The sequence below is a fragment of the Bacillus safensis genome (assembly GCF_039619585.1).
In the GTDB taxonomy this organism is placed as follows: Bacteria; Bacillota; Bacilli; order Bacillales; family Bacillaceae; genus Bacillus; species Bacillus safensis.
Genome location: NZ_CP154909.1, coordinates 171,432 through 402,117 on the forward strand (window position 1 = coordinate 171,432; position 230,686 = coordinate 402,117).

General features: G+C 43.0%; 186 protein-coding genes, 5 tRNA genes, 2 riboswitches and 1 other annotated feature (2 of these 194 only partly in view). Of the genes, 134 read left to right on the top strand and 57 right to left on the bottom strand.

Annotation, left to right across the window (positions count from 1 at the left end; all coding sequences use genetic code 11):
* On the bottom strand, positions 1-21 hold the beginning of the coding sequence (locus tag AAYR28_RS00985) for a MurR/RpiR family transcriptional regulator (protein ID WP_041106088.1). Its footprint begins 849 nt before the window's first position; 21 of the gene's 870 nt are visible here — the first part of the coding sequence; the start codon lies at positions 19-21; its stop codon lies beyond the left edge, outside the window.
* A gap of 14 nt (positions 22-35) precedes the next feature.
* Positions 36-947, bottom strand: a complete 912-nt coding sequence (gene murQ / locus AAYR28_RS00990) for an N-acetylmuramic acid 6-phosphate etherase (protein ID WP_120208539.1) — start codon at positions 945-947, stop codon at positions 36-38.
* Positions 948-1,167: 220 nt separating this feature from the next.
* Here murQ and AAYR28_RS00995 point away from each other — a divergent pair.
* The 12 genes from AAYR28_RS00995 to glmS all read left to right on the top strand — a co-directional run bounded on the left by AAYR28_RS00995 (position 1,168) and on the right by glmS (position 10,222).
* Positions 1,168-1,242 (top strand) — tRNA-Glu (locus AAYR28_RS00995).
* Positions 1,243-1,248: 6 nt separating this feature from the next.
* Positions 1,249-1,324, top strand: a tRNA-Val gene (locus AAYR28_RS01000).
* Between the two features lie 3 nt (positions 1,325-1,327).
* Positions 1,328-1,400 (top strand) — tRNA-Thr (locus tag AAYR28_RS01005).
* A 28-nt stretch (positions 1,401-1,428) separates the two neighbouring features.
* Positions 1,429-1,513: transfer RNA gene (locus AAYR28_RS01010), tRNA-Tyr, on the top strand.
* A gap of 4 nt (positions 1,514-1,517) precedes the next feature.
* Positions 1,518-1,589 (top strand) — tRNA-Gln (locus tag AAYR28_RS01015).
* 136 nt (positions 1,590-1,725) lie between these two features.
* Entirely contained in the window at positions 1,726-2,637 is a 912-nt protein-coding gene (gene rocF / locus AAYR28_RS01020) for an arginase (protein WP_024424450.1), read from the top strand.
* 187 nt (positions 2,638-2,824) lie between these two features.
* The gene (gene sigW, locus AAYR28_RS01025; RefSeq protein ID WP_024424449.1) at positions 2,825-3,388 is read left to right on the top strand and encodes an RNA polymerase sigma factor SigW; all 564 of its coding nucleotides are present in this window, start codon (positions 2,825-2,827) and stop codon (positions 3,386-3,388) included.
* A 14-nt stretch (positions 3,389-3,402) separates the two neighbouring features.
* Positions 3,403-4,029: an anti-sigma-W factor RsiW gene (gene rsiW, locus AAYR28_RS01030; protein WP_081123889.1), complete on the top strand. Its 627-nt coding sequence runs from the start codon at positions 3,403-3,405 to the stop codon at positions 4,027-4,029.
* Positions 4,030-4,246: 217 nt separating this feature from the next.
* A complete protein-coding gene (cdaA, locus tag AAYR28_RS01035) occupies positions 4,247-5,068 on the top strand; it encodes a diadenylate cyclase CdaA (RefSeq protein WP_008344027.1) in 822 nt (273 codons plus the stop codon).
* Positions 5,061-6,470: a CdaR family protein gene (locus AAYR28_RS01040; RefSeq protein ID WP_120208538.1), complete on the top strand. Its 1,410-nt coding sequence runs from the start codon at positions 5,061-5,063 to the stop codon at positions 6,468-6,470. Before cdaA ends, AAYR28_RS01040 begins: the two co-directional genes overlap by 8 nt.
* A gap of 25 nt (positions 6,471-6,495) precedes the next feature.
* The gene (gene glmM / locus AAYR28_RS01045) at positions 6,496-7,842 is read left to right on the top strand and encodes a phosphoglucosamine mutase (protein ID WP_120208536.1); all 1,347 of its coding nucleotides are present in this window, start codon (positions 6,496-6,498) and stop codon (positions 7,840-7,842) included.
* Between the two features lie 577 nt (positions 7,843-8,419).
* A complete protein-coding gene (gene glmS / locus AAYR28_RS01050; protein ID WP_007498541.1) occupies positions 8,420-10,222 on the top strand; it encodes a glutamine--fructose-6-phosphate transaminase (isomerizing) in 1,803 nt (600 codons plus the stop codon).
* 58 nt (positions 10,223-10,280) lie between these two features.
* Here the strand turns inward: glmS and AAYR28_RS01055 are convergent, their stop codons facing one another.
* Entirely contained in the window at positions 10,281-13,712 is a 3,432-nt protein-coding gene (locus AAYR28_RS01055) for a restriction endonuclease (protein WP_183002035.1), read from the bottom strand.
* 179 nt (positions 13,713-13,891) lie between these two features.
* Between AAYR28_RS01055 and AAYR28_RS01060 the strand changes: the two genes are divergently transcribed.
* From AAYR28_RS01060 to AAYR28_RS01120, 13 genes are all read left to right on the top strand, one after another.
* Positions 13,892-14,248, top strand: a complete 357-nt coding sequence (locus AAYR28_RS01060; protein WP_120208531.1) for a DUF2200 domain-containing protein — start codon at positions 13,892-13,894, stop codon at positions 14,246-14,248.
* A 162-nt stretch (positions 14,249-14,410) separates the two neighbouring features.
* Positions 14,411-14,602, top strand: a complete 192-nt coding sequence (locus AAYR28_RS01065) for a PLD nuclease N-terminal domain-containing protein (RefSeq protein WP_039176060.1) — start codon at positions 14,411-14,413, stop codon at positions 14,600-14,602.
* A 14-nt stretch (positions 14,603-14,616) separates the two neighbouring features.
* Positions 14,617-15,534: an ABC transporter ATP-binding protein gene (locus AAYR28_RS01070; protein ID WP_120208529.1), complete on the top strand. Its 918-nt coding sequence runs from the start codon at positions 14,617-14,619 to the stop codon at positions 15,532-15,534.
* A complete protein-coding gene (locus AAYR28_RS01075) occupies positions 15,531-16,295 on the top strand; it encodes an ABC transporter permease (protein WP_120208526.1) in 765 nt (254 codons plus the stop codon). Before AAYR28_RS01070 ends, AAYR28_RS01075 begins: the two co-directional genes overlap by 4 nt.
* Positions 16,296-16,410: 115 nt before the next feature.
* Positions 16,411-16,809 (top strand): RidA family protein, encoded by a 399-nt coding sequence (locus AAYR28_RS01080; RefSeq protein ID WP_120208524.1) that lies wholly within the window; start codon positions 16,411-16,413, stop codon positions 16,807-16,809.
* A 225-nt stretch (positions 16,810-17,034) separates the two neighbouring features.
* The gene (locus AAYR28_RS01085; protein WP_120208521.1) at positions 17,035-17,757 is read left to right on the top strand and encodes an ABC transporter ATP-binding protein; all 723 of its coding nucleotides are present in this window, start codon (positions 17,035-17,037) and stop codon (positions 17,755-17,757) included.
* The gene (gene skfF / locus AAYR28_RS01090; protein WP_120208518.1) at positions 17,750-19,171 is read left to right on the top strand and encodes a sporulation killing factor system integral membrane protein; all 1,422 of its coding nucleotides are present in this window, start codon (positions 17,750-17,752) and stop codon (positions 19,169-19,171) included. The genes AAYR28_RS01085 and skfF overlap by 8 nt, the downstream gene beginning before the upstream one ends.
* Positions 19,172-19,190: 19 nt before the next feature.
* Positions 19,191-19,706: a HEAT repeat domain-containing protein gene (locus AAYR28_RS01095; protein WP_326134885.1), complete on the top strand. Its 516-nt coding sequence runs from the start codon at positions 19,191-19,193 to the stop codon at positions 19,704-19,706.
* Between the two features lie 477 nt (positions 19,707-20,183).
* A complete protein-coding gene (locus tag AAYR28_RS01100) occupies positions 20,184-21,311 on the top strand; it encodes a DUF418 domain-containing protein (RefSeq protein ID WP_120208514.1) in 1,128 nt (375 codons plus the stop codon).
* Between the two features lie 154 nt (positions 21,312-21,465).
* Entirely contained in the window at positions 21,466-21,837 is a 372-nt protein-coding gene (locus AAYR28_RS01105; RefSeq protein ID WP_003217079.1) for a GntR family transcriptional regulator, read from the top strand.
* Between the two features lie 5 nt (positions 21,838-21,842).
* Positions 21,843-22,718, top strand: a complete 876-nt coding sequence (locus AAYR28_RS01110) for an ABC transporter ATP-binding protein (RefSeq protein ID WP_120208512.1) — start codon at positions 21,843-21,845, stop codon at positions 22,716-22,718.
* On the top strand, positions 22,702-23,307 hold the full coding sequence (locus AAYR28_RS01115; protein ID WP_326134886.1) for an ABC-2 transporter permease: 606 nt from the start codon (positions 22,702-22,704) through the stop codon (positions 23,305-23,307). Before AAYR28_RS01110 ends, AAYR28_RS01115 begins: the two co-directional genes overlap by 17 nt.
* Before the next feature lie 287 nt (positions 23,308-23,594).
* Positions 23,595-24,983, top strand: coding sequence for an amino acid permease (locus tag AAYR28_RS01120; RefSeq protein ID WP_025092487.1), 1,389 nt, complete (start codon positions 23,595-23,597; stop codon positions 24,981-24,983).
* Positions 24,984-25,022: 39 nt separating this feature from the next.
* Here the strand turns inward: AAYR28_RS01120 and AAYR28_RS01125 are convergent, their stop codons facing one another.
* The 4 genes from AAYR28_RS01125 to AAYR28_RS01140 all read right to left on the bottom strand — a co-directional run bounded on the left by AAYR28_RS01125 (position 25,023) and on the right by AAYR28_RS01140 (position 30,542).
* Positions 25,023-25,904, bottom strand: a complete 882-nt coding sequence (locus AAYR28_RS01125) for a glycerophosphodiester phosphodiesterase (RefSeq protein WP_024424431.1) — start codon at positions 25,902-25,904, stop codon at positions 25,023-25,025.
* Between the two features lie 92 nt (positions 25,905-25,996).
* The gene (glpT, locus tag AAYR28_RS01130; RefSeq protein WP_120208508.1) at positions 25,997-27,331 is read right to left on the bottom strand and encodes a glycerol-3-phosphate transporter; all 1,335 of its coding nucleotides are present in this window, start codon (positions 27,329-27,331) and stop codon (positions 25,997-25,999) included.
* Positions 27,332-27,555: 224 nt separating this feature from the next.
* Positions 27,556-28,326 (bottom strand): SurA N-terminal domain-containing protein, encoded by a 771-nt coding sequence (locus AAYR28_RS01135; protein ID WP_024424429.1) that lies wholly within the window; start codon positions 28,324-28,326, stop codon positions 27,556-27,558.
* Positions 28,327-28,478: 152 nt separating this feature from the next.
* A complete protein-coding gene (locus tag AAYR28_RS01140; RefSeq protein WP_120208506.1) occupies positions 28,479-30,542 on the bottom strand; it encodes a thioredoxin domain-containing protein in 2,064 nt (687 codons plus the stop codon).
* 278 nt (positions 30,543-30,820) lie between these two features.
* Between AAYR28_RS01140 and AAYR28_RS01145 the strand changes: the two genes are divergently transcribed.
* A complete protein-coding gene (locus AAYR28_RS01145) occupies positions 30,821-31,198 on the top strand; it encodes a DMT family transporter (protein ID WP_034284218.1) in 378 nt (125 codons plus the stop codon).
* A gap of 322 nt (positions 31,199-31,520) precedes the next feature.
* Here AAYR28_RS01145 and fabF read toward each other — a convergent pair whose 3' ends face one another.
* On the bottom strand, positions 31,521-32,753 hold the full coding sequence (gene fabF, locus AAYR28_RS01150; RefSeq protein ID WP_120208501.1) for a beta-ketoacyl-ACP synthase II: 1,233 nt from the start codon (positions 32,751-32,753) through the stop codon (positions 31,521-31,523).
* 103 nt (positions 32,754-32,856) lie between these two features.
* Between fabF and AAYR28_RS01155 the strand changes: the two genes are divergently transcribed.
* On the top strand, positions 32,857-33,693 hold the full coding sequence (locus AAYR28_RS01155; protein ID WP_061110452.1) for a helix-turn-helix transcriptional regulator: 837 nt from the start codon (positions 32,857-32,859) through the stop codon (positions 33,691-33,693).
* A gap of 141 nt (positions 33,694-33,834) precedes the next feature.
* Here the strand turns inward: AAYR28_RS01155 and AAYR28_RS01160 are convergent, their stop codons facing one another.
* Both AAYR28_RS01160 and AAYR28_RS01165 read right to left on the bottom strand, forming a co-directional pair.
* Positions 33,835-34,443, bottom strand: coding sequence for a transglutaminase-like domain-containing protein (locus AAYR28_RS01160; RefSeq protein WP_034283064.1), 609 nt, complete (start codon positions 34,441-34,443; stop codon positions 33,835-33,837).
* Positions 34,444-34,483: 40 nt separating this feature from the next.
* Entirely contained in the window at positions 34,484-34,990 is a 507-nt protein-coding gene (locus AAYR28_RS01165) for a hypothetical protein (protein WP_034283066.1), read from the bottom strand.
* 183 nt (positions 34,991-35,173) lie between these two features.
* Here AAYR28_RS01165 and AAYR28_RS01170 point away from each other — a divergent pair, with 183 nt between their 5' ends.
* From AAYR28_RS01170 to AAYR28_RS01200, 7 genes are all read left to right on the top strand, one after another.
* A complete protein-coding gene (locus AAYR28_RS01170) occupies positions 35,174-35,434 on the top strand; it encodes a metal-sensitive transcriptional regulator (protein ID WP_003217059.1) in 261 nt (86 codons plus the stop codon).
* Positions 35,435-35,557: 123 nt separating this feature from the next.
* A complete protein-coding gene (locus AAYR28_RS01175) occupies positions 35,558-36,040 on the top strand; it encodes a DsrE/DsrF/DrsH-like family protein (protein ID WP_034283069.1) in 483 nt (160 codons plus the stop codon).
* Between the two features lie 12 nt (positions 36,041-36,052).
* Positions 36,053-36,406, top strand: a complete 354-nt coding sequence (locus AAYR28_RS01180; protein ID WP_046313643.1) for a rhodanese-like domain-containing protein — start codon at positions 36,053-36,055, stop codon at positions 36,404-36,406.
* A 47-nt stretch (positions 36,407-36,453) separates the two neighbouring features.
* Positions 36,454-37,014, top strand: coding sequence for a sulfurtransferase TusA family protein (locus AAYR28_RS01185; protein WP_061110451.1), 561 nt, complete (start codon positions 36,454-36,456; stop codon positions 37,012-37,014).
* A 14-nt stretch (positions 37,015-37,028) separates the two neighbouring features.
* Complete coding sequence (locus AAYR28_RS01190) at positions 37,029-38,156, top strand: MBL fold metallo-hydrolase (RefSeq protein ID WP_101676991.1); 1,128 nt, start codon at positions 37,029-37,031, stop codon at positions 38,154-38,156.
* A 33-nt stretch (positions 38,157-38,189) separates the two neighbouring features.
* Positions 38,190-38,420 carry a sulfurtransferase TusA family protein gene (locus tag AAYR28_RS01195; RefSeq protein WP_061110449.1) on the top strand — a complete coding sequence of 77 codons (231 nt, stop codon included), beginning with the start codon at positions 38,190-38,192 and terminating at the stop codon, positions 38,418-38,420.
* Positions 38,421-38,478: 58 nt separating this feature from the next.
* The gene (locus AAYR28_RS01200) at positions 38,479-39,255 is read left to right on the top strand and encodes a sulfite exporter TauE/SafE family protein (protein ID WP_061110448.1); all 777 of its coding nucleotides are present in this window, start codon (positions 38,479-38,481) and stop codon (positions 39,253-39,255) included.
* A gap of 35 nt (positions 39,256-39,290) precedes the next feature.
* Here the strand turns inward: AAYR28_RS01200 and AAYR28_RS01205 are convergent, their stop codons facing one another.
* Positions 39,291-39,467: a hypothetical protein gene (locus AAYR28_RS01205; RefSeq protein ID WP_164512187.1), complete on the bottom strand. Its 177-nt coding sequence runs from the start codon at positions 39,465-39,467 to the stop codon at positions 39,291-39,293.
* A 143-nt stretch (positions 39,468-39,610) separates the two neighbouring features.
* Positions 39,611-41,044 (bottom strand): proline--tRNA ligase, encoded by a 1,434-nt coding sequence (gene proS, locus AAYR28_RS01210; protein WP_120208499.1) that lies wholly within the window; start codon positions 41,042-41,044, stop codon positions 39,611-39,613.
* Between the two features lie 42 nt (positions 41,045-41,086).
* Positions 41,087-41,282, bottom strand: a binding site (T-box leader).
* A gap of 149 nt (positions 41,283-41,431) precedes the next feature.
* Positions 41,432-41,531: riboswitch (purine riboswitch) on the top strand.
* A gap of 77 nt (positions 41,532-41,608) precedes the next feature.
* On the opposite strand from proS, the gene AAYR28_RS01215 reads away from it, so the two are divergent.
* Positions 41,609-42,781 carry an MFS transporter gene (locus AAYR28_RS01215; RefSeq protein ID WP_041115248.1) on the top strand — a complete coding sequence of 391 codons (1,173 nt, stop codon included), beginning with the start codon at positions 41,609-41,611 and terminating at the stop codon, positions 42,779-42,781.
* A gap of 53 nt (positions 42,782-42,834) precedes the next feature.
* On the opposite strand, the gene AAYR28_RS01220 is transcribed toward AAYR28_RS01215, so the two are convergent.
* On the bottom strand, positions 42,835-43,602 hold the full coding sequence (locus AAYR28_RS01220; protein WP_061110447.1) for a GNAT family N-acetyltransferase: 768 nt from the start codon (positions 43,600-43,602) through the stop codon (positions 42,835-42,837).
* Positions 43,603-43,803: 201 nt separating this feature from the next.
* Here AAYR28_RS01220 and AAYR28_RS01225 point away from each other — a divergent pair, with 201 nt between their 5' ends.
* The 5 genes from AAYR28_RS01225 (at position 43,804) to AAYR28_RS01245 (ending at position 46,411) form a co-directional block, all read left to right on the top strand.
* Positions 43,804-44,262 carry a MarR family transcriptional regulator gene (locus AAYR28_RS01225; protein ID WP_034283105.1) on the top strand — a complete coding sequence of 153 codons (459 nt, stop codon included), beginning with the start codon at positions 43,804-43,806 and terminating at the stop codon, positions 44,260-44,262.
* A gap of 105 nt (positions 44,263-44,367) precedes the next feature.
* The gene (locus tag AAYR28_RS01230; RefSeq protein WP_101676994.1) at positions 44,368-44,598 is read left to right on the top strand and encodes a hypothetical protein; all 231 of its coding nucleotides are present in this window, start codon (positions 44,368-44,370) and stop codon (positions 44,596-44,598) included.
* Positions 44,595-45,056, top strand: a complete 462-nt coding sequence (locus tag AAYR28_RS01235; RefSeq protein ID WP_081123919.1) for a DUF523 domain-containing protein — start codon at positions 44,595-44,597, stop codon at positions 45,054-45,056. Before AAYR28_RS01230 ends, AAYR28_RS01235 begins: the two co-directional genes overlap by 4 nt.
* Before the next feature lie 29 nt (positions 45,057-45,085).
* Positions 45,086-45,502: a DUF5301 domain-containing protein gene (locus AAYR28_RS01240; RefSeq protein WP_120208494.1), complete on the top strand. Its 417-nt coding sequence runs from the start codon at positions 45,086-45,088 to the stop codon at positions 45,500-45,502.
* An 81-nt stretch (positions 45,503-45,583) separates the two neighbouring features.
* Complete coding sequence (locus AAYR28_RS01245) at positions 45,584-46,411, top strand: aldo/keto reductase (RefSeq protein ID WP_034283114.1); 828 nt, start codon at positions 45,584-45,586, stop codon at positions 46,409-46,411.
* Positions 46,412-46,462: 51 nt separating this feature from the next.
* Here the strand turns inward: AAYR28_RS01245 and AAYR28_RS01250 are convergent, their stop codons facing one another.
* Entirely contained in the window at positions 46,463-47,545 is a 1,083-nt protein-coding gene (locus tag AAYR28_RS01250; RefSeq protein ID WP_034283117.1) for an iron-containing alcohol dehydrogenase family protein, read from the bottom strand.
* A gap of 197 nt (positions 47,546-47,742) precedes the next feature.
* Here AAYR28_RS01250 and AAYR28_RS01255 point away from each other — a divergent pair, with 197 nt between their 5' ends.
* Both AAYR28_RS01255 and AAYR28_RS01260 read left to right on the top strand, forming a co-directional pair.
* Entirely contained in the window at positions 47,743-48,711 is a 969-nt protein-coding gene (locus tag AAYR28_RS01255) for a rhodanese-related sulfurtransferase (RefSeq protein WP_345808910.1), read from the top strand.
* Between the two features lie 343 nt (positions 48,712-49,054).
* Positions 49,055-50,674: an APC family permease gene (locus tag AAYR28_RS01260; RefSeq protein ID WP_034283122.1), complete on the top strand. Its 1,620-nt coding sequence runs from the start codon at positions 49,055-49,057 to the stop codon at positions 50,672-50,674.
* Positions 50,675-50,709: 35 nt separating this feature from the next.
* Here AAYR28_RS01260 and AAYR28_RS01265 read toward each other — a convergent pair whose 3' ends face one another.
* Complete coding sequence (locus AAYR28_RS01265; protein WP_120208490.1) at positions 50,710-50,910, bottom strand: hypothetical protein; 201 nt, start codon at positions 50,908-50,910, stop codon at positions 50,710-50,712.
* Between the two features lie 185 nt (positions 50,911-51,095).
* On the opposite strand from AAYR28_RS01265, the gene licT reads away from it, so the two are divergent.
* From licT to arr, 5 genes are all read left to right on the top strand, one after another.
* Entirely contained in the window at positions 51,096-51,932 is an 837-nt protein-coding gene (gene licT, locus AAYR28_RS01270) for a BglG family transcription antiterminator LicT (RefSeq protein WP_024424409.1), read from the top strand.
* A gap of 235 nt (positions 51,933-52,167) precedes the next feature.
* Positions 52,168-54,024, top strand: a complete 1,857-nt coding sequence (locus AAYR28_RS01275; protein ID WP_120208487.1) for a beta-glucoside-specific PTS transporter subunit IIABC — start codon at positions 52,168-52,170, stop codon at positions 54,022-54,024.
* Positions 54,025-54,043: 19 nt separating this feature from the next.
* Positions 54,044-55,465, top strand: a complete 1,422-nt coding sequence (locus AAYR28_RS01280) for a glycoside hydrolase family 1 protein (RefSeq protein ID WP_044333462.1) — start codon at positions 54,044-54,046, stop codon at positions 55,463-55,465.
* Between the two features lie 155 nt (positions 55,466-55,620).
* Complete coding sequence (locus AAYR28_RS01285) at positions 55,621-55,833, top strand: hypothetical protein (RefSeq protein ID WP_326133447.1); 213 nt, start codon at positions 55,621-55,623, stop codon at positions 55,831-55,833.
* A gap of 111 nt (positions 55,834-55,944) precedes the next feature.
* The gene (gene arr, locus AAYR28_RS01290; protein ID WP_034283133.1) at positions 55,945-56,361 is read left to right on the top strand and encodes an NAD(+)--rifampin ADP-ribosyltransferase; all 417 of its coding nucleotides are present in this window, start codon (positions 55,945-55,947) and stop codon (positions 56,359-56,361) included.
* Positions 56,362-56,421: 60 nt separating this feature from the next.
* On the opposite strand, the gene AAYR28_RS01295 is transcribed toward arr, so the two are convergent.
* Genes AAYR28_RS01295 through AAYR28_RS01320 form a run of 6 tightly spaced genes read right to left on the bottom strand, consistent with a single transcriptional unit; the run spans position 56,422 to position 63,909 of the window.
* Positions 56,422-58,341 carry a BglG family transcription antiterminator gene (locus AAYR28_RS01295; protein WP_326134891.1) on the bottom strand — a complete coding sequence of 640 codons (1,920 nt, stop codon included), beginning with the start codon at positions 58,339-58,341 and terminating at the stop codon, positions 56,422-56,424.
* Positions 58,338-59,222, bottom strand: a complete 885-nt coding sequence (locus tag AAYR28_RS01300; protein WP_098677757.1) for an ROK family protein — start codon at positions 59,220-59,222, stop codon at positions 58,338-58,340. Before AAYR28_RS01300 ends, AAYR28_RS01295 begins: the two co-directional genes overlap by 4 nt.
* A 56-nt stretch (positions 59,223-59,278) precedes the next feature.
* Positions 59,279-61,942: a mannosylglycerate hydrolase gene (mngB, locus tag AAYR28_RS01305; protein WP_326134892.1), complete on the bottom strand. Its 2,664-nt coding sequence runs from the start codon at positions 61,940-61,942 to the stop codon at positions 59,279-59,281.
* Between the two features lie 28 nt (positions 61,943-61,970).
* Complete coding sequence (locus AAYR28_RS01310) at positions 61,971-63,089, bottom strand: PTS fructose transporter subunit IIC (RefSeq protein ID WP_046313686.1); 1,119 nt, start codon at positions 63,087-63,089, stop codon at positions 61,971-61,973.
* A 35-nt stretch (positions 63,090-63,124) separates the two neighbouring features.
* Entirely contained in the window at positions 63,125-63,454 is a 330-nt protein-coding gene (locus AAYR28_RS01315) for a PTS fructose transporter subunit IIB (RefSeq protein WP_024424400.1), read from the bottom strand.
* Positions 63,451-63,909 (bottom strand): PTS sugar transporter subunit IIA, encoded by a 459-nt coding sequence (locus AAYR28_RS01320; protein WP_046313691.1) that lies wholly within the window; start codon positions 63,907-63,909, stop codon positions 63,451-63,453. Before AAYR28_RS01320 ends, AAYR28_RS01315 begins: the two co-directional genes overlap by 4 nt.
* A 242-nt stretch (positions 63,910-64,151) precedes the next feature.
* Between AAYR28_RS01320 and AAYR28_RS01325 the strand changes: the two genes are divergently transcribed.
* A complete protein-coding gene (locus AAYR28_RS01325; protein WP_342495926.1) occupies positions 64,152-66,818 on the top strand; it encodes a S8 family peptidase in 2,667 nt (888 codons plus the stop codon).
* 108 nt (positions 66,819-66,926) lie between these two features.
* Entirely contained in the window at positions 66,927-67,409 is a 483-nt protein-coding gene (locus AAYR28_RS01330) for an Ig-like domain-containing protein (protein WP_061110437.1), read from the top strand.
* 308 nt (positions 67,410-67,717) lie between these two features.
* Here AAYR28_RS01330 and AAYR28_RS01335 read toward each other — a convergent pair whose 3' ends face one another.
* The 3 genes from AAYR28_RS01335 to mmuM form a co-directional block, all read right to left on the bottom strand.
* Positions 67,718-68,338 carry a hypothetical protein gene (locus AAYR28_RS01335; protein ID WP_070326635.1) on the bottom strand — a complete coding sequence of 207 codons (621 nt, stop codon included), beginning with the start codon at positions 68,336-68,338 and terminating at the stop codon, positions 67,718-67,720.
* 112 nt (positions 68,339-68,450) lie between these two features.
* Entirely contained in the window at positions 68,451-69,854 is a 1,404-nt protein-coding gene (mmuP, locus tag AAYR28_RS01340; RefSeq protein ID WP_070326636.1) for an S-methylmethionine permease, read from the bottom strand.
* 46 nt (positions 69,855-69,900) lie between these two features.
* Positions 69,901-70,839 (bottom strand): homocysteine S-methyltransferase, encoded by a 939-nt coding sequence (mmuM, locus tag AAYR28_RS01345; protein ID WP_070326735.1) that lies wholly within the window; start codon positions 70,837-70,839, stop codon positions 69,901-69,903.
* 336 nt (positions 70,840-71,175) lie between these two features.
* Between mmuM and AAYR28_RS01350 the strand changes: the two genes are divergently transcribed.
* The 5 genes from AAYR28_RS01350 (at position 71,176) to AAYR28_RS01370 (ending at position 74,288) form a co-directional block, all read left to right on the top strand.
* Entirely contained in the window at positions 71,176-72,006 is an 831-nt protein-coding gene (locus AAYR28_RS01350) for a YitT family protein (RefSeq protein ID WP_034283328.1), read from the top strand.
* 99 nt (positions 72,007-72,105) lie between these two features.
* Positions 72,106-72,423: a PadR family transcriptional regulator gene (locus tag AAYR28_RS01355; RefSeq protein WP_024424392.1), complete on the top strand. Its 318-nt coding sequence runs from the start codon at positions 72,106-72,108 to the stop codon at positions 72,421-72,423.
* Positions 72,416-73,003, top strand: a complete 588-nt coding sequence (locus AAYR28_RS01360) for a DUF1700 domain-containing protein (protein ID WP_070326637.1) — start codon at positions 72,416-72,418, stop codon at positions 73,001-73,003. Before AAYR28_RS01355 ends, AAYR28_RS01360 begins: the two co-directional genes overlap by 8 nt.
* The gene (locus AAYR28_RS01365) at positions 73,000-73,170 is read left to right on the top strand and encodes a hypothetical protein (protein ID WP_167364606.1); all 171 of its coding nucleotides are present in this window, start codon (positions 73,000-73,002) and stop codon (positions 73,168-73,170) included. Before AAYR28_RS01360 ends, AAYR28_RS01365 begins: the two co-directional genes overlap by 4 nt.
* Positions 73,171-73,508: 338 nt before the next feature.
* The gene (locus AAYR28_RS01370) at positions 73,509-74,288 is read left to right on the top strand and encodes a hypothetical protein (protein WP_098677762.1); all 780 of its coding nucleotides are present in this window, start codon (positions 73,509-73,511) and stop codon (positions 74,286-74,288) included.
* Positions 74,289-74,564: 276 nt separating this feature from the next.
* Here the strand turns inward: AAYR28_RS01370 and AAYR28_RS01375 are convergent, their stop codons facing one another.
* The 3 genes from AAYR28_RS01375 to AAYR28_RS01385 form a co-directional block, all read right to left on the bottom strand.
* On the bottom strand, positions 74,565-74,768 hold the full coding sequence (locus AAYR28_RS01375) for a hypothetical protein (RefSeq protein ID WP_034283153.1): 204 nt from the start codon (positions 74,766-74,768) through the stop codon (positions 74,565-74,567).
* A gap of 16 nt (positions 74,769-74,784) precedes the next feature.
* Positions 74,785-75,477 carry a hypothetical protein gene (locus AAYR28_RS01380; RefSeq protein ID WP_197172481.1) on the bottom strand — a complete coding sequence of 231 codons (693 nt, stop codon included), beginning with the start codon at positions 75,475-75,477 and terminating at the stop codon, positions 74,785-74,787.
* Positions 75,478-76,105: 628 nt separating this feature from the next.
* A complete protein-coding gene (locus tag AAYR28_RS01385) occupies positions 76,106-77,323 on the bottom strand; it encodes a multidrug effflux MFS transporter (protein WP_340899453.1) in 1,218 nt (405 codons plus the stop codon).
* A 213-nt stretch (positions 77,324-77,536) separates the two neighbouring features.
* Between AAYR28_RS01385 and AAYR28_RS01390 the strand changes: the two genes are divergently transcribed.
* On the top strand, positions 77,537-78,073 hold the full coding sequence (locus AAYR28_RS01390) for a GNAT family N-acetyltransferase (protein WP_345808911.1): 537 nt from the start codon (positions 77,537-77,539) through the stop codon (positions 78,071-78,073).
* Between the two features lie 58 nt (positions 78,074-78,131).
* On the opposite strand, the gene AAYR28_RS01395 is transcribed toward AAYR28_RS01390, so the two are convergent.
* Positions 78,132-78,335 carry a hypothetical protein gene (locus AAYR28_RS01395; protein WP_034621634.1) on the bottom strand — a complete coding sequence of 68 codons (204 nt, stop codon included), beginning with the start codon at positions 78,333-78,335 and terminating at the stop codon, positions 78,132-78,134.
* A 110-nt stretch (positions 78,336-78,445) separates the two neighbouring features.
* Here AAYR28_RS01395 and AAYR28_RS01400 point away from each other — a divergent pair, with 110 nt between their 5' ends.
* On the top strand, positions 78,446-78,985 hold the full coding sequence (locus AAYR28_RS01400; protein WP_162860207.1) for a DUF402 domain-containing protein: 540 nt from the start codon (positions 78,446-78,448) through the stop codon (positions 78,983-78,985).
* Positions 78,986-79,023: 38 nt separating this feature from the next.
* On the opposite strand, the gene AAYR28_RS01405 is transcribed toward AAYR28_RS01400, so the two are convergent.
* Positions 79,024-80,637 (bottom strand): S8 family peptidase, encoded by a 1,614-nt coding sequence (locus AAYR28_RS01405; RefSeq protein ID WP_259455952.1) that lies wholly within the window; start codon positions 80,635-80,637, stop codon positions 79,024-79,026.
* A 187-nt stretch (positions 80,638-80,824) separates the two neighbouring features.
* Here AAYR28_RS01405 and AAYR28_RS01410 point away from each other — a divergent pair, with 187 nt between their 5' ends.
* The 4 genes from AAYR28_RS01410 to AAYR28_RS01425 all read left to right on the top strand — a co-directional run bounded on the left by AAYR28_RS01410 (position 80,825) and on the right by AAYR28_RS01425 (position 85,311).
* Positions 80,825-82,306 carry an amidase gene (locus AAYR28_RS01410; RefSeq protein WP_034283336.1) on the top strand — a complete coding sequence of 494 codons (1,482 nt, stop codon included), beginning with the start codon at positions 80,825-80,827 and terminating at the stop codon, positions 82,304-82,306.
* A gap of 37 nt (positions 82,307-82,343) precedes the next feature.
* On the top strand, positions 82,344-82,916 hold the full coding sequence (locus AAYR28_RS01415) for a TetR/AcrR family transcriptional regulator (protein ID WP_258521793.1): 573 nt from the start codon (positions 82,344-82,346) through the stop codon (positions 82,914-82,916).
* An 80-nt stretch (positions 82,917-82,996) separates the two neighbouring features.
* Entirely contained in the window at positions 82,997-84,019 is a 1,023-nt protein-coding gene (locus tag AAYR28_RS01420) for a quercetin 2,3-dioxygenase (protein ID WP_034283168.1), read from the top strand.
* A 158-nt stretch (positions 84,020-84,177) separates the two neighbouring features.
* On the top strand, positions 84,178-85,311 hold the full coding sequence (locus AAYR28_RS01425; RefSeq protein WP_098677766.1) for a zinc-dependent alcohol dehydrogenase: 1,134 nt from the start codon (positions 84,178-84,180) through the stop codon (positions 85,309-85,311).
* A gap of 23 nt (positions 85,312-85,334) precedes the next feature.
* Here the strand turns inward: AAYR28_RS01425 and AAYR28_RS01430 are convergent, their stop codons facing one another.
* On the bottom strand, positions 85,335-85,772 hold the full coding sequence (locus tag AAYR28_RS01430) for a MarR family winged helix-turn-helix transcriptional regulator (RefSeq protein WP_012008812.1): 438 nt from the start codon (positions 85,770-85,772) through the stop codon (positions 85,335-85,337).
* A 261-nt stretch (positions 85,773-86,033) separates the two neighbouring features.
* On the opposite strand from AAYR28_RS01430, the gene AAYR28_RS01435 reads away from it, so the two are divergent.
* The 4 genes from AAYR28_RS01435 to AAYR28_RS01450 all read left to right on the top strand — a co-directional run bounded on the left by AAYR28_RS01435 (position 86,034) and on the right by AAYR28_RS01450 (position 90,557).
* Positions 86,034-87,542, top strand: coding sequence for a class I adenylate-forming enzyme family protein (locus AAYR28_RS01435; protein ID WP_120208466.1), 1,509 nt, complete (start codon positions 86,034-86,036; stop codon positions 87,540-87,542).
* A 66-nt stretch (positions 87,543-87,608) separates the two neighbouring features.
* Positions 87,609-88,991: an amino acid permease gene (locus tag AAYR28_RS01440; RefSeq protein ID WP_034283178.1), complete on the top strand. Its 1,383-nt coding sequence runs from the start codon at positions 87,609-87,611 to the stop codon at positions 88,989-88,991.
* Between the two features lie 100 nt (positions 88,992-89,091).
* The gene (locus AAYR28_RS01445) at positions 89,092-89,457 is read left to right on the top strand and encodes a VOC family protein (protein ID WP_025092526.1); all 366 of its coding nucleotides are present in this window, start codon (positions 89,092-89,094) and stop codon (positions 89,455-89,457) included.
* A 239-nt stretch (positions 89,458-89,696) separates the two neighbouring features.
* The gene (locus tag AAYR28_RS01450; protein WP_034283180.1) at positions 89,697-90,557 is read left to right on the top strand and encodes an alpha/beta fold hydrolase; all 861 of its coding nucleotides are present in this window, start codon (positions 89,697-89,699) and stop codon (positions 90,555-90,557) included.
* Positions 90,558-90,596: 39 nt separating this feature from the next.
* On the opposite strand, the gene AAYR28_RS01455 is transcribed toward AAYR28_RS01450, so the two are convergent.
* Positions 90,597-92,024, bottom strand: coding sequence for an alanine/glycine:cation symporter family protein (locus tag AAYR28_RS01455; protein ID WP_024427211.1), 1,428 nt, complete (start codon positions 92,022-92,024; stop codon positions 90,597-90,599).
* Positions 92,025-92,057: 33 nt separating this feature from the next.
* The gene (locus AAYR28_RS01460; protein ID WP_024427212.1) at positions 92,058-93,038 is read right to left on the bottom strand and encodes a glutaminase; all 981 of its coding nucleotides are present in this window, start codon (positions 93,036-93,038) and stop codon (positions 92,058-92,060) included.
* A gap of 517 nt (positions 93,039-93,555) precedes the next feature.
* Here AAYR28_RS01460 and AAYR28_RS01465 point away from each other — a divergent pair.
* The 3 genes from AAYR28_RS01465 (at position 93,556) to AAYR28_RS01475 (ending at position 97,062) form a co-directional block, all read left to right on the top strand.
* The gene (locus AAYR28_RS01465; RefSeq protein ID WP_120208464.1) at positions 93,556-94,842 is read left to right on the top strand and encodes an ATP-binding protein; all 1,287 of its coding nucleotides are present in this window, start codon (positions 93,556-93,558) and stop codon (positions 94,840-94,842) included.
* 4 nt (positions 94,843-94,846) lie between these two features.
* Positions 94,847-95,785 (top strand): response regulator, encoded by a 939-nt coding sequence (locus tag AAYR28_RS01470; RefSeq protein WP_025092765.1) that lies wholly within the window; start codon positions 94,847-94,849, stop codon positions 95,783-95,785.
* A 191-nt stretch (positions 95,786-95,976) separates the two neighbouring features.
* Positions 95,977-97,062 carry an SEC-C metal-binding domain-containing protein gene (locus AAYR28_RS01475; RefSeq protein WP_025092766.1) on the top strand — a complete coding sequence of 362 codons (1,086 nt, stop codon included), beginning with the start codon at positions 95,977-95,979 and terminating at the stop codon, positions 97,060-97,062.
* A gap of 46 nt (positions 97,063-97,108) precedes the next feature.
* Here AAYR28_RS01475 and AAYR28_RS01480 read toward each other — a convergent pair whose 3' ends face one another.
* From AAYR28_RS01480 to AAYR28_RS01495, 4 genes are all read right to left on the bottom strand, one after another.
* Positions 97,109-98,149: a DUF4352 domain-containing protein gene (locus AAYR28_RS01480; protein WP_034283192.1), complete on the bottom strand. Its 1,041-nt coding sequence runs from the start codon at positions 98,147-98,149 to the stop codon at positions 97,109-97,111.
* 313 nt (positions 98,150-98,462) lie between these two features.
* Complete coding sequence (locus AAYR28_RS01485) at positions 98,463-99,119, bottom strand: response regulator (protein ID WP_120208461.1); 657 nt, start codon at positions 99,117-99,119, stop codon at positions 98,463-98,465.
* Positions 99,116-100,330, bottom strand: coding sequence for a sensor histidine kinase (locus tag AAYR28_RS01490; protein ID WP_120208459.1), 1,215 nt, complete (start codon positions 100,328-100,330; stop codon positions 99,116-99,118). Before AAYR28_RS01490 ends, AAYR28_RS01485 begins: the two co-directional genes overlap by 4 nt.
* An 18-nt stretch (positions 100,331-100,348) precedes the next feature.
* The gene (locus tag AAYR28_RS01495) at positions 100,349-100,813 is read right to left on the bottom strand and encodes a DUF1453 domain-containing protein (protein ID WP_224427073.1); all 465 of its coding nucleotides are present in this window, start codon (positions 100,811-100,813) and stop codon (positions 100,349-100,351) included.
* A gap of 159 nt (positions 100,814-100,972) precedes the next feature.
* Here AAYR28_RS01495 and AAYR28_RS01500 point away from each other — a divergent pair, with 159 nt between their 5' ends.
* Positions 100,973-101,902 (top strand): aldo/keto reductase, encoded by a 930-nt coding sequence (locus AAYR28_RS01500; RefSeq protein ID WP_024424368.1) that lies wholly within the window; start codon positions 100,973-100,975, stop codon positions 101,900-101,902.
* Between the two features lie 32 nt (positions 101,903-101,934).
* Here the strand turns inward: AAYR28_RS01500 and AAYR28_RS01505 are convergent, their stop codons facing one another.
* Together AAYR28_RS01505 and AAYR28_RS01510 are read right to left on the bottom strand one after the other, a co-directional pair.
* Positions 101,935-102,900: a sensor histidine kinase gene (locus AAYR28_RS01505; protein WP_120208457.1), complete on the bottom strand. Its 966-nt coding sequence runs from the start codon at positions 102,898-102,900 to the stop codon at positions 101,935-101,937.
* Positions 102,901-102,911: 11 nt separating this feature from the next.
* On the bottom strand, positions 102,912-103,613 hold the full coding sequence (locus tag AAYR28_RS01510; RefSeq protein ID WP_024424366.1) for a LytR/AlgR family response regulator transcription factor: 702 nt from the start codon (positions 103,611-103,613) through the stop codon (positions 102,912-102,914).
* A 161-nt stretch (positions 103,614-103,774) separates the two neighbouring features.
* Between AAYR28_RS01510 and AAYR28_RS01515 the strand changes: the two genes are divergently transcribed.
* The 3 genes from AAYR28_RS01515 to AAYR28_RS01525 all read left to right on the top strand — a co-directional run bounded on the left by AAYR28_RS01515 (position 103,775) and on the right by AAYR28_RS01525 (position 106,158).
* Positions 103,775-104,515 (top strand): ATP-binding cassette domain-containing protein, encoded by a 741-nt coding sequence (locus AAYR28_RS01515; protein WP_025092774.1) that lies wholly within the window; start codon positions 103,775-103,777, stop codon positions 104,513-104,515.
* Positions 104,515-105,690: an ABC transporter permease gene (locus AAYR28_RS01520; RefSeq protein ID WP_024424364.1), complete on the top strand. Its 1,176-nt coding sequence runs from the start codon at positions 104,515-104,517 to the stop codon at positions 105,688-105,690. Before AAYR28_RS01515 ends, AAYR28_RS01520 begins: the two co-directional genes overlap by 1 nt.
* Before the next feature lie 129 nt (positions 105,691-105,819).
* Positions 105,820-106,158: a hypothetical protein gene (locus AAYR28_RS01525; RefSeq protein ID WP_103132614.1), complete on the top strand. Its 339-nt coding sequence runs from the start codon at positions 105,820-105,822 to the stop codon at positions 106,156-106,158.
* 187 nt (positions 106,159-106,345) lie between these two features.
* Here AAYR28_RS01525 and AAYR28_RS01530 read toward each other — a convergent pair whose 3' ends face one another.
* Complete coding sequence (locus AAYR28_RS01530; protein ID WP_024424362.1) at positions 106,346-107,407, bottom strand: DUF4352 domain-containing protein; 1,062 nt, start codon at positions 107,405-107,407, stop codon at positions 106,346-106,348.
* A gap of 527 nt (positions 107,408-107,934) precedes the next feature.
* Here AAYR28_RS01530 and AAYR28_RS01535 point away from each other — a divergent pair.
* On the top strand, positions 107,935-108,363 hold the full coding sequence (locus AAYR28_RS01535; protein WP_024424361.1) for a cell wall hydrolase: 429 nt from the start codon (positions 107,935-107,937) through the stop codon (positions 108,361-108,363).
* Positions 108,364-108,482: 119 nt separating this feature from the next.
* Positions 108,483-109,262: a glucose 1-dehydrogenase gene (locus AAYR28_RS01540; RefSeq protein WP_025092777.1), complete on the top strand. Its 780-nt coding sequence runs from the start codon at positions 108,483-108,485 to the stop codon at positions 109,260-109,262.
* A 20-nt stretch (positions 109,263-109,282) separates the two neighbouring features.
* On the opposite strand, the gene AAYR28_RS01545 is transcribed toward AAYR28_RS01540, so the two are convergent.
* Both AAYR28_RS01545 and AAYR28_RS01550 read right to left on the bottom strand, forming a co-directional pair.
* Positions 109,283-110,323, bottom strand: a complete 1,041-nt coding sequence (locus AAYR28_RS01545; RefSeq protein WP_345808912.1) for an acyltransferase family protein — start codon at positions 110,321-110,323, stop codon at positions 109,283-109,285.
* A gap of 210 nt (positions 110,324-110,533) precedes the next feature.
* On the bottom strand, positions 110,534-111,526 hold the full coding sequence (locus AAYR28_RS01550; RefSeq protein ID WP_120208456.1) for an LLM class flavin-dependent oxidoreductase: 993 nt from the start codon (positions 111,524-111,526) through the stop codon (positions 110,534-110,536).
* A 406-nt stretch (positions 111,527-111,932) separates the two neighbouring features.
* Between AAYR28_RS01550 and AAYR28_RS01555 the strand changes: the two genes are divergently transcribed.
* The 15 genes from AAYR28_RS01555 (at position 111,933) to AAYR28_RS01625 (ending at position 127,092) form a co-directional block, all read left to right on the top strand.
* Positions 111,933-112,535: a TerD family protein gene (locus AAYR28_RS01555; protein WP_024427228.1), complete on the top strand. Its 603-nt coding sequence runs from the start codon at positions 111,933-111,935 to the stop codon at positions 112,533-112,535.
* 20 nt (positions 112,536-112,555) lie between these two features.
* Positions 112,556-113,137, top strand: a complete 582-nt coding sequence (locus AAYR28_RS01560; protein WP_024424356.1) for a TerD family protein — start codon at positions 112,556-112,558, stop codon at positions 113,135-113,137.
* Positions 113,138-113,178: 41 nt separating this feature from the next.
* Positions 113,179-113,757 carry a TerD family protein gene (locus AAYR28_RS01565; RefSeq protein WP_120208454.1) on the top strand — a complete coding sequence of 193 codons (579 nt, stop codon included), beginning with the start codon at positions 113,179-113,181 and terminating at the stop codon, positions 113,755-113,757.
* A gap of 140 nt (positions 113,758-113,897) precedes the next feature.
* Positions 113,898-114,677: a TerC family protein gene (locus AAYR28_RS01570; protein WP_024424355.1), complete on the top strand. Its 780-nt coding sequence runs from the start codon at positions 113,898-113,900 to the stop codon at positions 114,675-114,677.
* A 99-nt stretch (positions 114,678-114,776) separates the two neighbouring features.
* Positions 114,777-115,964, top strand: coding sequence for an HpcH/HpaI aldolase/citrate lyase family protein (locus AAYR28_RS01575; protein WP_326134916.1), 1,188 nt, complete (start codon positions 114,777-114,779; stop codon positions 115,962-115,964).
* Complete coding sequence (locus tag AAYR28_RS01580) at positions 115,954-117,285, top strand: phosphoribosyltransferase family protein (RefSeq protein WP_034283219.1); 1,332 nt, start codon at positions 115,954-115,956, stop codon at positions 117,283-117,285. The genes AAYR28_RS01575 and AAYR28_RS01580 overlap by 11 nt, the downstream gene beginning before the upstream one ends.
* A complete protein-coding gene (locus AAYR28_RS01585; RefSeq protein WP_046313744.1) occupies positions 117,278-118,387 on the top strand; it encodes a cysteine protease StiP family protein in 1,110 nt (369 codons plus the stop codon). The genes AAYR28_RS01580 and AAYR28_RS01585 overlap by 8 nt, the downstream gene beginning before the upstream one ends.
* Positions 118,384-119,199: an HAD family hydrolase gene (locus AAYR28_RS01590; RefSeq protein WP_120208450.1), complete on the top strand. Its 816-nt coding sequence runs from the start codon at positions 118,384-118,386 to the stop codon at positions 119,197-119,199. Before AAYR28_RS01585 ends, AAYR28_RS01590 begins: the two co-directional genes overlap by 4 nt.
* A gap of 70 nt (positions 119,200-119,269) precedes the next feature.
* Positions 119,270-120,886 carry a YceG family protein gene (locus AAYR28_RS01595; protein ID WP_041116552.1) on the top strand — a complete coding sequence of 539 codons (1,617 nt, stop codon included), beginning with the start codon at positions 119,270-119,272 and terminating at the stop codon, positions 120,884-120,886.
* Positions 120,887-120,900: 14 nt separating this feature from the next.
* Positions 120,901-121,995 carry a toxic anion resistance protein gene (locus AAYR28_RS01600; protein ID WP_034283225.1) on the top strand — a complete coding sequence of 365 codons (1,095 nt, stop codon included), beginning with the start codon at positions 120,901-120,903 and terminating at the stop codon, positions 121,993-121,995.
* Between the two features lie 398 nt (positions 121,996-122,393).
* Positions 122,394-123,662, top strand: coding sequence for a glycine/proline betaine ABC transporter ATP-binding protein OpuAA (gene opuAA, locus AAYR28_RS01605; protein ID WP_034283228.1), 1,269 nt, complete (start codon positions 122,394-122,396; stop codon positions 123,660-123,662).
* Positions 123,663-123,672: 10 nt separating this feature from the next.
* Positions 123,673-124,518 carry a glycine/proline betaine ABC transporter permease subunit OpuAB gene (gene opuAB, locus AAYR28_RS01610; protein ID WP_034283343.1) on the top strand — a complete coding sequence of 282 codons (846 nt, stop codon included), beginning with the start codon at positions 123,673-123,675 and terminating at the stop codon, positions 124,516-124,518.
* Positions 124,518-125,399: a glycine betaine ABC transporter substrate-binding protein gene (locus tag AAYR28_RS01615; protein ID WP_034283229.1), complete on the top strand. Its 882-nt coding sequence runs from the start codon at positions 124,518-124,520 to the stop codon at positions 125,397-125,399. The genes opuAB and AAYR28_RS01615 overlap by 1 nt, the downstream gene beginning before the upstream one ends.
* A gap of 107 nt (positions 125,400-125,506) precedes the next feature.
* Positions 125,507-126,259 carry an alpha/beta fold hydrolase gene (locus AAYR28_RS01620; protein WP_120208447.1) on the top strand — a complete coding sequence of 251 codons (753 nt, stop codon included), beginning with the start codon at positions 125,507-125,509 and terminating at the stop codon, positions 126,257-126,259.
* Positions 126,260-126,369: 110 nt separating this feature from the next.
* Positions 126,370-127,092 (top strand): SDR family oxidoreductase, encoded by a 723-nt coding sequence (locus AAYR28_RS01625; protein ID WP_120208445.1) that lies wholly within the window; start codon positions 126,370-126,372, stop codon positions 127,090-127,092.
* 48 nt (positions 127,093-127,140) lie between these two features.
* Here the strand turns inward: AAYR28_RS01625 and AAYR28_RS01630 are convergent, their stop codons facing one another.
* The gene (locus tag AAYR28_RS01630; protein ID WP_120208442.1) at positions 127,141-128,268 is read right to left on the bottom strand and encodes a M20 peptidase aminoacylase family protein; all 1,128 of its coding nucleotides are present in this window, start codon (positions 128,266-128,268) and stop codon (positions 127,141-127,143) included.
* 153 nt (positions 128,269-128,421) lie between these two features.
* Here AAYR28_RS01630 and AAYR28_RS01635 point away from each other — a divergent pair, with 153 nt between their 5' ends.
* The 3 genes from AAYR28_RS01635 (at position 128,422) to AAYR28_RS01645 (ending at position 132,683) form a co-directional block, all read left to right on the top strand.
* A complete protein-coding gene (locus tag AAYR28_RS01635) occupies positions 128,422-129,852 on the top strand; it encodes a YfcC family protein (protein ID WP_034283233.1) in 1,431 nt (476 codons plus the stop codon).
* A gap of 217 nt (positions 129,853-130,069) precedes the next feature.
* Complete coding sequence (locus AAYR28_RS01640; protein ID WP_034283234.1) at positions 130,070-131,017, top strand: L-lactate dehydrogenase; 948 nt, start codon at positions 130,070-130,072, stop codon at positions 131,015-131,017.
* A 43-nt stretch (positions 131,018-131,060) separates the two neighbouring features.
* A complete protein-coding gene (locus AAYR28_RS01645) occupies positions 131,061-132,683 on the top strand; it encodes an L-lactate permease (protein ID WP_041116558.1) in 1,623 nt (540 codons plus the stop codon).
* Positions 132,684-132,727: 44 nt separating this feature from the next.
* On the opposite strand, the gene AAYR28_RS01650 is transcribed toward AAYR28_RS01645, so the two are convergent.
* Positions 132,728-133,717, bottom strand: coding sequence for a LacI family DNA-binding transcriptional regulator (locus AAYR28_RS01650; protein WP_034283236.1), 990 nt, complete (start codon positions 133,715-133,717; stop codon positions 132,728-132,730).
* Positions 133,718-133,826: 109 nt separating this feature from the next.
* Here AAYR28_RS01650 and AAYR28_RS01655 point away from each other — a divergent pair, with 109 nt between their 5' ends.
* From AAYR28_RS01655 to AAYR28_RS01685, 7 genes are all read left to right on the top strand, one after another.
* Positions 133,827-135,152 carry a DegT/DnrJ/EryC1/StrS family aminotransferase gene (locus tag AAYR28_RS01655; protein WP_061110411.1) on the top strand — a complete coding sequence of 442 codons (1,326 nt, stop codon included), beginning with the start codon at positions 133,827-133,829 and terminating at the stop codon, positions 135,150-135,152.
* On the top strand, positions 135,127-135,993 hold the full coding sequence (locus tag AAYR28_RS01660) for an HAD-IIB family hydrolase (RefSeq protein WP_061110410.1): 867 nt from the start codon (positions 135,127-135,129) through the stop codon (positions 135,991-135,993). Before AAYR28_RS01655 ends, AAYR28_RS01660 begins: the two co-directional genes overlap by 26 nt.
* Positions 135,990-137,036 carry a Gfo/Idh/MocA family protein gene (locus tag AAYR28_RS01665; protein WP_024424339.1) on the top strand — a complete coding sequence of 349 codons (1,047 nt, stop codon included), beginning with the start codon at positions 135,990-135,992 and terminating at the stop codon, positions 137,034-137,036. The genes AAYR28_RS01660 and AAYR28_RS01665 overlap by 4 nt, the downstream gene beginning before the upstream one ends.
* Before the next feature lie 54 nt (positions 137,037-137,090).
* On the top strand, positions 137,091-138,281 hold the full coding sequence (locus AAYR28_RS01670) for an MFS transporter (RefSeq protein ID WP_041116565.1): 1,191 nt from the start codon (positions 137,091-137,093) through the stop codon (positions 138,279-138,281).
* Positions 138,282-138,373: 92 nt separating this feature from the next.
* Complete coding sequence (locus AAYR28_RS01675) at positions 138,374-139,003, top strand: LysE family translocator (protein ID WP_024424337.1); 630 nt, start codon at positions 138,374-138,376, stop codon at positions 139,001-139,003.
* 305 nt (positions 139,004-139,308) lie between these two features.
* Positions 139,309-139,692, top strand: a complete 384-nt coding sequence (locus AAYR28_RS01680; RefSeq protein ID WP_034283242.1) for a UPF0715 family protein — start codon at positions 139,309-139,311, stop codon at positions 139,690-139,692.
* 191 nt (positions 139,693-139,883) lie between these two features.
* On the top strand, positions 139,884-140,642 hold the full coding sequence (locus AAYR28_RS01685; RefSeq protein WP_070326657.1) for a YqcI/YcgG family protein: 759 nt from the start codon (positions 139,884-139,886) through the stop codon (positions 140,640-140,642).
* Here AAYR28_RS01685 and AAYR28_RS01690 read toward each other — a convergent pair.
* On the bottom strand, positions 140,637-141,953 hold the full coding sequence (locus AAYR28_RS01690) for an amino acid permease (RefSeq protein WP_034283246.1): 1,317 nt from the start codon (positions 141,951-141,953) through the stop codon (positions 140,637-140,639). The genes AAYR28_RS01685 and AAYR28_RS01690 overlap by 6 nt on opposite strands.
* Before the next feature lie 112 nt (positions 141,954-142,065).
* Between AAYR28_RS01690 and AAYR28_RS01695 the strand changes: the two genes are divergently transcribed.
* The 9 genes from AAYR28_RS01695 to AAYR28_RS01735 all read left to right on the top strand — a co-directional run bounded on the left by AAYR28_RS01695 (position 142,066) and on the right by AAYR28_RS01735 (position 151,962).
* A complete protein-coding gene (locus tag AAYR28_RS01695; protein ID WP_034283248.1) occupies positions 142,066-142,662 on the top strand; it encodes a DUF1989 domain-containing protein in 597 nt (198 codons plus the stop codon).
* 198 nt (positions 142,663-142,860) lie between these two features.
* Positions 142,861-143,682: an ammonia-dependent NAD(+) synthetase gene (gene nadE / locus AAYR28_RS01700; RefSeq protein WP_024424335.1), complete on the top strand. Its 822-nt coding sequence runs from the start codon at positions 142,861-142,863 to the stop codon at positions 143,680-143,682.
* Between the two features lie 319 nt (positions 143,683-144,001).
* Positions 144,002-144,859, top strand: a complete 858-nt coding sequence (locus AAYR28_RS01705) for a citryl-CoA lyase (protein ID WP_024427250.1) — start codon at positions 144,002-144,004, stop codon at positions 144,857-144,859.
* Entirely contained in the window at positions 144,856-146,289 is a 1,434-nt protein-coding gene (locus AAYR28_RS01710) for an aldehyde dehydrogenase family protein (protein WP_120208440.1), read from the top strand. The genes AAYR28_RS01705 and AAYR28_RS01710 overlap by 4 nt, the downstream gene beginning before the upstream one ends.
* Positions 146,290-146,298: 9 nt before the next feature.
* The gene (gene aroD / locus AAYR28_RS01715; protein ID WP_034283254.1) at positions 146,299-147,072 is read left to right on the top strand and encodes a type I 3-dehydroquinate dehydratase; all 774 of its coding nucleotides are present in this window, start codon (positions 146,299-146,301) and stop codon (positions 147,070-147,072) included.
* A gap of 38 nt (positions 147,073-147,110) precedes the next feature.
* Positions 147,111-148,871, top strand: coding sequence for a thiamine pyrophosphate-binding protein (locus AAYR28_RS01720; RefSeq protein ID WP_081123954.1), 1,761 nt, complete (start codon positions 147,111-147,113; stop codon positions 148,869-148,871).
* Between the two features lie 23 nt (positions 148,872-148,894).
* Positions 148,895-149,275: a cupin domain-containing protein gene (locus tag AAYR28_RS01725; protein WP_041116575.1), complete on the top strand. Its 381-nt coding sequence runs from the start codon at positions 148,895-148,897 to the stop codon at positions 149,273-149,275.
* Positions 149,276-149,400: 125 nt separating this feature from the next.
* Positions 149,401-150,603, top strand: coding sequence for a CaiB/BaiF CoA transferase family protein (locus AAYR28_RS01730; RefSeq protein ID WP_024427254.1), 1,203 nt, complete (start codon positions 149,401-149,403; stop codon positions 150,601-150,603).
* 45 nt (positions 150,604-150,648) lie between these two features.
* Positions 150,649-151,962, top strand: coding sequence for an MFS transporter (locus tag AAYR28_RS01735; RefSeq protein ID WP_025092799.1), 1,314 nt, complete (start codon positions 150,649-150,651; stop codon positions 151,960-151,962).
* 39 nt (positions 151,963-152,001) lie between these two features.
* On the opposite strand, the gene AAYR28_RS01740 is transcribed toward AAYR28_RS01735, so the two are convergent.
* Together AAYR28_RS01740 and AAYR28_RS01745 are read right to left on the bottom strand one after the other, a co-directional pair.
* Positions 152,002-152,820: a hypothetical protein gene (locus tag AAYR28_RS01740; RefSeq protein ID WP_259455951.1), complete on the bottom strand. Its 819-nt coding sequence runs from the start codon at positions 152,818-152,820 to the stop codon at positions 152,002-152,004.
* 223 nt (positions 152,821-153,043) lie between these two features.
* Positions 153,044-153,358: a hypothetical protein gene (locus AAYR28_RS01745; protein ID WP_345808913.1), complete on the bottom strand. Its 315-nt coding sequence runs from the start codon at positions 153,356-153,358 to the stop codon at positions 153,044-153,046.
* A 148-nt stretch (positions 153,359-153,506) separates the two neighbouring features.
* Between AAYR28_RS01745 and AAYR28_RS01750 the strand changes: the two genes are divergently transcribed.
* The 5 genes from AAYR28_RS01750 (at position 153,507) to AAYR28_RS01770 (ending at position 158,796) form a co-directional block, all read left to right on the top strand.
* A complete protein-coding gene (locus tag AAYR28_RS01750; protein ID WP_034283265.1) occupies positions 153,507-154,280 on the top strand; it encodes an IclR family transcriptional regulator in 774 nt (257 codons plus the stop codon).
* An 85-nt stretch (positions 154,281-154,365) separates the two neighbouring features.
* Entirely contained in the window at positions 154,366-154,923 is a 558-nt protein-coding gene (locus AAYR28_RS01755) for a shikimate kinase (RefSeq protein WP_003214270.1), read from the top strand.
* 343 nt (positions 154,924-155,266) lie between these two features.
* Positions 155,267-156,214, top strand: a complete 948-nt coding sequence (locus tag AAYR28_RS01760; RefSeq protein ID WP_056765053.1) for a dihydrodipicolinate synthase family protein — start codon at positions 155,267-155,269, stop codon at positions 156,212-156,214.
* A 77-nt stretch (positions 156,215-156,291) separates the two neighbouring features.
* Positions 156,292-157,299 (top strand): LacI family DNA-binding transcriptional regulator, encoded by a 1,008-nt coding sequence (locus tag AAYR28_RS01765; RefSeq protein ID WP_326134933.1) that lies wholly within the window; start codon positions 156,292-156,294, stop codon positions 157,297-157,299.
* Positions 157,300-157,419: 120 nt separating this feature from the next.
* Complete coding sequence (locus tag AAYR28_RS01770; RefSeq protein WP_342495936.1) at positions 157,420-158,796, top strand: MFS transporter; 1,377 nt, start codon at positions 157,420-157,422, stop codon at positions 158,794-158,796.
* Between the two features lie 222 nt (positions 158,797-159,018).
* On the opposite strand, the gene AAYR28_RS01775 is transcribed toward AAYR28_RS01770, so the two are convergent.
* Positions 159,019-159,792 (bottom strand): class I SAM-dependent methyltransferase, encoded by a 774-nt coding sequence (locus AAYR28_RS01775; RefSeq protein ID WP_120208438.1) that lies wholly within the window; start codon positions 159,790-159,792, stop codon positions 159,019-159,021.
* Between the two features lie 116 nt (positions 159,793-159,908).
* Here AAYR28_RS01775 and AAYR28_RS01780 point away from each other — a divergent pair, with 116 nt between their 5' ends.
* Positions 159,909-160,826: a LysR substrate-binding domain-containing protein gene (locus AAYR28_RS01780; RefSeq protein ID WP_176967345.1), complete on the top strand. Its 918-nt coding sequence runs from the start codon at positions 159,909-159,911 to the stop codon at positions 160,824-160,826.
* 243 nt (positions 160,827-161,069) lie between these two features.
* Here AAYR28_RS01780 and AAYR28_RS01785 read toward each other — a convergent pair whose 3' ends face one another.
* A complete protein-coding gene (locus AAYR28_RS01785; protein WP_327827471.1) occupies positions 161,070-161,855 on the bottom strand; it encodes a carbon-nitrogen family hydrolase in 786 nt (261 codons plus the stop codon).
* A 211-nt stretch (positions 161,856-162,066) separates the two neighbouring features.
* Here AAYR28_RS01785 and AAYR28_RS01790 point away from each other — a divergent pair, with 211 nt between their 5' ends.
* On the top strand, positions 162,067-163,023 hold the full coding sequence (locus AAYR28_RS01790; protein ID WP_342474642.1) for an acetylxylan esterase: 957 nt from the start codon (positions 162,067-162,069) through the stop codon (positions 163,021-163,023).
* Positions 163,024-163,058: 35 nt separating this feature from the next.
* On the opposite strand, the gene AAYR28_RS01795 is transcribed toward AAYR28_RS01790, so the two are convergent.
* Positions 163,059-163,373, bottom strand: a complete 315-nt coding sequence (locus AAYR28_RS01795; RefSeq protein ID WP_024424319.1) for a hypothetical protein — start codon at positions 163,371-163,373, stop codon at positions 163,059-163,061.
* 92 nt (positions 163,374-163,465) lie between these two features.
* Between AAYR28_RS01795 and AAYR28_RS01800 the strand changes: the two genes are divergently transcribed.
* From AAYR28_RS01800 to AAYR28_RS01820, 5 genes are all read left to right on the top strand, one after another.
* Positions 163,466-164,236, top strand: a complete 771-nt coding sequence (locus AAYR28_RS01800; protein ID WP_345808914.1) for a nucleotidyltransferase domain-containing protein — start codon at positions 163,466-163,468, stop codon at positions 164,234-164,236.
* Positions 164,237-164,397: 161 nt separating this feature from the next.
* The gene (locus AAYR28_RS01805; RefSeq protein ID WP_345808915.1) at positions 164,398-165,315 is read left to right on the top strand and encodes a proline dehydrogenase; all 918 of its coding nucleotides are present in this window, start codon (positions 164,398-164,400) and stop codon (positions 165,313-165,315) included.
* A 23-nt stretch (positions 165,316-165,338) separates the two neighbouring features.
* A complete protein-coding gene (gene pruA / locus AAYR28_RS01810; RefSeq protein WP_081123963.1) occupies positions 165,339-166,886 on the top strand; it encodes an L-glutamate gamma-semialdehyde dehydrogenase in 1,548 nt (515 codons plus the stop codon).
* Between the two features lie 126 nt (positions 166,887-167,012).
* Complete coding sequence (locus AAYR28_RS01815) at positions 167,013-168,245, top strand: PucR family transcriptional regulator (RefSeq protein ID WP_034283288.1); 1,233 nt, start codon at positions 167,013-167,015, stop codon at positions 168,243-168,245.
* Between the two features lie 132 nt (positions 168,246-168,377).
* Positions 168,378-169,676, top strand: a complete 1,299-nt coding sequence (locus AAYR28_RS01820) for an arsenic transporter (protein WP_098677317.1) — start codon at positions 168,378-168,380, stop codon at positions 169,674-169,676.
* Between the two features lie 41 nt (positions 169,677-169,717).
* Here the strand turns inward: AAYR28_RS01820 and AAYR28_RS01825 are convergent, their stop codons facing one another.
* Both AAYR28_RS01825 and AAYR28_RS01830 read right to left on the bottom strand, forming a co-directional pair.
* Positions 169,718-170,395, bottom strand: a complete 678-nt coding sequence (locus AAYR28_RS01825) for an amino acid ABC transporter permease (protein WP_034283291.1) — start codon at positions 170,393-170,395, stop codon at positions 169,718-169,720.
* A gap of 12 nt (positions 170,396-170,407) precedes the next feature.
* Positions 170,408-171,280, bottom strand: a complete 873-nt coding sequence (locus tag AAYR28_RS01830) for a transporter substrate-binding domain-containing protein (RefSeq protein WP_120208433.1) — start codon at positions 171,278-171,280, stop codon at positions 170,408-170,410.
* 181 nt (positions 171,281-171,461) lie between these two features.
* Between AAYR28_RS01830 and AAYR28_RS01835 the strand changes: the two genes are divergently transcribed.
* Positions 171,462-171,791: a YckD family protein gene (locus AAYR28_RS01835; RefSeq protein ID WP_024424311.1), complete on the top strand. Its 330-nt coding sequence runs from the start codon at positions 171,462-171,464 to the stop codon at positions 171,789-171,791.
* Between the two features lie 43 nt (positions 171,792-171,834).
* Here AAYR28_RS01835 and AAYR28_RS01840 read toward each other — a convergent pair whose 3' ends face one another.
* Positions 171,835-172,599, bottom strand: coding sequence for an MBL fold metallo-hydrolase (locus tag AAYR28_RS01840; RefSeq protein ID WP_120208431.1), 765 nt, complete (start codon positions 172,597-172,599; stop codon positions 171,835-171,837).
* Between the two features lie 115 nt (positions 172,600-172,714).
* Between AAYR28_RS01840 and AAYR28_RS01845 the strand changes: the two genes are divergently transcribed.
* Together AAYR28_RS01845 and AAYR28_RS01850 are read left to right on the top strand one after the other, a co-directional pair.
* Complete coding sequence (locus AAYR28_RS01845; protein ID WP_176967337.1) at positions 172,715-173,131, top strand: Lrp/AsnC family transcriptional regulator; 417 nt, start codon at positions 172,715-172,717, stop codon at positions 173,129-173,131.
* 28 nt (positions 173,132-173,159) lie between these two features.
* A complete protein-coding gene (locus AAYR28_RS01850) occupies positions 173,160-173,966 on the top strand; it encodes an AAC(3) family N-acetyltransferase (RefSeq protein ID WP_327827465.1) in 807 nt (268 codons plus the stop codon).
* Position 173,967: 1 nt separating this feature from the next.
* Here AAYR28_RS01850 and AAYR28_RS01855 read toward each other — a convergent pair whose 3' ends face one another.
* The 3 genes from AAYR28_RS01855 to AAYR28_RS01865 all read right to left on the bottom strand — a co-directional run bounded on the left by AAYR28_RS01855 (position 173,968) and on the right by AAYR28_RS01865 (position 176,728).
* The gene (locus AAYR28_RS01855; protein ID WP_120208425.1) at positions 173,968-174,354 is read right to left on the bottom strand and encodes a competence protein ComJ; all 387 of its coding nucleotides are present in this window, start codon (positions 174,352-174,354) and stop codon (positions 173,968-173,970) included.
* 120 nt (positions 174,355-174,474) lie between these two features.
* The gene (locus tag AAYR28_RS01860) at positions 174,475-176,172 is read right to left on the bottom strand and encodes a methyl-accepting chemotaxis protein (protein WP_046313811.1); all 1,698 of its coding nucleotides are present in this window, start codon (positions 176,170-176,172) and stop codon (positions 174,475-174,477) included.
* A gap of 127 nt (positions 176,173-176,299) precedes the next feature.
* A complete protein-coding gene (locus AAYR28_RS01865) occupies positions 176,300-176,728 on the bottom strand; it encodes a NucA/NucB deoxyribonuclease domain-containing protein (protein ID WP_024424305.1) in 429 nt (142 codons plus the stop codon).
* Between the two features lie 367 nt (positions 176,729-177,095).
* Here AAYR28_RS01865 and AAYR28_RS01870 point away from each other — a divergent pair, with 367 nt between their 5' ends.
* The 12 genes from AAYR28_RS01870 (at position 177,096) to AAYR28_RS01925 (ending at position 230,061) form a co-directional block, all read left to right on the top strand.
* Positions 177,096-179,165, top strand: a complete 2,070-nt coding sequence (locus AAYR28_RS01870) for a hydantoinase/oxoprolinase family protein (protein WP_034283307.1) — start codon at positions 177,096-177,098, stop codon at positions 179,163-179,165.
* Positions 179,155-181,143, top strand: coding sequence for a hydantoinase B/oxoprolinase family protein (locus AAYR28_RS01875; RefSeq protein WP_120208421.1), 1,989 nt, complete (start codon positions 179,155-179,157; stop codon positions 181,141-181,143). The genes AAYR28_RS01870 and AAYR28_RS01875 overlap by 11 nt, the downstream gene beginning before the upstream one ends.
* The gene (locus AAYR28_RS01880) at positions 181,140-182,225 is read left to right on the top strand and encodes an ABC transporter substrate-binding protein (RefSeq protein WP_120208419.1); all 1,086 of its coding nucleotides are present in this window, start codon (positions 181,140-181,142) and stop codon (positions 182,223-182,225) included. The genes AAYR28_RS01875 and AAYR28_RS01880 overlap by 4 nt, the downstream gene beginning before the upstream one ends.
* 8 nt (positions 182,226-182,233) lie before the next feature.
* Positions 182,234-183,325, top strand: a complete 1,092-nt coding sequence (locus AAYR28_RS01885; RefSeq protein ID WP_098677311.1) for an ABC transporter ATP-binding protein — start codon at positions 182,234-182,236, stop codon at positions 183,323-183,325.
* Positions 183,325-184,194, top strand: coding sequence for an ABC transporter permease (locus tag AAYR28_RS01890; protein WP_034283317.1), 870 nt, complete (start codon positions 183,325-183,327; stop codon positions 184,192-184,194). Before AAYR28_RS01885 ends, AAYR28_RS01890 begins: the two co-directional genes overlap by 1 nt.
* The gene (locus tag AAYR28_RS01895; RefSeq protein ID WP_024424298.1) at positions 184,187-184,990 is read left to right on the top strand and encodes an ABC transporter permease; all 804 of its coding nucleotides are present in this window, start codon (positions 184,187-184,189) and stop codon (positions 184,988-184,990) included. The genes AAYR28_RS01890 and AAYR28_RS01895 overlap by 8 nt, the downstream gene beginning before the upstream one ends.
* A 368-nt stretch (positions 184,991-185,358) precedes the next feature.
* Positions 185,359-185,452, top strand: a riboswitch (cyclic di-GMP riboswitch).
* 145 nt (positions 185,453-185,597) lie between these two features.
* On the top strand, positions 185,598-196,310 hold the full coding sequence (locus AAYR28_RS01900; protein ID WP_345808916.1) for an amino acid adenylation domain-containing protein: 10,713 nt from the start codon (positions 185,598-185,600) through the stop codon (positions 196,308-196,310).
* Between the two features lie 22 nt (positions 196,311-196,332).
* Positions 196,333-207,027, top strand: a complete 10,695-nt coding sequence (locus AAYR28_RS01905) for a non-ribosomal peptide synthetase (protein WP_267527880.1) — start codon at positions 196,333-196,335, stop codon at positions 207,025-207,027.
* Between the two features lie 43 nt (positions 207,028-207,070).
* Positions 207,071-210,907 (top strand): non-ribosomal peptide synthetase, encoded by a 3,837-nt coding sequence (locus tag AAYR28_RS01910; protein WP_120208413.1) that lies wholly within the window; start codon positions 207,071-207,073, stop codon positions 210,905-210,907.
* 63 nt (positions 210,908-210,970) lie between these two features.
* A complete protein-coding gene (locus tag AAYR28_RS01915) occupies positions 210,971-221,104 on the top strand; it encodes a non-ribosomal peptide synthetase (RefSeq protein WP_120208411.1) in 10,134 nt (3,377 codons plus the stop codon).
* Between the two features lie 14 nt (positions 221,105-221,118).
* Complete coding sequence (locus AAYR28_RS01920; protein WP_326134945.1) at positions 221,119-229,314, top strand: non-ribosomal peptide synthetase; 8,196 nt, start codon at positions 221,119-221,121, stop codon at positions 229,312-229,314.
* A gap of 6 nt (positions 229,315-229,320) precedes the next feature.
* On the top strand, positions 229,321-230,061 hold the full coding sequence (locus tag AAYR28_RS01925) for a thioesterase II family protein (protein WP_065215329.1): 741 nt from the start codon (positions 229,321-229,323) through the stop codon (positions 230,059-230,061).
* A gap of 30 nt (positions 230,062-230,091) precedes the next feature.
* Here the strand turns inward: AAYR28_RS01925 and AAYR28_RS01930 are convergent, their stop codons facing one another.
* Both AAYR28_RS01930 and AAYR28_RS01935 read right to left on the bottom strand, forming a co-directional pair.
* The gene (locus AAYR28_RS01930) at positions 230,092-230,631 is read right to left on the bottom strand and encodes a hypothetical protein (RefSeq protein WP_041116633.1); all 540 of its coding nucleotides are present in this window, start codon (positions 230,629-230,631) and stop codon (positions 230,092-230,094) included.
* A gap of 20 nt (positions 230,632-230,651) precedes the next feature.
* Positions 230,652-230,686 carry the final stretch of a stage II sporulation protein M gene (locus tag AAYR28_RS01935; RefSeq protein WP_061110382.1) on the bottom strand. 499 nt of this gene lie beyond the right edge of the window, so the window shows 35 of its 534 coding nt (coding positions 500-534); its start codon lies beyond the right edge, outside the window; the stop codon is at positions 230,652-230,654.

A 230,686-nucleotide genomic window follows, 5' to 3' on the forward strand; every position in this document is an offset into this window, starting at 1 on the left:
GGTAAGTCCACCTGCTGACATGAGCTCTGCCTCCTTTAGGATTGATAACGTGAGATCGCTTTGTCGATGTGGCCATTCGTTTTGTTGAGTAAATCTTTGGCTGTTTTCTTGTCTGTGTTTGTTTGGAGCATGACGATGGCCGTTTTGACTTCTAAGTCTGCTGCTTCAAGAGTCTTCACGGCTTGTTCGTAGGAAGCGTTTGTCACATGTTGAATGATGGTGATGGCGCGTTCTTTTAATTTATGATTGCTGACTTTTACATCAACCATCAGATTTTCATATACTTTGCCTTGTCTAATCATGACAGACGTGGAAAGCATATTTAAAATCATTTTATGAGCGGCTGCTGCTTTCATTCTTGTTGACCCAGTGATGGCTTCTGGTCCTACAATGACCTCAATGGCGCAATCTGCAAGCTCGCTAATTTCTGCTTGTTCATTGCAGCTGAGTGCTACTGTTTTAGCTCCAATTGACTTTGCATAGTTTAAAGCGCCGATGATATAAGGTGTCCTGCCGCTTGCGGCAATACCGACGACTGTATCTTTTGATGTCAGGTGGATGTGTACTAAATCCTGTTTGCCGGCTTCTTCACTGTCTTCCACATCTTCGGCAGCTTGAGAAAAGGCTGAGTCTCCGCCTGCCATGATGCCTACAATGACATCAGGTGAGACGCTATAGGTTGGGGGACATTCGACAGCATCCATTACGCCAATTCTGCCGCTTGTTCCGGCGCCTATATAAATGAGTCTGCCTCCATTTGAGATGGATTCATAAGCAAAGTCACTTGCTGTTTTGACATGTGGAAGTACAAGGTTGACTGCTTGAGCGACCTTCATATCTTCTTCATTGATCATCTGGAGTATTTCAAGCGGATCTGCTTGAGAAATTCCCATTGTGTTTGGGTTTCTTGATTCTGTTGTCAAAGAACGCAGTTGAGATGGCTGCATGTGACATACCTCCTTATTTCTTCATTTTCAGTATATTGAGTATGATATGAAATTTCAATATTATATTTGAATATTGAAATTATATTTCAGTTAAATTGTTGAACGAATAGGGAGTAAATAGTTAGAAAATAAAAAAAATAAAAATCCCCTTTACAAAAGGGGGACAACCTGTATATAATAACTTTTGTCAGCTTCACGGAAACAACAAACTTGACAAACTGGCCCGTTGGTCAAGCGGTTAAGACACCGCCCTTTCACGGCGGTAACACGGGTTCGAATCCCGTACGGGTCACCATGATGTGGAGGATTAGCTCAGCTGGGAGAGCATCTGCCTTACAAGCAGAGGGTCGGCGGTTCGAGCCCGTCATCCTCCACCATATGCCGGTGTAGCTCAACTGGTAGAGCAACTGACTTGTAATCAGTAGGTTGGGGGTTCAAGTCCTCTTGCCGGCACTGTTTTTTCTTTATCAATTCCATATGTGGAGGGGTAGCGAAGTGGCTAAACGCGGCGGACTGTAAATCCGCTCCCTCCGGGTTCGGCGGTTCGAATCCGTCCCCCTCCACCATTTTTGGGCTATAGCCAAGCGGTAAGGCAACGGACTTTGACTCCGTCATGCGTTGGTTCGAATCCAGCTAGCCCAGTTAAGACACCTTTTTGAAAAAGGTGTCTTTTTTTATGTTGGCAGAGGGACTGTATAACTATTCAAAATGTTGTCGAGTTGAGTCAGAAGGCATCAAGAAAGTAAAATATAAGCATGAACGGAAAGGGGATGTACATATGGGAGAGCAAAAGAAGGTCACGATTATTGGAGTTCCAATGGACTTGGGTCAAACGAGAAGGGGCGTCGATATGGGCCCGAGTGCGATTCGTTGTGCAGGCGTAAAAGAAAAATTGGAAACGCTCTCATTTGATGTAGAGGATCTTGGAGATATTCCAGTTGAACAAAGAGATGATGAGAAAGGTTTATATACAAGTGAAAAGCTGAAGAATTTGACGGAGAATGCTGGTGCAAATCAGCTGCTTGCTGAGAAGGTTGACAGTATTGTGCAATCTGGTTCGTTTCCGCTCATTTTAGGCGGTGATCACAGCATTGCGATAGGCACACTTGCTGGGGTAGCCAAGCATTATGAAAACTTAGGTGTCATTTGGTATGATGCACACGGGGATTTGAATACGGAGGAAACCTCTCCTTCTGGAAATATTCATGGCATGCCGCTTGCTGTCAGTCTCGGTTTTGGGCATGCAGATTTAACGAACATTGGTGGTTATTCGCCTAAATTGAAGCCTGAAAATGTCGTTATAATTGGTGCTCGATCTTTAGATGAAGGAGAGCGGGCATTGATTCGAGAGAAAGGCATTAAAGTGTATACGATGCATGAAATTGATCGTTTAGGGATGACAAGGGTGATGGAGGAAGCGATTGCGTATCTAAAGGAGAGAACCGATGGTGTCCATCTATCACTTGATTTAGACGGGCTAGATCCAGCGGAATGCCCTGGTGTAGGTACTCCGGTAGCAGGCGGCATTAGTTACCGGGAGAGTCATCTCGCAATGGAGCTTTTAGAGGAGGCAGGTATTTTAACGTCTGCTGAATTTGTGGAAGTAAATCCGGTTTTAGATGAGAAAAACAAAACCGCTGAAGCGGCAGTTGCGTTAATTGGTTCATTAATGGGTGAAAAGCTATTGTAGGTAGAGCGGGACTTGTTCCCGTTCTTTTTTGTTTTGGGAAAATTTAAGGATATGTTAAGGTTTTTACCGGTTGATAAGCGTAACACACTGTCAAAAATTTGTTACACTATTTTTTAGAGGAGAATGAAACCTTTTGGAAAGAGGTTCGTATACATAAAGACCGGTGAAGGCAGAGGTTGAATATACTATGGACACAATGATTAAAAAGAGAATTAAGCAAGTGAAAAAAGGCGACCAGAACGCATTTGCAGACATCGTAGACCTGTATAAAGACAAAATTTATCAGCTGTGCTACCGTATGCTTGGGAATGCACATGAAGCGGAGGATATTGCGCAGGAGGCGTTTATTCGAGCCTATGTGAATATCGAAAGCTTTGATGTGAATCGTAAGTTTTCCACGTGGCTGTACCGCATTGCAACCAACCTGACCATCGACCGTATTCGCAAAAAAAAGCCGGATTATTATTTAGATGCAGAGGTGGCAGGAACAGAAGGATTAAATATGTATTCTCAAATTGCTGCTGATGGCATTTTGCCAGAGGATGAGGTGGTATCTCTTGAATTATCGAGTACCATTCAGCAAAAAATTCTAAGGTTACCCGACAAATATCGTTCAGTCATCGTATTAAAGTATATTGATGAACTCTCGTTAAAAGAAATTAGTGAGATTCTAAATATACCAGTTGGTACGGTGAAAACGAGAATACACAGGGGTAGAGAGGCTCTCCGGAAACAGTTGAGAGACCTTTGAGTGAGGTGATTTTGATGAGCTGTCAGGATAGAATCGTCCAGCTTATGCATCAGTATTTAGACGGGGACATTGAGCCCCAAGACGAAAAAGAATTAAAAAGCCATCTGCAATCGTGTGAGGAGTGCCGTACTCATTTTCAACAAATTGAGAAATCCATCGCGCTAGTGCAGAGTACATCTCATATAGAAGCACCATCTGATTTCACTGCAAAGGTGATGGCAGGTCTTCCAAAAGAGAAAAAGCGTGTGTCGGTTCAAAGATGGATCAAAGCTCACCCGCTGATGGTAGCCGCTGCCCTCTTTCTCATTTTAATGGGAGGCAGTCTGTTTACGAGCTGGAATACCGATCATAATTTCAGTGTGTCAAAGCAGCCGAATCTCGTCGTTGAAAATGATACAGTGACCGTACCTAAAGGGGAAACCGTAAAGGGTGACATCACTGTCAAAAATGGCAAGCTGATTGTAGAAGGCAAGGTTGATGGAAATGTCACCGTCGTCAATGGGGAACAGCTGACTGCTTCTGCCGGACAAGTCACTGGTCAAATTAATGAAATTAATGAAGTGTTTGATTGGATCTGGTACAAAATGAAATCAACAGCACAAAACGTGATGCGGGTCATTGGTCCAGAGGAGCAAAAGTAACTCAAGCGGTTTAAGAGCAGTCTCTAAGGGGGGCTGCTCTTTTTCTATACATTGCTGAGATTCAAGCATACTAGCAAGTCAGCCAGATATGGCAACTATTTTCCTTGCTGAAACAAAATGTGGTATAATAGCCACGCTATGTATTGATACATAGGCTCTTTTTTTATTAAAAAATGCATCAAACGAAGAATAACTGAAAATTCTGGAGGACGAGGAAATGGCTTTAGGGGATATTCCTTTTTTGCAGTACCTCGGTAATGCTGTTGATATTCTCGTTGTTTGGTATGTGATATATAAATTAATGATGGTCATCCGCGGAACAAAAGCGGTTCAGCTTTTAAAGGGAATTGTGGTCATTGTTCTCGTCAGGATGGGAAGTGCGTATCTCGGTCTTAACACACTTCAATGGCTGATGGATCAAGCGATTACGTGGGGATTCCTTGCGATCATTATTATTTTTCAGCCAGAGCTAAGGAGAGCGCTTGAGCAGCTTGGGCGCGGCCGTTTCTTCTCAAGAAGCGGGACACCTGTAGAGGAACAGCAGCAGAAAACGATCGAGGCAATTACAAAAGCAATTAACTATATGGCGAAACGCAGAATCGGCGCGCTGCTGACAATTGAGCGCGATACCGGAATGAATGATTACATAGAGACAGGAATTCCTTTGAATGCAAAGGTGAGTTCAGAGCTGCTCATTAATATTTTCATTCCGAATACACCGCTTCATGACGGTGCTGTCATTATGAAGCGGGATGAGATTGCAGCTGCAGCTTGCTATTTACCGCTGTCAGAAAGCCCTTTTATCTCTAAGGAGCTTGGGACGCGTCATAGGGCGGCAGTCGGAATTAGTGAAGTGACAGACAGCTTAACTGTCATCGTTTCTGAGGAAACTGGCGGTATTTCTGTCGCAAGGAATGGTGATCTCCACCGAGAATTGACAGAAGAAGCGCTTGAAGAAATGCTGATTGCTGAATTTAGTAAGAACAGCAAAGATGCTTCCTCGACCAAATGGTATTGGAGGGGCAAGAAAAATGGATAAGATTTTGAATAATCGCTGGGCCGTTAAGCTTCTTGCATTGGTCTTCGCTTTATTGCTGTATGGTGCAGTCAATTCAGCGCAAGCGCCCACGCCGAAAAAAATCGGTGAATCCTTTTTCCCAACATCGACGACAGATGAAGCAACTTTAACCGACATTCCTGTTAAAGCGTATTATGATGACGAGAAGTACGTCGTCACTGGTGTGCCGCAGACAGTCAATGTCACGATTAAAGGATCAACTAGTGCTGTGAAAACAGCAAGACAAACAAAGAATTTTGAAATTTACGCAGACATGCAGAACTTATCGACAGGTACACATAAAGTGGAGCTGAAGGCAAGAGATGTATCGAAGGGACTCACACTATCGATTAATCCATCTGTGACGACTGTGACGATACAAGAAAAAACGACAGCTGAATTTCCTGTTGAAACCGAGTTTTATAATCAAAATAAAATCAAAGACGGCTATTCACCTGAACAGCCCATTGTGAATCCGAAAAAGGTCACAGTTACTGGATCAAAGGACGTCATCGACAAAATTTCTGTCATTAAAGCTTTTGTGAACTTAGAAGATGTCGATCAGCAAATTGAAAAAGAAGCGAAGCTCACTGTGTATGATAGCAGCGGGAATGAGCTGCCAGTTGAAGTAAGTCCGTCCGTGGTGGATATTACGGTCCCAATCTCAAGCCCGAGCAAAAAGGTTCCTTTTAAAATTGAGCGGACGGGCAGCTTGCCAGAAGGGATCAGCATCTCAAGCATTGAGACAAGCCCGAGTGAGGTCACAGTGTACGGCTCTCAAAAGGTGCTGGATGCACTTGATTTTATTGATGGCGTCAAGCTGGACTTAAGCAAGATCAAAGATGATACGGAGATTGATGCCGATATTCCCCTGCCAGATGGTGTGAAAAAGGTATCACCCGAAACTGTTAAGATCAAAGTGAAGGTTGCAACAGCTGAAGAAAAAAAGATCGATAATGTACCGATTTCTGTCGTGGGTTTGAGCAAGGATCTCACATCTGATTTTGTGAGCCCCTCTTCTGGACGGCTCACGTTAACAGCAAAGGGATCAAAGAGTGCGATTGATAAACTAAAGGCTTCAGATGTTGAAGCCTATATCAATGCAGGGGACTTGAACGAAGGAACCCATGAGGTCAAAGTTCAAGTGAATGGTCCTCAAAATGTGACTTGGACATTATCGAGATCAAAGGTCAAAGTGAAACTCACTTCTACTGATACAGAGGATCAGCCGGCGTCTACGAATGATCAGAAGGATCAATCATCTGATGAAGATGATCAGGATGAGAAGAGTAAAGAAGAATCCACGCAAGATAAGGCAAAGAAAGAATCGAGTCAAAGACAGCGGGTCAAAGAAGATAAAAAAGAGGACGAAGCGTCCTCTTGAATGGTAAAAAAGGAGCGATTGAAACATGGGCAAGTACTTTGGAACTGATGGTGTAAGGGGTGTAGCGAATAGCGAATTAACGCCAGAGCTCGCATTTAAAGTTGGGAGATTTGGCGGCTATGTGCTCACGAAGGATAAAGAACGTCCAAAGGTACTCGTTGGTCGAGACACACGTGTATCTGGTCATATGTTAGAAGGAGCGCTTGTTGCAGGCTTACTTTCAATTGGAGCCGAAGTGATGCGTCTAGGTGTGATCTCAACACCTGGTGTGTCTTATTTAACGAAGGCAATGGATGCTGAAGCGGGTGTCATGATTTCTGCTTCACACAATCCAGTTCAAGACAACGGCATTAAATTCTTCGGCGGTGACGGCTTTAAGCTGTCAGATGAACAGGAAAACGAAATTGAGCAGCTGATGGATCAGCCAGTCGATCAATTACCACGCCCAGTTGGAGCCGATCTTGGAACGGTGAACGACTACTTTGAAGGCGGTCAGAAATACCTGCAATTCTTAAAGCAGACAGCGGACGAGGATTTTATAGGTATTCACGTGGCGCTTGACTGTGCACACGGTGCAACCTCTTCTCTAGCGACACATTTATTTGCAGATTTAGATGCTGATGTGTCCACAATGGGAACATCTCCAAACGGATTGAATATCAATGATGGTGTAGGTTCCACTCATCCAGAGGCACTTTCTGCTTTTGTGAAGGAGAAGGGTGCAGATATTGGTCTTGCGTTTGATGGTGACGGTGACCGTTTAATTGCAGTCGATGAAAAAGGTGATATCGTAGACGGCGATCAAATTATGTACATATGTGCACGTTATTTGAAGGATGAAGGCCGGTTAAAGGATGACACCGTCGTGTCAACGGTCATGAGTAACCTTGGTTTCTATAAAGCGCTTGAGAAACAAGGCATTAAGAGCATTCAAACAGCTGTTGGTGACCGCTATGTGGTCGAAGCGATGAAAAAGGACGGCTATAATGTCGGCGGTGAGCAGTCAGGCCATTTGATTTTCCTTGATTACAATACGACAGGTGATGGCATGCTTTCTGCGATCATGCTTGTGAATACGCTCAAAGCGACAGGGAAAACATTATCAGAGCTTGCAGCGGAAATGGAAAAGTTCCCGCAGCTATTAGTGAATGTGAAAGTGTCTGATAAATATAAAGTAGAAGAAAATGAAAAAGTAAAAGCGGTGATCCAAGAGGTCGAAAAAGAGATGAATGGTGACGGCCGCATTCTTGTTCGTCCATCTGGAACAGAGCCGCTTGTACGTGTCATGGCAGAGGCGAAAACAAAAGAGCTGTGTAATGAATATGTGGCTCGAATTACAGCTGTTGTGAAAGAAGAAATGGGTATTGAGTAATAGATGAAAGCAAATCGCAAAACTGCGGTTTGCTTTTTTTTTGAATAAACGACATAAATGGATGGATTTGTACGAATCTTATAAGCGAGGGCAATTTGCCGCTGTCTTCATACATAGGAGAGCACATCAAAGGTAGAACGAGACAAGCCTCATCGCATATAGTGTATGGAGGTCTCACTTTCTCAAATGAAGGGGATCACCCGCTAAATTGTGATTGACGGAGGTCAGACCTTATAGTACAATCATCCTTGTGTTACTGGATTTTTATTCTATGAGGAAAGGCAGGGTAGATGTTCAGAAACTCTCTTATAATTATAGCGCCCGAACTAAGCGATCGGACGAAAGATGCTTAGTTGACGAGGATGGAGGTTATCGAATTTTCGGCGGATGCCTCCCGGCTGATCAAAAAAAGAGATCACAGCCGTAAGTGTTTCTTTAAACCAAAGAGGTGACTCTTTGAACAAAGGGAATACACATGATCTCCCAAAATAAACATGTAGAGAGGGACGAAGAAATGTCCCTTCTATTTTAGTAGGCTTTCTTTGTCCCTTTCACATGATCGGGAGGAAGAATATTTATGTGTGGAATTGTAGGTTATATTGGTCAGAATGATGCGAAGGAAATCTTATTAAAAGGTTTAGAGAAGCTTGAGTACCGCGGGTATGATTCAGCAGGTATCGCTGTGGCAAACGAAGATGGCGTGCATGTGTTCAAAGAAAAAGGACGTATCGCTGAGCTTCGTGAAGTCGTGGATGCAAACGTGGCATCTTCAGCAGGAATCGGACATACACGCTGGGCAACTCACGGTGTACCAAGCCATCTAAATGCGCATCCGCATCAAAGTGCTTCTGGCCGTTTTACGCTTGTTCATAACGGTGTCATCGAGAACTATGTACAATTGACACGCGAATATTTACAAGACGTCACACTAAAAAGCGACACAGATACAGAGGTTGTTGTTCAAGTCATCGAACAATTTGTAAACAGAGGTCTTGATACAGAAGAAGCTTTCCGTCAAACGCTTCTTCAACTAAAAGGCTCTTACGCAATTGCCCTTTTCGATAACGAAAACAAAGAAACAATCTATGTGGCGAAAAACAAAAGCCCATTATTGGTTGGTTTCGGCGAAGATTTCAACGTTGTGGCTTCTGACGCAATGGCGATGCTTCAAGTAACAAACGAATATGCGGAATTAATGGATAAAGAAATGGTCATTGTCACAAAAGACGAGGTTATTATTAAAAACCTTGACGGTGATATCATGACACGTCCTTCTTATATCGCTGAGCTTGATGCAAGCGACATTGAGAAAGGCACATATCCTCACTACATGTTAAAAGAAACGGATGAACAGCCGCTTGTTATGCGCAAAATCATCCAAGAATATCAAGACGAAAACGGCAAGCTGTCAGTTGCTGGCGATATCGCAAGCGCAGTAGCAGAAGCAGACCGCATTTACATTGTGGCTTGCGGAACGAGCTACCATGCTGGACTTGTCGGTAAACAATACATTGAAGACTGGGCAAAAGTACCTGTAGAAGTCCATGTAGCAAGTGAATTCTCTTACAACATGCCGCTTCTATCGAAAAAGCCGTTGTTCATCTTCCTTTCTCAATCTGGAGAGACTGCGGACAGCCGTGCTGTACTTGTTCAAGTCAAAGAACTTGGTCATAAAGCATTAACGATCACAAACGTACCAGGATCTACGCTTTCTCGTGAAGCGGACTTCACATTGCTTCTTCATGCAGGACCAGAAATCGCAGTGGCTTCAACAAAAGCCTACACAGCTCAAATCGCTGTACTTGCAATCCTTGCATCCGTTGCAGCTGAATTAAATGGTCAATCTCTTGACTTTGATCTTGTGAAAGAGCTTGGGATTGTAGCAAACGCAATGGAAGCCCTTGTGGATCAAAAGGATGAAATGGAACAAATCGCTCGTGATTTCTTCACAGTGACACGTAATGCATTCTTTATCGGAAGAGGACTTGACTACTATGTGTGCCTTGAAGGTTCACTGAAGCTAAAAGAGATCTCTTACATCCAAGCAGAAGGCTTTGCTGGAGGAGAACTCAAACACGGCACAATTGCTTTAATTGAAGAAGGCACACCGGTCATTGCCCTTGCAACGCAAGAGCACGTGAACCTCAGCATTCGTGGTAACGTCAAAGAAGTCGTTGCACGCGGAGCAAACCCATGTGTCATCTCACTAAAAGGCCTAGAAGACGAAGGCGACCGTTTCGTCCTTCCAGCTGTACACCCAGCACTTGCACCACTTGCATCTGTTGTCCCATTACAGCTGATCGCTTACTACGCAGCCCTTCATCGCGGGTGTGATGTGGATAAACCACGTAACCTTGCGAAGAGTGTGACGGTGGAGTAGGGTTAATTTTACTAAAGAAACACCCCTTAGAGAATTTGTTAAAGGGGTGTTTTTTGGTTCAGGTTATCTTTATTTGCGAATAATCACCATTTTCAAAGCGTTTAAGGAGATTTTCAATCTTTTTTATGGATGTTAATGATTGACTATAAACTCCCAGCTCTTTTAATAAAGAGATGTTCTCTATTTTGTAAACAGGTACTTCCCAATTATGTAATTTACGTTTTATTAAGTTACCTTTAATTAAAGAAGTCAATGTATTTTGGTGAATCGGAGGTAAATCCCAAAAATCAAAATCAGCTATTTCTAATTTCTCAATAAGATTTTGTTCGTCATTAATACTATATTGTTGGCCAATATGATTAATCTCATCATGCTGTTCATATTCCAATAACAACTTCATAGTAGACATGAGTTGTAATACCTTTGATGGTTCATCGCCATGCCCCAAGTGCTTCATAAATCGCTTAATGGCAGGTTCAACATAGAATTGATTAAAATGATATGGTTTTAACTCTTCGAAAAGCCGATATAATATGCTTTCCCACTCACTGTTATAGATATAGTATTCTCCAAATTCAGGATAAAATAGTTCGGATAATTCTTTTCCATTCTCCAGTTTTATTTGTTTAATTTTTTTTGAGTTTTCACCCCATATTTCAGGGTAGATTTCAAGTAATTCATCATCATCAACGCTAAAACATAAACTCATCGAAAAGCAAGCGACGAATAATGGAATATGAATAAATTGTAACCACTGTTCATCCTCTAATATTAAATGGTCATAAACAATATTTTTGAGTGAAGGATTATCTGCTAAATGATCTCTATAAATGTTACTTTTTAAAAATTCTCCTTTTCGGAATAAAGGTTTTTCCCGATACATGAATGAATAAAATGAATCAATACAAAAGTTAGCTAAATTTATTAATAATGTGGAATCACCTTGAGTTAAATGGGTTAACATCTTCATATATAAGTCGCTTTCTCTCTCAGGCATCATTGAACCGTCTTTTTCTAACGTTGAAATTAACAAATTCAAAGATTCTTTCGTATTTAGTAATTGGTAGATGTAAACTGGTGAATAATTGTCTAATGTGAGAATTAGTTTATCTTTGACCACATTCGAAAGTTTGCTTTTAGATATAAGTTCGATAACTTCATCGTTTTCTATTAATGCCTCTTCTTTTCCATACATCCAATCATATGCGTTATATTTTACTGTATTTAGGTCATGTTCACTTGAATTATCCTCAGTTGGCAAATGACTGTTCGTTATTGAATAGTCATTATTTATTCGTGTAGGAGAACGACCATATAAAAGCTCAATTTCTTTATCCATTTCTATTGAGTATTGAACGCTAAAAAAATCACATAATTCAGGTATGCTATCAATTAACATATCTAATTCTACATCCATGGAGTTTTCATCTAAAAAATCTAACTCTGAAAAAATTAATTGTTTTATATTTTTTCTGATTTTTGAGTTAAAAGATTCATAAAATATTTCGTACTCCTTAGGAAATATTTCTCGAAAACGCTCCATTGCTTTATAATGAAACACACTAAAGGCGTTTTTGAAGTATTTATTTATTAATTTATAACCGTTAAAAGCCATTCCAATATTTGTGCAACTTACGATATAATCAGGTAAATTATGCAAATCATTATATCGATATTCTTTAGGATCATTACTCCCCATATCAATACAGTACTGATTGATTTTATACTCTAAAAATTTATAAAGTCTCGGTTGTTTTTGATTTTGTGTTAGATAAATTCTAAGTAAATCAAAGAATCTATCTAAGCTCCCCTTTTCTAGTTCTAAAATATCAATATTGTATATATTATCGTTTTCTGAAAAACTATTTGTATAATCATCATAATGTTCTATGCAACTTTGTATGATCTGTTCACTAATATTTGAACTACAAGAAGGTGATATATTTTTAAGTAGAAAAAATAATTGATTATAGAAGGAGCAGCAAGGCAGTAGTTTAGGAATCCATTGTTCACAATTCTCTTTCAAGAAGTCAAGCAGAAAATCTTGTGCTGATGGGTTTATAAAATATATAAAGATATCATCATACTCATCATCATAAACGGTCTTGATCATGGTTTCTTCAAGTTCTCTAAGACTCTCACTTAAATTCTTCGTATGCGTTTCATTGAAATAATAATGTAAAGAATTTTTGTAGCCGACTTCTACATCCTCTTGTAATGAAGGTGTTGAAGTAATTAGTAGTAAAAAAGCTAAAAACTTTGCTTCGTTAGATAAATTATCAAAAATATCTCTCCAAAAATCACTTGGACAATCTAAATAATTTAACAATCGATTTAAGTAATCTTCTGGTGTTTCATAATTTTGAGGTTTTTGATCTAAAAATAGTGATAGTACCCTTGGATTATAATTGTCGTGATATACAATTTTATCTGTGTGAAGATGCAAATAGTTAACATGCTCATAGTTTAGTTTTGAGTAGTAGAGACGACTAAATAAAATACTTGCTTTTTCACTCTCTGAGTATGCTTCCAAGTTGCAAATTAAGGTATAGTTATCAAATACTTTTTTTAGTAAAGGGCTTTTATGAATGAGTTGTTGAAGAATATATTCTCTTGTTGTAATAATTAATCTTGTATCATTAGGAAAATTTTCGATATCCTTTATTAACTTAGCTAAGCGTTCTTCTTCTTTTTTATTCTTTTCTTTTTCGAGGATACTTCCCCAGTAATCATCTAAAATAAAAACTTGTATTTGGTCTTCATCTAACATACTGTATATATCATCGATTGAGTATACCCATCTAAATCCGTTTAATTGATCTTGATACAAATGGGCTAAAGCTAGAATTTGAGCGATAGTTGTTTTTCCAACACCTGGTTCTCCGGAAAGTATGATAGTTCGGTTAATGTCCCAATTTGTAACTGCTGATCTATAGACTTTTGAGGGTATAAAAGTTTTTGCTGTTTTACAAGCATCTTTTAATCTATAGGCAGACTCTCTATAAATACGACTATGTAGATATTCTTTTAACAAGTGTTCAAGCACATTTGAGTTTGGAATTAAAAGCTTTGGTTGATTAATTATCACTTTTCTGTAAGTTGGCTGTGAAAGAAGTCTGTTCAGTTCAACTCTATCTAATATATCGTGCTCAGTCACATTGAATTCTTTAAATAATTCAACAATATCTTTCGTTTGTTGACGTGTTAACGCCATTGATATCCCTAAGATATAGCGATCTGGTTTTAATTTGCGAACTTTTTGTAGATCTTGCTTTAAAGAATGTATTAAAGGCTTAAAAGCTTGCTGAGCATAACGCTTTACTTGTATGACGGTTTCAGTTTTACCGTCTGTATAAAAACCATCAATGCCTTGATCTCGCCCCTCTTTAAAGGTTCTAAAGGGAACGTTATCTCTTTGAGAGACTACATCACATACCAACACTTCAAACTCTAATGGTTGAAGTAATGCATGAAAATCGTAATTAGACAATTTTCTTCTTCCTTTCACATGTTGATAACGAGTAATTATATCATAATTTATGTAAATATGGTTATTATTTCAATGTTTATTTGTAGCTAGCTTCTTCATACTAGATCGGACATAAAAGGTTAGGCTAACTATCTCCTAATGCATGGATAAAAGTACTTTAAGAAAAAGGGGAATAACAAATGACCAAACATAAAATTTACACAATGAGCTTTGCAAAAGTCTATCCTCTCTATATCGCAAAGGCAGAGAGAAAAGGACGAACAAAGGCTGAAGTCGATACGATTATTTGTTGGTTGACGGGGTACAGTCCGGAAGAGCTACAGGAACAGGTGGACAAACAGACAGACGTTGAAACTTTTTTTGCTGAGGCTCCTGAGCTTCATCCTTCCCGCAGTTTAATCAAAGGAGTCATCTGTGGTGTACGGGTAGAGGACATTGAGGAAGAAACCATGAAGAACATTCGTTATCTAGATAAGCTGATTGATGAGTTAGCGAAAGGAAAGAAGATGGAAAAGATTTTGCGAGGTACATCATGAGAATAACAAGCAAGCCCAGTGAAATAACCTTCACTGGGCTTTTTTATATCTAATAGATCATTCGATCGATAAAAATAAAATCTGTTTGAACGAATCCTCTCTTCATGTCGTCAAAAGAAGTGTTACCAAAACAAATTGGCGTTTGAAAAGGGAGTGGCGTGGATGGATATGAAGATGATATTACCTCTTATTTTGCTGCAAGCGATTTTGATGGTGATTGGTTTGTTTGATTTGCTGAAAAGAGATCCATCGAGGATCAGAGGAGAGGTGAAGTGGGTTTGGGCTTTGGTGATTGTGTTTGTGGCGAGTGCCGGTCCTATTGTGTATTTCATTTTTGGTCGTAAACAATCTTAGTAGGGGGGATTCGCTTGAATATGTTGGAGTGTCACGGGCTGACGAAATCGTATGGACGGCATGAAGTGTTAAAAGAGGTTTCTTTTTCTGTTGGGGAGGTTGGATGTGTTGGTTTTTTAGGAGCCAATGGAGCGGGGAAGACAACGACGATCCGGATTTTGACGGGGCTTGCTCGTCCTACTTCTGGGGTCGTGAAGGTGGCTGGTTTGGATGTCGCAAAGGAGATGGACCAAATCAGTCATGTGATTGGGTATTGTCCGCAGCATCCTGCATTTTATCAGGATATGACGGGGCAGGAGTGGATGCATTGGGTTGGCGGGTTATTTCACTTAGAGAAAAAAATCATTCGCTCCAAAACAGAGGAGCTGTTGAAGCTTTGCCGGGTGTATGAGGCGAAGGATCGTGCCATTGGCAGCTATAGCGGAGGCATGAGGCAGAGGCTTGCCATTGCGCAAGCGCTTATCAACAGCCCGAAGGTTCTCATCTTGGATGAACCTGTGTCTGCACTTGATCCCATGGGGAGAAAAGACGTACTGACATTAATTGAGCATCTGAAACAAGAGATGTTGATCTTTATGTCGACCCATATTTTAGATGACATTGAACGTGTGGCAGATCATATTATTATGATCAACAGTGGCAAAATTGAGATGTCCTCTTCCATGAAACAGATCAAAGAAGACTATATCCAGCCAGTGATTGAATTTCAATTAGAACAACAGGATACGAAATTATTGGCTTTGTTAAAGGAGCGGGATTGGGTGGAGGAATGCTTTGAGACAGGAGATGCTTATCAGGTGCGAGTGAACAATCAACAAATAGCATTGAAGGAGCTGCCTCGTCTCATCACTGAATCTGGCGGTGTTCTCCTCCATTATCGACTATCTAAGCTGACGCTTGAAGATATTTTCATGAAGGTTGTGAATGCATGATGATGTTGAAAAAGGAATTTAGGGAGTTATTTACTAGCTATAAAATCTTATTTGTTCCTATTATTTTTACGATTTTAATGATCACACAGCCTATTACGCTCAAAATGCTTCCGGATCTTCTATCGAAATCAGCTAATTTACCTGAAGGATCTACATTTTATATACCAGAGCCTAGTGCAGGAGAGGCTTTGGCGAGTGCATTGAGTAAATTTGATTCGTTAGGTGTGTTTATCCTGATTATGATCGTGATGGGGACGATCGCTGGAGAGCGTGCCTCTGGAGTAACCGCGATGATTATGGTGAAACCGATCAGTCGAACGAGTTACTATGTCTCGAAAATATGCGCCTATGCCTGTTTGACTTTGTTTAGTTTGGTGGTGGCGGTGCTTGTCTCTGTTTATTATGTGGACATTCAATTTGGGCATGTGGGTTGGGTCAATGTGTTAAAAGGAACACTTCTTTATTATCCAAATTTATTGCTGATTGTGGTATCGACCATTTGTGCTTCGGCGTTCTTTCAACGTTCTGTCACAGCTGGCGGTGTGTCGCTTTTGATCAACCTTATTCTGTTTACCGTCCCTTCATTTTATGAAGAGACATTAGGGAAGTTTGCGCCTAAAGGCGTGACAAGTGCAGCCGAAGAGATGATTCATAAGGGGGCTTATTCGGATCAGGCACTTACAAGTTTTTTAGGTGTATCGGTATTGATTGTTTTCTTTTTTCTCATCGGATGGTTTCTTTTTAGAAAACAAGAATTATAGCAGGCTGTTGCGATTGCTTCTTCAGGTTTACTATGAGCATAAAAATCTGAATAAGGTAGAAAGTTTGATATGATGATAAAAATTGACTGTTTTTTCAGAAAAGGGGTTTTTATTCATGAGAATATCACGTAATCCTGAGACCATTCACCCGCCAGTTGCACCATATACCCATCAAATAGAGACAACTGGACCACAGCGGTGGTTAACTCTATCAGGTCAGGTGGGAATGGAAGCGGATGGGACAATCCCCGAAAGTCCGTTGGAGCAGCTCGAATTAGCGTTAGAGAATGTGAAACGAAATATAGAAGCAGCAGATATGGCCGTCGAAGATATAACGAAACTAGTTTTTTATCTCGTGGGAGAGTTCGATGCTGAGAGCAGGAAACGAATCATGGGGCAGTTTTTAGGCGATCATCTGCCTTGTATGACAATGATTTATGTGGTGGCATTGGCTTCTCCTGCTTTAAAGGTAGAGGTGGATGCTTGGGCGTGTCAGGAGATCGTTTTGGGTTAATAGATAAAAGATTGGGATACTGCAACCCAATCTTTTTTTATTTTGTACATAATCTATTTTCTTTTTCCGTTGTATATAGAATAGATTACCTCATTCCTATTACCTTGTTATTCTCTATATGGTAATATTAGGGTTAGAGATTAGTAGGTCTAATGACATTCGTTTTTTGATTTTATAACACACCATAGATAAGCATACATCACTCTAATCAAAGGGAGAGATTTGATGCCATTCATGGAGGTTCAGAATGTAAGCAAACGATATAGCAATGGTGATGGGGTAGAGGATTTGTCGTTTTCCATCGAAGCAGGTGAGGTTGTGGCACTGCTTGGGCCTAATGGTGCCGGGAAGACGACAACGATTCGATGTTTAACGGGTCTATATAAACCAGATGGAGGGGAGATTCTCATTGAGGGTTTCCCGCCTGGTCATGCCCATGTTCAAAAACAAGTCGCGCTTATTCCTGATCACCCCTATTTGTATCCAGACCTAACGGCTGCTGAACATGTTCAATTCCGTGCACGTGGATATCATAAAGGCTTAAAACAGATCAAGGAAAAGGTATATGAAGCGTTGAAAGAAGTACATATGGAAAAGAAGATGAATGAACTGTGTGTAAGGCTGTCAAGAGGCCAAAAGCAGCGTGTCGTCTTAGCAGGAGCCATTGTTCAAGATGCCTCCCTTTTTATATTAGATGAACCGACTGTCGGGTTAGATATTCCATCAAAACAGTGGCTGTCGGATTGGCTGAGACAAAAAAGCAGTCAAGGTGGGGCGGTCTTTGTGTCGACTCATAGTCTGGAGTTTGTCCTTGATACGGCTAGCAGGGTTGTATTGATTCGAGACGGTGCCATCATGAAGAGTATGGATGTTCCTCAATTAAAGGAAGAACAGGTTGAGTGGAGGGCAGAAGTTATTCAACTTTTGGGGGAGTGGTCAAGTGAATAACACACTCTCCCTTTTATGGATGAAATCTCAAAGGCGCTTGATCAGTAAAAATCAAGAAAAGAAAATGCCTTTTCTGATCTTACTTCTTTTCATAGCGGCAATTGGTTTTCAGCTAAGCGCAGTTTCAAGTATGGGTAATTGGGATACAAGTGCAGCAGGATGGATCATTGTCTGTTTGTTTGTTCTTTATACGGGTTTTGGTTTGTTTACGAATCGGCTGCCTAGTCAGATGAACGATATCATTTGGTTATATGGAAATGGCGCTTCTCTATGGACAGTTGTCATCAGTGTATGGTTGTATCACATTTTTTGGCGAGGGGCTCTTCTCATTATCTCTGCTTTGGCTGCGGACCTTCTTCTGTTTTTTATGACGCATCAGTACCCGTTTCTGCTTGGAAAATCACTCATCCTGACAGGGCTGTTATGTTTGGTTGAAACTTGGATGATTGCGATGTCTTGTGCTAGAACCATTCGAGTATACAAGCGTTTGCTCTTAATCAGTTTTTTATTGATGTTTTGCTGCTTTGCAGTGCTCGCTTTGAATCAGTTGATGATGAAACAGCCCTCATTAATGAACATTGCTGATTCTTTGATGTTTCAAGCTGGGCGTATGATCGAAGAGTTCTCCATTCTTTCTGTCTTCATTTTTATTGGAGTGATGTTTCTATCTTTCATGATGATGTACAAGGCTAGTCATCGTTTAGAGATGAAGGAGTCTTTAGTCAAGGAAGCAGTATTTTGGGAGGAATTTGAGGGGAAACATATTCAATCAAGTCCAATCGTTCAAAAAAAGAGCAGGACATGGTGGGGACTTCCGGCATTAACGGGCATTTGGGCTTTTCTTTGGATTGAATTATTGCTGATAAAAAAATATATCACCTTCCATGTGCTATTTACCATGCTGTTAATTGGTACTTACTATGTCGTCTTTACTTATTTTTCAGATTGGCTGAATCTATTCTTGATCGTCATCGCGGCATCCGTTCTTTTTAGTTCATATTATGCAGGGATTGTAAGACACGCACAAACAGGAGTGCTCTACCTTTTTCCAGGTGCTTTATATCAAAAAATCATTCTGTTAGAAGTGTTTCAAACCTTTTGGCTGTATGCGTTCTACTTGATTTCTCTTTATTTGGCTGAAATTCAGGATGTATTGTATTGGACCTTATTTGGTGGAGGAGTTTATATATGGTTTTTGGCCATACGGCTCTTTGCCTTTATGCAGCCTCTGAGACGAGAAAGGAGTTTTGCCTTGGCTGCCTATTATCGATCATTGCTATTTGCGTCTGTGATCAGTGCGATGGTCATGATTAGTATTCATCTCATCACTGATGGCTTGTTGACTACAATTGTATCCCTAGCTGCTGGGGCTGGATTTTATGTGCTTTGTTATCGATACCGTGCGGTTCATTAAAAAGAGGAGTTGATTGTAAATGAAACCAGAAAATAAGCTGTCTCAATCCATTCAACAATTGGCCAATACAAATGAAGTAACGATCGTTCAAGCAATAGGAGATTTAAGAAAATATGGAAAAGATGCAGTGCCCGTCCTTGTTGAGGCTTTAAAAGAAAAAGGCTCTCTGCGGAACATTGCAGCAGCTGTACTTGGTGAATTTGGAGCAGATGCGGGGGACGCAGCAGAACCGCTAGCTCGGCTATTAGAAAGTGACGAAGAAGATACAAGAATGGCTGCTGCCATCTCACTCATGAGGATTGGTCAGCCCAGTTTGCCCTTCCTTCTGCAACTGGCTAAACGTTATGAGGGACCTACTTGTTTCTGGGCATCATGGTGTATCTCTTGGATTGATCCATCAAAAATTGAAAAAAACATGTACGAGTGCTTAAAACAAGAACAAGAAAATCCAACAGGCAGCGTTACTCCTTTTGCTGCAGAGGAAGCATTAGGGAAGATTATTGCTTTTCAGCTAAAGGAAAAGGGGGATGAATAGTGGGAACGCAGAAACTCAACTGGCCTGAGCATCTTCCTTGGATTTGCCCTTAAGATCAAAGGAGTTTTTAGGGTCAAAGAATAGCTTGGAAAATGGGAGATACCGGCTGGTTAGAAAAACATTCATTTGGTTAGTAAGTATCAAGGAGGAGAGAGTGTTGTTTCAATCAAACAAAGAATTAAAAAGAAACGTCATTTTTTTCGCAGGTGTTGGAGCGGTTTTGCTGATTTTAATGATGCTGAAATGGCGTTGATTTTATTCGGTTTGGGAATTTTGTTTTATTTGAAGCGTGTGCTGCGGGAAGAAGAAAGTCATAAGTTATAAGTATTCAGTATGATACCTAGAATATAGATTCTAGGTTTTTTTATTAAATTTACCTTAAAACGCACTTTTTCACATGGGGATGGAAACCATTTTTTTAAAAGTGTGGTAGGATAAATATGCTTTATCTTTATATTGTCCGAAGGAGCTGTCGTCTTGAAGGGATCTAGGGTTGAGTTAATTGATAGTTTACGTGGTTTTAGTTTATTAGGTATTTTGATTGTGAATATGCTTAATTTCCAATATGATTATGATTTTGAGAAAATGTTTGATTCGAGTTTTTGGGGACAGGAATTCGGTGTATATGTGACGGAAATTTTGTTCCAAGGGTCTTTTTATCCGATCTTTTCCTTTTTGTTTGGGTATTCTTTTATCAAGCTGATTGAATCGACGAAGGCCAAGGGATTAAATACGAATGCCATTGTCGTTCGCCGTGGTTTTGGTTTGATTGTGCTTGGGATGCTGCATTACATCTTTATTTGGAACGGTGACATTCTTCTTTATTATGGAGCTTGTACGTTTTTCTTGATGATGTTTTTGAGCAGCCGGATTAAAACAATGCTTATTTGGTCGGGTGTGTTAGGTGCGTTGTCATTAGTCGTTTTGCCATACATGATGAAATTTGTTTATGGAACTGATGATTTATTAACCGATGTGTATGCAAAAGGTGATTATGGGGATATTTTGCTCAGCCGGATTACGGTTGAAGACGATATGATGATTGTGACCATGATTCTGGCGATCGTGACCATTACGCTTATGCCGATATTAGGGTTTCTTTTCGGTACGATCATGGTTGGCCCGTTTGCACTGCTTGGCATGGCGATCGGGAAAAAGGGTCATTTGACAGAAGAAGATCGAGGAATGGCTTATCGTAAAGGCTGGGTTTGGATGATTATCATCGGGTTCGTTTTAAAATGTGCGACGTTCATTGATGCTCCTTGGAGTGAATTGGTGATTACGCTGGGTGCCTATGTGCTGACGATTGGGTATATTCAAGCCTTTATTGTTTTCTACTATTCGAAGGCAGCCCAAGGTTTCAAACGCCTGCTTGCAGGGCTTGGCCGTTTGTCTCTCTCAAACTATTTGGCGCAGTCGATTATTTGTACAACGATTTTCTATTCTTATGGACTTGGTCTATTTGGACAATTGGGGTCAATGTTTGGGCTGCTGCTTGCTGTCGGACTGTACACAGCACAGCTGTTCATCAGCTATCTCTATTTGAAAAAATGGAGAAGAGGTCCTGTGGAGTGGCTTATGGGAAAATGGGTATATTGGAAATAAAGCATTTTGTTAAAGAACCGCATGGCTTCAGGCTGTGCGGTTTTTTCGTGTATTTTATTTTAAAATGGTTGAATATTCTTCTAGTGTGTATATAATGTATATATAGTATATATACATTATTTTGTTCCAACTATCTGAAAAAAGAGGTTTTTATATGCAAATTACGATTTCAAACCATTCTAAGGAGCCTATCTATGAGCAAATTACGAATCAAATCAAATCGATGATTTTAACGGGTGAGCTTGCGGAAGGTGCAGCGCTGCCGTCTATTCGAAAACTGGCGAAGGATCTACAAATTAGCGTGATTACAACAAAGCGAGCGTATGAAGAGTTAGAGAAGGCGGGATTTATTTATTCGATTGTCGGCAAGGGTTCATTTGTTGCGGAACAAAACCTAGAAGTGATGAGAGAGAAGAAATTGAAGGTGATCGAGGAACAGCTTGGAGCGGTTGTTACAAACGGGAAAGAATTAGGCTTATCTTTTGATGAATTGCAGCAGTTATTAAAGTTCTTATATGAGGAGTGAGATGAGTGGAGCATGTGATTGAATTCAAAGGAGTATCGAAACGATTCAAGGATTTTTCCGTTCAGGAGCTTGATTTACAGGTTAAGAAAGGCTTTGTCACAGGGTTTATTGGAGAGAATGGAGCGGGTAAGTCGACCACCATTAAAATGATCATGAATTTGTTAAAGCCCGATTCAGGTGACATCAAGGTTTTTGGATTGGATTATCATACTCATGAAAAAGAAATTAAGGAACGAATCGGATTTGTTTACGATGCCAATGTTTTTTTTCCAGGGTTGAATTTAAAGGACATCAAACGGATTGTGGCTCCTGCCTATAAACGCTGGGATGACCAGCTTTTTAATCAATATATTGAACAGTTTGGTCTGCCGCTGAATAAAGCGATAAAAACATTTTCAAAAGGGATGCAGATGAAGGCTTCACTAGCGATTGCGCTGTCTCATCATGCAGAGCTGATTATCATGGATGAACCAACTGCTGGTTTAGATCCGGTTTTTAGAAGAGAGCTGCTCAGCACGTTACAAGAATTGATGATTGATGGAAATCGGACGATCTTTTTCTCGACGCATGTGACGACTGATTTAGACCGGATCGCGGATTATATTGCGTTTATACAAAATGGAAGATTGGTCTTTCAACAGTCGATTCATGAAGTGGCAGAAAGTTATGCGCTTGTGAAAGGAAGCCTGGAGTTATTGGATCGAGACACAGAAAAGGCGTTTATCCATATTCAGCGTACATCAGCAGGTTTTGAAGCATTATCAGATCGAATTGATGAAGTGAAACTTATTTTTGGGGATGCTGTTGTGATTGAACCGGCGTCGCTTGAGGATATCATGTTTTATTTGAAAGGCGGGGCTGCGCATGTTTCATTTAATTAAGCGTGATGTGATTTTGCAAAAGAAGCAGTTACTTATTTTTATTCCGTTTATCTTATTTTTTATTTTCATGGATGTCCATCCAGTATTGACGTTTCTAGTCGCTAGTGTCTTCATTCCATTTAACACATATGCGTATGATGAAAAGGCAGAAACGAATATCCTATTAAATTCTTTGCCTTATACCCGGAATGAAATTATTGCCTCTCGTTATCTTGGTGCCGTTTTTTATATGGTCATTGCGATCGGGCTGACAAGTGCTGCATTACTTGTGTTTGGGAAGCTATTTTCGCTGTCAGATATTGCGATTGGCAGCGGGTTGTTTTTATTGTTCGCGGCGTGTACGTTTCCATTATTTTATATCTTAAAGCCTGGTTATATCACAACGGCAGTGATCATTGGCTTTATCGTATTATCAGCTATGGGACCGCCTGTTGTTCTCTATTTAGCAGAGCAATTTAGTGGGTTCACTAATTTTATTATGAATTTATCGATCCCTGTTTTATATACGGGGTCAGCTGTGCTGATTATGCTCCTCTACTTGTTGTCTTGGGGACTTTCTACTGTGATTTACCAGAGGAAAGTGTTTTAGGAAAGCAATTGCCGAAGTTCCTATAAATTTACAGTTTGAGCTTAGAAGACCGTGTGAGCGGTCTTTTTTTGAAGATTTTTCTGGTTATTGATTATATCAATATAAAATAATTTGAACTTACTTTTGTGTCAGAATATTTTGTTAATAGTGTTTTCCTCAAAAAAACAATTGTTTTTTAAGGGTAGATTTATTATGATAATATACATCGAAAGATTGATGTTTCTCAATCAGAATGAAAATTCTGATTTTTTATTTTTTATGTTGTTTGTTGATGAGGGGGAAGAAAAGTGGCTCAAAAGGAATTAAAGAGAGGGTTAAGTGCCCGCCATATTCAAATGATCGCTCTTGGCGGCACAATCGGTGTTGGCTTATTTATGGGGTCAGCGAAGGCCATTCAGTGGACAGGTCCATCCGTTCTTCTGGCTTACGCGGTGTGTGGTATTTTTATCTTTTTTATTATGCGTGCGATGGGAGAAATGTTATATCTTGAGCCGAGTACAGGGTCGTTTGCTACATTCGGGCATCAATATATTCATCCGCTTGCAGGGTATATGACGGCTTGGAGTAACTGGTTCCAGTGGGTCATTGTCGGAATGTCTGAAATTATTGCGGTTGGGGCTTATATGAAATATTGGTTCCCAGAGCTGCCTGCGTGGATTCCAGGATTAATTGCGATGATCATTTTAGGAGCGGCCAATTTGATTTCGGTTAAGTCGTTCGGTGAATTTGAATTTTGGTTTGCGATGATCAAAATTGTGACGATTATCTTGATGATTGTTGCAGGTTTAGGCATTATTTTCTTCGGTTTTGGAAATGGCGGAACGCCTATTGGGCTGTCTAACCTTTGGGCGCATGGCGGGTTCTTTACAGGTGGGTTTAGCGGATTCCTGTTTGCATTGTCTCTAGTTATTGCTGCTTATCAAGGTGTCGAGCTCATTGGGATTACAGCGGGTGAGGCGCAAAATCCGCAAAAGACGCTGACAAATGCCATCAAAAGTATCATCTGGCGTATTTTGATTTTCTATATCGGTGCGATCTTTGTCATTGTGACGGTGTATCCTTGGGATCAGCTGAATACCCTTGGCAGTCCATTTGTGGCGACGTTTGCGAAGATCGGGATTACAGCAGCAGCTGGTATTATTAACTTTGTTGTCATTACAGCAGCGATGTCCGGCTGTAATAGTGGTATTTTCAGTGCGGGCCGTATGCTTTATACATTAGGTGTGAATGGTCAGGCGCCTGCTTTCTTTACGAAAATTTCGAAGAACGGTGTACCGTATTTTGGGACATTCGCTGTGCTGATTGGTTTAGCGATAGGAGTGGTCCTGAATTATGTTTCTCCGCCAAACATTTTCGTCTATGTGTATAGTGCGAGTGTCCTTCCTGGGATGGTGCCTTGGTTTGTCATTTTGATTAGTCATATTGGCTTCAGAAAGGCGAAGGGGGCAGCACTTGATCAGCACCCGTTCAAGATGCCGCTAGCACCGTTTTCTAACTATCTTACAATCGGATTTTTATTAATGGTTCTTGTGTTTATGCTCATTAATCAGGATACGCGTATTTCTCTCATTGTGGGAATTGTGTTCTTGATTGTAGTGGCACTTAGCTTTTTTGTATTTGGGATTGGAAAACGGAAGCCGATTGAAACAGCTTCTTCTGATCAAACGGTAAAATAATCAAAGGCCTTGCGGGATGGACCGCAAGGCTTTTTTTATTTAGAGTGAAGCTTTTACACGGTTAAAGACATCTGGAAAGTTGGTGAAAAGACCGGTGACGCCGTATTGCAGTAGACGGGTCATATCTGCTTCGCTGTTTACCGTATATGGATGAAGGAGGAGTCCATGGCTTCTGACCTGCTGGACGTTTTCAGGTGTTAATGCTCTAAAATTCGGTCCAACCCCTACAGCGTACGTTTTGATAAAGTCGAGCTGATCGTCTGTGATGGATGTCATTTGGTTTCTGTCTAATAGCTGTACTTTTGGCAGGCGTGGGGCTAATTTCTGCAGCTTTAGCAGGCTGTCTTCACTAAAGGATTGTATGATAACCTGCCCTTTTCTTGTGTGTTTCCCAAGAAGATGATGTTTCTTTAAGGCGGCCAATAGTTTTTCTTCCATTTGCGGATAAAGGTCTGGTTTTTTTGTTTCAATATAATAATTCTCTCGTTTGCCGAAATAGCGCAGCACCTCATCTAATGTAAGGACTCTCTGTCCGATATAGTTGGCATTTTGTCTGTCGGGATTGGCTTCGTTAAACCATGTACCAGCATCAAGCTGTTTGATTTCAGCAAGTGTGAGGTCTTTGACCCAGCCTGTTCCGTTTGTGGTTCGGTCAACGGTTTCATCATGCATCACGATGAGATGTCCATCCTTTGTCATTTGAAGGTCGAGTTCGAGGTAATCTGCATTCATCTTTGTGGCGAGCTTGTAGGAAGCCAGGGTATGCTCTGGTGCATACCCTGATGCTCCGCGGTGTGCAACGGTTAAGATGCGATCTGGAGATAAAAGGTTTTCATGTGCCGATACGGTGGCCGGCACCCACACAAAAGACAGTAAAGCAAAAGAGAGCAACACGAAAGCAAGTAATCTACTTTTCTTCATATTTTATCCTCCTTTTACGGTAACTGCCTCCATCATAAGAAATAGATGTAAAGAGCATGTTGGGCGGATATGAATCTTTTATGTGATTTTCATTAAGCTTGCTCTACGCGTTTTCCTGTATTCCATGTCATAGCGAGGAAAACAATCGCAAGCACACAAGAACCAACCAGTAAAATGAAGCCTCCTGTCCAGTCATAGTGATCGACGACGACGCCCATCATGGCATTGGCAAAGGCAGAGCCGCCAATGTAGCCGAAGAAGCCTGTCAGTCCGGCAGCAGTGCCAGCTGCTTTTTTCGGAGCGAGATCAATGGCTTGAAGTCCAATGAGCATGACCGGGCCGTAAATCAAAAAGCCGATGCTGATGAGGGCAATGTTATCGACCATTGGATTGCCTGCAGGGTTTAGCCAGTAAACAAGAACGGCAATTAACACCCCGGCCATAAAGATGACGCCAGCTGGTGCGCGGCGGCTTCTAAAGAAGCGGTCACTGATCCAGCCGCACAATAATGTACCGGGAATGCCTGCATATTCATAAAGAAAATAAGACCAGCGTGAATGCTCTGGTGAAAAGCCCTTTGCTTCTGTTAAGTAGGTCGGTGCCCAGTCAACGACACCGTAACGGACAAAGTACACAAACACGTTGGCGATGGCGATATACCATAGGAATTTATTGTTGAGTACATATTTAAATAAAATCTCTTTCACTGTTAATTCTTTTTCTTGATCCTTATACTTTTGTGCCGGATAGTCATTTCGATATTCCTCGATTGGCGGAAGACCAGTGGATTGCGGGGTATCCCGTACAAGAAGAATGATCACGAAGGAGACGATAATGGCAATGATGGCAGGGAAGAAAAAGATACTTTTCCACGTCGCAAACAGCACAATCCCTAATGTGATAAGCGGTGCAAGAATTCCGCCGCCGATATTGTGAGCGACGTTCCAAATGGACATTTTCGTACCACGTTCACTAACCGAAAACCAGTGCGCCATCGTACGCCCGCATGGCGGCCACCCCATGCCTTGAAACCAGCCGTTTAAGAACATGAATAAAAACATGATCCATACACTGGATGTGACCCATGGAAATGAGACAAATAGGATATTGATAAGAGCTGATAAAAAGAGTCCGGCAGCTAAAAAGTATCTAGGGTTACAGCGGTCTGAGATCATCCCCATGATGAATTTACTAAAGCCATAAGCGATAGATACGGCTGCGAGTACAAAGCCTAATTCACTTTTCGTGAACCCCTCTTCCTGTAGATATGGAATGGCAAAAGCGAAATTTTTGCGCAGCAAATAGTAGCCCGCATACCCGATAAAGATGCCTAAAAAGACTTGCAGACGCAGCCGCTTATACGTCTCGTCTGTTTTGGCATCATCAAGCCTGTCGATATGCGGAGCAGGTTTAAACCATTTGAACATAAAGATCCTCCTTTTGTAGATGTTCGATTGACTGAAGCAAAAGTACGAGAATGGCTTTTGATCCTGTACCTTTTCAGCGACAAAAGAATTGTTAGCGCTTTCTTTTGTACTCCCATCATATCGGATGGAAGAGACGTTTATGATGAGGCTTTTGTCATAAATTTGGAAAAATGGTTCGTGAAGTAACAAAAAAATCCGCACAATGGCGGATTTTTTCTTAGCGGTTATAGAGACACATTAATTTTCGCAGATTTCTTTAGTTTTTCAATTTCTTTTTGTACTTCTTTTTGCTTTTCTTGAGATTCTAGCTGTTTTTTTATTTGTGATTTAACCTCTTTGTATTCTGGTGCTTTTTGCTTTTGTTTTTTCATTTGATCTGCGTATTGATCATAGTACGCTTTGACGTCTTTCTCAGAGACGGAGGCTGATTTGATTTCTTTGTCGACATATTGGCTGTATTTGATGCTGTCGGCAATGTCACTTTTCAGCTGATCCAATGTGAGTCCGCTCTTTTTCAGTGCTTCTTCGAATTGAGCGTTGTCTTTAAACTGTTTCTTTTCTTCCTTTAGCTGCTTATCTACCTCTTTGTCAGAGGCTTTGAAGCCCTTCTTCTCAGCATCTTGCAGGATGAGCTCTTGGCCTACGAGCGCATCAATGGTTTGTTTCTTGACTGCTTTCTCGCCTTCTTTAGAAGTGGGGTCTTGCCCGGACTGCTGAAGCTGGCCTTGAATGGTAGATAAAGCGCTATTGTATTCACTGCCTGTGATTTTGTCTTTGTTGACGGTCGCAACGACCTTTTGATCATCGATTTTTTGTGCGTCTAATTTCTTTTGCATTTCTTCCATTTGCTTTTGCTGCTCTTTTTGATCAGCCTGTGTTGTTTCCTTGTTTTTGGCTGAATCGTTTTGCTTATCTTGTTTGGCATCGTTTGACGAGCAGGCTGCAAGTCCAACAGATAACAAACAAGCGATGAGTGTGTATGATACCTTTTTCATCATTTTCTCTCCCTTCGGTATGAGAACATCTAGTGCGCATTCTAACCGTTTTTTAGGAAAAATAAAACCGTACAGACAATTTGTTAGCGGATTGACATGTTTTTTATCTGTTTGTCCTCATTTTGTCTTCTCATAGTCATCTCATGACAAACTCAATTGTGGAATAATTGTTCCATCACTTCGTCGATATCGGTGATTGGCTGGCGGCAGCTGTAGTTTTCACAAATATACACGGTGGTTTTGCCATCGATTGTTTTGTAATCTTTTGTAAAGGGCGCGAGCTTCGCTAATTCTTCCCCTGTTTCGGCAGTCAATATGATATCAAATGGCACGAAGCGTTTTTGAAGCGCCTGTAAAAGCTGTTCTTTTTGAGGGTCGCCGTTTTTTCCGAGAATGATGATTTCTCTTTTCGTTGCATATTGACTTAGGAGCCCTTGCAGAAACGCTGTGTGTCCGCTTGGGTAGGAAGAGACATCGACATAAAAGGCTTGGAACATCTGTTCTAATGTTTTCAGCCAGTCTTGACGTCCTGTCATTGTGCTGAGTTTCAAAAGCTGATGGAGTGCGGTGCTGTTACCAGAAGGCATGGCGCCGTCGTACACTTCTTTTTCTCGAACGAGGAGCGCTTCCGCATCTGATCCCGAGAAGAAAAAGCCCCCTTTTTCCTTGTCCCAAAACAGCTCAAACATGTTCTCCGCAATGGCTGTGGCTTTTTCCAGCCAATCTAATTCAAAGGTCGCTTCGTATAAAGACATATAGGCTTTTAGCATATGCGCATAATCCTCGATAAAGCCGAGATGCTTCACGTCACCTTCTCTGTAGCGGACCATGAGCCGCTCATGTTGAACAAGATGTGTTTCTAGAAAAGACATCGCCTGCTTCGCCATACTGATCGCTTCATCTGCATCAAAGACTCTTCCTGCTTTGGCGAGAGCTGCGATCATCAGCCCATTCCAAGATGTAAGCACCTTGTCATCGACAAGCGGCGCGGGTCGCTGCTGTCTGACTGATTGTAAAATATGCCGCGCTTCTTGCAGCTTGGATTGAAGGGGTTTATCGTCGATCGAAAAAGAGGCTTTGATGTCCTCAAAAGAGGTAGAAATGGTATGAGGGATGTTCTCCCCTTCAAAGTTCCCCTCTTCTGTGATGTGATAGACGTCGCAAAATAAAGCGCCAAGCTCCTCCCCTAAATGGGTGATGATCTCATCTTTTGCCCAGACGTAATATTGTCCTTCTTTCCCCTCAGAATCTGCATCTATCGCTGAATAAAAGGAGCTGCTAGAATTCATCATATCTTGTTTAATGAATTGAATCAGGCGTTGGACAAGTTTTTCATACTCAGGTTTTGAGGTGAGCTGATACGCTTCTGTGTAAGCTTCCATCAGCAGCGCGTTATCATACAGCATTTTTTCAAAATGCGGCACAAGCCATTTTTCATCCGTCGAATAACGAGAAAAGCCCGACCCAATATGGTCATATATACCGCCATTTGCCATCCCATCTAACGTTTTCGTGACTGCATACAGCGCATTTTCCTGCCCTGTCCATTCGTAATAGCGCATCAGAAATGAGAGCATATGAGGTGCAGGGAATTTTGGCGCGGAGCCGAATCCGCCATACAGCGTATCAAAGCTGCTCATGAGCTGATAATAGGCTTTGTGAATTGCTTCTTGAGACAGCGTGTTTTTTGTCTGTCCTGCTGCTTTAATCCGCAGGTTATTTGTCGCTTTCTCAGCCAATGATTCAATATGATCCCGGTCGTTATGGTACGCATCCAGCAATTGTGTCAGTGCCTCGATGAAGCCAGGCCGCCCGTAAGCACTTCTTTTCGGGAAATATGTCCCAGCATAAAAAGGCTTTTGATCTGGCGTCACAAACACGTTCAACGGCCAGCCGCCTTGCCCCGTCATCATCTGACAAACCGACATATACATCGAGTCGATATCTGGACGCTCCTCACGATCGACTTTGATTGAAATGAAATGCTCATTTAAGATGTCAGCGACTTGTTGATCTTCAAAGCTTTCGTGTGCCATGACGTGGCACCAGTGGCAAGTGGCGTAACCGATGCTGACAAGCACAGGTTTATTTTCACGCTTGGCTTTATCGAATGCTTCTTGCCCCCACGGGTACCAGTGAACTGGGTTGTGAGCGTGTTGAAGTAAATAAGGAGACTTCTCAGCGATTAATCTATTGGGCTTATTGTTAGTGGGCATTGGATCACCTTCTTTCACTTTTCATTATTTGTTTTTATGTTTACTGTACCATAGTGCAGTTTAGTTTATATCTTATTAGATTATCTAGATTAGATTTTATCTACTGGACTAAGGATCACCAGTCATTTTGCGCACAATTTTTTTGAAAAATAAAGACTTAAAAACATTTTTGGTTTCTTGTAAAGTTCTACTTAATAAAGATTTAGTGAAGTAAACCTATAAAGGTTTAATACAGTTTTTTAAGTCGTTGATTATTTATACAGGAGGAGAGAGTAACAATGGCATATTTATATTTATTGCTCGCAATTATTGGTGAACTTATTGGTTCTTCTATGCTCAAGGCTGCAGAAGGCTTCTCAAAACTTTACCCTACTATTGGTACAATTATTTCTTTTATAGGCTCCCTGCTCTTCTTATCACTTGCAATGAAGACCATACCTTTGAATACCGCCTATGCACTTTGGTCTGGTATAGGTATTATTCTTACTACAATAATCTCGATTTTGATTTGGAAAGAAAAAATTAACGTTGCCAGTGTTACTGGGATTGTTTTGATACTTGTAGGAGTTGTAATATTAAATCTTTTCGGGCCAGGTCATGGTGAAGCACATAGTGTTGAAAACGCAAGCGCTACAACAAACAATGAAGCTGAGTGATTAGAAAAGCATGAACATATATATCAAAGCGGAGGATAACTTTTGTTATCCTCTTTTCTTTTTTTTGCATTTCAACATCTATCATGTCAAGACATGAAAGTATTGCTATTGCAGCAAAGAAATGCAATCAAATTGCTTGCGCGTAGCCAAAATGTACCTAATTGTAAATGGCTTTTTGATCTAATATATTACAATTAATGTAAATATAGTATAATATTATAAATCTGTTGGGTTAATATATCAGATTGAGGCCCTTCATAATTTGTCTGTGAGGTATTCCCAAAATAAAAAAATCAAGGGCTATAAACCCTTGATAGCTACATCAATCGTAATGCTTTAACAAGATGGCTGAATTATGTCCTCCAAAACCAAAAGAATTGGATAGCCCGTATTTCAAAGGAAGCTGTCTCGCTTCTAATACAACATCTAAGTTGCAGTCTGGATCTTGATTCTCTACATTAATAGTTGGCGGAATCATTCCTCGTCTCAAACTTTCCACTAAAGCAATGGCTTCTACTCCGCCGGCAGCACCAAACATATGCCCTGTCATTGATTTGTTTGCCGTTGTTGGAATTTCACCTGAACGTTCACCAAATAATTTCTTAATAGCTAGAACTTCTGAACGATCACCTACTTGTGTACTTGTTGCATGTGCACTAATAACATCAATATCATCTGTTGATATGTTTGCACTTCTCAACGCCTTTTTCATGGCTAAGTAGGCACCTTTACCTTCTGGGTGGGATGCTACCATATGATGAGCGTCTGAACTAGCTCCGTACCCCACTACTTCACATAATATCGGCGCATCTCTAAGAATCGCGTTTTCTAATGATTCTAATACTAAGATACCTGCGCCTTCACTCATCACAAAGCCATCTCTATCTGTATCGAATGGACGGCTGGCCCGACTTGGGTCTTGGTTTCTAGTAGATAGTGCATGTGCGTTTCCAAAACTAGCCAAAGATATCTGTGAGACGGCAGCTTCTGCTCCTCCGGCAAATATAATATCTGCATCATTATTTCGGATCGCATTGAAAGCTTCGCCAATAGAGGTGTTCCCAATAGAACAAGCTGTGACTGGTGACAATGATGGCCCTTGTGCCCCTAATTTAATGCTGATTTGGGCCGCAGCTGCATTTGAAATCATCATGGGGACAAGGCTGGGGCTTACTCTTGAGGGACCACGTTTATCTAATACATTGACATGATCAACAAGCGATTGGATTCCCCCGATTCCTGAACCAACATATACGCCTAAACGTTCAAGATCAACTTGATCTAACTGTAATTGCGAATTTTTTAATGCTTGTTCGGCTGCTGCTAAGGCAAACTGGCTAAAACGATCTAAACGTTTTGCTTCTTTTCTTCCCAATATTTCATCTGCATCGAAATCACGAACGATTCCAGCTATTTTTGTTTTATAATCAGTTGTATCAAAAGAATCAATGAGAGATATTCCCGATTGTCCTTTGATTAGTTGATTCCAAAAGCTATTTACATCATTTCCAAGTGGAGAAATAATTCCCATTCCAGTAATGACAACTCTTTTCATGATCATTCCCTCCTTGTTTTTATTAACTTTATCCATTGTGTTATCCTATTACAAGTTGTTGTTTATCCTAGTATAATTAATACTCTTTTAAAGGGAGATCTAAATGAAACCTGAAACTAGACTTCAAGCGTTATCAGAATTTCTAAAAAACCAACGTTCGAAAATTACGCCCCAAATGGTTGGTTTACCTGTAGGAACCCGCAGAAGAACACCAGGACTGAGAAGAGAAGAAGTGGCTCAACTAGCCGGTGTGAGTCTTACTTGGTATACATGGTTAGAGCAAGGCAGAGATATAAAAGTATCCACTTCGGTATTAGATGCTATTTCTCGAGCATTACAATTAAATAACGATGAAAGGAGATATTTGTACGCTTTAGCGTTAGAGGAAGGAGTGAAACAATCCTTTATCATTGAGAATGAGAAGGAAATCAGTCCGGCTTTAGTGAAAATTTTGCAGGAGCTTCGTTATTGTCCAACAATTATATCTGATAGAAGAAGTCAGATTGTTGGGTGGAATCAAGCAGCAGCTAATGTATTTTTGGACTTTGAACAAATCGTCCCAGCAGAAAGGAATATCATCCGCTTACTATTCGCAAGAAAGGAATTTAAAAGTTTAGCGGTGAATTGGGAGCATTTTGTTAGAGGATATATCGCCATATTTAGAACGTATTATGGACAGTATGTGGCGGATGACTGGTATGAGCAATTTATAGAAGAAATGGAGCAGGCATATCCTGAATTTCGTAAAATTTGGAATGAAAATGAGATCAGCTATGCGCCTGAAGTATTAATTGAATTTCGTCATGCTAAGGCAGGTAAAATGTTGTTTAACCTCACTTCATTACAAGTGTATGGGGATACTGATTTAAGATGCAGTGTCTATACTCCGGTTGAGGATACTGATACGGAGCTTAAGTTAAAACGTTTAATTGAAGGGTAGATATCGTTTGGATGAAGTTATTGAGTGTATTTAATATAAAATAGATCCTATGCAAATCAGTGACAAGGGGCATAACCGATGCTGACAAGCACCGGTTTATTTTCACGTTTGGCATTGTCGAAAGTCTTTTTGCCCCCAAGCCTATATCGTTTCTGGTAAATGATGTTTATACATCTCAATAGCATCTGTATGTTCTTTTAAAACGCTCATTGTCTTTGGATGTGGTTTAACATATATCAAAGGATAGTCGACTTCATCTAATTCTTGTTGGGTATGAAAAGCTAATCTTTCATGATCAAGTGAGAATTGAGCATCAATTCCTGTTTTGTTGCCGCGAGAGTCTAATCGAATCCATTTATTAAGTGATTGCAGAAATACTGCATTTAATGCATGAATACAATATCCTTTATCTGGCGTATCGAACAACATTAATCGCTGGTAACAGAAACCTGTGGGTATTCCTTGTGAGCGCAATAGAGCAGCTAATAGGTTGGACTTTGCGTAGCAAATTCCCTCTTTAAATGTTAATACCTCTGATGCATGACAAGTCACTCGTTTGGATTGAATATCCCATGTATGGGGAATTTCATCTCGAACAAACTCATAGGCTACTTTTGCTTTTTCTATTTCTGTCTGCAAAGGGTTGAAAAGTTCATTTGATTTTGCTCGAATAAGAGGATGAGAATAATCAACTTCAGCTAGTTCACATAAATAATCATCAAAATTTTTAGATTCACATGTCAAGTTCATTATAATGTCCCCTTTTCTCTATACTTTTACCGCAGGAGGTCTATTTCTTCACCAACACATATTGTAAGTTTTCTAATTCAAACATATCAATCAGTTCATCGATCTCTTTAAAATCGATATGTTTTCCAAACCGTTTTTTGCTTAGGTCAATTTCTACATCCAATTGATCGTCCTTTTCTTTCGTTTCCAGTTCATCTAGACAAGAATAGATTTCGATGCTTTCTCCTTTTGACAGCTCTTTTTCAATGAATTTAAAAAGTGCACGAAGAGAATGAATGATGCCTAATTCATAAACAAAAGGATGCGTGAATTTGTTTCTTACCGCTTCATAGACGGGATCTAGATAATCAATGTGAATGCCTTCGAAATCCTCTTCTGTTTCAAATACTTCTATCAAAAGTTCTTCTTTTTGATAGGTTTTTGGCTTTTTTTGTTTTTTATCAAACATGTTGATATTGAGTTCAGAGAATGGTTTATAGGTAGGATTTTGACCAATGGTACCAAGCGGCAGTTCTTTGTTTGATCCGATATAATGATGTAAAGTCATGGGCTGTCCTCTTTTCTTCAATGATTTCTCGTTCGTTGATTATTTTCTTTTTATCAATAAATGGTGGAATGTGCAATTCTTTTCACATACGTTTTCTACAAAAGAGAAAGGCAAGTCGTTTGACTAAATACCTCTTAGGGTATACTATCTGTTCATAGAAAAAATAGAAAGGGGTATTTGTGAATGGAATATAATCAACAGATGAAGAACCGTCTTCGCCGGATTGAGGGGCAGATTAAAGGGGTTCTTGCGATGATGGAGCAGGGAAAGGATTGCCGCGAGGTGGTGACGCAGCTGTCTGCATCACGCAATGCCATTGATCGTGCAATGGGTGTGATTGTGAGTACAAATCTTGAGCAATGTGTCCGTGAAAGTCTTGAACAAGGCAAGGATACGGAAGGTCTTGTGAAAGAAGCGGTTGAGCTATTGGTGAAAAGCCGGTAAGAAATTCTTCAGCCTTTGAAGGTTGACGGATTTTTTTACTTGTTATAATATACCCTTACCGGTATGTGTATATATTTTTTGTTTTCTATATACCCCCATGGGTAATTGTGAAGGAGGAGCAAGATGGCAGAACAGAAAAAACGCACGACGATTGTGCTATTTAGTGGAGATTATGATAAAGCAATGGCGGCTTACATTATTGCCAATGGTGCAGCGGCCTATGATCATGAGGTGACGATTTTTCATACCTTTTGGGGGCTGAATGCCTTGCGCAAGGATGAAATGGTGCCAATGAAAAAAGGTTTTTTAGAAAAAATGTTTGGCAAGATGATGCCGCGCGGGGCTGATCGAATGGGCATTTCAAAGATGAATTTTGCTGGAATGGGTCCGAAGATGATTAAGCACGTCATCAAAAAGCACAATGCCATGACCTTGCCGCAGCTCATTGATATGGCGAAGGAACAGGAGATTAATCTCGTAGCATGTACAATGACGATGGACCTTTTAGGGCTGCAGGAGAAAGAATTATTAGATGACATTCAATATGCTGGTGTGGCGGCGTATTTAGCAGAGGCTGAAATTGGGAATGTGAATTTATTTATTTAGTGAGGTGATGAAATGATTCAAACGATTTTGTTCATCCTGGTGATTGGCTTACTTATGAGCCGTTTCCTGCCGGCACGAGGTGTGAACCAAATAGATGCAGCCGATATGAAAAAAAAGCTGAAAAGCAAAGGTCAACAGCTCATTGACGTACGATCTCCAGTAGAATTTCAAACAAACCATATAAAAGGATTTCGAAACATTCCTTTACCTCAGTTAAAAGAACGAGCTTCTCAGCTTGAGAAAAATGAAGAGATCTATGTCATATGTCAAAGTGGAATGAGAAGTATGCAGGCAGCGAAAATATTGAAGAAGCAAGGATTTACTCATATTACAAACATCAAGGGTGGTATGAATGCTTGGCATTAAGCACGCATAAAAATATACCCCCACCCCTATATAAAGGAGGACATCACATGCAGCAACCAACAGTCATTTTAGATGCAAAAGGATTGGCATGCCCGATGCCGATTGTGAAAACAAAAAAACAAATGAATGAGCTTTTGCCAGGAGATGTGCTTGAAGTGCAAGCTACCGATAAAGGATCAGCAGCGGATTTAGCGGCTTGGTCAAAAAGTGCCGGTCATGAGTTTTTAGGAACAAGAGTAGAAGGACAGGTGCTTCATCATTTGATTCGTAAGGGCGGAGCGCAAGAAGAAGAGGGGGAGCCCATGATTTCGGAAATATCTTTGAATGCCTTTCAACAGAAGGTAAAAGAAGATCAATCTCTGTTTATTTTGGATGTAAGGGAGCTGGATGAATACGAAGCGGGGCATATCCCAGGAGCCGTTCATATCCCGCTTGGTGAGGTGGAAGATCGTGCAGAGGAGTTAACAAGAGAATCGGATATCTATCTCATCTGTCATTCAGGCAGAAGAAGTGAATTAGCTGCGCAAAAGCTAAAAGAGAGAGGATTTCAACAATTAATCAATGTGGTGCCAGGCATGAATAGCTGGACAGGAGCCATTGAAAAATAGGAGCTGAATAAAACATGACGGTAAAAGCCATGACTGCAGAGCAGTTAACAAAAAAGATCGTGGGCAAAGAGCCGCTCTTTTTGCTAGATGTGCGAAACCAAGCAGATGTGCAGGACTGGAAGATTGAAGGGGAAGCAATCGTTGATATGAATGTGCCTTATTTTGATCTGCTTGACGGAGTAGAGGGCCTTTTACAGTACATTCCTAGTGACCGTGAAGTGCTGGTGGTTTGTGCCAAGGAAGGTTCCTCTATCCTGGTGGCGGAGATGCTGTCAGAGGCTGGCGTGCCTGTTCATTATTTGCAGGGCGGCATGAAGGCATGGAGTGAGCATATAGAGCCAGTGAAAATAGGTGATTTAAGCGGCGGCGGAGAGCTGTATCAATTTGTACGGATGGGCAAAGGGTGTCTGTCCTATATGATCATGTCCAATGGAGAAGCCGCGGTTGTGGATGCAGCTCGAATGACGGAGGTCTATATTGATTTTGCGAAAAAGCATGATGTCTCTGTGACGCATGTGATGGATACTCACCTTCATGCAGATCATATTTCTGGTGGGAAAAAGCTGGCTGAACTAACTGGTGCTGCCTACTGGCTGCCGTCAAAAGATGCAGAAGAGGTAACCTTTGAATATGAACGTCTTGAAGAAGGACAGCGGATAATAATTGGAACAGCTTCTATTGATATTCAACCCATTTATTCCCCGGGACATACGATCGGCTCAACATCTTTTATCGTAGACAATCAATATCTTCTTTCAGGTGATATTTTGTTTATTGATTCAATTGGAAGACCTGATCTTGCTGGAATGGCGGAGGACTGGGTAGATGATTTGAGAGAGACGCTTTATGAACGGTATATGGCGTTTTCAAAGGAATACATCGTTCTGCCTGCGCACTTCATGACCAAAGAAGAAATGAATGAAGACGGCAGTGTTTGGAAGGAGCTCGGCTCACTTTTAAAAGAAAATCATGGGCTTCATATTGAAGATCAACATGTGTTTAGAAAGATGGTGACGGAAGGTCTGCCTGCACAGCCGCATGCTTTTCAAGAGATTCGTCAAGCCAATATGGGGAAGCTGAACCCAGGTGTGGAAAAGCAGCGGGAAATGGAAATGGGTCCAAACCGTTGTGCGATTCGGTAATGTCCAATAAAATAAGAGAAGAGGAACAATCAAATGACATCAGATCAAATTTTAGACGTAACAGGGCTCGCATGCCCAATGCCGATTATTCGAACGAAGAAAAAAATGAACGACTTGGCGGAAGGTCAAGTTTTAGAAATACATGCAACAGATAAAGGGGCTAAAGCTGACTTGGCCGCATGGGCGAAGTCAAGCGGACATGAATTGATCGCGCAGACAGAAGAAGGTCACGTGCTGAAGTTCTGGGTGAGAAAAGGGTCCTAAAGGATGTAGGGGTATCTGCTGAAGATCCCCTTTTCCTTTTGCAAAGGAGGAGACCAGCGTGGATTTTGCGTTATTGATTACACTTTTTATCATCGGATGTATTGGTTCCTTCTTATCAGGAATGGTGGGGATTGGGGGATCGGTGATCAACTATCCCATGCTGCTTTATATCCCGCCTCTTTTTGGTGTGATGGCACTATCAGCACACGAGGTATCAGGGATTGGCGCCATTCAAGTGCTTTTTTCGACGCTGGGTGGTGTACTCGCTTATCGGAAAAGCGGATTTTTACATCGCTCGCTGATTTTATATATGGGAAGCAGTATATTGGCGGGCAGCTTATTAGGCAGTTATGTATCACATTTTATGCCGGAAAAAGGAATGAACCTTATCTATGGATTACTCGCCATTGTGGCGGTTATTCTCATGTTGATTCCGAAAAAAGGACAGCGTGCAGACGCAGAGGGAGAAGTTACTTTTCATAAAGGGCTGGCATCAGCTATTGCCTTTGTGATTGGCAGTGTTTCCGGGGTATTAGGTGCAGGCGGCGCATTTATTTTAGTGCCTGTGATGCTGTCTATTTTAAAAATTCCTGTACGGATGACGATTGCATCGTCACTTGCGATTACGTTTCTTTCTGCGATAGGCGCATCGACTGGAAAGGTATTGACGGGTCAGGTCATGCTTCTTCCTGCGATTGTGCTGATGGCGGCAAGTTTGGTGGCAGCTCCGATTGGTGCGAAGGTCGGTCAGAAAATCAACGCCGTCTACTTGCAATGGGCACTTGCTGTAATGATTACAGCGATAGCGGTCAAAATTTGGCTGGATATTTTATAAAGAAAAGACCAACAGAGTAAACATGTTGGTCTTTTTTATTTGACGTCATCGTGCTCGATATACGTTTCTAGTGCGGGGTGATACTCTTTTTGATAATGAAGGTTGGGACATGTTTTCACGACTTTGCCTTGCAGGGCATTGGACTTTGAGACTTCTAATGCTGTTCTACATTTAGGGCAGCGTTCGGCAAAGAATGAGGGCCAGCGTTTCATATATCACCACTCCAGTTAAAGTCTTAAAAACCGATTATATTAATAAGAATTATAGGGGATCGTGCAGGTGAGGTCAATGGGTGTTTGGGTCTTTTTAACAAAAAAAGAAGCATCATGAGAGATGCTTCTTATTGTTTATATTCTTAATAGGCTTTCGCCCAGAACACCATATCAGATGCAGGTTTTCCGCAGCAGACACATGTGTCAGAAATGGTTTCCTGTTCGAATGGGATACAGCGTGAGGTGGCACCTGTTCTTTCTTTAATGTCGTTTTCACAGGCTTCATCACCGCACCACATGGCTTTAATCAATCGGTTTTCTGTCGCAAGAATTTGCTCGATGTCTTCGATTGTGAGGGCTTGTGATGTTTTTTCATGTAATCGTTCCTTCGCCTTTTCGAACATGGTCCGCTGGATGTCTTCAAGCGTTGCTGTGATGGTTTGTTCAAGTGCATCTAATGTGACAGCTTGCTTTTCACCAGTGTCTCGTCGTGCGAGCATCACTTGTCCTTTTTCGATGTCCTTTGGTCCTACTTCTACACGTAGCGGAATACCCTGCATTTCACATTCGTTGAATTTCCAGCCTGGCTGTTTATCGCTTGCATCGATGTCAGCACGTGCGATGCGGGCGAGGCGATCCTTCAATTCGTAGGCATGATCCAGCACCCCTTCTTTATGAGAAGCGATTGGCACGATACGCACTTGGGTTGGTGCAATATTTGGCGGGAGGACGAGCCCTCTGTCATCGCCATGCACCATGATCATAGCGCCGATAATTCTTGTTGTGAAACCCCAAGAGGTTTGCTGGACATGCTCTAGTTTTCCTTCACGGTTTAAGAATTCGATGCCAAATGCTTTGGCAAATCCGTTCCCGAAGAAATGAGAAGTGGCCGTTTGAAGCGCTTTTCCGTCATGCATCAAGCTTTCAACCGTATAGGTGAAGCGAGCGCCAGCGAATTTTTCCTTCTCTGTTTTTCTCCCTTTAATGACAGGAATGGCGAGGAGATCTTCGCAAAGAGAAGCGTAAGTGTGAAGCATTCTTTCTGTTTCTTCAATCGCTTCTTGCTCAGTCTCATGGCACGTGTGTCCCTCCTGCCATAGGAATTCAAGGGTTCTAAGGAAGGGACGTGTTGTCTTTTCCCAGCGGACGACATTGGCCCATTGGTTATATAGCTTTGGTAAATCGCGGTAGGAATGAATAATGTTTTTGTAATGCTCAGCGAACAGCACTTCAGAGGTTGGTCTGACGCAGAGCCTTTCTTGTAATTTGGATTCACCGCCATGTGTGACCCACGCCACTTCAGGAGCAAAGCCTTCGATATGATCTTTTTCCTGCTGCAGCAGGCTCTCTGGGATAAAGAGGGGCATATAGACATTCTCATGACCCGTTTCTTTAATCTGGCGGTCAAGTTCGTCGCGAATATTCTCCCAAATTTTAAAGCCGTACGGCTGAATGATCATACTGCCTCTCACGCTTGAATAATCGACGAGCCGCGCTTTTGTGACAACATCTGTATACCACTGGGCAAAGTCGTCTTCCATGCTTGTAATTTTTTCAACAAATTGTTTTTTTGACATTGCAGGTTCCTCCTTTTTTAAAACAAAAAAGCTGTACTTTAAGTTAGGGACCATTCCTGGTGGTACCACCCTAATTTAAAGCACAGCTTTACACTCAATCATGATAACGGTATGAACCGCTGTATGAAACAGAACTAAATCGGCAGGTTCACTTGAAGATGTCAGTAGGAACTTCTCAGCACCGTTCCCTCTCTGTTAAAGATCGATTCAAGCTACTATTCCAGATCTACGTTGATCCTTGTTCGTTGATTTTTCATCAGTTTACCTGTAAATGGGGGAGAAAGCAAGCTGTTCTGATTCCTTTTACAGCGCCTTTTGTTTAGGTAACGGAATGGCAGTATTTTTCTATTTTTACAGCTTGCGAGTTATGTAAGGCTGTGCTAATATATGTGAAGAAAAAAATAGACTTGTATAACCTCAATAATATGGTTTGAGGGTTTCTACCAGGATCCGATAAATCCTGATTACAAAAGCGCGCTTTCCTTTTTTGTAATCAGGGTTTTTTTGTTTGTCTGCACCCTGTATCAAAAGTGAAAGCGATGATATACAGAAGGGATGTTAGACATGAACTGGAGAGTATATTTATTAGCCGTTTCTACTTTTGCGGTTGGATTAGTTGAGCTTGTGGTTGGTGGCATTCTGCCAAGTCTTGCAGAGGATTTGAATGTGTCTCTTGCAACAGCCGGACAGCTCATTACGGTATTTGCGATTGTGTATGCCATTTCAGCACCCGTGCTGCTGACTGCGACAGCCAAAATCGAACGAAAGCGCCTTTACTTAATCGCGTTATTGGTGTTTACAATAGGAAATGTGTTCACTTATTTTAGTTCGACCTTTGCCCTTGTCATGATATCTAGGGTGTTGATTGCGATGAGTACAGCGCTTGTGGTGGTGTTGTCTTTGACGATCACTGCCAAATTGGTGGAACCAGCGCATCGTGCGAAAGCATTAGGGCTGATTTTTATTGGTATTAGCTCCTCACTTGTTCTCGGTGTGCCGATCGGTATTTTTATTACAGAGAGCTTTGGCTGGAGAGTGATGTTTTTAGGAATCAGTATTCTTTCTGCCATATCGATGGTGCTGATCTATTTTCTATTGGAAAAAATGCCTGTTGAAAAAGTGACGCCTCTTAGAGAACAGATTCGTTCTTTAGGGCATCCGAAAATTTTTAGTGCACACTTGATCAGTTTGTTTATGCTTGCAGGCCATTATATGCTTTATTCTTATTTCACTCCATTTCTGATGGAAGTTCTGCATATGACCCCGTTTTGGATTAGTATTTGTTATTTGATCTTCGGACTTGCGTCTATAGGCGGGAATGGGTTTGGCGGCTGGCTCAGTGACAAACTGGGTTCAGGAAAAGCCATTTTGCTTGTGACTATGGCGTTTGCGATCGTCATGTTTATCCTTCCTTATACAGCGGGGGTGTTCGCGCTCTTTATGGTCATGGTTGTCCTTTGGGGAGCGCTCAGCTGGGCACTGACGCCTGCTTTGCAGAGTTATTTGATTCAAACAGATCCTGTCACGTCTGATATTCAGCAGAGCTTAAATACATCTGCCTTGCAAATCGGCATTTCGATTGGATCAGCGGTTGGCGGAGTCATGTTTACGATGACCGGTTCCTCTGTTGATCTGGCTAAATTCGGTGCTGTGTTTGTACTGATTGCCTTTAGCTGTGCGGTGATTTCGCTGAAGAGACCGCCGCTTTATATGGATCGTCAGCATCATGCTGAATAGCTGCCTAAAGATAGGCAGCTTTTTTATGTTCATTTCAAAGGGAAAGTACCTTTCTATTCAAAGACGGCCATTTCACCGATTGGTTGGAAGCCGGCACGTTGATAAATATTTTTGCCGTCTGCTGATGCTTGTAAGATGACACATTTTTGTTTATTCTCTGTCTTGGTCAAAAGGTAATGAAACATGTCACTGCCAAGTCCTTTGCCGCGGTGTTCTGCCCTTGTTATGACATCATAAATACCGTAGCTGTCGTTTGTCTCGAATAATAAGCCTGTTGTGACCGGCTTATGGTGTTCATATCCCACGAACATGCGAGCTTTTGAGTGCAATGCTTCAATCGAAAAACGCTGGAAATAATCTTCTAAGGCGGCGGCCTCAGTCGATCCTTTGAATAGTTCAATAAAGATATGTGTGTAATCAAATAGTGTCTGCTCATCAAGTACTTCCTTGATTGTAAGTGATGAGGATGTGACTGGATCAATGTCACCTGTATGCTCAAGCATCATGATGGTATTGCGTTCGACCTCTTGAAGGTGATATTCCTTTAATAAATCAGCCCAATCAGGATGGAGTAAACGGTGATCGACCCATGTGCTGAAGATGAGTTTCTGTGACCGCATGTGTTCAATGGCAGCTTTCACTTTTTTTGGATCTTGGATTTGAGCTGATGTCGGTAAGAGCAAATTGAACGTGTCAGTCGATATTTGAGTATTGGATAGAACGAAATCGTCCGATGCAAGGAAGGTCCCGTTCACAGCAGAGGAAAACAGATGTATCTTTTCTTCTAATTGGCGAATGGCCATTAGTTGTTCAGGTTTCATTTAGCTCACCTTTTCATTATGATAAATTGAATGACATCCCCATGATTATAGCATGTGACAGGATGAGGGGAATCTAGTATAAAAGTACATATACAATTTTAAGGTCTGATGACCTATTATTTTACTAACAACCACATTTCTTTTGACTCCTTTCTTCATTATTAGTACCATTTTATTAACCAGTTAAGAGTGGAGGTTCAGATGGAAACAAAAGAGCAGATTGTATTAAAAGCGATTCAAGATCTGATTATGCATAGGGAAAAGAGACGGAATGATCCAACAGATCCACTGATTACCACGACTGATACACTCAAACAAGAATGGACACTCACACAGCTTCACATTTTATCGATGATTCAAGCCAATCCAAACGAATCAAACAATACATTTCTATCTCAACAACTAAAACTATCAAAGCCAGCTATTACAAAGGCTGTGAAAAAACTAATTGAAAAAGGCATGGTGGACTATTGCCACCGGCAGGGTGATAAGAAATCTGTCTATTATTCTTTGACAGAGGAAGGCAAGCAATTGGCAGCGCTTCATGATGAGCTGCATGAAAAAGCAGTCACGTCCTATTTAGAATTTCTTCAGCAGTTTCATGAGGATGAATTACAAGTAATTGAACGCTTCTTAAAAGCTTGGAAAGAAAAGATATAGATAAAAAACCGAAACCATCGTAAAAAGGAGATGGTTTCGGTTTTTTATGGTAAAATTAACATATATTGATGTTATTTGAAGCCATGAAGAAAGGGAGGGAGCTCATTGGAGAAAGAAATGATAGAAAATTATAAAAAATACGTATTCATCATGCCATTTGTGGGATTGTTTGTCAGCTTGATATTATTTGTTTATTTTTTTGGTATTGCAGGACCTGGAGAACCAATTTGGGCTGCTGCTTTGTATTGTGCTCTGCCCTTTTTGGTGAATACGATATGTTTCTTGCCTGTATGTATTTATTTTAAAGTCAGCAAAAAAAATGAGGAACATACATGATTGTCGTCAGTGCTTGTCTTGCTGGATTGAAGGTTCGTTATAATGGCAGCCATCGATTAGATCAGCGAATTGAGGAGCTTGTTGAGGAGGGAAAGGCAGTCACAGTTTGTCCTGAGCTGCTTGGCGGCCTTTCCACGCCAAGGCCTCCCGCAGAAATCATTGGCGGAGACGGACATGATGTATTACAGGGCCTCGCCTCCGTGATCGATGTACATGGAAATGATGTTACGGAGATGTATGTAAAAGGCGCGAAGGCCGCGCTGGAACAGGTTCAGTCTTTGAAAGCGACGGCGGTTGTGTTAAAAGAGTACAGCCCTTCCTGCGGCAGCCGGATGATTTATCGCGGAGATTTTAACGGGGGGACAAAAGCTGGAGATGGAGTGACATCCGCCTTGCTTAAACAGCACGGAATTCAGGTATTTTCTGAGGAGGATGATTGGACTTCACTGTTTTTATAAGTGTGGTGTGAATAGAAGGAGGAGTTAGGTTGAAAAAGTGGATGATTGGTTTAGTCGTCATTATTTTATTAGGAATGGGTATTTATTTTCTAATCAATGCAAAAACATACTCTTTTGATAATGTGGCCTCAATTGATCAAAACAAGGTGACTTCGATTCAAATTGAGCATGATAATGAGCGTGTTATGGTGGAAAAGAAAGCAGATATTCAAAAGTTACTCAAGGAATTTTCGGGTATGAAATTAAAGAAAACGAATGAAACTAAAAAAACTTCAAAAGAGTCTTATTGGATCAGAGTGTATGAGAATGAGAAGGAAACATATGGTCTGACTTTTTACGATCAAACATTTTTAGAAACATATGATTTTTCTAAAACAAAAGATCAAACCAGCGAATATCAAATCGTTGACACCAATCAAGTTGATATAGGAAAATATATCAAATAGCTCAGCCAGAATGTCATGCATGATCAATCGAAAATTCGGGTATAGTGCTTGGTAAGTAAAAAGGAAGCGGAGGTTTGTTTGATGAGTGGATTAACAGATACAGTCACATTAGCAAACGGAGTAAAAATGCCGAAGCTAGGCTTTGGTGTATGGCAGGTAAAAGATGGAGATGAGGCTGTAAATGCAGTCAAAGACGCTCTTGAAGCGGGCTACCGCAGCATTGATACAGCAGCCGCCTATCAAAATGAAGAAGGGGTAGGCAAAGCCATTCAGCAATCAGGTATCTCGCGCGATGATCTATTCATTACGACAAAGGTCTGGAATAATGATCAAGGCTATGAATCAACACTCGAAGCCTTTGAAACAAGTATGAACAAGCTGGGATTAGATGTATTAGATCTTTATTTGATTCACTGGCCAGTTGAAGGCAAATATAAAGAAACATGGAAAGCGCTAGAGAAACTATATAAGGATGGACGCGTTCGAGCGATCGGAGTGTGTAATTTCCATCAGCATCATTTAGAGGATTTATTGGAAGAGGCAGAAGTTGTGCCAATGGTGAATCAAATCGAGCTGCATCCGAAGCTGACGCAGGAGCCTTTACGAGACTACTGCAAATCGAAAGGAATTCATGTAGAGGCGTGGTCGCCATTAGGCAGCGGGAAGCTTCTAAACCATCCTGTTCTCCAGGATATCGCGAAAAAACATGACAAGTCAGTAGCGCAAGTGATTCTTCGCTGGGACTTGCAGCATGGCATTATCACCATTCCAAAATCTGTGACGAAGAGCCGAATCATCGAAAACACACAAGTCTTCGATTTCGAGCTGTCCGCACGTGAGATGGGTGTCATTGATCAGCTCAATGAAGATGAGCGCACGGGTCCAGATCCAGATAACTTTGATTTTTAATCGAAAGAAAAGCACAGGTGCGATGCCTGTGCTTTTTTATTTCCCTCATCTTTAGACAGATTTTTGGGGGTGATAGGTCTCAATGATTTGAATGGCGTCAACAATCTGTTCTTTAGAATAGTCCCCAATTAAACAAAAGGTTTCATCTTTACGTGCCGCATGGTTTGCTACCGTAAGTGCCGCTTCTTCCAGTTGAGTTGTCATACCAAGATCGCGCATATTTCTAGGTAATCCGAGAGTTTGGTAGAGTTCAAGTAATTCCTCAACCTCGGACATTCGGTTTTCTGCGGCAAGCTGGACGAGGATGCCATAAGCTACTTTTTGTCCATGTAACACATGATGCGTTTCTTCAATAAATGTCAATCCATTATGAACGGCATGGGCTCCTGCCATTCTTCCATAGCGTCCCCCATAGCCGCCGACTGTTCCTGCTAACGTAATAATCGTATCTGTCACATCTGCGAATGCTTGTGAAAGCTGACCTGTTTTTAAGCTGTTGACAGCTTCTTCACTATGAGAAAGAAGAATGTCTCGAACATATACCGCCTGCTTTAGTGCTGCATGTACCATGAGCGGCAAGGCGCCTTTTGTGTTACGAATAATCGCTTCTGCTTCATACCATTTTGCCAGCGTATCACCAATTCCGCTTTGAAAGTAGGAAAGAGGAGAGGAAAGCAAAAAAGTATGATCAATTAAGGTGAGGTAGCTGGATCGTTTATGATAATCAACTCTCATGAAGTTTCCTTTGTCATCATAAATGACGCTGAGAGGTGTAGACGCAGCACATGTGCCGGGAATCGTTGGCACCATGATGACTTCGATTTGAAGAACGTCTGCAACTGATTTTGCGGTATCTAAAATCGTTCCGCCCCCGATGCCGATGATCACATCTGACCCGTTAAGCTCTTCTGCGATCTGGGTGACCGCATTAGGTGAACTGTATCCTTTGTGCTGAATGAAAGGCCACTCGGACGGCAGCTTTGTGTATTGTGAAAAAGCTTGGTATGAATCATATCCTGTCACTACAGCAGGTGACTGAAAAGGAGAAACAAGGGATTCAAGTTCATGATAGATTCCTTTTTGAGAAATAAATTGGTTAGGGCCGCTTCTGACAATATCTTCTGGCTGGATCATGGATCATTGCTCCTTTACACATCATATTGTTCATAAATCATCTCATTTTACAGAAAGTTCTGTCAAATAGTCAAATATATGAGAAGAAAGGCCCTTCCGTTTTATGGAATTAAGCCGCCGACATTGCCTTTAGGTATGTATTTCCTGTATGATAAAGAATGGTATGTTTTGATTAAATTTAAGAGGTGTTTATATAGATGGAAAAACAATATCGCGTTTTACTTTACTATCAATATGTCCCCATTGAGGACCCAGAGACGTTTACAGCAGAGCATTTAGCAATCTGTAAGGAGCTTGGTTTGTTAGGCCGTATCCTCGTATCAGCAGAAGGCTTGAACGGAACGGTTTCTGGAACTATTGAGCAAACGGACAAGTACATGCAAGCGTTAAAAGAAGATCCGCGCTTTGCGTCTATGCCGATCAAAATTGACGAAGCAGATGGTCATGCGTTTAAAAAAATGCACGTCCGTCATCGGAATGAACTAGTGAACCTCAGCCTTGAGGATGATGTGAATCCGTTGGAATTAACGGGGAAACATCTTAGCCCGGTTGAATTTTACGAGCAAATGCAATCACCTGATACTGTTGTGATTGATGCGCGTAATGATTACGAGTTTGATGTTGGTCACTTCAGAGGGGCAGTTCGTCCTGATATTGAGACATTCCGTGAATTACCTGAGTGGATTCGTGACAATAAAGAGATTCTTGAAGGCAAAAAAATTCTGACTTATTGCACAGGCGGCGTACGCTGTGAGAAGTTTTCAGGCTGGTTAAAGCGTGAAGGCTTTGAAGATGTCTCTCAGCTCGACGGCGGAATTGTCACTTACGGAAAAGACCCAGAAGTACAAGGGAAGCTATGGGACGGTCAATGCTATGTGTTTGATAATCGCTTAACAGTACCAGTGAATCAAACAGAGCATGTGGTTGTCGGAAAAGATTTCTTCACTGGTGAGCCTTGCGAGCGTTATGTGAACTGTGCGAACCCTGCATGTAACCGTAAGATGATTGCCACTGAAGAGAGTGAGCATAAGTATATGCGCAGCTGCAGTCATGAATGCCGCACAAGTGAACGGAACCTGTATGTGAAACAGCACAATTTATCTGAAGAAGAAGTTCAAGAAAGACTAGCTGTTATTGAAAAAGAACAAGCGATTTCACAAGGATAGAGGGAACCCCCCTTTATCCTTTTTTTCTTTACATGGCGTGGGTTAGAAGGGAGAGGAAGTCATTTCCTCTATCTTTTTTGTTTTGTTTTTTTCAAAATAAGGGTAAAGGTAGTTATTCAGTCTAATAGATTGAACAGGTAAAAAAGCGCTTTCTTTTGAAATAAGCATGTTCGACTATTTCAGAAAATGAAGAATTGAGAGATAATATAACAGGCAAAAAAATGAACAAGGGTAAATGTTTATTAGAAGAAATATTTGCCAGTAAAATGAAAAGTGAGCTGCTTTGAAAGAAAGACGCTTGCTTGACACATGCTCTTTATTTTAATCGAAAGGTGTTATGAACATGAATCATTTGCATCGTAGGATGGGAACTTTCGCTTTAATGATGGTAGGTCTTGGCTCAATCATTGGTTCAGGATGGCTCTTCGGTGCTTGGCGTGCTGCTCAAATCGCCGGTCCTGCTGCTATTTTATCCTGGTTGATTGGGATGGTTGTGATTTTATTTATCGCTTTGTCTTATAGTGAACTCGGATCGATGTTTCCAGAGGCAGGCGGAATGGTGAAATATACGCAATATTCACACGGATCTTTTATTGGGTTTATTGCAGCTTGGGCGAACTGGATCGCCATTGTCTCGGTGATACCAGTGGAGGCGGTTGCTTCCGTCCAGTACATGAGCTCATGGCCTTGGGAGTGGGCAAAGTGGACATCTCATTTGGTTACAAAAGGGGTATTGACGACAGAAGGTCTTATGGTTGCCAGTGTGCTGCTTGTGATTTACTTTCTGCTTAATTATTGGACAGTTGGGTTATTTTCAAAAGCAAATACATTCATTACCGTGTTTAAAATTGTCATTCCAGGATTAACAATTGGTGCGCTCTTATTCGTAGGTTTTCATAGTGAGAATTTTACTTCTGGAACAAGTATTGCCCCTAACGGCTGGGCGAGTGTGCTGACAGCTGTTGCGACATCTGGGATTGTGTTTGCCTTCAATGGCTTCCAAAGCCCGATTAATATGGCCGGTGAGGCAAAAAATCCAGGCCGGTCGATTCCAATTGCCATTGTCGGATCGATTTTCATTGCAACTGTGATTTATGTGCTTTTGCAAGTCGCCTTTATCGGTGCTGTTGATCCATCTATGATTGTGAACGGCTGGGGTCATTTGAATTTCAACTCGCCATTTGCGGACCTTGCCATTGCGCTTGGGATTAACTGGCTTGTTCTGATTTTATATGCGGATGCGTTTGTGTCGCCTTCTGGTACAGGAATTACGTATACCGCAACGACGTCTCGTATGATTTATGGAATGGAAAAAAACAAATACATGCCAAGTGTGCTTGGCCGTCTGCACCCTATTTACGGCGTGCCTCGTCCAGCAATGTTTTTTAACTTAGCCGTATCGTTTATCTTTCTGTTTTTATTTAGAGGCTGGGGTGTACTTGCTGAAATTATCTCGGTCGCTACACTCATTTCTTATCTGACTGGACCAGTGACCGTCATGACGCTGAGAAAGACAGGGACAGATTTATATCGACCGCTCCGAATAAAAGGACTTAGCATCATTGCTCCTCTCGGTTTTGTCTTTGCCTCATTGACACTGTATTGGGCAAGATGGCCGTTAACAGGTCAGGTGCTGTTCATTATTCTCATTGGTCTTCCTATCTATTTTTACTATCAAGCAAAAGCGAAGTGGAAAGGCTTCGGCCGCAACTTTAAGGCGGGTGCTTGGATGGTTGTGTACCTGCTTGTGATGATGACGATTTCCTGTCTTGGCAGTGATAAATTCGGCGGTTATAACATCATTCATTATGGCTGGGACATGGCACTGATTACGGTGGTAGCTCTGCTATTTTATATGTGGGCACTCAAAAGTGGATATGAAACAGAGTTTTTAGAGGATGCGAAAAAAATCAATGATGAGCTGCGTGCTTCTCAGAAGGAAGCTGCAGCAACCAAAGAATAAAGAAACGGCTGCCTGAACACTCGGGGCAGCCGTTTTTATTTGGAGGAAAGGTGCATCACATGCCGTTTCAGCCAAGTGGTGACGCCGCGCAAAACGGCCGCTGTGACAAGTGAAATGAGCACATATCTCCAAAGCTGGCCTAAGCCTTGTCCACTCAGCCAGAATACGATGCCTAGAATGATGAGGGTAAATATGAGCAAGAATAAAAATGATGCAGACCAGAAAAAAGATTTCACAGAAGGTCACCTCCTCAGGAGTATTGTATGCAGGCAATTGAAGGAACAGACCATCTATGAAAGGGTAGAATCATGGTGAAATCTATTGCAAAAGTCAGATAAAAGCACCAAGTGATTTGACAATTGTGTTAAGATGAGAGCATATTTTGAGTAAAGTTGTTGGTCATAGACGGAGGTGTTTGGAAATGCAGATTCAAAAGGTTCTAAACAATAATGTCATTAGTGTCATAGATGAACATGGAAAAGAAATCGTTGTCATGGGCAGAGGCATCGCTTTCCAGCGACGTCCCGGGGACCCGGTGGACGAATCGTTGATTGATAAAGTCTTCCGCCTGGAGGATCATTCCGTTCACGAGCGGATGAAAATGCTGCTTCAAGAGGTTCCGTATGATGTGGTCAAGGTGACCGAGGAAATGATCCAATATGCACATACAAAGCTGAATCGAAGATTAAACGAAAGTCTGCATGTATCGCTGGCAGACCATATTCATTACGCCATCGAACGGCTGAAGAAAAATCATCTGATTGAGAATTCGCTTATTTGGGAGATTAAACGCTTATACAAAGATGAATTTCTTGTGGCAAAGGACTGTCTTGAGATGATTGAAGAGCGTCTTCATATTGAACTGCCTGAGGATGAAGCGGGTTTTATTGCCATGCATATCATTAACGCAGAGCTCAATGAGGATATGAATACGACGGTCAATATCACAAAGGAAGTCAATGCCATTCTCACCATTGTGAAATATCACCTCAACATGGAATTTGATGAGGACTCACTCAACTTCTATCGTTTTCTCACGCATTTGCGCTTTTTCGTCCAGCGTCTGATCAATGAAACACTCCTTGTCAGCGAAGATCAGGACTTATATCAGCTGATCAAAGTGAAATATCCGAAAGCATACGATTGCGCAAAGAAAATCGCAGAATATGTCTATCAAACCTATCACCGGGATCTCACATCAGAGGAGATGCTGTATCTATCAATTCATTTGAATCGACTGATCAAACGAGAAAAATAAAGATAGATTTTAAAAGAAAGCGTTGACATGAGAAAAGGTGAGTGGTACTATTTGCTCATAAACATAAAAGAATACGGTTTCACAATGATCGTCTTAGAGGATTGTGACTGTTCGGCAGGCAAAACCTAAACGTTCACTGAAAAAGCGCAACAGCAAGCTGCGACTATTTTTGGTGCCCGTTTAGGTTTTTATTTTGCCCAAAAACGTATTTTTTTGAAAAAAAGGGGGTTTTTGCATGAGTTATCGTCAATTAGCAGAAGACATTATTAAACACATTGGTACAGAGAAAAACGTCCATTCATTGGTGCATTGCGCCACAAGGCTTCGTTTCACCTTAAATGACAGATCAAAAGCAGATAAAGCGGCCATTGAAAAATTAAATGGCGTCGTTACCGTTATGGAAAGCGGCGGCCAATTTCAAGTGGTCATTGGCAATACCGTACCAGAGGTATATCGAGAAATTGGAGAGTTTACGAATCTATTAGAGGATTCCTCTGCTTCATCTGCAAAATCAGGTGAAGAGAGCACAAGCCTTTTCGGGAAATTCGTCGACATTGTATCGGGGATTTTCACACCACTTCTCGGTGTCATGGCGGGAGCAGGTATTTTAAAAGGTCTCTTAGGCATCTGTATCAACGCGAAATGGTTATCTCCTGAAGATACGTCGTATCAAATTTTATTTGCTGCATCTGACAGCTTGTTCTACTTCCTGCCATTATTGCTCGCATTCACTTCTGCTAGGAAGTTTAAAGCGAATCCGTTTGTCGCTGTGACGATAGCAGGTGCACTGATTTACCCAACCATTCAAGAATTGTCAAAAGGCGGCGGAGATGTGACATTCTTCGGGATTCCAGTCGTCTTAATGTCTTATACATCTACGGTCATCCCAATCATTTTGGCAGTGTTTGTCATGGGGTATATCGAACGTTTCTTTAACAAAGTCATTCATGAAAGTGTCAAAAACTTTATTACTCCACTCATTTTGCTTGTCACGGTTGTTCCGCTGACACTCATCGTATTCGGACCATTTGGTGTGTATGCAGGGAATGGCATTGCAGCTGTTTTGCTGAAAGTCTTCTCCTTTAGTCCTACACTTGCAGGTGCTTTAATTGCGATGGCTTGGCAGATTCTTGTCATCTTCGGTATCCACTGGGGACTTGTGCCAGTGATTTTAAATAATATCGCAGTCCATGGGAAAGATCATATCAAGCCGGCCACTGCGCCAGCTGTATTTTCACAAGCCGGTGCTTCCATCGGTGTTATGCTGAAAACAAAGAATAAAAAACTGAAATCACTGGCTGGATCAACAGCAGTTTCTGCTGTGTTTGGGATCACAGAGCCAGCTGTATACGGGGTCACACTTCGTTTGAAAAAACCATTTATTGCAGCTGTTATCTCTGCTGGGGTCGGCGGTGCGATTATCGGTTATTCACAAAGTATTGCAATTGCGTCAGGCCTTCCAAGTTTACTGACACTGCCGATTTTCTACGGTCAAGGATTTACAGGGTTCATCATCGGTATCTCGGTCTCGTTCGTCCTTTCGATCATCTTAACTTATTTGATTGGATTTAAAGATCCAGTAGATGAAGATGAAACGCCGGCCGCTTCTGCACCGGTAATTGAAAACGAACATGGGGTCAAAGCCGCTCATGTGAAAAGTCCTTTAAAGGGCGAGGTCATCAAGCTGGAGGAAGTGCAGGATAAAGCATTCTCATCTGGTGCATTAGGAAAGGGCGCAGCCATCATTCCATCAGAAGGAAAGCTGTTTGCACCAGTATCAGGAGTCGTGACAACGGTTTTCCCAACAGGCCATGCGTATGGTCTAACTTCTGAAAGCGGAGCAGAAGTACTCATTCACATTGGACTGGATACCGTACAATTAGGTGGAAAGCATTTTACCCCGAAGGTTGTTCAGGGGCAAACCATCACAGAAGGCGAACTGCTTGCTGAGTTTGACATAGAAGCCATCCAAGCAGCCGGCTTGTCCGTCACAACACCAGTGATTATTACCAATTCAGGTGAGTTTAGCGATATCATTGAAACAGAAGAGAAACAAATCACACCAGGGCAATCATTTTTACATCTAGTTTAATCAAGAGGAGGAAGAAATCATGAGATATTCAACACTAGCATCATTTCCAAAAGACTTTTTCTGGGGCGGATCTACTTCCGCCTATCAGGTAGAAGGTGCGTGGAACGAGGATGGCAAGGGGCCTTCTGTCATTGACATGAGAGCAAGTTATCCTGAAGGGACAACGGATTTTAAAGTCGCAAGCGATCACTATCACCGTTATAAAGAGGATGTGAAGATGTTTGCGGAAATGGGCTTGAAGGCTTATCGCTTTTCCATTGCGTGGACACGGATCATTCCAGATGGAGATGGGGAGATCAATCAAAAGGGGATTGAATTCTATCATTCTCTCATCGATGAATTGCGCCGCTATGACATTGAACCAATCGTGACAATGTATCATTTTGATCTGCCTCATGCGCTTCAAGTAAAGGGCGGGTGGTCTAACCGCGGGACAGTGGATGCGTTTGAACGCTATGCAGAGGTGCTATTCAAGGAGTATGGTCAGAAGGTAAACTATTGGCTGACCATTAATGAACAAAACATGATGATCTTACATGGATCAGCGCTCGGTACACTTGATCCAAATTTAGAAAATCCGAAAAAAGAACTGTATCAGCAGAATCATCATATGCTCGTTGCACAGGCAAAAGCCATGACGCTTTGTCATCAAATGCTGCCTGAAGCGAAAATTGGACCAGCGCCAAACATCGCGCTCATTTATCCGGCTTCTCCAAAGCCTGAAGATGTGCTTGCTGCGGCGAATTACAATGCGATCCGAAACTGGCTTTATCTTGATATGGCGGTGTTCGGCCGTTATAACAACCTTGCTTGGGCGTACATGAAAGAAAAAGACATTCTTCCTGTCATCGAAGAGGGAGATATGGATATATTGAAAAGCGCGAAGCCAGACTTCATTGCCTTTAACTACTACACTTCTCAAACGGTTGAAGCGAGTAAAGGAGATGGCAACGACGAATTTGCACGCGGCGGAGATCAGCATTTGAAATCCGGTGAAGATGGCGTCTACAAAGGCGGCAACAACCCATTCTTAAGCAAAAATGCGTTTGGCTGGGAGATTGACCCTGTCGGCTTCCGTTCAACGATGCGCGAGATTTATGACCGCTATCAGCTGCCGCTTATTATCACGGAAAACGGATTGGGTGCTTTCGACAAGTTAGAAGAAGATGGATCAATTCAGGATGATTATCGAATTGATTATTTAGAAAAACATATCGAGCAAATCAAATGGGCGATCACAGACGGCGTCGAGGTATTCGGATACTGCCCGTGGTCAGCCATCGACTTAATCAGCACACACCAAGGATGCTCCAAGCGCTACGGGTTCATCTATGTCAATCGCGACGAATTTGACCTAAAAGACCTCAAAAGAATTCGCAAAAAGAGCTCTTATTGGTATGAAACCTTGATTCAGCAAAATGGAGACAACATCGGGAAGTAAATGATGAAAAAGCCAATCACCTTATGCGGGTGGTTGGCTTTTTTTCTGTTCACTTTATTGGCAAGATCATATTGTTCGAGTTGTTCTAACATGATAGTCTGATGATATATTGTAAAAATTGGATAAAAATCCATTATCAGAAAGGGGTTGTTTATATGATGACGATTTTTTTTATGTTCTTCACATTGTTTTTGATTTTTTATGGTTTGAATTATATAGGACAGAAATTAATTGCGAAGGAATATCCAATGAACCATAGATTGATTGTGATACTGTCAGCTGTGGAAGGTATTCTTGTTTTCGTCATTGTTGGTGTGAATGCGAAATTTCCGTTTTTATTTACAGTACTTATGTCTGTTCACATCTAACTCTCTACTATCATTATACCCCGAATTTAATTAAATTTATAGACTGTTTCTCGCCCATCTCTAGCCGTATACTGTTATACGCAAGTCAAAAACGATAAGGGGTGTGGCTGTATGAATGACAAGCAAAAGGTGTTAGATCCCGGGCCGTTTTTTCATGGGACAAAAGCGGAATTGAAGATTGGAGATCTGCTTGAACCGCTTTATTTATCCAATTATCAGGATAAAAAATCGAACCATATCTATTTCACCGGAACACTAAACGCGGCCAAATGGGGTGCTGAATTAGCTAGGTCTGATGCGAAAGAAAGAATTTATATTGTAGAACCGTTAGGCGATTTTGAAAATGATCCAAATGTGACTGACAAAAGATTTCCCGGCAACCCAACACGTTCTTATCGATCGAAATCTCCGTTGAAAATAGTCGCAGAATTAGGTTCATGGGAAAGACATTCCGATGAAGAAATCAATCATATGCTGAGCTCCTTAAAAAAATTAAGTGAAGAAGGAAAAAATGTCATCTACGATTGATGACGTTTATCTCAATAACACAAAGGCCGCCTCATGAACTGGGCGGCCTTTTGTTTGATCTTATTGAAATAGCGCATCCATCAGCTCATTAAATGTTTTGGCTTGCTTGAGGGAGTGAATGCGGTCTGGATTGTCTAGTAAATCGACGGCCTGTTCAAAGAATTGGTTCATACAGGCAGCGTCATCCTTATGAATCGCTAATAAAAAGACAAGTGAAACTTGGTCGCCCTGCCAGTCAATTGGCTGTTTTAAGTGTGCGATGGCTACAGAGGAGGTGCCTTCATTTGTGATAAGCGGATGCGGCATTGCAATACCGCTGCCAAGATAGGTAGACGACATTTGCTCACGCTCAAACACCGAGGGCCGAAAAGAAGACGATACTAGCTGATGCGCCTCTAAACGGCTGCATAATATATCTAATACCTCATCCTTGCTGCTTAGATCAGCATTCATGAAAGTCAATCGCTTTTGAAAAAACGCCATCAGCTCTTTTGAGGGTGCCCCGTGCCCATTTAATAAATGAATGACTTCATTCACACGTTGTATATCATGATGTTCAAAAAAGGCGCTGACCTGAATGACTGGTTTCCCCTTTGATGTGAGTGGAACGGTTGTGATGATGACGTCACACGGCAAAGAGGTGCTCATGAGATAATCCTGATAGGAATAGAGCTCAACGATGTCAAGCTCGTGCTGAAAGGCTGCCTTCAATTTAATTTCAAGCAGTCTGGCCGTCCCTAGTCCAGACCCGCATACGATAATCGCTTTCTTTTTTTGCGAGGTGTCGAGCTGACTTCTTTCAATTGAAGCAGCGATATGCAGGGCAACATATGCCGCTTCATCTTCATTTGGCGTCCGCACCAGCTGTAAGGCATTCAGCCCGCTGACAGCCAAATCAAACGGGTAAGGATAGGACGTTTTGATCTCATGCAAAAGCGGATTTTGTAATGATACGCCATATTGGATGCGATTTAATAACGGCTTCATATGAAGCATCAAGTCTTGCTGCAGGATGCTGTCATCAGCAAAACGATGGCCGCTTGTTTTTTCAATGTGCTGTAGAAAGACTGTAACCGCCTGTTGAACTTCCGCTGTCGTCTGATGCTGGGCGGCTTCTTTCCACGTTTGGTTCGCCAATAGATGCATGACTAAGTAATCTGTTTCATCCTCTGGTAAGGTCACATAAAAAGTGTCACTCACCTGCTGTATGATTTTTTGTGCAATTCTCATCAAAACGGGTGATCTTTGTGTGCGGACGCTACTGGCGGATATCCGCTGGTTTTTTCGTGTTTGCTGAATCGCAATGGCTAAGTGAATGACTAAATTTTTTAAGGCAATGTCTTTAATGAGCAATGACTCTTGATGCAGGTTCGTCAACACAATAGATCGAATGGTTTCAAGAGATATATCAGGAAAATGGAGCTGCTCCCGCTCGGTGATATGAGAGAGAGCAGGCTCTTCTTCAAGAAGTAAGTCTGCATAGCACGTTCTTTTTTGCAGCTCATCTCCTTCAATCTTTAAGCCAAATCCAGGCTTTGACACAAGGGTCATGCCGTAACGGGCTAACATCTCTCGTCCTTTTTTTAAATCACTGCTGACCGTCATGCGGCTGATAAACAGTTCTTCAGCCAGCTGGTCAATTTTTAAGTAATCTGATTGAAGCAGCAGCTTTCTCATCATAAATCGTACACGCTCTTCTGGCATGACGGGGACAAGAGAGCGGGCAGGAAGCTTTTGCTGATGAAGCCAAAGTAAGAAAGCGTCTTGATCACTCGTTAAAAGAGTATATCCCTTTCCTCGGATCGTTTTAATCATGGCTCCTGCTTCCTTTAAATACTCATTTGCTTCCTTGATTAAATTGCGGATAGAGCGGTCAGATAAGCGAAAAGAGGAAGTGAGCTCCTCCAGCTTCACGAACCCCTTCGTTTCAAAAAGCCGCTGAATCAGCTGATAGGTTCGAGGATCTGCCGTCATCATCATTGCGCGGCTCCTTGCGCCTGCAAGGCATCAGTTCCAAGAGCGATGGCGCCCATTAAACCAGATAATCCATCAAAGGATGGTTTTGTGATAATTTCTTGTAAAGGCTTTGGCAGCTGCAAATAGCCGCGAAGCCGCTTGTCTGTTTCATCAAGAATAAGCGGCAGCATAGCCGGCTGTTTCATCACACCTCCACCTAGAATGATGCGTTCTGGTGAAAGGGTGAGCAGCAGGTTAGCGGTCATTTGCCCGAGATAGTAAGCATGAAGTGACCAAGCAGGATGATCCTCTGGCAGCATGGGTGCCAGTGTATGATAGCGTCCTTCTATGGCAGGTCCAGATGCCAGTCCCTCTAAACAGTCATGATGTATAGGGCAGCAGCCTCCGTAAGTGTCATGAGGATGCCGCTGAACGGTGATATGACCCATTTCTGGATGCAGCAATCCGTGAATCAGGCGATGTTCAATATAGGCACCGCCGCCTATTCCAGTCCCAACAGTAATATAGACCAAGGAGGCAGGCTTTTCTGCTTCAGTTGAAAAACGGGCTTCTCCGAGTGCTGCACAGTTTACATCGGTATCAAGCTTCATCGGGGTTCCGAGGGCTTGTTTTAAGGTAGAGAGGAAAGGGAATTGGCGCCAGGCTGTTTTTGGTGTGTCTAAAATCGTCCCGTAGCTTGGGCTTTGCTCTTTCACATCGACAGGCCCGAATGCCCCAATTCCAATGGCATCGACACGATGCTTTGTAAAGTAATCGATCACTTGCCGGCATGTTTCATCTGGATTCCCTGTTGCAAAGGAAGTCATGTGTTCAATCGTTCCGTCTGTAGTTCCGTAGCCGCAGACAAATTTCGTTCCGCCTGCTTCAATGCCTCCAATTCGCATGATCAATGCCCTCCATTAAAGAGGGGCGGAATCCATTGGATCCCGCCCCTACATGTTCATTTTTTCTTTACAATGTAGGTTTGTACCTGACAAGGTGTAAGCGGTTCAATGTGTAATGATCCATGTTGTGCTTTGAGTATATGTCCTTCAGGTGTTTCTCCTAAATTCGCTGTTTCTCCGTGTTGTAGAGATGAACTATTGATTGAAGCGGCTGTTTGACGCGTTAAATATGGATTGAAGAGACGAATGACAATGCCTGTTCCGTGCTCTTCTTTTTTCAGAGCGCTTAGAATGGCTCCATCTGTCTCGATGTCAAGCAGGCTATAAGTAGATTGTAAGTCTTCTTTTTCATCTCGGAAAGAGAAAATTAAACGACCGTTTAAAAAGTCTGCCCGCTCGTAGCATTGAACAGGTGTGGTATACCGTTTGGCAAGCTGCGCTAGGTGTCCCTCGCTGACTGCATCCTTGCTATAGTGCATACCAAATGTGAATGACAGTGCACCTTGCAGCTGAGCGTCAGGCGTATCCACAATTTTTTCCCCAGATGCGCGTCCTGGACGGTAAAGAAGGTTTTCTTTCCCCATTTTCCCGAAACAGCGGAAGAGCGTATATGCAATCGTTGTATAGCCTTCTCCTGTGATCTGATATTCTCTCACGCAGTCGGTCAACAGAGCGGCACCATATGCTTCATCACGAAGTGCGACAAAGGATTGCATCGGTTCAATGGTGATCGGTTTTTCTTCCCAATGTTCATTGTTCCACCATTCAAGCTCTTGTGTTAGCTCTGTTGGGCGTTCGATTGTACCAAACTGTTGATCGCTCAGTGATACGTTTGATGCGATGCCTGTATCAAAAAGAACGCGCAGGCGATGATCTAACGCATGGTTGTCCACATCTACATGAAAACGGATGACAGCATCGTCTTTGTTTAATGCCACCTTCGCTGTGATCTGAAGTGAAGTCCCAGCCAATTGCTTAGAGCGCTCCTCTAGGTCGTAAGGGACAGTGAGCTGAAGCTTGATGGTCAGCTCTTGCTGCAGGCCGCTTTTAGCCACTGAGATGTCTGCTGATGAAAGATCCTTGGATGACACATACAGGTCCTCACGAGGGGGGGAATAGTTGTAGGAATCCCCATCATCTCCGTTGTCTTCAAAGATCATTTGCTCAGAGAATGTCCGGCCAGTTTGCTTATCTGTGATGTCCAGTGATCCGTTGTCATTTGCCGCAATGCGGTAATACGTATTTTCAATCACTCGTCCTTCAGTTTGTTCCCATGCCGATTCGCTTGATTCATCGAAGACCATGCTGACCTGTGTATAACCAACTGACGGTAAGTTGATGGCTTCAATCAGCAGAATGGCTTTCCATACTTGCTTTGGCATGTACACTTCTTTACTTGGGTTAAGAGAAATTTGCTGTGCCAGCACATAATCTGTGACATCGGTTTTGCTTTTCACTGTGTACTGAAGCGTTCGTCCATTTGCATCCTTTAGCGTAAATGGACGTTCCGTGATAAAGGTTTCGACTTCAATGACTTCAGAACGCTTTGAAGGCAGTGTATTGAACAACGTGAATGTGATTTCTTGCTCTGTTTGCAGTCGAATTGTGATGAGACGCATGTGCAAGTCCACAAGATTCTCGGCGATTTCCTTTGCCTGCTTGTAGCGGAAGAAGACATCTTGGTTTGTCGTGTCACTATTACAGCCGCCAATGCTGTCATGCGCTGCATTTTCAAACATGAGGTACCAAATATCACGAACCGTATCATGCGGATAGTCGTGTCCAAGCGAATAGCTAATCGTGAGGATGGGCTCCATCACATTCACGAGATAGTTTTCAATTTGGTTGTTTAAGATTTTTAAATCCGCTCGTGTTGAAAAGATAGATTTATGAATCCGCATATGCTTCGCATGAATGAGCTCTCCGTGTAATGTCTCGAAAGATGTCCGCTCTTTTTTTACTGCTGCAATATAATCTTCTAAGCTGCTGATTTGATAGTGGTGCTTGTCAAGTTCATTGGCTTTTTCTAATAAGTCAGGCAGGTTTTTACGGATGGGTGCTTGGTCAAAGCCATTCGGGAAATAGACATTCTTTGTGGTTGCCTTTGCTTGCAGCGCACCAATCTTTTCAGATAAAAAGGCTTGTAAGTCCTCATCTTTCTCAGGGATATTTCCACCGTAGTAGTAGCCGAATGGCAGATTCACAGCAAAGACTTCACTGCCGTCAGCACCGCGCCAATTGAATTCAGTATGGTTCGTCATATGGTCAGAAACGCCGCGCCAAAATGCCGTATCGACAATGCCGAAGCCGCGATAAATTTGAGGCATTTGTGCGGATTGACCGAAGGAATCAGGGACATAGCCGACTTTCATCACGTGGCCGAACTGCTGACAGCGTTCAATCCCATATTGCAGGTTCCGCACAATCGATTCACCTGAAATGACGAGCTGGTCGGTTTGGGTATACCATGGGCCGATGATGAGACGTTTCGCTGTGACAAGCTTTTTGATTCGATTCTCATCCTCTGGCCGCCATTTCAGATAATCATCTAATAAGGAAGCCTGGGCATCGAGCATGAAGTAATGGAACCTTTCATCTGTTTCAAGGGTATCTAAGATGTCCATTACGCTTTTCATTAAGTAAATACGGGAGCGGGAGGTGGTGAAATACCATTCCCGGTCCCAGTGAGTATGTGGAATCACATGTACATTGACAGTCATTGATCAACGACACCTTTCTTCGTTCAAATTATCCTTCTAGCACAAGGTCAAAATCGTCTTCTTCTTTCTGCTTCTGATCATGTTCCGGCGTTTTTGGCTCTTTTTTCTCAGAGAAATTCACAAGCAGGTTGGCGCCAATACCGATGACGAGTGCGCCAGTAAGGGCTCCGATTAAATAAGCCCACCAGTTTCCGACTGAGAAGAAGCCGTATAGCCCGCCAATTGGCGGCATGATGTCATGAACTCCTAATAATGCAGCGACCCCGCTTCCAGCAGCACATGCGACAACATTGAGCGGAATCAATTTCAAAGGATTGACGAGGGTAAAAGGGATCGCCCCTTCCGTAATACCGATAATCCCCATGACAAGGCCGCCTCGTCCGGCTTCTCTAAAGGTTGGGGAGAAGTTGCGTTTTCGAATCAATGTCGCAAGCCCGTATCCAAGCGGTGGAATGACAATCGCAATATTGACGAGAATGGCAGGGAGGTAGACACCTGATAGGAAGAGGGCGTTACCAGCCATCCACGCTGATTTATTCACCGGTCCGCCAAGATCGAATCCAATCATCGCCCCTAAAATGAGAGCGAGCGCGAGTGTGCTTGTTCCATCAGCGACCATACCTTTAATCCATTCAATTAATGCCGTGTTCAAAGCGCCTAATGGTCCGCCCAGCAGAACTGACATAAGAAGTCCGGTTAAGCCAACGGTAATGAGCGGCAGGATGAGCAGAGGGACGAGCCCGGCTGCAGAGCCTTGAATTTGAATTTTTCTTTTTACAAAAAGAGCAACATATCCTGCGAAGAAGCCTGCAATGACGGCACCAATAAATCCAGCATTGGTTGAGCTGGCGAGGGCACCGCCGATAAAACCGGCTGCAAGGCCTGATTTATCCGCTATGGAATAGGCGATAAATCCAGCAAGCAGGACGTTCATTAAGCCAATACCTGTCCAGCCGACCTGCTCCATTAAATAGGCGCCGTGCAGTATGCCGCCAGCTTCCTTATAGGGGTTTAAATCTGAAACGCCAAACCCTAATCCGACCAGTTTTGCTAAACCAACGATAAGTGAGGCGCCGATGATTACAGGAAGAATATAAGAAATACCGGTCATAAGATGGCCTTCAATGACTTTTAATTTTGCTTTCATTTTCTTTGCTCCTTTCTATATGGCATTGCTCATGTTTATTGAGATTCAGACTTTTTCTTTTCAACAAGTGCTACAGCTTTGGTGATAATTTGCTCGGCATTTTTTAAGGCACGTCCGATCTCGACACGTACAGTGGGAATGCCTGAGAAGCGTTCCGCATCGTTGATATGCTGATTTGAGGCAATGATGCAGAGGTCTGCCTGCTGCGCTTCCTCTGCTGTAATGCCGTTCACCTGTCCCATAATCCCCTGCTGTTCGATTTTGATCTCGTGTCCGAGCTGTTTACCTGCATTTTCTAACGCTTTGGCTGCCATTGGAGTATGAGCTAACCCTGCTGGACATGAAGTGACACCGACAATTTTCATTGTGTAATCCCCTCTTTCAATTGTTGTTCAATGACGTCGTAATAGTAATCAGCTGTTTGACCTGGTTGAATCTTCTCGATAAAAGCAGGTTCCATTAGACTGGTCGCAATACCTGACAGTAATTTCAGATGTGTGACATTAGCTTCTTCTAGTGGAACGAGCAGTGTAAATAAATAGCTTGTGGGCAAATCGTCGAAGCTTCCCCATTCAATGGGTTGTTCAAGTTCTAAAAAAAGAAGTGAAGCCGTTTGTACAGCGGAGCTTTTTGTATGTGGAATGGCGAAGCCTTGCTGAAGTCCTGTTGAGACTTCGTCTTCGCGTGTCAACAAATCTGCTAATAGCCCCGCCTGATTGTTTGTAATCTGAAGGTCTTCAGCTTTCTCGGAAATGTATTGTAAAATCTCATTCTTTGATCGTCCGTTTACTTGTGTGAAAACATGATCTTTTTGGAACAAGCTGATCCCTTCTCTCTTGTTTGTTAAGCGCTTACAAGTTGATTGTAATGTACTTTTCCGCATGGTTAAATAGCATCATTTTCCGTTTGAAATGGCAAAAAGTTTATGAAGCTATCCGTCTTGCTGACTGAATATCTCAAATCCTAGCTTAAAACGAGTTTAATTATGTAAAAAACAGATTCTACTAAATGTATTTCTGTGATATTCTTCCAAGGTATCATAAAAGATAAGGGGGTCTTTTCATGTTCAAAAAGCAGGTCAAATCCTGTGTGATCGTACTCATGGCCATCATTCTATGTATGGCAGCATTACCTGGATACGAGGCAGCAGCTGCCACTCATGGAACAAGTGTCAATGAAGCCATTGGGTTAAAAAATGGTGAAGTCATCTCAGGTACATTACAGAATGAAAAGGAAGAGTCGTGGTATCAAATCACGCCATCTGCACAAGAGGTGGCAAAACATACCCACATGCAAATTTCTGTGAAAAGTAAACAAGTGCTGTCCGTATCGGTCTATCCAAGTAAGGACAGAGCGATGAAGGATGACACATATTCAAGATATCGCGTGGACACAGCAAGCGGAGAGACAGAGATCAACTTCCCGCATGCATGGTCAGGTCCCTATTATGTCAAAGTGCTCTACTTAGGGTCGGAGGAAGACAGCCGTGATGAGGAAGAGGATGCGGCATATACAATCGGATATAAAGGAGCTAACCTTCCGCCTTCTGAACCTGTTTTTCCTGAAGAAGATGAGCCTGAAATCATCATTATTGAGAAAAAATACGGGCGTGAAATTCTTCAATCGATTCGTACAATTGAAGATAAACGATTCAATGAAACGGCAGAAGGTCAAAAGCTTTCACGTCTGCTCCAAAAGACAAAGCCGTTTCTCAAATCAAAGCTCATCAAACATCAAAAAGAGCAGCAAAAGGTATACAACCATCTGCTCACATTAAAAACACTGCTAAATGACGTAGAGAAAAATGGTGCATTTAGCGGTCATGTCGTAACAAAAAAAGAACAACAGGCGATCGGCTCCCTTTTTGATATGCTCAAAGAAGCAAGTCCGGCATATTTAAAAAAGGAATTAGAAGCCGTCAGTCAAAAAATGGGCATCGATCAGCTTGAAGGAAAGTCAGTTGGTTATGTATTAGAGAAACAAAAGCTTGTAAAAGAAGAGAAGGTTAAAACGAATAAGATAATTTTTAAATTAAAGGATGGCCAAACACTTCAATCTGCGAAAAAGAAAATGAAAAGCTACGGCATCCAAGAAAACCGTGTGACCTCACAGTCAGTTAGTCCTTTATTCAAAGGAATGTATGTCTATGATGTGCCAGCAGGGCAAGAATCAGCTGGAAAGACACTAAAAGCAGGCAAAGCGGTCATCAAAAGCACGGCAAGAAAGCTTTCCAGCATGCCGAATGTTGAATTTGCAGAGCCTGTTCAAACCTATCGTGCGCTAAGCAGCGACGCGCAGTATGGTTATCAGTGGCCGTTGAAAAACAGTGCGCAAAACAGCGGGAAAAAAGGCGCTGACGTCAAATTTGAACAAATGAATACACTGATTGGCACAAGCAAAATGAAGCAGACATTAATTGCTGTTGTGGATACAGGTGTAGACAGCCGTTTGACAGATTTAAACGGGACTGTTCGTACAGACTTAGGTGCGAATCTCATTGGACGAAACAAAGATGCGATTGATGACAATGGACACGGTACGCATGTGGCAGGCATCATTGCCGCAAAATCCGATAATCATTACTCAATGGCAGGCCTTAACCAACATACGGGCATCATTCCGGTGAAGGTGCTGGATGCCTATGGCTTTGGCGATACAGAGCATATTGCACTTGGGATCAAACATGCAGTGGACAAAGGCGCAAAGGTGATCAACATGAGCCTTGGCGGCTATTACAGCAGAGTGATTGAATATGCAATGAATTATGCTGCACAAAGAAATGTACTAGTGGTCGTGGCAAGTGGAAATGATGGCGTACCAGAAATGGGCTACCCTGCGACGTCAAAATACGCAATGGCGGTTGGCGCAAGCAACCGTATGGATATTGCCGCTGAGTTTTCAAGCTATGGCAAAGGACTGAGCATGTCAGCACCAGGGTCGGATATTCCGAGCCTCATGCCTGATGGGAATGTCTCATACCTGAGCGGGACATCAATGGCGACACCATATGTAGCAGCAGCAGCAGGGTTACTGCTTTCTAAAAATCCATCCTTAAAGCCAAATCAAGTGAGAAATCTTTTGCAAAGTACAGCAGATGACATCTCATTTAAATCGATTGATGGAAAAGACGACGTTTTCTATGATGAAAACGAGGAGCCAATTGTCGATCCGAAAATCCCAGGAATTGATTGGATGACAGGACATGGCAGACTGAATGCATTTGCTGCATTAAGTGCTGTCGAATTGAATGCATCAGTGAACAAAGTGGAAGATCAGCATCAAAAGGTGACAGGTAAAGCAAAAGCCGGTGCTGCTATTTCTGTGTATAGAGGCAAAACGCTGCTTGGAAAAGGCACAGCAGGCAAAAAAGGAACCTTTAGTGTGAAGATTAAGCATCAGAACAAAAACAAGGTCCTTCACATTAAAATGTCAAAAGGAAAGGCCGCTACGACGCTCAAAACCGTCGTGAAAAAAGGCAAAGCACCAGCTAAGCCGAAAGTGAGCAAAGTAACCATTAAAAGTAAAGCGGTCAAAGGGACTGCGGGTGCAGGCTTGACCATTAAAGTGAAAAACAAATCAAAGAAAGTCATCAAAACAGTCAAAACCAATAGCAAGGGCGCATTTACTGCCCAAATCAAGCCGCAAAAAGCCAAAACAGTTTTGTATGTGACCGCATCAGATGTGAGAAAAAGAGAAAGCAAAGCGGTAAAAGTGGTTGTGAAAAAATAAAAAAAGGACTTCCCTTTCTAAAAAAAGGGAGGTTTTTTTGTTTTTAACTGGAAAAATACCAATTAATGTCGATAGTAATATAGTAGGAAAAAAAAGGAGGATTTATCGATGAAAAAAATCATGTTTGCTTTCTTTCTATCATTGCTTCTCGTATTCCCAAGCTTTGCACATGCTGAAGAAACAGGTGCAGTACCAGCATCCGTTCAAGTAACAAGTGTCACAGCAGCCGATAGTGGAATAGTGAATTACGGCTATGGCAGTAAATATCGCGTGGGTTCTTATTATCCAGCTACGTTTAAAGGGACACTCAAAGATGCAAGCGGAAACCTCATGCCTAATCAGCCGATCAAGCTTTATTTTGAAGCAGCCATCAAATCTTATGCTCAAACAGCGACAGGCACAACAGACGAGAATGGACAGTTTTCACTGACGTTTCAAGTTCCTGCAGGTGCAGGCTACCAATCATACAATAATGCAGGCTGGTCAACACATTACTACGATATCGTTCCAGTGACGTTCACGTCAAACGACATCAAACTATCTTCAAATGTCACAAGTGTGTACCATTTGGCATATACTTCACGTTATTAATCTCATAGAAAAAAAGGATGTCATCAGGTGACATCCTTTTCTTTTTGTTAGCAAACCTGCTGGGCGGCAACCGAATGAGTCGATAAACAAACACTCATCAGCCGTTATTCCCAGATTCGATCGAGCATTTAACTTTTAACCTTGAGCTTTGATAGATAAGAACTTTCACACTTGAACTTTGATCCTTGAACGTTCAGCTTTGAGCTTTTATCAAGGATCATCCTAAGATGATCATCAGATGAGGAGGGAATGACCTTTCCCTCGGAGGTGTTTAGTCCTATCGATTTTCGGCTCACTAACAAAATCAATTAATCCATCTGTATTTTCGTTAGTGTATTGCTTTCAGACAAGGAAAAATCAACTTCCATTTGGAAATCTTCAATTTCTTTCGAAAGCTGTTCAATTTTCACTCGAAGGCGAAGCGGATCGATGATCACCGCCTCATTTTCAGCTAGAAAAGACTTCACGATCTCTTGGTTGGCGGCCGCTTGTGTCTTTCCATCTTTCCCAAACAAGGTCTCTAAATGCTGATCAAGTCTCATTTTCACATCTTCATTCGTTTGTTCAGCTTTGTCGACCAGCTCTTTGTACACCTGTTTCATTTTCCGTAAATAACGAATATCGTAGTCTATCGACGTCTTTCGTTCAATCGCCTCTGCCACCGTCATACGGACACCCGCCACATCAATCATTGTGGTTGCATTTGATACAACGATGGCTGATTTGATGGCATTCCGGCGTTTGATTAAAGCTCGAATCGATTGATCATCAGCCTTTGCCTTTTTTTCAATCTCTTCTTGATTCTGAAATCCGTGCTGTATATGTTTCCCGATCATCAATCCACCGAGTACGGCTTCATCAACGGTTCGGTTGATTCTTTTATCTAACATTTTCAGTTCACTTAATGCTCTTGTAATGGTCATTTCCATATTCACGACAACTCCCTTGGTTCATCCTGAAATCATAGATTCCTATCATATACCAAAGTGTGCTTCTTTTACTAGCGATATCCTTTTTTGTCAGATGAAAAAACCCTGATGTTTATACACCAGGTTTTTCTCGTTTTTTCTGAATCCAAGCTGTCACGTAATAGGCAGCATAGCAGAGCGCAATGAAAGGAATGCCGCAGATGAGGGCAATCCGCTGATTTGGATCAAAGGCAATGCCGATGACAGATGCAAGACATAGGAGGAAGGCTGCAATCGGAACTACTGGATAGAGCGGTGTTCGAAAGGATAAATCATGAAGCTGTCCGCCTTCCTGTAAAAATCTTTTCCGGAACATAAACTGTGAGGCAGCAATCCCCATCCATACAACCACAACGGCCAGTCCAGAGATTGACACTAGGACAAGGTATACCGTTTCTGGTGCGATCACGCTCGATAGCAAAGAAAGAATACCACCGATCATACTTAAAATGAGTGCATTCAAAGGAATGCCTTTTGACGTCAGCTTCGCCAGTTTTTTAGGAAGTGTCCGTTCCTCAGAAAGCGACCAAAGCATACGAGATGATGCGTATAATCCTGAGTTTGCGGCAGATAAGATCGCGGTCAGGATGACAAAATTCATGAAATCTGCGGCATAAGGAATCCCGATACGATCAAATACCACGACAAATGGGCTTTTGATCACCCCGGCTTCTTCTACTGGAATCAAGCCAGCCAACACAACAATCGTTCCAACGAAAAACAGGACGAGACGCAGGACGGTTGTGCGAATTGCTCTTGGAATGGTCTCGTCAGGATTGACGCTTTCACCCGCAGCAATCCCAATCAACTCCGTACCTGAAAAAGCAAAGTTGACCGCAAGCATCGTCATTAAAATTGGTAAAAAGCCGTTTGGGAAAAGTCCGCCTTCGCCAGTGAAATTAGAAAACAACGGAGCGGCCTCACCGCCCTTTAATGGGATCAAACCAAACATGGCAGCTCCGCCAAGAATAATAAAGAGAATAATAGCCATCACTTTAATACTGGAAAACCAAAACTCTGATTCTGCAAAAAACTTGACTGTAAATGCATTCAGTAAAAAGATGAGAAGAGCAAAAACACCACTCCACATCCAAACTGAAGTGTCTGGAAACCAGCGCTGCATTAATAGTCCTGCGGCTGTAAATTCCGAACCGAGTGCCACTGTCCATGTCAGCCAGTATAGCCAAGCAACCGTATAGCCTGTACCAGGTCCAATGTATTTTGTTGCATACGTATGAAAAGCCCCTGTGACCGGCATTGCGACAGACAGCTCACCTAAACAAAGCATCACGAGGTAGACAATTAAAGCCCCGACAAGATAGGCAAGAATGGTCCCCGCAGGTCCGGCCTGATTGATGGTATACCCAGAGCTTAAAAAGAGCCCTGTTCCAATGACGCCGCCTAGAGAAAGCATGAACAGGTGCCGGCTCGTCATTTTTCGTTGATATTGTTGTGACTGATCTTTTGCTTGTTCCATGTCTTCCCGCCCTTTTGCTTAGAAGTATGTGTGATGATTCATGATGCTACGATGTGGTTCGTTTTAAGATGTCATTGATATCTTCTGGGGTCGTCCGGCAGCAGCCGCCGATGATATTCGCGCCGTCTTTGTACCATTGATGCGCACATTCCCCAAAAGTAAGATGAGACGTATCTCCGTTCCATACTTTTTCTTCAGGATCATATATTTCACCTGAGTTTGGATATACCACAATCGGTTTGCTCGTTCCCTTTTTCATTTCTTGAATAAGAGAAGTAATAAATTGCGGCGGCGTACAGTTCACGCCGACGGCAGCGATTTGTTCATAAGGCTCAAGCGCTTGTACACATTCTCGAATGGAATCACCTTCACTAATGTGCAGGCCATCCTTTGCGCTGAATGTGATCCAAGCAGATACCCCGCTGAATTCATCCTGCAGCAGCTTTGCAATGGCAGTTGCTTCAATCAGACAAGGAATCGTTTCGCATGCAAGAATATCTGCACCCGCTTCTACTAATGCCTGAATTCTTGGTCTGTGAAAATCAATAAGAGCCTGCTCTGAGAGTCCATAATTTCCTTTATATTCTGAACCATCAGATAAATAAGCGCCGAATGGCCCCACAGATCCAGCGACAAATGGTTTTGTCCGTCCTTCACGACGCGCTTCATCCTGCCAAAAAAGATCGCGTGCCTCTTTCGCAAGAGTGACAGAGCGTTTCATGAGTTCAATCGCTTCTTCTTTTGTATAGCCTTTTTCAGCAAAGCCTTCAATCGTTGTTTGGTAGCTGGCGGTTGTTGCGCAGTCAGCACCTGCTTGGAAGTAGTCCAAGTGTACTTGCTGAATCAATTGTGGCTGTTCAATAAGTATTTTGGCTGACCATAAACGATCGTTTAAGTTACAGCCCTTTCGTTCAAGCTCTGTTGCTAATGCACCGTCTAAAATCAAAGGTGCGTGAGCCTGTAAACGGCTTTGAATAGGATTCATCGGAATCAAACAGCCTCCTTTTTAGATCGGAAATGATGGATATGATATGAGGCAGTAGTTTAAATGACTAAAGTGTTTTTGTCAAGGAGAGGAAAAAGCATCATAGGGCGGAAAAACCCTGAAAACATGCGGGTTTTGATGCATAAAAATGCAGTCAAAATAATAGAAAACCAAGTCATTGACAGCCTCTGAAAAGAGATATATATTATGGAAAGATTGATTTCAGAAAGCTTCATCAAAAGGCGCCGTCTTTTGATTTTTATGTTGTCCAACGACTGTCTTCTTTCGTGCAGAAAGAGGGTTTTTTATATGCTTAAAAAAGGAGGAAAGAAGAAATTGAAAAAATGTGTAAAAGATATAGCGATGATTCTAGTTGGTTCTTTTTTATTTGCCGCAGCAGTGAACATGTTTGTCATTCCGCTTGAATTTGGTGAAGGCGGCGTCACGGGGCTGTCCATTATTTTTTATTATTTGTTTGAGATTGCACCGTGGCTGACGAACCTCGTGTTTAATGCCATCTTACTGCTTGTCGGCTATAAGTATTTAGACAAGAAGACCACGATTTATACTGTGGTTGCCGTCGCAAGTAACTCTCTATTTTTGCACCTGACCACAACATGGGTCGTGAATGTTCATGAATTGATCATTGGAGCGATTTTTGCAGGAATTATCATCGGAATTGGGATTGGTCTTGTGCTCAGAGCAGGTGGAACAACGGCGGGTTCTGCCATTCTCGGAAGAATTGCCAACAAGTATTTAGACTGGAACGTGAGCTATGCCATTTTGTTCTTTGATCTGATCGTTGTATTTGCTTCCTATTTTATTATTGGTGCGGAAAAATTAATGTTTACCATTGTGATGCTGTACGTGGCGACAAAGGTGATGGACTTCGTGATAGAAGGACTTAACACGAAAAAGGCAGTGACGATTATTTCTTCATGCAAAGATGATATTGCGGAAGAAATCAATCACACCTTAGATCGAGGCGTAACGATTTTAAACGGACGCGGTCATTATTCAAAGGAATCGAAGGAAATTCTTTACGCGGTCATTCAAAAGCAGGAGCTCATGCGCCTTAAGAAAATTATTAAGAAAATAGATCGAGACGCATTCGTTGTTGTCCATGACGTACGCGATGTGTTCGGAGAAGGATTTGTGAATATATAAAAATGAAAAGACCCTAAAAAGGGTCTTTTTTTTATTCTCTATACCTCTTGTCACACAATACTATGTAATGTATAGTATAAATAGTTAGGAGTTGTAAACATGAATGCACAATTAAAAAAAGGATTACTGGAATTTTGTGTACTGGCGGTATTAAAGAAAGGCGATTCCTATGGTTATCAAATCATTAAAGATATGTCCCATTGTATTGAGATTTCAGAATCGACATTGTATCCGATTTTAAAGCGTTTAGAGCAAAACAATTATGTGGAGACCTATTCCCAGGAACATAACAGTCGATTAAGAAAATACTACCGCATGACAGAAAGCGGGCGGGAGCATATGGCGCAGTTTTTAGAGGAATGGGATCAGGTGATGGCGATTTACGACTTTATTTCTGGAGGACAGGGCAATGAATAAAAAAGAATTTTTGAGCAGCCTAAAGAAGCATCTGCATCTTCTAGGCGAAAAAGACAGTGATCGGTTTATCGAATACTACGATGAAATGATTGAGGATTATCAGGAAGATGGCTATAGTGAACAGGAAGCGGTTCAGCAAGTCGGACAGCCTGCTATGATCGCTGAAGGGATTATGAAGGAACAAGGTATAAAAACCGTTCAGGTGCCGACGTTTGGAGAAAAAGCCACAAGACTCTCCATTCTCATTTTAGGCTTTCCGTTATGGGGCAGTATTCTAGCAACAGTCTTCCTGCTGATTCTTTCTGTGTATATGGTGATTTGGTGCATTCCACTCGTGACAGGTGCATTGACGCTTACTGGTCTGCTCGGCGGTTTTTGGAGCATCATTGGTTCTCCATTTATTTTTCAGGACGGTTTGCATGTGGTGGTGACGCAGGTTGGCGTTGGTATTCTTCTATTAGGTGTCGGATTATTAAGCGGCATAGCCACGGCGTATTTGACAAAGCTATTTGTGCAAATGACTATTCAAACAACTAAGGCATTCATGGGAATGTTTAAAAAGAAGGTCGTGAGAGTATGAACGTGAATGATTTAAAAAAGCAATGCATCAAATGGGGGATCATCTTCACCGTTGCCGGAGGAATTGTCATGACAATTGGTTTTGGACTATCAGGCTTTGATTTAGATGCATATCACAACAATGACCAGAGTAACGTGTTCCGCACCATCAATTGGAGCAAGCCATAATAAATGAAAAAACCCGCTTATGCGGGTCTCAGCGTGTAGACAAACCCTGGCAAGATTGCCAATACATTTAAGGTGAACAAATCTGTGTTCATGATGGATCTTGTAAAGTGAAATTATAGAATATGAAGACAACAAAAAAAGAGCTTGCATAAGCTCTTTTTTATTCTGCCTTGACTGAAGGCAGATAACCTGTCTTTTTTTGTTTGTTTACTTACTTTAGTATTGCTGGTGTTAGGATTAAATACCAAGAAGGGATAGTTGAATTTGACGACGAATTTATCAAAATAAAACACTTTGTGAATTCCAAGATAGGCAGTCATGGGAGGAGGGGAATAGTGATGAGTGAGGAATTGAATAGTGAACAGATACTATATCTTAAGAGCTACGAAAGAGAAAAGAGATTATTAGCCTTTAACAGTGTGCAGGCTGGGGAAGAGTTCGAAGGGAACTCTAGTTTAAAGCTTGAATCACTAATAGGCAGATGGGTACTCATTGATTACATTGACAATGGTTTTGTCAATTCAGATACCCGGTGTGAATGTGGAAGACCATTAAGGTATCAGTACATTGTAAAACACAACCAGACTGGTAAAAGCAAAAGGCTAGGAATAAAACATTTTGAAGATCATATTGGATTGAAGAAAGCTGTTGTCAATCGAATTAAGAAAGAGTTTGCTTCCATACAAAAAGAGGTTGAAGAAATTTCTAATAGAAGAACACAATTAACTTGGTCCTTGGTGAATGAATTGGGTTATGTTCCAAGCATGAGTGAAGATATGAAGAAACAAGTCAAACTGGGTTTATCTCTTTCCAACAAGCAAATGAAAAAAATTAAACTGGAAATGGAACAGAAACATCAGTACAAAGAGAATGATCAATATAAAACTAATTTTGATCGAGATCTGTTCAGCTTTGATTCAGTCATTGAAACTGGTGAGCTAACGACAATCCAAAAGGAGAATATCCTGGCTTATATGGGAAAGGGAATAGAAAGTCCAAAAATCATTACTGACATGCTAATCGAGTATAACTTGATTAGTAATGAAAGATATTCTTCGGGTACACCCAAGGCTTATCCTTATGTATGCAAGTTCATGGGGAAAAAGGGTTTTTATTAAATTAAACGAGAAAAATGGTATTTAGGAAGTAGAATCGAAAATGAAAGAAGTGGCCGACAAACTAATCACTTGAAGTGTGAAAGAAGGTCAAGTACTAACATTATAATGTGTTACCGTTGAATGATCCCTCTGGTGTCTTTTTTTATTGTAAAAATGTTATTGAAATACAGGTCACTGTACAATACCTGAATTCAATTGAAACTAAACAGCCAGTCATCGAAAGATTTTCGACAACTGGCTGTTTTTATAAAGGTATATTTATCCCTTAGAGAGGATTTACTTTTTATCACTTAAGTGATTCAAACGTTTTCGAAGAACTAGGGATGAGACAGTGAAAACTGTGAATGCGCCAGCTGAACCAGCAGCAAACATCAGCACAAAGTTTTCGTTTGGGTCTTTGAATAACAAAGAGACCGAGAGAACTAAAGCCGCACCACTAATTCCTAATCCTAATATTGACATCGCTAATAATTTATTCATAGAAACACCCTCAGACTCACAATTTGAAACAAGCAACTACTGCACCCATCCCACCAGCTCCAAGAACTGCATATGCGCCAATACATGCTGCACATATTGGAGCAGTAACCGGCGTTGGAGCTGCACATGAACCAGCACAACCAACCGCAATTAAATAAGCCGCACCACTACCAATTCCAAGCACTGATGCAATGCAAGCTGCTTTTGCTTTTACGCCCTGTGTTTGAATTTCAGGAGGATTTTCTGCAAGTAATTCTTCATCTGACATATAAGATAGCTCAGTATCAACTGACTTTACAAGAGAACCATCCACATAAGTCTCAACCTTGAAATTACCCTTATCATTCTTTGTCACCAACATTTCATTTGCCTGTAAGACGGTATGATCCTCATCAATGAAAAGAGTGATATTACTAGGAAGGCTATAATCTCCATTTATAGGAACTGTAACAGCTGTAACTCCACCACCCACTTTATAAACACTGGATTTTTTCAATCCGTATGTATCTACAGGTGCTATAGCTTTAACTCCCCCGTTCTCTATAGTATCAAGCGCTATATTGACCATTTCAGCGGCAGCATCTCCCTTGATTGGAACAATTGAAGAATCACCTTCTTTCGCAGAAACCCCTGCAGTTGAAGAAAAACTAAAACAAATCAGGGAAAAAATCAATATTAATTGCAAGAATGATTTTTTCTTCTTAGACATAAAAATTTCCTCCTCTTTAATATTTTTGTTGCATTTAACTATTTATATGTAAATATTACATTTACCTTCCTTATTTGGTATTTTTGCAAAAATGAGTAATAACACCTAATTATTGTCCGTACAATCGACATTATTAATAGTTTTTGCTTTTAAGAGAATAATTCTAAATCACTAGTAAAAGGTGTAGAGGTCACAAAAATTATGTGGGGAATATAATTTGTAATGATTCAGAAGAGTTGTGGAAAGAGAAAAGAGCGCTGTAAAAAAAGACATGTTTATGAAGTACTTAGACATGTTAGGGGTGTATCGATAAATACCATGATATTTCTTTAAAGAGAAGTAAAAGGAGACTTTTAAACTTCACAGCTGCAAAATGGAGATCAAAACTCGCTATATTCTTTCTTCAGACGCAATTTTAAATTGCGACCTAAATTAGCGAGATAGCTATTGATTTGCCAGTAGAAACTCAGTATCCGTATATGATATATGGTGTTTCGCATTCTTTGTCAGTTCTGCGCTCCGATGCTCGTCCTTCCTAGACTTCAAAGGTTTTCTATCACGCTGAAAAGAAGACAAAGAGCTAAAATCAAGATCATTTTAGCCCTTTGTCAATAGTCTTTAAACCCGCTTATTCGGGTCTTTTTTTCGCTCGGGCCACAAAGAAGAAATAACAGCAAAGTGCGCCTAGATCACAAAGCATAATGATCAGACCCATTGGAAAGGCTGTTTGGCTTCCGGCTAGTCCGACAAGAGGTGTCATGCAGGCGCCTAGCAGCATTTGCGCCACACCGATCAGTGCAGCTGCACTTCCTGCATGCGCTCCGTGATGCTGCATCGCAAGAGACGGGGCAGAGGTGCCGACAATTCCAACGCTTGAGACAACAAAAAACAGTGGAATCAGAATACCGTACAATCCTGCATCAATTGAGATCATGAAAAATAAAGTGACTCCCCCTAATGCAGCTGTCAGCAATCCAATGCGAAGGACTTTCTCTTCACCAATTTTCGCAGCAACTCGGGCAAATACTTGTCCAGCCGTGATGATCCCAAGACTATTTACCGCAAAGGCCGCACTAAATCCTTGTGGAGAAAGGTTGAAAATATCTTGAAGCACAAACGGTGAACCAGAAATATAGGCAAACATCGCTGCGAAGACTAGACCTTGTGATAGGGCATATCCAACAAAGAGACGATCGCTCGCTAGAATTTTCATCGCACCTAGGATCTGTTTGAAGCCCCCAGTCTGTCTGCGTTCCGCAGGTAAGCTTTCTTTCAATGAAAACATTGATCTTAGGAGCATTAGCGCTCCGAGGATTCCTAGAAGAACAAACACACCCTGCCACGTCGTGAACCGTAACATTTGTCCGCCCACGATAGGTGCCGCTGCCGGAGCAACCCCATTGACTAACATCAGCAATGCAAAGAATTTCGTCATTTCTGATCCTTCATAATGATCTCGTACGATGGCTCGTGCAATGACAATGCCTGCTGATCCAGCAAGTCCTTGAATCAATCTAAGAAGAATGAACGTCCAAATCGATGTGACCACTGTACAAAGAAGGGATGCCGCAATAAAGATGGTCAAGCCAATCATCAGCGGTTTTCTTCTGCCGATCGTATCGCTGATCGGGCCTGCAATCAGCTGGCCAAGCGCCAGTCCAATGAGACAAGCCATCAGACTTAATTGAGACAACGCCGTGCTTGCTTCAAAGTCACGGGCGATATTAGGTAAAGCAGGTAAATACATATCCATTGCCAGCGGAGCAAGGGCGGTTAAAGATCCGAGCAATGCGGCAAGGAGAAATCGATTTTTTTTCGATTCTTGGGGATAAGATAAAGAACTCATATGATGACAACACTCCTCGTATACTTCCTCAACACAGCATAATGAATCAAGCGTTCCTTTTCAATGAAAATTTTTCAAAGATGATTTCGTGCAAAATGATTGATCTTTCGAATGAGACTCTTTACATTGAATGAGTAGAGAAAAGAGTAAGGTGATCGCATGCAGTGATTGCATGATACGTATATCCACTAATAGAGAGCAGGAGGTGCTGACATGAAGCAGCAAGAGCTGATCATTCGTCAAGCAGTCAAAGAAGATCATGAGGCTATCACACGCGTGCTGATCAAATCCTATGCACAGTATGAGCCTCAATTTACAGAGGAAGGCTGGCAAAATTATTCTGCCGCGCTTGCAGCAGCTGTAGATAATCCGAACATGGAGCTGATGCTTGTGGCGGAGCTTGGCGGCAAAGTCGTAGGGACGCTTCAAATGTTCCGCTCATCAGAGCAAGCGTATGATAAACCCGAAATGGGCATTACATCAGCCATCGTCCGGTTTTTAGGAGTAGATCCCGATGTGAGGGGAAAAGGCATTGCAGAGTCATTGCTGCGTAAAAGTATTGAACTGACGCAATCATGGGGCGAAAATGTCCTGTATCTTCATACATCTGATAAAATGCAGGCCGCCATTCGCTTATATGAAAGAATGGGCTTTGAGCGTGCGCTTGATAAAGAATTTGTGAACCAAAATGGGACACATGTCAAGAGCTATCAATATGTGATCAAGAAAGAACAGCCGGCAGGCTCATAATATAATGTGCAGCAAAAGGAAGAGCTTACCTCCATGGACAGCTCTTCCTTTTTTCAATTTACGCCCACAGTGCCAGCGCCCAATAGGATACCACCCACGAGATGAAACCGAACATGACAAAGAATTTTAACATGCGCTCGTAAGGAGACAGCTTTCGTTCTCTCTTCGTTTTCACCAGCTGCCAATAAAGGACATAGCCGCAAATCATGAGAATGATTTGTCCAAGCTGTGTAAAATTTTCAAGAATCGTGATTCCGTTCATTTATTCCACCTCATCATAGGTCTTCCATAAGTAAATGAGGCAATCCTTTATTTCTTCAAAAAAATCGGTGTATACTGGAAAGAAACGAGATGTTTAGAGGGAGTTGTGACATGTTGTTTTCGCTGCATGCGGATCGTTGGGATAAAGTCATCGAGAGAAAAATCAAATACGATCAAAAAGTTGTGGAACATACCTGTCAGCTGTTAGACACAAAGGAGCAGCAGGCTGTGCTGTTTCACAAGATTGAAGAACCGTTTACGATGAGGGCAGGTGAGGGTGCTCTAACCATTCCAAAAGGGAGCTATACGACCGCCTATTATTGGAAGGATCGTCCTTATAACATATATTTCTGGAGAGATGATCAAGGGAAGGAACTAGGATCTTATTTGAATATGGTGGGAGATACACAGTTCAACGGGCAGCTGGTCATGTTTGAAGACCTCATTATTGATCTTCTCATTCTTCCGAATGGTGATGTCTTTGTGCTGGATGAAGATGAATTGCCGGAGAGTTTAGCGGATTTTGAACACGGTACAGTACGGCGGGCATTAGAGAGCGTGACGGCTTCGTTAGAAAGCATTCTCGATCAAGTGAGGGCAGATGCCGAAGGGAAATATCATCACAGCTTGTTTGAGCCGATGTTGAAATAGAAAAAACGATTCCTCGCTGAAAGGAATCGTTTTTTCTGTTAGACCTTAATACGGTTTAATCGTTTTTGTAAATTGGTTTTTGTTTTGGAGGCTTTTAGCTGTTTGACAGCGCTTTGAGCCGCTGCTTTTGTTTTCTTTGTTCGTTTGGCTTCTGCTTTTTTGACCTTTTGTTTAGCATCTGTCACTTTCTTTTGATAAGCGACTTGTTTTTTTACTTTGTCAAGCCGGTTTTGCAGGCTTGTTTTTTCTTTGCCTTTGTTTAGTTTTTTGATGGCCGTTTGAGCACTTTTAATAGCGCTCTGTGTTTTGTTCTTTTCGGCTGCTTTGACCTTTGCACGTGCCGAGCGGATATCAATGGCTGCTTGGACTTTCTTCACCCGTTCTGTGAGTGCTGTTTTTTGCTTGCTTGCAGTGAGCCGGCCAATTCTCGTTTTGGCTTGATTGACATCTGCCTGCTTTTTAGATGTTTCGGCTTTTTTGACAGCACTGGCCGCAGCCTTTAAAAAGGTGGATTGCGGCACATATTGCACGCGGCCATAGCCGAATTGCGGATCCTTCCCTTTTGCACCAAGATCCACTGTATAGCTGCGCAATAAAGTGCGAAGCTGTGCATTTGTTTTCTTCGGATGAAGCTGTTTTAACAGTGCCAGCATTCCTGTGACATGCGGTGCAGCTTGTGATGTCCCCGTTGCATACCAATATTCATTTTTTAAATAAGTGCTGATGACGTTCTCGCCAGGGGCAGAAAATTCAATCCCTTTCCCTGTATTCGAGATAGACGCAAGTTTGTCTTTGTCAGTCGTTGCAGAAACGGCAATGACACTATTGTAAGCGGCAGGGTAGCTAATATGATTCTTTTTTCCATCATTTCCGCTTGCAGCAACCACGAGCAGTCCTTTTTTATAGGCTTCATCTACTGCTGAACGCAAGATGGGGATATTGTCTTCAAAGCCTAAACTTAAATTAATAATGTCCATCTTGTTGGTAATCGCCCAATCGATGCCTCGAAGCAGACTATACAGGTCGCCTTCTCCCTTTTTATCTAACACTTTCACAGCATACAGCTTCACACCGGAAGCGACGCCGACTGTTCCATAATCGTTATTAAGCGCACCAATCGTGCCGGCGACATGTGTGCCATGTCCTTCATCATCTTTATAAGAGGATGTGTAGTTCACGAATGATTTACCGCCGGATACCTTTAAATCCTCGTGTGAGAAAATGCCAGTATCTAAAACGGCTACTTTTACATTTTTACCAGTGACGCCTTCTTTAATTGCTTGCTTGATATTTAGTTTTTGCAGATTGTAAGATTTTTGTACCAATGCATCCTGATTAGTAGCAGCGGCTGTTTTCTTCACAGTAGAAGCCGCGAGTTTAACCTTTACGTTTTTTGAGACGTAAGCGATGTTTGGGTCATTTTTGAGTGAGGTGACCGCTTGTTCATCTGCTGTCACAGCGACAGCGGGAAGATGTATGTACTGTGCGTTCACTTTCTCACTTTCCTCAATCGCTGTTTGTTTTCCTTTTTGATTTTTATAGACGATGATGACATCTGTTTCTTTTGGCGGTGCAGCTGCCTGCGAATGGAAGGGCAATGCAGTTGTCAACGCAAGAAGAAACGCAATGACGATAAGTAATTTCCTTTTCAATGCGTGGCTCCTCTCATCCGATGATCTCGGTCTTTTTTTCTCTATTATATCGGAGAAAGCAGAGGGATGGGATAGTAGAATTGTCGTCTTGTTCAGAAAGTTATTTTTACAAGTAACCTGAAATTGAAATTCATAGAATTCTAGTAGACAATAGAGACATCATGATAAGAGAAAGAAGGACATGCTGATGAACGTAAAAGAGTATATGACGTATGATGCGGCTGGCTTGGCAGCACTTGTGCAGAATAAGCAGGTAAAGCCCGAGGAGCTTATGCAGGCTGCATTTGATAGATTGAATGAGGTCAATCCAGAACTAAACGCTGTGATACGGACGAGACAAGAACAAGTTTTAAAAGACATCAAGGAGTTACATGAGTATCAGCCATTTGCTGGTGTTCCGTTTGTGCTGAAAAATATATCGCAAGGGATTAAAAATGAACCGCTGACAGCAGGAGCTTTGCTGTTAAAGGATGTAAAAGCAAATTCGGATTCGCACTTTGTTGATCGGTTGAAGCAGGCTGGTTTTCTCATGATCGGACATACAAATACACCGGAATTCGGTTTAAGAAATGTGACGGAGCCTGCTTTACATGGTCCAACGAGAAATCCTTGGAATACGGACTATTCTCCGGGCGGCTCAAGCGGCGGGACAGCAGCAGCTGTTGCAAGCGGCATTGTACCTGCTGGCGGAGCAAGTGATGGCGGTGGTTCCATCCGGATCCCAGCATCCTTTACCGGTTTGTTCGGCCTTAAGCCCACGCGGGGAAGAACGCCGGTAGGCCCAGGCGCAGGAAGGCAGTGGCAAGGGGCTTCCATCGACTTTACACTCACAAAAACAGTACGGGACAGTGCAGCCCTTCTTGATCTACTTCAAGTCATTCAACCTGAAGCTGCTTTCCAAACTCCGTTATACGATGGCAGTTACCAAGAGGATCTGGCGAAACGTACATCTTCTATGCGAATTGCTTACAGCGTAGAATCTCCAGTTGGCACGAAGGTCAGTGAGGAGGCGAAGCGGGCGGTTCAGCAGACAGTGAAATGGTTGAGTGAGCAGGGTCATCAAGTAGAAGAAGCCAAGCCAGAAATTGATGGGGTTCATCTCATGCAGCAATATTACGTGATGAACAGCGGAGAAATGTCTGCGTTATTCACTTCCTTGGCTCGTTCGTTAGGGCGTCCAGTAAAGCCGGAGGAAACGGACATCGTGGCATGGGTGCTGGCGGAGGCTGGCAAGAATGTGACCGCTGCTGCTTATACAGAAAGTCTTGATGCGTGGGATCGGGCTGCTGCACAAATGGCATCATTTCATCAAACCTACGATCTCTATGTGACACCAGCTACTGCCTATTCAGCTCCAAAGGTAGGTGAGCTTATGCATTCAGATCAGGAAACAGCCGCACTTTTACGTGTGTCATCCCTTTCAATGCAAGCACAGCAGGATCTTATTTATGACATGTTCCTCAAGAGCTTGACCTACACCCCATTTACACAGCTTGCCAACTTAACAGGTCAGCCATCAATGAGTGTTCCTGTTCATCTGACTAGCGCGGGCATGCCTTTAGGGGTACAGGTGACAGCACCTAAAGGAAAAGAGGACTGGCTGCTCAGGCTTGCGGCGGAAATGGAGACATCCTCGATTTGGAAAGGAACTAGTCAATTAAATCGATAACGCATGATAAGCGACTTTGGTCTATGGAGGGAAAAGAGTGTCACACGTGAGTACGAAGGACAAAATCATTCAAACGGCAGCACTTCTTTTACGTAAACAGGGGTACCATGCGACAGGATTGAATCAAATTATCAGAGAGAGCGGCACACCTAAAGGCTCTCTTTATTATTACTTTCCAAATGGAAAAGAAGAGCTGGCTATTGCATCTGTTGAACACATTAGTCAAAAGGTCATTAATCAAATTGAAGAAGGCTTTGCCTATTCGGATGACCCATATATCGCCATCGATCGTTTTATGACAAAGATCATTCGAGGATTTATGGAGAAAGAAAGTGAAAGAGGAATTCCAATTGTCTTGCTGGCGGCAGAGTCCAAGCCTGAAAACGCGCAGCTTCATGCTGCATGCAAACAAGAAATGATCCGCTGGCAGGAGCTTGTAAAAGAAAAGCTAATGAACAGCGGGTATGAAGAAAACAAAGCAGAAGAGCTGGCTTCTCTTCTTCACTCAATGGTCATCGGGGGTTTATCGATGACCACTGCACTCAAACAAACGACCCCTTTAGAACACGTAAAAAGTTACCTTAGACACTTATTTATGCGAGAAGAGTAAAATCTCTCGCATATTGTCTATCTATTATATCAATTGGTCTATATAATATAGATAGTCAATTTGTCATGAGGAGTGATGGGATGTCGGAGCAACCGCAATCGATGAAGCAATCCGAAGGTACCTCTTTTTATACCGTGTCTGGTTCCGGAAAGCTGTATGGGCTGGAGAATCAGCTTGTTCATATGCTGGCAGAAGCAAATCAAACGAATCAGCTGTTTGAGCTTGCCTTAATCACAGGTGGGAAAGGAGCATATTTCCCGCTGCACTGTCATGAGCACTTATTTGAAACCATTTTTGTGCTGGAAGGAAAGCTTGAAGTGATGCTGGACGGTAAAAAATACATGGCCACAGCCTTTGATTATATTCATATCCCGCCCAAAACGATTCATGGCTACAGAATGCATAGTCATAAAACAAGATTTATTTCATATACGCTGGGCGGAAAAATGACAGATGTCTATCAGCAAATTGGAAAGAGGCTTTTTCAGAATGAATGGTCTATGACTCATCATGCTTTCGATGCAGCCAGTTTTCAGCAGGCTGAAAAAGAAAGCGATATCATCCTGATGCATGGAATCAGAGAACTGTCTAATACAACGAGGCCCTCCGTTTTATTTCATAGTCAGCTTCCTCACGAGGTACAGCCTTATGTATTAGAGGCTGGTGAAGGGAAGCAATACATCATTGATGGCCAGATTCATGAGCTGATTGCAACAGTAGAAACAACAGGAGGCGGATTCAGTCATTTTGTGGTTGAAGGAGCGAAGGAGAAATATTTCCCGCCGCATTATCATCAAGTTCATACAGAAGCAATCTATTGTGTTGAAGGGAAGATGAACCTTCATTTGAACGGAGAGGATATTTGCTTGATGCCGGGTGACTTTGCCTATATCCCGCCGGATACGATTCACTCTTATGAATTTGTGTCTCATTCAAATAAAATGTTGGTTTTGCTGCTTCCAGGAGAAATTGAGCAGGTGTATGAACAGTTTGAAGAATCTCCAAGCCCAAGTATATGTCCTTATTTTATTCAAGAAGGGAACTTCATGTTCGATCGGGAGACTTCAACTCAATATGATTTGTTTTTTGTCGAAAAAGATTAACTGTGTAACGCGTTACACAACATCATGAGTCTGTCGAAACAATCGACAGGCTTTTTTTGTTTTTTGCCTCCTCCACATAAATTGCTCATTTGATGAATGAACCATTCATTCAAGGTGAAGCTATGTAAAGATGATTTGAGCTAAAGGAGGAAGTGCATGTGAGAGCTGTTACTTATCAAGGGAAAAATAGCATTGCAGTGAAGAAAGTAGATGCACCGTCGATTCAAGATCGAGAAGATGTGATCATACGTATTACATCAACAGCAATTTGTGGATCAGATTTACATTTGTATCAGGGGAATTTCCCGCTTCCAATCGGCTATGTAATTGGGCATGAACCAATGGGGGTTGTGGAGGAAGTTGGCCCGGATGTCACAGCCGTAAAAAAGGGAGACCGTGTCGTCATTCCATTTACTGTTGCATGTGGTAAATGCCAATATTGCGATCATCACTTAGAAAGCCAATGTGACAACTCAAACCCGCACTACGATTCGGGTGGGCTTTTTGGCTATAGTGAGAAATATGGGAACTATCCCGGAGGACAGGCAGAGTATTTACGTGTACCTTTTGGCAACTACACCCCGTTTAAGATTCCAGAGGATTGTGAGCTGGAGGATGAACAATTGCTCTTCTTATCAGATGTCCTGCCAACCGCCTATTGGAGCGTAGAGCACGCAGGTGTGAAAAAAGGCGATACGGTCATCGTGCTAGGCTGTGGTCCTGTTGGGTTAATGGCGCAGCAATTTGCTTGGCAAAAAGGGGCAGAACGTGTGATTGCCGTCGATTACATTGATTACCGCCTGCGGCATGCAAAACGAATGAGCGGCGTGGAGGTCTTTGATTTTACAGAAGATCCCGACATGGGAGAAACGTTAAAGGAGCTCACCAAGGGCGGAGCCGATGTTGTGATTGATTGTGTGGGAATGGACGGAAAGAAGTCGCCGCTTGAAAAAATTGAGCAAAAACTCAAGCTGCAAGGCGGAACGATCGGACCCATTCAAATTGCCACAAAAGCCGTTCGCAAATGTGGAACAGTGCAGATGACGGGTGTGTACGGCGGCCTGTACAACATGTTTCCATTAGGCGCTTTTTTCGCAAGAAACGTCACCCTGAAAATGGGCCAAGCCCCGGCGAGAGGATACATGTCAAAGCTCTATCAAAAAGTGACAAGCGGTGAAATTGATCCTAGAGCGATTATTACTCACAAATTGCCATTAGATGAAGCTGCTCATGCGTACCACATCTTCAATGACAAACAGGATGATTGTATAAAGGTCGTTTTAAAGCCATAAAAAAAGAAGGCTTAGGAGTATTCCTAAGCCTTTAATGTGTGCTCGTCCATCATTTTTTCGATTAATTCAAAAAATGTTTTTTTATCTTCTTCTGAAAGGTGGTTGAACAATTGATTCACAAGCAGCTGGCGATTGTCGATCATTTGTTTAGCAATTTGTTCACCCGATTCAGAGAGTTCAATCCACACAGTACGGCGGTCATTATTATTTCGAGAGCGGATGATCAGCCCTTCGTCTTCTAAGTGATTGAGAGCGGTTGTTGTTGCAGAGGGAGATAATGAAACTTCCTGCAGAATATTTTTCACAGTACATGATTGATGGCGGTAGATGATACGTAAAATAAACCCTTTAACATTCGTGACGTTTTTCGGAATATTTTCTTCATCTATTTGTTTCGTCGCTTTTAAATACTTTGTCAGTGCATGGTCTAACAAACTTGCCTCTAGCTCGAAATGTTGCATTCTCCATACCTCTTTTCCTATTGCATTCGCATTTCCGATCAATTACTAGGTCTATCTTATCATAATAATCAACATGATTTAAACCAAAATGGAAGACGGCTATAAAATTACCTATATTATCAATTAATATAAAGAACAATTCCAAAATGAAATGATTTTACTTTCAGCTGTTTTTATTTTAGAATGTGAATGAGATAAAATCTGCCAACCCAATTCGCTGGAAATTGGCTATTGGAAATCAAACGTTTGGAGATGAAGATATTGAATACTTTACAGGCATTACTCAACGACAGAATGGAACGCTCTTCACAAATTGAGGCGGTAACTGGCGGAGGGGTGTCTTATACATTTGAAGAATATGCAAAACGCATCGACCAGCTTGCTCATTACTTACATCAAAAAGGAATTCGAAAAGGTGACCGCGTTTGCTTTATTTGTCAAAACCATCATCACTTTTCAACGATTATGCTGGCAGCCATTAAAGCAGGTGCAGTCGCAGTTCCGCTTAGCTGGCAGCTTACTTCGTTTGAGCTGGAAGGTATTTTGAAAAAAGCAGAGCCAAAGGCTTTATTTTTTGACCGAGAATTCCGTGACATGATTGCTGCGGTGAATGTGTCTTTAGACAACTGTCTCATGGTGGAATCTGGTGTAAATGCGAAAACAACGCAGCTGTTTGAAGACATATTGGCTTCAAATGATGGCAGTGATCTTGCGGAAGAGGTAACAGAAGAGGATCTAGCGATGATCTTATTTACCTCTGGGACAACGGGGAATCCAAAAGGCTGTATGGTCGGACATGGACGAATCTATCAATTTTTAACAAGACGCGGGAATCGAGGATTTGACTTGAAAGGGAAACGGTACTTGGCGAGTCACCCTCTCTATCATATGAGTTCAATTAATCATCTGATCGCCGCTGCCATTGAGGGGTATACGCTAGTTTTCTTACATGATGCAACACCGAAGCGCATTTTAGAAACGATCGAAAAAGAAAGAATAACGTTCATGATGGCTTTCCCATCAGCTTATACGTACATGCTGGAAGAAATGAAACGCGGTTCGTATGACCTTTCATCCTTTGAAATTGCGATTTCTGGCGGTACGAAGGTGCCGGTCCGTTTGATTAAGGACTACAAAGAAGCAGGCATTCAGATGATGCATGGCTACGGAAGCACGGAAGCATGGGTTGTCAGTGCGTGGCACCCTGCGATGGGCGAGGATAAAATGGGCTCTGCTGGTAAAGTGGATCCAGATGTAGAAGTGAAAATCGTTCATCCTGAGACTGAGGAAACACTGCCAGTTGGAGAAATTGGCGAAGTCGTCATGAGAAGCCCATTTTATTTCTTAGGCTATTATCATCAGCCTGATGCTACTGCGAAGGTGCTCAAAGATGGCTGGTTCCATATGGGAGATGCAGGCTATCTAGATAAAGACGGGTTTCTATTTATCACAGGCAGATACAAAGATGTGATTTTATACGGTGGAGATAATATCTATCCTGATCAAGTAGAAGAAGTCATTGAACAAATTCCAGGTGTGATTGAATCAGCTGTCATCGGGGTGCCGGATGAATTATATGGTGAAGTGCCAAGTGCATATATCGTAAAAGACGAATCCGCCGATTTCTGCGAAGAAGATGTGGTGAACTATTGTCAGGAACGTTTGGCAGATTACAAAGTGCCATCCATTCATTTCATCAGTGAGCTGCCAAAAAACAAGCTTGGTAAAATCATGAAGAAAGATTTACGTGAATTGGTTGTGAATGCTTAGTACCTATTCTGCTATAATGAAATTTGAATGATTTTTTGTTTTTCTAACGTTTTGGAGGGAAAGGGTTTGCGACATATTCTTCGTAAGAAACACATTCACGATTTGTTGGAACAGAGCAGACAGCAAAAGGTAAAGAAAACGCTGGGCGGGCTCGATCTCACGCTTCTTGGTATAGGGGCAGTGATTGGTACAGGGGTTATGGTGTTAACTGGTATTACAGCGGCTAAAGATGCAGGACCGGCTGTCATTTTCTCCTTTGCGATTGCAGCCATTGTGTGCAGTTTGGCAGCACTTTGTTATGCAGAAATGGCTTCAGCGCTTCCTGTATTCGGCAGTGCATACATTTATTCATATACGACCATGGGCGAGCTTGTAGGCCATTTAATGGGATGGACCTTATTATCTGTCTATATGCTGACTGCTTCAGCTGTTGCCAGCGGCTGGTCGAGTTATTTCAACAGCCTGCTCGAGGGATTTGGAATTTCGATTCCGCATCAATTTTTAGCGGGGCCGGAGCAAGGCGGATATATGAATCTGCCGGCGATTATCATTGCTTTACTGATTGCGTGGATCTTATCTAGAGGAACGAAGGAAAGTAAAAAATTTAATAATATCATGGTGTTTGTGAAACTCGGTATTATTGTTCTTTTCATTGTAGTAGGCGGCTTTTATGTACAGCCATCCAATTGGCAGCCGTTTATGCCGTTTGGCGCAGAAGGTGTCATTGCCGGTGCTGCTGCTGTGTTTTTTGCCTTTTTAGGGTTTGATGCAATTTCTGCTTCAGCAGAAGAGGTGAAAAATCCGCAGCGGAACCTGCCAATTGGGATCATAGGTTCATTACTTATTTGTACGATCATTTACATTGTCGTTTGTTTGGTCATGACAGGCATGGTGCACTATACACAGCTGAATGTCACAGAGGCTATGTCATATGTTCTGCAAAGTGTACATCAAAATAGTGTGGCTGGTATTATTTCGGTTGGTGCGGTCATTGGATTGATGGCTGTGATTTTCGCCAATAATTATGCGGCAACTCGAATTGCCTATGCGATGGGCCGAGACGGACTTTTGCCTAAAGTGTTTTCAAAAACAAACAAAAGTGATACGCCTGTTGCTAGCATATGGATGATTGGCGGAATGACAGCTGTTATTTCAGGCTTTATTGATTTGAAGGATCTGTCCAACTTAGCGAATATCGGTGCGTTATTAACGTTTGCCATGGTCAGTTTATCTGTGCTTATTTTGAGAAAGACACATCAGCAGCTTGAGAGGGGCTTCAGGGTTCCTTTTGTGCCGGTTTTGCCGATTATATCAATGGGCTGCTGCTTGTTCCTTATGCTCAACTTACCAGGCCGGACATGGCTTTACTTTGGGGTTTGGCTGTTAATCGGTGTCGTCATGTATGCAGCGTATTCAAACAAACACAGTGAATTAGCGAAATCTTCATGAGAAAAAGGTGCAAATCCGTTGACGATTTGTGCCTTTTTTCATACGATTTGGGATAAGCTATAAAAGAGATGATGGACGGAACAAGAGGAGGATGAGGGATATGATAAGTGTTAGTCCTTATATTGTTGTAGAAGATGTGAAAGAATCTCTTCAATATTATCAAGGGATTTTTGGTGGGGATATTCAGATCTTAAATGAACATCAGGACCGTGTCCTGCATGCTGAATTGCATCTTGGGGAATCACTGCTTCATTTTTCAGATACATTTGGACGCACGCCAAAGCCAGAGAATCTCAGGTTGATCATGCAGTTTGACAATGAAGAAGAACTAAAGGCTGTCTATGAAGCGCTGGAAGCTGATGGAGATGTACTGGTCGAATTACAGGATACCTTCTTTGGCGCACTTCACGGACAAGTACAGGACCGGAAAAATGGGTTGATCTGGGTTCTGAATTATATGAAATAGACGAAGACCTTCACGAGTGTGAAGTTTCAGCTCCGGTACTCGCCCTTCCTAGACTGCAAAGGTTTTCTATCACGCTGAAAAGAAGACAAAGGGCTAAAATCAAGATCATTTTAGCCCTTTGTCAACAATCTGTACCTTCACTAGTGTGAAGGTTTTTTTGTGAGTGTTTTTATTTTCTGAAAAATGGAAAATATGCTATGTTGGAAGAATAAAAGGACAAGGAGAAGGGTGGCAAAGGAATGGAACAAATTGAGTTTCAATCAATCCAAACAAATGGTGTAACACTTCATACAGCAATGGCTGGACCGGAAAATGGCCCGCTGCTTGTGCTGCTCCACGGGTTTCCTGAGTTTTGGTACGGCTGGAAAAATCAAATCATCCCCTTGGCTGAGGCAGGCTATCGTGTTGTTGTTCCTGATCAAAGAGGCTACCATCTAAGTGACAAGCCAGAAGGAGTCGAATCCTACGTATTAGATAAACTGAGAGATGATATTGTGGGTTTGATCAAGACGCTGAGCCCGAACCAAAAGGCGATTGTCGGCGGACATGACTGGGGCGGAGCTGTTGCTTGGCATTTGGCTTCAACCCGTTCTCAATATGTCGAGAAATTAATCATTGTCAATATGCCGCATCCGCGGGTGATGATGAAGGTTCTTCCTTTTTATCCGCCGCAGTGGAAGAAAAGCTCCTATATCGCTTTTTTTCAGCTTCCGAATGTTCCAGAGGCAGCACTTCAAGAAAATCACTTTCAAAAGCTGGATGAAGCCATTGGGCTGACGGCAAGACCGCATTTGTTCACGAAGGAAGATGTCTCAAGCTACAAGCTCGCTTGGACGCAGCCAGGCGCCTTGACCTCAATGCTGAATTGGTATCGAGCCATCAAAAAAGGCGGCTTTGAAAAGCCGATTTCCAAACGAATTCTCGTCCCTGTTCGCATGATCTGGGGGATGGAGGACAAATTTTTAAGCAGAAAGCTGGCGAAGGAAACGATCAAGATCTGTCCAAATGGCCAGCTGATCTTTGTCGATGATGCCTCTCATTGGATCAATCATGAGAAACCAGAGGTCGTCAACAAACTTATACTTGAATTTTTGACATAAAGAAACAAAGCTCTGATCAGTTGACCAGAGCTTTTTGATTTATCCGATTTGATTCTTTTTCAATGCCGCAGGTTCATCGTCCCAGCATTCAATTTTCTCATTGTTTGGAACGGCATTTTTATAGAAAACAGGATCTTTGCCTTCTTTTTTCTGTCTCGTGTAGTCCTTCAGTGCTGCGAAGGCGACCTTAGACAGCATGGTAATGGCGATGAGGTTGACGATGACCATGAGTCCCATGAAGAGATCGGCTAGACCCCAAACGAGAGGAACAGTGGCAACCGCACCGAACAGAACCATTCCAATAACGGCAATTCGATAGATGTTCAGCCAAATTTTATTCGCTCCAAGGAATTCAATGTTCGTTTCCCCATAGTAATAGTTACCGATCAATGTACTGAACGCGAATAGGAAAATCATGATGGCAAGGAAGCCAGAGGCCCATGGTCCAATGTGCTGACTAAGAGAAGCCTGCGTTAATTCAATTCCTTGCAGGTTTGTTGTTTTATACGCATCAGAAAACAGAACAAGGAAGGCAGTGCTTGTACAAATAATTAACGTATCTGTTAACACGCCGAATGCTTGGATTAATCCTTGTTTAACAGGGTGGCTGGTGACAGCTGTTGCTGCTGCGTTAGGTGCACTACCCATACCGGCTTCATTCGAGAAAAGACCGCGTTTAATTCCTTGTAATAAGGCACCGCCTAGCGTACCGCCAGCGAACTGTTCAAAACCGAAGGCGTGTTTCACAATCGTGCTGATGACACCAGGAAGTTCCGTGATATTTGTGACAATGACAAAGAACGCAATTCCGATATAAGCAACCGCAAGCACAACGACAATGTATTCAGAAGCCTTTGCGATCGCTTGGATTCCTTTGAAAATGATCGCTGCAAAAATGACAGCCATCACAATACCGACGGTTAAACGGTCTAAACCAAAGGAGTTTTTAAAAGCGACAGTGATCGTATTTGATTGAACCGCATTAAAGACGATTCCAAAAGAAATCGTAATCAGGATCGCAAATAAAATCCCCATCCAGCGCTTGTTTAACCCTTTTTCCATGTAATAAGCAGGTCCACCGCGGAAGCCTGTTTTGTCTTTTACTTTATATACTTGAGCTAGTGTACTTTCAACGAAACTTGAGGCAGATCCAATAATGGCTACGATCCACATCCAAAAAATTGCGCCAGGGCCGCCAATGGCAATAGCGATAGCAATCCCTGTGATATTCCCTGTCCCTACACGTGCTGCCATACTGATGGCAAATGCTTGGAACGGTGATATTCCCTCTTTTTCTTTTCTTCCTTCCTTCAGGACACGCAACATTTCTTTGATCATTCTTACTTGCAGGAAGCGTGTTCTATATGTGAAGTACACCCCAACACCAAGTAACAGAGCAATCACAATATAAGTCCAAATAAAATCATTTGTATGTGTTAAATAAGATAGCAAAGCTTTTTCGTTCATAACATCACCTCTTCGAATTCATCACTGTTCTTTTTAAAAAATACTGAGATCCCACTCTTTGGCGAGCTTTTTCAGCATCATGACACCGGTAATACTATTTCCGCAATCGTCAATGGCGGGACCGTAAATGCCAATTCCACAGCCTGTCTGAAACGGGAACTCTCTTCTTGCGCTTGGCGGAACGCAAGCCATAATTCCTCCAGACACACCACTTTTGGCTGGAACGCCTACAAAAGCAGCAAAATTCCCAGACGCATTATACATGCCGCATGTCAGCATCAATGCCTTTGTTAGTCTGGCGATATCCTTTGGGATGACTTGGACTTGTTTAAAGGGATGGTAGCCATCACTTGATATAATCAGTCCAATCAAGGCGATGTCCTCTGTTGTGACCTCGATGGAACATTGCTTTAAATACACTTCTAACGTGTCCTCGACATCCGATTCTAAATAATTGGTTTCCTTTAAATAATAAGCAAGTGCCCGATTTCGATGTGCAGTTGCCCATTCTGATTGATAAACCTCTTCATTAACAGAAGGACGCTTACCTATTAAGTTTTCGATTAAATCGAAAATATATGCTAGCTTTTCTGTAGAAGTCTTTCCGGGAAGGATGGAGGATACGGTAATAGCTCCAGCATTAATCATTGGATTAAAGGGCTTCCCTGGTTTATGCATCTCAAGACGGTAGATGGAATTAAATGCATCACCAGTTGGCTCTACATCTACCCGATCCAAGACGTAAGGTACGCCTCTTCCTAAACAGGCAGCTATAAAGCTGATGACTTTTGAGATACTTTGCAGGGTAAAGGGAACGTCCCAATCACCATATCGTACAGATGATCCATCTGGGCCTATCACGCTGATACCAAGTTGAGAGGAATTCACTTTTCCAAGTGCTGGAATGTAGCCAGCATTCTGCCCGTTTGTGTAATACGGACGTATTTCTTCTGCCCATTGATCAACAGAAGACTGGCATGCGTGTTGTGTATTTTTAGAAATTGCTGTTTTCATACGATTCCTCCAATCAAAAATCAAAAAGTACCCTATTGAATTGGCGGATGACAAAAAATGCGATCAAATAGGCACGAAAACATGTTACACATCTTCAAAGAACTTGTCATGCGCTGCTTGCACCACTCCTTTACACCTAAATATATGTACAAATGAAGGCATTGTCGGCGGAAAAACAAAAAGGGTTTTTAGTGAAAATTCAGAAAACGCTTACATATAGTTTCACTAAAATTGTTCATTCAATTTATCTTGGAAACTACACAATCTGACGTAAATCTACAGAAAAACTTACAAATAAAAATCAGTCTGTCGATGATTGTCTAAACAATTCCTATTATTGTCGTCAATGATCAAAACAGTGAATAGCTGAAAGGTCACCTTGCTGCCCCGGAAAATAGTCATAAAAAAGGATTTTGAGGATAAAAGGAGCAGTGAAAATTATTTTTTTGTACATTGTGGAGAAAAGAGTCTCCTTGTATACTGTGGCTATGCAAACAGGGGAAGGGATGTCAGTCATTTGAGTTTAAATCAGCTTGTCAAAAAGGACGCATTCATTTTAATTTTTATGATGGTCATTGTGCCGCTTGCAGGAGAGCTGAAGTTTTATCCTGTGAATGAGACGTTTCGCATCAGCTTTGGCGCACCTGCGTTTTTCTTTTGCTTATTACTCTTAAGAAAGTCTAGACCGCTATTGCCGGGATTTTTAACAGGCGCAGCCATTGTGCTTTTTCGGGTAGGTTTAGATTTGATTCAGCAGAATGCTGATCTGGCTTCATCATTTTATCAGCAATTCCCAAGCTTCTTTTTCTATTTCACTTATGCTTTCCTGTTTTTTGCCGTCCGTACGGGACGCTTTAAACAGCGCTCTATTTTCATTGGGATCATCGGTCTGATGATCGAATTAGTTGCTGATTTTGTCGAGCTGTTTGTACAATTTCTAGTGTTTGATACAACGATGACCTTATCAAAGCTGAGCGATATGTTCCTCATTGCGTTTGCTCATAGCTTTGTGGTGATCAGTTTTTTTAATATGATGAAGCTGTATGAGGCTCAATCAAGAGAAAAGCAGATCATGAAACAAAATGAGCATATGATGATGGTCATTTCGAATTTATATGAAGAAACGGTGCATTTAAAGAAAACGTTAAAACATACAGAGCATATTACACAGGAATCATACCGGCTTTATCGTCTGCTGCATGAACACGAAGCAGGGAAAAAAGTGAGTCAGGAGCTGTTAAAGCTCGCAGGAGAAATTCATGAAGTGAAAAAGGACAATCAGCGTATTTATGCTGGGCTTTCAAAGCTGATTTCGAAGGAAAATATGCAAGACTATATGAAGGCGGAGGAGCTTGTTCAAATTGTGATCCGCATTCAAGAGAAGTATGCTTTATCTCTTGGGAAAAACATCTCCTTTACATCTGATATAAGGGGCATTCATCTGCATGATTATCATGTGTTTATTTTCTTATCGCTGATTAATAATTTAATGGCCAATGCAGTCGAAGCAATAAAAGATACCGGGATGATCTCACTCGAATTGAAAGGAAGTCATGATAAAATAGAGATTCGGATTGAAGATGACGGACCAGGGATTCCTAAAAAAATGAGAGAGATTGTGTTTGATCCAGGGTATACCTCCAAATTTGATGCATTTGGAACACCGTCTACAGGGATTGGCTTATCCTATGTGAGAGAGCTGGTTCAAGAGCTTGGCGGTCAGATTCAAATCGAACAAAAAGAAACAAAAGGTACAGCTTTTCTGCTTGTCCTTCCTATACAAAATTTAATACAGAGAGGGTGAGTGTATGCGATTCTTCATTGCAGATGATGATCGTGCAATACGCTCGATTTTAGGTCAAATCATAGAGGATGAGGATTTGGGAGAGGTCGTAGATGAAGCGGGTGACGGAGTTGGATTAGAGGCACATTCGCTGAACCTCAAGAAAGTAGACATCCTTTTGATTGATCTTTTAATGCCTGCTAGAGATGGCATTCAAACCATCCGCCATATCCACCCTGAATTTAAAGGCAAGGTCATTATGATTTCCCAAGTAGAGGCGAAAGAGATGATGGCAGAAGCCTATGAACTAGGGATTGAATATTATATCCATAAGCCTGTCAATCGCATTGAAATCGTCAGTGTGATTCGAAAAGTCATGGAGCGTATCAAGCTGGAAAAATCGATATACGATATACAAGCCTCTCTTCGCCACGTGCTGCCATTAGAGCCTGTCATTTCTCAAGGTGCGGGCGCTGGGGCGAAGAGAAGAACGATGAAAGAGGCTGGGGAATTCCTCTTATCTGAGCTGGGAATTGTCGGTGAGAGCGGCTCTAAGGATTTACTGGAGATACTGATCTACTTACATGAAACACAGTCAGCTAATTCTCATGAGGTCAATTTCCCGCCGCTAAAGCAGCTGTTTATCAAAACAGCAGAAAGAAAACTGGATCATGGTGCAACCGATGTAGAGGTGATGCGGGAAGTGAAAGCGGCGGAGCAGCGGATTAGACGAGCTATTCATCATTCCTTGAATCATTTTGCCTCACTAGGATTAACAGATTTCTCAAATCCTAAGTTTGAGCACTACGCGTCGAAGTTTTTCGATTTTACCGATGTCAGTCAAAGAATGAAAGAAATGCAGAAGACATCTTCTCCCTCAGGATCGACAGGCAGAGTCAATACGAAGAAATTCGTTCAAATCTTTTATTTTGAGGCAAAGCAGTTATTCGAAGGAATGAGCTGAAGAAAATCTGTTGGTATGATTGGAGAAAATAAACAGAGAAAGTCTGTCTTTCCTATGATCTATCGTGATCTTCAGGTGATTTTATAATTTAACTGATCATTCAGATTTTTCTTTTTTCTTGAAAATAAAACCCTCCTGTGCAATCGTTTGTTAAAATAGTGAGGTTAGACTAGAATGTCGGAGGTTTTATTTTGGGAAAAATTAAACGAAATGCGCTCTGCCCATGCGGAAGCGGAAAAAAATATAAACATTGCTGTGGTCAAAAATCAGGCGGAGAACAAACGTCTGAGCTTGTGTTTAAGGAAGCTGTACAAGTTCAAAAGGATTTAATGAATTATGCTTTTTCTAAGCATCAGAGAGCGATCAATCAATTCATTAATGAGTTTTCTTTCCTTGCAGATATGGATAAAGAAACGCAACAAATCTCAGTTTTCCATTTGAGTGTATGGGGCATCTTCTTCCGTCCATTAACTGATCAGAAAGAGACCATTTTCCAAGAGTTCCTGACAAAGAAAGCAGAAGATATTACTCGTCCGAAAACAAGACAAGTGGTCCAATCTTGGACAGACATGGAGCCATCTTTGCTTTTATTAAATGAAAAAACGGACGAGTCTCTTTACTTTGAGAATATGGTAACAGCGGAGAAGGTTGAAGTAGATGTAAAACCTGATCAAACGGTACTGCCTGAAAAGGGAAGTCTCGTGCTTGGTTTTCCTGTTCAATTTGAAGAAAAGGCAGAGTTTTTCATTCAATATACGATGTTTGCGAAAGAGTTTACAGATACTCTTCTTCTTCAAGTTCGCCAGCTTGTTGACGCATATGAAGCAAATGGAGGGGCGCGCAGCACATTTATGAGAGAATCATTCCCTGATGTGCTGAAGTGTATGTTTGCGAAGCAAGAAGTAGAAGAATCAGAAACACCTGCTCAAACAGAAGGCGATGCAGGTCTATCAGCAGATCGTATGGACTGGGCAAGTGACGTCCAGCTGGAAACTGCTAAGCTGATTGAAGACGGAATGAAGGAGCACGGTGATCAAAGCCTGACAGATGGTGCTTTAACGGTTTGGAAAGCCTACTGTGATCAGAAATCACCTGTGATCCGTAAAGCAGCGTCATTTGCTGCCGGAATCGAATACTACATTCATTCACTTGCAAGCGATGCCCCGCTTTCTCAAGCACAAGTAGCGAAAAAGTATGGCATTAGTGCGTCGACTGTATCGAGCCGTTTTAAAGATATCGAAAAAGCGGTGAAAGAAGAGCAAGAGGCGACAGTATAATCTAAAAAAAGACGCGGCTCCTTCAGAGGCCAGCGTCTTTTTTAGATTATCTCGTTTTAATAAAACCACTCATGTACTGCTCTGTATTATAATCATTGAGGTCAATTTTCCATTGACCCTCCCCATTACGTTTCATTTTCACTTCATATTCAGCTGGGCTGGAAACGGGAGGAAGTTTTTCGAATTCAGATGCGTACATGTTTAAGCTTTTTTTATACAATTCTTCTTTAGAACGGATTTTCCCGTTGTAAAACTCGTCTCTTTGCTTGTCTAGCTTGTCTTTTAAGTTAGAAGCATCAATGCCTGTTACTTGAGCGACAACCTTTGCTTCGTCATCAGAGATGGTTTTCACACTTGTTTCTACTTTCGCTTTATCCTTCATGGTGTTTTGAATGCGTTTGTACATCGATAGAATATCTCGGTCACTCACTTCATTTCCGTATATTCCTGCACTTCTTTTGAAGTCTTTTACAAACATCTCATGGTATTTATTGACGACATCCGATTGGTTGTCACCCGTTAAATCTGCGAATTCATCGTTCTTTTTATCAAAAACAATAATATCGGTATAAGCGGATAACGCTTTTGCTGGGTTATCCAGCTTTTTTGCTGAATCGAGTATTTTGTTTCCATCTAGGTCGATTTGGATGGAATCACTGTTTTTCTTGATGCTGTCCTGATAGACGAACTGATATTTTTTCCCTTTGTCTACTAGGAAATAAAGAGCTCCTGAAAGTGACTTGCCTTTGTTCAATGAACCAAGGTCAAGACGGTCTTTGCTGCCGTAGAATTTTAAATCAGATACTTTGGCGTCGTCTTGATAAAGGGAGAAGTCAGAGTTATATAATGAAAGGGCTTTGTCACCTTTGTTTGTGATCGTCAGATTGACTTTTAGCACCAATTCATTGTCTCTCAAGGTAGTTGTTGAGTCTTCTGGTAACGTATATTCGTAGCTATTGACTTTTACCTCTGCTGTTTTCGTTGACTTTTGATCAGCGTCGGTTGATTTGGCTGAGCTCTGGCAGGCTGCAGAGATGATCATCACGAATGAAATCATGAGGAGTGCACTTATTTTTTTAAGATTCACAGTTGAAGCTCCTTTGCTTTTCTTTCGTCATTTCATTCCCGCTATCTGACTAAGAAAAAAGAAACAGATAGATTGGTATATTCGGGTGTTAAAGGGGAAAATATCCTAATGACGATTTGCACTATTCATTCTATCGAAATTCATTCATGATGAGGAATAGGTTTTAGTCCCTATTTTTGATCATTTTTAACACAATCACCTATAAAATAAGGAATTAAATAAGCATAATATACTAGTTAATAAGTATTGATTTATAGATTTATTTTAGGTTTTAAATGTTTTTTGTATAAAAATCTTGAAGTGAAGGCAGTTTTTATTTCACGAGGCGGTGCCGGATGGCGAAGACGACAGCCTGTGTACGGTCTTGTGCATTGAGCTTTTGTAAAATACGGTGCACATGCGTTTTTACCGTACTTTTGCTGATAAATAATTGATCAGCAATGTCTTCATTCTTTAAGCCATAGGCCATTTGCTGTAATACATCGCGTTCACGTTCTGTGAATGATTCGTGAAGCAGATGAGTGTGATGTGTATCATTTGCCTGCTGAAGAGCTCGTGCCATCATGTGCTCAGAGGCTGCCGTTCGAAATACAGCTTCACCAGCAAAGGCGGTACGGATGGCCTCAATTAATTCCTCAGGCATTGTATCCTTCAGCAAATAACCGACTGCCCCTGCACGAATTCCGTCAAAGACGTATTCTTCCGTATCAAAGGTCGTGAGAATCACAACTTTTACATCTGGATGCTTTTTTAAAATGTGCTCTGTTGCTGTGATGCCATCCATTCCAGGCATTTGTACATCCATCAGCAGTACGTCTGGTGTGTTGATCGAGCAAAGCTCAACCGCCTCCTGACCGTCTGACGCCTCCCATATGACGTCAATATCCTCTTGAGCGCTTGCAATATAACGAAATCCTTGGCGAATCAGCGGCTGATCATCAATAATGCCAATCTTAATAGGGTTTGTCATGTCTCGGAGTCCTCCTTTATAGGAATTTGAACATGGATACAAAAGCCGTGCGGCTCACGTATGGACGTCTCGAGGGAACCGCCTGCTGCGTCACACCGTGCCTTCATGCCTGACAGTCCAAAGCCAAATGAAATATCTTTTTCGCTGGTCAAATATCCATCGTCTTCAATGTTCATCATCAGCTCATGCTGGTCGTTAGATAGTGTAATGGTCATCGCGGTGGCTTTGGCATGGCGAATTGTATTGGTGATGGCTTCTTGTAAAATGCGGTAAAGCAGTTCAGATACGGAGAGCGGCCATTTTTTATACGTAAGCTGCTCTGTATGAAAGTGAATGTCAAGCTCACCCGATATCTCTCCTTGCTTGATGAGGCTGCGAAGTCCGGCAAGTCCGAGACCTGCATCATCTGACGCCATATGATGAACCACAGAACGAACTTCGGTGAGACAATTTTTAGAAATATGGATCAGCTCCTGAAACGTCTGCGTCATCTGCTCTGGTTCTTCCTGCTTTAAACGGTAGGGCAAAGACTGCAGCTGGACAATCATCGAGGTTAATTGGTGACCGATACTGTCATGCAGGTCACGTGCAATTCTGCTTCGCTCCTCCAGCACTGCAAATTGGAGTGACTGAACGGTCGCTTCTTCAAGCTCCATATGCGCCTTTTTCAATTGTTCATGGGCTTCTGATAATTCCTTGTGAACCAATTGCAGTTCTCCGAAGTGTTCTTCCTTTAATTCCTGTTCACGCCGACGCATTCTAGAAATCAAAACAAGTGTATACACAAGCAGTTGGAATAGCGGGAGAGTGATCACCATGTTCCAAGAAAAATCGTTTATATAATAGCTGATCCCACTGGTGAAAAAGATGATAGCAAATAGATAGGGATGATGCGCCTCTGAAAAACGAAAAGCGATAAAGCCGATCATAAAAAAGGTCAGTCCAATACTGTCTTGAATCTGACCTGTCACCAGCCACAAAAGATGTGTCAAAATCCACATCAAGAGGAGCATAGAAAATTGCTTTTTAGGTGACAGCTTGCTTTTTGGAAAAAGACAAAGGAGAAACACCAAATAGACGAAGGTGCGAAACACCAATTCGCCTAATGAAAGGGGCTCATACATTTGAATATACATATAGGTCAAAACAAGGCCTAATACGAATTTCCGCCTTATTTGACCTAAAAGCTTGAGTGGCTGCTGAAGGTTCATATCAAAAACTCCTGTCTGTCAGTTAATAGCAGCAGATGCCTTGATGTTCATATATCTTTTTAAAAGAATAAAACGTAAGCCGATCATACTGCCGATTGGAAGGAATGTCAGGCCATTTGCGAAAATGATCAGGGAATGACCGCCATCCTGTACAATTGAACCTACTGTCATCCGGATAAGGATGATTCCGATGAAAAAAAGTGTTCCATAAAGTGAGCTGGCGGCGGTGATACGTCCCGACTGTTGATCATATGTTACTTTGTATAGTTTACCTCTCCATAGACCGATTGCAAAACCTGCGAGTGCAAAGACAATCATTGCAAGCAGGCTCATCGCCGTGATTTCAATATGCTGGGTAAAGGAATAAGAGAGTGTGCCTAATAAAATGAGCGGTCCTATGAGAAGCCTGATGGGGCGGATTTCTTTTTCCTTGCCTGTTCTTAAAAGCAGAATAATCATAATGATGACAATTTGAATGGTCATGACAAGATCTCCTTTTCGTTTTAGTCTATCTTCATCATACGCATCTTCTATTTTCGCGGCGTCCACCCGCAGGTTGATTTTTAGAGAGCGGTATACTTGAATGTTGGAAATGGTTCGTGGGAAAATAAGGATGATTATGTAGATAAGGGAGATGAGCTTTTGAAAAAGGTAACGCTTGGACGAACTGATTTGCAGGTAAATCCGATAGGGCTTGGTACGAATGCAGTAGGTGGGCATAATTTATTCCCGAATCTTAGTGAGGATGCTGGACGGGAGCTTGTGGAGACCGCTCTTGATCAAGGTGTCAATTTCTTAGATTCTGCTTTTATTTATGGGCTGGGCCGTTCAGAGGAATTAATCGGTGAGATCATTGCCAAAAGAGGCGGCAGAGAAAAGCTTGTCCTTGCGACAAAAGGAGCTCATAAGGAAGTAAACGGGCAAATTGAACTTGATAACAGCCGTGATTTCTTAAGAGAGCAGGTTGAAAATAGCCTGAAACGACTGCAAACAGATTATATTGATTTGTACTATATGCATTTCCCAGATGGACGTACGCCGCTCGAAGAAGTAGCAGGCACATTAAAGGAATTGAAGGACGAAGGGAAAATCAGGGCAATCGGTGCATCAAACCTTGATTTTGAACAGCTTCAAGCCTTTAACCGAGATGGTTACTTAGACGTGCTTCAATCAGAGTATTCTCTACTGAAACGTCAGGCAGAGCAGGATCTTCTTCCATACTGTGTCGAGCATGGGATCTCCTTTATTCCTTATTTCCCATTGGCGTCAGGCTTGTTGACTGGGAAATTTACAAAAGATGCGACATTTGATGATATTCGAGCAAAGGACCCGCTTTTCCAAGGCGATGCTTTCCTTTCAAATCTCGAAAAAGTAGACAAGCTGAAGGCCATTGCTCAATCAAAGAATGCAGAAACAGCACACGTCGCACTCGCTTGGCTCTTAGCGCAGGATGGCATTGATGCTATTATTCCAGGGGCAAAACGAGCAGACCAAGTGCTGCAAAACCTAAAAACAAACGATGTTCAATTAACAGAAGAGGAAATCAATCAAATCGATAAGATCTTCTCTTAACACTAAAAAAGGTGCAGCTATGCACCTTTTTTTTATGACATGGTGAGAGGGATTTTGATGACGAGCCGCAAATTTGGAGAACGGTAAGTGAAATCAAGCGTACCGTCTGCCTTTTCAACAAGCTGTTGAATGATATACGTCCCCATGCCTTGATGATCGCCGCCTTTTGTCGAGCGGCCAAAAGTTTTGAACAAATGATCTAGCACGTGTTTTTCCATACCTTTTGTGCTGTTTTCACAATGGATTAAAAATAGCCCGCTCCGAATAGAGGTCGTGACCGAAATGCTTCCCTCTTTTCCGGCTTGCTTCGCTTCAATCGCTGCATCTAGAGCATTATCAAGCAGGTTGCCAGTAAAACTAACCTGATCCGCCTTTGAAAAAGGAAGCGATGAAAAGGGTGCTTGAAGGTCTAGTGAAAGTGCAATGTCCTCTTTCTCAGCCCGCTCCAAAAAGGGATGTAGGGTTGAGGCTAAATATGCATTTTCTCCTTTAATCCATGGGAAATGTTTGACGTATTGCTGAATCAAATCTTTGATTTCATGCTCGTCGTTCGATGCGGAAAAGGCATTTAAATGTCTGGCTGTTTCATGATGTTTACTGCGCAGCTCAAGAAGTAATTCGTTGGTTCTTGATTCTGCGTTTATGAGCTCTTGAAGCTGTCCATTTAACTGTTTCTCTGTCTGCATCACCTTCAATGAGAGGATATCGATTGTCACCATCATGATGAGCGCCAAAAGACAGCTCAGTCCATTCGGTTGCGTTAGAAACAGCAAAAGACCTGTGCAGGTAATGAGTATAAAAGCGCCTAATATCACATCACCGCTCGTATGAGGCAAAAATCTTTTGTACATGAAAAATGTATAAACACACACCGCGCAAAAGGTAAGAAGCCACAACACAATGGATGAAAGCGGCAGAAAGGCTTCAGCAGCTGCATGAAACGCAAGACCTAACCATATGAGAGCATAAATGCGAAATCCAAGATAGAAAGCGTTCACGTTCGTTCTCCTTAAAAATAGTATTTCTTAAAGAATTCTAATTGCTGCTTGGTCATCATGGCTTTTTTATCTGTACCTTCAAAAGACACGATATACGAATTTTTAGCATACGCCGAGAAATTCTTAATGTAATGAATATTAATGATAAACGATCGGTGGGAGCGGATAAAATCCTTTTCAGCCAGATCGCCTTTTAGCTCATTTAATGTCTGATAGGTCTGGATATCTCCTGTCGTTGTTACGATAGTTGTTGACCGGCCTGTTCGCTCAACAAAAATAACATCCTTTTTCTGGAGCACATGAATATCTGACTGCTGCTTAATGAGAAGCCGTCCATGAATGCTCTTCTCCTGCTTGGTGGACATATAACGCTCTAAGCATTTGGCAATTCGATCAGCTTGGTAGGGCTTCATAATATAATCATGTACATTCAAATCAAACGCATGGACCGCATATCCACTGTTTCCTGTCACAAAGACCACATCGACATTCAGTGCGTGAGAGTGAATGAGGTCCGCTAATTCATAGCCGGACATTCCAGGCATTTCAATGTCAGCGAACAACAGATCAATGTCTCCTTTTTTGACCTTCTCATATGCATCCTCTGCTGACTGCGTGACAAAGATGATGTCCACAGCCTCCATCCTGCCTACAATGGCGTGCAGCTTTTCTAAATCTACTCGGTAATCGTCGACGAGACCTACTTTTATCATAAAAATCACCTATGACCATTCTTATTATTTGTCTATTTTACCATTTGTTTTTTTGAAATAGATCATTTCAAGACAGAAAAAGGACGTTTCGCGACATTTTTATATCAGGCAAGCGTTATTTTTTCTATCATAGACTTAGAAAGTTGAAAGGGGCGAACCACATGATTACTCTCAGCGATTGCAGCTGCTGGTTTAAAGATAAGAAAAAAGTCGTAAAAGCGATGAAGCACATGACGTTCTCCGTGAAGGAAGGGGAAGTCGTTGGCATTCTAGGAGAAAATGGTGCAGGAAAAACAACATTATTGCGCGCCGTAGCCACATTATTAGAGCCTACACACGGAACAGTCACTGTCGCAGGCTTTGATACAGTGAAAGAAGCAACAGAAGTGAAAAAGCGGATTGGTGTCTTGTTTGGCGGAGAGACGGGGCTTTACGATCGTTTGACGGCAAGAGAAAATCTTGAATACTTTGGCAAATTATATGGCTTAGATCAGCATGAAATCAAAGCAAGAATAGAGGATTTGGCAAAGCGTTTTGGGATGAGACAATACATGGATCGCAAGGTGAAAGGATTCTCAAGAGGAATGAAACAAAAGGTGGCGATTGCCAGAACGTTAATTCATGATCCTGACATTATTTTATTTGATGAGCCGACAACAGGCTTAGATATCACGTCGAGTAATATTTTCAGAGATTTTATCCATCAGCTCAAGCAGCAAAATAAAACGATCCTCTTTTCAAGCCACATCATGGAAGAAGTCAGCCAGCTTTGTGACAGTGTCATGATGATTCATCAAGGAGAGCTTGTTTACAAAGGGACACTTCCAGAATTATATGCACAGGAACAAAGTGAAGACTTGAACTATATCTTTATGTCGAAGCTCGCTAGGGGGATTTCATAATGTGGAAAACCGTCTTTTTGAAAGAAATGACAGATGCGCTAAGGGATCGAAAAACGTTGCTCTTAACCGTACTGATTCCTCTTTTGACCATGCTTGGGCTGGTGTTCTTTTATGAAAGCATGATTGCAGATCCAGGGGATAAAGCCTATACAGTCGCCATCAATGAACAGCTTCCTGCCGAAATGAACCAAATGATCAAAGAGGTCAAAAACCTAAACCTTGAAACATTTGATGATCCGCAGCAGGCCGTCAAGGATGGGGAGGCAAATGCTTACCTGGAAATGCCGAAAGAGGCTGGCGATATGCTCAAGCATCAAAAGCCATTCGCCATTAAAATTCATGGTTATACGACAGATGATGATTCGGTGATCACGGTTCAAATGCTGCAATCATTGCTGGAGCAGTATCAAAATCAAGTAGTCGAGAAGCGTTTAGCAGCGGATCAAATCGATACGTCCGTTATTCATCCGTTTGAGGTGCAGTCCGTTGATGTAGAAGAAGGTGATGAAGGGGAAAACGGAGTGACCGCTATGCTGTTGTCAATTCTCCTTCCAATGATTTTGGTGACCTCCGTCATCTCAGGTGCTTTGCCAGCTGCGCTTGATATTGTAGCGGGTGAAAAAGACCGAAAATCCATTGAAGCGTTGTTCCTGACACCGGCCAGCAGACTCCAGATTCTCATCGGAAAATGGCTCGCTGTCTCCATGTTCGGGATTTTAAGTGGAATTGTGGCGATCGGCATGTTGCTTCTATCCACTTTGCTCTTTACAGAAAAGCTGAAGCAAGCTCTGAACTTTGGTGATCAAATGTGGAGCATTATCGGCGTTATGTTTGCGGCGCTTATCATCTTCTCCTTCATGGTATCCATGATTGAATTGCTGCTCAGTGTGATGTCGGGCTCAGTCAAAGAAGCGCAATCGTACATGTCCATGATCATTACACTAGGTGTGCTCCCAATGTTCTTTACCATGAGAGCAGGTGCTACGCAGCTAGATACGTATTACTTTGCCATCCCATTCCTCAATATTCATGCGCTGTGTAAGCAATTGATGTTTGGTATCATCGATCCAATGTCCATCGCCCTGACACTCGGCTCCTCAGCCTTGGCAGTCGTCATCCTGTTTGTCATCGTCAGAAGCTTGTTTATGAAAGAGAAATGGATGCTTGCGAAATAAAGAAAACTTGCAGATATATTCTGCAAGTTTTTTTATATTCAGAGATTCATATAAAAGAGGCTTGCGATAGCATGATGGAAGAGGAAATGATATAATTATCCTAATTTTACCAAATAAAGGAGTTCGTATATGTCTTATCAAACAGATGACGATGATGTGTTAGGACTATGTAATATATATGCTCAGCAAACACATCATTTTGAAGCCTTTATTTTGGGAAACAGGGTAGGTTTATTAGAATTAAAAAATGCAATAGACAAGGCTTTAGAAACCGGTAGTTCTACTGCAACGTTATTCCCTTCTGATTATGAGGGATATGATGTCTATATTGCTTTAGTAGACGATGAGCAAAGGTTTGAAAAATTAACAACTCCTTATGTAGAGGAATACGCACAAGAGGAAGATGCGGTTGATCCAATCGAGATCATGAAAGAATATGAAGCTGAAAAGGGGAATTCTTCTTCATGAAATATTCTCGTTATGAAAAAAAGCTGGACCTCACTATATTAATAGTAGCAGCCATTACTATATTTATGGTGGATATTCAGTGGGTGTGGTTGTCGATTTTCTTGCTTTCTTCTCTGTATTTCGGAATCAAATATAGGAAACAACCGAAATAAATTAACAAAAAACCCCCGGAATCGGGGGTTTTTCTTTAGTTCTTGATGAATTTCTCAACTAATGAGCTTGTTTTGTAGTCGTTCAAATCAAGTTTCCATTGGTCGATATCATTTTTCTTCATGTTGACTTCTACTGTTTCTTCAGAAGATGATGGTCCTAATTTTTTAAACTCATCTGGGTAAATTGATAGTAAGTATTTTTGCGCTTCATCATAAGAAGCTGAACGGTTTTTGCTGTAGAACTCAGTCGCTTTCTCTTTCAAACGATCGACAAGCGGACTTGCATCGATTGGTGTCAGAGTCACAGTCACGACAGCTTTATCACCACTGATGGATTTTGTTTTTGTTGAAACTTTTGATTTTTCAGCTAATGTTTCTTTCACAGCTTTCAGTAGCTTATCAAGGTTTTCGTCCTTCGCTGAGCTAGAAGAAATACCTGAAGAAGTGATGTAACCTTGTTTGAATGATTTATCAAATTCGTTCACAACAGTTGATTTGTTATCACCTGTTAGTTTTTCGAAATCATCGTTTTTCTTACCAAAAATCATCACATCAATATAAGAAGAAAGAGCTTTTGCAGATGCTTGTAGTGTATCTGCTTTTTTCATTAAGTCTTTTCCTTTAATATCGAATTCTAATGTTTTGTCATCTTTTTTCGATCCGCTTCCTGGCTCTGTGTAAACAAGCTGGTAGTCCTTGTCTTTGTCAACAACAAAGAAAAGACCGCCTTTAGTCACTTTGTCTGCATTTAAAGAGCTTGAAGATAATACTTCGTTATAGTCATCTGGAGAGATTGTAGATACCTGTGCGTCATCTTGGTAAAGCGTGAAGTTGCTTTTATCAACATTGAGAGGCTCTTTGCTGATATTTTTTACAGATACATTCACTTTTAGTACATACTGATCATCCTGTACAGATGTATCGTATTGAGGTGGTAATGTGTACTCAGCACTTTCTACCTTTACCTCTGCTGCATCAAGAGATTTTTTGGTATCGTTTTCTTTCGCAGCTGTTTTGTCTTTTCCACCACTACAAGCAGCAGCGACAACAGTGACACACAAGATCAGAAGAAACAGGGATAATTTCTTTTTAAACATGGCGTGTTTTCCTCCTCGGGTTTATGGTGAATTTCATTGAAAAGCTGTAGTTCATATCATTCTTTTTGCACAAAAAGAAAAATACTGTATGTTTTTTACTGTAGAATGAAGCGAAAGTACTGTCAATACCTCAGTGCGTTTCCGAGGTTGATTGGCTTCAAGTAGTAAAAATGACACTAAGTTGAGAGGAGAAACTTGTAATTTATTATTTGATATCTCCTGTAGAAACTCAACATTTTATATTTTAAGGTTTTGAGTCGGATTATTGAATAGGTTCAAATGACTGTTTTTGAAGATGATGTCGCAATTAGAAGGATTTTTATGACTTGTAAATGAGTATATAGTAATGAATATTTCTTCCTGTTATGTATATGGTCACTTGGTTTGAGTGTTGTTGGCAGCGAGACACATGTCCAGCAAATTTAGACAGGCTGCCGACACTGAACGTGCTTTTTCATGTCAAAATGGCAGTCATCTACACAGAAACGCTACATAAAATAAAAGAGAAACGAACTGGAGGTGGAGGTATGGCAGTGGTAAGAGCGACAAGCTCTGATATTGATTTAATGGCCAGACTGCTGAGAGCGGAGGCAGAAGGTGAAGGGAGGCGAGGGATGCTGCTCGTAGGAAACGTGGGCATCAATCGTTTGCGTGCCAACTGCTCTGACTTTAAAGGGCTGCGTACGATTCCACAAATGATTTATCAGGAGCATGCATTCGAAGCGGTCACGCATGGTTACTTCTATCAGCGAGCACGAGAAACGGAAAAAACACTTGCGCGGAGAAATATTAACGGAGAACGTTTTTGGCCGGCAAAATTCAGCCTTTGGTATTTTAAACCGCCTGGCGATTGTCCGGCGACTTGGTACAATCAGCCGTTTGTGGCAAGGTATAAGTCGCATTGCTTTTATCAGCCAACCGCCGAAACGTGTGAAAATGTTTATAACACCTTTTAGCTTGATGAAACGCACAACCCTCTTCGAGTACAAATGCAGAGGGTTGTGTTTTTGTTTTTTTCAAAATGGGTAACCATTGTGTATCAGCAAGATGAAGCACGTGAATGGAGGAAATGAAGATGTATCAAGATTTAAAAGGGAAAACAGCCATTGTCACAGGTTCTTCAAAAGGAATTGGACAAGCGATCGCATTGCGGTTTGGACAAGAGGAAATGAATGTGGTTGTAAACTATAAAGGCGATGAAGATGGAGCTGAAGAGACCGTACAAGCCATTCAGAAGCACGGAGGTGGGGCGGTGAAAGTACACGCAGATGTCTCCAAAGAGGAAGGCATCCAAGCCATCATGGATACAGCACTGGAGCATTTCGGTACAGTAGATGTATTCGTCAATAATTCAGGCTTCAACGGCGAAGAAGCGATGCCGCATGAGATGACGCTGGAGCAATGGCAAAACGTCATCGATGTGAACATGACAGGTGCATTTTTAGGCGCAAAGGCTGCGCTCGCCTATATGATGGAGCATGACATCAAAGGATCTATTTTAAATATATCCAGTGTCCATCAGGAAATTCCGCGCCCGTTCAATGTTCATTATTCCACTTCAAAGGGCGGAATGAATATGATGACGAAGACGCTGGCTCTTGATTATGCCGAAGCAGGTATTCGAATCAACGCGATTGCGCCGGGTACCATGGCAACCGAATCGAATGATGATTTACAGGATGAATTGAAAAAACAAAAGCAGCTTGAGAAAATTCCGATGAGAACCTTTGGTGAACCGAAGGAGATTGGGGCCGCTGCTGCATTCCTCGTTTCTAAGGAAGCGGCGTATATCACAGGCACCACCTTATTTGTAGATGGTGGAATGACACTTTATCCTTCTCAAATCAATGATTAATCCAAAAAACATCCGCCTGTTCATCCGGCGGATGTTTTTTGTTCGTAGCGTTGAGCGGCTTTGGCTGGTTTGCCGAGCAGCATCGGGTATTTGCTCAGGAAGGAGATACATGGCACCATGAACAGCAATGTGCCAATCGTATAAAAAAGTGTCCAAGAGAGCTGTGCTGTATCAGCAATATTGATACCGAGTCCATAAAAAACAAATGCTTTCATGATATCGATACCGGCAAACTGCAAGACAAGAATGACAATAGAATTACGTCCTAGATACGTCAAAATAGGGGATGTTTTCAATTTAAAGCTTAAATAAATCACGGCAGCTGAACCGAGCAGAGCACATGCGTAGAAAATAAAGAGATCACCGTAGTCGTTGACGCGCATATCGATCCGTGAATTAAAGCTTTGCATGTAAGCCGTTAGCACAAGCAGACCTGTACATAAAAGAAGGGTTGGATCTGTTTTTAATTCCACAAACCATTGCTTTGCTAAAAATCCAATCGAATAAAATACAACAGCCGTCAAGGCGACATGGGCGTTCCAAGGAAGACTTTGATCTAAAAGCAAGGTAGAGGCATATCCAGCACCTCCGCAAAGAACAGTCAGCAAGATCACGGCAGCGGGTTTTCCTTTAGAAAGACGATGCATAAAGAAAAATAAAATTTCCACTAAAAAGAGCGTCGTTAAAAACCAAATCGCTGGGTTATGTGTGAGTCTTGCTTCATCTGCATTGGATATGAAAATACCTGTAAACGGAACGAAAGGATCAATATCCGTTTGTCCCTTGAATGCGAAAAAACGGGTAACGGAGAACCAAAATACATACGTAATGATGGAGAAATAGAGATAGGGCAAGAGTAAGCTTTTGGCTTTTTTCTGAATAAATGACAAAGCAGGGGATGAGGATGATCGAAACATCATGCCTGATAGTAAAAAGAAAAGCGGCATATGAAAAGAGTAAATGAATTGCTTGAGCGAATCTGGAATGGGCACATGCGCCATGACCACGAGCAGAATGCCAATTCCTTTAGCTGCATCAACCCAATCGAGTCTCTTTTTCATGTCTGTCATCTCCTTCTTTCTCAGCGTTGTAAACCGTTCATTGAATATGTACCTCTACTATATAAAAGGTACACCTCTTATGCGTTTACAGTTCGCTAACGATTAGAAGACACATTTGCGATCAGATGACAGACGGAAGGATTTTGACATCTTGATGTTACATTTCCCATTTTTTATGACAATGTAAAAAAGAAGCCTGGAAAGCTGGCTTCAAAATAATTCTGCTATTCTCATGAAGGAACGTTGTTTTTCGATCGGATCAAAGGAATTGTTCAGAATCATGATGTCATCCGTTTGATAGCGGTCCATCAAGGTCTGTAATTGCTCTTTCACCGTTTTCTTCGAGCCTACAATCATCCGCTGGCGGTTTTGCAGCACTTTTTTCTTTTCCTGAGTGGTGTAGTGATAGGCGCTTGCTTCTTCTATAGAAGGAACGCGGCTGTCCAGTCCCTTTTCAACACGAAGCAGCCATAAATCTGTACTGCTGGCGATCCTGTCTGCTTCTTCATCTGTTTCACCACAGATGACAAAGACGGCAAACATAGATTGTGGCTGCCTAGAAAAGACAGATGGAGAAAAGTGTGATCGATACGTCTCAAATGCTTGTGTGCCGCGTGCAGGATGGATAAAGTGGCCAAAAATATAGTTGATTCCAAGCTCCGCCGCCTGCATGGCACTATTTTCCCCCAGCCCAAGCAGCCAAACCGGCGGATGAGCATCAACAAGCGGAGCAGCTTTCACGCCTGCATGCGGATGACCAGAAGGCAGGCTGTCTGATAAGTAAAAAAGAAGGTCCTTCAGCTGGCGGTCAAACTGAGACAGATCTTTAGGCACGCCGTCCGTCAAAGCGAGCCTCGTCCTTTCGATCCCGCCCGGAGATTTGCCGACACCAATCTCAATCCGTCCAGGATAAAGGGCTTCAAGCTGCCGCGTGACCTCTGCTACTTTAAAAGGACTGTACTGAGGAAGTAAAAAACCGCCAGATCCGGTACGCAAGGTCGTTGTATGAGCCGCAATATGAGCCATTAATATTTCAGGCGCTGTACTAGCGAGCCCTCTTGTGCTGTGGTGTTCAGCGAACCAATAGCGCTCATACCCAAGCGTTTCAGCCAGCTGAGCCAGCTGCGTTGTATGAATCAATGTCTCCTGAGCAGACTGACCTTTAGGAATCGCGACTTGATCTAATATATGAAGTGATGGCATCATCAACATCCTTTCATCAACATGCTGAATATAAGTATAAAGAAATCCTTAGGTGGAAGGAAACGAAAGGGTTTATCCTTTGCTTTTATCTTTTCTATATCAACATATGAAACCACATCAATACACTCGTTATCAGCTAGAGCTGTTCATCGGGAACTTTCGACAATGTTTCACATGAAACACTTCATTAACGACATGAACCATTTCCAATGTGCATCTTTCGTTAAAAAAATATAAAGTGTTTGAAACCTATCTTGAACATAGATCGTATATACTAGTAAATAGAAAAAAGAGTAAGAGGCTCCAATGTCATTTCATGAATTTTGTCGAATTTTCATGTATGATGATTTTAATAGGGTCCATCGCTTAATAAATAGATTTTTATTATGCTGGAGGAGTGATTGATTTGGCGATTACATTAGAAAAAGGTCAACGTATTGATTTAACAAAAGGGAAAACAGGGCTAACAAATATTCTTGTTGGACTTGGCTGGGACCCTGTATCACAAGGCGGCGGATTTTTAGGAAAGCTGTTTGGCGGCGGAGGCGGCGCTGATGTTGATTGTGATGCTTCAGTGCTCATGCTGAAAAATGATAAGTTTACGGAAAATAAAGATTTGATTTATTTTGGCAACCTAAAGAGCAAATGCGGCAGTGTTGAGCATACAGGTGACAACCTGACTGGTGAAGGAGACGGAGATGATGAACAAGTCCTCGTCAACTTGAGCAAGGTGCCAGGTAACGTGAATAAATTGGTGTTTGTCGTGAACATTTATGATGCCCTTAGAAGAAACCAACACTTTGGTATGATTCAAAATGCTTACATTCGCATCGTTGATCGTTCAAACAATCAAGAATTAGTGAAATATAATTTAAAAGATGACTATGCAGGAAAAACTTCGTTAATCGTCGGGGAACTTTATCGCCATGAGAATGAGTGGAAGTTTGCGGCGCTTGGAAATGGTACAAATGATGCGAAGCTTGCAGATATTACGAGAAACTATATTTAAACAGAAGGGAGAGGTTCCTAGTGGGAATTTCTTTAGCGAAAGGTCAAAAAATTGATTTAACAAAAACGAATCCGGGTTTAACAAAAGTAGTCGTCGGTCTTGGCTGGGACGTCAATAAGTATGACGGCGGACATGACTTTGATCTAGACGCAAGTGTATTCCTTTTAGATGCGGCAGGTAAAGCAAGCTCTCCATCTGACTTTGTCTTTTACAACCAAACAACTGGCGGAGGCGGAAGTGTCGTACATACAGGCGATAACCGCACTGGTGAAGGGGACGGAGATGACGAGCAAGTCAATGTTGACCTTGCAGCTGTACCAGCAAGTGTTGAAAAGATTTCATTTGTCATTACAATTCATGATGCAGAAGCGCGCAGTCAAAATTTCGGACAAGTGTCTAACGCATATGTACGTATTTTAAATGCAGCATCGAATGAAGAACTCATTCGCTACGATTTGGCAGAGGATTTCTCAATTGAGACAGCCATTATTGTAGGTGAATTATACCGTCATGGCGGGGAATGGAAATTCTCAGCTGTCGGATCAGGCTATCAAGGCGGTCTTGCCCGCATTGCAACGGACTTTGGCTTAGATATCGGATAACGCAATAGTTTCCTATTTTCAAAGACAGGAGAGATACGAATATGGCGATTCAGCTTTCAAAAGGACAACGTGTCGATTTAACCAAAACCAACCCAGGGCTGACGAAAGTGATGATCGGTCTTGGCTGGGATACGAATAAATATTCTGGCGGAGCCGAATTTGATTTGGACGCTTCGGCTTTCTTGGTGGATGCAAGCAATCGTTGTCAGCAAGATACAGATTTTGTGTTCTATAATAACCTTCAGCATCCGAGCGGCAGTGTCACTCATACAGGTGATAACCGTACGGGTGAAGGAGATGGAGATGACGAGCAAATTCTCGTTGATTTCTCGAAAATTCCTGCTAACATTGATCGTATCGGAATTACAGTTACGATCCATGATGCAGAGGCGCGCAGCCAGAATTTTGGACAAGTCTCTAATGCATTTGTTCGTGTTGTAAATGAAGAGGGCGGGGAAGAATTGATTCGCTTCGATTTAGGCGAAGACTTCTCAATTGAAACAGCTGTTGTGGTATGTGAATTGTACCGACACGGAAGTGATTGGAAGTTTAACGCGATCGGAAGCGGATTCTCTGGCGGACTTGCAGCTCTTTGTCAAAATTATGGGTTAGAAGTGTAAATAAGAGAAACAAATCAGTTCAAGAGATGCTGTCAAAAGCTCATATGAGGGCCTTTTCCTAAGTGAGAAAGAAACAGCGATCAAGAATAGCAGCAGGCGAAAGCCTGCTGATGCTTCTACACTTATAGGAGGAAAACCAGTTGGACATTTTGAAACATATGTTGGATACATATGCCTCGTTTTTTGATTGGCATATGTGGGCAGAGGTATTAACAGACCCTGTCTCTTGGGGGCTTATTGGGACTCTTGTCGTGCTTGAAGGATTGTTATCAGCAGATAACGCACTTGTATTAGCTGTGATGGTGAAACATCTACCAGAAAAGCAGCGTAAAAAGGCATTAACCTACGGATTAATTGGCGCTTATTTCTTCCGTTTTCTATTCATTGGCGTAGGGATGCTGCTTATTAAGTTCTGGTGGATTAAGGTCCTCGGAGCTGCTTACTTAGCATGGCTTGTTATTAAGCACTTCTGGTTAGGTGACGGCGATGATGAAGCGAAGGAACTGAAAAAAGAAGGCTGGTTGATTCGAGTCTTTGGTGTGTTCTGGGCAACTGTTATTTCTGTTGAAATTATGGACCTTGCCTTCTCGGTTGATAGTATTCTTGCAGCATTCGCTGTATCTGAGGAAGTATGGATTCTACTATTAGGCGGAATGCTTGGAATTCTCATGATGCGTACAGTCGCACAGTTATTCCTTGTTCTCATTGATCGTATCCCAGAGCTCGAGAATACTGCGTTTATTCTCATCGGGATCATTGCGATCAAAATGGGCTTGAGTGCTGCTCACATTGAAATCCCGCATCTTGTATTCTTTGCGATTATTATCCTAGCATTTATCGGAACGTTTATCGTTCATAAAATCAATAAGAAGAAACATCAAGAAGTGACAAACGAAGCTGCGGCTTCAAAAGAAGAATAGGACGATCAAAAAGGAATGGAGTTGATTAGCGGCTCCATCCTTTTTTGAATCATCAAGTCATTTGTTCGATTTTCTCTCAACAACAGGAGGTGGCACAGCATGCGGTATTTTCAGTTTTTATCAGAGGCGAGGCAGCACGATATTTTTTTCAAACGGCCGGGGGCGATGCATTTGATGACGCCAAGGCACGTACTTGCGCATGCATTAGGTGCTACTTTGTATATGCCTGCGACAAGACAGGATATAGCAGACATGCTGCTGTCGCAGAAATATGAAGCGCTTTGCTCTGTTGTATTTTGTTTAGAGGATGCCATCGGTGATCAAGAAGTGGAAATGGCTGAACAGAATCTAGTGGTACAACTTGCCAAACTGTCGGACAAATTAACGCATACACCTGAAATGGCTGAACAAATGCCGCTTTTATTTATCCGGGTTCGTTCGCCGAAGCAGCTGCTCAAAATGGCAGCTTTGCTTGGTTCATCTCTTCGTTTATTGACGGGTTTTGTATTTCCAAAGTGTTCTATTCATAATGCGAAGGATTATTTGGACAGCTTGAAACAGGCGTCCGCACAAACGAAGACCACGCTGTACGGTATGCCCATTTTGGAAACACCCGATTTATTAGAAAAAGAAACAAGATATACGGTGCTGTCTGAGTTAAAGCAGATCATGCTGAATGATGATGAATATATTTTGAATATTCGTATTGGGGCAACGGATCTTTGCGGCCTATATGGCATTCGCCGTGATCGCGACACCACCATTTATGAAATCAGATTGATTGCTGATTTGATCACAGATATTATCAATTATTTTGGCCGTTCCTTTGTTGTATCAGGTGCTGTATGGGAGCATTTTGGCCCTGCACGAAAGGAACAAAAACCTTTCATCCGTGCGCTTTCTAAGGGTGGTGAGCTGTCCTTATCTGAATTCGATGACGTACAAGGTTTACTCAAAGAGACAAGACTCGATGTAGCCAACGGCATACATGGAAAGACAGTGATCCATCCAACACATCTCAAGCCAGTGCAAAGCATGTACGTTGTGACAAAGGAAGAGTACTTGGATGCATTAAGCATTCTGGAACATGCTGACGGTACAGTTGGCGTGATGAAGAGTGCCTTTTCTAATAAGATGAATGAAACGAAGCCCCATTACAGGTGGGCAGAGCACATATTAATTAAGTCAGACATTTACGGGGTGTTTCATGAAAATAGAAGCTATATCGACATACTCACAGAATCAGAAGCGGCATACGCTGAACATCTTGGAACATATGGAGGTTGAGCTTGACCTCAAAGAAGGTGCGCTCCAGCTGGAAAAAGAGCATCTTTTTGAGATGGCGGCAAGGGTGAACAAAAAAAGAGCCTTTTTATTCGTTAGTAAGGTGCTTGGAAAGCATATTCCTGTTCATCCAGTGAAACCGCTCCTTGTCTCGGGTCTTTTAGCGATGGCATATGCCAAAGAGCAAACGGGAAAGACGCCCCCGCACCAAGATCTTATCGTCGAGGCACTCAAGACGGATGATCACAAGGTGTTAACGGCAGCCTATGAAACACTCAAAAAAGAAAAGCTTTCAGCTGGCAATGAGCCTGTCGTCATCGGCTTTGCGGAAACGGCAACAGCCCTTGGACATGGTGTGTATGATGTGATAGAAGGCGCATCATACATTCATACGACACGTGAACAGCTGCTGGGTCTTGACCCGTCATTGGTATTTGAAGAAGAACATTCGCATGCAACAGATCAGCTTTGTTATGCAGACGAAGCATTCCTTCGCACAGACCGCCCCATCGTGTTAGTAGATGATGAAGTCACGACAGGCCGTACAAATATCAACATCATTCGTGACCTTCATGCAAAGTATCCAAGGCATTCTTATACCATTCTTTCCATTTTGGACTGGCGGACGGAGGAGCATGAGAAAGCCATGTGCCAGCTTGAAGAGGAGCTTGGAATTCACATCACATCATTGTCTTTATTAAAAGGGCAGATGATTTTTCGAGGCAAAACGCTCGATGAGCCAGCTTATTCGTATGAGATTGCGGAGCAAGAGAATCAGCCAAGTCTCTCTTTTCACTCTCTTCAATCTTTCTTTAAGCAAGTGCCGTATTCATTTTCTCATGCAGCGAATTCGGCGGGTCATTCGCCATATATACATGAAACGGGCCGTTTTGGTTTAAAGGCAGCAGATACGGAAGCGCTCGACCAAGCAGCTGCTGAAGCGGGATTGAGGCTGCGGCAGGAACGCAAAGGAAAACAAACACTCTGCTTAGGGACAGGTGAGCTGATGTATGTGCCGATGAGACTGTCTGCACACATGGGGCAAGGTGTTCTCTTTCATTCAACAACGAGAAGTCCTATTCACCCAGTCGAAAAGGATGGATACGCTGTCCAAAATGGGTTTACCTTTATGAATCCAGAGGATGCCCGAATTCAGCACTACGTGTACAACATTCCAAAAGGTGAATATGATGATGTATTTCTCTTTTTTGAGAAAAAGGTTTCTCAGGAGGCATTGCTTCCGCTTGTTCACTTATTTGCTGAGCGGCATGTGAAGCATGTGCATATTGTGACTTTATCAGACGAGGTGAAGGTGAATGGCTAATGTGTATACAAAGATGGGGAGCTATCCAGAGCAGGATGTAACCTTCTTACTCAAAGATTTATCCTCTATTGAGATGGAGAAAAGTACAGAAGAGCGGGAGCGTTCAATTCAGAGCGGTGCACATTATTCAGAAATGCTGCCAATTGAGTACAAACCAACGGCATCTTATATGACTTTATTCTATCAATCTCTTGAAGAAAGTAAGGAAAAGGTAGCAGAAGCAGTAGCTGTTGTAGCAGAACAGATTGTGAAGAAGCGAGGCTTCCAAACCGTGCTTTGCAGTTTGGCGCGTGCGGGGACACCGATCGGGGTGCTGATCAAACGATATATTCGAAAGACGTATGGTGTCGATCTGCCTCATTACAGCATCTCTATTATTCGCGACCGCGGAATAGACGAGAATGCACTGCATTATATGCTGAAAGAACATCCAGGTTTTGAAATTGCTTTTATCGATGGATGGACTGGAAAAGGTGCGATTTCGAAAGAGCTCCAAAAAGCTGTTTTTGATTTTGAAAAAAAGTATGGTGTACGTCTCTCGAGTGAGCTGGCTGTGCTGGCAGACCCCGGCTATTGTACACATGTATACGGAACGAGAGAGGACTTTCTCATTCCAAGTGCCTGCCTGAATTCGACGGTGTCTGGACTTGTCAGTCGTACGGTACTAAACAACCGCTGGATCAATGCCGATGATTTCCATGGGGCAAAGTATTATAAAGAGCTGCTCGATGAGGATGTGTCCAATCTGTATGTGGATACGATTGAAGAAGCATTTTCCAGCCTTGAACCAAATGTACAAGAGAAAGCAGAAACCATCCTTACGCAGGGGACGCCGGCAGATTGGCGGGGAATGGCATCCATTGAAGCAATCGGTCAGGAGTTTCAAATTGAAAATACCCATTTGATTAAGCCGGGTGTTGGTGAGACGACCCGCGTGCTGCTTAGAAGAATCCCGTGGAAAATCTTAATTCAGCCTGGATCTCAGGAGAAGCTGAAGCATATTTTGCTTTTGGCTGAGGACAGAGGTGTTCCTGTCATTGAATATGCCAATATGTCCTACACGTGCTGTGGATTAATTCGTCCGCTGGAGCAAACGTCATGAAGACATATGCATTTGCCAGTGATTTAGACCGGACGCTGATTTACTCACATCGAGTGCTTGAGCAGTATGCGTATGAAGGAGAGTACGATTTAGTTGAGGTGCTGGACGAAAGGCCGCTTTCCTATATGTCTGTTGAAACGAAAAAATCTTTGCATACGATTCATCAATCAGGCTGGTTCATTCCAGTGACGACAAGAACAACTGCACAGTATGAACGAATCACCTTCTTTGAGCAAGAGCTTAAACCTGAGTATGCTGTCACAACAAACGGGGGCTGTATTCTTCATCATGGCAAGCCGCTTGAGGATTGGCAGGCCATTGTTGATGAGAGACTTAGGGAGTGTATGCCAGTCAGAGAGATGCTGAGGGCGATCTCCGAGCTTCCAGTTGCGGCATGGGTGAAGCGTACCCGTACAGCAGAGGGAAGATTCCTTTATTTGATTATGAAAGAGGAGTATCTATCTCACATTCCGCTTGCTGAATTGAAGCTGTGGGGTGAGGAGAGAGGATGGCAGGTTTCTCTTCAGGGACGGAAGCTTTATTTTATTCCCCAGCCGCTTAATAAGTGGGATGCTGTTGCTTTTCTAAAGGACAGGCTGCAGCTAGAATACGTCTATGGTGCGGGTGATTCCCTGTTAGATGCGGGGCTCATTCGTCAGTCAGATATGGGCTTTGCCCCAAGACATGGAGAAGTTCTCGGCTTTGATCCAGAACTTGAGCCGACAGCAGCATCTGGCATGGCCGCAGCAGATGAAATCACCGCTTGTGTCATCGAGCAGATGATGAACGCAAAAAAGCCTTCGATTCGATAGCAGAAGTAGAAGGCTGAATGATATGATAGTAGTAGCTTTCGAGAAAATATAGGAGAAAGGAAGGAGCGGCGTGAGTTATAAAGAAATCAATGTCACCCATACACGGGCGGAGCAGGAAGCCTGGAAAAACGTGCTGAAAAAGCCGCTCCCTGAAAGAGACGGTTATGTAAAGGACGAGCATACGCTGTCCTTGCCGCGTCTCGCCGCCCGGGTCCTTGGAACTCCGCATGATGCAACCGATTATTTTATTTATTTACATGAATTATACGAAACAGACGGCATGCATATTTTAAGTGAAACACTCAATCGCCATATTGAGCCGGAGCATTTTCAAGCACTGCAGCGTATTCATTTGATTAACCAAGAAGAAAAGGGATTGTCCGTAAATCGCTTTGTGGCTTTTTTAGATGGTGAACAGCTGATTGTACGCCATCCAAACCCTGTGATGAACCGGCATATCCGTCTTTCATTGATCAAGGTGTTTGAGCATTTCAAGCAGCTGCACGAGGGTGGATTTCAGCATCCTGATTTCCGCCGGGTCCTGCTGGATGTCGTGAAGTTTTCAAATAATCATCTAGGTCCATGGCTGAAGGAAGTCAATATCGAAGAAAAAATGCCGGCTGTTATTTGGTATGGAGAGGCGAATAAAAGTCAGCTTTATTTTCTTTACTATGTCATGCTGATTGGCTGTGATGTTGTCCTATTTCATCCAGAAGGCAAGGATTCGTTCCGCGAATTAGATCCAGAAGAAAAGCTGACTTTTATTGATCAGTACCCGGGAACTTCAAAGCTTGAGCCGTTCCCTGCTGAAAAGCCTGAGAGGAAATCAACGGTGGCGTACCGCTCGACAAGAGAGCTTGAAGAGGTGCTTCACACGGAAGATTCAATGCTCTATAAGCCGTGGCAATTCAGAGATCATACTCCTCATTCCATTACACTCAAGACAACGTATGATGAGCTGTTTTTAATTGCAAAGGAACGATCCTTTATCCGCCCGAATTTCAAAGCAGACCGAGACACGATACAGATTCCAAACCTCTTTGCGAAAATGATGGGTGTCACACGAGACAAGCGTGAATACTGGGATCGCATTCACACGTTAATGGAAGGGAAAGAGACGAAGACCATTCGCCATTTTCCTTTTACGAAAGAAGTGACATCGAATTATCAATTTCATTATCAGCATGCACTTTCTTCTGCTGGAGAGATTGATCCTGACTTATTAATGAAAAGCAATGTGTGGCAGTTTTCTCATCTATATGAGGGTACGCAGCGTGCGATTGCAGAGGCGATATCTCGAATCTGTCAGCATCCGAAGCTATTAAAAGAAGGCAATGAAACCGAATTAGATGTCCGTATTTATTTATTCAAGCAGGTTCTGCATTTAAGCCAGGATCTCATTGAACTGATTCAAACCTTTGATTACGCACAAACCGTACCGAAAGTGATTTTATACCATACAGAATATAATGGTGAGCTGACTCGTTCTGATGCGGCCGCCCTGATTTTCCTAAATGAAATGGGTGTGGATCTCTTCGTATATCATCCGGCGGGATATCAGTGTATCGAACGGTATATCGATGACCAATTATTTGATACCCATTGGCTTGATGAGATGGTCATGAACCAGGAGTTTAAAGAGCCGTCCATCGTTAGAAAGTTATTTCAATCCATTAAAAACCGATAAGGAGATCAAAGCTTATGACAAATACAAACGGAAATGACATCATTTCAATTGATAAAGAGGAAATCACGATTGAGAAGGCAGACGATATTCGCGTTCAGCTTCGAAATGAACCAGAAGTGCAAAATATTGCGAGACAGATCGATGCGAAAAATCAGCTGGAACTGCTTGAATACGGAAAACAGCCGGCCGTTGAAATCTCTAAGTTCTCTGATCGTATCCTTTCAATGATGCGTTCAACAAGTGTCACTGACTCAGGAACAATGCTGACGCAGCTTGGCAAGATTATGGATCGCTTTGATAAAAATGATTTTGACGAACCGAAGGGTGGTTTGTTGTCAAAAATCTTTAAGCGCGGCGGCAGCATGATCGAAAAGATTTTTAGTAAATATCAAACCCTAGGTGCAGAGATTGAAAAAATTAATGTAGAAATTAGTAAATATAAAGATGAAATGACCAAATCGACTGTGACGCTTGAAGAAATGTATGAGCATAACATTCAATACTATATGGAGCTTGAAAAGTATGTCGTAGCCGGTCAAATGAAAATCGAAGAATTAAAGCAATTGGTTCCTTCATATGAAGAAAAAGCAGCTAGTGGAAACCAGCTTGCGCAGATGGAGCTTGATACGCTTCGTAATGGCATTCAAGCGCTTGAAGAGCGTGTGTATGACCTTGATATGGCAAGAATGGTGGCGCTTCAAACAGCACCGCAAATCCGTTTGCTTCAGCGCGGGAATACGAAATTAATCGGGAAGATCAACTCTGCCTTCATCATCACGATTCCAATTTTCAAAAATGGGATCATTCAAGCTGTTACAGCGAAGAGACAAAAGCTTGTGGCTGATTCTATGAGTGAGCTGGATAGAAGAACAAATGAAATGCTGAAACGAAATGCTGAAAACATTTCAAGTCAAAGTGTGGAGATTGCCAAATTATCTGGCCGTCCAAGCATCGACATTGAAACGATCGAATCTTCCTTTAATACAATTGTACAAGGGATGAAAGAGACGAAACAGATCGAAGAAGAGAACAAGCGATTACGTGAAGATGGAACAAAACGTATGCTTGAGCTTCAAGATAATATTAAGCGGGCTGCCCTAGAGTCCTAAAAAAACAAGCTGTCTGTAACTAAAGTTGCAGGCAGTTTTTTTATGAATTTAAATAAAATTTGAGGAAAAAGGTTTTTATGTGACCATTTTCGGGTAAATCCTGTTCAGGGGAATGGTTCGCCCATGATTCAAAAAACCGCTATAACGAGGATTCGACTTATTTTTAGCACAATCAGGAATTTCCAGTAAAATATTGTCTGATGAGAGGAAATACCCCGTAAAATATGTAGTTTATGAAGCATTCTATAGGATTTACGAGTAATACGGCGTATAAACTCTAATGACCAGACCTCTATATGGAATTCATACATATTGTGGGGAAATAAGCGAATTCTAAAGATTGTTCGCATCATAACGCTTATGTTACGGTTATAAAGATGCTAATTTGGAGGGAAAATATGAATTCTGAAGAGAGAAATATCAAAATCAAGATAAATAATGTATCTAAAATTTTCGGTAAAAATGCTAAAAAAGCATCTCAAATGCTTGAAAAAGGGAAAACAAAAAGAGAAATCCTAAAAGAGACCGGCGCAACTGTTGGTGTCAATCGAGCAAATTTTGATGTTTATGACGGCGAGATATTTGTCATCATGGGGCTATCAGGGAGCGGAAAGTCCACACTTGTGCGGATGCTAAACAGGTTAATCGAACCAACCTCCGGTGAAATATATATTGATGGGGATATGATAACAAATATGTCAAAGGATCAATTGCGTGAAGTCAGACGGAAAAAGATCAGCATGGTTTTCCAAAACTTCGCATTGTTCCCGCACCGTACAATTCTTGAGAACACAGAGTATGGTCTTGAATTGCAAGGTGTAGATAAAGAAGAGCGCAGATCAAAAGCGCTTGAATCTTTAAAGCTTGTTGGACTTGAAGGCTTTGAAGAGCAATACCCAAATCAATTAAGTGGTGGTATGCAGCAGCGTGTTGGATTGGCACGTGCGTTAGCAAATGACCCTGACATTTTATTAATGGATGAAGCATTCAGCGCACTAGATCCATTAATTCGTAAAGATATGCAGGATGAATTGCTTGAGCTTCATACATCTGTAGGAAAAACGATCATTTTCATTACCCATGATTTAGATGAGGCGCTTCGTATTGGTGACCGCATTGTACTCATGAAGGACGGAAATATCGTTCAAATCGGAACACCAGAAGAAATTCTGATGAACCCATCGAATGAATATGTTGAACGCTTCGTTGAAGATGTTGACCTTTCTAAAGTATTAACCGCTGGTCATATTATGAAACGTGCAGAAACAGTTCAGATCGATAAAGGAGCCCGTGTTGCGCTTACGCTCATGAAAAACCTTGGGATTTCGTCTATCTATGCAGTAGATAAGAAAAAGCATTTATTAGGTGTTATTTCTGCACAAGCAGCGAAAAAAGCAGCAGAAACGGGAGCGTCGCTTGAAACTGTTCTTGATAAAGAATTTACCACAGTATTGGAATCAACGTATTTAACAGAAATCTTTGATGCAGTGTCTGATGCGGCAAACATTCCAATTGCAGTTGTAGATGAGAAAAACAGAATGAAGGGCATTGTGGTCAGAGGTGCATTGATTGGTGCATTATCAGGTAATGATGAATATATCAACATGTCTTCTAACAAGCTAGAGGAAATTAAGACACAAGAGCCTTCTGCACAGGAGGTAGAATAAGATGTTTAGTATGAGTGATTTACCTAGAATTCCGTTCGCGGATTATATCGATCGATTTGTTGACTGGTTAACATTAACGTTTGGTGGTTTCTTTGATGGCATCACAAATGGATTAGCTGGAACAGTAAATGGAATTGTAGCTGCACTTGGCGTCATTCCATCCATTATTTTAACCCTTATCTTTGCCGGCATTGCTTGGTGGATCAGTACAAGAGGAGTTGCTCTTTTCACACTTATTGGATTTTTACTGATCGACTATTTAGGCTACTGGCATCCAATGCTTCAAACACTTGCACTCGTTTTGACCGCTGTGGTCATTTCTATCGTAATCGGGGTTCCGATCGGTATTTGGGCATCACAGAAGGAAACTGTGCGTAAAATTGTGACACCTATTTTAGATTTAATGCAGACAATGCCTGCATTCGTTTATCTATTACCAGCGATCTTCTTCTTTAATATTGGGGTTGTTCCTGGGGTTGTGGCATCGGTTATTTTCTCCATGCCGCCAACGATTCGTATGACCATTCTCGGTATTAAACAAGTACCAGCGGATTTAATTGAAGCAACTGAAGCTTTTGGTTCAACGACATTCCAGCGTTTATTCAAAGTTCAGCTTCCACTTGCAACAAAAACCATCTTAGCTGGTATTAACCAAAGTATCATGCTGGCTCTATCCATGGTCGTTATTGCCGCAATGGTAGGTGCACCAGGACTTGGTTCAGAAGTATATAGTGCGGTAACGCAGCTGAAAACAGGTATTGGTTTTGAAGCAGGTATTGCCATTGTTATTGTGGCGATTACACTCGACCGTATTACACAAAATATTAAAACGAAAAAAACCAGGGGGAATGCTTAATGTGGAAAAAGTCTCTCTACATTGGGATGACCGCCCTGCTCGTCTTTTTACTAGCCGCTTGCGGTGCACAATCGGATTCAAATGCAAGTGCAGCACAGCAGGTCAATAAAACGATTATTGGGATTGATCCGGGTTCAGGTATTATGGCCCTAACCGATCAGGCCAAAAAGGATTATGGCTTAGAGGATTGGACGGTTGTGTCTGCATCAAGTGCAGCCATGACGGCAACGCTCAAAAAATCATACGACCGTAAAAAACCAATCATTATCACTGGCTGGAATCCACACTGGATGTTTTCCCGCTATGATTTAAAATATTTAGATGATCCAAAAAAATCTTACGGTGAAGCGGAAGAAATTCATACGATTTCACGTAAAGGCTTTGCGAAGGATCAGCCGGAAGCAGCTAAAATGCTTAGTCAGTTTAAATGGTCTCAAGATGACATGGGCGAAGTCATGATTGATATCCAAGATGGTGTGAAACCAAAGGATGCCGCCTTAAAATATGTGAAAAAACATAAAGACCAAGTAGCGAAATGGACAAAAGGCGTGAAAAAGTCGAATGGTGGAAAAGTGAATCTTGCCTACGTTGCATGGGATAGTGAGATTGCAAGTACCAATGTTGCAGCAGAAGTATTGCGTGAACTCGGGTTTAAAGTAACTTTGACTCAGGTTGAAGCAGGTCCGATGTGGACAGCAATTGCAACCGGAAGTGCGGATGCATCATTATCCGCTTGGCTGCCAAATACGCATAAAACGTATGCAGCGAAGTTTAAAGGAAAATATGATGACCTTGGTACAAGTATGAAAGGTCTTCGAATGGGGCTAGTTGTCCCGACATATATGAAGAACGTAAACTCCATTGAGGATTTGAAAAAATAGTCAATGATGTAGTGGTTCCCTTATAATAGAAGGGAGCATGTTGAAAAAGCAGTCTGCTCAAAAAGCGGCTGCTTTTTTCTTATATAGAAGGATGGAGTTGTCGGGCGATGGATAAGTCAATCATGATTTTTCTGCATGGTGGAGGAGTAAGCAGCTGGATGTGGCAGGAGCAGGTTGAAATATTGAAAAACACGTATGAATGCTTTGCCCCTGATCTCATTGGACACGGGACAAGAGCAAAAGAACAGATATTTTCAATGAATGAAAGCACCCGTGAAGTCATCTCATGGATCAAGGAAAACGCGAATGGCCGTCAAGTGATTCTGATTGGATTTTCTTTAGGTGCGCAGATTGCCGTTGATGTGTTATCAAGAGAGCCGGATATCGTAGACATAGCAGTTATCAATAGCGCTCTTGTAATGCCTTTGCCATGGCTCCACTTCATGGTCAGGCCCCTTTTGCCAGTGACGTATCCATTATTAAAGAAAGATTGGTTTATTCAGCTCCAAGCCGAAAAGATGGGGCTCCCGCAACATGTACTGCATCATTATGCGGCGGAATCGAAACATCTGCAAAAGAAAACCCTTCTTACGATGTTTCAGGAAAACCTCCATTACAAGCTCCCAGACACGTTTCAGCAAGCGAAGGCACGCATTCTTGTCACAGTGGGAGAAAAAGAAAAAGGCATCATGAAACGGTCAGCAAAAAAAATAACGAATTCACATCCGAAGGCAACAGGCGTCGTTGTTCCCGGTATTGGGCATACATTTACTTTTGAAAAGAAAGAACTTTTTACAGAAATGGTCATAAACTTTATAGAGGCACGTGCATTACCAGTCGAATTAAAGGAAATCCAGTAGCTGCGCCAATCAATAAGTGAAGACGAGCATAAAAGGGGCGCCGGTCTCTTAGAATCTGTATGATATAGATATAAAACGCTTACAGTTTGTGTGTCCTAGAAGGAGGAGCTATGAGTAAAAACTATATCATATTCGGTGCAAGTCAAGGCTTAGGAGATGCTTTTGTAAAGGGTCTTCCATCAAGTGGAGATACAGTTTGGATTGTGTCGCGAAGTGAACCAAGCAGTTTGAACATAGATGACGGTGTACATAGAATTTGGCTGAAAATCGACTTATCAAGCGAAACACATATCCCTTATATGCTCGAAGCACTTGAGAACAAGACGATTGATGTACTCATCTATAACGTCGGTTTATGGGAAAAACGAGGCTTTGAAGACGATTATTCCTTTGATCACGATCAGCCAGAGGATATTGCACATTTAATCAATGTGAATGTCACCTCAACCATTACGTACATCCAGGCACTGCTTCCTCACGTAAGGAAATCGGAGAATGGAAAAATCATCGTCATTGGCTCAACGGCGGGTCTCGATCATACGAACCTGCCGCAGGTCTCGTTTGTTGCATCTAAATTTGGCCTGCGCGGAATTGTGAATGCACTGAGAGAGCATGTGAGGAAAGATAAAATATCCGTCACCTGTATCAATCCAGGAGAACTTGCGGCGGAGGTTCCGTATGAAGATGGAGCCGAAAAGGCCATCACTCTTTATGATGAAACGAGAATCCCTGTTCAGGATATTGTGGAGCTTGCGAGATGTGTGATTCATTTATCAAGGGTATCTTGCGTGAAAGAAATCAACGTTCCAGCCATGGCAGATCTGAATGCGTAATATAAAGCAGACCACCCGCCCTGAAGAGAAGGCGGGTGGCTTTTTCATTTATGATGAATGCTGCTGGAGTGTTTGATAGACAGCCTCGGTCAAAATCTCAATGCCAGTAAAGATAGCAGAGCGGTCGAAGGTCATATACGGATGATGAAGACCGGGCTTTAAATCACAGCCTAAACCGAGCATCGTGGATTTGATATGCGGAAGCTTTGCTGCGTAAAAGTGAAAGTCCTCTCCACCTGTTGTGACGATCGGGGGATCTAGCTGCTCTTTTCCTAGAACCTGTTCAATTGCATGAGACATGATCTGGGCAGCTTCTTCATTTAAGGTGGCGGCAGGCAGACGATGGTCTGTTGAAAGTGTAATGGAAGCGCCAAAGGCATCCGCTACAGAATGAACCGCTCTTTCAATTTCTTTTTCTAGTTCATCCATCACTTCGTTTGTTTGTGCCCGTACATCTAATGTAAAAGAGGCTTTGCCTGGGATGATGTTTGAGCTGCCCCCGCCAGCATGTAAATTGGTCATTTTGACAGAATGCGCGACTCTTGGATCGACATGGATATGCGCGAGTCTCTGCACGAGGGTTGAAGCCACTTCTATGACGTTGACGCCAAGGTGTGGACGTGCACCGTGCGCTTCCTCGCCAATAATGGTGCCGACGTAATGATTACTTGATCCGTGCAATATAGCAGGAGCGCAGCGTCCGTTTAATGTTTCTTGGATTGGGCGCACATGTACGCTATATAAGTAATCGACATCTGCGAGCACACCTTTTTCAATCATTTTCAGCGCACCGCCGCCTCTTTCCTCGGCAGGCTGAAAGATGAAACGGATCGTGCCGTTCGGGCGTTCTTTTTCCTTTAATGCCATGAAGGTGCCGAGAGCCATTGTCATGTGTGCATCGTGGCCGCATGAATGATTGGCTTGAAACTCACCATCTACTTCCTGCCAAAGTGCATCAATATCGGCTCTCACAGCGACCACTGGTGCGCCTTCTCCAATTTCACCGATCACCCCTGTACAGTCGTCAAATGTTTGAGTTTTGCAGCCCAATTTTTTCAATATATCTTCAATATAAGCAGTCGTTTCTGTTTCTTCCCAGCTGATTTCTGGATGGGCATGCAAGTGTTCAAAGATGTCTGTCACGGTTTGTTTCATTTCGTTTGTCAAAGTTGTCATGAGAAGCCTCCTTGCTGACAGATAATCTGTCAAAACATTATTTTAGTGAAATAATATTGATCTTAAATATCAACAGTGTTTATAATATAACACATCATTTGATTATTCTGAAAATTAAGTGAAATTCCGATCGGGACAAAGGGGTTTTGACACATGAAAACAGCGACAGTATCAGCACCAGAGAAACAAAAACGAAAACTTCAAATGCCGGATGCGTATGTTCTCTTATTTATGATTGCACTGATTTGTACAATAGCAACGTATTTTGTACCAGCGGGTGAGTTTGACCGAAAGACATCTGGGGAGATCACAACAGCCGTTCCTGGCAGCTATCACCGTATTGATCAATCACCAGTGAGTCCAGTTGGCTTTTTCACAGCGATACAAGAAGGAATGGTAGGGTCCTCTTCTATTATTTTTCTGATTCTATTTACGGGCGGAACCATTGCCATTTTGGAGAAGACAGGTGCTATTAACGGGATGATTCACCATGTCATCAGCCGGTTTCAAACGAAGCAATTATTGTTTATTTGTATTGTTGGGGGATTATTTTCAGTCCTTGGAACGACCGGAATTGTCGTGAATTCTGTCATTGGGTTTATTCCAATCGGCATCATTGTGGCACGATCCTTGAAATGGGATGCTGTAGCAGGAGCCGCTGTCATATACATCGGCTGTTATGCAGGGTTTAACGCAACGATTTTATCTCCATCTCCATTAGGTTTATCACAAACAATTGCAGAGCTGCCGATCTTTTCCGGCATCGGCCTGCGTGTCATTATTTATCTTTGTTTTCTTATTTCTAGTATTGTGTACATCTATTTATATACAAGACGTCTGAAGAATAAAGAAAAGGGAAGCATTCTTGGCGATCAATGGTTTCCTGCTAAGGGGCTTGGCGGAGCCGATGCGGAATCTGTGGACAAGCCTGCATTTACTGGCAGACATAAGCTGATTTTAGCGGTGTGCGGATTGTCACTTGGAGGTTTCTTATATGGCGCACTTCAGCTTGGCTGGACCGATAAGGAAATGGCGGGTGTGTTCATTTTTATGGCTATCGTCGCTGGACTGCTCGGCGGATTAGCTGCCAATGATATTGCGAAAACGTTTATTATCGGGTGCCAAAGCCTTGTATACGGCGCACTTATTGTTGGGATGGCACGCTGTATTTCGGTCATTTTAGAAAACGGGAAGCTGCTTGATACAGTGGTCAATGGCTTGGCGAGTATGCTGACAGGCTTTAGTCCCATCGCTGGTGCGATCGGGATGTATATTGCGAGTGCGCTTCTTCACTTTTTGATTTCATCAGGATCAGGAGAAGCCGTTGTCTTTATCCCAATTCTTGCGCCGCTCGCTGATTTAATGGGCATCACAAGACAGGTCGCTGTAGAAGCGGTAATGCTTGGTGAAGGGGTGGTCAACTGTATCAATCCGACTTCCGGTGTGTTGATGGCTGTGCTTGCTGCAAGTGGTATTCCTTATGTAAAGTGGCTGCGTTTTATGGTGCCGCTTGCCCTCATTTGGTTTGTCATCGGTCTTGTATTTATTTGTATCGGGGTCATGATCAACTGGGGACCTTATTAAATATGTAGGAAGCTGCCGACGAGCGTTTGGCAGCTTTTTTCTTGTGGAAATATGTATGGAGCGGGCGCTTTGAAAGCACAATAAATGTGTTCACAAATTCGCTACATATTTTTTTTGAGCAGCCCCCTTGCAAAAGTTTGTGAAATGTTGCACAATAAGAATGTGAAATACTTCACATAAGAAAAACAGCCTAGTTTTACTCAGGAGGATGAGATAAATGACAAACGAAAAAGTAAACAAAGTAGCCCTTATTGGAGCAGGTTTCGTCGGCAGCAGTTATGCCTTTACATTAATAAATCAAGCAATCACAGATGAATTGGTTGTCATCGATTTGAATCAAGACAAAGCAATGGGTGACGTGATGGATTTAAACCACGGAAAAGCATTTGCGCCGCATCCTGTGAATACATGGTATGGAGATTATGAGGATTGTAAGGATGCAGATATCGTCTGTATCTGTGCTGGTGCAAACCAAAAGCCAGGTGAAACAAGACTTGACCTTGTTGAGAAAAATTTAAATATATTTAAAGGCATTGTAGAAAACGTGATGAAAAGTGGATTCGACGGTATTTTCTTAGTGGCCACAAACCCAGTCGATATTTTGACATATGCGACTTGGAAATTCAGTGGTCTTCCAAAAGAACGAGTGATTGGCAGTGGTACGACGCTTGATACGGCAAGATTTAGATACATGCTCAGTGAGTACTTTGACGCAGCGGCACACAACGTGCATGCGTACATCATTGGCGAGCATGGAGATACAGAGCTTGCTGTTTGGAGTCATGCAAATATTGGAAGTGTGCCGATTACAGAATTAATGAAGAGAAATGATCAATACAAACAAGAAGACTTAGATGAAATCATGGAAAATGTCCGTCATGCCGCTTACCAAATCATTGAGAAAAAAGGCGCCACTTATTACGGTGTAGCAATGAGTTTAGCCCGCATTACAAGAGCGATCCTGCACAATGAAAACAGCATTTTAACTGTCAGCACTTACTTAGATGGAGAGTACGGAGCAGAAGATGTCTACATTGGTGTACCTGCCCTTGTGAATCGAAATGGCGCAACAGAAGTAATGGAGCTTGCATTGAACGACACGGAGAAAGAAAAATTTGCACACAGTGTGAATGTGTTGAAAGAGATTTTGGCTCCTCATTTTTAATCAATCAAAAGCAACCTATCTGAGCAGAAAAGGATGAATCACTATGTGGCAGCAAATATATGATCCGTTTGGTAATGAATTCGTCAGTGCATTGGTGGCAATGCTCCCAATCTTGTTTTTCCTTCTTGCATTAACCGTTTTTAAGCTAAAAGGTGTTTTAGCCGCTTGTTTTACCTTAATCGTCAGTTTTGTAACAGCTGTTTTCTTCTTTCATATGCCAGTTGAAAAAGCATTATCTGCTGTGCTGCTCGGTATATCTAATGGGCTGTGGCCGATTGGATATATCGTCATCATGGCGGTATGGCTCTATAAAATTGCCGTGAAATCTGGTAAGTTCGATGTCATTCGTTCTAGTATTGCAGGAATCTCTCAAGATCAACGTCTTCAGCTCTTATTAATTGGTTTTAGCTTTAACGCATTTTTAGAGGGAGCTGCTGGTTTTGGTGTACCGATTGCGATCAGTGCCGCTCTCTTAACAGAGCTTGGGTTTAAACCGCTGAAAGCTGCGATGCTCTGCTTAATTGCCAATGCTGCGTCTGGTGCATTTGGTGCTGTAGGCATTCCAGTGATTACAGGGGCGCAAATGGGCAATATGACGCCGCTTGCGTTATCTCAAACCCTTGTATATACGATCCCGTTTATTTCATTCTGTATTCCGTTCCTCCTCATTCTGATTGTAGATGGATTCAAAGGAATCAAAGAAACGCTGCCAGCCTTGCTTGTTGTGAGTGGAACCTATGCCATTTTGCAAGCTGTCACAATGGTGACGATGGGACCTGAGCTTGCCAATATTATTTCTGCCTTGGCAAGTATGGGAGTTTTAGCTTTATTTCTTCGGAAATGGCAGCCAAAACACATTTATCGTGAAGAAGGAGCGCCAGATATTGAACAGAAACAAACGTATCGCGGCGTTGAAATACTGAAAGCATGGTCTCCGTTCTATATTTTAACTGCTGTTATTACAGTATGGAGTCTGCCGGCATTTAAAGCATTGTTTGCTGTAGGAGGACCGCTTAACTGGACGACCATTTTAGTGAAAATGCCATTTTTACATCAGCAAATTGTGAAATTACCACCAATTGCCCAAACGGAAACACCAATTGATGCGATCTTTAAAATTGATGTCATCAGTGCAACGGGTACTGCCATTCTGATTGCGGTCATGCTGACTGGACTGTTTAGCAGACATATTACATTAACAGAAGGCGCTGTCTGCTTAAAAGCAGCGGTGAAAGAGCTTTGGGTTCCTGTTCTTACTATTTGTTTTGTCATGGGCTTTGCCAACCTGGCAAACTTTGCTGGACTAAGTTCAGCCATTGGACTTGCTCTTGCCAAAACAGGCGATTTGTTCCCGCTTGTCAGCCCGGTGCTTGGCTGGATCGGCGTGTTTATTACGGGGTCTGTCGTGAGTAACAACGCCTTATTCGGTAACCTTCAAGCGGTCACTGCTTCTCAAATCGGCTCACAAGCAGGTTTGTTAATTGGGGCGAATACGACCGGTGGTGTGATGGCGAAATTAATTTCTCCACAATCTATCGCTATCGCTACAGCAGCTGTTGGAGAAACAGGGAAAGAATCTGAGCTCTTCAAAAAGACCGTGAAGTACAGTTTCATTCTGCTAGGTATTGTATGTATATGGACATTCATTCTTGCTCAATTTGTATAGGTTGATAGACTAAAAAAGACTGAGAGAAATCTCAGTCTTTTTCTTTATGTAGATTCTCTTGTCACGAGCCGGGTAGGCAGCTGGATATGTTCACGCTGCAATGGTTTTTGGTCTTGCAGGAGTGCGATCATTTGCTGTACAGACCGCTGGCCAAGCTCTACGATCGGTATGTCAATCGTGGTGATCGTTGGAGCTGTCACCTCACATATGTCTTGGTTGTCATAGCCGATGACCGCTAGATCCTTGGGGATTTGATAGCCATATGAAATGGCCTGTTTAATGAGTCCTGCTGCGACTTGATCATTGCCGGTGAAAATGGCATCAGGCGCTTCCTTCATGTGATGGATGACCTCCATTAAGCGAAAGCCGTCTTCAATGGTAAAAGCCTCTCCAAACAGCCAATCGTCTTGCAGCGGCAAACCGTGAGCAGAGAGTGCATCAAGATAGCCTTGTTTCCTTTGCTTCTGCGCTTCACTGCTTTCTGTATCAAAACAAAACCCAATCGATTTTCGCCCCGACCGAATCAAATAGTCCACCGCTTTATAGGCGGCTTCCCGTTCATCATATCCAATAATCGGGATGTTTGCTGTTTGATGATATTCATTTGCCATGACAATGGGGCCGTTTGTTAAAAATGGCTCGATCTTTTCCCACTGATTTTCTAATGCCCCTAATATGACCCCATCTACTTCTTTTCTTTTTAATAATTGAAGCCCTTCAAGCTCCAATGCTTCTTGATAAAACGTCTGAAGCACGATGGCTTTATATCCTTGATCAAGGGCTTCTTTTGAAATGCCTTTAATCAATTGTGCAAAAAAAGGATGATCCACAGCTGGAACAGACACAGCAATGGTTTTTGTCTGATGTGACCTTAGTGTGCGGGCTGCTGAACTCGGTGTATATTCCATTTCTTTCATCACCTGTAAAATGAGCTGCCGCTTTTCTTCTGACACATATGGGTGATGGTTTAGCACTCTGGAAACGGTGGTGGTTGAAACCCCGCAGCGTTTGGCAATTTCATAAATTGTACACATATTAACAAATCCTTTACACAAAGTTATTGTTCTGAAATCGATAACATCATTTACAATGTGAAACAAGTTAAATATTAACAAAAGGAATTGATTAATTGGAGGGAATGGAATGCAAATATTGACGAAGATATCAGGTAAAAGCAAGGATTATCTTCCTTTGCTGGATATGATCAATCAAGGTGTTCAAGTAAAGGCCGATTCAGTTGAAAAGCATCTAGCAAATGAAAAGCTGGTGACGTTCCTTGAGCAAGATATAGAGCGCACAGGTTTGGAAAAAATTCTCTTCCATTATAAACAAAATAAGGAAAAAAAGATACCGTTTCTGCCAGTTGACAAACTGATTTCAGAAGATGAAATCGATGATATTATGCTGGTACTGAAGGAAGTATTGAGCTCTGGCCGTTTTACTTCAGGGCCATATATTCCGACGTTTGAAAAGGCGATTGCAGAGTACTTAGGGAAAAAATATGTCATTGCCACGTCAAGTGGAACAGATGCATTGATGATCAGTCTCATATCAGCAGGCGTCCATCCAGGAGACGAGGTGATTTTGCCGGCCAACAGCTTTGCTGCAACAGAAAATGCAGTGCTCGCCATTGGGGCTGTTCCGGTTTATGCCGATATTGATCCTGAAACCTACTGCCTCTCATCGAGCGAAATAGAGAAGCATATCACAGATAAAACGGTATGCATTCTACCGGTTCATTTATATGGAAAGCAAGCGGATATGAAGGAGATTTCGGCGATTGCAAAACAGCATGGGCTGAAAATCATTGAAGACGGATGTCAAGCGATTGGCAGCAGCGGCCTTGGCGCTTATGGAGATGGACTTGTTCTCAGCTTTAATCCATACAAAAACCTTGGGGTCTGCGGAAAGGCAGGAGCCATCGCTACAAATGATGAGGCCCTAGCAGAAAAATGCATGGAGATCAGCTATCACGGCTTTGAAGCTGGAAAGAAAAATGTCAAACGCAGTGACTACGGCTTTAATTCCAAAATTGATAATTTGCAGGCAGCGATCGGACTCGAACGAATGAAGTATTTAGGATTGCAAAACTTTAAACGTTTTTATTTAGCCAAGCGGTACATTGACCAGCTGCAACCGCTTGAGGATGAAGGATACATGAAGCTTCCGAAGCTGACGGATGATCATGTCTGGCATCTATTCCCGATCAGAGTGCTGAAGGGAGACCGCGATGAACTGGCAGCGAAATTGCTGGAAGTGGGCATAGAGACGGATGTTTATTACCCGGTTCTATCGCATCAGCATCAAACAAATCTTGTTTCTCAAAAATATAGACAAACGACACTTCCACACACGGAAAAAGCAGCACAGCAATTACTTCACTTGCCGCTTTATCCAGGAATGCCGCTGCAAGATCAGGAGAAGGTCATCGAGGGGGTTCAACATGTTATCAAGTCTTCCATTCAATAAAAAACTGCTGAATCAGCCGAAGAATCCGCAGTGGATCGTCTTCTGTGACTTTGATGAAACGTATTATTCTCACGGAATGACAGAGGAGCAGAGAGAGGATATCAAGCGGCTGGAAGCCTTTGTAGCAGAAAAGAGTGAAGCGGGACAGCTCTTGCTGGGCTGGGTGACGGGAAGCAGTATCGATTCTGTCACGAGCAAAATGGAAAAGGGCGGTTTTCATCAATTCCCGCATTTCATTGCGTCGAACTTAGGGACTGAGATTGTATATACGTCGGATGCTCATTTTGGACAGCCAGATGCAGAGTGGATGAAGAGGCTGGATGCGCAGGGCTTTTCAGATGAAAAAATCGAAGACATCCTGAAAACTATCCGAGAAAAGGGAATTTCCCTTAGGCCGCAAACGCAGCTGGGCAGCTCAGGGTATAAGAAGAATTTCTATTATCAGGAGCAGGATGAGCGGACGGATCTTCATCATCTATCATTTATCCAAACACTGGCTAAAGAGCGAGGCGTGGCGGTCAACATCAACAAATGCAACCCGCTTGCAGGAGATCCTGCGGATTGCTATGATGTCGATTTTTTACCAGTCGGAACAGGGAAGGATGAAATTGTCCGTTTTATGCTGAACCAATATGATTTATCGAAAGATCAAGGATTTGCCTTTGGTGATAGCGGGAATGATTTGCGGATGCTTCAATCCGTCACACACGGTTTCCTTGTCCAAAATGCAACAGCCGAAGCCAAACGGCACCATCACCAAATTTGTCATCATGGGTATGCAAAAGGAATCTATGAAACACTGAAAACAGTGATGTATAAACATGAGGAGGCACATTCATGAAGAAAATTGGAATTGTTGGAGCAGGGAATATTGCAAAAGCACATGCAAGAGCATTATCAACGATCAAAGGTGCAGAATTATCCGGTGTCTATGATTTGCATGAGTCGGTCGCACAGGGATTCATTAAACAGTACGGCGGACGTGTGTATTCAAGTATCGAGACACTGGCAGATGCATCTGATGGGTTGATCATTGCTTCTCCTAATTTTTGTCACAAGGACCATGCCCTTCAGTCGCTAAGAGCAGGACAGCCGATTTTATGTGAAAAACCGATGGCTGTGTCGCTGAAGGAAGCGAAGGAAATGGTGGAGACAGCCAAACAGTTCCAAGTTCAAGCCAGTATGGGCTTTAACTATCGTTATTTATCCTTTGTGAATATATTGAAGAACTTGATTGCTAACGGTGAATTAGGACGCATTTTGACCGTTAGAACTCATTTTAAGAAAAACAGTGCCCTCAGAAGAAAGACATTTTCATGGAGAGACAGCGGCGAAAGTCTGCGTACGAGCGGTGCACTAGGGGACCTTGGCATTCATTTGATTGATATGCTGTGGTACTTATTTGGCAGTGAAATGAAGAAAGAATCACTTAACACCAAGATGCTGACACATGTAAAGGAAAAAGAAGAGAAAAAGGTTCAGGTGGATGATCATACCGAAATTTTCGGGCAGATGGAGAATCAAGTGTTCTTTCATTTGGTGACATCCAAAAGCACGCAGCCTGAGGAATGTGGATTTAGTGTAGAAGTCGTTGGACATGACAAGGTATTCAAATACCATACGAACATGAAAAACGAATATGAAATCAGTGATGGATTGTGTGTGGAGCGTCATCAAATGCCGCAAACTCTGCTGACAGATCCGCCAAATGAATTTTACGGATGGTCCGATACATTCCGCGATCAGCTGATGCATTGGGTGAATACTGATCCATACCCATCTCATATGAAGGTCGCTGATTTTGAAGATGGTTATCGCGCGCAGGCTGCGCTCAATACATGCTTTGAGAGGGAAGAGGCAGTCGTCTCTGCCCAGGCATATTAAAGAGGTGGAGCGGAGGATGTGATGACTCCGCTCCTTTTTAGAGGAAGTGAAAAGATGAAAAAGGTATTTTATTTTGGCTGTGTCTTTTATTTTTTTATTGGGACCATTCATGTGTTTTTTGGCAGCTTAACGCCTTATTTGCTGTCGAGTTACGATAAAGGCCCCGGGGAATTATCATCTTTAATTTTTTTTCAGTTTATTGGTTTTTTGACAGGCGTTCTGTTATCCCCCATTCTAGTGAGAAAAAAAGGCTATGGCACTGTGCTGACCATGGGTCTTTTGCTGATGATCGGCTCACTTCTGCTGGGGCTATTGGTGCCAGGCTGGACAACGCTTGTGCTGGCAGGTTTTTTTCTTGGGAGCGGCGCAGGCAGTCTTGAGACAACAGCTGGTGCATATGTCATTTCGATGGCAAATAGTGCAAAGCGAATCAGTATCATGGAGGTCTTTTTTGGATTAGGTGCGCTGTTATTCCCGCTAGTGATTCTGCTGACTGTCACAGAACAGACATGGCAGTATGTGTTTTTATTTCAGGTGGGTGCGCTGACATTTTTCCTTATGCTTTGGCTTGTTTTTATGAACAAACTGCCTCACGGACAGATGGATGCTCCTTCCACAGAAGGGACGAGGAAACCGTCCTTGCTTGTTGATCGAAATAATCGAATGATTGTGGTGATCATGATTTGCTTTGCCTTTTTCTACGCAGGGATTGAAACGAACTTTGCGAACTTTTTGCCGTCGATCATGCTGGAAAAAGGGGGAGAAAATTGGGGCCTCTTTGCGGTCTCTACTTTCTGGACAGCGATCGTCATTGGCAGAACCGTAATTGCGAGAAAAGCCGATCAGCTGCATCCGCTGCGTTTTTTAAAGCTAAGCGCATCTCTGATGATTCTGCTGCTTGTGATATTCGCTCTGACAACCCACATCACCGCACAGCTGATTCTCATCTTTTTCATCGGCCTTTGCGCAGCGGGCATGTTCCCAATCGCACTGACAGCATCTGCCTTAATGATTGAAAATGCCATCGATGAGGCGACGAGTTATTTTATTGCAGCCGCAAGCTTAGGCGGAGCCTGCTTGTCCTTTTTGATTGGATTTAGTCTGGAATGGGCAGGAGCGGCAAGTGCCGTCTTTGTATTTGCCTTCTTAGCTGTTCTTCTGTTTGCAGCTGCGATTCAAATGAATCGTTCTAAGAAAAAAGAAACAATACACGCGCAGCAGTCGGCACTGAAAGCAGACCGCTAAGCATCCGCCAGAAATGATGACAAAGGACTTGTACTAAAACGCAGAAAGTTTGAATAACATGTACAAGTCAGCATCAAAAGGAGGACGTCTATGTGGCGGTGTTTTTTGGTTATATCTTTTTAGGGTTGTCACTTTCAGCGCCTGTTGGGCCAGTCAATGCAGCCCAAATCGACAGAGGGATTAAAAGTGGATTTTGGCATGCGTGGATTTTTGGTGTAGGGGCTATGGCTGCGGATATTGTCTATATGCTTCTCATCTATTTTGGTGTCGCCCAGCTTTTGACTGCACCTCTTGTAAAAACCTTTTTGTGGCTGTTCGGCTTTTTCGTTTTGACCTATACCGGCATTGAAAGTCTGCGTAAAATCAATTTGCAGGAGAGTCCGAAAAAAGACAGCGAAAACACATCAATTGGCAAATCGTTTATGACCGGATTTTTCATTTCTCTTTCTAATCCGCTCAGTATTTTGTTTTGGCTTGGCATCTATGGCAGCATCTTAGCCAATACGATCGAAAAGTATGGAGCTTCCCAAATGCTCATGTACAGTATGGCTATTTTTATCGGCATGCTGATCTGGGATTTCAGTATGGCGCTGCTTGCTAGTTCGTTTAGGCGTTATTTAAGTGAACGTGTTTTACATGGCTTATCCGTTCTTGCAGGTCTATCTTTACTTGGTTTCGGCGCCTATTTTGGGTATCAGGGGATCATGGCGTTGATTGGGTAGAAAACAGACTGACACATTCAGTCTGTTTCAGCGTGTAGACAAACCCTCGCATTCTTTGTCAGGTCTGCGCTCCGGTGCTCACGAATGTCAAATTCGCTCTGCTCCGATGCTCGCTCTTCCTAGACTGCAAAGGTTTTCTATCACGCTGAATAGAAGACAAAGGGCTAAAATAAAGATCATTTTAGTCCTTTGTCAATAATCTGAAGCAGACTGACACATTCAGTCTGTTTTTTTGTAAGGATTGACAGACATAACACATTCTTGAATAATGGTGGAATATTAAATGGTTTGAAGGAGCTTCTGCTATGCGTATGTTTTTGCCAGTATTCAACTATGTGTGTATGCTGATTTTATCAGTCATCACAGCAACATTCGTTTATACGTTTTTATTCATGCCGCCTGAAGTGGGCTTTAGTTATGTGGAGATGACCAGCCTGTTCATTTTGTCAGCTTATGTCATTTTTGCTGCACCGATTCAGTTTGTTTTACACCGGCATCCTAAGAGGTTTCGAAGCCGTGACTTACTGATTTATTTTATTGCGGCATGGCTGGTTTGTTCGGCTTTGGCTTTATGGATTGATTATGGGCTTGTTGTGTTCATGAGCTATAAAGTCTATCTGTTTAGCTTCTGCGCAGCCCTTATTTATTGGGTGCTGGATTCCGTTTTTTTGATGAATAATCGATCGTAGGTATGGCGAAAGGCTCTCTATTAACTTACACTAGTCTGATCATACATAATAGAATAAAAGAAACAAATACCTGCTCAATTTGAATGGAAACCCCATTTTGTCATGCGCTAGGAAAGTCGTTTCAGGACAGTCACCACAGCCATTTGCACCTCATAGGCTATGGAGAAGACGCTAAAACGAGGTGTAAAGAAATGGCCCAGCTGTATGCAAAAAGTTGCCTTGATCAAAATCTACGATCACTAGAAGAATGGAAGCAGGATGCTTTCACACAATTTGGCAAGATGGTAGGAGATGAAGCCGATACATTCCCATGTGTACCCGGAAGACAGGGATTTTTTCTCGATCATTTACGCTATGGGTTTGTCGGTGACCCTAGGAAAGATGAAGCGGTTGATGAATTAGCCCAGCTGCTGAGAGAATATCAAGGCTGTGCGAAAGAAACCGGTCAATATGCTTCATTTATCTGTTTTTTTGAAACACCGCAGGACTTAAAGGAAAGTTCGCTTGAAGAGTTTGAGCAGCAGTTTTGGTCGCTGCTTAAGCGGCTGCATCATAAAGATGAAGAACCGTGGCCTGAGGAGATCCCGTTAGATACTCATCATCATGAGTGGGAGTATTGCTTCCATGGTGAGGCGTATTTTATTTTGTGTTCCACACCTGCTCATAAGCTCAGAAAAAGCCGCCACTTCCCTTATCTCTTGATGGCATTTCAGCCTAGGTGGGTGTTTGAGAAAATGAATGGATCGACCAAGTTTGGACAAAAAATGAGCCAGCTCGTTCGCAAGCGGCTCAAAGCATATGATGAGGTCAGTGTTCATCCATCATTAAAATGGTACGGGGATCCGACCAATCATGAATGGAAGCAATACTTTCTCCCAGATGAAGAGGCGGAGAAACCAGCCTCCGCCAAATGTCCATTTACTGCATTAAAAAACATGATGAAATTATGATGCGGTCTGATCCTGCTTCCACTTTTTCCTCATAAATAGCACCATGATGGCAATCACTGCAATGATCCCAAGGCTGATAAAAAAGCCAGGTCGTCCGCTTGCCTCCGTTAATGTGCCTGATACAGCGGCTCCAATTAAGAGCAGCGCAAGAATCATTTCGCACGTTTGGCGGGTGGATGGCTTGGATAGCTTTTTACTTGAGAACAGAATAAAAATCCATGTGTACAGCAGGGTAAGACCGGCTGCTGTTGTGAGATGCTCGTAGATGTGTTTGGACAAAAAGAGTGCAAGCAAAATCGAGACAATTAAGCCAGCAGCAGTTAAGATAATCGAAGACCATCTCACATGCGATGGATCTTTTTGTTTAAAACAAGCAGGTGCATCCTGATGCTCTGACATTGTGCCGAGCAGCGTTGTGACCGCATAGAGAGAGGCAACCAATGTCGAAAAACCAGCAATAATGAAAATGCCATTAAAGATATGAAGAAAGATCGATAAATGAAACGGCTCTAATGAAGTAATAAATGGACTGCTGTTCTCATTAAAGGCTGTCACTGGGACAAGCAAGAGAGCAAGTCCGATTGAGACGATATAGATGACTGCTAGAATGATCAGCATGACACGTCCAGCTTTTGCCGCATCCTTCGGGTCCTTTAAATGAACCGCCATCAGCCCCATGACTTCAATTCCCCCAAATGCATAAAATGCGTAAATCAATCCATTCCAAAGACCAAGCGGACCAAGAGGCATCCATTCGTGATCCTTGTTAGGCAGATGAAGGGTCGGTTTATGTTCTGTCAAAATGCCGAATAATACAAGCACCGCAAGAATCATAAATAGAAAAATCGCCGCTGTTTTCAGTACCGCAAGAACATTTTCTGTCTTTTGAAAAGAAGAAAGCCCAATGATAATCACGAGCAGGGCAAGAGCGGAATAAATCGCAGAAAACACCCAAAGCGGAACAGAAGGAAACCAGTGGCGGGTAAACAGAGAAATGGCGGTTAACTGACTTCCTGTAATCAGCATTTCTGCAAACCAATACACCCAGCCATTGCTAAACCCTGCCCAGCGTCCGTATGCTTTACGAGCATAGGAACAAAATGACCCTTTATCAGGATTATCAGCTGTCATCGCAGCTAAATGTTTAAAGACGAGATACGTTCCGACTGCAGCAAGCAAAAAAGAGATGCAGACGGAATAACCGGATTTTGTAATGGCGATGCTGGAACCAAGAAAGAACCCAGTGCCAATTGTACAGCCGACTCCGATGAGAGAAAGCTGCCACCAAGATAAAGATTGTTCTTCTTTCAATGCAAGTGCAACACCTTTCTATTTCAATGACATTAGCTTGTGACCGCGTCTTTTTTTTATACATGATCAAGGGGACATTTTGGGCATACTGTCATGGAAAGGAGTGCATGTGATGAACGGAGAACACGTCATTTTACCAAAGGGTAGACTCGGCTTTCGTTTAGGAAAAGGCCAATGTATGCGAGTGGTTGATGTCGAAGGCCAGCAAGTAGCAGATGTGATGGCCTATCATGAAAAAGATTTTTATGAAAAATTTGACCAAGGTGCGACGATGGACAGTTTGTTCTCGTCTAAAGTGAAAAAAGGCGATAAGCTTTATTCTAATTTATATAAACCGATGTTTACGATCATTGAAGATACAGTAGAATGCCATGATTTATACATGCCCGCCTGCCGGCAAGAGATGTATCAGCTTTTATACGGCCGGACGCACTTAGAGGTCATGCATACATGCTACGACAATTTGCGGACTGCCTTTGAGCCCTTTGGAATTCCAAAGGAGGATATGTACTATCCTTTTAACGCCTTTATGAATACAGTCATTGATGAAAAAGGAAAGCTGTCTGTCGAGCTGCCAAAATCGCTGCCCGGTGACTACATTCGCCTGCGGGCTGAAATGGACCTCATTGTGGCCGTGTCTGCATGTCCTGCTGATATTGGGAAGTGTAATGGATCAAGCTGTACATCCATACGGGTAGAAATCGATTAAAAAAGAAAAGGACCAGTCAAAAAAGACATGGTCTTTTTCACTTGTGAATGTTTGATTATCTAAGAAATAGGGGAACGTCTAACAAAATGTTCTTGATGAAAACATGGTATAATGAAGATTCAAAAAACGTTATTAAATCAATGAATTGGGAGTAAAACCTGTTCTCTTCATGTAGAGGATGCTTAGGAGGAAAAGTGTATGAGTTTGCAGAAAAAGATCAGCCAAGAGTTGCATGTGCAGCCCTCAATTGACCCAAAGCAGGAGATCGAAAAACGGGTTGGATTTCTAAAAGAGTACTTGAAAAAAACCGGGGCAAAAGGATTCGTACTCGGCATTAGTGGCGGGCAGGATTCAACGCTTGCTGGACGTCTTGCACAGCTTGCTGTAAGTGAGCTTCGTCAAGAAGGAAAAGAGGATGCGGTCTTTATTGCGGTACGCCTTCCGCATGGTGTGCAGCAGGATGAAGATGATGCACAGCTCGCCCTATCATTTATTCAGCCAGACAAGTCGTGGAAATATGATATTGCACCTGCCGTGTCAGCATTCAGTGATCAATATCAAAAGGAAACGGGTGGACCATTGTCTGACTTTAATAAAGGGAATGTCAAAGCACGCATGAGAATGATCGCGCAATATGCTGTCGGTGGTGAGGAAGGATTGCTTGTCATCGGTACAGATCATGCAGCTGAAGCAGTAACCGGCTTCTTCACGAAGTATGGTGATGGCGGTGCAGATGTTCTTCCGCTCACAGGTCTGACAAAACGCCAAGGCCGGGCGCTACTCGAAGCGCTAGAAGCGCCGGAGCGCCTGTACTTAAAGAAACCAACAGCCGATCTGCTGGACGACAAACCTCAGCAAACGGATGAAACAGAACTCGGCATTACGTACAATGAAATTGATGATTACTTAGAAGGAAAACCAGTGTCAGATCAAGCCGCCGAAGCGATTGAAAAGCGTTATGTTCAATCAGAGCATAAACGCCAAGTACCCGCTTCCATGTTTGATGACTGGTGGAAATAAAAAAGAGACCTCTCCAGAAGATGGAGAGGTTTTTTTATGTTGAATTTCAATTGAGTTTGACAAAATAACCAAAAATTCATTAAATTAGTAGAACGATATACTTAAGTCCATTTAACTAAATATTGATTTTTTAGATCAAAAAAAGCAAACATAATTAGTTCGATTCACTTAATTTCGCTCCTATTGACAGTATTTTCAGAAAAAATAATTGACGAATAAAAAGAATGCGCTTACAATGAAACCACATTCCGAAAAGTGAAATTAGATTCCACTGGATGGAATAAAAGGGTGGTTCACCTCCAAATAAGAAGCTAAAGGAATGATTCACACAATGAAAAATCGAAGTGCACTGGAAATTTACAAAGAGGGAGGCGCTTGGTGGGAGACTGAGATTAGTCATATTCAAAAAAATTCAATTGAAATTCGAGGGTATCCGATTGAAGAACTGATTGGTGAATTGTCTTATCCACAAATGCTCTATTTACTGCTTGTTGGTGAATTATTGGATGATTCAAAAGCAGCTCTTTTTGAAAGTGTTCTTGTCGCAGGTGCGGACCATGGACCAAGAGCACCATCTATTGCAGCAGCTAGAATGGCGGTGACTTGCGGCATTTCGTTTAATTCCTCTGTAGCAACAGGGGTGAATCTATTAGGTGACATTCATGGCGGAGCTGGAGAGAAGGCCATGCGCATGCTATACGAGGCTAAAGCGATCTACGATGATCAAAAGGATATACACTCTGCGGCAAAGCAAGTGTGTCAAACATGGTTAAATCGCAAGGAAAAAATCCCGGGAATCGGCCATCAGCTTCATGATGATGATCCGAGGGTGAGACGTCTATATGAGCTGAGTCACAAACATGTCCAGCAAGGTCTTATCAGCGGCACATATTTACGGTTAGCCGAAGCGATTAGGCATGAGCTTGAACAACTGAAAGGGAAGAAAATCACGATGAATATAGATGGTGTATCTGCTGCCATCCAATGTGAATTAAACATTCCAGCAGAAGCAGCAAAAGGCATTTTTTCCTTATCCAGAGGAATGGGCATCGTGGCGCATGCATATGAGGAGCTGACAAAGGGAGCCCTCGTGAAAGGACCTTGTCCGAATGAAGAAAGATTGGTTCGTTATGCAGGACATGGAACGCGGCACTTGAAGGAGGGAGAGAAAATTTGAGTAGTTTGAGAGCGTTGTCATATATAAACGGCGAGTGGCTGGATACCGGTCGTGTGAAAACAGATATCATCAATCCTTACTCAGGAGAAAGGATCGGTACATCCTATCTCGCCTCATCAGAAGACATAGAACAAGCACTTTCTAGTGCGCAGCATGCTAAAAAACAAATAGCGGGAATATCGGCAATCGAACGCTCAAGGCTTCTAACAAAAGCAGCCACCTTGCTTGAAGAACAAAAAGACCATTTTGCAAAACTGATTTCGCTAGAATTAGGCAAACCGCTTAAAAATACAAGAGATGAAGTTTCGCGATCAATCGAGACGCTGGCGCAATCGGCGGAAGAAGCGAATCGATTAATAGGTGAGACCATTCCTGGCAATGTATCATCGCGCGGACAGGGAGCAATGGCCATGACATTTAAAGTACCAGTCGGAGTTGTGCTGGCGATTACCCCTTTTAATGCACCGCTCAACTTAATTTGTCACAAAGTCGGTCCGGCCTTTGCGGGAGGGAATGTCATCATTTTGAAGCCTGCACCGCAAACATCAGCTGTTGCCACAGCGTTTGTCGAACTCCTTCTCGAAGCAGGATTTCCTGAGGCTGGTTTGCAGCTTGTGATTGGCGGGGTCGACGCCGGGAAACAGTTAGTCACTGATGATAGAACGAATCTCATCTCTTTTACCGGCGGGGCTGCCGGAGGCGAACACATTACAACCTCTGCGGGATTAAAAAAGGTACTGCTCGAACTCGGAGGGAATGGAGCGACGATTGTTCATCACGATGCAGATATTGAACAAGCCGCATCCATGTGTGCCAAAACAGGCTTTAGTAATTCCGGTCAAAGCTGTATTTCTGTCCAAAGAATTTATGTCCACCAGGAAATGATGCCGTCGTTTACTGAGGTATTAAAACAAAAAGTAGAGCAGCTTGTTGTTGGAGATCCGCTGTCCAGTGAGAGTGATATCGGCTGTATGGTCGATGTTCAGGCCGCGCAGCGTGTTGAGACATGGATACAAGAGGCAGAGAGCATGGGTGCCCAGCTTTTATGCGGGGGGAAAAGAAATGGAGCGAGCATCACACCGGCTATTTTGCTAAACCCTCCGAAACAGGCCAAGGTCGTCTGTGAGGAAGTGTTCGGCCCAGTTGTCAGCATTCTCCCTTATGAGGAGCTGGAGGAAGCGATTAAAGAAGCAAATGATAGCCGATATGGTTTGCAGGCAGGGATCTTTACGAATCAGCTGGATGTGGCATTACACGCAGCAAAAGAGCTTGAAACTGGCGGGGTTGTCATCAATGGGACATCGAATTTTAGACTGGATCATTGGCCTTATGGCGGGATTAAGCGAAGTGGCCTTGGAAGAGAAGGTCCGCGTTTCGCCATTGAGGAGATGACCGAAACCAAAATGGTCGTGCTTCCACAGGGTCTGTGAAAGGGGCGTTTGGATGTGAATGCATTTCAGCAAAAGGTAAAAAGTGTGCAGGCAGGCGGTCAGCCAATGATTTGTACGCCGCTCATCGGACAAACAAAGGAAGAATTATTTCATGAGGTCGAGGTGTTAACTGAGAAAAATCCTGATGTGATAGAGTGGCGGGCGGATTTTTTTCATCACCTTCATGACAAGGAACAAGTGATAGAAACCCTTAAGGGAATGGTAGAAAAGGCAAAGGGTATCCCATTTTTATTCACGATTCGCTCTGAAAAGGAGGGCGGCGAAAGTATATCACTCTCAGAATCTGAGAAGGTTTCTCTGCTTGCCGAGCTTTGTTCCACTCAGCTTGTGGACGCCGTTGATTATGAATTGATGCATGATGTGACACATATACAGCAAGTCAGTCAGGCGGCTAAAAGAAATGGGATCACCTTGATTGTGTCGTATCACGATTTCCAGCGTACCCCTGAGGTAGATCGTCTCGTGCAGCTATTCGTCAATGCAGAATCAGTCGGCGCCGACATTGCAAAGATCGCAGTGATGCCGTATTCCTATGACGATGCATTAACACTGCTCTCGGCGACCAGCCATGCGAAAAAGCAGCTGTCAATTCCCGTTATTTCAATGGCAATGGGGGAATACGGGGCTTTTACAAGAATGATTGGCGGACTTTTTGGATCTGTCATGACCTTTGCTGTAGGGAAAGAAAGCTCAGCTCCCGGGCAAGTGGCGATACAGGATTTGAACAATGTTCTATCTATTGTGTTTTCAAAGAATAAGTGAGTAGCAGATTCATAGCTGCACCGTGAGAGGAGAGAAACATGAAGAAGAATATTTCTACACAGGTTATTCAGTACTTAGAAAATCGGGGAGTCGAGCATATTTTCGGTCTCTGCGGTCATACGAATATTGCTTTTTTATCAGCGCTTGAAAAAAGCTCGATTCAATTTGTCAATGTCAGGCATGAACAGATAGCGGCACATGCAGCTGATGGTTATGCGCGGGCAAAGAAACAGACGGCTGTTGTTCTCAGTCATCTAGGACCCGGACTCACCAATGCGGCAACAGGGGTAGCGAATGCAGCACTTGATTCCATTCCAATGGTTGTCATTGCAGGAGATGTCCCAAGTCATTATTACGGAAAGCACCCACATCAAGAGATCAATCTTCATTCCGATGCCTCTCAATACGAAATTTACCGACCGTTTGTGAAAAGAGCATGGCGAGTCGATATTCCAGAATTATTTCCAGAGATTTTATCAAAAGCATTTCAGTTAGCTGAAAGCGGCCGTCCTGGCCCGGTGCTTATTTCTGTTCCAATGGATGTTTTCTCAAAGGACCTAGATGTGTCCTTGTTTGAACAAATCAACCATCATACACACACCATTGAAAAACCTTCTATTGATGATCAAACGGCCAATCGGATATTGGATCGATTGCTGCAGGCAGAAAGACCGCTCTTATATGTAGGGGGAGGCATTATATTAGCTGATGCAGCTGAAGAATTAAAGGCATTTTCTGACCATCTGAGTATCCCTGTCGCCCATTCTTTGATGGGGAAAGGAGCCATGCCGGATGATCATCCAATGACTCTTGGAATGACAGGGTTTTGGGGGACAAAATTTATCAATGATCAGTGCAAAGAAGCAGATTATATATTGGCTTTAGGCACCCGTTTTGCTGAAGCTGATGCGAGCTCGTGGGAATCAGATTATACGTTCCGCTTCCCATCAACCAAGCTCATTCATATTGACATTGACCCGAATGAAATTGGACGTAACTATCCTGTTGAAATTGGAGCAGTAGCCGATCTTAAGCAAGCCTTGACTGTACTCAATCGAGTGGCGAGAGAAAGACTCCCAAAAGGGCTGGATCGACCTGAATTGAAAAAGGAAATTGCGGCATATCGTAAGGAGTTTCAGGCGGGCAATCTGACGAATGTTCAAGATGAATCCTTCCCAATGAAGCCGCAGCGTATTTTGCAGGAAGTACGGGAAGTATTGCCGCCAGATGCCTTTATTACAACGGATGTTGGCTGGAACAAAAATGGGGTCGGACAGCAATTTCCTGTGCTCACGCCAGGTACCATTTTAACGCCAGGCGGCTTTGCAACGATGGGATTTGGAGCACCTGCCGCACTTGGGGCAAAGATTGCCCAGCCTGACCGTGTTGTTGTGTCACTCGTTGGAGACGGCGGCTTCGGTCAAAATCCATCCGTTCTTGCAACAGCAGTTGAAGAGAACATTCCTGTTGTGTGGATTGTGATGAATAACAGTGCATTTGGAACAATAGCCGGTTTGCAAATGGCGCACTATGAAACGACGTACGGCACTGTTTTCAGAAAAGGTGGAGAAAGCTATTCACCGGATTTTGCTGCCGTTGCGAGAGGTTATGGGATGAAGGGGATTAAAATCACCTCTGCTTCTGAATTCAAAGAAGCTTTAGCTGAAGCCATTGCTTCTCAGGAGCCTTGCGTTATTGATGTAGCGATGAAAAATGATCCTGTTCCTACGGATGGACATTGGAATATTAATGACATTTATTCACCAAATTCAAAGCGCTCACATGTCAGCGTGAATTAATCAGAACGAGGGAGGAATTAACAATGAAAATTAAAGTATTGAATCCGTTTCAAGATGGGAACCCATTATGGTTAGGCTTAGATCGTCCAGAGGAGCAAATGATTCGAAAGGTATTTCAAACCATTACACCAGATACTGTTGGATCAGAGCATATGATGGCGGGTCTCACCATTTTTGAACCGGGGGAAGCAAGTTCAGTGCACAATCACCCGGGTTCAGAGGAATTTGATTATGTGATTAAAGGATCTGGCGAAGTCATTTGTGATGGAGAAAGGCAGTCCTTTAAACAAAATGATTTCATGTTCATTCCAGACGGTGTTCCGCACCAGCATGTCAATACAGGAGATGAACCTTTATGGCTCATTTGGCTCTACACACCGCAAGGGCAGCTTCCAAAGGATTAAAAACCTGCACCAGTAAGCTCTCCTTTTGAATCATCAGGGCTTTCCGGGTCAATCAGAAAGATGAAAAGGGCTAAAATTAGGAATGATTTTAGCCCTTCATCACTTGAATGAAAGGGAGTCAAGCAATGAATATGAATACACCGCTCGAAGGAATAAAAATATTAGACGTCTCTACGATGATTGCTGCACCCTATGGCGCGGTGCTTCTAGGGGATTTTGGAGCAGAGGTCATCAAAGTCGAGATTCCTGGCAAAGGCGATACGCTGCGGCATGTCGGCCCTTTTGCAGATGGAGAACCACTTAGATGGTCAGGTCTCTCGCGGAATAAGAAATCCCTTACACTGGATCTGCACAAAGACGAAGCAAAGGACATTTTTAAAAAGCTTGCGGGTCAGGTCGATGTGCTGATTGAAAATTTTCGCCCTGGAACACTCGAAAAATGGGGCGTTGGGTACGATGTGTTAAAAGAAATCAACCCTCGGTTAATTATGATTCGTGTATCGGGTTATGGTCAAACGGGCCCGTTTAAGGACAAAGCCGGATTTGGAACACCAGCGACGGCGTTTAGCGGCTTTACATATATTCAAGGGTTTCCAGACCGGCATCCAGTCAGCCCTTCCTTTTCTCTCACTGATTATATTGCTGGCATCTACGTGGCGTTTGCTACTGTGACAGCGATGTATTACAGAGATACACATCCAGAAGGAACTGGGCAAATGGTGGATTTGGCCCTCTATGAATCTGTATTTCGTATGTTAGAGTTTTTGGTTGCAGAATATGACAAGCTTGGGAAGGTGCGTGAGCGTTCACCGGGGCTGAGCGGACATTCAAGCCCTGCCGGTACCTATGAGACAAAGGATGGTCATTATTTGGTTCTTGTGACGAGTACAGATTCGACCTTCAATCGATTGGCAGAGGCGATGAATCGATTAGATTTACTAGAGAATGAAAAATTTGCGGTCAATGCATCCAGGCTGAAGCATAACAAAGAAATGGATGCGATCGTCTCTGAATGGATCGCGTCGAAAACAAGGGATGACGTATTAGAAATTTTAGATACACATGGCGTACCTGTGAGCCCAATCTTAAGTATTCGAGATATTTTTGAGCATCCACAATTTAAAGCACGAGAGAATATCGTCGAGGTGCATCACCCTCGTCTTGGAAAAGTGAAGGTGCCTGGGATCATTCCGAAGTTTGAAAAAACACCTGGAAGTATCCGTCACATTGCACCTGATTTAGGCGAACATAATTATGAGATTTTAACAAATATGCTTGGCTTAACAGAAGAAGAGTGTAAGCAGTTAGAAGAAAAAGGGGTAATTTAATACGCTCAACCGAACCGCACGCTGCGGAAACAAAGGAGGATGGTTATGAAAGTGCATTCAGAACTGAAGGGGAATGAATTGCAGCCCGCATATGTGAAACCAACGAAAGCCCGTTTTGGCATATTGATTCTGTTGTTTTTTATTACTGCTATTAATTATATTGATCGAGCCAGTGTATCCATTGTTGCTCCTGCGATTCAATCTTCATTGCAATTAAATCCTGCCTTATTAGGCTTGATTTTTTCGGCATTTAGCTGGACATATACAGCGATGCAAATACCAGGCGGTTTTATTCTCGATAAATTTGGCTCAAAGGTAACGTATGGGATATCACTCGTTACTTGGTCTATTTTCACAGGCTTACAGGCGTTTGCGAACAGCTTTGCCTTTTTATTCGGCTGCCGTTTGTTTATTGGGATTACAGAATCTCCCGCTTTTCCTGCAAATAACCGTATTGTCACCACATGGTTTCCAAGGCGGGAACGGGCTTTTGCAACAGGTGTTTATACTGCTGGAGAGTATGTGGGTCTTGCCTTTGCGACACCTCTTCTATTTTGGATCATGACGACTTTCGATTGGAGAACCGTCTTTATTACGGCAGGTGCGCTCGGTATCATATTTGCTTTCTTTTGGTACAAGTATTATCACGAACCGAAAGAGCATCCGAAGATAAATGAAGATGAGTTAGAATTAATCCGGCAAGGCGATGGGCTGACAGTCGCATCACAGGAGAAGCTGAAATGGGCGGACTTTGCCGCCCTTCTAAAATATCGTAAATTGATCGGGCTTTATATTGGGCAATTCTCTGTTGCGTCTACCCTTTTTTTCTTTTTAACGTGGTTTCCGACCTATTTGGCAGAGGCGAAAAATATGGCGTTTCTCAAGGTAGGTTTTGCTGCTTCTCTTCCTTATATTGCTGCATTCTTTGGGGTCTTGTTTGGAGGTTATGTGTCTGATTGGCTGCTCAAAAAGGGCGTATCAGTGAATGTAGCGAGAAAGCTGCCAGTAGTGGTTGGCTTGCTGATGACGAGTACCATTGTTTTAGCAAACTTTACAACAAATATCCCGCTTGTGCTGACCATTTTATCCATCGCTTCATTTGCGCAAGGACTGTCTAATATCTCTTGGACGATGCTGTCTGAGGTGGCACCGCGGGAAATGGTTGGGCTGGCTGGCGGCGTATTTAACTTTTTTGCTAATTTAGCTGGGATCATCACTCCGCTGATTATCGGATTCATCGTTTCGGCGACAGGCTCTTACAATGGAGGAATTTTATTCGTCAGTTTAGTCGCTTTAGGCGGGGCATTGTCGTACATCTTTATCGTAGGTAAAATTGAACGTATTCAATTAAAACCATAGTGAGAAAGCAAAAGAGAACTCAAGGGTGAGTTCTCTTTTTTATGTATAAAAGATAACGGTGATGATCGCTGCACATGCGATGCCCATGCTGATATAAAGGCTGGCAAACCATATATTCCAGCGAGTGATACGGTAAGGGTTGACCTTCATCAAATCAGCCAATAAGGAGACAGAAACATTAAAAGGGCTAAACATAACAGTTGATGTGCCAGCAACGATCAGCATGATTGCGATCGGAAGAGCAGGCAGTTCATGGATGACTGGTGCCATCATGCTGACTAACAAAGCAAGCGAGACAAGCGGGTGAAAACCGCAAAGGGCGGTGATCAGAAAATACAACCCAATGACACAATAAACCCAAATGGCATGGTCTGATATACTGACAATAAATGCTTGAATCGGCTGCATACTGTTTGTCGCAAGGAGCATATCGACAAAGAAGCCTGCACTTAAAAATAGACACATATAGTTGGAGAGCTGACGGGTTCTTTCTTTCCAATGAGGCACAGAGACAGCGATATATTGTTTTCTTTTTTTGATAATAGAAGAGAATAATAGAGCAAATGGAATAATCGTCAGTACTACAGCGAATAAATAGCCTTTCCCAATCCATGCATCGACAAGTGAGACGACTGTCATAAAACCTAGCAGCATGAAAGCGAGCTGAAGGGTTTTTCGCTTAATTCGATGAGGATTGGCGTTTGTTTCTGAAGACTGAATGATGTTTGGTAATCGTTTGCTTTGACGAGAAAAAAGCATCCAATCTATCGCCAGCACGACGACCATTAAACCAAAAGTAATAGGTGCAATTTGATAATATTTTAGTTTGGTTGCATCAATGGTGACGCTTACCAGCACTTCAACAGGACTCCAGCTTAAACAAATGCATATGATCTTAAGAGGTTTCGTGTATAAAGATGTTGCTTCACTTGTTCTTTTAGAGATTCGAGCGACGGTTTGAGCGATGTATATAGTAAAGGAATCGTCGCGATATTTAAAAACATGCCGAGAATATGAGTGACAAATGAACTCTTGCGATAAAGCTGGTTTGAGCTCGTTGTATGCAGTGTGAGCAGTTTATTTAATTGTGTATCGAAATGTCCAACATGTATGAGAGAATGAATAAAAGGCAGCATGAAAAAGAGAGAAAGCAAGCCAGCATGGAATGAAAGTGAAGAAAAAACGTGTGCAATGGCTGGCCGGATAAGAAGAATAAGAACAACCCAATGATGAGAAATACAGCACCTGTTTTCAAATAAAGCCCATTTGCTTTCTTAAAAGAAATGGTGAGCGAGGCAGCGGCCAGCAGACCAACAAAATAGGAGAGTATAGGAGCAGGAAATAGTTGATGAACAATATATAGACTGATAAGAAGTGTAAAAACGAGCAGGTACATTCAAATATCTCCTCCATCAAATATCTTCAAGTGATTTTATTCCGACTGGTGGAATTTGTTTTCTTTTAGTGGAACGTTTAAAATGGATTATAGCAAAATCGATCGTTGATGTCGATAAGAAATCAAAGGGGAAAAGGAGAAAATGAACATGGCTGATAAAAAGTCAAAAGAAGAATCAGGACTGCGTACAGTTCAGCGTGCTTTGGATATTCTGTATTGTTTTAGTGAAGAACGTCAAGAGCTGACGCTAACGGATATTTCAAAAGAGATGAATTTAGCAATGTCTACGACAACGAGACTGCTCAAGGCGCTTGAAATGAATCATTTTGTGGAGAAGAATCAAGAAACAATGAAATACCGATTGGGTCAAAGGCTTTATCTCCTCGGATACATTGCAGGAAAGTCCATTAAATTGAGAGAACTGGCTAAACCACTCATGTACTCCCTTCGTGATGAAACAAAGGAAACCGTCAACCTGTATGTACTGGATTCAACAAGCAGGGTTTGTATCGAACAAGCGGAAGGGCTGCAATCGATTCGCCATCTTGTCAAGATTGGTGAGAAGCTGCCATTGTACGCAGGTGCAGGCGGAAAGGTATTATTGGCTTTTCAAAGTGAAGAATTTCAACAAAAAGTATTAGCGTCTGAGGCTGATCATGTGAAGAGAGATGACTGGCAAGAGGAACGTAAACATATTCTTGACACGTATACTTCTTGCAGTATCGATGAACGAGAGGTAGGATCTGCGGCAGTAGCGGCACCAGTCTTTAACATTCATGGAGAAGTGAAGGCTTGTTTATCCATATCTGGTCCAACCCATCGGTTTACTGAAGAAGTCATTCCTAAGCTGCAGCAAAAAGTGAAAGAACAGGCACAGAGGCTTTCTGAACAGCTCGGATACGTCGTCAAACACAATTTTTAAGATTGCCTATCTTTTCGCGCTCCATTTATCATATAATAGAAACATTATGTAGCATTCCTTGTCGTAGGGAGGACGTGTCACGACCATGAAAATCAATAGAGAAATTCCTGTAAGACAGCGGAATATTGTCCTCATTGGCTTTATGGGTGTTGGGAAAACAACCATTGGGCAGCTGGTTGCCAAAAAGCTATATAGAGATTTTATTGATGTCGATCAGGAGATTGAGAAAAAGTACAACATGACGATTCCAGAGATGTTTCAGCAAAAAGGAGAAGCATTCTTCAGGCAGGCTGAAAAGGATTATATCGTCGATTTATGTGAACATACACAGCTCAAGATCGTATCCCTTGGAGGGGGTGCATTCAAACAGGAAGAAATCAAACGCGCCTGCTTGAAGCATTGTACCGTTCTTTTCCTTGACTTGTCTTGGGAGAATTGGAAGCAGCGGCTTGATATTTTAATTGAAAACCGCCCTGTTCTTCACAACCGGACGCTTGATGAGATGAAAGAGCTGTTTGAGGAGCGCCGGGAGATTTATTCTCTTCATAATTCAAGAGTGGAAACAGATCATTTAGAGGCTGAGGAAGTCGCCAATTATATTGTGGACACACTCAAGCTTGGCTGGGATTTATATTCGAAATAAAAAAAGTCTACCGTTGAGGGTAGACTTTTTTTCTATTGATTCTTTTCCTTCGTACATATGATGATGCTTTGACAACCAAAATGTATTTATCCTTTTTTTGGTGTGCAGCCGTTTGGAAAAAGCGGTGATCCTCCTTCAATCAGTTCATGATGATGAGGTTTTTGATCTAGATCATTTTCTTTTTCGGAAAAGTAAAATAGTATATAAATTTTAATAAGAGTTTTTTGAATTATTATAATTTTTAAGAAATAATGTTGACATCTTCCGTGAGAACGTTCTATGATTATTTACGTAAACGCTTACCGTAAACGTTTACTATAATCGAATGGGGAGGAATTTGTTGATGAAGAATAAAGAAAAATGGAGCGGTGTATTCCCGGCTGTCTTAATTCCTTTTAAAGATGACTATTCAATTGATGAACCTGCATTTCGTAAGCTTGTTCGCTGGGTGGCGGAGCACGAAGGGATTAACGGGATCGTTGTCAATGGACATACGGGCGAGATTATGACCCTGCTGCCACATGAACGAGCTGAGGCTGTGCGTATTGCAGCCGACGAATTAAAAGGGGAAGTACCTGTCATTTCAGGGGTTTCAGCTGAAGGGACAATTGAAGCAATCCAGCATGCAAAAGCAGTTCAAGAAGCTGGCGGAGAAGGTATCCTTCTCATGCCGCCGCATTCATGGCTGAGATTCGGTATGCAGCCTGAATCACCTGTCCAATTCTTTAAAGATGTTGCAGAAGCGATTGACATTTCAATCATCGTTCATCAATATCCAACGTGGACAAAAACCTCATATACAACGAATCAATTACTAGAAATGTCGGAAATTGAAAATGTTGTCTCATTCAAAATTGGTCAAAGAGACATGGCGCAATATGAAGTCGATGTGCGCGCATTGAAAAAGCATGCACCAGATGTATCGCTGCTCACATGTCACGATGAATATTTATTGCCAACATTAGTTCAAGGGATTGATGGGGCGCTTGTCGGTTTCGGCTGTTTTGTGCCAGATTTGATCGCTGAACTTGTGAAATGTGTGGAAAAACAAGACCTTGCAGCAGCTAATAAAGTGTACGATAGAATCTTTGAATTAAAGCATGCTGTATATAAAATGGATGAACCTTCATCTACCTCTCATCTGCGAATGAAGGAAGCGATGTTCCAGAGAGGCTTGATCAGCAGTTCGCTTGCTAGAAAGCCGGTATTACCTTTAACTCAAAAGGAAAAAGAAGAGATTCGCCAGGGCCTTCAAAGTGTTGGTTTGCTTAAGGAAAACGTCAGTAGATAACAGACCATTGATTTCATGATGAAGGTGAGTCAGGTTATAATAGGGTATAAAACAACAGACTCCCGGAGGTATGAAATGTGTCAGTAAGTATTAAAGATGTAGCATTGAAAGCAGGAGTGTCTATAGCCTCTGTTTCCCGAGTATTAAGTGGTAAACCAGGAGTAGGTGCTCAAACGGCTGAAAGAATCAAACAAGTGATTGATGAGTTAGGCTACCGCCCTAATTTAGGAGCGAGAGGGCTCGTGAAAAGAAAGACTGGGAATATTGCTGTAGTGGTTCCCCGCGGTTCATATATTTTGAATAATCCATTTTTTTCAACGATTTTAGATGGAATAGCGAAGGAATTAGATGAGACCGAATTCAATATGCTGATGTCATTTACATCTGTTCAGCAGCAGCGGTTACTTGAGACGCAGGCTGTAGATGGTGCCATTTTATTTTCTCCAAGAAATGAAGAATTGAGCATGGATTGGCTAAAAAGTTTGGCTATTCCCATTATCGTTGTCGGAAGTTACTTAGAGGATTCACCATTTCCATGTGTCAGGCCAGATGATGAAGAAGGTGTTTGTCAATCTGTAACGGCCTTATTTGATAAAGGTCATCGAACCATTGGGCTGGTCAATGGTCCAATGAGTTCGATGCATAGTGTGAGGTATTACAAGGGGTATGAGCGCACACTGAAACGTTTAGGATTAACAATGAACAAAGAGCTTGTGTTTGAGTTAGATGAATTTGATGGGGGAAAAGTAGTAGAAGTGGTTTCTCGATTTCTCCAAGGAAACCAGCACATGACTGGAGTGGTTTGCTCTTCAGATTTTTTGGCGATAGGGGTCATGAAAGCGGCAGAAAACGCAAATGTGTCAATACCTCATGATTTGTCTGTCGTTGGTGCCGATGATGTGCCCATTGCAAGTTTTCTAACCCCTTCTTTATCTTCTGTTCATGTTGATTTAGTTGGAATGGGAAGAAAAGCTGTTTCTTTACTAACACAGTTGTTGGAAGGAGAACAGTTAGAGGCGATGGAGCATATTTTCCCTATGTATTATATAGATCGGGGCACCACGGGAACGCCAAAAAAGATGTGATAGATGCTGAAAACTCGTAAGATCGCTTGAGAATTTCTCTTGATTTAAAATGTAAGCGATTTCTTCAGCGCTCTTCGGCATGTACTTTTGCATCATTTCCTCCAATAAGGAGGAGATACCATGACGTTAGAACTCAGCGGAAATCCAAATTCTCAAGGTGGGCAATTTGTTGATAGAGCTTCACAACTATTGACCAGGATGGAAAGTGTACCTTTTTCGAAGTGGCATTTAAAACCTCGGATCATTATGGGATCTGCTACCTTTTTTGATGCTTTTGATGCACTATCTTTAGCGTTTGTTCTCCCGGTTCTCATCGGCATGTGGAATTTATCACCTGCACAGATTGGTCTTCTTATTGGGTCTGGTTATATAGGACAAGCGATTGGTGCTATTTTCTTTGGATGGTTAGCAGAAAGGCGCGGCCGTGTATTTAGTGCAAAGTGGACGGTGTTCCTCATGTCTATTATGAGTATCGCATGTGTATTTTCAGGTAATTTTATGGCCCTTTTTATTTTCCGTTTTATACAAGGGATTGGAGTCGGAGGAGAGGTGCCGGTAGCAGCCTCATATATTAATGAGTTGTCCCGAGCCCAAGGAAGAGGGAGATTTTTTATGCTTTATGAGATGATTTTTCCATTAGGATTAATGATCTCAGCTCAAATTGGCGCATTCGTTGTACCTAGCTTTGGGTGGAAATGGATGTTCTTGATTGGAGGCATTGGAGGTTTAATCGTCTTTGTATTCTTTTTCATGCTGCGTGAATCGCCAAGGTGGCTTATTTCGAAAGGCAGGTTAGATGAAGCCGAAAGAATTATTGAAGAAATTGAAGCTAGTACTGACAAACGAATGCTTGTCGCAAATCAAGTATCCAGCAGTACTGAAAAAGGCGACTGGAAAGAGCTATTTTCAACTTTTTACCGTAAAAGAACATTGGTCGTATGGGGACTATGGTTTTCTGCCTACTTTGTATCGAATGGTTTAAATAACTGGTTACCAAGTCTTTATAATACGGTTTACCATTTGCCAGTCGGAGATTCATTAAGGGCAGCATCTCTCACAAATATTTTACAGACCATAGGGGTATTCGCTTGTGCGTTTTTAATTGATAAAGTAGGACGAAAGCGCTGGGCAACCATTGCATTTGTATTAACAGGTGTTTTATTAACGGCTTTATGGATCAGCGGAGCGACTTCACCAGAAAGCGTCATCTATTTAGGGTCTGCTGCTTACGGAATGATGGGGACAATTACAGTTCTCCTCTATCTATATACACCTGAAATTTATCCGACACGTATGAGGGTGATTGGAACAGCATTTGCTACAGCGTGGCTTAGGCTGGCCTCAGCGATCGCTCCTATTATGATAGGTTTTATTTTAGAGGTAAGCGGTGTTTCAACTATTTTTATTCTTTTTGCAAGTGTGACGGTAGTGGGAGCAATTCTTGCGTTTAAAATGATAGAAACGCGCGAGAAAGTATTAGAGGATATTGCGCCGTAAGTTACGCGTGCAGTGAAGAACTTATTCCAAAGAGGGTAGGTTCTTTTTTTATTCAGAGGATCTAAAATGCCTCACCTATCTTCGTTCATTTATCATATAGTACAAACATGATCTAGCACTCCTTGTCGTAAGGAGAGACGTGTCACGAACATGAAAAGCAATACCTGTGAGACAGTGAAGATTAAAAAAGTCTACCGACAATGGTAGACTTTTTCTATAAGGTCAATTCTTGATTCCCTGAATCAGTGAAGCTTTTAAACAGAAAGAAATGGGCTGATGCTGTGCATCGAATTGAAGCTGAAACAGCTGCTTTGTGTCAGGGTCTGCGGCTTGAAGGTGGGAAACGATCTCCTTTTGAGTATTCTCTGGCGTGCGTCCACGTATAATCCAGTCCTGATAATCAATTTGCAGGTCCCAGAAACGAATCTCTTTCTGAGTCAATTGGTTGTCATCGAAAAGCTCTTTCCATTCTGATAACGAGCTTTCACGCACATGAGAAGGGTCTCTCAGTCTATTTAAGTGATTAATAAATGAATCCTGTGCAGGGTTTTCAGGTGCATAATGATCGACGAGCAGAAATTGGCCGCCTTTTTTTAAGACTCGGCTGATTTCAGACATGGCTGCCGGAAGGTTTGGAAAGTGGTGAGCAGCAAATCGGCACGTCACGAATTCAAATGATTCATCAGAGAAGGGCAATGCTTCTGCGGCTGCCTGCTCAAAAGTAATGTGGTTCAGGCGGCGTTCTTCCGCAAGTGCTGCTGCAATCTCGATCATTTTTTGCGTGACATCAATGCCGACCCCTTTAGAGATAACGTCTGAAAAGGAAAAAACGGTATGTCCTGCCGCGCAGCCAATATCAAGTAAATGCTCATGTCCCTTCGCATTTGCAGTTGTTTTCATCCATTCCAGCTCTTCTCCGGCCGCAAATATAGGTGAATCTCGATAGTTCTCGGCATTTTGTGAAAATTGGTTCTCGGCTTTAGCATATGGATTCATTTCTTTTCCCCCTTTGTGGTCTCTTTATCGTAGAATTCCTTCTGTTATTTGTCTAAGACATAAAAGATATGACATGGATAGTTAAAACCTATGAGGTGATGAAAGTGGATATACGAATGATGGAATATGTCATGGAAGTGTACCGGCAGCAAAGTTTTACAAAAGCAGCGGATCAACTTCATATTGCACAGCCTTCTTTAAGCCAGCAAATGAAGAAGCTGGAAGAGGAATTAGACACACCGCTATTTATTCGAAAGTATGGACAAGTAACGCCCACACCTCAAGGGAGACGATTCATTAAAAGGGCTGAGAATATTTTGAAGGAAAGAGATGATTTGCTGCGTGAAATAGGAGAGGCAGCTTATGAAATCGGGAAAGAGCTGAACATTGGAGCGCCAGCAGTGACTGGGGGCTATGTCTTGCCCGGTTTATTAAAAACTTTTTGTCAAACGTATCCTCATGTTCACGTTCAACTGATAGAAGAGTCTCCTCGTGAGCTCGAAAAACGTCTATTGGCTGGAAAACTGGATTTGGCTATTTTATCTATGCCTGTCGAGCATGAATCATTGAAAACGAAACAAATGCTGACAGAGCCGCTCCTTCTTGCAGTTCCGCAAGCTGCTCAGCCATGGTTATCAGAGGAATTGAACGAGATTATCAAGCAAGCAGGGCAAAAAGAGTCCGGTCACGAAATCGTTCCCTTTCAGCTTCTTGAAGGTACCCCATTTATTATGCTGAAAGAGGGATACGGTTTTCGGCAAGTGGTCATGGAGCTGTGCCGTCATCACGGTTTCCAGCCAAAAGCGGCTTTTGAAACAAGTCATATTCAAACAGCACAGGCATTGGTCAAAAACGAACTAGGTGTGACCGTTGTGCCGAAAATGGTGGCGCAAGAGGATAGGAACGGGGTCATTTATTTACACATTGATTCATGCCCAACCCGCACACTTGTGTTTGCATATGTGGAAGAAAGGTATTTAACGAAAGCCGCTCAAGCCTTCATGGACCTTTATCAGAATGAAGGGAAGGCTTAAACAAACGTTTAATTAAACGCAAAAAGCAGGGGAGCACCCTGCTTTAAGATTGGTGACAAAGGGCTAAAATGATCTTGATTTTAGCCCTTTATCTTCTTTTCAGCGTGATAGAAAACCTTTGAAGTCTAGGAAGGGCGAGCACCGGAGCGGAGCGAATTTGACATTCGTGAGCACCGGAGCGCAGACCTGACACCGAATGCGAGGGTTTGTCTACACGCTGAAAGCAGGGGAGCACCCTGCTTTTTAATATAAGTCGAGACGCTGATCCGTCATAACCGGAATTTGCTGTCTGACTTCATCCACTAGCTGAAGATCAATTTCCGCATAATAAATATCTTCGTCATCGCTTGTTTCAAGCAGGATGCGGCCGAGTGGATCAATCACCATAGAGTGTCCAGGGAATTCCGTGTCTCTGCTTGTGCCTGTTCTGTTAACAGCAATCATAAATGACTGGTTTTCAATCGCTCTTGCGATGAGCAGGCTGCGCCAATGGTCCACTCTTGCTGACGGCCATTGCGCCGTATTGACGAGCACCTTCGCTCCTTTGTTCACAAGTGTTCTGGAAAGCTGCGGGAAGCGGAGATCATAGCAAATCATCGCACCAATCGTTACATCTTCACCATAGTCAAATAAACCAAGCTGATCACCAGCGGTTAAATAGTTGTGCTCATCCATTAAGCGGAATAAATGAATTTTATCATAATCTAACAAAAGCTCACCTTGGCGGTTAAAAACATACATTGTGTTGGTAATGTGTTCATCTTCTGTCCGTTTATTTAATACACTGCCTGCGATGAGATACACTTGGTGCTTCCGTGCAAAGGAGGAAAAGAGCTGTTTTGTGCGTTCACCGTTTACATCCGCAAGCTGCTCGGCTTGCTCAAGGGCGTAGCCGGTATTCCACATTTCGGGTAAAATGATCAAATCAGGCTGCTCGCGGACCGCTTCTTCTAAAAACGCTGCTGCTTTTTTAAAATTCACTTCTGGTTCTCCAATTTGTACGTCCATTTGGACAAGGGCGATTTTCATACGAGTTCCTCCTTTATTTGCTATATGTCATGTGAAAATCATGAATGTATGTAATGGTTTATTTTAGTCTTCAAGGCCAGTTTCTTTATCATAAAGGTTTCCATCATCTTTGCCAATAGAAATGTCAGAAGGTTTTGTTAAATGGCTTTCTCACTCAAGAAATCGGTGTTATGATACATATAATGAATAAAACAAAGGGGGATACTCGGATATGCAATTGTACGATTTACCACTTGAAGAGCTAAAAAAATATAAACCAAAGAAAACAGCACGCCCTGATTTCTCAGATTTTTGGAAGAAATCACTCGAAGAACTGCGCCAAGTGGAGGCAAAGCCAATACTTGAACCTTATGACTATCCAGTGAAAGGCGTCAAGGTGTACCGCCTGACGTATCAAAGCTTTGGACATTCTAAAATTGAAGGCTTTTATGCTGTACCTGATCAAACTGGCCCGCATCCAGCGCTCGTTCGTTTTCATGGCTATAATGCCAGCTATGACGGCGGCATTCACGACATCGTCAACTGGGCACTCCACGGCTATGCCACATTTGGTATGCTCGTCCGCGGTCAAGGCGGCAGCGAAGATCAGACAGTGACACCAGGCGGTCACGCTTTGGGGTGGATGACAAAAGGCATTTTATCAAAAGAGACCTACTATTATCGCGGTGTTTATTTAGATGCGGTTCGTGCACTCGAAGTCATTCAGTCCTTCCCTGAAGTGGATAAACACCGGATCGGCGTAATTGGTGGAAGCCAGGGAGGCGCATTAGCGGTAGCAGCTGCAGCCCTTTCAAACATTCCGAAGGTCGTCGTGGCAGATTATCCTTACTTATCAAACTTCGAGCGTGCAGTGGACGTTGCATTGGAGCAGCCTTATTTAGAAATCAATTCATACTTTCGAAGAAACACTGATCCGAAAGTGGAAGAAAAGGCATTTGAGACATTAAGCTATTTTGACTTAATCAATTTAGCTGGATGGGTCAAACAGCCAACATTGATGGCGATCGGTCTGATTGACAAAATTACCCCGCCATCTACTGTGTTTGCGGCATACAACCATTTAGAAACAGATAAAGACCTTAAGGTATACCGCTATTTTGGACACGAGTTTATCCCGGCTTTTCAAACAGAGAAGCTCTCCTTCTTACAAAAGCACTTGCTCAAATAAAAGAACAAAGAGGCCGCTCTATGAGGGCCTCTTTTTTAATAACTCGTATTTTGTCTCGTTTTTTCATCAGGTACTAACGCGGTGATAATAAGGGCAAGAGCTGTGATGATATGCAGGATGAATCCAAGTATCGGAATCCAGGCGAGGCAGGATGTGATAATCCCAATGATGCTGCCAATCATTGGTCCTTGGTCTCGCTTCGATAAGACGAGTGTGATAATATGCAGAATAAGCATGACCATGAGCGGTGAATAACCATTGCTAATAATAAATAGTCCTCCGATGACAGGGATGGCAAGACAGGCTTCAAAAATTCCGGTGATCCATTTCATGATGCGAGATATAGACATGAGATCCAACTCCTTTTTCATATATGTCTTATTCGTATTTTACCAAAACGTGAAGAAGTCATGCAGATTTCTATAGAAAGAGTTGATGGATGATGAGAGAGAGAATCAAGGAAGAGCTGAAAATCATCGAAGAAACGTATGACGTGAAAATTTGCCTCGCGGTCGAATCAGGCAGCAGAGCATGGGGATTCCCCTCGACTGATAGTGATTACGATGTTCGTTTTTTATATGTTCCTCGAAAAGAATGGTATTGGGCAATGGAAGAACATCGTGATGTCATTGAACGGCCGATTGATGATGTGCTTGATATCAGCGGCTGGGAGCTTAGAAAGGCACTTCGCTTATTCAATAAATCGAATCCGTCCATCATGGAATGGCTGTCGTCTGACATCATCTATGCTGAATCGTTCTCTTTGGCAAAGCAGCTAAGAGAATTAAAGGATCGAGCGTTTTATCCTGCCGCATTGATGTATCATTACCTCAATATGGCGAAGCGGAATGAAAGCCGGCATTTACGAGGAGAGCAGGTGCGAATCAAGAAGTATTTCTATGTGCTTCGTCCGCTGCTTGCCTGTCAGTGGATTGAACGATACAGGACGGTTCCGCCGATGGACTTTCATAAACTGCTCGAAGAACTAGTGGAGGAAGGTCCGCTTTTAGCGGAAATCCATGAGCTGCTCAAACGTAAAATGGACGGCGAAGAAATGGATGTAGAGAACCGCCTCGCTTATGTCCATCCATTTATCGACAAAGAGCTCGCGCGATTTGATGAATTGGTGAAAAGCTACAATCAGCCGAAAGACAACCTGTTGCAAGAATTAAATGAGCTGCTGCAGTCTACCCTTGATGAGGTGTGGGCGTAAGCAAGGAAGAGCCAGCCGGATCGCGGCAGGCTCTTTTTTATCTCTTATTGTGATAAAACCACAAAAAAAGTCAGAATTTTTGTCATCTTCAAATATTGTAGCGGACAGCTTATGAGCTTTACAATAAAGACATAGCTTACAAAGAGTGGGAGGTGCCCTTTATGGAGTCGGTCACAAGAAATTTCTTCTTGTTTTTGTCAAAGAGCAGTCTCTTGAACCATATTGCTCGTAATTGGGGAAGTGCTGTTGCATCTAAGAAAATCATCGGAGGGAAGAACTTTGAGAGTGCCATCCCTGTTATCAAGCGATTAAATGACCAAGGAATGGCTGTGACAGTTGATCACCTTGGTGAGTTTGTCACAAAGGCAGAGATTGCCAATGAACGGACGACTGAGTGTATTCAAACCATTCAGCGGATTGCAGAGGCGGGACTCAATTCCCACGTGTCACTCAAAATGACATCACTTGGTCTGGATATTGACGATGACCTTGTGTATCGCAATATGAAACGTATTTTAGATACGGCAGAGAAGCACCGTATCATGGTGACAATCGATATGGAGGATGAACAGCGCTGTCAAAAAACGCTGGACATTTTTAAAGAGATGAAATCTCAATATGAGTATGTCAGTACGGTCTTGCAGGCGTATTTGTACAGAACAGAAAAGGATCTTGATGACCTAAATAAGCTGAAGCCATTTTTAAGACTTGTAAAGGGTGCCTATAAGGAATCTGCCGAAGTGGCGTATCCAAACAAAAAAGACGTCGATCAGAATTATCAAAAGCTGATCGAAAAGCAATTGCTCTCAGGAAACTATACAGCCATTGCGACACATGACGATCGAATGATTGAGTTCACAAAAAATATTGTGAAAAAACACAATATACAGACAAGTCAGTTCGAATTTCAAATGCTGTATGGCATGAGATCAGAAACGCAGCAGGCACTTGTGAAAGAAGGCTATCAAATGAGGGTCTATACTCCGTATGGACGAGAGTGGTATGGCTACTACATGAGACGTCTTGCAGAACGGCCGGCAAACATTGCCTTTGCTCTAAAAGGGATGACGAGAAAATAATTTGAAACGGGAGCGTGACAAAAATGACAACACCTTACAAGCATGAACCATTCACGGATTTTAGCCAGGAAGAAAACCGCAAAGCGTTTGAACAAGCATTAGCTAAAGTAACAGAATCACTTGGTCAAACCTATCCGCTCGTGATTAATGGAGAAAGAATTGAAACGAAAGACAAGATTGTTTCGATCAATCCAGCGAAAAAGGATGAAGTGGTTGGAACCGTATCGAAGGCGGGCAAGGAAGAGGCAGAACAAGCAGTTCAAGCAGCAGCGAAAGCATTCGAAACATGGCGCTACACGTCTCCAGAAGAAAGAGCTGGCGTATTATTCAGAGCTGCGGCAAGCATTCGCCGTAAAAAGCATGAGTATTCAGCCCTTCTTGTCAAAGAAGCAGGTAAGCCTTGGAATGAAGCGGATGCAGATACAGCAGAAGCGATTGACTTCCTAGAATATTATGCCCGTCAAATGCTGGAGCTGGCGAAAGGCAAACCAGTGAACAGCCGCGAAGGCGAACGCAATCAATATGTATACACACCAACTGGCGTGACGCTCGTGATTCCGCCGTGGAACTTCTTGTTTGCGATCATGGCAGGAACAACAGTAGCCCCAATCGTCACTGGGAATACAGTTGTTTTAAAACCAGCGAGTGCGACGCCTGTCATTGCAGCCCGTTTTGTGGAGGAGCTTGAGCAAGCCGGTCTTCCAAAGGGTGTTGTCAACTTTGTACCAGGAAGCGGAGCAGAGGTCGGGGATTACTTAGTAGATCATCCGAAAACAAGCCTGATTACATTCACTGGATCAAGAGAAGTAGGGACACGTATCTTTGAACGCGCGGCAAAAGTGCAGCCAGGCCAGCAGCATTTAAAACGTGTCATTGCTGAAATGGGCGGTAAGGATACAGTGGTTGTTGATGAGGATGCAGATGTTGAATTAGCAGCTAATGCCATTTTCACATCAGCCTTCGGGTTTTCAGGCCAGAAATGTTCAGCTGGATCTCGGGCTGTTGTCCACGAGAAGGTGTATGACCAAGTGGTTGAGCGAGTGAAGGAAATCACAGAAACGAAAACAACAGCCAATCCACTTTCTGCGGATGTCTACATGGGACCTGTCATTGATCAAGCGTCCTTTGACAAGATTACGGATTATATAGAGGTTGGCAAACAGGAAGGCCGCTTAGTCACTGGCGGAACGAGTGATGATTCGGAAGGATACTTCATCCACCCGACCATTTTTGCAGATCTTGAGCCAACTTCCCGCTTAATGCAAGAAGAAATCTTTGGACCAGTCTTGGCTTTCTCGAAAGTCTCTAGCTTTGATGAGGCACTTGAGGTAGCCAACAACACAGAATACGGTTTAACAGGTGCTGTCATTACGAATAATCGTGATCACATCAACCGTGCGAAGCAGGAGTTCCATGTAGGGAACCTTTACTTTAACCGTAACTGCACAGGTGCCATCGTTGGTTACCACCCATTCGGCGGCTTCAAAATGTCAGGAACGGATTCAAAAGCAGGCGGTCCAGATTACCTGGCTCTGCACATGCAGGCAAAAACGATTAGTGAAATGTTTTAATATGGAAAAAGCATGAACCTGCACTGACGGGTTCATGCTTTTTTTGCCTGCTTGCGACTTGTTTCTATACAAATCTGACTGGAAAGAAGTATGATAAATGTATCACTTAATCAGGGAGCAATCGGGATGGAAGAGATATTAGAAAAGCTTCATACATTTTTTGATGTCGATAAATTAATTGCATTTATTAGCGGATATTTAAAAAAACCAGTCATTTTAGAAAGCACAGAGTGTCAGCTCCTTGCTTATAATTCTTACAGCATTCAGCAGTTTGACCCAGTCAATCAGCAAACGATTTTCTCCAAGGAATGTCCGGGGTCTGTGGTCGATTGGTTAAAGAAAACAGGGGTAATTGAGCGGCTTCACAAGGAGTCAAAGCCTTTTTATGTGAGCGGCCATGACGAGCTCGGATTTAATCGGCGGGTGGCTGTGAGCGCCAAGCATAAACAAGAGGTAGTAGGCTTTATTTGGGTGCAGGACATTGAGGACTCCCTCTCTCAGGAGGAGCTGCAATTTTTACACGAAGCGTCCTTTCAGGTTGGAAAAGTGATTTATAAGAATAAGAAACAGCTTGAGAAAAAGGAAGGGAAGATTGAAGAGTTTTTCAAAAAGGTCATGGATGATCATTTTTATACAGAAGAAGAGCTGAAATGGGAGGCTGAGAACTTAAGCATTCCACTGCCAGCCGTATTTACCGTCATGGTCGTGCACGCTGCCGATAACAAAAGTGAGACGGCAGAAGATGTGAAGGATGTCATTCGAACGTATTTGCAGCTAGAGGATAAAGTGAATCACGTCTATTCAGTTCAAGCAGATATTGTCGTTATATTAGGCAGCCTGTCAGACCGGCACTCACCGAAAGCGACTGCCGCTGATGTCATCGCACATCTGCAATCAAAAACGCATGCCCATCCTTCCCCTTTGTATATCGGGATGGGAAGAGAGTATCGTGATGTCATGAAAATGAGTACAAGTCGATTTGAAGCGATAGAGGTCGTGAAGGCAGTGAAAATTGTCGGAGGACAAGAACTGATTCCATATGATTATGAGAATTTAGGGGTCTTCCGGTTTTTAGATTCCATTTACAGCCATCAAAAAAAGAAAAACGACTTCAATCCAGATTTGTTACGCTTGAAGGAAAAAGACCGCGAGAGTCAAACCTCGTTTTTAAAAACGCTGGAAGTCTACTTATTGAATAACTGCAAGCTAAAGCCAGCAGCGGAGCAGTTGTTTATTCATCAAAATACATTAAACTATCGAATGAAACAAATTTTTGACATGACCTCGATCGACTTAAGTCATTTTAGCCAGCGGTGTGAGTTATTTATTGAATTGATGCTGATGAAAAAAGATCAATAATGATGATGGAATCCGCAGGTGCACGGGATCACCTGCGGATTTTCATGTGACATGCGAAAATGGCATACAACGGATGCATTTCGTTGTATGATAGATAAAGATTTTATGAGAAAAGTGAAAGGGGGGCCACCTTTGGGATCAGTCACCTTAGCCATTTTGATTTTCATCATGACCCTCGTCCTTGTCATTTGGCAGCCAGGACGTGTCACCATAGGATGGTCAGCGTGTGGAGGCGCCATTCTTGCACTTGCCTTTGGTGTCGTTCATCTGGGCGATGTGTGGGAAGTCACGCAAATTGTATGGAACGCCACATTTGCCTTTATTGGCATTATTATCATATCGTTAATTTTAGATGAGATCGGCTTTTTTGAATGGGCTGCACTGCATATGGCAAAAGCCGCAAGAGGCAACGGTGTCCGCATGTTTATTTATTTAACATTGCTAGGCGCTGTTGTGGCTGCTTTTTTTGCCAACGATGGAGCGGCACTGATCTTGACCCCAATCGTTTTATCTGTGGTGAGAGCGTTGAAGCTGGATGAGCGCATGGTGCTGCCTTTTGTGATGGCAAGCGGTTTTATTGCAGACACAACCTCCTTGCCATTTGTCATTAGTAACCTGGTCAATATCGTATCAGCCGACTATTTTCATATTGGTTTTCTAGAATATACAGCGAATATGTTCGTGCCAAACCTTGTGTCGCTTGGAGCGAGCATGCTGGTTCTGTATGTATTTTACCGAAAGCTTATTCCAAAAACCTACGATCTGTCTCAGGCAAAGGAACCGGCATCAGCTATTCGAGATATCCGTATGTTCCGTTTGTCTTGGTATGTGCTCGGCTGTCTGCTTGTGGGTTATTTTGCGGGGGAGCTGATCGGTATTCCAGTGTCCATCATCGTAGGCGGGATTGCCCTTGCTTTCTTGTGGCTGGCGAGAAGAAGTCCGCAAGTGGCGACAAAGCGAGTGATCAAAGAAGCGCCGTGGTCCATTGTGTTTTTCTCGATCGGCATGTATGTTGTCGTATATGGACTGAAAAATGTCGGTCTTACAGAAATATTGGCGGCATGGATCCAGCAAGGGGCTTCACATGGCTTGCTTGCAGGAACGATGTTTATGGGCGTGCTTGCCGCAGTGCTGTCCTCTGTGATGAACAATCTGCCGACCGTTTTAATTGATGCGATTGCCATTGGACATACAGATACAGCAGGTGTCATGAGAGACGGACTGATTTATGCCAATGTCATCGGCTCCAACCTTGGACCGAAAATGACCCCAATCGGCTCATTGGCGACATTGCTGTGGCTTCATGTCTTAAAGAAAAAAGGCGTCCATATCTCTTGGGGAGCGTACATGAAAGCCGGAATCCTCCTGACCATCCCAACCTTGATTCTCACTTTACTCGGGTTATATGTATGGTTATGGCTCATTCATTAAAAAGAAAAAAGAGCAGATCTCATGGATCTGCTCTTTTTTTGCTACAGATATTTCGCATAGCGTTTTTCTAAAAAGTCCTGAAGCAATGAGACGACACTGCAAATGCCCCAGTAAATGAGTGCGACCAAAATATACATGGTCATATAATCGAATTCTCGTCCGCCTACAATTTTTGCTTGCTGGAAGAGCTCTGGTACAGTAATCATCGCTGCCAGTGAGGAAGCTTTGATTAAATCGAGCATGACATTGGTCAATGGCGGCAGGGCGATGCGGACGGATTGGGGCAAAATGACACCACGCATCGTTTGCCAATAGCTGAGACCTAATGATTTAGCGGCTTCCACCTGTCCACTTGGAACAGAGGAGAGGGCTGCCCGGTTAATTTCTGCAATATAGGCAGCACTATTAAAGCTGAACCCAATAATGGCGGCAGTGACCGCTGTGAACTCTATGCCGATATAGGGGAACCCAAAATAGAGAATAAACAAAATCACAAGAATGGGCACGCCTCGCATGAATGAGATATACAGCCGTGCAGGCAGCCGAAGAATCCAAGAATTCGCCATTCTGGCAAGAGCGATAAAAAAGCCAAGAATGGTACCAAAAAACATGCTCACAAAGGAAATGAGCAGCGTCAGCCAGATGCCTTTCATAACAAATGGAAATGACGCCTTTGCCAGTGCAGGATTAAATATATATTCTAAATGAATATCTCCCACGATTGCGGCTCCTTATTTGGAAATGTCGACATCTTCGACATCAGCATCAAATTTCTTAGAGACGTCTGCATGATTAAAGAATTTCTCAGAAATCTTTTTCATTGTTCCGTCTTTTTTCATGTCGCCTAATACACGATTCAATTCTTTTTGAAGCTCTTTGTTGTCCTTCTTCATAACAAAACCTTGTTCATTCGGCATGTACTTCAAGTCAGGGTGAATCGTAATATTTAATTTAGGAAATGCAGCAAGAGCCAGTGTCTGCAAGTAATAATCATTTAGAATGACATCAGTACGGCCGTTTGCAACATCCTTTAAGTATTGCTCGTTTGTCGCATTATCATAAATGACTTCCTTTGCACCGTACTTACGAGCGACATCCATGTAAATCGTTGTGGCAGCCCCTGCTGCTTTCTTTCCTTTTAAATCTTTTAAAGTTTTAATGCCAGATAAATCATCTTTCCGTACGATAGCGGTTCCGTAGGAATATTTATAAGGGGTAGAAAAGGCAAACTTGTCTTTTCTGTCATCTGTGATGTCGATATCATTTGCAGCAGCATCCACTTGACCAGAATTAATGGCGCTCAGCATCCCATCATAGCCCATTTCTTTAAATTCCACTTTCACATCAAGACGTTTAAACGCTTCTTTGACGACTTCTACTTCATAGCCAGTTAATTGATCCTTGCCATTAGAAGTATCATGATAAGAAGTTGGATAAAGGGTGCCTGAAGTTGCAACCACGATTTTCCCTTTCTTTTTAATCTCATCCCACTTTGTGTCCCCGGATTGAGATGAGCCTGATTGACTGCAAGCAGACATGCTAAGGATGAAAGCAGATACAACAAGCATGATCCATATAGGTTTTTTATGATAAAAACGACTCATTTAAGAATCCTCCTCTATTTTTTATACAAAACAAAACATAGCACGCTTTTTCTGTAAGGACAACGTTTTCAGAAGAAAAGTGAAAAAGTAAGAATATTATAAGCAATTTGCGTGTTGATATTATGTATAAAAAAGGAAAGTGAGCGCAAAATAAAGGCGAATAAAGGAGGGAACAACAATGATGAAAAAAATAAGTAGTTTGATCATCTTGTCGATGATGCTGTTATTTGGTTTTCATATAGAAACGGCTCATGGAGAAACACCTCAAATGGAAAAGCGCCCGGTGACACATCAAGTGAAATTAACAGCAGAACAACAAAAACAAATTGAAATCCTTGAGCAGCAAATTCTTTCTAAGCGAAAAGAAGTCATTGAGAAATATGTACAGTACGGCGTGTTAACAAAGGAACAAGGCACACACATCACGAAACGAATGGATGAGCATTACACTCATTTGAAAAAGAACGGATTTGTTCCATTGCTGAAAAAACCACAGCACCATCGCCCATGATAATGATGAAACCGGCAGCGAAGTGCCGGTTTTTTATTGTTGATCAGAAGGTGAGACTTTCCCCATCTTGAGGGACAGAAATGGCTTGATCTGCATGATGCTCTTGAATGTAAGTCTCTAAAGCAGCTCTTGTCAACAAGCAATGATTCACAGCTTCAAGATGACAGGCGACAATTTGAGCTTTTGGCTGAGAACGGTGAACGTCTAGAATCTCTTCCTTGGTCATTGTAATCGGATCGCCTTCTAAAAATTGAGCAGCCCCGCTATTGACCACAATGACGTCTGGCTTGCATGTATTCACAACCTCTTTCGGTTCATCACACCAAACGGTATCACCTGCAATATAAAGGGTAGGTTCATCAGGGTGAGAGAAAACAAAACCGCTCACCTGACCCATCCGCTTCGCCGTTTCTCCCGTCCCATGCTGTCCGCCTGTACGTTTAATATGAACGCCGCAAATGTCCATTTCATCTTCAATGCATGTGACATGCTGAAATCCAGCTTCTTCAACTTCTTTTCGATCCTTCTCTGATTGAGTATAAATTGGCCCATCTTGAGCTAATTTTCCTTTGGCCTCGTCGTCAAAGTGGTCCACATGTAAATGAGTGAGTAAGACAGCATCTGGGTGTAACAGACTGTCTAAATCTATATTTACAGGAAGCTCCACAATAGGATTGTTCAAATGTTGATTGGCTGTATGAGGGAACGGTGGATATGTTCCTTTTGCTGCTAAAAAGGGATCGATTAAAAAAGTTGAATGACCATAGTGAAGGTATAAAGTAGCATTGCGAATGAGTGTAATTTTCATAAAAAGGCCTCCTTTTTTTCTCATTAAGTTTACAGTATATTAAAAGAGTTCTATGTGACAGAGGATCATGAAAGTCTTTCATCGGAAGGGCTTGATTTTTGAAAGAGGTGAGCCAATGCTAGACCAAACAGATATGAGTATTTTAAAAGAACTATCAAAGAACAGCCGATTAACGATGAAAGCTCTAGGTGAAAAAGTTCATTTAACCGGCCAAGCTGTTGCAAATCGGGTGTTAAAGCTAGAAGAAGAAGGCGTGATTGAAGCATATACCATTTCAATTGATTGGCAGACACAAAAGACGATTCAAACCTTTTTGCAGCTGTATACCCGTAGTCATCATCATGAACCACTTCTGTCGTTTCTTTATAAAAAGGAAGAAATCAAGAATTTGTTCAAAATAAGTGGTGAAGGCTGTTATATGGCTGAAGGTCATTTCTCCAGTCATGATGAACTTGATCAGTTTTTAACGGAGCTGACGAATTACGCAAATTACAAACTGTCTATTGCGGTTAAACGTCTCATTCATCAGTAATAGAAGAGACGCAGGAGGAAAAGGAACGATGCAAAAATTAATCGAAAATCAAGCTGAACCGATGACAAAGGAAAGAATCAAAGCAGACTTGGTTCAACTTGGTGTGAAAAAAGGCATGATTTTATGTGTTCACTCATCTTTATCATCAATCGGCTGGGTAAACGGAGGCGCTGTAGCCGTCATACAAGCATTGATGGAAACCTTAACAGAAGAGGGGACACTGATTATGCCGGCACAAACGTTAGAGCTTTCTGATCCCGCCGATTGGATCGATCCGCCTGTTCCTTACTCATGGTGGAAATCGATCAAAGAAACAATGCCTGCATTTGATCCAGCTTACACGACGCCAGCAGCAATGGGAAAGGTGGCAGAAACATTTTGGAAATACCCAGGTGTGGCGAGAAGCAATCATCCCAATTTTTCATTCACAGCCTGGGGGAAAAGAAAACATGAAATTCTGAAACACCATGCGCTTTCCTTTGGATTAGGAGAGCAGTCGCCTCTTGGCCGCATGTATGAGCTTCATGCTCAAGTGCTGCTGCTTGGTGCATCATTTGAGAGCATGACAGCTTTTCATCTAGCTGAATACCGAATTCCTCAGCAGGACCTCATGACAAGAGGAGCCCCTATTTTAGAGAATGGATGGAGGGTATGGAAAGAGTACCAAGATATCATCACAAGAGAAGAACTATTTGAACAGATTGGCCGTGATTTTCTGCAATCAGGAGGCATCCATCAGCACAATCAAATTGGACTTGCCAGTTCATATTTACTGCCCATGAGAGAATCGGTAGACTATGCGGAAAAGTGGCTTGATCTATACGATCAAGCGTAATCTACACTGTTTGGAAATTTACATAATAAACGTCTTGATCAGACTGCTGTGAGGTGTAGCAGGTAAGCTGATAGTTTCCTTTTGGAATGGAGAAAGACAGCACATGGGCCATGACGCTTGTGATATAAACTTGATCATTTGTAAGCGTAAAGGGAACTGTTATAGCTCTATCAACAGAGACTTGGGGCTCATCGCTATTTAATGTCACAATAATAGACGCCTTTCCATTATTGATTCCTTCAAAGGAAACTCCTTGATCTCCTGTTGCAAATCCTTGAAGAATGTCCTCATCTGTCCAATCAATAACAGGTGGTGTTTCGCTTCCGGTGTATACCGTGATTTGGTGGTAGGAGATAGATAGGGAATAGGCTTGATTTAAGTGATTCATATAAAAAACTCCTTTATTTAAGAATTTTTGTTGGAACGTGAATGGTTGAAAGAGTGATTCTTGAGGAGAAAGTTAGGCAGCAAGACGATTGTCGCCGTCTTGCGCTATTTGGTGTGGGATCTAGATGTGAAATTGCGAGACCATTGCTTTTAAATCTCCTGCTAAATGGGCAAGCGCTTCTGATGAAGCTGTTACTTCTTCCATTGCAGCAAATTGCTCTTCTGTTAAACCGGCTACTTGCTGTGAATGTTCACTCGTTCGTTTCACGCCTTCTGTAATAGACGCAAAAGACTGTTTCGCATCGTTTGTATAAGCTGCGATTTTTTGTGATGCACTTGATAAATGTTTAATGCCATTCGCCATTTCTCTCATCGACTGCTGGATATCATGAAATGATTCCTCTGTATGAGAGATAAGTACAGCCCCTTGAGCCGCTTCCTCTCTTACTCGTTTGATGGCATTCGTCGAATGAGTCATCTCTTTTTGTATTTCAGAAATGAGATGGGAAATCATGTTTGATGATGCTTGAGATTCTTCTGCGAGCTTTCTCACTTCGTCTGCGACAACAGCAAATCCTTTTCCATGCTCACCTGCCCGTGCTGCTTCAATTGCTGCATTAAGAGCTAGCAGGTTTGTCTGGCTGGCGATATCTGTAATGACTTTGGAAATATGATCGATTTCAGCTGAACGTGTTTCCAATGCTTGAATCGCTGTACCATTTTCTTCAATTGATTTGGCAATAGACGTCATCTGTGAATGAACTTCACCGATATTGTGTACACCTTTTTGGGCCACTTCTTGTGCGGAGTGACTTCTTGAAGCCATTTGTCCTGCATTTTCAGTGATGTTTGCCAGCTCGTTTGATACTTGAATCATTTTGTGCTCACTAGCTGTCATTTGAGCGGACTGTTCTTCTGAAGATTGTGCCACTTCTTGAATCGTATAGGTGATTTTTTCTGATGCTGCACTCGTTTCTTCTGCGCTAGCTGACAGCTGCTCAGAGGATGTGGCCACTAATTCAGACGTGTTCATGACATTTAGAATGGTTTGATTTAGTTTTTCACGCATCTTATTGAAATGGCCAGCCAGATCAGACAATTCATCACCAGCAGTATCCGTCACATTGATGGTTAAATCACCTTCGCCTGCACTCTTAATGGCAGAAGCCATATGCTTGAGACGTGCCTGAATCCGCTTAGTGAAAATAGAAATAATGATGACCGAAACGATCAGACTTAACAAAAGGACGATGACAAATTGTATATAGAATGACTGAAGCATTTGTGAAATCATGCTTTGATTGGCGCCAGTATAAAAAATACCAATTGTTTCGCCTGCTTCATTTTTGATCGGCATATAAGCCGTTTGATAGTCTTTCCCGGCAACATTTGCTGTGCCGTAATAGTTTTCTCCTTTATCTAAAACAGTGGTCTTCACTTCAGGAGAGACTTCTGTACCTACAGCTCGTTTCCCGTTTAACATGACATTCGTAGCAACGCGGGTATTTCCTTGAAAAATCGTGATGGTATCACCGGTATATTCGGCTAATTGGTCAACTAATGTGTCATGATCATTGATTTGCGTATTTCCTTTGAATAGCTTATCCTCTTTAATCTGCCACGAGCCTTCTACTTTTTCATTCAGGTAGGCGTAGCCTAGTTTTAAATCACCTTTTGCTTTTTCAGTTGCCATTTGCTTGATGTTTTCTGTCATCTCGCGATTCACCACATAACCAACAACTGCGGAAAAGATGATGAGGACACTTAAAAAGATCAGCAAAATTTTGGCGCCGAGCCTCAGTTTTCCCTTTTTCTTCATGCTTTTTAACTCCTTTAGGTATAAGGTAGGGTATCCCTCCTTAAGGATTATCGGCATGAAAAAAGTGTTTAAAATACCTGCATGCAGTCATGTGAAAATTTTTTTAATATAGAAAAGGGAAAGGCTGCTAATCGATGATAAATTGGATTCTTGTGCCGTCTGGATCATCCGATAATTGATGACTTACCCACGAGCCTGCGCCTCTATTATCAGAAGGGCGTACATATTTGACAGAAGCTCCTGTGCCTCCTTCTTTGCACATCGCCATTGGCCATTCGTCACGATCATACCCGCGCTTTGTTGGAACGCCATGTAATGATCGATCCCTCTGCTCATCACTATGTTTACGGTCAATTGTACAAATGGACGAATGACCTTCATCAATGGCTTCTTCTATGTGCTTGGCTGTTTCGGGATAGCGGTCTGATGGAAAATGAATCGTTTTGTCATAAGATGAATTCGCTGTCTCTTGTTTCCCTTGCTCCAGCTGGATATAGCCTGTTGCTACACCAATAACAATCAATAAAAGCAAGAGAATCATTTTAAGAAGTTTCATAGGTGCTGGCTCTCTTTCTTGTTTGCGTATTTTGTAAACAGAAGTATAGCAGAATTACTTACCAATTTCCCCTGGTTTTGAAAAAACGCCTTTTAAAATTCAAAAAACAGATTTTACAAGATTTCATGCTTTTCATTTTTGTAGAAATTCATAAAAATTTTAATTTTGTAGATCATAAAACGAATATGCTCATTCAAAATGGCTTTATCACTGCTTTTTGAGCTAATTTCAAGAATTTAACACACAGAAATTTCAAAAAAATAAAATTGACTAGACCGATCTGCTTTAATAATATGGAGTCAAATATCAAAAAATGTCGTAATTTATCAAAATATGATTCTAATTACATTGTAGGAGGGAAGTACAAATGGCGGATGTCTCATACCGGCTCGGAATAGACATAGGCGGAACATTTACTGATTTATCGTTGATAAATGAAGCAACAGGGGAGCTGACTGAACTCAAGACACCCACAGTGACTGATGACCCAGCCCAAGGAATTATCAATGGGTTAAATCTTCTAAAAAAAAGAGGTGTTGATTTATCCAACATTCAATACCTCGTTCACGGAATGACAATTGGTCTTAATACATTATTGCAGCGAAAAGGAGCAGATTTAGCCCTTTTTGTGACAGAAGGATTTCAAGATATATTGTCACTTCAACGTTTACGACTACCCATTCCTTATGACTTCAATTCTCGTTTGCCAGAACCATTGATACCACGGAAGCATGTATATCCAATCTCTGAAAGGTTGATACACGATGGTACGATCAAAAAACCTCTCCATCTGCAGCAGTTAGATGATGCAGTCCAGCATGCTATATCTAAAAAGCTAGCAGGTATCGTCATTTCTTTTTTACATAGTTATCAAAACCCAGTTCATGAATTACAGGCAAAAGCCTATATCAATCATCATTATCCACAGTTGGAAGTCCTTACCTCATCTGAATTATGGCCTCAAATGAGGGAATACGAGCGTACAGTGATGTCTGTTGTTAATTTGTACATTCAACCAAAGGTGAAACAGTATTTGCAAACACTGAAAAGTCGTTTGAAGGAAGAAGGTGTACCAATTTCTCCATACATTACACAATCAAATGGTGGTTTAATGGATGCAGAAAGTGCGGCAGCCTCGCCTGTTAAGACTCTCTTTTCTGGTCCGGCAGCCGGTGTCATCGGTGCGGCGAGAATTGCAGCATCATCTAGTGAACCCAACCTGATCACTTTTGATGTTGGGGGGACGAGTGCAGATATCTCGATTATTCAAAATGGACAGCCTACAATGGCGCAATCGAATCAGCTTTCTGGCTTCCCAATTATTCTTCCATCTGTTGCGATGTATTCAATAGGAGCAGGAGGAGGTTCGGTAGCATGGATTGATCAGGGCGGACTTCTAAAAGCGGGGCCAGAATCAGTTGGCTCAAACCCGGGACCAGCTTCGTATGGAAAGGGAGAAAAAGCAGCTTTAACTGATGCGTTTCTCATATGCGGTTACCTCAATCAAGAACGTTTTGCCGGAGGACATTTACAATTACAGTTGTCTGCGGCGAAAAAGGCTTTTCAGCCAATTGCTGATCAGCTCAACAAAACGGTTGAAGAAGCGGCTGACCAGCTCATTCAAGTAGCCGTAGCCAATATGTACACAGAATTAAGCAATGTGATGGAGCAGCAAGGGTTTGACCCTAGAGATTTTAGTTTGCTGGCGTTTGGCGGAGCAGGGCCGGTTGTGGCGAATTTCCTTGCGAGAGAAATTCATGCGAAAAATGTGGTTGTTCCTCCAAGTCCGGGTACATTATGTGCGTTAGGTGCTCTGACTGCTGACTTTATTCATGATGCGGTGCTGTCGAAGAAAATATGCTTACAAGACTATTCGATCAACCAACTAAAACAAGATTATGAGAAGCTGTCGCGAAAAGCGACTGATTGGGTCAGCCAGCAAAACATTCAGCATATCAATCAGACATCCATTCTATTATTAGCAGACGCACGTTATCAGGGACAGGCATTTGAGATTGAACTGCCATTATCGATTGATTGGCTAAAGCAGGAACAAAATATCCACCAACTCATTGAAGCCTTTCACAAATTGCATCAGCGTCAATATGGTCATAGGGATGATCAGGCAAAAATCGAATTTACTCATTTACGCGTTCGAGTCATAGGCGAGACGCCTCCGCTGCCTTTTTCACCTGTTCATGAAAGCAGCGGACAGTCTTTGAAACCATATGAATATAGACGAATTTTTATTGAAGAAAAAGAATACGAAGCATCGGTTTATAACCGGGATACTCTGTCAGTAGGTTCTATTGTAAATGGGCCTGCCGTTATTGAGCAGGATGATACAACAACATTAATTTTGCCAAACTGGGCAGGCAGCATTGATCCATCAGGTAACTTAGTGATTTCAAAGGAGGCGGCTTTACATGAGAACTGACCCAGCAAAGCTTGAGATGATGCGCAGTTATTTTAATGCGATTGCATCAGGTATGGGGCATGTCATTGAACGGACGTCATTTACGACCTTCGTTAAAGAATCTGCTGACTTTGCGACAGCATTAGCCACGCCATCTGGAGATTTCTTTGTTTATCCGAAGACAGTAGGTGTGACGATCTTTTTAGGGCTGAGTCTAAAAAAAGCGATTGAAGAAAGCGGGCCGATGCAGCCAGGAGACATTATCATCACTAATGATCCTTATACGACAGACGGTTTGGCGACTCACCTTCCAGATGTCCATATCATTAAGCCGATTTTTGTAGATGGTGAAATCGTAAGCTATGCTTGGTCTTTTGTTCATGTCAGTGATGTGGGTGGGCTTGTGCCTTCGAGTATTTCACCGACAGCAACGGATGTTCATCAAGAAGGATTAAGAATTCCGCCAGTGAAAATTTATGAAAGCGGGAAAGAGAATCAGGTCGTACGTACCTTTTTAAGAGCGAACAGCCGCGCTAGTCATCTAAATGATGGTGATATTAATGCGATGATTGCAGCAGTTAATACAGCAGATATTCGGTTAAAAGAAATGATTGAGAAATTTGGAAAATACGAAGTGAAACAAGGAATGATAGACTTGCTGAAGCAAGCCGAGGATCGTGCTGGAAAGGTCATTGAAGCTATACCGGATGGAACGAGTGAATTTGCTGATTATTTAGATGATGATATGATCTCAGACGTCCCTATTCGGTTGAAAATCAAGCTAACGATTAAAGGGAAACGGCTGACGCTCGATTTTTCTGAGTGTGACCCGCAAGTGAAAACAGCCTTTAACCTCGTTACCAATGGTCAGAAGCATTCCTTTCTTTATCAAGGATTGATTAATTACATCATTAGTAAGGATCCTTTTATACCGATTAATGGTGGAATAACGTATCCAATTGACGTGATCTCTCCTAAAGGAACGCTGGTGCATCCAGAATACCCGGCTTCTGTCGGGATTCGTCATTCGATTACGATGAGGCTGTACAATGTCGTGCTAGGCGTCATTGGTAAGCTGTTACCTGAAGCGGTGCCGGCAGCAGGTGCAGGTCAATCTGCCATTGTGGTTCTCTCAGTACCTGATGATCAAACGGGTGGCAGGAAAATGTCCGTTGTCGAACCATTAGGCGGAGGCGGCGGTGCTCAAAATGGTACTGATGGAGTGGACGGTATTGATCATTCGTCAGGCTTTTTGAAGAATACCCCAATTGAGAGTTTGGAACAGCATATTGATATTCATGTTCACCGATATGAACTTCTGCCGAATACAGGTGGAGCTGGTGAAAATCGAGGCGGACATGCGATTGGTTTGGAATTTGAAATGATGAAGCCTGAATCAATGGTGACAGCACGAGGAATGGAACGGATGAAGTTTCAGCCTTGGGGATTAATGGGCGGCCGAGCAGGATCGGTTGGTGAGGTCAAGCTGACCACGGCTAATGGTGAGAAACAAGACCAGCCCAAAATAGATGTTCTGCGACTTGAAAAAGGCGATATCGTTCAATTGATTTCACCAAGTGGAGGCGGCTGGGGGAATCCATTTGCCCGAAAGAAAGAAAAAGTCCTTCAGGAAGTGGAAGCAGGTCTATTAAGTGAAGAGAGAGCGCTGCAGCAATATGGTGTGAAAGTGTATTTAGACCAAAATAAATGGAAGATTGATGAGGAGCAGACGAGCAGGGTGCGAGAAAAGGTTGATGTTTCTGCATCTACTGACGTGTGGGATTTCGGAGAACAAAGAGCAGCTTATGAGAAAGTATGGACGGATGAAGCCAGCAGTGCGCTGGCCGTTCAGCTTCGTTCCTATCCGGCTAATGAACGTACGCACTATAAACATGCAGTTCATCAACATTTCAGTCATAGAAATGAGCCGTTAACAAAGGAAGATATTACTCAAGCACTTTTTCAAATGAATGGACAAAAAGGGGGAAATAAATCATGAAAAGAAGATTAATTGCTATTTTTGCAGGCATCCTGTCAATCGTTGTACTGCTGGCCGCTTGTGGTGGAAATGGAAAGGATCAAGGCAAACAGCAGCAGACTGTGATTGTTGGCGTATATGGAGGCGATTGGGAAAAGAATATCAAACCAATCCTCGAAAAGTTTGAAAAAGATACAGGAATTAAAGTGCAAACCGTCTCTGGGGCGGATTCTGAATGGTTTACAAAATTAAAAGCGTCAAATGGAAAAAATCCACCATATGACTTACTAATCTTACAGCCCGATACGATTCAAAGAGGTATCGCAGCAAACGTTCTTGCGCCTATCGATGAAGATCAAGCGCCGAACGTCAAAAAACTTTACCGTTCTGTCCAAAAGAAGCTTACTGTTAATGGAAAACAATATGCAGCAGGTTTTAGTATGGGGCAGCTTGGAATTGCTTATAGAAAAGACCTCGTCAAGCAGGAACCAAACAGCTGGACTGACCTATGGAGCAGTCAGCTGAAAGGGAAGGTAGCCATTTCATCTCCGACTTATTCAGCCGGTTTGCAATTTTTCTCTGCACTTGTTCATGCGCAAGGGGGGACAGAATCAAATCCTAAGGATATTGATAAAGCATTTAAAAGTCTCGCGCAGTTAAAAGGTCATGTAGCTGCTTTTCCAGATAACCCAGGATCGATTCAAACTTTGTTAGAACGTGGGGATGTCGCGGCTGTTCCATATTGGGACGGGCGAGTATTTGCACTTGAAGAAGAAGGAATGGATATTGGTTTCTCATATCCGAAAGAAGGCGCTGTTGCAGCTGTTGCGAGCTGGGCTTTAACGAAGGGAAATCAGCACGAAGAAGCGGCGTACAAACTATTAAACTACTTGAGCGGAAAAGAAGCTCAGGAGGCATTCTCGGAAAAATCTTATTATGGCATGTCGAATTCTGATGTGAAATACGATGACAAGATTAAGGGGAAAGTGAAAGTTGGAGAAAATTATTACAGCAAGCTGACTTGGGTAGATTATGAAACAGCGACCTCTGAGCTTGGCAATTGGACAAATCGATGGAACGAAGTATTAGGCGGAGGAAAATAGGTGATCGCATGAGTGGAATTCATTTAGAACACATCAGTCAGCACTTCGGTGAGCAAATCGCTCTCAACGATGTCAGTCTTACGGTGAATGAGGGAGAGTTTTTCTCCCTTCTTGGTCCTAGCGGCTGCGGAAAATCAACGTTATTAAACATCATTGGCGGTTTTTTAGAACCAACAAAAGGTGTCGTCTATATTGGTGATCAGGATGTGACAGCTTTGCCGCCTTACCAAAGAAAAACAGGTATGGTCTTTCAAAGCTATGCACTTTTTCCGCATCTGACTGTATTTGATAATGTGGCGTACGGGCTAAAGGTTCAAAAGAAAAAGAAGGCGGAAATCAAAGAGAAGGTGATGGAAAGCTTGTCTCTTGTTCAATTAGAGGCATTTGCGAAACGGATGCCCCACCAATTAAGCGGTGGTCAACAGCAGCGGGTAGCGATTGCAAGAGCGCTGGCGATTCAGCCATCTGTTCTCCTTCTTGATGAACCGCTCAGCAACCTAGATGCCAAACTAAGAAAAAACATGCAGACAGAGCTGCGAAATATTCAAAGGAATGTCGGGATTACAACCATTCTTGTGACACATGATCAAGAGGAAGCCTTAAGTCTTTCTGATCGGGTTGGAATTTTAGGAGAGGGAAGAATTCAGCAGATTGGGACGCCTTTAGAGGTGTACCGCCAGCCAAACAATCGATTTGTAGCTGAATTCATCGGACAGGTGAACATCTTTGAGGCTGTGTACAATGAAGCTGATGCGGCATTTACAGTTCCGCATGTAACCCATTCAAACGGTCAGCATCTTCAGTTGCAGGCTGCGGAACATCAAGAGAAGAGGGAGAAGCAACTGCTTATGCTGCGTCCTGAAAGAATCAGCATCTCTTCTGAGCGGGAGGAAGTAAAGCCGAACCATGTATCAGGCGTGCTGTCAGATGTGAGTTATATTGGGCATTCATTACGTTTGGTTGTGGGACTTGATCATGGTGAAATTATTGTCCATGCTTCTGATGCGGCATTTCCCGAGCTGCCTGAAGTTGGAGAAACCGTCCATATCCATTGGCAGCCTGAAGATATCGTTTTCTTAGATTCGAAGGTGCATACGTGATGCGAATCAAGAAAAAGAATCAACGATTTCATTGGTTTATGCTGCTGCCAGCCTGTTTGTTTCTTATAGTATTTTTACTAGCTCCTCTGGTGATGATGCTCGTTCTCAGTTTTCGCGATGTCGATTCGATGATGAATACATTACAAACGTATAGCTTTTCTCAATATATTCATGTGTTCACGACAGATGCATATGTAAAGGCGATTGGAAGTACTGTGTGGGTGGCTTTGCAGACAACGGTGATTTGTTTATTGATGGCATACCCCGCAGCATACGTGCTCGTCAAAGCACCTAATCCGCGTCTGCGTGCATTTTTCTATATCCTACTTGTGTCGCCGCTTTTGACAAGTGTTGTGATTCGGACATTTGCATGGATTGTTCTTCTTTCGCAAAATGGTCTGATCAATGGCATGTTACTAGATTTACATGTAATTGAGAAGCCGCTCTCGATGCTGTGGAATATGAATGCGGTCATTATTGCCTATGTCCAAGTTATGCTGCCATTTGCAGTACTGCCGATCGCAACAAGCTTAACCGATATGGATCGTCACTTAAGACCGGCTTCTATGAGTCTTGGAGCTGGCCGGATTCGAACCTTTTTTCATGTCACCTTACCACTTACCATCCCAGGCATGGTGACTGGCGCGATCATCGTCTTCTCACTGGCAGCAGGAAGTTATATCACCCCGCTGTTAGTCGGCGGACGGATGCAGCCGCTGCTGCCGCTGTCAATTTATCAGCAGGTCATGCAGGTGTATAATCTGCCTCTTGCTGCCGCTATGTCCTTTACATTATTGGTTTGTGTGCTTGTGGTAGTCAGTCTATTAAGCTATTTATTGAAGCGTTGGGAGGCGAGGATGCATGCGTAAAAAGTCAATAGGTGACCGCTTGCTTTCCATCCTGATTTGGACTGCTGGGTCATTGGTTTATCTTTTTTTAACCATACCTGTTCTTGTGATCGTCCTATCTGCTTTTAGTCCAAATGCCTTTCCTGAATTTCCACCGACTTCGTTCTCCGTTCGCTGGTTTCATGAGGTCGTGTCAAATCCAGAATGGATGGAATCTCTTCGGATCAGTGTGATTCTGCTGTTCATCGTGACGCCTCTCACGGTTCTTTTAGGGACAATGGCTTCGTATGCTTTAGCAAGGCTTTCCTTTAAGGGAAAGGAGGCTGTCCAAGCTTTCATTCTGTCACCTCTCATGATTCCTCAGGTGGTGTTAGGGATTGCAATGCTTTACTTGTTTACGGCTATGGGTTTTACAGGGTCTTTGTGGGCGCTCGTCATTGGTCACGTCATCATTGGTTTTCCCTATGTGGTTCGAACGGTAGGCGTGAGTGTTTCGAATTTAGATCCGCGGCTTGAGCTGGCTTCAATGAATCTTGGCGCAGGACCCATTCGCACGTTTTTTCGAGTCACATTGCCTTTGATTAAGCCGGGAATCATTGCAGGAGGGGTGTTTTCAGCTGTGACGTCATTTGGGGAAATATCGATCAGTTTGTTCGTTTCCTCTCCTCAAACCATTACAATCCCTGTCAGGACCTTTAATTACATTGAGCAGACCTTTGATCCAAGTGTCAATGCGATATCTGTCATATTTATTATCATTTCTATCATTGCGCTGCTCATTATTGAAAAAACGATTGGTCTGTCTAAGGTGATGTAAATATAATGAAGAAACAAGGAGTTGTCATTTGAAATGACAGCTCTTTTTTTTGTTGTTTTTACAGTAAAAAAATTCATTTTTTTAGGGAATATAGTTCTTAAGATTTAAGAATTTGCGGGGAACGCAAGGAGACCTCTATCCTACATTTTCGGTCATATTTTCAAAATTTAAGGGAAAATATGAAATTTTTGCGGTATTTAGTCGATTATTTTCGGTTGAACGCAACTATTATTAGTTATTTTCGGTAAATATCGTCAATTCTCACAGGATCCCTTCGGTATAACGCATGAATCTTTACACCCATTTTTCGGTGAAAAAAACAATATTTTCATATAAAGTGGACGTAAATAGAAAATATCTAAAAGAAAAGAAGAAAAAGGCAAATCTATGGAAACATAGAGACGCAAAGCCATGTCCTAAGGTAAATGATTCTTTTTTTGCTAAGGTCGGCAGGCTACCGAATGAAAATGGGAGTCCCTCCGTTTTATTCGGGGTGGGCTCCTTTTCGGTTTAACCGTCTATTTTAATGAAATAGACTTGGTTCTTTTGATATAGAGGGTGCAGGGTGAAATTGGTGGAGAAAACATAGAAGAGGCGGAGGATGAGAATGAATACAGTTTATTACCCCTTAACACATGCGCAAAAGCGAGTATTCTACACGGAAAGATTTTATCCAGGTACAAGTATTTCTAATTTGGGTGGATTCGCCAGGTTGAGATCAGCATCTGGTCTCGATCCTTCTTTGGTCGTCGATGTGCTTCAAGCGTACATTCGACAAACTGACTCTCTTCGGCTGAGGCTCGTGTATCGAGATGAAAAGGAGGAGCCTGTTCAATATATCAAACCTTATGAAAAACAGCCGATTCGCATGGAAAAGGGCTGGAGTGAAGAGGAAGTAAGGGTTTGGGCAAACGAGCAGATTCGTGAGCCGATGCCATTGATTGACAGCCCTTTGATTGAATTTACGGTGTTTCAAATCAGTGATCAAGAGTGCTGGCTGTTCTGTAAAGCACATCATATTGTCGCGGATGGTATTTCCATCATTTTAATGGGAAATCGCATTATTGACTTATATCATGACATGCTGCAAGGAGTAGACATCTCGCCAGTTGAGGAGATTTCCTTCGTTGATCACATCATGAGTGAGCAGACCTATGAATCTTCTAAACGTTTTCAAAAAGACCAAGCTTTTTGGAATGAGCAATTTGCTCATATTCCAGACTTCGCATCTTTAAAACCGCATAAGGGATACGAGATGAGTTTGCATGCGGAGCGATTTTCAGGGGATGTTCCAGATTCTTTAAAGGAGAAGCTTCGTGTTTTTTGTGAAGAACAGAAAGTCAGTATGCTTTCGATGTTTATGTCCACTGTCTATATTTACTTACATCGCTTTAGCGGTATGGAGGATGTCGTTCTTGGAACCTTTATGGGCAACCGGACGAATGCCAAAGAAAAAAAGATGATTGGGATGTTTGTATCCACGATTCCAATGCGTGCATCTGTTCAAGGATCGCAATCGTTTCTTGATTTCGTAAAGAAGGTCATGGCAGATCAAATGAAGATCTTGCGACACCAAAAGTACCCTTACAATTTGCTCATGAATGATTTGCGGGAAAGAGAAGGGTTTACAGGACGCCTTTTTGATATTTCTTTAGAGTATCAGGTGATGCAGTGGCAGAAAAAAGAGAATCTGTCGTTCATTACTGAACCGATTTTTAGCGGGAGCGGAATGAATGATATTTCAATACATGTGAAAGACCGCTGGGATACTGATACATTGACCATTGATTTGGATTACCGTACAGATGTATTCACAGAAGAAGAAATGAGTAAGATGTTTGATCGATTCTTGATATTACTAGAAGCGGCCGTCTCTCAGCCTGATCAGCTGATCGGGACACTGCCTTTACTTTCAGCAGGTGAACATAAGGAGCTGCTGCAATTATCTGAAGGAGAATCGTTTGAAAGGCCAGCAGCAAAACCGGTTCATCACATGTTTGATGAGACAGCCAACAAATATGCAGACCGGACAGCCGTTGTAGCAGAAAATGGAACAATTACTTATGGAGAGCTGCAACAACAGGCAGAAAAGCTGGCACGTTTTTTACAAATGAAAGGTATCTCACGTGATGTGCCTGTTGCTGTTTTGATGGAGCGGAAGACAGATGCCATGGCAGCAGTCTTCGGCATACTAAAGGCTGGCGGGGCATATGTACCAATTGATCCGGCATTACCTGAGGAGCGCATTCAATTTATTGTGGAGGATTCAGGTGCTTCTATTGTGTTAACAGAGGAATCGTTCATTCAAGATTACCCAGCCCTTTCGGAAAAATTGATCGTGCAGCAGCAAATATTATTAGATGATGGCCGGCTGCCTGAGCTTGTAGATCAGACGGCGCCGGATGATTTAGCCTACATGATTTATACATCGGGTACAACTGGAAAGCCGAAGGGCGTCATGATTGAGCATCTTCAGCTTCATCATTTGGTCCATGCTTTGCATCATGAGATTTATCAAGGGGCGAATGAGCTACAAATGGCGCTTCTAGCCCCATTCCATTTCGATGCATCGGTCAAACAAATCTTTGCTGCCCTTTTATTTGGACATACGCTTCATATCATCCCGCGAGAAACGACGAGAAATGGCATGCAGCTAGCGGCTTATTACAGAAAACATCAAATTGAAGCGGCAGATGGAACACCGGCGCATGTGCAGCTTTTACTTGCTGCGGATTTGGACGGGCTGTCATTGACGCACATGTTGATTGGGGGAGAAGCGCTGCCTGCGAAAGCAGCACGTTCACTCATTGAAGCAGTTCGTATGAGTCAGCCTGATTTTACTCTGTGGAATGTGTATGGTCCAACTGAGACGTGTGTGGATGCGGCGGTGCATCGTCTAGATCTCAGTGAGCTGAGCGAATCCACTGAACAGCGCTATGTGACGATTGGAAAACCGCTTGGTCATCATCGTATTTATATTTTAAATGAATATGATCAATTACAGCTGCATGGGGCAGCAGGAGAACTGTGCATTGCCGGTATAGGTGTTGGGCGAGGCTATGTGAATCAGCCTGAATTGACGGAGAAGGTATTCACAGCAGACCCGTTTTCTCCGCATGAGCGGATGTATCGAACGGGGGATCTAGTCAGATGGCTTCCGGATGGCACGATTGATTATCTTGGCAGAATGGACGATCAAGTGAAAATAAGGGGTTACCGGATAGAAACAGGCGAGATTGAAGCTGTGATGGAGCAGGTAGATGGAGTTGATAAGGCTGTCGTGCTAGTGGTTGACGAAGCGGATGGAGAAAAGGCGTTAAGTGCTTATTATCAAGCTCGTCATGAAGGTGTGTCTGTTGACATGCTGCAAGCGGCTATCAAACATCAGCTTCCAGCGTACATGATGCCTCTTTATTTCAAACAGCTCGATGCTTTTCCACTCACAGTCAGCGGCAAAGTCGACCGTCGTGCACTTGCTGCATTAAAAGGTGATAGAGCGGTACATGCTGTTTATACGGCACCTAGAAACGATATAGAAACGAAGCTTGTTCATTTGTGGGAAGACATTCTAGATCAAGAGAAGATCGGTGTGTATGATTCTTTCTTCGATCGAGGCGGGCATTCGCTCAAAGCGATGACCGTACTTACCAAGGTTCAGCGAGACTTTGAAGTGGAGGTGCCGCTCTCCGTTTTATTTGAACAGCAGACAATTGCTGCTCTAGCTGCTTATATTGAGCAAGCAGAAAGGTCTTCTGAAACGGTGATACCAAAAGCGCCGGCTGCTGATCATTATCCATTGTCGCCTCCACAGCAGCGCGTCTATATGGTGAGTCAATTGGAGCAAAGCACTGCATATCATATGCCTGCTGTTGTGAGGTTAAAAGGAACTCTGCAGCTTGAGAAGCTGACTGAAGCCTTTGACAGGCTGATCTCACGTCACGATATGCTGCGTACTTCTTTTCATACGATAAAAGGTGTTCCTCGTCAGCGGATTGTTTCATCAGTGTCCTTTCAAATAGAACAGCTGACAGGCGGTACGGTGGAAGAAAACATGCAGCAATTTGTCAGACCTTTTGATCTTGAGTGTGCACCGCTTCTTCGAATTGGTTTGCAGTCATTGCATGATCAGGAGCATTTGCTCTTTTTCGATATGCATCATTTGATTTCAGATGGTCTTTCGATCGATTTGATGCTGCGTGAGCTGTCAGATGCTTACGAGGGATCGGTTAAAGCACCATTGAAGCTTCAATATCAAGATTATGCTGTTTGGCAACAGCACCAAGGCTTTCAAAAAGAAGAGGCATTTTGGCTGCAAGAATTTTCGGGTGATATTCCGGCTTTACAGCTGCTGACTGATTATCAGCGTCCAGCTGTCCAGTCTTTCGCAGGTGATCGTGTCATCAAAGAAATAGATGAAGCGTTAAAGAATCAATTACAGGAGCTTGCAGCAAACCATCACACGACACTGTATACGGTCTTGCTTTCTGCTTACTATACACTGCTTGCGAAATATACGGGTCAAAAGGAATTCGTGGTCGGAACACCGGCGGCAGGGCGTGTGCATACAGATTTGAATGACATGATCGGTATGTTTGTCCAGACACTTGCTTTGCGGTCGGAGGTAGATCCGAATGGAACCATGTCTCAGCTGATTGAGCAAGTAAAGGAAAAGACGATGCAGGCATTTGAGCATCAGCAATATCCATTTGAACGGCTGCTTGAAAAGCTGAATGTGCCAAGAGATTTTAGCCGTCATCCATTGTTTGACACCGTCTTTACACTCGCGCCGGATCATGGAGCAGCTCAGCATATTGGAGACATGCTGGTCGAGGTTGAAGAAACCAATTTCCATATTGCGAAATTTGATTTAACACTGCAAGCGATGGGGTCAGATCAAGGTTTATCCTTTGTACTTGATTACAGTACGGCGCTATTTAAACGAAGTACGGCAGAGCAGATGATGAAACATTATGTTTATCTGCTGGAGCAGATGGTTCAAGCGCCGCAGGAAGCTATTCGATCCTATCGATTACTGTCTGAACAAGAAGCAGAAGCTCAGTTAAATAGGTGGAATCCGTTACCTTCGCCTTATCCAGCGGAAGAGACCATTGTGACGCAGTTTGAAAAACAGGTGCAGCAGCATGGTCATCAGCCTGCATTGCAATGTGAAGATGTGGTTCTTTCTTATCAAGAGCTGAATGACCGAGTGAATCAGCTGGCTCATTATTTGCGTGAAAATGGTTTTGAAAAAGGAATGAAAGCGGCCTTATTCTTTGAACGTTCCAATGAAATGGTGCTCTCTGTTTTGGCTGTGCTTAAGGCTGGCGGTGTCTATGTACCAATTGACCCCGATTTCCCTGATGAGCGCGTGAAGCACTTTTTAACAGACAGCGGTGCACAATTCTTACTGACACATCAAGTGCTGCGCCATCGCTCGGTGCTCACTGCATTTGAGGGAACCATCATAGAAACAGAAGATCAAGCGATTGCTCAGCAGTCAGACAGCCCTATAGATGTTCATATTTCACCTGAGGACTTAGCGAATTTGACCTATACATCTGGTACAACCGGTAAGCCTAAAGGAAATATGGTGACACACCGGAACATATTGAGAACGGTGAAGCAATCGAATTATCTCACCATTCATCCTGAAGACACAGTGATGAGCCTCTCAAACTATGTATTTGATGCCTTTATGTTTGATGTGTTTGGTGCTCTATTAAACGGAGCGAAACTCATTGTTCTGCCAAAGGATCATATTTTAAACATGAATGAGCTTTCTGGAGCGATTGAGAAGGAAAAAGTCAGTATTTTAATGATCACGACAGCTCTTTTTCACTTACTCATCGATATGAAAAAAGACAGCCTGAAAAACGTAAGAAAAGTGCTGTTTGGCGGAGAACGTGCTTCTGTGCCTCATGTAGTGACTGCACTTGAGACAGTTGGGAAAGACAAGCTTGTTCATATGTACGGACCTTCTGAGAGCACAATTTTCACCACATATTATCCTGTGAATCACATTGAGAAGCAGGCGTTATCCATCCCAATCGGAAAGCCAGTGAGTCAAACGGCTGTTTATATTGTAGATGAGTTTGGACATGTTCAGCCGCCGGGTGTGGCGGGAGAGCTATGTGTCGCTGGTGATGGACTGGTGAAAGGATATTATAAGCAGCCAGAACTAACAAGCGAAAAGTTTGTCAACAATCCTTTCCGCCCTGAAGAAACCATTTATAAAACGGGCGATCTTGCACGCTGGCTGTCAAATGGAGATATTGAATTCATTGGACGGATCGATCATCAAGTGAAGATTCGCGGACAGCGTATCGAGCTTGGGGAAATTGAACACCAGCTGCTGCGGCATCCTCAGGTGAAGGAAGCTGTCGTCATTGCTGCTCCGAATGACACGTTATGTGCGTATTTCACAGCAGAAGGATCTGTCTCATTAACTGATTTGCGCGAGCAAGCAGGACGTGAACTGCCTGTATATATGATGCCGGCATTTTTCATGCAATTAGACGAGCTTCCTTTGACGAATAATGGCAAGATCGATAGGCGGGCGCTGCCGGCACCTGATCTCAGTGAGCAGGGGGCAAATGAATACACCTCTCCTCAAACAGAAACAGAGCGTCTGCTGGCGAACATTTGGGAGGAAGTTCTTGAAGTGCCGCGAATCGGCAGGCATGATCATTTCTTTGAATGCGGAGGCCATTCGCTGCGCGGCATGAAAATGCTGAACAGGCTGTATGAAGAGATGCAGGTGGAGCTCACTTTGAAGTCTTTATTTGAATCCCCAACATTAGAAGCGTTCGCCCTTGCGGTTGATCAAGCGGATCAAACGGAGATCAAGCGAGTAGAAGTTGCCAAAGAGGCGGCCTATTATCCAGTGACATCTGCTCAGAAAAGACTGTTTGTTTTGGAGAAAATGACTGATGCGGAGCAAAGCTATCATATGCCGGCTGCCTTAAAGCTAGAAGGCGCCTTTGATGAAAAACGATTTGAAAAGGCAATTGATCAGCTAGTCCAACGTCATGAAGCTTTCCGAACGAGCTTTGATTTTGTTGAGAATGAACCTGTTCAACGGATTGAAACAAATGTCTCTATAGACATTGAAAAAATTGAACAGAACGGCCGAGACATACAGGAATTAATGAATGACTTTATCAGGCCATTTGATGTAGAAAAAGCGCCTTTACTCAGAATAGGGCTAGTTTCCGTTTCCGTAAATGTCCATTATTTACTGATTGATATGCATCATATCATTTCAGATGGTGCGTCTGTTGGCATTTTAATTGAGGAGCTATCAGCCTTGTATCGGGGAGACAAACTAGAGGAATTACCTGTTCAATATAAGGATTATGCAGTTTGGTCAAAAAGTGAGGCATCTGCTGCGCAAAAAGCAGCTGAAGAGGCATTCTGGCTGGATCAATTAGAAGGGGAACTGCCTGTACTGGCACTGCCGGAAGACCTGCCAAGGCCAAAAGTGCAAACATTCGCAGGAGATCGTGTCTCATTTACAATCGAAGGTTCGCTTAAAGCGAAATTGGACGAACTCGTTAGAGCGCTCAACAGTACGACCTATACAGTCCTGCTTGCTGGCTACAGTATTCTTTTAAGCAAGCTTTCAAGACAAGAGGATATCATCATTGGTTCTCCGGTTGTTGGCAGAACCCATCCTGATATTCAATCTGTGATCGGCATGTTTGTGAACACGCTGGCACTTAGAACAAGACCAGCAGGACATCAGACAGCTGCTGAATTTGCGTCAAATGTGCATCAGCTTGTGTTAGAGGCAAACGAGCATCAGCTGTACCCATTTGAAGAATTGGTAGATCAGGTGCAAACGGTTCGAGATACAAGCCGCCATCCAATTTTTGACGTGGTATTCTCAATGGAAAATGCGGATATTCGCGATTTATCAATGGATGGGCTTCACATTGTTCCACAGCCATTCGAAGAGAAGAATGCCAAATTTGATTTGACCTTAACTGGAAACGAATCCGCAGATCAAATTGAGCTCGTGTTTGATTTTAATTGTTCTATCTTTCAAAAGACGTCAATTGAAAAGTGGAAAGAATATTTCCTTCATTTGCTGGAACAAATGGTGTCAGCACCAGATCAATCGTTAGATCAAATGCGATTATTGTCACCACAGCAGCAGCAAAAACAGCTGAACGAATGGTCAGGACCTATCCTAGACGTCCCATCAAATCAAACCGTTCATGCCCTGATTGAGGCTAAGGCACAAGAAGCGCCGCACCAAAAAGCGGCAACCTTCTGCGGAACGAGCTGGACGTATAAAGAGCTGAACAGCCGGGCGAATGTAGTCGCTTCAAGACTTATCGCAAACGGCACAAAACCAGGAGACCGCGTCGGTATTCTCACCCGTCCTTCTCTTGACATGACAGCCGCTGTCCTTGGCGTCCTCAAGGCAGGTGCGGCATTCGTTCCAATTGATGCAGACTATCCAGCGCAGCGCATTGCCTACATGCTGGAAGACTGCGGGGCAGAGGTACTTCTAATGCAAAAAGGACTCACTGCACCACCTTCATTTACAGGTCATGTGTTGTTCATAGAAGATGCGGTAGAAGGAGAAGCTCACGAGATTCAGGTTCATGTCAAACCAACGGATCTCGCTTATATGATTTACACCTCTGGGACGACGGGACAGCCGAAGGGTGTCATGGTTGAGCACCAGTCCCTTGTGAATCTTGCATTTTGGCACAATGATGCGTTCCAAGTGACGAAAGACGATCGAACTGCGAAATATGCCGGCTTTGGCTTTGACGCCTCCATTTGGGAGATGTTCCCGACGTGGATCGCCGGCGCAGAGCTGCACATTATCGACGAAGCGATTCGCCTCGATATGATCAAGCTCAATGCTTATTTCAATGAAAAAGGCATCACCATTGCCTTCCTGCCGACCCAGCTATGCGAGCAGTTTATGTCAATGGACAACCATTCTCTGCGTTATTTACTAACAGGCGGAGATAAGCTGAAACAGGTAAAGCCTGTTCCATACAAACTCGTGAATAACTATGGTCCGACTGAAAATACAGTCGTAGCGACAAGCGGAGTCATCGATCCAGAACAAGGCACGATTCCGATTGGAACAGCGATTGCCAATACACGTTTTTACATCATGGGTTCTTTATACGACCTGTCGCCGCCAGGCGTACCCGGTGAGCTCGTCATTGCAGGAAAAGGACTGGCAAGAGGCTACTGGAATCTTCCGGAAGAAACCGACAAACGATTTGTCCCAGATCCATTTTATCCAGGCGAGCGCATGTACCGCACAGGCGATTTAGTGAAATGGACAGAGGATGGTGAGCTGATCTATCTCGGCAGAATAGACCATCAGGTCAATATCCGCGGCTTCCGGATTGAACTGTCAGAAATTGAAGCGCAGCTCCTGACGCTGGATTCGGTCAAAGAAGCCGTCGTGACAACGGTCAAAGATGCAAGTGATCAAGACGCCCTTGCCGCTTATGTGATCACGGAGAACGATACAGATACAGAGGACTTAAAAGAAAGCCTAAAACGCACGTTACCAGAATACATGGTGCCATCATGGATCATAAAACTAGATCAATTTCCAATGACGGCCAATGGAAAAATCGATCTCAAAGCATTGCCAGCACCTGATATCGAAGCGAATCAAACGGTATACGAAGCACCAAGAGACGAAGTGGAAACACTGCTTTGCGGCATTTGGGAAGATGTCCTTGGCGTCAGCCAAGTCGGCATTCACGATCACTTCTTCTTCCTTGGCGGAGATTCGATTAAAGGCATCCAAATGGCAAGCAGACTCACGCAAGCAGGCTGGAAGCTCGATATGAAACTTCTATTCCAGTACCCAACGATTGCGGAGCTGCGCCCATATATCGAGGAAGCTGATCAAATGACAGCAGACCAATCACCTGTCGAAGGAGAAGCCATTTTAACACCGATTCAGCGCTGGTTCTTTGAACGAAACTTTACGAATCAGCATCACTGGAACCAATCGATGATGCTTCATGCGCCAAATGGTTTAAATGAGAAAAACGTTCAGCAAGTACTGGAACAGCTCATGATTCATCATGATGCCTTGCGAATGGTGTATCCGCTCGAAGAAGGGCGCGTCATCCAGCGTCATCGAGGAATCGAGGAAAATAATGTGGCAATTGATGTGGTGGAAGTAACAGGAGAGCTGTCACAGCAAATTCAGCAGGTAGAAAAGCTGGCAAATGAAGTGCAGGCGAGTATACCGCTAGCAGACGGGCCTTTAGTGAGACCTGCCATTTTCCGAACGGATCAAGGGGATCATTTATTGCTGGCTGTACACCATCTTGTCATTGATGGTGTGTCATGGCGCATTTTCCTTGAAGATTTCATGGCTCTTTATGAACAGTCGAAGCGCGGGGAAACTCTTACCCTTCCTGAAAAAACACACTCCTTCCAAGAATATGCCCAGAAGCTGACTGAATACGCTGTGTCAGATGAGCTGCTATCGGAAAGAGATTATTGGAAAAAGGTGCTTGCGCATTCCGTTCCTCCACTTCAAAAGGATCATGTCACGGAGGATCAACGAATGCTTCATACACATACCATTCGTTTTACATTGTCTGAAGAGGAAACACGCAGTCTGTTGACGGATGTACATGAAGCCTATCAAACAGAAATCAATGATATTTTGCTGACGGCATTAGGGTTGTCCATGAAAGAGTGGACAGGTGAAGACAGGCACTTTATTCATCTTGAAGGACACGGGAGAGAGGACATCCTTCCTGCAGTCAATGTATCACGGACCATCGGCTGGTTTACTAGTATGTATCCTGTGTTATTGGATATGTCGCATGCAGACGATCTTTCTTATCAGATCAAGTATTTAAAAGAGGAACTCAGACACATTCCGAACAAGGGCATCGGCTATGGCGTTTTAAAATACTTAACACCTGACAAGATGAAGGACGATATCGATTTTCAAGTCACACCAGATATCAGCTTTAACTATCTTGGTCAGTTTGATGAACAGATCGGCGGCGGTGAATTGAGGCGTTCTCCATGGCATGCAGGACAATCGCTGAGCCCTGAATCTGAGAAACCTCATGCGCTGGATATTGTTGGTTTCGTAGAACAAGCAATGCTCCATGTGACGATTTCCTATCATCACCTTGAATTCGAAGAACGTACGATCGAACAGTTCAAGGAACTCTTAGAAAAGAATGTGAAGGCACTGATCTCACATTGTCTATCACAGGATGAGAGTCAGATCACACCTAGTGATGTGGGGGATGAGGATCTCACCATGGACGAACTTGAAAAGCTAATGGATCTATTTTAAGCAAAAATGAAGAGGTGGACTTATGAGCAAGCAGAAAATTCAAAAGGTATATCCTTTAACACCAATGCAAGAGGGCATGCTGTATCATGCCATGCTAGACCCTAATTCCTCCTCTTATTTCACACAGCTTGAGCTTGGAATAAGCGGAGATTTTGATCTCGATCTTTTTGAAAAGAGTCTCAATGAACTCGTACGGACATATGACATTCTGCGTACAGCCTTTGTTTATCAGCAATTACAAAAGCCTCGTCAGGTTGTACTGGCTGAACGTCATATAGATGTGTATAGAGAAGATCTATCTCATCTGAATCATCAAGAGCAGAAAAAGGTATTGGATCAATATAAAAAGCAAGTGAGAAAGCAAGGATTTCACTTAACGAATGATCTGTTGTTGAAAGTCGCTGTTTTTCAATTAAATGAAACAAACTGGCACCTGATTTGGAGCAACCATCACATTATTATGGATGGTTGGTCCATGGGTGTGTTGATGAAAAAACTGTTTCATTACTATGAATCTTATCGGAACGGCCGAACACCGGATCGCTCACAAGGTAAGCCTTATGCGGACTATATCCAGTGGCTTGGAAAGCAAAACAAACAAGAAGCGGAAGACTATTGGAAGGAGCGGCTGGATGGTGCTGTTCAGCACCAAGGGCTGCTGCAGCAAAAAGAAGCGAACGGACAATATGATCATCGGGAATGGACGTTTACATGGGACGCTCAAACGGTACAAGCCATTCAAGATGCGGCAAGACAATGCCAAGTGACAGCACCGAACCTTTTTCAGGCTGTCTGGTCCGTTCTTTTAGGCACCTATCATGCAGCAGATGATGTCACATTCGGAACAGTCGTATCAGGCAGACCTCCAAGTGTGTCTGGGATTGAGCGGATGGCAGGGCTGTTTATCAATACGATACCTGTTCGGGTGACATTGGATCAGGAGCAGACCTTTAAACAGCTGTTTCAAACGGTTCAGCAGCATGCATTGGAAGCGGAAAACTATGATTTTATGCCGCTTTATGACATTCAGCAGAAAACAGCTGCTGGAGGAAAGCTCTTTGATCATTTGGTTGGATTTGAAAACTATCCTTTAGATCAAGAGCTGTCTGGTGACACCATGTCTGCACGTCTCGGTTTTGCCATTGATGTAAAGGACGGATTTGAACAAACGAATTTCGATCTCAATGTTCTTGTCTATCCGGGTGAAACGTGGACATTGACATTCAAATACAATGCGATGGCTTTTGAAGAAAAGGTCATTGAAAACATATCCAAACATCTGACCAACCTCATGAAGCAAATCATTCACAATCCTGACGTACGTCTTCATGAAGTGACATGTATTACAGAAGAAGAAAAGCAGCAAATTGAAGCATGGAACCAGACGGAGCGAGATTATCCGAAGCATCTGTCCATTCCTGAGCTGCTCGATGAACGTATCAAAGCGCAGCCTGACCATCCGGCATTAGTCGAAGGCGAGCGAACATTCACATACGAAGAGCTTGGACAGGAAATCCGTCGTTTAGCCAGCAGTCTTGTTAAAAACGGCGTTCAGCCGGGGGATGCTGTGGCGGTATATATGAACCGGTCAGCAGATGCGGTGATCTCTATTTTGGCCATTTTACATGCAGGGGCTGCTTATGTACCGATTGATCCTGCTCAGCCTGAGGAGAGAATCCGTTGGATGCTTGAAGACAGCGATGTATCCATTTTGCTCTATGCTGACAGCCAGCCGCCAGTTGATGAAAGCATCAAAGCTGTTTGTGTGACCGGCTTGTCTCATCACTCACAAGCGGAGTTATCAGTCGAGACGTCTCCATCTCAATTGGCATATATCATGTTCACATCGGGATCAACTGGACGGCCAAAAGGAGTTCAAATTGAGCATCAGCATATTGTGAGGTTAGCATGCTCTCAGGAAAAAATAGGCTTGAACACGTCGGATCGTATGGCGCATACAGGAGCTGTCAGCTTTGATGCGATTACCCTTGAAATCTTCACTACGCTTCTGAATGGGGCGACGCTTTATCCTGTTGACCGTGATACTTTATTGGATATTCACCGGTTCGAACAATTTATCCAAACACATCAGATCACAGCGCTCTTTTTAACGACTGGTTTATTTAATCAGCTCGCTCAGCAGCGGCCGCAAATGTTCAAAGGGTTAAAAACATTATTCACCGGCGGTGATGTGATCAATGTGAAAAGTGCGGAGCTTGTGAAAAAGCAGCATCCGTCAATTACCTTGCTGAATGTCTATGGCCCAACTGAAAATACAACCATCTCGACCATTTACGAAGTAAGAGGAGATGAAACGGGTCCGATCCCAATTGGTCAGCCGATCAATCATACGTCAGCTTATATTTTAGATGACTATCAAAGACTGCAGCCGATTGGAGCGCCAGGAGAGCTGTATGTGGGCGGAGATGGTGTTTCAAGAGGGTACATCAAACGTCCAGATTTGACTGATCAAGTATTCATGGCAGATCCTTTTAAGCCGTCAGGACGGATGTATCGAACGGGGGACTTGGCTAGATATGGTGCAGATGGTCAGATTGAATTCCTCGGCCGTGCCGATGATCAGGTGAAAATTCGTGGCTTCCGTATTGAGCTTGGTGAAATTGAATCAGTGCTTCACCAAGAAGCGGGGGTAGATGAAGCAGTTGTACTTGTTCAGCAGCTTTCTTCAGATGAAAAGGAAATCATCGCTTACTTCACAGGGTCACTGACAGAAGAAGAGGTACGAGATGTATTCAATCAAAAACTGCCAGCTTATATGGTGCCGCACCATGTGATGAAGCTGGATACCTTTGCACTGACATCGAACGGGAAGGTAGATCGAAAAGCTTTACCGAAGCCTGACGATGTGCATCGCGAGGAAATCAAAATCATTCTGCCTGAGACTGAGACAGAAAAGGCACTCGCTGACATTTGGGAGGAGCTTCTTGGGAAAACGGTTGGGGTAGACGAGCATTTCTTCATGGCTGGCGGGCACTCGCTCAAAGCGATGATGATGTCTGCGAAGGTTCAAGAAGTGCTTCAAAAGGAAGTGCCGATTCAAGTGATTTTCGAGAAGCCGACGATTCGTTCATTAGCGGCTTACATCGATCAGGATAGTCAAGAAGAAGCCGGACATCCTATTTTGCCAGCAGAGCAGGCGGACGAATATCCGGTATCACCAGCTCAGCGCCGTTTATATATTTTGCAGACACTTGAACCTGACAGCACGAATTATCATATTCCGATCGTCTTAACGCTTGAAGGAACACTCGAATATCAGCGGCTCAAATCAGCATTTAATCAGTTAATCCAAACACATGAAATCTTAAGAACGAGCTTTCATATGAACGGGGAAGACATTGTCCAAAGGGTGCATGAATGGACTGAATTTGACCTTCCTGTTCATGACATCAAGGAAGAAGAGGCGGAGGCATTTCTTGCTGAACGTCAATCGCCATTTGATTTAACTGCAGCACCCCTTTTGCGAGCTCAGTTGCTGAAGGTCAGTGAGAACCGTCATCTTCTCGTCTTGGAAGCACATCATCTCATTACAGATGGCAGCTCCATGAAGACATTCATTCAAGATTTGGCGAAGGCCTACGATGGAGAAGCTCTTGCTGAACGAGTCCTTCATTATAAAGATTACGCTGTCTGGCAGCTAAGTGAAGAAGAAACGGAGAAACAGAAGGAGCATGAAGCGTATTGGCTGAAGCAATTTGAAGGAGATTTACCGGTTTTAGAGCTGCCAACTGATTATCCGCGTCCAGCGGAACGTGATTTTACTGGAGAACGATTCATGTTTGGCTGTGATCAAGCAACGACTCAGCGCATTCATGAACTGCTTCAGAAAACCGATACGACCATGTATATGTTCTTGTTATCTGCCTTTCAAGTGCTTCTTGCCTCCTATAGCGGGCAGGAAGATATCATTGTGGGTTCGCCTGTTGCTGGACGGACACACCCTGATATCCAGGACATGCCGGGGATGTTTATCAACACCATTGCGATGCGCGGAAAACCAGAACAAACCAAAACATTTTTACAGCTGCTTGAAGAAATAAAAGAAACAAGTGTTGACGCTTTTGCACATCAAAGCTATCCGCTCGAAGAGTTAATTGCACATCTTCCATTAGACCGTGATACAACTCGGAGCCCGCTTTTTAGCGTGTCATTTAACATGCAGAACATGGAGGTACCGGCGCTAAAGCTCGGCGATCTGCACATTTCGCCTTATGCCATTCAGCATCACTCGGTCAAATTTGATCTATCTTTAGAAGCATTTGAACGCGAGGGAGCATTAAAGCTGAGCTTTGACTATGCAGCGGCGTTATTTAAAGAAGAGACCGTCCGCCGGTTCGGAACTCACTTCCTGGCGATTATTCGTGAGGCGGTTCGTCATCCAGAGGAACAGATCGGCTTGCTCCATATACTGGATCAGCATGAACAAATAGAACGTTTGGAGAAAAAAGGCGAAGGGCAAACGAATCGTCATGAGCCATTCCATGTCCAATTTTCGCGTCAGGCGAAGGAAACACCGGATGCTATCGCCGTCATGGATGATCAAAGAAAACTCACCTACCGCGAGCTTGAGGATATGTCATATGCACTTAGCTGTGAGCTTAAAAAACGAGGCGTAGAGAAAGAACAAACTGTGGCACTGATTCTTGACCGCTCTGTCTATGTCATCGTCTCTATGCTCGGTGTGATGAAAGCAGGAGGAGCGTTTGTTCCGATTGATCCAGCCTTTCCGGCTGAACGAATCCGCTACACATTAGAGGATTCAGGTGCACAAGTCATCGTGACAAATGAGTCTCTATCAGATTCCTATCAAAATCATAAGTCGATTCAAGTGGTGCAGGTTGAACAAGCAGTTCATCAAAGCCATCCACTAGAATTGCCGGAAGTATCGGTTGATCAGCTTGCTTATGTGATTTACACATCTGGGACAACGGGGAAGCCGAAGGGTGTACAGCTCACGCATCGTAATCTATCACACTATGTCAGCTGGCTGATAAATGAGGTGACATTGCAGGAATGTGATCGGACGGCACTGCTTTCTTCTTATGCATATGATCTTGGTTACACAAGCATTTTCCCTGTTTTAAAAGCAGGGGGGACACTCTATGTTCCTCGTGAAGACGTATATACAGACCCTGTACGTCTGATGCGGTTGATTGATGAACAAGAGCTGACTTATATCAAAATGACACCATCCTTATTTCATATGATGGCAGATTCTAAGGAACATTCATTTAATGCTTTACGCCTGGTGGTACTTGGAGGAGAACCGGTGATCCCTGAGGATGTTGAGACATTTATGATGCAGCATCCATGCGTGGCAGTCATGAACCATTACGGTCCGACTGAGACAACCATTGGTACAGTGACCAAGCTGATCACAACGCAAGAGCTGGACGCTTTGAAGGAACGATCTTTGATCGGGCAGCCAATTGCTCACACAAGAGCGCTCGTATGCAATCAGCAGCAGCGCCTTGTCCCTTATGGCGCGCCGGGAGAGCTTTATATATCTGGAGAAGGCGTGTCGAGAGGATATTTGAATCAGCTTGAATTAACAGCGGAACGTTTTCTTGAAAATCCATATGATCCTCAAGAGAGAATGTATCGCACAGGGGATTTGGTCAGACAGCATGCAAATGGAGATATTGAGTTTCTTGGACGAGTCGACGATCAAGTGAAAATCCGCGGCTATCGCATTGAGAAACAGGAAATTGAGCATGCCGCACGTGCACTGGCATCTATTCAAGAAGTCTATGTAAAAGTCCTGCACCTGTCCGGGTTGCCGGAGCTTGCACTCTATTACACAGCGCCTGAACACATTGGAACACTGACGTTTAGAGAAAATCTTGCGGAGACACTGCCGGATTATATGATTCCAACGTATTTTGTGAAAGTCGATCACATTCCACTCACCCAAAACGGAAAGGTGGATTCGAAGTCTCTGCCGCTTCCGCATGAGGTGCATATGAACCGTACGGCGCATGTGGCACCAGAAACGGAACTTGAGCGGGCGCTGTGTGACATTTGGTCAGAAGTTCTTGGAGTTGAACAAATGGGTGTTCTTGACCATTTCTTTGAATTGGGAGGTCATTCCCTCAAGGGCATGGTGCTCATTTCGAAGGTGCAAGCGAAGCTGAACAAGCATGTGCCGCTCAAAGTCCTTTTTGAAAAGCCAACCATACGGGCAATGGCAGCCTACTTGGAAGAAACAGATTCTTCGGTGGTGACATCCATTCAGCCAGCGGAAAAGCAAGATTTCTATCCCGTCTCTTCTGCTCAAAAACGGATGTATGTCCTGCAGCAGCTGCATCCAGAAGCAGTCACTTATCATATGCCAGCCGTGTTAATGATGGAAGGTAGCCTTGATGTGAAGCAGCTGGAAGCAGCGCTTCAAGCCTTGATCGATAGACATGAATCACTCCGGACAGCCTTTGTAGAAATTGACGGCGTACCCGTTCAAAAAGTCTATCGCCAAGTGCCGTTTACATTAGAAGCTGTTGAAATAGAGGGCGATCAGGAGCAGTCTGTCGTCGAGTCATTCATTACACCATTCTCATTACATCAAGCACCATTAATGAGGGCAAAAGTGGCGAAACTTTCTGATGAGAAATATGTATTCATGATGGATATGCACCATATCATTGCAGATGGTGTCACACGCAGTCTGCTCATTCAAGAACTCGCAGAGCTGTATGAGAAAAAGACGTTACCGCCAGTTCAGCTGCATTACAAGGATTTTGCGGTATGGCAGCAGGAAGAAAAGCAGCAGGCGCTGCTTAAGAAACAGCGGCAGTATTGGCTGGAGCAATATGCACAGCCGCCGGAAGACTTAGCACTGCCCCTTGATTTTCCGCGTCCTCAAGTTCAGTCATTTGAAGGAGGGCGAGTCGATAGATGGTTGCCTGCTGAAAAGGTGCAGTCCATCAAAACGCTCATGGCGGAAAAAGGTGTGAGCTTGAACATGGTGATGCAAACGGCATTTGCCATTTTCCTTTCCAAATTAACTGGGCAGACAGATATCGTCATAGGCGCTGTGACCGCAGGACGTACGCATGCTTCGATCGAACGGGTTCCAGGCATGTTTGTCAATACACTGGCTCTTCGAAACGAAGTGCAGCCAGAAGAAACGACAGCGCAGCTGCTTGAAAAAATGAAAGATCGCAGCCTGTCAGCCTATGAACATCAAGAATTCCCGTTTGAGGAATTGGTGGCTCAGTTAGATCTTCCGAAAGACACGAGCCGCAATCCATTGTTTAGTGTCATGCTGACAACAGATGACCGTGACCTGACGTTACCGGATTTGAATGGACTCAAGCTGTCGCAAAAGCAGCAAGATACCGTTCATGCAAAATTTGATATAACGCTTGGTGTATTTGAAGAAAATGACCAAGTGGGCTTGCGCTTTGAGTATGCGGCGGCCCTGTTTAAAAAGAGCACCATTCAGCGCTGGAGCATGTATATTGAAAAAATCATAGACGATATGCTGGCTAAGCTGAATCAGCCAATTTCAGCGCTATCTCTCATAACTGAAGAGGAAAAACGAGAGCTGATCAATGAATGGTCAGGACCTGCCCTAGACGTCCCGTTAGATCAAACCGTTCATGCCCTGATTGAGGCTAAGGCACAAGAAGCACCGCACCAAAAAGCAGTGGTCTTCTGCGGAACGAGCTGGACGTATGATGATCTGAACCATCGGGCGAATACAGTCGCTTCAAGACTTATCGCAAACGGCACAAAACCAGGAGACCGCGTCGGTATTCTCACCCGCCCATCTCTTGATATGACAGCCGCTGTCCTTGGTGTCCTCAAGGCAGGTGCGGCATTTGTTCCGATTGATGCAGATTATCCAGCGCAGCGTATTGCCTACATGCTGGAAGACTGCGGGGCAGAGGTACTTCTAATGCAAAAAGGACTTACTGCACCATCTTCCTTTACAGGTCAATTGCTGTTCATAGAAGATGCCGTAGAAGGAGAAGCTCACGAGATTCAGGTTCATATCAAACCAACGGATCTCGCTTATATGATTTACACCTCTGGGACTACGGGACAGCCGAAGGGTGTCATGGTCGAGCACCAGTCCCTTGTGAATCTTGCGTTCTGGCACAATGATGCCTTCCAAGTGACACACGAGGATCGAACTGCGAAATATGCCGGCTTTGGCTTTGACGCCTCCATTTGGGAGATGTTCCCGACGTGGATCGCCGGTGCAGAGCTGCACATTATCGACGAAGCGATTCGTCTCGATATGATCAAGCTCAATGCGTATTTCAATGAAAAAGGGATCACCATTGCATTCCTGCCAACGCAGCTATGCGAGCAGTTTATGTCAATGGACAACCATTCTCTGCGTTATTTACTAACAGGCGGAGATAAGCTGAAACAGGTAAAGCCGGTTCCATATCAACTCGTCAATAACTACGGTCCGACTGAAAATACAGTCGTAGCGACAAGCGGAATGATCGATCCAGAAAAAGGCACGATTCCGATAGGAACAGCCATTGCCAATACACGTTTTTACATCATGGGTTCGTTATACGACCTGTCGCCGCCAGGCGTACCCGGTGAGCTTGTGATTGCAGGAAAAGGGCTAGCTAGAGGCTACTGGAATCTTCCAGAGGAAACTGACAAACGATTTGTCCCAGATCCATTTTATCCAGGCGAGCGCATGTATCGCACAGGGGATTTAGTGAAATGGACAGAGGATGGCGAGCTGATCTATCTCGGCAGAATAGACCATCAGGTCAACATCCGCGGCTTCCGGATTGAACTGTCAGAAATTGAAGCGCAGCTCCTGACGCTGGATTCGGTCAAAGAAGCCGTCGTGACAACGGTCAAAGATGCGGGTGATCAGGACGCCCTTGCCGCTTACGTGATCACGGAGAACGATACAGAGGACTTAAAAGAAAGTCTAAAACGCACGTTACCAGAATACATGGTGCCATCATGGATCATAAAACTAGATCAATTTCCAATGACGGCCAATGGAAAAATCGATCTCAAAGCATTGCCAGCACCTGATATCGAAGCGAACCAAACGGTATACGAAGCACCAAGAGATGAAGTGGAAACGCTGCTTTGCGGCATTTGGGAAGATGTCCTTGGCGTCAGCCAAGTCGGCATCCACGATCACTTCTTCTTCCTTGGCGGAGATTCCATTAAAGGCATCCAAATGGCAAGCAGACTCACGCAAGCAGGCTGGAAGCTCGATATGAAACTTCTATTCCAGTACCCAACGATTGCGGAGCTTCGCCCATATATTGAAGAAGCCGATCTTCTCACAGCCGACCAATCACCTGTCGAAGGGGAAGTCATTTTAACACCGATTCAACGCTGGTTCTTTGAACGAGCATTCAGCGATCAGCACCATTGGAATCTCTCGATGATGCTTCATGCACCAAATGGATTTGACCTTTCCATTACAGAACAAGTCATGGAAAAACTGCTTTCACATCATGATGCACTGCGTATGGTATACAAGCAGGAACATGGCGGCATCCTGCAATACAACCAGCGAGAGCTCATGGAACCGCTGGCGATTATTTCTCATGATGTCTCAAAAGAGCACGACGTGAAAAAGGCTGTTTCCACATATGCCAATGAGTATCAGCGTCAGCTGAACCTCGAAACAGGTCCGTTAATGAAAGTGATTTGTTTCCATGCAGAAGATGGCGATCATTTACTCATCGTGACACACCATTTAGTCATTGACGGTGTCTCATGCCGGATTTTACTAGAGGACTTTATGTCTCTATATCAGCAGGCAGTTCAGGGACAAAAGCTTGTCCTGCCGCTGAAAACTCATTCCTTTAAAGAATGGGCAGAGGCCATTGAACGTTATGCACAGTCACAGCCTTTAAAAAGTCAGCAGGAGTATTGGGCAGAAATTGAAAGCAAACCATTAACCGCATTACCTGTGGATCATGAAGTGACGAAAAGAAAAGTTGCCGAAACCAAATCGGTTCAAATGCAGCTGACAGAAACAGAAACTGAACATCTTTTGACCGATATTCATCTGCCGTACACTACGGAAATGAACGATATTCTTTTATGTGCTCTCGGTCTTGCTGTTCAAGAGTGGACAGGTGAGTCCCATGTACATGTGCAGCTTGAAGGTCATGGTAGAGAGGATATTTTATCAGGGCTGGATGTCTCTCGCACAATTGGCTGGTTTACGAGTATGTATCCAGTTGTTCTTGAAGCGAAGCCGGATCAGACCATAGCTGATGCTATTAAAGGAACGAAAGAAATGCTGCGGCGTGTGCCAAATAAAGGAATCGGCTACGGGATCTTAAAATACATGACAGCCGCTGAACCGTCAGGACAGCACGTACATCCTGAAATCAGCTTGAACTATCTTGGACAGATTGATCAGGAAGTGACGACAGAACTCTTTGGGCCGTCGACTTATGATATGGGACGACAAGCAAGCCCTGATTCGGAAGCTGTTTATAAGCTGAACCTTAGTGGTCTTGTTCAACAAAATCGATTCATTTTATCTTGTTCCTATTGTGCACGTGAATATGAAGAACAGACGATACAGCAGTTCATGGCATTGTTGAAGGGGAAAATTCAATCCATCATCACTCATTGCTTAGCGCAGCAAGAACGGGAATTTACGCCAAGTGACTTCTCTGCGGCTGACCTTGAAATGGATGAAATGGACGACATTTTTGACATGCTTGAGGAGAAATTGACTTAACAACACGAGATGAATCATAAAAAAGGAAGGGAGGATGAAATAGATGAGTCAATTTAAAAGGGATCATGTTCAAGACATGTATTATCTGTCACCGATGCAAGAAGGAATGCTGTTTCATACCCTCCATCATCAAGAAAAGGGCTTTTATGTAGAGCAAATGGATATGAACGTTAAGGGCACACTGCGTTATGACTTACTTGAGAAAAGCATGAATATCATCGTGGAGCGGTACGATATTTTTCGTACCGTGTTTCTCCACGAAAAAGTAAAGCGCCCTGTCCAAGTTGTACTAAAAGAACGTCCTTTTACACTTGATGTTGTGGACTTGCAAGATCTTTCTGAAGACGAACAGCTTGAACGTATAGAGAAATTCAAACAACAGGATCAGCTGAGAGGATTTGACCTCTCGAAGGATTCTCTCATGCGGGCATCTGTTTTCCAAACGGGCCCTGCCAGCTATCGCTGGATATGGAGCTATCATCATATCCTTCTGGATGGCTGGTGCTTTGGACTTGTGGTGCAGGAGTTATTTGCGATTTATCATGCACTTTTACATGACGTCCCTTACAAGTTAGCGCCGGTCAAACCATATAAAGAATATATAAAGTGGCTGGAAAAACAAGATAAGCAAGCATCACTTCAATATTGGCAGCAATCATTAGCGGGGTTTGATGGACAATCGACCTTTAAAGAGCAGCGGAAACAGACGAATGAACATGAATTAGGCGAAATTGAATGGTCCATGAGCAAAGAAGAAACGGCCGCTTTATCAGAGTTAGCGCTGCAGCAAAATGCGACGTTAAGCAGTGCGCTTCAATCAGTCTGGTCGGTTCTGCTGAGCAGGTATCAGCGGTCAAATGATGTGCTGTTTGGAACAGTTGTGTCAGGACGTCCGGCAGATTTGGCTGGCGTTGACAGGATGGTTGGGTTGTTCATCAATGTCATCCCAAGAAGAATTCAGCTGACAGATCACATGACATTTCGTGCGCTCCTGTCAGAAACACAGCAGCAGTCTCTTGCAGCCGAGCCGCACCAATATATTCCGATTTATGATATTCAAGCAAAGACAGGTCAGCAGCAGCTCATTGATCATATTGTCGTGTTTGAAAATGTCCCAGCTGCAAAGAAGGACGAGCAAGAGGCACGGTTAGGGTTCACGGTGGAGGACATGAATGTCTATGAAAAATCAAACTATGATCTCAATCTGCTCGCATCGCCTGGAGAAGAATTACTATTGAAGCTTGCCTTTAACCAAAGAGCGTTTGATCCTCAATTTGTTCACACGTTAAAGGAACAGCTCAGCCTATTGATCAATGAGGCGGTCAAGCATCCCGATCAATCGGTTCATACACTCCCATTCGTCACAAAACAGGAAAAACAGCTGATTCTTGAGGAATGGAATGCACCTGAGCTTGAGCATGACCAGCTGTATTTATCGAAATGGTTTGAGCATAATGTCCGCAAACAGCCAAATGCAGTGGCGCTATCAGCAGAAGAGCAGACGATGACATATGCCGAGCTGAATGAACAGGCCAATCGATTGGCAAGGCATTTGCAGAAAAATGGAGCCGAACATCAAACGGTCATCGCCATTTTAGCCGATCGAACGCCTGAACTCATTGTCAGTCTGCTTGCTGTTTTAAAAGCAGGCGCAGCCTATGTGCCAATTGATCCTGATTATCCAGAAAGCCGCATTCAATACATGCTTAAAGACAGCGGAGCAACGCATCTTCTGACTCACTCATCCTTTATTGGTCAGGCGAAGGGACTCGCGTTTGATGGCACGTATCTGTTTGCAGATGATCAGGAGATTTCACTAATGAGCTCAGAGAATCTGCCGCTGGAAGCAGGTTTACACGATACGGCATATATCATGTATACATCAGGCACAACAGGTCAGCCAAAAGGCATCATGACCACCCATTCCAATATTGCCCGGGTGGTCAAAAATACGAACTACTTAACCATTTCAGAAACAGATACACTGCTGTCGCTATCCAACAGCGTATTTGATGGCTTTACCTTTGATGTATATGGGGCACTTTTAAACGGAGCAAAACTTGTCCTGCCGAAAAAAGACACCATTTTAGATATGCACGAACTGACGGAGCTGATTAAGAGAGAAAGCATTTCTGTCATGTTTGTTCCAACTGCTTTATTTAATCTTCTCGTTGATGAAGAAACTGATTGGATGCGCAGTGTGCGCAAGGTGCTGTTCGGAGGGGAACGTGCATCTGTACAGCATGTGAGAAAAGCCTTTGATGTCATGGGGAAAGGCAGACTAATCAATGTCTACGGTCCAACTGAATCAACGGTTTTCGCCACCTATTATTCTGTAGATGAAGCTCCGCCGATCGAAGCTTATTCTATTCCAATCGGAAAGCCGATTAACCAAACGGGTGCTTATATATTGAGCCAGCAAGGACAGCTTCAGCCGATTGGAATGGTCGGAGAACTTTGTCTCAGCGGCAAAGGACTTGCGAAGGGATATTTGAACCGTCCTGATCTGACAAAAGAAGCCTTTATCACACATCCATTTGCTGCGGGAGAAAGGCTGTATCGTACGGGTGATTTGGCTTATTTTCGAGCAGACGGTCTGATTGAGTATGCAGGCAGAGTGGACGATCAGGTGAAAATTCGCGGACACCGAATTGAGCTGACAGAAATTGAAGCCCACCTTCTCATGCATCCAGGCGTAAAGCAAGCTGCCCTTATAACGGATCAGCATGGCTCGTCGCAGCATACAAGACTGCTTGCCTATATGACGTGTGAGGATGAGTGGAAGGACAAAGTGGATGTGATCAAGTCAGGGCTGAAGGAGAAACTTCCGGCATACATGCAGCCTCATGAGCTGATCAGACTTGAGAAAATGCCGCTGACACCAAATGGAAAAGTTGATAAACGTCAGCTGCCAAAGCCAGAGGCGCCTCAAGGAAACCGCCATGTGAAGCTTCCGGCCAATGAGGTAGAACAAAAGCTGCTTGTCATGTGGTGTGAAGTGCTTGAACGAGATGATATCAGTACAGATGACCATTTCTTTGAGATTGGCGGACATTCTTTAAAAGCGATGTCGCTTTTATCAAAGGTGTCGAAGGAATTCGATGTTCAGGTGCCTATTCACTTGCTGTTTGAGACGCCGACAATTGAAGCCATCAGCCGTTATATTCAACAGCAGGATCATGAAGCTGCCGGCTATCTTGTATTCAATGAATCTCAAACTTCAACAGTCTTTGCTCTTCCGCCATTACCTGGCTACGGCTTTATCTATCAGGAAGCCGCCAAAACGCTTGATAGCGTTCGTTTGATCGCCTTTGACTTTATTGAAGCTGATCACCGCATGACGCAATACGTTCATCATATCCAGCACCTTCAGCCTGAAGGACCGCTGACTTTGATGGGCTACTCTGGCGGCTGCTATCTGGCCTTTGAGCTCGTTCAATCGCTTGAACAAGCAGGACGGACGGTGGAAAAGGTCATTATGATCGATTCCTATAAGAAAATTGGAGAAAGTGATTTAGAAGGACGATCCATCGATGACGATATCGCAGCGATTGTCCATCAATCAAAGCAAAGTGAACTTGCCCAAGAAGAGCTCGTTCAAGAAGCGCTTGCTCAAAAAACGCGGGCCTATTATGAAACATTTGTTAAGGGGGTGAATCAAGGAAAGATACAAGCAGATATTGATTTCATCCAATCAGAAGAGCAAATTGAGATTCCAGATTGGATGGATCATTGGGAAGAAGCGACGACCGGTGCTTATCGCTATTATCAAGGCTACGGTGAGCACGCTGACATGTTCAAAAACAAAGAATGTGCAGCTCAAAATGCCCAGCTGATCCAAAAGATAATTAATCAAAAAAATAGAGAAGCCGTTTTGTAAACTTTAGTTCAGGCAGGGGTGCATATTGGCAGCCCTGCCTGTCAAAAAAGGAAAGGAACTCATATGAAACCATCAATTATGAACGAACCAAATGTACATGAAACAATGGATACGATTTTACAAGATGTACAGAGAACCATTTTACAAACCAACGAAATCGAACGCTTCGCTGTTTTTTCTCGTGAAAAAACCATTCGACCGCGGCCATATCACCTCTCTCATTTATTTCTCGACAATCACATGGAGCAGGAGGCCGCAGCTGAATCGATACAGACGCAAACAGCTTCCCCTGCTTTAGCGGACATGCCGCCCGCCCTTTCCTATGGAGGGGATCTAGATGTTAACGCAGGAGCCCAAACCTTACAGGACGCCTTAACAGAGGCGGCAAAAACGACAAATGGTCTGACTTATATCGTCAATAGTGAGAATGAACTCACGCAATCCTACGCGCAGTTAAAGGAGGACGCTGAGCGGGTTCTGACAGGTTTGAGGGCATTAGGACTTGAACCGGGTGATCCTGTGTTCTTTCAGTTTTCATCCAATCACGCGATGGTAACAGCCTTTTGGGCGTGTGTGTTAGGCGGATTTGTTCCAACACTAGTGTCCGCTGCACCGACCTATCGGGAAATGAATGCCTCCGTGAAGAAACTTCATCATGCGTGGCACTTGCTGGAGCATCCGCTCATTTTAACAGATGACTCGCTGATTGATGAGGTGCAAGGCTTAGCTTTATTGTGGCATACAGACAAGTTACGTGTTGCAGCCGTTGAGCCGATGCTTTCTTTAGAAAGAGATATAGAAACTTATCCCGCGTCACCGGATGATTCAGTCTTTTTTATCTTAACGTCTGGAAGTACAGGGATGCCCAAATGCGTAGAACATTCTCATCGAAGCGTGCTGGCGAATGTCAAAGGAACAGTGGCAGCCAATGGGTTTACACAAGAGGATGTGTCGTTAGACTGGATGCCTTTAGATCATATTGGCGGTATTGTGATGTTTCACCTAGTCAATGTGTACACGGGCTGTGAGCAGGTTCGGGCAAGAACAGATGATTTTATCGCTCAGCCGCTGCGCTGGCTTGACTGGATGGACCGCTACCGTGCAACGAAAACATGGGCGCCTAACTTCGCATTTGCGATGATCAATGATTATGAGAAAGACATTTCGTCAGGATCTTGGGATCTTTCTGCTATGACTTGTATGATCAATGGGGCAGAAGCGGTCGTACCGAAGACGATTCACCGATTTTTACACTTGCTGGCTCCGCACGGCTTAAAGGGAGACGTCATTAGACCGGCATTCGGCATGTCTGAAATCTCTTCAGCCGTTGTCTTCTCTTTTGCGATAGAGCGGGGAGATGAAAGCAGCGGGGTTCTAACCTTTGAGGAAACATCACTCACAGAGCAGCTAAGACCAGCGGAGGCACGTGAGACAGGAACCGTCAGCTTTACAGAGCTGGGAAGACCGATTCCGGGTATCACGATTCGTATCGTGAATCATCAGCATGAGCTTCTTCCCGAAGATCATATTGGCAGTGTGCAAATTAAAGGGCCGACGACAATGAAGGGCTATTACAAGAATGACGAAGCGAATCAAGAAGTCTTTCAAACAGACGGCTGGTTTCACACGGGGGATTTAGGTTTTCTGCACGAAGGAAGGCTGACATTAACCGGAAGAGAAAAAGACATGATCATCATCAACGGGAAAAATTATCACAACTATGAAATAGAAGTCATTGCAGAGGAAGTACCCGGCGTCGAAACGAGCTTTGTAGCGGCCTGTTCCGCCCGGATGGAAGCATCTGCATCCGACGAGCTGATTCTCTTTTTTACACCGAAGCTGTATGAACCTTCTTATATCATGAGAGCAAGTCAGGATATTAAATCCCATATTGCGACAAAAATGGGGCTGTCTGCATCGCGCGTGATTCCTGTCCAGAAGCATGCCTTTCCGAAAACAAGCTCTGGAAAAATAGAAAGGGCACAGCTTAAGAAGCGATGGCAGGAAGGCGAATTTGATGAAATCATCAAGGAGCTGGACATTAGACTTGAAAATGAACACACCTTGCCTGATTGGAGTTTACAAAAGGAGTGGACACCTGCTCCGCTTCATGAAGCTGAAAAACAAACAGCAGGGAACATGGTGATCTTTGCAGACACATTAGGGCTGGCAGATCAATTAAAATCCCTTTCAAGCAATGAACAAACGTATATTACGGTTGAACCGGGTCAAGCATTCACACAACTCACACATACACACTTCATCATCCACCCGAATCGGCCGTCTGACTACGAACAACTCTTTGAGACACTCCGTTCGTATGGCGTTTCGGTGAAACAAATCATTCACCTTTGGAACTACACAACTCAAGAAGACACACTTCATGCAGAGTTGGCAAAAGAAGCACAGAAAACTGGCAGCATGAGTGCCTTATATGTAACAAAAGCGATCGCTGCCTATGAGGAGCCGGTAGAGATCACCTTTGTCTCTGCTCATGCGATGAACTTGCCGGAAGATCAAACACATGATGTGGAGAAAGCAACGACAGCAGGACTGATGACAGCTGTTCAGCATGAATGGCCGTTTATCAAGGTGCGGTGTCTTGATTTTTCTCTGACAGAACCCGATGCTGGCCGTTCTCATGCATCATCGATCATGACAGAGCTTACACATGACACAAGCCATCATATCGCTGCTTATCGCGAAGGTGTTCGTTATACTCCTCTTTTAACACCGCTTCATCTAGAAAAAGAACAAAGGGTGAAGAAACCGCCATTTGAATCTTCCGGGCTTTATGTGATGACAGGCGGGCTTGGCGGCATTGGACGAATGCTGAGTGAGCACCTGCTGACATCCTATCAAGCGCATCTTGTGCTGGTTGGAAGAAAGGCGCGAGAGGCTTTATCTGCGGAGCAGCATGACGTATTGATTTCACTTGAGAATCTAGCGGAAAAGCGCGGCGGCACCGTTCTTTATGAAAAAGTAGACATTACTGACGCAAAAGCCATTGAAGCCCTGATTTCAAAACAGGAGACGGCTTTAGGCAAAAGGCTGCATGGCGTTATTCATTTCGCTGGCATTATTCAAGAAGAGCTGCTTCGTGACATGACGTCTGTTTCATTACATGCGATGTACGAAGCGAAGGTATATGGCACGATTTCGCTTCATGAAGCAGCCTCTAAACGGCACAATGTCTTATTCCTTTCCAGCTCGTCAGCTCGAACGTTAAAGGGCGGGATGACCGTTGGCGCTTATTGCGCGGCCAATGAGTTCGTTGAACAATTTGCTCATTATCAGAGGCTGACATCTACTGTAAAGCCGTATTGCTTTAGCTTTAGCATGTGGGATGAGACCGGAATGAGTGAAGGCTCAATGATCAAAGGCATGCTAAAAGAAAGAGGTTATCTCCCGATTCCAAAACGGGCGGGCATTCAAACAATGCTGGCATGCTTGATGACAGATGCTCCTCTCATTTATATCGGGCTGGATCGGTCGAAGCAGGAAATTCAAGAGATGATACAAGGGGAAATACAAACAGAGCAGGCCGTATATGTCTTTTTCAAAACCGATCAAACAAAGGCTTTTGAAGAAAGGCTGTATCAATCCATTTATACGTGTATACAGTCTCGTCTCTCTGGTGAATGTTCCGTCCATCTATATCCTGAAGAATACTGGAAAGAAACAGAGGATGGGATGCCGGACGAAGTGTATTTCAATGAATTAATAGAGGAAAGTGGACATGATTCAGAGGACAGAGCACCTCAAACTAAGACGGAGAAACTTTTGGCACATATTTGGTCCGAACTGCTTGATGTCTCAAACATCAGCTGTGGTGATCATTTCTTTTTACTCGGAGGTCATTCGCTAAAGGCAACGCAAATGCTGTCTGCTGTTAGACAGAAAACGGGATTTGACGTGCCGCTCGCTGTTCTTTTTGAGCATACGAGACTTGGAGAGTTAGCCGACTGGATTGATTCACATGCCAAAGCCGATGAAGCGGTTCCGATACGGAAAATAGAAAAGGGTCAGGAGCTTCCGATGTCCTATGCTCAGCAAAGACAGTGGTTTCTCTATCAATTACAGCCTGATCTGCCATTATACAATAATACGATTTCCTTTCGGATGAATGGACCTTTAGATGTAAAGGTGCTTCAGCGCAGCCTGCAGCAAATGGTGCAAAGGCATGAATCACTCAGAACATCCTTTGCAATGAACGGCGATGAACCGGTACAGATCATACATGAGCATATGACTCTTCCAGCGCTTGAGGTTGTCGATATATCAGATCTTTCATCACAGGAAGAAAAAGAACAAAAAGCGGCTGAGTGGGCGAAAAAAGAAGCGGGCACACCTTTCCGCTTAGAGCATGATGCACTTTTTCGCGCGAAACTAATTCGGCTGTCAGACACAGATCATTTGCTGCTGATGTCCATTCACCACATCGTGTCAGATGGCTGGTCGATTGGCATTGCCGCAAAGGAGCTGTCCGAGTGGTATACAGCGATGATCGAAGGGAGGGAGCCTGATCTCTCACCGCTGCCGATTCAATATGCAGATTACGCACTTTGGCAGAAGGAGTATTTGACGGGAGAAACGCTTCAGAAGCAGCTTTCCTATTGGAAGGAGCAATTTGCGGTACCTGTGGAAGAGTTGATGCTGCCGTATGACTACACGCGTCCGGCCGTTCAATCCTATAGGGGAAAAACGAAAAAATACCGCTTGTCGAAGCCGCTGTCTGACCAGCTGGCTGCTCTTTCTCAGAAAACAGACAGCACCCTTTATATGACATTACTTTCGGCTTTTTCTACTTTGCTGCATCGATTGTCTTCACAGGATGAGTTTGTCATTGGATCCGTCATTGCCGGGAGAAATCGGACGGAGATGGAGCAGCTCATCGGATTTTTCGTGAATACACTGGCACTTCGGATTGATCATAGCGGCAATCCAGCTTTCACAGAGCTATTAGAGCGAGTGAAGGAAACAACAATGGGCGCCTATGCGCATCAGGATGTGCCGTTTGAGATGGTGGTAGATGAGCTGAATATTGTACGTGAGGCTGGCAGGCAGCCGCTGTTTCAGGTCATGTTTGTTCTGCAAAACCTGCCCCTTGAAGCTTCTCCGATGGGTGAGGCGACATCCGTTTTAGCCATTGAAGATAATGATACGGCCAAATTCGATCTATCCCTGTTTGTTTTTGAAGGAGCGGAGGGTCTTCAATTAAAACTGGAGTATGATGCAGACTTATTTTCTGACGACACGATGGAACGGTTCCTTCGTTACTACGAGCAGCTGCTTGCGTGTATTTGTGAAAATCCAGCACAGCCAATCAGACAAATGAATTACCTGCCAGAGAAAGAGAGGGATCAGCTGCTCTATGAATGGAGCGGCAGCACAGAACAACCAGCAGGCCCGCTTCTCATCACAGAACGGTTTGAAGCGCAGGTGAAAAAGACACCTCATGCGATCGCCCTCGAATCTGGGGGAAAACAGTGGACGTATCAGGAGTTACAAGAGAAAGTCGACCGGCTTGCCGCTTATCTGCAGCAGCGAGGAGTGAAGCCGCATGAACCAGTAGGGCTTCTAATTGACAGGTCGCCTGAAATGATTTTTGGGGTGCTGGCGATTGTGAAAGCAGGCGGGGCCTACGTCCCAATTGATCCTGAATATCCAGATGCACGCATTGATTATATGCTGAGGGATACAGGTATTCAGCTGTTACTGACAAAAAATGAATGGCTGAAACAAGTCTCGATCAGTCAAACCGAGCTCATTTGTCTTGATCAGGGGTATGAAGAGTTTTTATCAGAGGCAGAACTCAAGTCTGCTGCTTTAAAACCTGATGGACTCGCTTATATCAATTACACATCAGGATCAACCGGTCAGCCAAAAGGAGTTTTAATTCCGCATCAAGCGGTCATCCGGCTTGTATGTGAAACAGATTATGTCACCCTTAATGAACAAACGCGTATTTTGCAAATCGCGAGCTTTTCCTTTGATGCCTTTACGTATGAAATATGGGGAGCCCTGCTCAACGGCGGAAGGCTGATACTGACCGATCGAAATACGATCTTATCAATGGATACACTGGCTGATACGCTGACATCTTACAAGATCACAACAGGATTTCTGACAGTGCCGCTGTTTAACCGATTAACAGAGGAACATCCAGAAGCTTTATGTGGATTCGATGCATTATTGGTCGGTGGTGATGCTTTGTCAGCTGCTCATATCCGTAAAGCGCTGCCGTATCTGCCTGAAGGCCTATTAAACGGCTATGGACCAACTGAGAATACGACGTTCTCCTGTGTGCATCACATTCGGGCAGTGGATGAGGGGCAGACTTCGGTTCCTATCGGTCAGCCAATTGCGTATTCACAGGCCTATGTACTAGACGACCAGCTGCAGCCGGTTCCGCAAGGTGTCATTGGAGAGATCTACGTAGGCGGTACAGGGCTTGCACTCGGATACCTTGGAGATGAAGAAAAAACATCGCAATCATTTATCCCGCATCCTTTCCAAGAAGGAGCGCGTTTATATAAAACAGGCGATATGGGCCGCTGGCTGCCAAACGGCCTCATCGACTGCCTTGGAAGAATCGACCATCAAGTAAAAATTCGCGGACACCGCGTCGAATGCGGAGAAATTGAAGCCGCCATGCTGCGCTTTGAAGACATCATAGAATGTGCGGTCATTCCGCATCAGCATGAGAGTGGTCACAAGCGATTGATCGGTTATTTTGTCCAAAAGGGCAGCATGACCACGCAAGACATTCGTTATCAATTAAAAGAAATACTGCCAGATTATATGGTGCCAAGCCTATTAATAGAGCTGGAGGAACTTCCGCTCACGGCAAATGGCAAGGTAGACCAAAAACGTCTCCCGCCGCCAGAGTGGAGACAGGAAGAAGTGGACATACCGGCTGACAGGGCACTCAGTGAGGAAGAACGCGTACTGGAAAAAGTGTGGACTCAGCTGCTCGGTACGCCTTCGATTGGCGTACATGATAACTACTTTGAGCTTGGCGGAGATTCGATTATTGTCATACAAATGGTGGCGCGCTTAGCACAGGAAGGCTATGTCATTCAGCCGAGAGATGTATTTGAAAAACAGACGATTTCACAGCTGGCACTTGCTATGAAAAGGTCAGATGCTGCTGCGTTCTATGATCAGTCGCCTGTCACAGGAGATGTTCGTCTGCTTCCAATCCAATCATGGTTCTTTGAGCAATCAATGACAAACCAAGACTATTGGAATTTATCAGCGCATATGGAATTCAAGCAATCTATACAGCTAAAGCAGCTGACACAGGTTCTCTCAAAAATTGTCGATCATCACGATATGCTGAGAGCGATGTATACAAAAACAGCAGATGGATCATGGATTCAAACCATTCGTGCGCCTGGCATCACCCCTTGTGTCACCTTTTTTGATTTGACGAGTGTTTCTCATGAGGAAGCGCTGGAACAAATCCGCATGGAGACCGCCGCTTGTCAAGAAACGTTGTCATTAGAGCGGGGAGAAGTAATCAAAGCCATTCTTTTTCACACAAGTGATGGTACGTCTGAACTCTTTATCGCTGCCCATCATCTTGTGATGGATGGAATCTCATGGCGCATCATACAGGAAGACCTATTAAATGGACTGAAGCAGCTTGCGGCAGGGCAGGAAATCGCGCTTGCAAAGAAAACTGCGTCCTATCAGCAGTGGGCAGATGCTCTTTATGAATACGCACAAACCGATCAATTACAAGAGCAGGTTCCTTTTTGGCAAAAGATCACGAGCCAAGAGGAAGAGGGTTCTCCTTTTCAAACACCTGCACTTTTCAATATAGAAGAACATGCAGAGATTTTGTCTATTCAATTGACGAAGGATCAAACAGATATTTTACTAAGGCAGGCATCACAAGCGTACCGAACAGAGGTAAACGATTTACTCTTATCCGGACTCACGCAAGCCGTTGGAAAGCCGCTGCTCATCACGTTAGAAGGGCACGGACGCGAGGATTTATTTGAACAGATGGATTTGTCACGAACAGTCGGATGGTTTACAAGCTCTTATCCTATTTTTATTCCTTTTATTCAAACCGATATTGAGAGACAAATCAAAGATGTCAAAGAAACCTTAAGAGCTGTGCCGCAAAAGGGAATCGGCTATGGCTTGCTTCAATATATGACAGCATCTCGTTTACTCAAAAAGGCAGCGCCGCAGATGAGCTTTAATTATCTTGGACAGTTAGATCAAATAGACGGTGAAGCACATCTTTATTTAGCAGATGAACGAAATGGACTTGTACATGATCCAAAAGCAGAAAGACAGCATTTGATCGATGTGTACGGATATGTTGTGAACGGTCAGCTTCAGATGAATTTTATGATCCATCGTGAACTGCTTCAGTATGAAGAGGTGCGCCTGTTACCTGAACGGTTCAAAGAAAAAATGGAGGATATTCTGACGCATTGTGTAGAGACAAAAGGCGGCTTTACGCCATCTGATTTTCCAATGGTTCAGCTGACGCAAAAGCAAATCGATGAGCTTCCAGATGGTGTAGTGGATGTGTATCCACTATCTCCAATGCAGCAAGGGATGCTGTTTCATGCATTATTAGATCAAGCGTCACAGGCGTATTTTGGTCAAGTGCATATGACACTCGAAGGCTTAACGGACGGCGCAGCCTATGAAAAGGCCTGGAATCTGCTAGTAGAGCGTCATTCGATTTTGCGGACAACATTTGCTTGGGAAGGGCTAAAGGAGCCTGTTCAGTTGATTCAATTAGAAGGAAGTATTCAGCTCACTCAGCACGATGTGCGCCACCTGAGTGAAACGGATCAGAAGGAAGCCATCCAGCAATATTTGCAAACAGATCGGTCAAAGGATTTCAAACTAGAAGATACGGATGAACCGCTGATTCGTATTGCTTTATTCCATCGTGATGAAAACACATGCACGTTTGTTTTTAGCTTTCATCATATTTTAATTGATGGCTGGAGCTTGTTCAGTTTTATTGAAGAATCCTTTTCTTTGTATCGCTCTCTTGTGGATGAACGGGAGATGGATCTTCCTGCTTTACGTCCATATAAAGATTTTATCGAGTGGCTGCAAAAGCAGGATCAAGAGAAGGCGCTAGAGTTCTGGAAAGGTTATATGTCAGGAGTAGAGGAGGCTACACCGCTTCCAGGAGACGGCGGGCATGCTTCGGATCAAGAAGCAGGTGTTGATCAGCTAAGTATCAAACTAACGCCCGAGATGCAGCAGAAACTCGAAGAGATGACAGGCACGCAGAAGGTGACAATGAGCACCCTGATTCAGACAGCATGGGGGCTGCTTTTGCATCTTCATTCAGGATCTGAGGATGTCGTGTTCGGAGTGACAGTATCAGGACGGCCGGCGGATTTACCACAGGTTGAAAGCATGACAGGGCTCTTTATAAACACATTGCCGCTCCGTTTGCCGATCACGCCAGAGTGGAGCATTTCCAAGCTGCTGGCACATACACAGGACACAGTTTTTCAGATGCGGGAATTCGAATATACCGTACTGCCGGATATTCAGCAGCTGACCCACATCCCGAATGGAGATTCATTGTTTAACAGTATTGTCGTGTTTGAAAACTATCCGATTGAATCTATCGAGCCATACGGCGTACGCATTTTAGACATTGCGAGTCATGAAGAAACGAACTATGACCTGACCCTTGTGGCAGTTCCGGGGGAGACGCTGGAGCTGCGGGTCACATACCGCTTCAATCAATATACAGAAAAGCAAATACAATCGCTGATGCAGCAGCTGATCCACACACTTGAAGCCATGACAGAACAAATGGAGACACTCCTTTCTTCCTTCACGATCGTCACGAATGAAGAAAAAGAGCGGATGATCACCGATTGGGCGAAAAATGCACAAGTCAGCGTGCTGTACCCAGATCAAGAAGAGGTCTATTCAGGTGTGCATGATCCTTCCTGTGAAACGGAAATATATGTCCTGAGCGAAGCGCATCAGCTCATGCCGGTAGGATTTCCTGGAGATATTTTTATCGGTGCAAAGGACATCAAAGCACTTTGCGGGGAGCTTGCCGATTGGATGGAGACGCATAAAATTCCGCATCCATTCAAACATCAAACTGGTGAATACCTCTATCCGACAGGGGATGTCGGCGTTTGGACTGAAGAAAACAAGATTCAGATTTTGGATTGGATGTAGGAGGAGAAGAAACGATGTTAGTGAGTAGACGAAAAGGACATGCAGCAAATCATATCGTCAGAATCAACGGAAAACGATTGGATCTCAAAGCATTAGAGCAAGTCATGATGCTTCATTTTCCGCTTAAGGAATGTGCAATCATTCCGAAGAAAAATCAAGAAGGCAGTCTATCGCTTGTGCTATTTGCACAGGCGAAGGACCCTTCGCTGACAAGAGAGGATCTGATGAAAGGTCCGCTTCATCCTCATGAAGTGCCAGCCGCTCTCGTCTTATTACCTTCTTTGCCAAAGACAGAAAGTGGAGCAGTCGACAAAGAGGCACTGCTTTCAATTGAAATCATAGATCAAGAGGAATTAAGAAAGATAGAAGAGCGCACCAAAGCTATAGATGGTGTAGAGGAAGCGGCTGCTTTCATTGAAAGTCAGCCAGAAAAACGAACGCCCTATCACTTAGATGATCTGTTTCCTGATCGACAGCGTACCCAAGGGAACGGACCGCTTTCGAAAAGTGAAGCGAGCGAAACAAAACCATCATCTCTACATGAGAAGCCGCCCGCACTTGTGTATGGCGGAGATGTGATCAAAAAACCAGGCACACCTGTCACACTGACAGAGGTGCTGATTCGATCAGCCTTTATGTCACCAGACCGCGGGGTGACCTATATGAAAGAAGACGGGCGTACGTTGACCCAAACCTATCCTGAATTACTAACAAGCGCTGAACGGGTTCTGTGCGGTTTAAGGGCAGCAGGACTGACAAACGGTGATCAAGTGCTACTTCAATTGAAAGATCATCAAGATTTTATCACGGTATTCTGGGGCTGTATTCTCGGAGGAATCATTCCGACCCCGGTCTCTGTGCCTCCTGTTTATGATGAAATGAATCAAGGTGTGAATAAGCTGAAGGGCGTGTTTCAGCTGCAAAATGAACCTTTCATTATTACGAATGAAGCAAGTGCTGAGGACATTGCTGGGCTGCGTGAGACATTTGAAGCAAAGGTCATGCCTATCTTAACAATTGAAGCATTGCTGGCGTATGAACCAGATGAACAGCATTATGAGCCGGAGCCGGATGAGCCTGTGCTGCAGCTCCTGTCTTCAGGAAGTACGGGTGTTCCAAAGTGTATCCGTCATCATCATCAAAGCATTTTATCTAGAATTATTGCTTTTGAGCAGGTTAACGGCTTTACACATGAGGATGTGTCGCTTAACTGGATGCCGCTTGATCATGTTGGTGGAATTGTCATGTTTCATGTACATGACGTCTACCTTGGCTGCCAGCAGATTAGTCCATCTATCGATCAATTTATCGAGCGGCCGATGGTGTGGCTGGATTGGGTAGAAACATACGGTGTCACAAGGACATGGGCACCAAACTTTGCTTTTGCCATGATGAATGAATATGAGGACGACATTCGCAAGGGGAGCTGGGATCTGTCTACTCTGACTTATATTATGAATGCAGCCGAAGCGGTTGTTCCGAAAGTCACGCAGCGCTTCATGCATATCATGGGGCAGCATGGATTAAGCCGTCATGCGATGGTACCTGCTTACGGCATGTCAGAAACATCCTCAGCCATTGTTCAGTCAAAGAAATTTATGCGGAACAGTGAACAGGATGGACAGCTGACGATCGATCAGACCTCGTTAACAAGTGAGATCGAATATGTGACGCACGATCATCCGAACAAGATGACGTTTACAGAAGTCGGCACGCCGATTCCTTCTGTATGGATTCGAATTGTAGATGAGCATCACGAGGTGCTGCCAGAAGATCAGGTTGGGCGCTTGCAAGTGAAGAGTCCAACAATTATGATGGGCTACTATCAAAATGAAGAAGCCAATCAAGAAGTTTTTGCGGAAAACGGCTGGTTTCACACAGGGGATTTAGGTTTTATTCATGAAGGGCGTCTCGTTCTGACAGGTCGAGAAAAAGACATCATTGTTATCAACGGCGCTAACTATTTGAATTACGAAATTGAAGCGGTTGTTGAAGAGGTGGACGGGGTTGAAGTCACCTTTGCCGCTGCGTACGGCATTTATAATCCCGAATCAAGCAATGACACGCTTGCCGTCTTTTTTGTCTCACAAAGGGATTCAATAGAGGAACAAATCACGATAATTCAACAGATGAGAGAGGCCATCATTCGAAAAATCGGAATAGAGCCTGATCACATCATTCCGGTGAAAAAAGACCAATTTCCAAAAACGGAGAGTGGGAAAATCCAGCGTGCCCAGTTAGGCGCAGCACTAAAAGATGGAGCATTCCGTGACATTGAACAGGCACTGGATCTTGCTTCTGAAAATGAACAAACACTCCCAGACTGGTTTTTCAAACGCATTTGGGCTAAGGAGCATATCGGTCCAACTCAGCCTTTTGCTGACCATGTTCTCGTTTTCGAGGATGAAAAAGGACTATATCAATCGCTTTACGCACAATTTGAGCAAAAGAAACAGCCATATATTTCTGTGAGAAAAGGGCATGAATTTTTGCGTCTGTCCAAAGGGATGTACCAGATAAATCCGAGAATCAAGGGGGATTACGTCAGGCTCGTTGCCGCACTTGAAGCAGATGAACTAAAGACCGGGCGCATGCTCCATCTGTGGAATGTGTCAGACAAAGAAGACATCGTGGATCCTGCGCAGTTCAAAGAGCTGCATGCCAGCACGGGTCAATCCATTTTGTACTTGTATCAAGCATTGAGACAAGCAAATAAAGAGCCCATCCGTCTTGTCGTTGTGACAAAAGGCGGTCAATTTGTGAAGCCTGGAGACGATCTTCATGTGGAGAAAACGCCGCTTGTCGGTCTGCTAAAAACCATTCCGCAAGAATGGGAAGGAGCAGAGGTGTCTCATCTTGATATTGAAGCGGAGGATGTAGAACAGGATGCCAAGCATATTGCGGAAGAATTGTCTGCGATTCATATAAAAGCAGAGGTTTCTTACCGAAATGGGGACAGATTCGTACCAAAGCTGGAAAAAGTCAATATGATTGAAGCGCCTCAAACAGGAGGATTTTTAGAATATGAAGGTCTTTATTTATTGACTGGAGGACTTGGCGGAATTGGGTTTGAGCTGTCTAAGCAGATGCTCCAATTTGGCTTAAAGCTCGTATTGATTGGACGGACATCTCTGGAAGACAGCTTGGAAAAGAAAGAAGCCTTCTCACAGCTAAAAGATGTTGGTGACGTCATTTATATCCAAGCAGATGTGACCAACTTACGTGACGTCGAACAGGCGATTTATCAAGCAGAAAAGCATTTTGGACAATCGATCCGGGGTGTGCTGCATTTGGCCGGTGCTGGTAATGTGTCTGAGCATTTTCAGCAGGCGGACAAGTATACACTGGCTCATACGTCAGAAGAGGATTTCACAAAAGAAATGTCAGGGAAAGCAGACGGGGCATGGGTCCTGCAGGAAGCCTTTAAGTATGATCCGACAGTACCGTTTGTCTTTTTTGGATCGGTCAATGGCTTTTTTGGCGGCACAACATTTGGGGCATACTCTGCGGCCAACAGCTTTTTAGATGGACTCGCGCACGCTCTCACCTTTCAAGAAGGAAGACGAGCAATCTCTTTGAACTTCAGTATGTGGGATAATCTCGGTTTGTCTAAGGGGCATACCGGAGCAGCTCTCACCGTTCGCAAGGGATTTCAATTGATTGGAAAGAAACAAGGTCTCCATTCATTATGTTTAGGTGTCCGGCTCAATGAAGCGCATCTATTTATTGGTCTGGACGGAGCAAACCCAGACATCGCCGGGTATCTTCAGCCAGCTCCAATACCGGTCTTTGAGAAAAAGCTTTTTTACACCGTTCAGCCTGGCAAAGAAGTGCATGTTGAAGAGATCACGAGCGCCGCAGCAGGCAAATGGGACATTCAGCAAGTACAGGAAATACCGAAAAAACAAGATGGCTTTATTGATCATGAAGCCCTCAAACTGAATCATCACAAAAATGGACAAAGTCTTGAAAAGCAATTACCAGAAACGAAGACAGAGCAGGTTCTTGCCGCCATATGGCAGGACATTTTAGATGTAGATCGCGTGTACAAAGAGGATCAATTCTTCGACCTTGGCGGACATTCACTAAAAGCGACTCAAACCATTTCCCGGATCAATCATGAATTTTCAATGAAGGCGCCTTTAAAAATATTATTTGAAAGCAAACATCTGGCACATCTGGCGCAAATGGTTGATGACATCAAAGGGGCGCCAGCCGTTCAGGAGGCTGAAATTCCAAAGCTTGAAAAGCAAACAAGCTATGAATTGTCTCATGCCCAGAAGCGTATTTGGTTCTTATCCACATTAGAAAAGAGCCATCATTACAATATATTAGGTGCTTGGAAGCTGACAGGACCATTACACATTCAAGCATTAACAAAAGCGATTGGTCTTTTAACAAAACGGCATGAAGCACTTCGGGCAGTATTTAAATCACTTGGCGGCAAGCCGGTTCAACTCATTCGTGAAGACCTTCCGCCATCTGTGACAGTGGCCAATTTCTCGTTATTTAATGAAAAAACAAGAGCGAGAAGACTCAAGCAGCTCATTCAGCAAGAGGCAGAACGTGTCTATGATTTAGAAAGAGGGCCTCTTGCGCAGTGGACGATAGTAGATATGGGCAAGGAGGAGTATTATCTCCTTTGCGCGCAGCACCACATCATTTCAGATGCATGGTCACTCAGCCTGCTCATTCAGGAATTAGAAGTGGCATATGACGCACTGCTTGCAGATGAAACGCCGCAGCTCCCAGCCTTAGAAATCGAATGGACAGACTATGTACATTGGGAGAATGAACAATTAAAGCATCATCAAAAAGACCAAACCTATTGGCTCAATACGTTACAAGGTGAACTTCCAGTGCTGGAGCTGCCGTTTGACCGTCCTCGTCCGCCGGTTCAAACATTTAACGGTGCTACAGAGCAAATTGTACTGGATGAACCGCTTATCCGACGCTTGCAGGCTTTGTCCAAAAAGCAGGGCACGACCTTGTTCATGACGATGCTGTCCGCGTACTACGTCCTGCTTCACAAGCTGTCCGGACAGACGGATATCATCATTGGATCGCCTATCGCGGGCCGGGATGCCAAGCAATCAGAGAAGCTTGTTGGGATGTTTGTGAATACACTTGCGCTGAGACAGGACGTCTCAACAGCAGAGACGTTCGCTGATCTCTTGGAAAACGTGAAAGAGATGACGTTAAAAGCCTTTGAACATCAGCATTATCCATTTGATAAGCTTGTCGATGACCTTTCGTTAGATCGAGATTTAAGCCGGTCACCTATTTTTCAGGCGGCTATGGGGTATGTCACCGATTCGCTCGATGTAAACCTTAAAGGGCTGACAAGTGAACATGTGATGGTCCATCATACAGTATCTAAATTTGATCTCACCCTTCATATATTTGAACAGGAAGAGCAGCTGTCGATTCATGTGGAATACAATACGGATTTATTTGATCAAGAGACCATTCATCGTTATATGAACTATTATCTCCATGTGCTAGATGGCATGACGGCACAGCCTGAGCGTACATTTGCTGATTATTGCTTAATGGACAAAGTGGAACAGGCGGCCATGATTCTAGGAAAAAATCAAACAGATACGCCATATCCAAAGCGGACGCTTCAAGAATTGTTTGAAGAACAGGTGAAGCGTGATCCTTATCGTATTGCCTTGTCCTATATGGATGAACACATGACGTATGAAGCCTTGGATAAGAAGGCGACAAAGCTTGCTGCTTACTTGCAGTCAAAAGGAATTGGACCAGGCTCCCTTGTCCCGATGCTATTTGATCGCTCCTTTGACATGATTGTGTCGGTACTAGGAATCATCAAATCTGGTGCTGCATATGTTCCGATGTCACCTGAATATCCTGATGCACGCATCCGTCTCATCGTTCGTGATACGCAAAGCGATGTGATCATCACTCAGTCTCATCTTGCAGATCGTCTAGTAGGCTTTACAGGTACAAGGATTATCATGGACAAGCCAATACGAGAAACAAATGCAGTGTATCAAAGAGAATCATCGATTATAGGTGAAGACCAGATCGCCTATGTCAATTACACATCAGGCTCAACAGGTACACCAAAAGGCGTGATGCTCCCTCATGCAGGAGTTATCCGCTTAGTGAGAGAAACAAACTATATCAAGCTCGGTCCAGATGACAAAATGCTACAGCTCTCAAACTATGCTTTTGATGCCTTTACATTTGAATTATGGGGAATGCTGCTGAATGGCGGTCAGCTGATTCTGCTCCCAAAATATGCAGCACTGAATATGGAAGAATTAACGCAATTCATCAAAACGTATCAAGTGACAGCCAACTGTCTGCCAACCGCATTATTTAATCGACTGGTGGAGCACGATCCAAAAAGTGTGGCAGGCTACCGCACATTACTCGTTGGCGGGGAAGCCATGTCTAGTGAGCATGCACGAAAGGCACTGCCGCATATGGAAGGTGTGCTTGTCAATGCTTACGGTCCAACAGAAAACACGACATTAGCCACAACACATCAAGTCACACACGTGCCAGCAGGCGCAAAATCAGTTCCAATTGGTGTGCCGGTGTCGAACTCAACTGTTGTCATACTAGACGAAGCGCTCAATCCAGTACCAGCAGGCGTCAAAGGAGAAATTTATATCGGCGGAACCGGCCTTGCGAAAGGCTACCTTCATGATCCAGAGCAGACAAAGGAGCGGTTTATTGACAATCCTTTTCCTGAACTAAAGGGAGACAAGCTGTATCGTTCAGGCGACCTTGGTACATGGCGGTCAGATGGCACCATTGAATATCTCGGCCGAAAGGATCACCTGGTGAAAATTAGAGGCTACCGTATTGAATGCGGAGAAATTGAGACAGCCCTGCTCAAGCATCCACAAATCAAAGAATGTACAGTCATCGCCAAAACGTATGGCAGCTCAAAACGGCTGGCGGCCTACCTTGTGACAGATGGAGAAAACCCTGTTCCGAGCTGGAAAGCCTTTTTGCAGGAAAGCCTGCCAGGCTATATGATTCCAAGTTACTTTGTCGTACTGGATGAAATGCCGGTGACAACGAACGGGAAGGTTGATCAAAAAGCACTGCCAGAGCCAACAGAAACAATCACCCTTTCACATGATGACGACAAACCGGTCACCGAAACGGAAGAGCGGATTGTCGCCGCTTTCAAGGAAGTGCTTGGTGTGAAGCAAGTAGGTATGTATGACTCCTTCTTTGATTTGGGCGGCGATTCCATTATGAGTATTCAGGCTGTGGCCAAATTAAAAGAAAAAGGTGTTCGAGTTGATCCAAAATGGATTTTCATGCACCCGTCGCCTGCGCAATTAGCCGCACATTTGGACGCAGTGCCAGAAGCCGCTGAGAACGTCGAAAGGTCTCCGAAGGACTACGTGATCGAGCTGAAAAAAGGCGATCCAGCCGAACCGAGAATATTCTTTGCACCGCCTGCTGGTGGAACGGTGATGGGCTATATTGATGTTACTAAGCTCATGACACATCAAGGTGCTGTGTATGCCTTGCAGTCTCCTGGCCTATATGAGGATGAAGAGCCGCAATTCCTCCATTACACGGAGCTTGTAACCCTTTTTATTGAAGCTATTGAGACGTTCTACCGTCCGGGGATTGACTATCTCGCAGGGCATTCAATGGGCGGGCATCTTGCCTACGGAATGAATCAGCGGCTCTGCCATGCAGGGAAAGCACCGAAAGGGCTCATCATTTTAGATACGGTGCCAGTGCTAAGAGATGAGGCAGATCAGGCACTTCATGCCGATATGAACGAAGAAGAAGTGAAAATGCTCGCGCTTGTCCTTGGAATGGGGAATCTGGTCGGCATTCAGCCAGAAGCTTTACAAGGATTGACCTTCCAAGAAGTGAAGCAGAAAATTCTCAAAGAGGCAGAAAAGGATGAAGTTGTTCATCAATTCATGAATGATCAATATTTAGATAAATATTTGCAAATGCAAACGCATAATACGATCATGTCACAAGCCATTGAATTAGAAAAAGAACCATTCCCTGTGCCATTTTATATTGTCCAAAGCAGTGATCACGCAAGCGATTTCCAGAAGAAGTTCGCAGACTGGGAGGCTTATACGAAAGAGTCGTGCTCGTATTACCACATCAAAGGCGACCATGTCACCATGATGAAAAGACCGCAGGCAGATGAACTGGCACGGATTCTTCAAACGATTATAAAGGGGTAAAGACGTATGAATCAGTTATTGAAAACCTTTGAAAAAAAATCAGATCTCATTCAGCTTATTTGTTTTCCTTTTGCCGGCGGATATTCCGCCTCATACCGTCCGCTTTTTGAACAGCTAAAAGACGTGGCCGAAATCACAGCAGCAGAGCCCCCAGGGCACGGCACCAATCTCATGCCGCTTGAATCAAGCATTGACCGGCTGGCAGAGCTGTACAAAGAAGGACTCACGAACAAATTGAACCGCCCATTTATTCTGTTCGGACATTCAATGGGTGGGCTTGTGGTATACAGACTAACCCAGCTGCTAGAAAAGGAAGGAATTTATCCTGCAGCAGTGGTGATCTCAGCCATTCAGCCTCCGCAAACAAAACGGCAGATGCTGACGCATTTATCCAACGAAGCATTTGTACAGCATATTGCCGAAATGGGCGGGATTCCAAAGGAATTACTAGAGAACAAACCAATGATGGATTACTTTACACCGTCCTTACGTGCAGACTACCGGGCACTGGAAACCTTCCAGCACACAGATCAATCGATCATCGACACACCTGTTTATTTATTCAATGGGAAGCAAGATGAGAAATGCATGCAGGATGCAAGCGGCTGGCTAAAATGGGCAAAAACCATCGAGCGCACTAATTTCGATGGAGGCCACATGTATATCAACACACACCTTGAGCAATTTGCAGAAGAGATGAGACATGTCATTGAGCTTACAGCCAAGCAGCAATTGATCAACAATTAAGAAAAAACGACCCATCAATAGGGTCGTTTTTTACTGAGGAATCATACTTGAAAACGCTGATATGGCTAATGAAAATAAGAATAATAAAACGAAAGGAATGAAAAATTTATAGCTTCTATTTTCTTGATTTTTTACGTAAGAATAGCACCACACACTAAATGATACTATGACGAAAATATTGATGTTCCATAAAAATGGAAGTGTAATCGTTCGTTCAGCATTAGATACTTTTAGTAGGTATAAAATAATAACAATCAAGTTGCCTAGCAAAATGTAATAGTAAGCTAATATCCCTTTTTTAAAAATATTTTTATAGGAATCTTTTATTCCGAAAATGATAAAACTTAAAAAAATGACTAATGAAAAAAATAAAACCTCAACCATTGGCTTGAATATTTCTCCAATCACAGCAAGTGAAATACCTATCCACTTACTAACTTCAATTACATCTTGATTCCCATCAAGTTGTAGTTCCAGTAGGTTTTTGTTTATTTCATCCATTTTTATTATAGAAAGGATGAAAGCTATTATACCAGAAAGCATACATACTAATAAAATGTGTTTTTTCATAATAGCACCCTTTAACAATATCAAATTTTTATAAAATAAAATTCAATCATCGAAG

What these genes read in the sequence shown, in the direction of transcription:
- AAYR28_RS01495 (WP_224427073.1), bottom strand. Translation starts at nt 100,813, where the DNA reads ATGACCATTCAAATTGTCATCATTATGATTATTCTGCTTTTAAGAACA.
- AAYR28_RS01650 (WP_034283236.1), bottom strand. Translation starts at nt 133,717, where the DNA reads ATGTGTACAATTTATGAAATTGCCAAACGCTGCGGGGTTTCAACCACC.
- AAYR28_RS01385 (WP_340899453.1), bottom strand. Translation starts at nt 77,323, where the DNA reads ATGAGTTCTTTATCTTATCCCCAAGAATCGAAAAAAAATCGATTTCTC.
- AAYR28_RS01915 (WP_120208411.1), top strand. Translation starts at nt 210,971, where the DNA reads ATGAAACCATCAATTATGAACGAACCAAATGTACATGAAACAATGGAT.
- AAYR28_RS01430 (WP_012008812.1), bottom strand. Translation starts at nt 85,772, where the DNA reads ATGCAACATTTCGAGCTAGAGGCAAGTTTGTTAGACCATGCACTGACA.
- AAYR28_RS01565 (WP_120208454.1), top strand. Translation starts at nt 113,179, where the DNA reads ATGGCGATTCAGCTTTCAAAAGGACAACGTGTCGATTTAACCAAAACC.
- AAYR28_RS01325 (WP_342495926.1), top strand. Translation starts at nt 64,152, where the DNA reads ATGTTCAAAAAGCAGGTCAAATCCTGTGTGATCGTACTCATGGCCATC.
- licT (WP_024424409.1), top strand. Translation starts at nt 51,096, where the DNA reads ATGCAGATTCAAAAGGTTCTAAACAATAATGTCATTAGTGTCATAGAT.
- AAYR28_RS01235 (WP_081123919.1), top strand. Translation starts at nt 44,595, where the DNA reads ATGATTGTCGTCAGTGCTTGTCTTGCTGGATTGAAGGTTCGTTATAAT.
- AAYR28_RS01315 (WP_024424400.1), bottom strand. Translation starts at nt 63,454, where the DNA reads ATGAAAATTGTCGGTGTCACTTCATGTCCAGCAGGGTTAGCTCATACT.
- AAYR28_RS01860 (WP_046313811.1), bottom strand. Translation starts at nt 176,172, where the DNA reads ATGAAGAAAAAGGGAAAACTGAGGCTCGGCGCCAAAATTTTGCTGATC.
- AAYR28_RS01095 (WP_326134885.1), top strand. Translation starts at nt 19,191, where the DNA reads ATGAAACCAGAAAATAAGCTGTCTCAATCCATTCAACAATTGGCCAAT.
- AAYR28_RS01245 (WP_034283114.1), top strand. Translation starts at nt 45,584, where the DNA reads ATGAGTGGATTAACAGATACAGTCACATTAGCAAACGGAGTAAAAATG.
- AAYR28_RS01330 (WP_061110437.1), top strand. Translation starts at nt 66,927, where the DNA reads ATGAAAAAAATCATGTTTGCTTTCTTTCTATCATTGCTTCTCGTATTC.
- AAYR28_RS01225 (WP_034283105.1), top strand. Translation starts at nt 43,804, where the DNA reads ATGGAAACAAAAGAGCAGATTGTATTAAAAGCGATTCAAGATCTGATT.
- AAYR28_RS01335 (WP_070326635.1), bottom strand. Translation starts at nt 68,338, where the DNA reads ATGGAAATGACCATTACAAGAGCATTAAGTGAACTGAAAATGTTAGAT.
- AAYR28_RS01580 (WP_034283219.1), top strand. Translation starts at nt 115,954, where the DNA reads ATGGAGGTTGAGCTTGACCTCAAAGAAGGTGCGCTCCAGCTGGAAAAA.
- AAYR28_RS01845 (WP_176967337.1), top strand. Translation starts at nt 172,715, where the DNA reads ATGCTAGACCAAACAGATATGAGTATTTTAAAAGAACTATCAAAGAAC.
- AAYR28_RS01630 (WP_120208442.1), bottom strand. Translation starts at nt 128,268, where the DNA reads ATGACAACTTTGACAAACGAAATGAAACAAACCGTGACAGACATCTTT.
- nadE (WP_024424335.1), top strand. Translation starts at nt 142,861, where the DNA reads ATGAGTTTGCAGAAAAAGATCAGCCAAGAGTTGCATGTGCAGCCCTCA.
- AAYR28_RS01250 (WP_034283117.1), bottom strand. Translation starts at nt 47,545, where the DNA reads ATGATCCAGCCAGAAGATATTGTCAGAAGCGGCCCTAACCAATTTATT.
- AAYR28_RS01885 (WP_098677311.1), top strand. Translation starts at nt 182,234, where the DNA reads ATGAGTGGAATTCATTTAGAACACATCAGTCAGCACTTCGGTGAGCAA.
- AAYR28_RS01895 (WP_024424298.1), top strand. Translation starts at nt 184,187, where the DNA reads ATGCGTAAAAAGTCAATAGGTGACCGCTTGCTTTCCATCCTGATTTGG.
- AAYR28_RS01625 (WP_120208445.1), top strand. Translation starts at nt 126,370, where the DNA reads ATGAGTAAAAACTATATCATATTCGGTGCAAGTCAAGGCTTAGGAGAT.
- mmuP (WP_070326636.1), bottom strand. Translation starts at nt 69,854, where the DNA reads ATGGAACAAGCAAAAGATCAGTCACAACAATATCAACGAAAAATGACG.
- AAYR28_RS01400 (WP_162860207.1), top strand. Translation starts at nt 78,446, where the DNA reads ATGTTGTTTTCGCTGCATGCGGATCGTTGGGATAAAGTCATCGAGAGA.
- AAYR28_RS01835 (WP_024424311.1), top strand. Translation starts at nt 171,462, where the DNA reads ATGAAAAAAATAAGTAGTTTGATCATCTTGTCGATGATGCTGTTATTT.
- AAYR28_RS01280 (WP_044333462.1), top strand. Translation starts at nt 54,044, where the DNA reads ATGAGATATTCAACACTAGCATCATTTCCAAAAGACTTTTTCTGGGGC.
- AAYR28_RS01275 (WP_120208487.1), top strand. Translation starts at nt 52,168, where the DNA reads ATGAGTTATCGTCAATTAGCAGAAGACATTATTAAACACATTGGTACA.
- fabF (WP_120208501.1), bottom strand. Translation starts at nt 32,753, where the DNA reads ATGAAAAGAGTTGTCATTACTGGAATGGGAATTATTTCTCCACTTGGA.
- AAYR28_RS01365 (WP_167364606.1), top strand. Translation starts at nt 73,000, where the DNA reads ATGAACGTGAATGATTTAAAAAAGCAATGCATCAAATGGGGGATCATC.
- AAYR28_RS01875 (WP_120208421.1), top strand. Translation starts at nt 179,155, where the DNA reads ATGAGAACTGACCCAGCAAAGCTTGAGATGATGCGCAGTTATTTTAAT.
- AAYR28_RS01510 (WP_024424366.1), bottom strand. Translation starts at nt 103,613, where the DNA reads ATGATAAAAGTAGGTCTCGTCGACGATTACCGAGTAGATTTAGAAAAG.
- mmuM (WP_070326735.1), bottom strand. Translation starts at nt 70,839, where the DNA reads ATGAATCCTATTCAAAGCCGTTTACAGGCTCACGCACCTTTGATTTTA.
- cdaA (WP_008344027.1), top strand. Translation starts at nt 4,247, where the DNA reads ATGGCTTTAGGGGATATTCCTTTTTTGCAGTACCTCGGTAATGCTGTT.
- AAYR28_RS01705 (WP_024427250.1), top strand. Translation starts at nt 144,002, where the DNA reads ATGATTCACACAATGAAAAATCGAAGTGCACTGGAAATTTACAAAGAG.
- AAYR28_RS01615 (WP_034283229.1), top strand. Translation starts at nt 124,518, where the DNA reads ATGTGGAAAAAGTCTCTCTACATTGGGATGACCGCCCTGCTCGTCTTT.
- AAYR28_RS01520 (WP_024424364.1), top strand. Translation starts at nt 104,515, where the DNA reads ATGTGGAAAACCGTCTTTTTGAAAGAAATGACAGATGCGCTAAGGGAT.
- AAYR28_RS01540 (WP_025092777.1), top strand. Translation starts at nt 108,483, where the DNA reads ATGTATCAAGATTTAAAAGGGAAAACAGCCATTGTCACAGGTTCTTCA.
- pruA (WP_081123963.1), top strand. Translation starts at nt 165,339, where the DNA reads ATGACAACACCTTACAAGCATGAACCATTCACGGATTTTAGCCAGGAA.
- AAYR28_RS01490 (WP_120208459.1), bottom strand. Translation starts at nt 100,330, where the DNA reads ATGAACCTTCAGCAGCCACTCAAGCTTTTAGGTCAAATAAGGCGGAAA.
- AAYR28_RS01380 (WP_197172481.1), bottom strand. Translation starts at nt 75,477, where the DNA reads ATGTCTAAGAAGAAAAAATCATTCTTGCAATTAATATTGATTTTTTCC.
- AAYR28_RS01075 (WP_120208526.1), top strand. Translation starts at nt 15,531, where the DNA reads ATGATGATGTTGAAAAAGGAATTTAGGGAGTTATTTACTAGCTATAAA.
- AAYR28_RS01920 (WP_326134945.1), top strand. Translation starts at nt 221,119, where the DNA reads ATGTTAGTGAGTAGACGAAAAGGACATGCAGCAAATCATATCGTCAGA.
- AAYR28_RS01805 (WP_345808915.1), top strand. Translation starts at nt 164,398, where the DNA reads ATGGAGTCGGTCACAAGAAATTTCTTCTTGTTTTTGTCAAAGAGCAGT.
- AAYR28_RS01355 (WP_024424392.1), top strand. Translation starts at nt 72,106, where the DNA reads ATGAATGCACAATTAAAAAAAGGATTACTGGAATTTTGTGTACTGGCG.
- AAYR28_RS01135 (WP_024424429.1), bottom strand. Translation starts at nt 28,326, where the DNA reads ATGAAAAAGGTATCATACACACTCATCGCTTGTTTGTTATCTGTTGGA.
- rsiW (WP_081123889.1), top strand. Translation starts at nt 3,403, where the DNA reads ATGAGCTGTCAGGATAGAATCGTCCAGCTTATGCATCAGTATTTAGAC.
- AAYR28_RS01515 (WP_025092774.1), top strand. Translation starts at nt 103,775, where the DNA reads ATGATTACTCTCAGCGATTGCAGCTGCTGGTTTAAAGATAAGAAAAAA.
- AAYR28_RS01360 (WP_070326637.1), top strand. Translation starts at nt 72,416, where the DNA reads ATGAATAAAAAAGAATTTTTGAGCAGCCTAAAGAAGCATCTGCATCTT.
- AAYR28_RS01600 (WP_034283225.1), top strand. Translation starts at nt 120,901, where the DNA reads ATGACAAATACAAACGGAAATGACATCATTTCAATTGATAAAGAGGAA.
- AAYR28_RS01785 (WP_327827471.1), bottom strand. Translation starts at nt 161,855, where the DNA reads ATGAAAATCGCCCTTGTCCAAATGGACGTACAAATTGGAGAACCAGAA.
- AAYR28_RS01530 (WP_024424362.1), bottom strand. Translation starts at nt 107,407, where the DNA reads ATGTTTAAAAAGAAATTATCCCTGTTTCTTCTGATCTTGTGTGTCACT.
- AAYR28_RS01260 (WP_034283122.1), top strand. Translation starts at nt 49,055, where the DNA reads ATGAATCATTTGCATCGTAGGATGGGAACTTTCGCTTTAATGATGGTA.
- AAYR28_RS01735 (WP_025092799.1), top strand. Translation starts at nt 150,649, where the DNA reads ATGAAAGTGCATTCAGAACTGAAGGGGAATGAATTGCAGCCCGCATAT.
- AAYR28_RS01775 (WP_120208438.1), bottom strand. Translation starts at nt 159,792, where the DNA reads ATGAATCCATATGCTAAAGCCGAGAACCAATTTTCACAAAATGCCGAG.
- AAYR28_RS01115 (WP_326134886.1), top strand. Translation starts at nt 22,702, where the DNA reads ATGTTTCATTTAATTAAGCGTGATGTGATTTTGCAAAAGAAGCAGTTA.
- murQ (WP_120208539.1), bottom strand. Translation starts at nt 947, where the DNA reads ATGCAGCCATCTCAACTGCGTTCTTTGACAACAGAATCAAGAAACCCA.
- AAYR28_RS01165 (WP_034283066.1), bottom strand. Translation starts at nt 34,990, where the DNA reads ATGACTTTACATCATTATATCGGATCAAACAAAGAACTGCCGCTTGGT.
- AAYR28_RS01485 (WP_120208461.1), bottom strand. Translation starts at nt 99,119, where the DNA reads ATGACAAACCCTATTAAGATTGGCATTATTGATGATCAGCCGCTGATT.
- AAYR28_RS01460 (WP_024427212.1), bottom strand. Translation starts at nt 93,038, where the DNA reads ATGAAAACAGCAATTTCTAAAAATACACAACACGCATGCCAGTCTTCT.
- AAYR28_RS01370 (WP_098677762.1), top strand. Translation starts at nt 73,509, where the DNA reads ATGAGTGAGGAATTGAATAGTGAACAGATACTATATCTTAAGAGCTAC.
- AAYR28_RS01890 (WP_034283317.1), top strand. Translation starts at nt 183,325, where the DNA reads ATGCGAATCAAGAAAAAGAATCAACGATTTCATTGGTTTATGCTGCTG.
- AAYR28_RS01535 (WP_024424361.1), top strand. Translation starts at nt 107,935, where the DNA reads ATGGCAGTGGTAAGAGCGACAAGCTCTGATATTGATTTAATGGCCAGA.
- AAYR28_RS01255 (WP_345808910.1), top strand. Translation starts at nt 47,743, where the DNA reads ATGGAAAAACAATATCGCGTTTTACTTTACTATCAATATGTCCCCATT.
- AAYR28_RS01665 (WP_024424339.1), top strand. Translation starts at nt 135,990, where the DNA reads ATGAAGAAAATTGGAATTGTTGGAGCAGGGAATATTGCAAAAGCACAT.
- opuAA (WP_034283228.1), top strand. Translation starts at nt 122,394, where the DNA reads ATGAATTCTGAAGAGAGAAATATCAAAATCAAGATAAATAATGTATCT.
- AAYR28_RS01645 (WP_041116558.1), top strand. Translation starts at nt 131,061, where the DNA reads ATGTGGCAGCAAATATATGATCCGTTTGGTAATGAATTCGTCAGTGCA.
- AAYR28_RS01160 (WP_034283064.1), bottom strand. Translation starts at nt 34,443, where the DNA reads ATGAACTTGACATGTGAATCTAAAAATTTTGATGATTATTTATGTGAA.
- AAYR28_RS01170 (WP_003217059.1), top strand. Translation starts at nt 35,174, where the DNA reads ATGGAATATAATCAACAGATGAAGAACCGTCTTCGCCGGATTGAGGGG.
- AAYR28_RS01680 (WP_034283242.1), top strand. Translation starts at nt 139,309, where the DNA reads ATGCGTATGTTTTTGCCAGTATTCAACTATGTGTGTATGCTGATTTTA.
- AAYR28_RS01410 (WP_034283336.1), top strand. Translation starts at nt 80,825, where the DNA reads ATGAACGTAAAAGAGTATATGACGTATGATGCGGCTGGCTTGGCAGCA.
- AAYR28_RS01640 (WP_034283234.1), top strand. Translation starts at nt 130,070, where the DNA reads ATGACAAACGAAAAAGTAAACAAAGTAGCCCTTATTGGAGCAGGTTTC.
- AAYR28_RS01755 (WP_003214270.1), top strand. Translation starts at nt 154,366, where the DNA reads ATGAAAATCAATAGAGAAATTCCTGTAAGACAGCGGAATATTGTCCTC.
- AAYR28_RS01770 (WP_342495936.1), top strand. Translation starts at nt 157,420, where the DNA reads ATGACGTTAGAACTCAGCGGAAATCCAAATTCTCAAGGTGGGCAATTT.
- AAYR28_RS01105 (WP_003217079.1), top strand. Translation starts at nt 21,466, where the DNA reads ATGCAAATTACGATTTCAAACCATTCTAAGGAGCCTATCTATGAGCAA.
- AAYR28_RS01080 (WP_120208524.1), top strand. Translation starts at nt 16,411, where the DNA reads ATGAGAATATCACGTAATCCTGAGACCATTCACCCGCCAGTTGCACCA.
- AAYR28_RS01930 (WP_041116633.1), bottom strand. Translation starts at nt 230,631, where the DNA reads ATGAAAAAACACATTTTATTAGTATGTATGCTTTCTGGTATAATAGCT.
- AAYR28_RS01215 (WP_041115248.1), top strand. Translation starts at nt 41,609, where the DNA reads ATGAACTGGAGAGTATATTTATTAGCCGTTTCTACTTTTGCGGTTGGA.
- AAYR28_RS01550 (WP_120208456.1), bottom strand. Translation starts at nt 111,526, where the DNA reads ATGCCATCACTTCATATATTAGATCAAGTCGCGATTCCTAAAGGTCAG.
- AAYR28_RS01830 (WP_120208433.1), bottom strand. Translation starts at nt 171,280, where the DNA reads ATGAGTCGTTTTTATCATAAAAAACCTATATGGATCATGCTTGTTGTA.
- AAYR28_RS01590 (WP_120208450.1), top strand. Translation starts at nt 118,384, where the DNA reads ATGAAGACATATGCATTTGCCAGTGATTTAGACCGGACGCTGATTTAC.
- proS (WP_120208499.1), bottom strand. Translation starts at nt 41,044, where the DNA reads ATGTCAAAAAAACAATTTGTTGAAAAAATTACAAGCATGGAAGACGAC.
- AAYR28_RS01300 (WP_098677757.1), bottom strand. Translation starts at nt 59,222, where the DNA reads ATGCGAATTGGAGGCATTGAAGCAGGCGGAACGAAATTTGTCTGCGGC.
- AAYR28_RS01695 (WP_034283248.1), top strand. Translation starts at nt 142,066, where the DNA reads ATGAACGGAGAACACGTCATTTTACCAAAGGGTAGACTCGGCTTTCGT.
- AAYR28_RS01660 (WP_061110410.1), top strand. Translation starts at nt 135,127, where the DNA reads ATGTTATCAAGTCTTCCATTCAATAAAAAACTGCTGAATCAGCCGAAG.
- AAYR28_RS01780 (WP_176967345.1), top strand. Translation starts at nt 159,909, where the DNA reads ATGATGGAATATGTCATGGAAGTGTACCGGCAGCAAAGTTTTACAAAA.
- AAYR28_RS01850 (WP_327827465.1), top strand. Translation starts at nt 173,160, where the DNA reads ATGCAAAAATTAATCGAAAATCAAGCTGAACCGATGACAAAGGAAAGA.
- AAYR28_RS01855 (WP_120208425.1), bottom strand. Translation starts at nt 174,354, where the DNA reads ATGAATCACTTAAATCAAGCCTATTCCCTATCTATCTCCTACCACCAA.
- AAYR28_RS01125 (WP_024424431.1), bottom strand. Translation starts at nt 25,904, where the DNA reads ATGAAGAAAAGTAGATTACTTGCTTTCGTGTTGCTCTCTTTTGCTTTA.
- AAYR28_RS01220 (WP_061110447.1), bottom strand. Translation starts at nt 43,602, where the DNA reads ATGAAACCTGAACAACTAATGGCCATTCGCCAATTAGAAGAAAAGATA.
- AAYR28_RS01060 (WP_120208531.1), top strand. Translation starts at nt 13,892, where the DNA reads ATGACCAAACATAAAATTTACACAATGAGCTTTGCAAAAGTCTATCCT.
- glmS (WP_007498541.1), top strand. Translation starts at nt 8,420, where the DNA reads ATGTGTGGAATTGTAGGTTATATTGGTCAGAATGATGCGAAGGAAATC.
- glpT (WP_120208508.1), bottom strand. Translation starts at nt 27,331, where the DNA reads ATGTTCAAATGGTTTAAACCTGCTCCGCATATCGACAGGCTTGATGAT.
- AAYR28_RS01745 (WP_345808913.1), bottom strand. Translation starts at nt 153,358, where the DNA reads ATGTACCTGCTCGTTTTTACACTTCTTATCAGTCTATATATTGTTCAT.
- AAYR28_RS01905 (WP_267527880.1), top strand. Translation starts at nt 196,333, where the DNA reads ATGAGCAAGCAGAAAATTCAAAAGGTATATCCTTTAACACCAATGCAA.
- AAYR28_RS01310 (WP_046313686.1), bottom strand. Translation starts at nt 63,089, where the DNA reads ATGAAAGCAAAATTAAAAGTCATTGAAGGCCATCTTATGACCGGTATT.
- arr (WP_034283133.1), top strand. Translation starts at nt 55,945, where the DNA reads ATGAATGACAAGCAAAAGGTGTTAGATCCCGGGCCGTTTTTTCATGGG.
- AAYR28_RS01470 (WP_025092765.1), top strand. Translation starts at nt 94,847, where the DNA reads ATGCGATTCTTCATTGCAGATGATGATCGTGCAATACGCTCGATTTTA.
- AAYR28_RS01750 (WP_034283265.1), top strand. Translation starts at nt 153,507, where the DNA reads ATGGCTGATAAAAAGTCAAAAGAAGAATCAGGACTGCGTACAGTTCAG.
- AAYR28_RS01285 (WP_326133447.1), top strand. Translation starts at nt 55,621, where the DNA reads ATGATGACGATTTTTTTTATGTTCTTCACATTGTTTTTGATTTTTTAT.
- AAYR28_RS01185 (WP_061110451.1), top strand. Translation starts at nt 36,454, where the DNA reads ATGCAGCAACCAACAGTCATTTTAGATGCAAAAGGATTGGCATGCCCG.
- AAYR28_RS01065 (WP_039176060.1), top strand. Translation starts at nt 14,411, where the DNA reads ATGGATATGAAGATGATATTACCTCTTATTTTGCTGCAAGCGATTTTG.
- AAYR28_RS01840 (WP_120208431.1), bottom strand. Translation starts at nt 172,599, where the DNA reads ATGAAAATTACACTCATTCGCAATGCTACTTTATACCTTCACTATGGT.
- AAYR28_RS01870 (WP_034283307.1), top strand. Translation starts at nt 177,096, where the DNA reads ATGGCGGATGTCTCATACCGGCTCGGAATAGACATAGGCGGAACATTT.
- AAYR28_RS01720 (WP_081123954.1), top strand. Translation starts at nt 147,111, where the DNA reads ATGAAGAAGAATATTTCTACACAGGTTATTCAGTACTTAGAAAATCGG.
- AAYR28_RS01730 (WP_024427254.1), top strand. Translation starts at nt 149,401, where the DNA reads ATGAATATGAATACACCGCTCGAAGGAATAAAAATATTAGACGTCTCT.
- AAYR28_RS01145 (WP_034284218.1), top strand. Translation starts at nt 30,821, where the DNA reads ATGGCATATTTATATTTATTGCTCGCAATTATTGGTGAACTTATTGGT.
- AAYR28_RS01790 (WP_342474642.1), top strand. Translation starts at nt 162,067, where the DNA reads ATGCAATTGTACGATTTACCACTTGAAGAGCTAAAAAAATATAAACCA.
- AAYR28_RS01205 (WP_164512187.1), bottom strand. Translation starts at nt 39,467, where the DNA reads ATGAAACGCTGGCCCTCATTCTTTGCCGAACGCTGCCCTAAATGTAGA.
- AAYR28_RS01760 (WP_056765053.1), top strand. Translation starts at nt 155,267, where the DNA reads ATGAAGAATAAAGAAAAATGGAGCGGTGTATTCCCGGCTGTCTTAATT.
- AAYR28_RS01180 (WP_046313643.1), top strand. Translation starts at nt 36,053, where the DNA reads ATGATTCAAACGATTTTGTTCATCCTGGTGATTGGCTTACTTATGAGC.
- AAYR28_RS01190 (WP_101676991.1), top strand. Translation starts at nt 37,029, where the DNA reads ATGACGGTAAAAGCCATGACTGCAGAGCAGTTAACAAAAAAGATCGTG.
- AAYR28_RS01670 (WP_041116565.1), top strand. Translation starts at nt 137,091, where the DNA reads ATGAAAAAGGTATTTTATTTTGGCTGTGTCTTTTATTTTTTTATTGGG.
- AAYR28_RS01455 (WP_024427211.1), bottom strand. Translation starts at nt 92,024, where the DNA reads ATGAACGAAAAAGCTTTGCTATCTTATTTAACACATACAAATGATTTT.
- AAYR28_RS01395 (WP_034621634.1), bottom strand. Translation starts at nt 78,335, where the DNA reads ATGAACGGAATCACGATTCTTGAAAATTTTACACAGCTTGGACAAATC.
- AAYR28_RS01575 (WP_326134916.1), top strand. Translation starts at nt 114,777, where the DNA reads ATGCGGTATTTTCAGTTTTTATCAGAGGCGAGGCAGCACGATATTTTT.
- AAYR28_RS01295 (WP_326134891.1), bottom strand. Translation starts at nt 58,341, where the DNA reads ATGATGATGACGGCAGATCCTCGAACCTATCAGCTGATTCAGCGGCTT.
- AAYR28_RS01655 (WP_061110411.1), top strand. Translation starts at nt 133,827, where the DNA reads ATGCAAATATTGACGAAGATATCAGGTAAAAGCAAGGATTATCTTCCT.
- AAYR28_RS01900 (WP_345808916.1), top strand. Translation starts at nt 185,598, where the DNA reads ATGAATACAGTTTATTACCCCTTAACACATGCGCAAAAGCGAGTATTC.
- AAYR28_RS01375 (WP_034283153.1), bottom strand. Translation starts at nt 74,768, where the DNA reads ATGAATAAATTATTAGCGATGTCAATATTAGGATTAGGAATTAGTGGT.
- AAYR28_RS01445 (WP_025092526.1), top strand. Translation starts at nt 89,092, where the DNA reads ATGATAAGTGTTAGTCCTTATATTGTTGTAGAAGATGTGAAAGAATCT.
- AAYR28_RS01450 (WP_034283180.1), top strand. Translation starts at nt 89,697, where the DNA reads ATGGAACAAATTGAGTTTCAATCAATCCAAACAAATGGTGTAACACTT.
- AAYR28_RS01815 (WP_034283288.1), top strand. Translation starts at nt 167,013, where the DNA reads ATGGAAGAGATATTAGAAAAGCTTCATACATTTTTTGATGTCGATAAA.
- AAYR28_RS01390 (WP_345808911.1), top strand. Translation starts at nt 77,537, where the DNA reads ATGAAGCAGCAAGAGCTGATCATTCGTCAAGCAGTCAAAGAAGATCAT.
- AAYR28_RS01880 (WP_120208419.1), top strand. Translation starts at nt 181,140, where the DNA reads ATGAAAAGAAGATTAATTGCTATTTTTGCAGGCATCCTGTCAATCGTT.
- AAYR28_RS01685 (WP_070326657.1), top strand. Translation starts at nt 139,884, where the DNA reads ATGGCCCAGCTGTATGCAAAAAGTTGCCTTGATCAAAATCTACGATCA.
- AAYR28_RS01085 (WP_120208521.1), top strand. Translation starts at nt 17,035, where the DNA reads ATGCCATTCATGGAGGTTCAGAATGTAAGCAAACGATATAGCAATGGT.
- AAYR28_RS01795 (WP_024424319.1), bottom strand. Translation starts at nt 163,373, where the DNA reads ATGTCTATATCTCGCATCATGAAATGGATCACCGGAATTTTTGAAGCC.
- sigW (WP_024424449.1), top strand. Translation starts at nt 2,825, where the DNA reads ATGGACACAATGATTAAAAAGAGAATTAAGCAAGTGAAAAAAGGCGAC.
- AAYR28_RS01910 (WP_120208413.1), top strand. Translation starts at nt 207,071, where the DNA reads ATGAGTCAATTTAAAAGGGATCATGTTCAAGACATGTATTATCTGTCA.
- opuAB (WP_034283343.1), top strand. Translation starts at nt 123,673, where the DNA reads ATGAGTGATTTACCTAGAATTCCGTTCGCGGATTATATCGATCGATTT.
- AAYR28_RS01040 (WP_120208538.1), top strand. Translation starts at nt 5,061, where the DNA reads ATGGATAAGATTTTGAATAATCGCTGGGCCGTTAAGCTTCTTGCATTG.
- AAYR28_RS01545 (WP_345808912.1), bottom strand. Translation starts at nt 110,323, where the DNA reads ATGAAAAAGAGACTCGATTGGGTTGATGCAGCTAAAGGAATTGGCATT.
- AAYR28_RS01175 (WP_034283069.1), top strand. Translation starts at nt 35,558, where the DNA reads ATGGCAGAACAGAAAAAACGCACGACGATTGTGCTATTTAGTGGAGAT.
- AAYR28_RS01865 (WP_024424305.1), bottom strand. Translation starts at nt 176,728, where the DNA reads ATGAAACTTCTTAAAATGATTCTCTTGCTTTTATTGATTGTTATTGGT.
- rocF (WP_024424450.1), top strand. Translation starts at nt 1,726, where the DNA reads ATGGGAGAGCAAAAGAAGGTCACGATTATTGGAGTTCCAATGGACTTG.
- AAYR28_RS01925 (WP_065215329.1), top strand. Translation starts at nt 229,321, where the DNA reads ATGAATCAGTTATTGAAAACCTTTGAAAAAAAATCAGATCTCATTCAG.
- glmM (WP_120208536.1), top strand. Translation starts at nt 6,496, where the DNA reads ATGGGCAAGTACTTTGGAACTGATGGTGTAAGGGGTGTAGCGAATAGC.
- AAYR28_RS01725 (WP_041116575.1), top strand. Translation starts at nt 148,895, where the DNA reads ATGAAAATTAAAGTATTGAATCCGTTTCAAGATGGGAACCCATTATGG.
- AAYR28_RS01525 (WP_103132614.1), top strand. Translation starts at nt 105,820, where the DNA reads ATGTCTTATCAAACAGATGACGATGATGTGTTAGGACTATGTAATATA.
- AAYR28_RS01195 (WP_061110449.1), top strand. Translation starts at nt 38,190, where the DNA reads ATGACATCAGATCAAATTTTAGACGTAACAGGGCTCGCATGCCCAATG.
- mngB (WP_326134892.1), bottom strand. Translation starts at nt 61,942, where the DNA reads ATGACTGTCAATGTACATGTGATTCCACATACTCACTGGGACCGGGAA.
- AAYR28_RS01800 (WP_345808914.1), top strand. Translation starts at nt 163,466, where the DNA reads ATGAGAGAGAGAATCAAGGAAGAGCTGAAAATCATCGAAGAAACGTAT.
- AAYR28_RS01155 (WP_061110452.1), top strand. Translation starts at nt 32,857, where the DNA reads ATGAAACCTGAAACTAGACTTCAAGCGTTATCAGAATTTCTAAAAAAC.
- AAYR28_RS01620 (WP_120208447.1), top strand. Translation starts at nt 125,507, where the DNA reads ATGGATAAGTCAATCATGATTTTTCTGCATGGTGGAGGAGTAAGCAGC.
- AAYR28_RS01635 (WP_034283233.1), top strand. Translation starts at nt 128,422, where the DNA reads ATGAAAACAGCGACAGTATCAGCACCAGAGAAACAAAAACGAAAACTT.
- AAYR28_RS01140 (WP_120208506.1), bottom strand. Translation starts at nt 30,542, where the DNA reads ATGCCCACTAACAATAAGCCCAATAGATTAATCGCTGAGAAGTCTCCT.
- AAYR28_RS01585 (WP_046313744.1), top strand. Translation starts at nt 117,278, where the DNA reads ATGGCTAATGTGTATACAAAGATGGGGAGCTATCCAGAGCAGGATGTA.
- AAYR28_RS01420 (WP_034283168.1), top strand. Translation starts at nt 82,997, where the DNA reads ATGTCGGAGCAACCGCAATCGATGAAGCAATCCGAAGGTACCTCTTTT.